At 72.0% G+C, this 224,386-nt stretch carries 226 protein-coding genes, 3 pseudogenes and 1 riboswitch (1 of these 230 cut by a window edge); of the genes and pseudogenes, 137 read left to right on the top strand and 92 right to left on the bottom strand.

Annotation, left to right across the window (positions count from 1 at the left end; all coding sequences use genetic code 11):
• Positions 1–32, top strand: the 3' portion of a protein-coding gene (locus IE185_RS01135) for a DUF7873 family protein (protein WP_138897971.1). 700 nt of this gene lie to the left of the window's left edge; the window shows 32 of its 732 coding nt (coding positions 701–732); the start codon falls outside the window, past its left edge; its stop codon occupies positions 30–32.
• Positions 33–361: 329 nt separating this feature from the next.
• Here the strand turns inward: IE185_RS01135 and IE185_RS01130 are convergent, their stop codons facing one another.
• Entirely contained in the window at positions 362–1,006 is a 645-nt protein-coding gene (locus tag IE185_RS01130; protein WP_138897970.1) for a cysteine peptidase family C39 domain-containing protein, read from the bottom strand.
• A 228-nt stretch (positions 1,007–1,234) separates the two neighbouring features.
• On the opposite strand from IE185_RS01130, the gene IE185_RS01125 reads away from it, so the two are divergent.
• The 3 genes from IE185_RS01125 to IE185_RS01115 are packed head-to-tail and all read left to right on the top strand — an operon-like array spanning position 1,235 to position 2,626.
• Positions 1,235–1,774 (top strand): cupin domain-containing protein, encoded by a 540-nt coding sequence (locus tag IE185_RS01125; protein ID WP_189714422.1) that lies wholly within the window; start codon positions 1,235–1,237, stop codon positions 1,772–1,774.
• Between the two features lie 10 nt (positions 1,775–1,784).
• Positions 1,785–1,985 (top strand): hypothetical protein, encoded by a 201-nt coding sequence (locus IE185_RS01120; protein ID WP_138897969.1) that lies wholly within the window; start codon positions 1,785–1,787, stop codon positions 1,983–1,985.
• Positions 1,986–1,987: 2 nt separating this feature from the next.
• Positions 1,988–2,626, top strand: a complete 639-nt coding sequence (locus tag IE185_RS01115) for a nucleoside/nucleotide kinase family protein (protein ID WP_138897968.1) — start codon at positions 1,988–1,990, stop codon at positions 2,624–2,626.
• A 56-nt stretch (positions 2,627–2,682) separates the two neighbouring features.
• Here IE185_RS01115 and IE185_RS01110 read toward each other — a convergent pair whose 3' ends face one another.
• Positions 2,683–3,558 carry a carbohydrate kinase family protein gene (locus tag IE185_RS01110; RefSeq protein WP_189714647.1) on the bottom strand — a complete coding sequence of 292 codons (876 nt, stop codon included), beginning with the start codon at positions 3,556–3,558 and terminating at the stop codon, positions 2,683–2,685.
• Positions 3,559–3,641: 83 nt separating this feature from the next.
• Entirely contained in the window at positions 3,642–4,562 is a 921-nt protein-coding gene (locus IE185_RS01105) for a pseudouridine-5'-phosphate glycosidase (RefSeq protein ID WP_138896163.1), read from the bottom strand.
• An 89-nt stretch (positions 4,563–4,651) separates the two neighbouring features.
• Between IE185_RS01105 and IE185_RS01100 the strand changes: the two genes are divergently transcribed.
• From IE185_RS01100 to IE185_RS01090, 3 genes are all read left to right on the top strand, one after another.
• Positions 4,652–5,077, top strand: a complete 426-nt coding sequence (locus tag IE185_RS01100; protein ID WP_138896162.1) for a VOC family protein — start codon at positions 4,652–4,654, stop codon at positions 5,075–5,077.
• Positions 5,078–5,217: 140 nt separating this feature from the next.
• A complete protein-coding gene (locus IE185_RS01095; protein WP_138896161.1) occupies positions 5,218–5,580 on the top strand; it encodes a cupin domain-containing protein in 363 nt (120 codons plus the stop codon).
• A gap of 152 nt (positions 5,581–5,732) precedes the next feature.
• Entirely contained in the window at positions 5,733–7,334 is a 1,602-nt protein-coding gene (locus IE185_RS01090) for an IS1634 family transposase (protein WP_229843301.1), read from the top strand.
• Positions 7,335–7,358: 24 nt separating this feature from the next.
• Here IE185_RS01090 and IE185_RS01085 read toward each other — a convergent pair whose 3' ends face one another.
• From IE185_RS01085 to IE185_RS01070, 4 genes are all read right to left on the bottom strand, one after another.
• On the bottom strand, positions 7,359–8,810 hold the full coding sequence (locus IE185_RS01085) for an MFS transporter (RefSeq protein WP_189714418.1): 1,452 nt from the start codon (positions 8,808–8,810) through the stop codon (positions 7,359–7,361).
• Positions 8,807–8,974, bottom strand: coding sequence for a hypothetical protein (locus tag IE185_RS01080; protein WP_167519002.1), 168 nt, complete (start codon positions 8,972–8,974; stop codon positions 8,807–8,809). Before IE185_RS01080 ends, IE185_RS01085 begins: the two co-directional genes overlap by 4 nt.
• Before the next feature lie 74 nt (positions 8,975–9,048).
• Positions 9,049–9,603 carry a methylated-DNA--[protein]-cysteine S-methyltransferase gene (locus IE185_RS01075; protein ID WP_138896159.1) on the bottom strand — a complete coding sequence of 185 codons (555 nt, stop codon included), beginning with the start codon at positions 9,601–9,603 and terminating at the stop codon, positions 9,049–9,051.
• A 52-nt stretch (positions 9,604–9,655) separates the two neighbouring features.
• On the bottom strand, positions 9,656–10,531 hold the full coding sequence (locus IE185_RS01070) for a glycerophosphodiester phosphodiesterase (protein ID WP_189714416.1): 876 nt from the start codon (positions 10,529–10,531) through the stop codon (positions 9,656–9,658).
• Between the two features lie 253 nt (positions 10,532–10,784).
• Here IE185_RS01070 and IE185_RS01065 point away from each other — a divergent pair, with 253 nt between their 5' ends.
• The 5 genes from IE185_RS01065 to IE185_RS01045 all read left to right on the top strand — a co-directional run bounded on the left by IE185_RS01065 (position 10,785) and on the right by IE185_RS01045 (position 17,911).
• On the top strand, positions 10,785–11,594 hold the full coding sequence (locus IE185_RS01065; RefSeq protein ID WP_138896157.1) for an MHYT domain-containing protein: 810 nt from the start codon (positions 10,785–10,787) through the stop codon (positions 11,592–11,594).
• A gap of 50 nt (positions 11,595–11,644) precedes the next feature.
• Positions 11,645–13,774: an excinuclease ABC subunit UvrB gene (uvrB, locus tag IE185_RS01060; RefSeq protein WP_138896156.1), complete on the top strand. Its 2,130-nt coding sequence runs from the start codon at positions 11,645–11,647 to the stop codon at positions 13,772–13,774.
• Positions 13,775–13,961: 187 nt separating this feature from the next.
• A complete protein-coding gene (locus IE185_RS01055) occupies positions 13,962–14,528 on the top strand; it encodes a TerD family protein (RefSeq protein WP_069930790.1) in 567 nt (188 codons plus the stop codon).
• A gap of 142 nt (positions 14,529–14,670) precedes the next feature.
• Entirely contained in the window at positions 14,671–16,662 is a 1,992-nt protein-coding gene (locus IE185_RS01050; RefSeq protein WP_189714415.1) for a TerD family protein, read from the top strand.
• Positions 16,663–16,888: 226 nt separating this feature from the next.
• Positions 16,889–17,911, top strand: a complete 1,023-nt coding sequence (locus IE185_RS01045; protein ID WP_138895793.1) for a TerC family protein — start codon at positions 16,889–16,891, stop codon at positions 17,909–17,911.
• 91 nt (positions 17,912–18,002) lie between these two features.
• Here IE185_RS01045 and IE185_RS01040 read toward each other — a convergent pair whose 3' ends face one another.
• Positions 18,003–19,289 (bottom strand): MFS transporter, encoded by a 1,287-nt coding sequence (locus IE185_RS01040; RefSeq protein WP_138895794.1) that lies wholly within the window; start codon positions 19,287–19,289, stop codon positions 18,003–18,005.
• A 144-nt stretch (positions 19,290–19,433) separates the two neighbouring features.
• Positions 19,434–19,619, bottom strand: a pseudogene (locus tag IE185_RS01035) (MBL fold metallo-hydrolase); the annotation flags it as partial.
• Positions 19,620–19,637: 18 nt separating this feature from the next.
• On the opposite strand from IE185_RS01035, the gene IE185_RS01030 reads away from it, so the two are divergent.
• Positions 19,638–21,152: a recombinase family protein gene (locus IE185_RS01030; RefSeq protein ID WP_170198308.1), complete on the top strand. Its 1,515-nt coding sequence runs from the start codon at positions 19,638–19,640 to the stop codon at positions 21,150–21,152.
• An 83-nt stretch (positions 21,153–21,235) separates the two neighbouring features.
• On the opposite strand, the gene IE185_RS01025 is transcribed toward IE185_RS01030, so the two are convergent.
• Positions 21,236–21,826 (bottom strand): helix-turn-helix domain-containing protein, encoded by a 591-nt coding sequence (locus IE185_RS01025; RefSeq protein WP_138895797.1) that lies wholly within the window; start codon positions 21,824–21,826, stop codon positions 21,236–21,238.
• Positions 21,827–21,972: 146 nt separating this feature from the next.
• On the opposite strand from IE185_RS01025, the gene IE185_RS01020 reads away from it, so the two are divergent.
• The 6 genes from IE185_RS01020 to IE185_RS00995 all read left to right on the top strand — a co-directional run bounded on the left by IE185_RS01020 (position 21,973) and on the right by IE185_RS00995 (position 26,023).
• Positions 21,973–22,182 carry a DNA-binding protein gene (locus tag IE185_RS01020; RefSeq protein WP_138895798.1) on the top strand — a complete coding sequence of 70 codons (210 nt, stop codon included), beginning with the start codon at positions 21,973–21,975 and terminating at the stop codon, positions 22,180–22,182.
• Entirely contained in the window at positions 22,179–22,370 is a 192-nt protein-coding gene (locus IE185_RS01015) for a hypothetical protein (RefSeq protein ID WP_138895799.1), read from the top strand. Before IE185_RS01020 ends, IE185_RS01015 begins: the two co-directional genes overlap by 4 nt.
• Before the next feature lie 79 nt (positions 22,371–22,449).
• Entirely contained in the window at positions 22,450–22,644 is a 195-nt protein-coding gene (locus tag IE185_RS01010; RefSeq protein ID WP_138895800.1) for a hypothetical protein, read from the top strand.
• Positions 22,644–24,590 (top strand): helix-turn-helix domain-containing protein, encoded by a 1,947-nt coding sequence (locus IE185_RS01005; protein WP_138895801.1) that lies wholly within the window; start codon positions 22,644–22,646, stop codon positions 24,588–24,590. Before IE185_RS01010 ends, IE185_RS01005 begins: the two co-directional genes overlap by 1 nt.
• Positions 24,591–24,755: 165 nt before the next feature.
• On the top strand, positions 24,756–25,535 hold the full coding sequence (locus tag IE185_RS01000; protein ID WP_138895802.1) for a hypothetical protein: 780 nt from the start codon (positions 24,756–24,758) through the stop codon (positions 25,533–25,535).
• Positions 25,532–26,023, top strand: coding sequence for a hypothetical protein (locus IE185_RS00995; RefSeq protein WP_138895803.1), 492 nt, complete (start codon positions 25,532–25,534; stop codon positions 26,021–26,023). Before IE185_RS01000 ends, IE185_RS00995 begins: the two co-directional genes overlap by 4 nt.
• Before the next feature lie 84 nt (positions 26,024–26,107).
• On the opposite strand, the gene IE185_RS00990 is transcribed toward IE185_RS00995, so the two are convergent.
• Positions 26,108–26,662: a UTRA domain-containing protein gene (locus tag IE185_RS00990; RefSeq protein ID WP_138895804.1), complete on the bottom strand. Its 555-nt coding sequence runs from the start codon at positions 26,660–26,662 to the stop codon at positions 26,108–26,110.
• A gap of 44 nt (positions 26,663–26,706) precedes the next feature.
• Entirely contained in the window at positions 26,707–27,510 is an 804-nt protein-coding gene (locus IE185_RS00985; protein ID WP_229843300.1) for a GntR family transcriptional regulator, read from the bottom strand.
• Positions 27,511–28,081: 571 nt separating this feature from the next.
• On the opposite strand from IE185_RS00985, the gene IE185_RS00980 reads away from it, so the two are divergent.
• The 24 genes from IE185_RS00980 to IE185_RS00865 all read left to right on the top strand — a co-directional run bounded on the left by IE185_RS00980 (position 28,082) and on the right by IE185_RS00865 (position 43,921).
• Positions 28,082–28,564: a hypothetical protein gene (locus IE185_RS00980; protein WP_138895806.1), complete on the top strand. Its 483-nt coding sequence runs from the start codon at positions 28,082–28,084 to the stop codon at positions 28,562–28,564.
• Entirely contained in the window at positions 28,564–28,749 is a 186-nt protein-coding gene (locus IE185_RS00975; RefSeq protein ID WP_138895807.1) for a hypothetical protein, read from the top strand. The genes IE185_RS00980 and IE185_RS00975 overlap by 1 nt, the downstream gene beginning before the upstream one ends.
• A 128-nt stretch (positions 28,750–28,877) precedes the next feature.
• The gene (locus IE185_RS00970) at positions 28,878–29,114 is read left to right on the top strand and encodes a hypothetical protein (protein WP_189714413.1); all 237 of its coding nucleotides are present in this window, start codon (positions 28,878–28,880) and stop codon (positions 29,112–29,114) included.
• Entirely contained in the window at positions 29,111–29,377 is a 267-nt protein-coding gene (locus tag IE185_RS00965; RefSeq protein WP_170198399.1) for a hypothetical protein, read from the top strand. Before IE185_RS00970 ends, IE185_RS00965 begins: the two co-directional genes overlap by 4 nt.
• A 56-nt stretch (positions 29,378–29,433) precedes the next feature.
• On the top strand, positions 29,434–30,093 hold the full coding sequence (locus IE185_RS00960) for a hypothetical protein (protein WP_138898438.1): 660 nt from the start codon (positions 29,434–29,436) through the stop codon (positions 30,091–30,093).
• An 80-nt stretch (positions 30,094–30,173) separates the two neighbouring features.
• Positions 30,174–30,494, top strand: coding sequence for a hypothetical protein (locus IE185_RS00955; RefSeq protein ID WP_138898439.1), 321 nt, complete (start codon positions 30,174–30,176; stop codon positions 30,492–30,494).
• On the top strand, positions 30,491–30,769 hold the full coding sequence (locus IE185_RS00950; protein WP_138898440.1) for a hypothetical protein: 279 nt from the start codon (positions 30,491–30,493) through the stop codon (positions 30,767–30,769). Before IE185_RS00955 ends, IE185_RS00950 begins: the two co-directional genes overlap by 4 nt.
• Positions 30,770–30,794: 25 nt before the next feature.
• Positions 30,795–31,316, top strand: a complete 522-nt coding sequence (locus tag IE185_RS00945; RefSeq protein WP_229843299.1) for an efflux RND transporter periplasmic adaptor subunit — start codon at positions 30,795–30,797, stop codon at positions 31,314–31,316.
• Positions 31,317–31,376: 60 nt separating this feature from the next.
• Complete coding sequence (locus tag IE185_RS00940) at positions 31,377–32,534, top strand: DUF2637 domain-containing protein (RefSeq protein ID WP_138898442.1); 1,158 nt, start codon at positions 31,377–31,379, stop codon at positions 32,532–32,534.
• A 234-nt stretch (positions 32,535–32,768) separates the two neighbouring features.
• Positions 32,769–33,260 carry a hypothetical protein gene (locus IE185_RS00935; protein WP_138898441.1) on the top strand — a complete coding sequence of 164 codons (492 nt, stop codon included), beginning with the start codon at positions 32,769–32,771 and terminating at the stop codon, positions 33,258–33,260.
• Complete coding sequence (locus tag IE185_RS00930; RefSeq protein ID WP_229843297.1) at positions 33,260–33,472, top strand: hypothetical protein; 213 nt, start codon at positions 33,260–33,262, stop codon at positions 33,470–33,472. Before IE185_RS00935 ends, IE185_RS00930 begins: the two co-directional genes overlap by 1 nt.
• Before the next feature lie 122 nt (positions 33,473–33,594).
• Positions 33,595–35,676 (top strand): hypothetical protein, encoded by a 2,082-nt coding sequence (locus tag IE185_RS00925; RefSeq protein ID WP_189714407.1) that lies wholly within the window; start codon positions 33,595–33,597, stop codon positions 35,674–35,676.
• A gap of 14 nt (positions 35,677–35,690) precedes the next feature.
• Positions 35,691–36,107, top strand: coding sequence for a hypothetical protein (locus IE185_RS00920; protein WP_138898973.1), 417 nt, complete (start codon positions 35,691–35,693; stop codon positions 36,105–36,107).
• Between the two features lie 100 nt (positions 36,108–36,207).
• Entirely contained in the window at positions 36,208–38,292 is a 2,085-nt protein-coding gene (locus tag IE185_RS00915) for a hypothetical protein (protein WP_138898972.1), read from the top strand.
• An 86-nt stretch (positions 38,293–38,378) separates the two neighbouring features.
• A complete protein-coding gene (locus IE185_RS00910; protein WP_189714405.1) occupies positions 38,379–38,750 on the top strand; it encodes a hypothetical protein in 372 nt (123 codons plus the stop codon).
• Positions 38,751–38,835: 85 nt separating this feature from the next.
• On the top strand, positions 38,836–39,414 hold the full coding sequence (locus IE185_RS33595; RefSeq protein WP_189714403.1) for a hypothetical protein: 579 nt from the start codon (positions 38,836–38,838) through the stop codon (positions 39,412–39,414).
• Between the two features lie 25 nt (positions 39,415–39,439).
• Positions 39,440–39,850, top strand: a complete 411-nt coding sequence (locus IE185_RS00900) for a RapZ C-terminal domain-containing protein (protein WP_138899395.1) — start codon at positions 39,440–39,442, stop codon at positions 39,848–39,850.
• 24 nt (positions 39,851–39,874) lie between these two features.
• Positions 39,875–40,129 carry a hypothetical protein gene (locus IE185_RS00895; RefSeq protein ID WP_138899394.1) on the top strand — a complete coding sequence of 85 codons (255 nt, stop codon included), beginning with the start codon at positions 39,875–39,877 and terminating at the stop codon, positions 40,127–40,129.
• Positions 40,130–40,299: 170 nt separating this feature from the next.
• Complete coding sequence (locus IE185_RS00890) at positions 40,300–40,494, top strand: helix-turn-helix domain-containing protein (RefSeq protein ID WP_229843295.1); 195 nt, start codon at positions 40,300–40,302, stop codon at positions 40,492–40,494.
• Between the two features lie 121 nt (positions 40,495–40,615).
• The gene (locus IE185_RS00885; protein ID WP_189714401.1) at positions 40,616–40,993 is read left to right on the top strand and encodes a hypothetical protein; all 378 of its coding nucleotides are present in this window, start codon (positions 40,616–40,618) and stop codon (positions 40,991–40,993) included.
• Complete coding sequence (locus IE185_RS00880) at positions 40,990–41,409, top strand: hypothetical protein (protein WP_189714399.1); 420 nt, start codon at positions 40,990–40,992, stop codon at positions 41,407–41,409. The genes IE185_RS00885 and IE185_RS00880 overlap by 4 nt, the downstream gene beginning before the upstream one ends.
• A 66-nt stretch (positions 41,410–41,475) precedes the next feature.
• Complete coding sequence (locus tag IE185_RS00875; protein WP_189714397.1) at positions 41,476–41,922, top strand: hypothetical protein; 447 nt, start codon at positions 41,476–41,478, stop codon at positions 41,920–41,922.
• 149 nt (positions 41,923–42,071) lie between these two features.
• Positions 42,072–42,473, top strand: a complete 402-nt coding sequence (locus IE185_RS00870; protein ID WP_189714395.1) for a hypothetical protein — start codon at positions 42,072–42,074, stop codon at positions 42,471–42,473.
• A gap of 353 nt (positions 42,474–42,826) precedes the next feature.
• Positions 42,827–43,921 carry a tyrosine-type recombinase/integrase gene (locus tag IE185_RS00865; protein ID WP_189714393.1) on the top strand — a complete coding sequence of 365 codons (1,095 nt, stop codon included), beginning with the start codon at positions 42,827–42,829 and terminating at the stop codon, positions 43,919–43,921.
• A gap of 60 nt (positions 43,922–43,981) precedes the next feature.
• On the opposite strand, the gene IE185_RS00860 is transcribed toward IE185_RS00865, so the two are convergent.
• The 3 genes from IE185_RS00860 to IE185_RS00850 form a co-directional block, all read right to left on the bottom strand.
• A complete protein-coding gene (locus IE185_RS00860) occupies positions 43,982–44,143 on the bottom strand; it encodes a hypothetical protein (protein WP_170198376.1) in 162 nt (53 codons plus the stop codon).
• Positions 44,144–44,261: 118 nt separating this feature from the next.
• The gene (locus IE185_RS00855) at positions 44,262–44,915 is read right to left on the bottom strand and encodes an MBL fold metallo-hydrolase (protein WP_138897853.1); all 654 of its coding nucleotides are present in this window, start codon (positions 44,913–44,915) and stop codon (positions 44,262–44,264) included.
• A gap of 9 nt (positions 44,916–44,924) precedes the next feature.
• The gene (locus IE185_RS00850; RefSeq protein ID WP_138897852.1) at positions 44,925–45,611 is read right to left on the bottom strand and encodes a maleylpyruvate isomerase family mycothiol-dependent enzyme; all 687 of its coding nucleotides are present in this window, start codon (positions 45,609–45,611) and stop codon (positions 44,925–44,927) included.
• Positions 45,612–45,799: 188 nt separating this feature from the next.
• Between IE185_RS00850 and uvrA the strand changes: the two genes are divergently transcribed.
• Positions 45,800–48,820, top strand: coding sequence for an excinuclease ABC subunit UvrA (gene uvrA / locus IE185_RS00845; RefSeq protein ID WP_138897851.1), 3,021 nt, complete (start codon positions 45,800–45,802; stop codon positions 48,818–48,820).
• A 66-nt stretch (positions 48,821–48,886) separates the two neighbouring features.
• On the opposite strand, the gene IE185_RS00840 is transcribed toward uvrA, so the two are convergent.
• Complete coding sequence (locus IE185_RS00840; protein WP_189714392.1) at positions 48,887–49,798, bottom strand: carbohydrate kinase family protein; 912 nt, start codon at positions 49,796–49,798, stop codon at positions 48,887–48,889.
• A gap of 110 nt (positions 49,799–49,908) precedes the next feature.
• On the opposite strand from IE185_RS00840, the gene IE185_RS00835 reads away from it, so the two are divergent.
• The 15 genes from IE185_RS00835 (at position 49,909) to IE185_RS00765 (ending at position 67,956) form a co-directional block, all read left to right on the top strand.
• Positions 49,909–50,358 (top strand): Rieske (2Fe-2S) protein, encoded by a 450-nt coding sequence (locus IE185_RS00835; RefSeq protein ID WP_138895221.1) that lies wholly within the window; start codon positions 49,909–49,911, stop codon positions 50,356–50,358.
• A 133-nt stretch (positions 50,359–50,491) separates the two neighbouring features.
• Positions 50,492–52,534 (top strand): excinuclease ABC subunit UvrC, encoded by a 2,043-nt coding sequence (uvrC, locus tag IE185_RS00830; RefSeq protein ID WP_138895218.1) that lies wholly within the window; start codon positions 50,492–50,494, stop codon positions 52,532–52,534.
• The gene (rapZ, locus tag IE185_RS00825) at positions 52,531–53,502 is read left to right on the top strand and encodes an RNase adapter RapZ (protein WP_138895217.1); all 972 of its coding nucleotides are present in this window, start codon (positions 52,531–52,533) and stop codon (positions 53,500–53,502) included. The genes uvrC and rapZ overlap by 4 nt, the downstream gene beginning before the upstream one ends.
• Positions 53,499–54,533 carry a gluconeogenesis factor YvcK family protein gene (locus IE185_RS00820; RefSeq protein ID WP_138895216.1) on the top strand — a complete coding sequence of 345 codons (1,035 nt, stop codon included), beginning with the start codon at positions 53,499–53,501 and terminating at the stop codon, positions 54,531–54,533. Before rapZ ends, IE185_RS00820 begins: the two co-directional genes overlap by 4 nt.
• Complete coding sequence (gene whiA, locus IE185_RS00815; protein ID WP_028813910.1) at positions 54,524–55,513, top strand: DNA-binding protein WhiA; 990 nt, start codon at positions 54,524–54,526, stop codon at positions 55,511–55,513. The genes IE185_RS00820 and whiA overlap by 10 nt, the downstream gene beginning before the upstream one ends.
• Before the next feature lie 141 nt (positions 55,514–55,654).
• On the top strand, positions 55,655–58,615 hold the full coding sequence (locus IE185_RS00810; RefSeq protein WP_138895215.1) for a M14 family metallopeptidase: 2,961 nt from the start codon (positions 55,655–55,657) through the stop codon (positions 58,613–58,615).
• 221 nt (positions 58,616–58,836) lie between these two features.
• Positions 58,837–59,841: a type I glyceraldehyde-3-phosphate dehydrogenase gene (gene gap, locus IE185_RS00805; protein ID WP_138895214.1), complete on the top strand. Its 1,005-nt coding sequence runs from the start codon at positions 58,837–58,839 to the stop codon at positions 59,839–59,841.
• 103 nt (positions 59,842–59,944) lie between these two features.
• Positions 59,945–61,156, top strand: a complete 1,212-nt coding sequence (locus tag IE185_RS00800; protein ID WP_138895213.1) for a phosphoglycerate kinase — start codon at positions 59,945–59,947, stop codon at positions 61,154–61,156.
• Positions 61,157–61,162: 6 nt separating this feature from the next.
• On the top strand, positions 61,163–61,939 hold the full coding sequence (gene tpiA / locus IE185_RS00795) for a triose-phosphate isomerase (protein ID WP_138895212.1): 777 nt from the start codon (positions 61,163–61,165) through the stop codon (positions 61,937–61,939).
• Positions 61,940–62,061: 122 nt separating this feature from the next.
• A complete protein-coding gene (secG, locus tag IE185_RS00790; protein WP_028813905.1) occupies positions 62,062–62,292 on the top strand; it encodes a preprotein translocase subunit SecG in 231 nt (76 codons plus the stop codon).
• A gap of 198 nt (positions 62,293–62,490) precedes the next feature.
• A complete protein-coding gene (locus IE185_RS00785; RefSeq protein WP_010352468.1) occupies positions 62,491–62,826 on the top strand; it encodes an RNA polymerase-binding protein RbpA in 336 nt (111 codons plus the stop codon).
• Positions 62,827–62,937: 111 nt separating this feature from the next.
• Positions 62,938–64,170, top strand: coding sequence for an MFS transporter (locus IE185_RS00780; protein WP_138895211.1), 1,233 nt, complete (start codon positions 62,938–62,940; stop codon positions 64,168–64,170).
• Between the two features lie 58 nt (positions 64,171–64,228).
• On the top strand, positions 64,229–65,884 hold the full coding sequence (gene pgi, locus IE185_RS00775) for a glucose-6-phosphate isomerase (protein ID WP_138895220.1): 1,656 nt from the start codon (positions 64,229–64,231) through the stop codon (positions 65,882–65,884).
• 24 nt (positions 65,885–65,908) lie between these two features.
• Positions 65,909–66,418 carry a PH domain-containing protein gene (locus IE185_RS00770; protein ID WP_138895210.1) on the top strand — a complete coding sequence of 170 codons (510 nt, stop codon included), beginning with the start codon at positions 65,909–65,911 and terminating at the stop codon, positions 66,416–66,418.
• Complete coding sequence (locus tag IE185_RS00765) at positions 66,415–67,956, top strand: PH domain-containing protein (protein WP_229843294.1); 1,542 nt, start codon at positions 66,415–66,417, stop codon at positions 67,954–67,956. The genes IE185_RS00770 and IE185_RS00765 overlap by 4 nt, the downstream gene beginning before the upstream one ends.
• Positions 67,957–68,317: 361 nt before the next feature.
• Here the strand turns inward: IE185_RS00765 and IE185_RS00760 are convergent, their stop codons facing one another.
• The 3 genes from IE185_RS00760 to IE185_RS00750 are packed head-to-tail and all read right to left on the bottom strand — an operon-like array spanning position 68,318 to position 71,954.
• A complete protein-coding gene (locus tag IE185_RS00760) occupies positions 68,318–70,633 on the bottom strand; it encodes an ABC transporter permease (protein WP_189714391.1) in 2,316 nt (771 codons plus the stop codon).
• A gap of 5 nt (positions 70,634–70,638) precedes the next feature.
• Positions 70,639–71,451: an ABC transporter ATP-binding protein gene (locus IE185_RS00755; protein WP_138897187.1), complete on the bottom strand. Its 813-nt coding sequence runs from the start codon at positions 71,449–71,451 to the stop codon at positions 70,639–70,641.
• Positions 71,448–71,954, bottom strand: coding sequence for a PadR family transcriptional regulator (locus IE185_RS00750; RefSeq protein WP_138897186.1), 507 nt, complete (start codon positions 71,952–71,954; stop codon positions 71,448–71,450). Before IE185_RS00750 ends, IE185_RS00755 begins: the two co-directional genes overlap by 4 nt.
• Positions 71,955–72,147: 193 nt before the next feature.
• On the opposite strand from IE185_RS00750, the gene IE185_RS00745 reads away from it, so the two are divergent.
• The 5 genes from IE185_RS00745 to IE185_RS00725 all read left to right on the top strand — a co-directional run bounded on the left by IE185_RS00745 (position 72,148) and on the right by IE185_RS00725 (position 78,935).
• On the top strand, positions 72,148–73,425 hold the full coding sequence (locus IE185_RS00745; protein WP_138897185.1) for an ABC transporter substrate-binding protein: 1,278 nt from the start codon (positions 72,148–72,150) through the stop codon (positions 73,423–73,425).
• A 216-nt stretch (positions 73,426–73,641) separates the two neighbouring features.
• Positions 73,642–75,309 carry a glycoside hydrolase family 13 protein gene (locus IE185_RS00740; RefSeq protein WP_138897184.1) on the top strand — a complete coding sequence of 556 codons (1,668 nt, stop codon included), beginning with the start codon at positions 73,642–73,644 and terminating at the stop codon, positions 75,307–75,309.
• Between the two features lie 36 nt (positions 75,310–75,345).
• The gene (locus tag IE185_RS00735) at positions 75,346–76,674 is read left to right on the top strand and encodes an ABC transporter substrate-binding protein (RefSeq protein WP_373303682.1); all 1,329 of its coding nucleotides are present in this window, start codon (positions 75,346–75,348) and stop codon (positions 76,672–76,674) included.
• A 12-nt stretch (positions 76,675–76,686) separates the two neighbouring features.
• Positions 76,687–78,066 (top strand): ABC transporter permease subunit, encoded by a 1,380-nt coding sequence (locus IE185_RS00730; protein WP_189714390.1) that lies wholly within the window; start codon positions 76,687–76,689, stop codon positions 78,064–78,066.
• Complete coding sequence (locus tag IE185_RS00725; protein ID WP_138894769.1) at positions 78,063–78,935, top strand: carbohydrate ABC transporter permease; 873 nt, start codon at positions 78,063–78,065, stop codon at positions 78,933–78,935. Before IE185_RS00730 ends, IE185_RS00725 begins: the two co-directional genes overlap by 4 nt.
• A gap of 70 nt (positions 78,936–79,005) precedes the next feature.
• Here IE185_RS00725 and pgl read toward each other — a convergent pair whose 3' ends face one another.
• The 5 genes from pgl to tkt are packed head-to-tail and all read right to left on the bottom strand — an operon-like array spanning position 79,006 to position 85,552.
• On the bottom strand, positions 79,006–79,788 hold the full coding sequence (gene pgl / locus IE185_RS00720) for a 6-phosphogluconolactonase (RefSeq protein WP_138894768.1): 783 nt from the start codon (positions 79,786–79,788) through the stop codon (positions 79,006–79,008).
• Positions 79,785–80,804, bottom strand: a complete 1,020-nt coding sequence (gene opcA / locus IE185_RS00715) for a glucose-6-phosphate dehydrogenase assembly protein OpcA (RefSeq protein ID WP_138894767.1) — start codon at positions 80,802–80,804, stop codon at positions 79,785–79,787. The genes pgl and opcA overlap by 4 nt, the downstream gene beginning before the upstream one ends.
• Complete coding sequence (gene zwf, locus IE185_RS00710) at positions 80,801–82,324, bottom strand: glucose-6-phosphate dehydrogenase (protein WP_138894766.1); 1,524 nt, start codon at positions 82,322–82,324, stop codon at positions 80,801–80,803. The genes opcA and zwf overlap by 4 nt, the downstream gene beginning before the upstream one ends.
• 3 nt (positions 82,325–82,327) lie before the next feature.
• Positions 82,328–83,446 (bottom strand): transaldolase, encoded by a 1,119-nt coding sequence (gene tal / locus IE185_RS00705; RefSeq protein ID WP_138894765.1) that lies wholly within the window; start codon positions 83,444–83,446, stop codon positions 82,328–82,330.
• Positions 83,447–83,482: 36 nt separating this feature from the next.
• Entirely contained in the window at positions 83,483–85,552 is a 2,070-nt protein-coding gene (gene tkt, locus IE185_RS00700; RefSeq protein ID WP_138894764.1) for a transketolase, read from the bottom strand.
• Positions 85,553–85,887: 335 nt separating this feature from the next.
• On the opposite strand from tkt, the gene IE185_RS00695 reads away from it, so the two are divergent.
• From IE185_RS00695 to IE185_RS00685, 3 genes are all read left to right on the top strand, one after another.
• Positions 85,888–86,835, top strand: coding sequence for a heme o synthase (locus IE185_RS00695; protein WP_167518964.1), 948 nt, complete (start codon positions 85,888–85,890; stop codon positions 86,833–86,835).
• 48 nt (positions 86,836–86,883) lie between these two features.
• A complete protein-coding gene (locus IE185_RS00690) occupies positions 86,884–87,243 on the top strand; it encodes a hypothetical protein (RefSeq protein ID WP_138894763.1) in 360 nt (119 codons plus the stop codon).
• A gap of 64 nt (positions 87,244–87,307) precedes the next feature.
• Complete coding sequence (locus tag IE185_RS00685) at positions 87,308–88,444, top strand: amidohydrolase family protein (protein WP_138894762.1); 1,137 nt, start codon at positions 87,308–87,310, stop codon at positions 88,442–88,444.
• Here IE185_RS00685 and IE185_RS00680 read toward each other — a convergent pair.
• From IE185_RS00680 to IE185_RS00670, 3 genes are all read right to left on the bottom strand, one after another.
• Positions 88,421–89,395 carry a COX15/CtaA family protein gene (locus tag IE185_RS00680; protein ID WP_138894761.1) on the bottom strand — a complete coding sequence of 325 codons (975 nt, stop codon included), beginning with the start codon at positions 89,393–89,395 and terminating at the stop codon, positions 88,421–88,423. The two genes, IE185_RS00685 and IE185_RS00680, sit on opposite strands and share 24 nt — an antisense overlap.
• An 83-nt stretch (positions 89,396–89,478) precedes the next feature.
• Complete coding sequence (locus IE185_RS00675; RefSeq protein ID WP_138894760.1) at positions 89,479–90,246, bottom strand: ABC transporter permease; 768 nt, start codon at positions 90,244–90,246, stop codon at positions 89,479–89,481.
• The gene (locus IE185_RS00670; RefSeq protein WP_138894759.1) at positions 90,243–91,178 is read right to left on the bottom strand and encodes an ABC transporter ATP-binding protein; all 936 of its coding nucleotides are present in this window, start codon (positions 91,176–91,178) and stop codon (positions 90,243–90,245) included. Before IE185_RS00670 ends, IE185_RS00675 begins: the two co-directional genes overlap by 4 nt.
• Before the next feature lie 271 nt (positions 91,179–91,449).
• Between IE185_RS00670 and IE185_RS00665 the strand changes: the two genes are divergently transcribed.
• From IE185_RS00665 to IE185_RS00630, 8 genes are read left to right on the top strand one after another with little or no spacing between them, the layout of a single operon-like run.
• Positions 91,450–92,172, top strand: coding sequence for a helix-turn-helix transcriptional regulator (locus IE185_RS00665; protein ID WP_373303672.1), 723 nt, complete (start codon positions 91,450–91,452; stop codon positions 92,170–92,172).
• Positions 92,169–93,590 carry a Fe-S cluster assembly protein SufB gene (gene sufB, locus IE185_RS00660; protein WP_138894757.1) on the top strand — a complete coding sequence of 474 codons (1,422 nt, stop codon included), beginning with the start codon at positions 92,169–92,171 and terminating at the stop codon, positions 93,588–93,590. Before IE185_RS00665 ends, sufB begins: the two co-directional genes overlap by 4 nt.
• Positions 93,591–93,648: 58 nt before the next feature.
• Positions 93,649–94,827, top strand: a complete 1,179-nt coding sequence (gene sufD, locus IE185_RS00655; RefSeq protein WP_138894756.1) for a Fe-S cluster assembly protein SufD — start codon at positions 93,649–93,651, stop codon at positions 94,825–94,827.
• Positions 94,827–95,144, top strand: a complete 318-nt coding sequence (locus IE185_RS00650; protein WP_028813879.1) for a bifunctional 3-phenylpropionate/cinnamic acid dioxygenase ferredoxin subunit — start codon at positions 94,827–94,829, stop codon at positions 95,142–95,144. Before sufD ends, IE185_RS00650 begins: the two co-directional genes overlap by 1 nt.
• 7 nt (positions 95,145–95,151) lie before the next feature.
• Positions 95,152–95,943, top strand: a complete 792-nt coding sequence (gene sufC / locus IE185_RS00645; protein ID WP_138894755.1) for a Fe-S cluster assembly ATPase SufC — start codon at positions 95,152–95,154, stop codon at positions 95,941–95,943.
• Complete coding sequence (locus IE185_RS00640; protein ID WP_138894754.1) at positions 95,940–97,196, top strand: cysteine desulfurase; 1,257 nt, start codon at positions 95,940–95,942, stop codon at positions 97,194–97,196. The genes sufC and IE185_RS00640 overlap by 4 nt, the downstream gene beginning before the upstream one ends.
• 12 nt (positions 97,197–97,208) lie before the next feature.
• Positions 97,209–97,673, top strand: a complete 465-nt coding sequence (gene sufU, locus IE185_RS00635) for a Fe-S cluster assembly sulfur transfer protein SufU (protein ID WP_138894753.1) — start codon at positions 97,209–97,211, stop codon at positions 97,671–97,673.
• Entirely contained in the window at positions 97,670–98,023 is a 354-nt protein-coding gene (locus IE185_RS00630) for a metal-sulfur cluster assembly factor (RefSeq protein WP_138894752.1), read from the top strand. Before sufU ends, IE185_RS00630 begins: the two co-directional genes overlap by 4 nt.
• A gap of 117 nt (positions 98,024–98,140) precedes the next feature.
• Here the strand turns inward: IE185_RS00630 and IE185_RS00625 are convergent, their stop codons facing one another.
• Complete coding sequence (locus IE185_RS00625; RefSeq protein WP_229843293.1) at positions 98,141–99,259, bottom strand: DUF7847 domain-containing protein; 1,119 nt, start codon at positions 99,257–99,259, stop codon at positions 98,141–98,143.
• 160 nt (positions 99,260–99,419) lie between these two features.
• Between IE185_RS00625 and IE185_RS00620 the strand changes: the two genes are divergently transcribed.
• The 3 genes from IE185_RS00620 to dapD all read left to right on the top strand — a co-directional run bounded on the left by IE185_RS00620 (position 99,420) and on the right by dapD (position 101,453).
• On the top strand, positions 99,420–99,746 hold the full coding sequence (locus IE185_RS00620; RefSeq protein ID WP_138898378.1) for a DMT family transporter: 327 nt from the start codon (positions 99,420–99,422) through the stop codon (positions 99,744–99,746).
• Positions 99,746–100,300: a TetR/AcrR family transcriptional regulator gene (locus IE185_RS00615; RefSeq protein ID WP_138898377.1), complete on the top strand. Its 555-nt coding sequence runs from the start codon at positions 99,746–99,748 to the stop codon at positions 100,298–100,300. Before IE185_RS00620 ends, IE185_RS00615 begins: the two co-directional genes overlap by 1 nt.
• Positions 100,301–100,463: 163 nt before the next feature.
• The gene (gene dapD, locus IE185_RS00610) at positions 100,464–101,453 is read left to right on the top strand and encodes a 2,3,4,5-tetrahydropyridine-2,6-dicarboxylate N-succinyltransferase (protein ID WP_138898376.1); all 990 of its coding nucleotides are present in this window, start codon (positions 100,464–100,466) and stop codon (positions 101,451–101,453) included.
• Positions 101,454–101,543: 90 nt separating this feature from the next.
• Here the strand turns inward: dapD and IE185_RS00605 are convergent, their stop codons facing one another.
• A complete protein-coding gene (locus IE185_RS00605; protein WP_138898375.1) occupies positions 101,544–102,239 on the bottom strand; it encodes a FadR/GntR family transcriptional regulator in 696 nt (231 codons plus the stop codon).
• A gap of 254 nt (positions 102,240–102,493) precedes the next feature.
• Between IE185_RS00605 and IE185_RS00600 the strand changes: the two genes are divergently transcribed.
• Positions 102,494–102,682, top strand: coding sequence for a hypothetical protein (locus tag IE185_RS00600; protein ID WP_138898379.1), 189 nt, complete (start codon positions 102,494–102,496; stop codon positions 102,680–102,682).
• Between the two features lie 7 nt (positions 102,683–102,689).
• Here the strand turns inward: IE185_RS00600 and dapA are convergent, their stop codons facing one another.
• The gene (dapA, locus tag IE185_RS00595; protein ID WP_170198397.1) at positions 102,690–103,577 is read right to left on the bottom strand and encodes a 4-hydroxy-tetrahydrodipicolinate synthase; all 888 of its coding nucleotides are present in this window, start codon (positions 103,575–103,577) and stop codon (positions 102,690–102,692) included.
• A 75-nt stretch (positions 103,578–103,652) separates the two neighbouring features.
• On the opposite strand from dapA, the gene IE185_RS33590 reads away from it, so the two are divergent.
• A complete protein-coding gene (locus tag IE185_RS33590; RefSeq protein WP_268245798.1) occupies positions 103,653–103,775 on the top strand; it encodes a hypothetical protein in 123 nt (40 codons plus the stop codon).
• Between the two features lie 42 nt (positions 103,776–103,817).
• Here IE185_RS33590 and IE185_RS00590 read toward each other — a convergent pair whose 3' ends face one another.
• A complete protein-coding gene (locus tag IE185_RS00590) occupies positions 103,818–104,267 on the bottom strand; it encodes a GNAT family N-acetyltransferase (protein ID WP_138908982.1) in 450 nt (149 codons plus the stop codon).
• 102 nt (positions 104,268–104,369) lie between these two features.
• On the opposite strand from IE185_RS00590, the gene IE185_RS00585 reads away from it, so the two are divergent.
• Positions 104,370–105,086 carry an antibiotic biosynthesis monooxygenase gene (locus IE185_RS00585; protein ID WP_138898445.1) on the top strand — a complete coding sequence of 239 codons (717 nt, stop codon included), beginning with the start codon at positions 104,370–104,372 and terminating at the stop codon, positions 105,084–105,086.
• A gap of 12 nt (positions 105,087–105,098) precedes the next feature.
• Here the strand turns inward: IE185_RS00585 and IE185_RS00580 are convergent, their stop codons facing one another.
• On the bottom strand, positions 105,099–106,946 hold the full coding sequence (locus IE185_RS00580) for a DUF8508 domain-containing protein (protein WP_189714387.1): 1,848 nt from the start codon (positions 106,944–106,946) through the stop codon (positions 105,099–105,101).
• A 192-nt stretch (positions 106,947–107,138) separates the two neighbouring features.
• Here IE185_RS00580 and IE185_RS00575 point away from each other — a divergent pair, with 192 nt between their 5' ends.
• Entirely contained in the window at positions 107,139–108,623 is a 1,485-nt protein-coding gene (locus IE185_RS00575) for a hypothetical protein (RefSeq protein ID WP_189714386.1), read from the top strand.
• Between the two features lie 279 nt (positions 108,624–108,902).
• On the opposite strand, the gene IE185_RS00570 is transcribed toward IE185_RS00575, so the two are convergent.
• Positions 108,903–109,706 (bottom strand): SDR family NAD(P)-dependent oxidoreductase, encoded by an 804-nt coding sequence (locus IE185_RS00570; protein WP_138898316.1) that lies wholly within the window; start codon positions 109,704–109,706, stop codon positions 108,903–108,905.
• A 105-nt stretch (positions 109,707–109,811) separates the two neighbouring features.
• Between IE185_RS00570 and IE185_RS00565 the strand changes: the two genes are divergently transcribed.
• On the top strand, positions 109,812–111,248 hold the full coding sequence (locus IE185_RS00565; protein WP_138898317.1) for an alkaline phosphatase PhoX: 1,437 nt from the start codon (positions 109,812–109,814) through the stop codon (positions 111,246–111,248).
• Here IE185_RS00565 and IE185_RS00560 read toward each other — a convergent pair.
• Positions 111,214–112,101, bottom strand: coding sequence for a protein kinase domain-containing protein (locus IE185_RS00560; protein ID WP_138898318.1), 888 nt, complete (start codon positions 112,099–112,101; stop codon positions 111,214–111,216). The genes IE185_RS00565 and IE185_RS00560 overlap by 35 nt on opposite strands.
• Positions 112,102–112,875: 774 nt before the next feature.
• On the opposite strand from IE185_RS00560, the gene IE185_RS00555 reads away from it, so the two are divergent.
• Positions 112,876–113,103, top strand: coding sequence for a hypothetical protein (locus tag IE185_RS00555; protein WP_138898319.1), 228 nt, complete (start codon positions 112,876–112,878; stop codon positions 113,101–113,103).
• Between the two features lie 19 nt (positions 113,104–113,122).
• Here the strand turns inward: IE185_RS00555 and IE185_RS00550 are convergent, their stop codons facing one another.
• From IE185_RS00550 to IE185_RS00540, 3 genes are all read right to left on the bottom strand, one after another.
• Positions 113,123–114,328: a TerD family protein gene (locus tag IE185_RS00550; protein ID WP_189714385.1), complete on the bottom strand. Its 1,206-nt coding sequence runs from the start codon at positions 114,326–114,328 to the stop codon at positions 113,123–113,125.
• Between the two features lie 43 nt (positions 114,329–114,371).
• Positions 114,372–114,590: a hypothetical protein gene (locus tag IE185_RS00545; RefSeq protein WP_138897859.1), complete on the bottom strand. Its 219-nt coding sequence runs from the start codon at positions 114,588–114,590 to the stop codon at positions 114,372–114,374.
• 64 nt (positions 114,591–114,654) lie between these two features.
• Entirely contained in the window at positions 114,655–115,464 is an 810-nt protein-coding gene (locus IE185_RS00540; protein WP_138897858.1) for an NAD-dependent epimerase/dehydratase family protein, read from the bottom strand.
• A 223-nt stretch (positions 115,465–115,687) separates the two neighbouring features.
• On the opposite strand from IE185_RS00540, the gene IE185_RS00535 reads away from it, so the two are divergent.
• From IE185_RS00535 to IE185_RS00515, 5 genes are all read left to right on the top strand, one after another.
• Positions 115,688–116,641 carry a 5-dehydro-4-deoxyglucarate dehydratase gene (locus IE185_RS00535; RefSeq protein ID WP_138897857.1) on the top strand — a complete coding sequence of 318 codons (954 nt, stop codon included), beginning with the start codon at positions 115,688–115,690 and terminating at the stop codon, positions 116,639–116,641.
• Positions 116,638–117,813, top strand: coding sequence for a hypothetical protein (locus tag IE185_RS00530; protein ID WP_189714384.1), 1,176 nt, complete (start codon positions 116,638–116,640; stop codon positions 117,811–117,813). Before IE185_RS00535 ends, IE185_RS00530 begins: the two co-directional genes overlap by 4 nt.
• A gap of 122 nt (positions 117,814–117,935) precedes the next feature.
• Positions 117,936–119,999, top strand: a complete 2,064-nt coding sequence (locus tag IE185_RS00525; protein WP_189714382.1) for a penicillin acylase family protein — start codon at positions 117,936–117,938, stop codon at positions 119,997–119,999.
• Positions 119,996–120,634, top strand: a complete 639-nt coding sequence (locus IE185_RS00520; RefSeq protein ID WP_189714381.1) for a GNAT family N-acetyltransferase — start codon at positions 119,996–119,998, stop codon at positions 120,632–120,634. The genes IE185_RS00525 and IE185_RS00520 overlap by 4 nt, the downstream gene beginning before the upstream one ends.
• A gap of 120 nt (positions 120,635–120,754) precedes the next feature.
• Entirely contained in the window at positions 120,755–121,366 is a 612-nt protein-coding gene (locus IE185_RS00515) for a TIGR03086 family metal-binding protein (protein ID WP_138899358.1), read from the top strand.
• Between the two features lie 99 nt (positions 121,367–121,465).
• Here the strand turns inward: IE185_RS00515 and IE185_RS00510 are convergent, their stop codons facing one another.
• The 3 genes from IE185_RS00510 to IE185_RS00500 all read right to left on the bottom strand — a co-directional run bounded on the left by IE185_RS00510 (position 121,466) and on the right by IE185_RS00500 (position 123,843).
• Entirely contained in the window at positions 121,466–122,782 is a 1,317-nt protein-coding gene (locus IE185_RS00510) for a mannosyltransferase family protein (protein WP_373303671.1), read from the bottom strand.
• 103 nt (positions 122,783–122,885) lie between these two features.
• Positions 122,886–123,317 carry a hypothetical protein gene (locus IE185_RS33585; protein WP_189714379.1) on the bottom strand — a complete coding sequence of 144 codons (432 nt, stop codon included), beginning with the start codon at positions 123,315–123,317 and terminating at the stop codon, positions 122,886–122,888.
• Positions 123,310–123,843 carry a SigE family RNA polymerase sigma factor gene (locus tag IE185_RS00500; RefSeq protein ID WP_167519021.1) on the bottom strand — a complete coding sequence of 178 codons (534 nt, stop codon included), beginning with the start codon at positions 123,841–123,843 and terminating at the stop codon, positions 123,310–123,312. Before IE185_RS00500 ends, IE185_RS33585 begins: the two co-directional genes overlap by 8 nt.
• Positions 123,844–123,972: 129 nt before the next feature.
• On the opposite strand from IE185_RS00500, the gene IE185_RS00495 reads away from it, so the two are divergent.
• Positions 123,973–125,346 (top strand): S28 family serine protease, encoded by a 1,374-nt coding sequence (locus IE185_RS00495; RefSeq protein WP_189714377.1) that lies wholly within the window; start codon positions 123,973–123,975, stop codon positions 125,344–125,346.
• Positions 125,347–125,370: 24 nt separating this feature from the next.
• Here IE185_RS00495 and IE185_RS00490 read toward each other — a convergent pair whose 3' ends face one another.
• The 6 genes from IE185_RS00490 to IE185_RS00465 all read right to left on the bottom strand — a co-directional run bounded on the left by IE185_RS00490 (position 125,371) and on the right by IE185_RS00465 (position 131,326).
• Positions 125,371–126,822 (bottom strand): penicillin-binding transpeptidase domain-containing protein, encoded by a 1,452-nt coding sequence (locus tag IE185_RS00490; RefSeq protein WP_138898354.1) that lies wholly within the window; start codon positions 126,820–126,822, stop codon positions 125,371–125,373.
• A gap of 100 nt (positions 126,823–126,922) precedes the next feature.
• A complete protein-coding gene (locus IE185_RS00485) occupies positions 126,923–127,582 on the bottom strand; it encodes a response regulator transcription factor (protein ID WP_138898353.1) in 660 nt (219 codons plus the stop codon).
• Complete coding sequence (locus IE185_RS00480; protein ID WP_229843291.1) at positions 127,579–128,820, bottom strand: sensor histidine kinase; 1,242 nt, start codon at positions 128,818–128,820, stop codon at positions 127,579–127,581. Before IE185_RS00480 ends, IE185_RS00485 begins: the two co-directional genes overlap by 4 nt.
• On the bottom strand, positions 128,817–129,995 hold the full coding sequence (locus IE185_RS00475; protein ID WP_229843290.1) for a hypothetical protein: 1,179 nt from the start codon (positions 129,993–129,995) through the stop codon (positions 128,817–128,819). Before IE185_RS00475 ends, IE185_RS00480 begins: the two co-directional genes overlap by 4 nt.
• Positions 129,996–130,074: 79 nt before the next feature.
• Positions 130,075–130,554 carry a GNAT family N-acetyltransferase gene (locus tag IE185_RS00470; RefSeq protein ID WP_138896020.1) on the bottom strand — a complete coding sequence of 160 codons (480 nt, stop codon included), beginning with the start codon at positions 130,552–130,554 and terminating at the stop codon, positions 130,075–130,077.
• 1 nt (position 130,555) lies between these two features.
• Positions 130,556–131,326, bottom strand: a complete 771-nt coding sequence (locus IE185_RS00465) for an IclR family transcriptional regulator (protein WP_138896021.1) — start codon at positions 131,324–131,326, stop codon at positions 130,556–130,558.
• A 117-nt stretch (positions 131,327–131,443) separates the two neighbouring features.
• Between IE185_RS00465 and IE185_RS00460 the strand changes: the two genes are divergently transcribed.
• Entirely contained in the window at positions 131,444–132,973 is a 1,530-nt protein-coding gene (locus IE185_RS00460; protein ID WP_189714375.1) for an aldehyde dehydrogenase (NADP(+)), read from the top strand.
• Positions 132,974–133,314: 341 nt separating this feature from the next.
• On the opposite strand, the gene IE185_RS00455 is transcribed toward IE185_RS00460, so the two are convergent.
• The 4 genes from IE185_RS00455 to IE185_RS00440 form a co-directional block, all read right to left on the bottom strand.
• Positions 133,315–134,142: a protein kinase family protein gene (locus IE185_RS00455; protein WP_138896023.1), complete on the bottom strand. Its 828-nt coding sequence runs from the start codon at positions 134,140–134,142 to the stop codon at positions 133,315–133,317.
• A 79-nt stretch (positions 134,143–134,221) separates the two neighbouring features.
• Positions 134,222–134,665, bottom strand: a complete 444-nt coding sequence (locus tag IE185_RS00450) for a UCP032817 domain-containing protein (protein ID WP_138896024.1) — start codon at positions 134,663–134,665, stop codon at positions 134,222–134,224.
• A complete protein-coding gene (locus IE185_RS00445; protein ID WP_170198317.1) occupies positions 134,662–134,838 on the bottom strand; it encodes a hypothetical protein in 177 nt (58 codons plus the stop codon). The genes IE185_RS00450 and IE185_RS00445 overlap by 4 nt, the downstream gene beginning before the upstream one ends.
• Positions 134,835–135,086, bottom strand: coding sequence for a hypothetical protein (locus tag IE185_RS00440; protein WP_138896025.1), 252 nt, complete (start codon positions 135,084–135,086; stop codon positions 134,835–134,837). The genes IE185_RS00445 and IE185_RS00440 overlap by 4 nt, the downstream gene beginning before the upstream one ends.
• Positions 135,087–135,217: 131 nt before the next feature.
• Between IE185_RS00440 and IE185_RS00435 the strand changes: the two genes are divergently transcribed.
• From IE185_RS00435 to IE185_RS00425, 3 genes and pseudogenes are all read left to right on the top strand, one after another.
• Positions 135,218–136,558, top strand: a complete 1,341-nt coding sequence (locus IE185_RS00435; protein WP_138896026.1) for a tetratricopeptide repeat protein — start codon at positions 135,218–135,220, stop codon at positions 136,556–136,558.
• A 406-nt stretch (positions 136,559–136,964) separates the two neighbouring features.
• Positions 136,965–137,470: pseudogene (locus IE185_RS00430) on the top strand (DsbA family oxidoreductase); the annotation flags it as partial.
• Between the two features lie 69 nt (positions 137,471–137,539).
• The gene (locus tag IE185_RS00425) at positions 137,540–138,595 is read left to right on the top strand and encodes an aminotransferase class V-fold PLP-dependent enzyme (protein WP_189714373.1); all 1,056 of its coding nucleotides are present in this window, start codon (positions 137,540–137,542) and stop codon (positions 138,593–138,595) included.
• Between the two features lie 68 nt (positions 138,596–138,663).
• On the opposite strand, the gene thpD is transcribed toward IE185_RS00425, so the two are convergent.
• The 5 genes from thpD to IE185_RS00400 form a co-directional block, all read right to left on the bottom strand.
• Positions 138,664–139,578, bottom strand: coding sequence for an ectoine hydroxylase (thpD, locus tag IE185_RS00420; RefSeq protein ID WP_138896028.1), 915 nt, complete (start codon positions 139,576–139,578; stop codon positions 138,664–138,666).
• 3 nt (positions 139,579–139,581) lie between these two features.
• On the bottom strand, positions 139,582–139,980 hold the full coding sequence (locus IE185_RS00415) for an ectoine synthase (protein ID WP_069929355.1): 399 nt from the start codon (positions 139,978–139,980) through the stop codon (positions 139,582–139,584).
• A gap of 106 nt (positions 139,981–140,086) precedes the next feature.
• Complete coding sequence (ectB, locus tag IE185_RS00410) at positions 140,087–141,355, bottom strand: diaminobutyrate--2-oxoglutarate transaminase (protein WP_138908304.1); 1,269 nt, start codon at positions 141,353–141,355, stop codon at positions 140,087–140,089.
• Positions 141,356–141,406: 51 nt separating this feature from the next.
• Positions 141,407–141,937 carry a diaminobutyrate acetyltransferase gene (gene ectA / locus IE185_RS00405; protein WP_138898554.1) on the bottom strand — a complete coding sequence of 177 codons (531 nt, stop codon included), beginning with the start codon at positions 141,935–141,937 and terminating at the stop codon, positions 141,407–141,409.
• Between the two features lie 301 nt (positions 141,938–142,238).
• Positions 142,239–143,345: a pyridoxal-phosphate-dependent aminotransferase family protein gene (locus IE185_RS00400; RefSeq protein WP_138898553.1), complete on the bottom strand. Its 1,107-nt coding sequence runs from the start codon at positions 143,343–143,345 to the stop codon at positions 142,239–142,241.
• A 76-nt stretch (positions 143,346–143,421) separates the two neighbouring features.
• Here IE185_RS00400 and IE185_RS00395 point away from each other — a divergent pair, with 76 nt between their 5' ends.
• Both IE185_RS00395 and IE185_RS00390 read left to right on the top strand, forming a co-directional pair.
• Positions 143,422–144,516, top strand: a complete 1,095-nt coding sequence (locus IE185_RS00395) for an amidohydrolase family protein (RefSeq protein WP_138898552.1) — start codon at positions 143,422–143,424, stop codon at positions 144,514–144,516.
• A 197-nt stretch (positions 144,517–144,713) separates the two neighbouring features.
• Positions 144,714–145,703 (top strand): SCO1860 family LAETG-anchored protein, encoded by a 990-nt coding sequence (locus tag IE185_RS00390; protein WP_373303670.1) that lies wholly within the window; start codon positions 144,714–144,716, stop codon positions 145,701–145,703.
• A gap of 68 nt (positions 145,704–145,771) precedes the next feature.
• Here IE185_RS00390 and cobC read toward each other — a convergent pair whose 3' ends face one another.
• The 6 genes and pseudogenes from cobC to cobM all read right to left on the bottom strand — a co-directional run.
• The gene (gene cobC, locus IE185_RS00385; protein WP_138899376.1) at positions 145,772–146,845 is read right to left on the bottom strand and encodes an Rv2231c family histidinol phosphate aminotransferase CobC; all 1,074 of its coding nucleotides are present in this window, start codon (positions 146,843–146,845) and stop codon (positions 145,772–145,774) included.
• Positions 146,829–147,731: a sirohydrochlorin chelatase gene (locus IE185_RS00380; RefSeq protein WP_138899377.1), complete on the bottom strand. Its 903-nt coding sequence runs from the start codon at positions 147,729–147,731 to the stop codon at positions 146,829–146,831. Before IE185_RS00380 ends, cobC begins: the two co-directional genes overlap by 17 nt.
• Positions 147,728–148,375, bottom strand: coding sequence for a precorrin-8X methylmutase (locus IE185_RS00375; protein ID WP_189714371.1), 648 nt, complete (start codon positions 148,373–148,375; stop codon positions 147,728–147,730). Before IE185_RS00375 ends, IE185_RS00380 begins: the two co-directional genes overlap by 4 nt.
• Positions 148,375–150,285 (bottom strand): precorrin-3B C(17)-methyltransferase, encoded by a 1,911-nt coding sequence (gene cobJ / locus IE185_RS00370; RefSeq protein WP_138897080.1) that lies wholly within the window; start codon positions 150,283–150,285, stop codon positions 148,375–148,377. The genes IE185_RS00375 and cobJ overlap by 1 nt, the downstream gene beginning before the upstream one ends.
• On the bottom strand, positions 150,282–151,556 hold the full coding sequence (gene cbiE, locus IE185_RS00365) for a precorrin-6y C5,15-methyltransferase (decarboxylating) subunit CbiE (protein ID WP_138897081.1): 1,275 nt from the start codon (positions 151,554–151,556) through the stop codon (positions 150,282–150,284). Before cbiE ends, cobJ begins: the two co-directional genes overlap by 4 nt.
• A 101-nt stretch (positions 151,557–151,657) precedes the next feature.
• Positions 151,658–152,470: pseudogene (cobM, locus tag IE185_RS00360) on the bottom strand (precorrin-4 C(11)-methyltransferase); the annotation flags it as partial.
• Positions 152,471–152,556: 86 nt separating this feature from the next.
• Between cobM and IE185_RS00355 the strand changes: the two are divergent.
• The gene (locus IE185_RS00355) at positions 152,557–153,279 is read left to right on the top strand and encodes a ZIP family metal transporter (protein ID WP_138897082.1); all 723 of its coding nucleotides are present in this window, start codon (positions 152,557–152,559) and stop codon (positions 153,277–153,279) included.
• Between the two features lie 2 nt (positions 153,280–153,281).
• On the opposite strand, the gene cobI is transcribed toward IE185_RS00355, so the two are convergent.
• The 9 genes from cobI to IE185_RS00310 form a co-directional block, all read right to left on the bottom strand.
• Entirely contained in the window at positions 153,282–154,061 is a 780-nt protein-coding gene (gene cobI / locus IE185_RS00350) for a precorrin-2 C(20)-methyltransferase (RefSeq protein ID WP_138897083.1), read from the bottom strand.
• Positions 154,058–155,404: a cobyrinic acid a,c-diamide synthase CobB gene (locus IE185_RS00345; RefSeq protein WP_138897084.1), complete on the bottom strand. Its 1,347-nt coding sequence runs from the start codon at positions 155,402–155,404 to the stop codon at positions 154,058–154,060. The genes cobI and IE185_RS00345 overlap by 4 nt, the downstream gene beginning before the upstream one ends.
• Positions 155,398–155,997, bottom strand: a complete 600-nt coding sequence (cobO, locus tag IE185_RS00340) for a cob(I)yrinic acid a,c-diamide adenosyltransferase (protein WP_138897085.1) — start codon at positions 155,995–155,997, stop codon at positions 155,398–155,400. The genes IE185_RS00345 and cobO overlap by 7 nt, the downstream gene beginning before the upstream one ends.
• Positions 155,997–158,012 (bottom strand): putative cobaltochelatase, encoded by a 2,016-nt coding sequence (locus IE185_RS00335; RefSeq protein ID WP_189714369.1) that lies wholly within the window; start codon positions 158,010–158,012, stop codon positions 155,997–155,999. The genes cobO and IE185_RS00335 overlap by 1 nt, the downstream gene beginning before the upstream one ends.
• Before the next feature lie 55 nt (positions 158,013–158,067).
• Positions 158,068–161,757: a cobaltochelatase subunit CobN gene (cobN, locus tag IE185_RS00330; protein ID WP_138897487.1), complete on the bottom strand. Its 3,690-nt coding sequence runs from the start codon at positions 161,755–161,757 to the stop codon at positions 158,068–158,070.
• The gene (locus tag IE185_RS00325) at positions 161,754–163,262 is read right to left on the bottom strand and encodes a cobyric acid synthase (protein ID WP_138897489.1); all 1,509 of its coding nucleotides are present in this window, start codon (positions 163,260–163,262) and stop codon (positions 161,754–161,756) included. The genes cobN and IE185_RS00325 overlap by 4 nt, the downstream gene beginning before the upstream one ends.
• An 8-nt stretch (positions 163,263–163,270) precedes the next feature.
• Positions 163,271–164,251: a cobalamin biosynthesis protein gene (locus IE185_RS00320; protein ID WP_189714367.1), complete on the bottom strand. Its 981-nt coding sequence runs from the start codon at positions 164,249–164,251 to the stop codon at positions 163,271–163,273.
• A gap of 129 nt (positions 164,252–164,380) precedes the next feature.
• Positions 164,381–164,457, bottom strand: a riboswitch (cobalamin riboswitch).
• Between the two features lie 176 nt (positions 164,458–164,633).
• Positions 164,634–164,858 (bottom strand): hypothetical protein, encoded by a 225-nt coding sequence (locus IE185_RS00315; RefSeq protein ID WP_138898563.1) that lies wholly within the window; start codon positions 164,856–164,858, stop codon positions 164,634–164,636.
• An 18-nt stretch (positions 164,859–164,876) separates the two neighbouring features.
• Entirely contained in the window at positions 164,877–166,127 is a 1,251-nt protein-coding gene (locus IE185_RS00310; protein ID WP_138898562.1) for an inorganic phosphate transporter, read from the bottom strand.
• A gap of 244 nt (positions 166,128–166,371) precedes the next feature.
• Between IE185_RS00310 and IE185_RS00305 the strand changes: the two genes are divergently transcribed.
• The 3 genes from IE185_RS00305 (at position 166,372) to IE185_RS00295 (ending at position 169,792) form a co-directional block, all read left to right on the top strand.
• Positions 166,372–167,040: a class II aldolase/adducin family protein gene (locus tag IE185_RS00305; protein WP_138898561.1), complete on the top strand. Its 669-nt coding sequence runs from the start codon at positions 166,372–166,374 to the stop codon at positions 167,038–167,040.
• Between the two features lie 69 nt (positions 167,041–167,109).
• Positions 167,110–168,237 (top strand): alpha/beta hydrolase, encoded by a 1,128-nt coding sequence (locus IE185_RS00300; RefSeq protein WP_189714366.1) that lies wholly within the window; start codon positions 167,110–167,112, stop codon positions 168,235–168,237.
• Between the two features lie 130 nt (positions 168,238–168,367).
• A complete protein-coding gene (locus IE185_RS00295) occupies positions 168,368–169,792 on the top strand; it encodes a hypothetical protein (RefSeq protein WP_189714365.1) in 1,425 nt (474 codons plus the stop codon).
• Positions 169,793–169,885: 93 nt separating this feature from the next.
• Here IE185_RS00295 and IE185_RS00290 read toward each other — a convergent pair whose 3' ends face one another.
• The gene (locus IE185_RS00290) at positions 169,886–170,287 is read right to left on the bottom strand and encodes a VOC family protein (protein ID WP_189714364.1); all 402 of its coding nucleotides are present in this window, start codon (positions 170,285–170,287) and stop codon (positions 169,886–169,888) included.
• 242 nt (positions 170,288–170,529) lie between these two features.
• On the opposite strand from IE185_RS00290, the gene IE185_RS00285 reads away from it, so the two are divergent.
• The 4 genes from IE185_RS00285 (at position 170,530) to IE185_RS00270 (ending at position 174,522) form a co-directional block, all read left to right on the top strand.
• Positions 170,530–171,333: a hypothetical protein gene (locus IE185_RS00285; protein WP_229843288.1), complete on the top strand. Its 804-nt coding sequence runs from the start codon at positions 170,530–170,532 to the stop codon at positions 171,331–171,333.
• Positions 171,334–171,429: 96 nt separating this feature from the next.
• A complete protein-coding gene (locus tag IE185_RS00280) occupies positions 171,430–173,028 on the top strand; it encodes an ABC-F family ATP-binding cassette domain-containing protein (RefSeq protein WP_138897695.1) in 1,599 nt (532 codons plus the stop codon).
• A 352-nt stretch (positions 173,029–173,380) separates the two neighbouring features.
• A complete protein-coding gene (locus IE185_RS00275) occupies positions 173,381–173,602 on the top strand; it encodes a helix-turn-helix domain-containing protein (protein ID WP_010987827.1) in 222 nt (73 codons plus the stop codon).
• A gap of 128 nt (positions 173,603–173,730) precedes the next feature.
• Complete coding sequence (locus IE185_RS00270) at positions 173,731–174,522, top strand: enoyl-CoA hydratase/isomerase family protein (RefSeq protein WP_138897694.1); 792 nt, start codon at positions 173,731–173,733, stop codon at positions 174,520–174,522.
• A gap of 84 nt (positions 174,523–174,606) precedes the next feature.
• On the opposite strand, the gene IE185_RS00265 is transcribed toward IE185_RS00270, so the two are convergent.
• The gene (locus IE185_RS00265; protein ID WP_229843287.1) at positions 174,607–175,365 is read right to left on the bottom strand and encodes a hypothetical protein; all 759 of its coding nucleotides are present in this window, start codon (positions 175,363–175,365) and stop codon (positions 174,607–174,609) included.
• A gap of 94 nt (positions 175,366–175,459) precedes the next feature.
• On the opposite strand from IE185_RS00265, the gene IE185_RS00260 reads away from it, so the two are divergent.
• From IE185_RS00260 to amaP, 5 genes are read left to right on the top strand one after another with little or no spacing between them, the layout of a single operon-like run.
• Positions 175,460–175,948 (top strand): Asp23/Gls24 family envelope stress response protein, encoded by a 489-nt coding sequence (locus IE185_RS00260; protein WP_138897693.1) that lies wholly within the window; start codon positions 175,460–175,462, stop codon positions 175,946–175,948.
• Positions 175,949–175,961: 13 nt separating this feature from the next.
• Entirely contained in the window at positions 175,962–176,153 is a 192-nt protein-coding gene (locus IE185_RS00255; protein WP_069929383.1) for a hypothetical protein, read from the top strand.
• A gap of 8 nt (positions 176,154–176,161) precedes the next feature.
• Positions 176,162–176,509 carry an Asp23/Gls24 family envelope stress response protein gene (locus IE185_RS00250; RefSeq protein ID WP_138897692.1) on the top strand — a complete coding sequence of 116 codons (348 nt, stop codon included), beginning with the start codon at positions 176,162–176,164 and terminating at the stop codon, positions 176,507–176,509.
• On the top strand, positions 176,506–177,180 hold the full coding sequence (locus tag IE185_RS00245; protein WP_138897691.1) for a DUF6286 domain-containing protein: 675 nt from the start codon (positions 176,506–176,508) through the stop codon (positions 177,178–177,180). Before IE185_RS00250 ends, IE185_RS00245 begins: the two co-directional genes overlap by 4 nt.
• 7 nt (positions 177,181–177,187) lie before the next feature.
• Entirely contained in the window at positions 177,188–177,766 is a 579-nt protein-coding gene (gene amaP, locus IE185_RS00240) for an alkaline shock response membrane anchor protein AmaP (RefSeq protein ID WP_189714362.1), read from the top strand.
• Positions 177,767–177,974: 208 nt separating this feature from the next.
• Here the strand turns inward: amaP and IE185_RS00235 are convergent, their stop codons facing one another.
• The 6 genes from IE185_RS00235 to IE185_RS00210 all read right to left on the bottom strand — a co-directional run bounded on the left by IE185_RS00235 (position 177,975) and on the right by IE185_RS00210 (position 183,478).
• Positions 177,975–178,730 carry an SDR family oxidoreductase gene (locus IE185_RS00235; RefSeq protein WP_138898694.1) on the bottom strand — a complete coding sequence of 252 codons (756 nt, stop codon included), beginning with the start codon at positions 178,728–178,730 and terminating at the stop codon, positions 177,975–177,977.
• Positions 178,720–180,531, bottom strand: coding sequence for a glycoside hydrolase family 15 protein (locus IE185_RS00230; protein WP_138898693.1), 1,812 nt, complete (start codon positions 180,529–180,531; stop codon positions 178,720–178,722). The genes IE185_RS00235 and IE185_RS00230 overlap by 11 nt, the downstream gene beginning before the upstream one ends.
• A 65-nt stretch (positions 180,532–180,596) precedes the next feature.
• Positions 180,597–181,388, bottom strand: a complete 792-nt coding sequence (locus tag IE185_RS00225) for an SURF1 family cytochrome oxidase biogenesis protein (protein ID WP_138898692.1) — start codon at positions 181,386–181,388, stop codon at positions 180,597–180,599.
• 84 nt (positions 181,389–181,472) lie between these two features.
• On the bottom strand, positions 181,473–181,706 hold the full coding sequence (locus IE185_RS00220) for a metallothionein (protein ID WP_138904207.1): 234 nt from the start codon (positions 181,704–181,706) through the stop codon (positions 181,473–181,475).
• Positions 181,707–181,802: 96 nt separating this feature from the next.
• Positions 181,803–182,783 (bottom strand): DEDDh family exonuclease, encoded by a 981-nt coding sequence (locus IE185_RS00215; RefSeq protein WP_138907904.1) that lies wholly within the window; start codon positions 182,781–182,783, stop codon positions 181,803–181,805.
• Positions 182,780–183,478, bottom strand: a complete 699-nt coding sequence (locus IE185_RS00210) for a TetR/AcrR family transcriptional regulator (RefSeq protein WP_138907903.1) — start codon at positions 183,476–183,478, stop codon at positions 182,780–182,782. Before IE185_RS00210 ends, IE185_RS00215 begins: the two co-directional genes overlap by 4 nt.
• A gap of 97 nt (positions 183,479–183,575) precedes the next feature.
• Here IE185_RS00210 and IE185_RS00205 point away from each other — a divergent pair, with 97 nt between their 5' ends.
• From IE185_RS00205 to IE185_RS00170, 8 genes are all read left to right on the top strand, one after another.
• Positions 183,576–184,373: an acetoacetate decarboxylase family protein gene (locus IE185_RS00205; protein ID WP_138898135.1), complete on the top strand. Its 798-nt coding sequence runs from the start codon at positions 183,576–183,578 to the stop codon at positions 184,371–184,373.
• Entirely contained in the window at positions 184,373–185,257 is an 885-nt protein-coding gene (locus IE185_RS00200) for an SDR family NAD(P)-dependent oxidoreductase (protein WP_138898134.1), read from the top strand. The genes IE185_RS00205 and IE185_RS00200 overlap by 1 nt, the downstream gene beginning before the upstream one ends.
• 24 nt (positions 185,258–185,281) lie before the next feature.
• A complete protein-coding gene (locus IE185_RS00195) occupies positions 185,282–186,568 on the top strand; it encodes an amidohydrolase family protein (RefSeq protein ID WP_138898133.1) in 1,287 nt (428 codons plus the stop codon).
• A complete protein-coding gene (locus IE185_RS00190) occupies positions 186,565–187,800 on the top strand; it encodes an amidohydrolase family protein (protein WP_138898132.1) in 1,236 nt (411 codons plus the stop codon). The genes IE185_RS00195 and IE185_RS00190 overlap by 4 nt, the downstream gene beginning before the upstream one ends.
• A 24-nt stretch (positions 187,801–187,824) precedes the next feature.
• A complete protein-coding gene (locus IE185_RS00185; protein ID WP_189714360.1) occupies positions 187,825–188,535 on the top strand; it encodes a VIT1/CCC1 transporter family protein in 711 nt (236 codons plus the stop codon).
• Between the two features lie 112 nt (positions 188,536–188,647).
• Positions 188,648–189,535 (top strand): sterol desaturase family protein, encoded by an 888-nt coding sequence (locus IE185_RS00180; RefSeq protein ID WP_138895060.1) that lies wholly within the window; start codon positions 188,648–188,650, stop codon positions 189,533–189,535.
• Positions 189,532–190,233 (top strand): lysoplasmalogenase, encoded by a 702-nt coding sequence (locus tag IE185_RS00175; RefSeq protein WP_138895061.1) that lies wholly within the window; start codon positions 189,532–189,534, stop codon positions 190,231–190,233. The genes IE185_RS00180 and IE185_RS00175 overlap by 4 nt, the downstream gene beginning before the upstream one ends.
• Positions 190,234–190,250: 17 nt before the next feature.
• The gene (locus tag IE185_RS00170; protein WP_138895062.1) at positions 190,251–191,294 is read left to right on the top strand and encodes a zinc-dependent alcohol dehydrogenase family protein; all 1,044 of its coding nucleotides are present in this window, start codon (positions 190,251–190,253) and stop codon (positions 191,292–191,294) included.
• Between the two features lie 66 nt (positions 191,295–191,360).
• Here the strand turns inward: IE185_RS00170 and IE185_RS00165 are convergent, their stop codons facing one another.
• Positions 191,361–192,917, bottom strand: a complete 1,557-nt coding sequence (locus IE185_RS00165) for a S8 family peptidase (RefSeq protein WP_189714358.1) — start codon at positions 192,915–192,917, stop codon at positions 191,361–191,363.
• Between the two features lie 38 nt (positions 192,918–192,955).
• On the bottom strand, positions 192,956–194,494 hold the full coding sequence (locus IE185_RS00160; RefSeq protein WP_138895063.1) for a S8 family peptidase: 1,539 nt from the start codon (positions 194,492–194,494) through the stop codon (positions 192,956–192,958).
• Positions 194,495–194,734: 240 nt separating this feature from the next.
• On the opposite strand from IE185_RS00160, the gene IE185_RS00155 reads away from it, so the two are divergent.
• The 3 genes from IE185_RS00155 to moaA all read left to right on the top strand — a co-directional run bounded on the left by IE185_RS00155 (position 194,735) and on the right by moaA (position 197,912).
• Entirely contained in the window at positions 194,735–195,100 is a 366-nt protein-coding gene (locus tag IE185_RS00155) for a DUF485 domain-containing protein (protein ID WP_229843286.1), read from the top strand.
• On the top strand, positions 195,097–196,740 hold the full coding sequence (locus IE185_RS00150; RefSeq protein WP_138895064.1) for a monocarboxylic acid transporter: 1,644 nt from the start codon (positions 195,097–195,099) through the stop codon (positions 196,738–196,740). Before IE185_RS00155 ends, IE185_RS00150 begins: the two co-directional genes overlap by 4 nt.
• Before the next feature lie 182 nt (positions 196,741–196,922).
• Positions 196,923–197,912, top strand: a complete 990-nt coding sequence (gene moaA, locus IE185_RS00145; RefSeq protein WP_138895065.1) for a GTP 3',8-cyclase MoaA — start codon at positions 196,923–196,925, stop codon at positions 197,910–197,912.
• Here moaA and IE185_RS00140 read toward each other — a convergent pair.
• Both IE185_RS00140 and IE185_RS00135 read right to left on the bottom strand, forming a co-directional pair.
• On the bottom strand, positions 197,895–198,155 hold the full coding sequence (locus IE185_RS00140) for a hypothetical protein (RefSeq protein WP_138895066.1): 261 nt from the start codon (positions 198,153–198,155) through the stop codon (positions 197,895–197,897). The genes moaA and IE185_RS00140 overlap by 18 nt on opposite strands.
• Positions 198,156–198,338: 183 nt before the next feature.
• Positions 198,339–198,713 carry a DUF3099 domain-containing protein gene (locus tag IE185_RS00135; protein WP_138895067.1) on the bottom strand — a complete coding sequence of 125 codons (375 nt, stop codon included), beginning with the start codon at positions 198,711–198,713 and terminating at the stop codon, positions 198,339–198,341.
• Positions 198,714–198,923: 210 nt separating this feature from the next.
• On the opposite strand from IE185_RS00135, the gene IE185_RS00130 reads away from it, so the two are divergent.
• Positions 198,924–199,199: a GlsB/YeaQ/YmgE family stress response membrane protein gene (locus tag IE185_RS00130; RefSeq protein ID WP_138895068.1), complete on the top strand. Its 276-nt coding sequence runs from the start codon at positions 198,924–198,926 to the stop codon at positions 199,197–199,199.
• Between the two features lie 96 nt (positions 199,200–199,295).
• On the opposite strand, the gene tyrS is transcribed toward IE185_RS00130, so the two are convergent.
• The 3 genes from tyrS to IE185_RS00115 all read right to left on the bottom strand — a co-directional run bounded on the left by tyrS (position 199,296) and on the right by IE185_RS00115 (position 203,546).
• Positions 199,296–200,564 carry a tyrosine--tRNA ligase gene (tyrS, locus tag IE185_RS00125; protein WP_138895069.1) on the bottom strand — a complete coding sequence of 423 codons (1,269 nt, stop codon included), beginning with the start codon at positions 200,562–200,564 and terminating at the stop codon, positions 199,296–199,298.
• A gap of 70 nt (positions 200,565–200,634) precedes the next feature.
• Positions 200,635–202,026: a metallopeptidase TldD-related protein gene (locus IE185_RS00120; protein WP_138895070.1), complete on the bottom strand. Its 1,392-nt coding sequence runs from the start codon at positions 202,024–202,026 to the stop codon at positions 200,635–200,637.
• On the bottom strand, positions 202,023–203,546 hold the full coding sequence (locus tag IE185_RS00115) for a TldD/PmbA family protein (protein ID WP_138895071.1): 1,524 nt from the start codon (positions 203,544–203,546) through the stop codon (positions 202,023–202,025). Before IE185_RS00115 ends, IE185_RS00120 begins: the two co-directional genes overlap by 4 nt.
• 184 nt (positions 203,547–203,730) lie before the next feature.
• On the opposite strand from IE185_RS00115, the gene fabG reads away from it, so the two are divergent.
• The 3 genes from fabG to IE185_RS00100 all read left to right on the top strand — a co-directional run bounded on the left by fabG (position 203,731) and on the right by IE185_RS00100 (position 205,784).
• A complete protein-coding gene (fabG, locus tag IE185_RS00110; RefSeq protein ID WP_138895072.1) occupies positions 203,731–204,450 on the top strand; it encodes a 3-oxoacyl-[acyl-carrier-protein] reductase in 720 nt (239 codons plus the stop codon).
• A gap of 4 nt (positions 204,451–204,454) precedes the next feature.
• Positions 204,455–205,222, top strand: a complete 768-nt coding sequence (fabI, locus tag IE185_RS00105) for an enoyl-ACP reductase FabI (RefSeq protein ID WP_138895073.1) — start codon at positions 204,455–204,457, stop codon at positions 205,220–205,222.
• 187 nt (positions 205,223–205,409) lie between these two features.
• Positions 205,410–205,784 carry a hypothetical protein gene (locus tag IE185_RS00100; RefSeq protein ID WP_138895074.1) on the top strand — a complete coding sequence of 125 codons (375 nt, stop codon included), beginning with the start codon at positions 205,410–205,412 and terminating at the stop codon, positions 205,782–205,784.
• A 24-nt stretch (positions 205,785–205,808) separates the two neighbouring features.
• Here the strand turns inward: IE185_RS00100 and IE185_RS00095 are convergent, their stop codons facing one another.
• Positions 205,809–206,483, bottom strand: a complete 675-nt coding sequence (locus IE185_RS00095) for a FadR/GntR family transcriptional regulator (RefSeq protein WP_138895075.1) — start codon at positions 206,481–206,483, stop codon at positions 205,809–205,811.
• A 63-nt stretch (positions 206,484–206,546) separates the two neighbouring features.
• Here IE185_RS00095 and IE185_RS00090 point away from each other — a divergent pair, with 63 nt between their 5' ends.
• The 4 genes from IE185_RS00090 to IE185_RS00080 all read left to right on the top strand — a co-directional run bounded on the left by IE185_RS00090 (position 206,547) and on the right by IE185_RS00080 (position 208,944).
• Entirely contained in the window at positions 206,547–207,821 is a 1,275-nt protein-coding gene (locus IE185_RS00090) for a CynX/NimT family MFS transporter (RefSeq protein WP_189714357.1), read from the top strand.
• A 42-nt stretch (positions 207,822–207,863) separates the two neighbouring features.
• Positions 207,864–207,980: an SGM_5486 family transporter-associated protein gene (locus IE185_RS33580; protein ID WP_268245800.1), complete on the top strand. Its 117-nt coding sequence runs from the start codon at positions 207,864–207,866 to the stop codon at positions 207,978–207,980.
• A 164-nt stretch (positions 207,981–208,144) separates the two neighbouring features.
• On the top strand, positions 208,145–208,342 hold the full coding sequence (locus IE185_RS00085; protein ID WP_138899312.1) for a hypothetical protein: 198 nt from the start codon (positions 208,145–208,147) through the stop codon (positions 208,340–208,342).
• A gap of 83 nt (positions 208,343–208,425) precedes the next feature.
• On the top strand, positions 208,426–208,944 hold the full coding sequence (locus tag IE185_RS00080; protein WP_138899313.1) for a SixA phosphatase family protein: 519 nt from the start codon (positions 208,426–208,428) through the stop codon (positions 208,942–208,944).
• A 77-nt stretch (positions 208,945–209,021) separates the two neighbouring features.
• Here IE185_RS00080 and serB read toward each other — a convergent pair whose 3' ends face one another.
• A complete protein-coding gene (serB, locus tag IE185_RS00075) occupies positions 209,022–210,248 on the bottom strand; it encodes a phosphoserine phosphatase SerB (protein WP_138899314.1) in 1,227 nt (408 codons plus the stop codon).
• 727 nt (positions 210,249–210,975) lie between these two features.
• Here serB and IE185_RS00070 point away from each other — a divergent pair.
• Positions 210,976–213,519, top strand: a complete 2,544-nt coding sequence (locus IE185_RS00070; protein ID WP_138898601.1) for an ABC transporter ATP-binding protein/permease — start codon at positions 210,976–210,978, stop codon at positions 213,517–213,519.
• A 77-nt stretch (positions 213,520–213,596) separates the two neighbouring features.
• Here IE185_RS00070 and IE185_RS00065 read toward each other — a convergent pair whose 3' ends face one another.
• Positions 213,597–214,325, bottom strand: a complete 729-nt coding sequence (locus IE185_RS00065; RefSeq protein ID WP_138898602.1) for a transglycosylase SLT domain-containing protein — start codon at positions 214,323–214,325, stop codon at positions 213,597–213,599.
• Positions 214,326–214,786: 461 nt separating this feature from the next.
• Here IE185_RS00065 and IE185_RS00060 point away from each other — a divergent pair, with 461 nt between their 5' ends.
• The 3 genes from IE185_RS00060 to IE185_RS00050 all read left to right on the top strand — a co-directional run bounded on the left by IE185_RS00060 (position 214,787) and on the right by IE185_RS00050 (position 217,012).
• On the top strand, positions 214,787–215,971 hold the full coding sequence (locus tag IE185_RS00060) for a GAF domain-containing sensor histidine kinase (protein WP_138899259.1): 1,185 nt from the start codon (positions 214,787–214,789) through the stop codon (positions 215,969–215,971).
• The gene (locus IE185_RS00055; RefSeq protein ID WP_229843285.1) at positions 215,964–216,626 is read left to right on the top strand and encodes a response regulator; all 663 of its coding nucleotides are present in this window, start codon (positions 215,964–215,966) and stop codon (positions 216,624–216,626) included. The genes IE185_RS00060 and IE185_RS00055 overlap by 8 nt, the downstream gene beginning before the upstream one ends.
• Before the next feature lie 137 nt (positions 216,627–216,763).
• Complete coding sequence (locus tag IE185_RS00050) at positions 216,764–217,012, top strand: chaplin (protein ID WP_138899258.1); 249 nt, start codon at positions 216,764–216,766, stop codon at positions 217,010–217,012.
• Between the two features lie 79 nt (positions 217,013–217,091).
• Here IE185_RS00050 and IE185_RS00045 read toward each other — a convergent pair whose 3' ends face one another.
• Positions 217,092–217,880, bottom strand: a complete 789-nt coding sequence (locus IE185_RS00045) for an Rv1486c family protein (protein WP_189714355.1) — start codon at positions 217,878–217,880, stop codon at positions 217,092–217,094.
• Between the two features lie 124 nt (positions 217,881–218,004).
• Here IE185_RS00045 and IE185_RS00040 point away from each other — a divergent pair, with 124 nt between their 5' ends.
• The 4 genes from IE185_RS00040 to IE185_RS00025 all read left to right on the top strand — a co-directional run bounded on the left by IE185_RS00040 (position 218,005) and on the right by IE185_RS00025 (position 221,193).
• The gene (locus IE185_RS00040) at positions 218,005–218,802 is read left to right on the top strand and encodes an ABC transporter ATP-binding protein (RefSeq protein ID WP_138899017.1); all 798 of its coding nucleotides are present in this window, start codon (positions 218,005–218,007) and stop codon (positions 218,800–218,802) included.
• Positions 218,803–218,860: 58 nt separating this feature from the next.
• Positions 218,861–219,289 carry an NfeD family protein gene (locus IE185_RS00035; protein WP_138899016.1) on the top strand — a complete coding sequence of 143 codons (429 nt, stop codon included), beginning with the start codon at positions 218,861–218,863 and terminating at the stop codon, positions 219,287–219,289.
• 124 nt (positions 219,290–219,413) lie between these two features.
• Positions 219,414–220,343, top strand: a complete 930-nt coding sequence (locus IE185_RS00030; RefSeq protein ID WP_028814235.1) for an SPFH domain-containing protein — start codon at positions 219,414–219,416, stop codon at positions 220,341–220,343.
• 76 nt (positions 220,344–220,419) lie between these two features.
• Complete coding sequence (locus tag IE185_RS00025; RefSeq protein WP_189714639.1) at positions 220,420–221,193, top strand: sulfite exporter TauE/SafE family protein; 774 nt, start codon at positions 220,420–220,422, stop codon at positions 221,191–221,193.
• A gap of 85 nt (positions 221,194–221,278) precedes the next feature.
• On the opposite strand, the gene IE185_RS00020 is transcribed toward IE185_RS00025, so the two are convergent.
• The 3 genes from IE185_RS00020 to IE185_RS00010 all read right to left on the bottom strand — a co-directional run bounded on the left by IE185_RS00020 (position 221,279) and on the right by IE185_RS00010 (position 223,318).
• A complete protein-coding gene (locus IE185_RS00020) occupies positions 221,279–221,782 on the bottom strand; it encodes an HNH endonuclease (protein WP_138899675.1) in 504 nt (167 codons plus the stop codon).
• Between the two features lie 144 nt (positions 221,783–221,926).
• The gene (locus IE185_RS00015; RefSeq protein WP_138899133.1) at positions 221,927–222,463 is read right to left on the bottom strand and encodes a YbhB/YbcL family Raf kinase inhibitor-like protein; all 537 of its coding nucleotides are present in this window, start codon (positions 222,461–222,463) and stop codon (positions 221,927–221,929) included.
• Between the two features lie 72 nt (positions 222,464–222,535).
• Positions 222,536–223,318 carry a sporulation protein gene (locus tag IE185_RS00010; protein ID WP_138899132.1) on the bottom strand — a complete coding sequence of 261 codons (783 nt, stop codon included), beginning with the start codon at positions 223,316–223,318 and terminating at the stop codon, positions 222,536–222,538.
• 137 nt (positions 223,319–223,455) lie between these two features.
• Between IE185_RS00010 and IE185_RS00005 the strand changes: the two genes are divergently transcribed.
• Positions 223,456–224,097, top strand: coding sequence for a DNA-3-methyladenine glycosylase (locus IE185_RS00005; RefSeq protein WP_138899131.1), 642 nt, complete (start codon positions 223,456–223,458; stop codon positions 224,095–224,097).
• Positions 224,098–224,386: the final 289 nt, after the last annotated feature.

The raw sequence follows: 224,386 nt of genomic DNA, 5'->3' as shown, positions 1-224,386 counted from the left end.
GCGACGCTGTCTTCGGCTACCTGTTCGGGTAGCCTCACTGACTCCCCGGCCGCCATCGTGCGGCCGGGGTGCGCGAGGAGCGCAAGCTGAAACTGAAGTTCGTCGTGACTGCCGCGGTGCGCAACCGGATCCGGATGCGGCCGCGATCAATCTCAGACTCTTGCTCCAGACTCAGCATTCGCCGCCGATCGCCGGTTCAACCGGGCCCAGGCCCATGCGCGTCGAGATGCCGGTTCAATTCCGGCCCGTGGAGCTCGGTCCGCGGTGGTCTAAAGGCATGACACGGCGACATCACGACTGACCTGGTCCCCTTACTGGACGGCGTGCCACATGGCGGCATCCCACAGGGCCCGGGGGCCGGCTACGCCCCCGGGCCCGCTTCCGTACTCCGGAACGAGACCCCGCGCCCCGCGAAGAACCGCTCGAACGTGGCCAGCGGCAGGTCCGCCGCACGGGTGGCCGCGGTCGTGCCGGACGGGTTGTGCAGGTGCACCCCGTCTGGCGTACGCGCCGTGATGAGGACCAGGTGCCCGCCCTTGCCCGGAGCCTCGCGGTCCGGATTGCGGATCTCGTAGTGCACCGACGCCATGACACTCCGGCCCCGGTCCAGCAGCCCGAGGATCTCGGGCGCGGTCAGGTGGCGGTGGACCGTGGCGCGCAGTGCGTGGGCCTCTTCGGCGTACGCCGCCATCGGTGCGTAGATCAGGCCGCGGATCGTACCTTCCGAATCCCGCGTGTACGCCCCGTACTTCAGCGCCCCGTCGCGGAGAGCGAAGAGGGACGGGGCGCCGGGACCGAGGACCATGCGCAGGCAGGTCATGCCGCAGAGGTGCCCGCACCACCGGGCGTAGTCCTCCACCGTCGCCGCACCGGAGGACCGCCACGCCGGGTCCGCCGCCGGGTCGAGGCCGCCGTACACGATCCGCTCGATCAGACCGGGGGAGGCGAACTGGGTGTGCACGGGGAAACGGCAGGTGGGGCAGGACGGGTCGACGGTGCTGGTCACTGGGGGCGTCCGTCCACATGCGGCCGGCACGGCCGAGGGCCGCGTTCGCGCCACCAGCGTACGGCAGGGAGCGCGGGAGACGCGGGCGCGGTCGCCGGCGCGACGGTCGCGCGCACCCTCTGGGGGGTGGATCGACTCTCGGATACGGTGAGCCCCGATCCGGCGGTGCGGGCGAGGGGATTCTCCGGTCGAATCCGGCCTCCTTGCCCAGGAGTTGGAGGGGGACGAATGAGGCTCAGGGGATTGCTGCGACGCGTGCGCGGCGGCGAGGGGCGGTGGGGGCACAAGGGAATGGTCCTCGGCGGATGCGTCGCGGCGCTCGGCGTCGTACCGTCCGCCGCGCTCGCCACACCCGGCAGCGGTGTGACCGGAACGGTGCTGGCCACCGGCACCTCCTCCGGGACCATGAAGGTGGTGGCCGAGGGGGTCACCGATGTGGTCGTCCGCACCATCACCATCGCCCCGGGCGGATCGACCGGCTGGCACCACCATCCCGGTCAGCTCATCGCCGTCGTGCAGAAGGGCACGCTGTCGCGGACGCTCGGCGACTGCTCCGTCGAGACGACGAGCGCCGGCCAGTCCTTCGTCGAGCCGTCCGGAGCCAAGCACCGCCACATAGGCCGCAACCTCGGGACCGAGCCGGTCGTGCTGTACGTGACCTACATGCTGCCCGCCGGCAGTCCGCTCTCCGTCGACGCCGAAGCACCGGCCTGCGCGTCGGGGGAGCAGAACGGCTCGTCCGGCGGGCGCCGCCGCGCGAGCGGCTAGGGTCGGTCGTATGACTTCCGATCTCTGGGCCGCGCTCCCCGCCGCCGTACGCGACAAGGTGGACGAACTCATGGCCGAGGGGCGATCGGTCCAGGCCGTCTTCGCCGTCCGTTCCTCGGGCGTCGAGCCGAGGCCGGGCCTGCGCGCCTGCCAGGACCTGGTCGCGGAGCGGGGGGCGGCGCTCGGCGCCCGGCCGGACCCCTCTGCCTGACCGTGCGGTTCGAAGCGATCACCTGGGACCGCCTCGCCACCACCCTCGCCGACCACCTCACCGGCGCTGACGAGCGGCCGTCGCCCTGGCTCAGAGCCGCCCTCGACGGCGCACCTGCCGCCGGTACCGGCGAGCTGGCCGAGCGGCTGTCCCACGCCCTGCGCCTGCGGGGGCGAACGGTCCTCGTCGTCGCCGCCGAGGACTTCCTGCGGCCGGCGTCGCTGCGCTACGAGTTCGGCAGGCAGGACCCGCACTCCTACTACGAGGGCTGGTTCGACACCGGTGCCCTGTGGCGGGAGGTCTTCACGCCACTGGAGCCGGGGGGCAGCGGACGCGTGCTGCCCGACCTGTGGGATCCGGCCACCGACCGGGCGACGCGCAGCCCGTACGTCCCCCTGCCGCCCGGCGGTGTGCTGCTGCTGCACGGCCCGATGCTCCTGCGGCACTGGTTCCCCTTCGACCTCACCGTGCACGTGCGTCTGTCAGCGGCGGCGTTGGAGCGCAGAACCGCACCGGAAGCGCGGTGGACCCTCCCCGCCTTCGCGCGCTACGAGCAGGAGGCCGGCCCGGGGGAGGCCGCCGATGTCGTCGTACGGGCCGACGACCCACGCCACCCCGCGTGGACGGGACTGCGACGCTAAGGCCCCTTGTTCCCGCAGGTGGGGGGCGCGTGCTCTCCGCCACGCCCCGCGTCCGCTCACGGAAGCGGTGGCCGCCCGCCGACCAGGGTCACCGCACGCGCCCCCGCCCGGCACCCGGCTGCCAGCGCCCCCGCGTCGTCCGCACCGCCGAGGCGCGCCGCGAGGAAGCCGCCCGCGAACGCGTCGCCCGCACCCGTCGTGTCCACCGCCTCCGCCGGTACGGCCGGAACGCGGTGGCGCACCTCCCCGCCGGCCGCGAGCAGCGCTCCTCCCGAGCCCAGGGTGACGGCGACCAGGGGAAAGTGACGGCTCAACTTGGCCGCGGCGTCCCCGGTGTCCGGCAGCCCCGTGAGCAGGCGGGCCTCGTCCTCATTGGGCAGCAGCACGTCCGCCCCGGCCACCGCCTCCAGGAAGCGGTCCACCCCCAGCTCGGCGATGAACCCCGCCGACGCCGGGTCCACGCTCACCGTCACCCCCCGTTCCCGGGCGGCCCGCACTGCCAGCCCGGCGGTCTCCCGGCTCGTGCCGGCGAAGAACAAGTAACCGGACAGATGCAGATTACCGACGCCGTCCAGCAGAGCGCAGGACCAGTCGCCGGGGGAGAGCCGCAGGGCGGCGCCGCTGTCGGTCAGGAACGTACGCTCGGCGGCAGCGTCGACCAGGGAGATCACGGTCGCTGTCGCCGCCTCCCCGTCGAGCACGATCTGCGGACGCACACCCGCCCTCCGCAGGTGCTGCTCGTGCCAGGCACCCGCCTCCACACCCACACGCGCCAGGAGCCGTACGTCCGCCAGTCCCGTGTACGCCGCCCAGCAGGCCGCGTTGGCTCCCGCCCCGCCCGGCAGCGTCCGGATCCGCGCCGCGGTGTCGGTCGCCCGCGCCAGCGGCTTGCGATGGCGGGCCACGACATCGGTGACCACATCGCCGACCACCAGCAGCGCGCCGCCCGCGCCACCGACCCCGCCGTCGCGCGCACTCCCACGCGTGCCCCCTCCCGCTCCTCCCTCGTCCTCGCTCACGCCCGCACCCACGCGCCGGCGATCCGCGCGGCCAGCCGTACGTTCCCCCGGACCGCCGCCAGGTTCGCTTCCAACGAGGCGCCTTCCGTCTCCCGCGCGAGGTAGTCCAGCAAGAACGGCGTCACCCCCTGGCCCGTGATGCCTCGCTTCCCGCACGCGTCCAGCGCCTCGGCCAGTATCCGGTCGTGCAGTGCCGGGTCCAGCTGCTCCGCCTCCGGGACGGGATTCGCGACGATCAGCGCCGCTGGGGGCCCGGCCAGCGCGTCCTGGGCCCGCATGACCGCCGCCACCTCGTCGGGCGTCCGCACGGTCCAGTCGACCGGCTCCCCGGAACTGCTCAGGTAGAACCCCGGAAAGTTCCCCGTGCCGTACCCGAGGACTCCCACGCCGAGCGTCTCCAGCCGCTGCAACGTCGCCGGCACGTCGAGGATCGACTTGACCCCCGCGCACACCACCGTGATCCGCGTCCGCGCCAGCAGCCCCAGATCCGCCGACTCGTCCTGCGTCTCGGTCCACTCCCGGTGCACGCCGCCGAGCCCCCCGGTGGCGAAGACGCGCAGACCCGCCCGCGCGGCCAGGAACGCCGTGGCCGACACGGTCGTCGCCCCGCTCGCACCCGCCGCCAGCGCCGGCGCGAGATCGCGGTGACCCAGCTTCCGCACGGAGTCGTCGTCCGCCACCCTGTCCAACTGCGCCTTGTCCAGACCGATATGGGCCCGGCCGTCAAGGACGGCGATGGTGGCGGGAACGGCCCCCTCGGCACGTACCACCTCCTCCAGCTCCTCGGCGACCCGCAGATTGCGTGGGCGCGGCAGACCGTGCGCGATGATCGTCGACTCGAGAGCTACGACGGGGCGGCGCTGCTCCAGCGCCTCCCGGACCTCCCCGGACATCTGCGGTGCGGCGGTGTCAGACATGCCCCCATTCCTGGCGCGCCGGGCGGCGCCTCAAACGTCACGCGGCGCGCCCCTTGTGCCCGGCGACGATCACCCAGGAGCCTGTCCGCATGACAGGAACACATCTCGATCACGTCGTACTGTGGGTCAACGACCCCCTCGCTTCAGTGGAGTTCTACGAGAAGACCGTCGGTCTGACCGGAGTACGCACCGCCGAGTACGCGGACGGCAAGGCGGCCTTCCCCTCCGTGCGGGTCTCCGCCGATTCCCTCCTCGACCTCGCCCCGCTCACCATGGCGGGCTCCATGGACGCCATCCCGGGAGCCGGGGGCACGGCCGGCCACCCGGTCAACCACGTCTGCATCGCCATGGACAAGCAGGCCTTCGAAGCCCTGCACGTCCGGCTGGAGGCGAACGGCGTCGCGGTGTCGCCGTACTCCCACAACAGTTTCGGAGCCCACGGCGCGTCCCCGCGCTCCTTCTACTTCCGCGACCCCGACGGCAACATCATCGAGGCCCGCCACTACGACGAGTGACACGGACGCGACGTGTGGGCCGGGCCCGGGCCCGGGTCCGTGCCTCGCCCCGGACCCGGGCCCGCGTGCGCGAGCAGGGGTCACCACTGACAACGCCCCTCGGTGAGCCACCGCGGACGCCCCCGCTAGGGTGACGCGCCATGACGACAATCGATCAGACGCCCCCTTCTTTCGCCGTGCACATCCCGGACGCCGACCTGGAGCCGGAGCCGCTCGACCCGGACCAGATCGTGTCCGGCGAACCGGTGGTGACCGGCAAGGTGCTGTGGGAGTCCCCCGACGGCAAGCAGCTGCGCGGGATCTGGCAGATCACTCCTGGCGTGGTGACCGACACCGAGGCCAACGAACTCTTCGTGGTGGTCAGCGGGCGCGCCACGGTCGCGGTCGAGGGCGGCGACACCCTGGAGATCGGTCCGGGTGACGCGTGCGTGCTGCGCGAGGGGGACCGTACGACCTGGACGGTGCACGAGACGCTGCGCAAGGCGTACCACATCAGCCTCTAGCCCCGTACTTCGCGGGTCGTTGATTCGTATGGTGTGACCGGTCCGGGAGTGTCCCGGGCCGGTCGCATGGCGTTGGTCCGGATGTGTCGATGACTTCCCGGTCCCCGCGGCCACGATCTGAGCGTCAGCGCCTTGAAGTGGTGGTGACGTCCGTGGTGGAAAAGCGTCTGGGCGCTCTGCCTGTCGCTGCCGAGTTTCTGCGCCGGCTGGACGTGGCCGGGATCGTCGACGAGGTGTGTCCAGGCGGCGCGAGCGCGCATCTGACGCACGGGCAGGTCATCGAGGCGCTGGTGGCCAACCGGCTGACCTCGCCCGCACCGCTGGTGCGCGTCGGGGACTGGGCCCGCACCTGGGCGGTGGAGGAGGTCTTCGGCATCACACCAGACCTCCTCAACGACGATCGCCTGGCCCGTGCGCTGGACGCGATCGCCCCGAAGCTGGAAGTCGTCGCCGGCACCGTCGGCGCGCGGGCGATCACCGAGTTCGGGATCGACGTCTCGCGGCTGCACTGGGACATGACCAGCATGTCCGTCCACGGCGCCTTCCCCGCCCAGGACCAGGACGAGCAGTACCCGCTGATCGCCTGCAACGGGCATCCCAAGGACCGGCGGCTGGACCTGAAGCAGATCCAGACCGGGCTCGCGGTGACGGCCGACGGCGGGATCCCCGTGCACTCCCGGGTCTTCGACGGCGCCGCCGCCGAGGTCCGTCAGGTCGTCGGCGCGATGAACGACCTCAAAGCGATGGCCGGCACCCGCGAGTTCCTGATGGTCGCCGACTCCAAGCTGGTGTCCTACTCCAACATCACCGCCCTGCTTGAGGCCGGGGTGGAGTTCGTCGCGCCCGTCCCAGCCGCGCAGATCAAGGACGAGGTCTACGCGGTCCTGGATCCTCAGCGGGGCGAGCCCGTCGACTGGGTGCCTGAGCGGGACGAGAGGAAACCCGAGGCGGAACGGGAGACCTACCGGGTCCTGGAGGACACCCACACGCTGACCGGCCGCCGCAAAAGCGATCCGCCGCTGACCGTGCGCCGGATCCTGGTCCACTCCACCGCCGTCGCGGCCGGCCAGCAGGCTGCCCGGGCCAAACGACTGGCCAAAGCCGCCGAAGACCTCGACAGGCTCACCGCCGCGGCGGGCGGACGGCACTACAAGACCAGAGAGAAGATCGTTGCCCGGATCGGCGTCATCGCGACCAAGCGCCGCGTCACCTCCTGCCTGCGCTGGCACATCACCGCCGACGAGCACGGCACCCCCAGCCTTACCTGGCACTTCGACCAGGACGTACTGGGAGCCGAAACAGCCGTCGACGGCTGGTGGGCGCTGATCACCAGCGTCCCGGCCGAGAAAGCCGGCCCGGCCCACGTCCTGATCCATTACAAGGGCCAGGGCACCGTCGAACAGCGTTACCACGACTTCAAGGGCCCCCTCGCGGTGGCACCGGTCTTCGTTCAGCACAACCGGCGCGTCGCCGCGCTGATCCAGGTCATCTGCCTGGCCCTGCTCGTCTTCTGCCTGATTGAGCGGCAGGTTAGACGCGCGCTCGGCCCCGACGAGACCATGCCCGGCCTCTACCCGGACAACCGCCGCGTCCGCCCCACCGGCCGGATGATCCTCTACCAGCTCGGCGAACTCACCCTGCGGATCGGCAACGTCACCGACCCGCCAACCGTCCAGATCAACCGTGGCGTCCAACTCCACCTCCTCGACCTACTCGACACCGACATCACGCAAACCCGCTGGCCACAGACCTGAAACGGTCACCCGCGAAGTACGGGTCTAGCGGCCGGTGCCCTCCGGGTCGCCGGGGCCGGCCGGGTCAGGACGGCCGGCGGGGCCGGAGAGATCGGCGGCACCGACGGGTCCCGCGGCACCGACGGGTCCGGCGGAGGCGACCGCTTCGGCGGAGGTGACGGCTTCGGCAGGGGCGACGGCGCCGGCCGCCGCACTGTCGCCCCGCCCGCCCCGGGTGGCCAGCAGGGCCAGCGCGGCCATTGGCAGCAGAAGGCAGGCACCGATCGCGTTGAGCCAGCCGTAACCCGCCTGCGCGACGATGAGGCCGGCGGCCGCGCCGCCGATGCCCGCCGCCGTGTTCATGGTGAGGTCCGACAGCCCCTGGACGGCGGCGCGGGCCGGCTGCGGTACCGAATCGGTGAGCAGGGCGGAGCCCGACACGAGGCCCGCCGACCAGCCGAGGCCGAGTACGAAGAGCCCGGCGGCGGTCTGCGCGTGGCTGGGGCCCGCCGTACCGGCCAGCAGGGCGGCGAGGCAGAGCAGTCCGGCCGCCAGACCGATGACCGCGAGACGGCCGACCCGGTCGGACAGCCAGCCCATGACCGGTGAGAACGCGTACATCCCGGCGATGTGGCCGCTGATGACGAGACCGACGAGTTCGAGATCGGCGCCGTGGTGACCCAGGTCGACGGGGGTCATCACCATGATCGAGACCATCACGGTGTGACTTACGGCCACCGTCACCAGGGCGAGTCTGGCCCGCGACGAAGCGGCCACCGCCGCGAATCCGGCGCGCAGCGAGCGGCTCGCCGCCGACTGCGACTCCGCCGGGGCGAGGGCCCGGGCGGTGAGGAGCGGATCGGGTCGCAGCAGTACGGCGACGAGCAGACCCGTGACGAGGAAGATCCCGGCGGCCCACAGGAACGGGCCCGCCGTCTGGGGTATGGACGTGCCGGTGAAGGCCCGGCCCGCCGGGGCCGCGATGTTCGGGCCGAGGACCGCGCCGATCGTCGTGGCCCAGACGACCGTCGAGATGGCCCGCGCGCGCCGGTCGGGCTCGGCCAGGTCGGCCGCGGCGAAACGCGCCTGCAGGTTGGCCGAGGACGCGGCGCCGAATCCCGCCATGCCGAGCAGCAGCAGGGGGAAGTTCCCGACGACGGCCGCGACGACCACGAGCCCCGCGCCGAGAGCGCCGATCAGGTACGCGAGGACGAGGCCGGGCCGCCGGCCGCGCGAGGTCATCAAGGAGGCCAGCGGGATCGACAGCAGCGCGGTGCCGGCGACGGACGCGGTCGGCGCGAGCCCCGAGACCGCCTCGGTGCCGCTGACTTCGACCGCCAGCACGGGAGCGAGGGCGATGCCGATGGGCACGCCGAGCCCACCGAGGATCTGGCTCACGACGAGCACCACGGAGGTACGCCGCCGCAGGGCGCGCAACGCCTCGGGCGTGGGGGCCGCCACGGCCGTCTGTCCGGCCGCCTTGTCGGTCGTGGTCACCGCGTGTACGCCTTTCCCCCGTCGGCGGCGAGCGCCGCGGCGATCCGGCGGCCCGTCCGGTGCCGCCCTTCCTCGGGACCCCGGGGCAGCAGGTCCCCCCGGATCGGCGGACGGCTGACCCGGAAGCCGGGTCCGGGCTCGCGCACGGCGGGGGTGGTAGTCACCGCCGCAGTGTGCCAGCCCTTACGCAGCTGCGAAACCGGGAGCGCCCGGCCACATGCGCCGGACGGGTCCCGTCTCAGAACAGCGGCTGGGGCAGCACCCCTTCGAGCGCCAGCAGCGCCCGCTTCGTCTCCAGGCCCCCGCCGAACCCCCCGAGCCCGCCGTCACTCTCCACCACGCGGTGGCAGGGCACCACCACGGGCAGCGGATTCGACCCCATGGCCGCGCCGACCGCCTGCGCCGCTCCGGGCTGTCCGACCCGCCCGGCCAGATCGCCGTACCCGACGACCGTGCCGTACGGGACACCGGTCGCCAGCTCACGCAGGACCTGCCGGTTGAACCCGGAGCTGAGCGACCAGTCCAGCGGCAGAGCGAAGTCACGGAGCTCGCCGGCGAAGTAGGCCGCGAACTGCCGTACGGGCTCGGCCAGCCTCGGGGAGCCGGGCGCCTCGCTCACCTCGGCGCCCAGCCGTGTCCGCAGCTGGTCGAGGACCTTCTCCCGGACCGCGGGCCCGGCGTGGAAGACCACGCACACCAGGCCCGCGTCGGTGGCCGCGAGGAGCAGCGGCCCTATGCCGCTGTCGCCGCTGCCGATGACCGCCCACTCCACGAACCGCCCGTCGCTGTCCATGCGCACCACCGTACGGCGGGGCACTGACAACGGCCGCCGCGGCCGCCGGGGGCTAGTCGCCGACCGCGTCCCGGACGATGTCGGGATGGTTGGTGATGATCCCGTCCACGCCGAAGTCGTCCACCCGCGCGGCGTCCGCCGCGGTGTTCACCGTCCACGTGTTGACCTTGAGCTGCCTGCCGTGCGCGCCCTTCAGCCGGTGGACCGCCGCCGTGTACGCGCCCGTGAGCGAGGTGTGCGGCGGATTGATCTGGTCCGTGAACCGCGCGTACTTCGGCAGGTCGGCCACCGCGGGCGCGCCGAGGAAACCGGTCGTGATGTCGGGCCGCTGCTCGTGCACCGCCTTCACGCTGTCCGCGCCGAAGCTCTGGATCACGAGCCGGTGCTTGACGTGGTGCAGGCTCAGCCAGCCCGCCCTGCGCAGCACGCGCAGCGTGTCCTTCTCGATGCCCGGGTAGAGCTCGGGCTTCTTGATCTCCAGGAGCAGCTTCTGGTGGTTGCGCTCGACCCGGTTCACGTACTGCCTCAGGGTCGGCACGCGCGCGCCCGCGAACTTCGGGCCGAACCAGCTGCCCGCGTCCAGCGTGGCGATCTCCGCGGCGGTGAAGTCCTTGATCTTCCAGGGCGACCGGCCCGGGAAGCGCTGCTCGACATCGGTCGTCCTGGCGAGGCTGTCGTCGTGGACCACGACCAGTTCGCCGTCCTTGGTGCGCTGTACGTCGTTCTCCACCCAGTCGAAGCCCATCCGGTCGGCCAGGTCGATCGCCGCCAGCGTGTTCTCGGGCGCGTACGCGGACGCGCCCCGGTGCGCGATGACGGCCGGACCGTCGGGGCCGGGGTCGGGACCGACCGCCCGGGTGACCGGGGCGGGCAGCAGCAGTGCGGCGGCGCCCAGGAGCGCGGCGGCCGAGGCGGTGCGTGCGTACACAAGGACTCCTCGCGTGGAGCGATCACAGACAGTCCGAGAGTGGCAGCAGATAGTCAACATCGCACAGGCGGAGGATGGCCACGAAGTGAACGAAAACGTCACACAGGCTCCACGTGTCATCTCCCGGCCGCTGAATTTGCCGGGAAAACGTGTACTGATCACTCGCCGCCGCCTACTCTCGCCAAAAACAGGCCTCCGTACCACGAGTGGGGCCTTCTCCACCTGGTGACGGCAGCTGAAGGGCGCAAAAGGCATGCAGGGCACTGGCACTGTCGACGGATTCAGCTACGGCCTCGTCACCCCGGTCGCGGCGTACCTCATGGCCTGCCTCGGCGGCGCGCTGGGACTGCGCTGCACCGCGAGAGCCCTCACGAACGAGCGGCGCGGCCGGCGGGCCGGCTGGCTCGCGCTCGCCGCGGCCGCCATCGGCTCCGGGATCTGGACCATGCACTTCGTCGCGATGACGGGTTTCGCGGTGAAGGAGACCGCGATCGGTTACGACGCGGCCCTGACGTACGCCGGTCTCGGCGTCGCCGTCGTCATGGTCGGCGTCGGCGTCTTCATCGTCGGGCACCGGGGCGTCACCCCCATGGCCCTGGTCACCGGCGGCACCATAACCGGCCTCGGGATCGCCACCACGCACTACCTCGGCATGGCCGGAATGCGATTGCGCGGCCAGCTCCAGTACGACACCTTCACGGTCGTGCTCTCCGTGGTGATCGCGGTGGTGGCGGCGACGGTGGCGCTCTGGGCGGCCGTGTCGGTCCGCGGATTCCTGCCGAGTCTCGGCGCGAGCCTGGTCATGGGGCTCGCGGTCAGCGGCATGCACTACACGGGTATGGCGGCGCTCAGCGTCCATCTCCACGGGCCCGCGAGCACCGGAGGGGGCGAGTCGTCGACCCCCGTCCTCGCGCCGATGCTGATCGGTCCGGTGATCTTCCTGATCGTGGCGGGCGTGGTGATGCTGTTCGATCCGCGGCTCGTCGGCGGCCGCCCGCGCCGGCGGAGGCAGCCCCCGGCCGGCATCCCGCGCCCGGCCGCGGAAGCCTCGTGGCGCCGGTGACCCGGGGCGATCACCACGTGAGTGTCAGTGCCGGGTCGTACGGTTGATGCATGCGGCCCGTTTCAAGCATCGAACGCACGGTGGCGCCCTTCGAGGTCGTCAGTTCCTACCAGCCCAGCGGTGACCAGCCGGCGGCCATCGCCGACCTGGAGCGGCGTATTCGCGCAGGTGAGAAGGATGTCGTCCTGCTCGGCGCGACCGGCACCGGCAAGTCGGCGACCACCGCCTGGATGATCGAGAAGCTCCAGCGCCCCACCCTCGTCATGGCGCCGAACAAGACGCTCGCCGCCCAGCTGGCGAACGAGTTCCGCGAGCTGCTGCCCAACAACGCCGTCGAGTACTTCGTCTCGTACTACGACTACTACCAGCCCGAGGCGTACGTCCCGCAGTCGGACACCTACATCGAGAAGGACTCCTCGATCAACGAGGAGGTCGAGCGGCTGCGCCACTCCGCGACGAACTCGCTGCTCACCCGCCGCGACGTCGTCGTGGTCGCCTCCGTCTCCTGCATCTACGGCCTCGGTACGCCGCAGGAGTACGTGGACCGCATGGTGCCGCTGAAGGTCGGCGAGGAGATCGACCGCGACCAGCTCCTGCGCCGCTTCGTCGACATCCAGTACACACGCAACGACATGGCCTTCGCCCGCGGCACCTTCCGGGTCCGCGGCGACACCATCGAGATCTTCCCGGTCTACGAGGAGCTGGCCGTCCGGATCGAGATGTTCGGCGACGAGATCGAGGCGCTCTCCACGCTGCACCCGCTCACCGGCGAGATCATCAGCGAGGACCAGCAGCTGTACGTCTTCCCCGCCAGCCACTACGTCGCCGGTCCGGAGCGCATGGAGAAGGCGGTCCGCGGCATCGAGAAGGAGCTGGAGGAGCGGCTCGCCGAGATGGAGAAGCAGGGCAAGATGCTGGAGGCCCAGCGTCTGCGCATGCGCACCACGTACGACCTGGAGATGATGCGCCAGATCGGCAGCTGCTCCGGCATCGAGAACTACTCGATGCACATGGACGACCGCGCCCCCGGCACCGCGCCGCACACCCTCCTCGACTACTTCCCCGAGGACTTCCTGCTGGTCATCGACGAGTCGCACGTCACCGTCCCGCAGATCGGCGCGATGTACGAGGGCGACGCGTCCCGCAAGCGCACCCTCGTCGACCATGGCTTCCGGCTGCCGTCCGCGCTGGACAACCGCCCGCTGAAGTGGGAGGAGTTCCAGGAGCGCATCGGTCAGGCGGTCTATCTCTCCGCCACCCCCGGCGCGTACGAACTCTCCCGTTCCGACGGCTTCGTGGAGCAGATCATCCGCCCCACCGGTCTCATCGACCCCGAGGTCGTGGTCAAGCCCACCGAGGGCCAGATCGACGACCTGGTGCACGAGATCAGGAAGCGCACCGAGCGGGACGAGCGCGTCCTGGTCACCACCCTCACCAAGAAGATGTCCGAGGACCTCACCGAGTACTTCCTCGAACTGGGCATCCAGGTCCGCTACCTGCACAGTGACGTCGACACGCTGCGCCGCGTGGAGCTGCTGCGGGAGCTGCGCTCCGGCGAGTACGACGTCCTGGTCGGCATCAACCTGCTGCGCGAGGGTCTCGACCTGCCCGAGGTCTCGCTGGTGGCCATCCTCGACGCCGACAAGCAGGGCTTCCTGCGCTCGGGCACGTCCCTGATCCAGACCATCGGCCGCGCGGCGCGCAACGTCTCGGGCCAGGTCCACATGTACGCCGACAAGGTCACCCCGGCGATGGAGAAGGCCATCGACGAGACCAACAGGCGCCGGGAGAAGCAGATCGCGTACAACACGAAGCACGGGGTCGATCCGCAGCCGCTGCGCAAGAAGATCAACGACATCGTCGCCTCGATCGCGCGCGAGCAGGTCGACACCGAGGAGCTCCTCGGCTCGGGCTTCCGGCAGCCGAAGGAGGGCAAGGGGGCCAAGGCCCCGGTGCCGGTCCTCGGTAACAAGGCGGCCAAGGGCACCAGGGCGGGCAAGAAGGGCGATGTCCTCACCGACCGCCCCGCCGCGGAACTGGCAGCGCTCATCGAGGAGATGACGGAGCAGATGCGCGGCGCCGCCGCCGAGCTCCAGTTCGAGGTGGCCGCTCGACTGCGTGACGAGGTGGGCGAGCTGAAGAAGGAACTGCGACAGATGAGGGAGGCGGGGCAGGTCTGACGAGCCTGACACCTGGTGTGTTGCAAGACCGACACAAAGTACGCCGCGACGGTGGCGGCCCGGGTGTCACTGCGTAGGGTTCTCGACAGCCGCACGCACACGGGCGGGCCGCGGGGTAAGCATGGAGAGGGGACAGCGCGTGGTGGACGTATCCAAGGGCAGCGCGCCCGGGGGACCTGGCGTCAATCTGACCAAGGGTCAGGCCATCAGCCTGGAGAAGAAGGGCGGCGGCACGCTGACCGCTGTCCGGATGGGGCTCGGCTGGCAGGCGGCGCCCCGGCGCGGGCTGTTCGGCTCGCGCACCCGGGAGGTCGACCTCGACGCCTCGGCCGTCCTGTTCGCGGACAAGCAGCCGGTCGACGTCGTCTTCTTCCGCCACCTCGTCAGCGACGACGGCTCCGTGAAGCACACCGGTGACAACCTGGTCGGCGGCGCGGGTCAGGGCGGGGACGACGAGGCGATCCTCGTCGACCTCCAGCGCGTGCCGGTGCACATCGACCAGATCGTCTTCACGGTGAACTCCTTCACCGGCCAGACGTTCCAGGAAGTGCAGAACGCGTTCTGCCGCATCGTCGACGAGACCAACGGCCAGGAGATGGCCCGCTACACGCTCGACGGCGGCGGCCAGTACACCGCCCAGATCATGGCCAAGGTGCACCGCGCCGGAGCCGGCTGGCAGATGACGGCCATCGGCACCCCTGCCAACGGCCGTACCTTCCAGGACCTGATGCCGTCGATCCTGCCGCACCTGTAGCGGGCGACCACCGAAGCACGCGCAGCTCCCGGAGGCATCGGCCGCCGGGAGCTGCACCACATGCGCTCCACATCTCACTGGACGCAAGCCACCACCGGCCACCGCTGTGGCCGTCGACGACGCGACACGGGGGAGACAGGCGATGACGGCCGAACTGGTCCGGGGGCAGAACCACCCCTTGCCCCAGGCCCGTTTGGAGATCCGGGTGTCGGCCGGCACGCCGGTCGTGGCCGGTGCCACGCTCTGCGACGAGCAGGGCACCGTACGCGGCACGGAGTGGGTCGCCCACCCCGGCTCGCCGAACCTCCCAGGGCTCGAAGTGTCCAAACAGGCCGCGGCCGACCACCGGCTCGCCGTGGACCTCGAAGCCCTGCCCGAGACCGTGCACCGGCTGAACGTCCTGCTCGCTCTCCCCACGGGCGGGGGAGGCCCGGTCCGCTTCGGCGCCGTCGCCGCCCCGTTCGTCTCCGTCACGGGCCTCGACGGCGGCGAGGTCGCCACCTACACCGTGACCGGCCTGGACAGCGAGTCCGCCGTCGTCGCCCTCGAGCTCTACCGCAGGCAGGGCGTCTGGAAGGTGCGCGCCGTCGGCCAGGGGTACGCGGGCGGCCTCGCCGACATGCTCCGCGACCAGGGCCTCCCGCAGGCACGTGAGCTCGCGGTGACCATCCAGGAGGCCGTCAGCAGCGGCATGGCACGCGCCGTCGCCCCGCCCCCGCCCCGCACCCAGGACGGCGACCGGGCACGGCGTACGACGTCCCGCGCGGCGAACGCCGGACGCGACGCGCAGAGCGACGCGGCGCCGTCACCCACGACCGCCTCCGCCGCGGCCCCCGGCCCCGTCCCGCCCGCGCCCACCGCGCCGCCCGGCCCGGACGGCGGCGTTCCGCAGCCTCCCCAGGCCCCCCGGGGCGGCCCCGTCGACTACGCGCACCCGCGCCGCCGGAACACCGCGCCGCCCCCGCCGCCCGCCGCGCCACCCGCCCAGCCGGGCGGGCACCCGCAGCCCGTCGCCGGTGACGCGACCGGCTGGTCCATGGAGGAGCGGCTGTACAACCAGGTGTGGGGCATGTTCGAAGACCTGGCCCGCACGGTCGCGGCGTACCGCAGCGCGGTCGACTTCGCCGAGTCCCGGATGGAGCAGGAGCTCGACAAGGCCCTCTCCGACCCCCGCAGCCGGATCGGCACCGCGGGCGACAACGCCCGCGCGGCGGCCCAGGCCAAGCGCGACGAGCTCGTCGGCCGGGCCCGCGAGGTGCTGGACCGCGACCTGACCCAGCTCGCCGCCGAGACCGGCGTCGTCGAGCCCGCCCTGCCGCCCGCCTTCGCCTCCTGGGACAACCCGGTCTGGCACGGCTACCGGGTCCCCATGGAGATCCCGATGGCCCTGCGCGTCGGTGATCTCCACCTTTCCGAACAGCCGGACCTGCGCATTCCCATGCTGGTACGGCTGCCGCTGGAGCGCGGACTGTGGATCGACAGCGGCCGTTCCGGGTCCGGGGCCGCGCTGATGATGGAGTCCGACCAGCTGCGGGCGGCGGCCATGGAGACCGCCGCCGCGCACGCCGCGCGGCTGCTGGCGGTCTATCCCGCGGGCGAGTTCACCGTCCATGTCATCGACCCGGCGGGCACGGGCGCGCCCGCTCTCGCGCCGCTGACCGAGTCCGGCGTGCTCGCCGCACCGCCGGCGGCCGGCGCCCAGGGAGTGACGGCGGTGCTGGCCAAGCTCACCCAGCGGGTGGAGCTGGTGCAGATGGCGGTCCGTGGCGGGGCGACCGACTCGCTCCCGCCGGACCTGGACACGGCGGAGCAGCTGCTGATCGTCAACGACTTCCCACACGGTTTCGACGACCGCGCCGTGACCCAGCTCCGCTACCTGGCCGACGAGGGCCCGTCGGTCGGCGTGCACCTGATGATGGTCGCCGACCGTGCGGACGCCGGCGCGTACGGGCCTGTGCTCGACCCGCTGTGGCGGGCGTTGCTGCGTGTCACTCCGGTGCCCGACGACCACCTGATCGACCCGTGGGTCGGTCACACGTGGACGTACGAGCCGCTGCTGCCCCCGGCGGGCAGCCGGGTGGTGCGGCAGGTGCTCGCGCAGGTGGCGGCGGCGAGGCGGTCACTGCCCCGCTGACCGGCACTTTTGGGAGTGCTTTACCCATCCCTTTACCTTCTCTTGGGTGTTCCTGTACCCTTCGAGGAGCGGAGGGGAGTACTCCCGGCTGCGACGTACCCGTCAATACGGACCGCCATCGGTCCCGGGGCGTCGGCCCGAGTCGCACGGACACGCGCTCGGGTGGAAGAGACCTCCGGCAGCGACGACGCTGAGTGAGATGCCGTAGCTATCTGCCGGAGGCGCAGTGGACGTTTCAATGACCCTTTGGGTGCTGACCATTCTCGGTCTGGTCGCCCTGATCGCAGTCGACTTCCTCATCGGGCGCAAGCCGCACGATGTGTCGATCAAGGAAGCCGGCATCTGGACGGTCGTCTGGATCGTGCTGGCCGTGCTCTTCGGCGTGGGCCTGCTGGTCTTCGGCACCGCGCAGGCGTCCGGTGAGTTCTTCGCCGGCTTCATCACCGAGAAGTCGCTCAGTGTCGACAACCTGTTCGTCTTCGTCCTGATCATGGCGAAGTTCTCGGTGCCGTCCCACCTCCAGCAGCGTGTGCTGCTGATCGGTGTGCTGATAGCCCTGGTGCTCCGGGCGATCTTCATCGCGGCCGGCGCCGCGGTCATCGCCAACTTCTCGTGGATCTTCTACATCTTCGGCGCGTTCCTGATCTACACCGCCTGGAAGCTCATCCAGGAGGCGCGGGCCGACGAGGAGGAAGAGGCATTCGAGGAAAACCGTCTCCTCAAGTCGATCGAGAACCGCTTCGGCGTCGCGGACCGGTACCACGGCACGAAGCTGTTCATCCGGAACAACGGCAAGCGCGTCCTGACGCCGCTGATGGTCGTCATGCTCGCCATCGGCACCACCGATGTGCTGTTCGCGTTGGACTCGATCCCGGCGATCTTCGGCCTCACCCAGGACCCGTACATCGTCTTCACCGCCAACGCCTTCGCCCTCATGGGTCTGCGGCAGCTGTACTTCCTCATCGGCGGGCTGCTCAAGAAGCTGGTCCACCTGAGTTACGGCCTGTCGGTCATCCTGGGCTTCATCGGCGTCAAGCTGGTGCTGCACGCCCTGCACGAGTCCGGGGTGCACGTTCCCGAGATCTCCATCCCCTTCTCGCTGACGGTCATCTGCGGCGTGCTGATCATCACCACGATCACCAGCCTCATCGCCAACAAGAAGACCGAGCAGCGCGCCCAGGCCGCGCAGGCCGCCGCGCAGGACGAGCCGGCCGCGTCCGACGACGCCAAGGAGAGCGTCGAGTCCTGACCGGCCACGACGCACGGACATCGGCACCGGCCGGTGCGAGCGGAGCTCTCAGCCCGCCCGCACCGGCCGGTGTTCCGCGTTCCACGGGGGGTCAGGCGGCGGCCGGTTCGGCCGGTTCCACCACCCGGGCGGGTGCCGGCCTGGTCTCCGGCAGCAGCGCGAAGCAGCCCAGGCTCAGGAGCGCGATGGCGGTCAGGTACACCGCGACCCCCCACGGCGGCCCGTCGCCGTGCGCCACGGCCGTCGCGACCACCGGGGTCAGCGCGCCGCCGAGGACCCCCGCCAGGTTGTAGCCGACGGCTGCCCCCGTGCACCGCACCCTCGGCTCGTACAACTCCGGGAGATACGCGGCGATCACCGCGAACATGGTGATGAACGACAGCAGCGCTCCCAGGAAGCCGAGGAACATCAGCAGGGGCTCCGCGGTCCGCAGCAGGGCGACCATCGGGAACATCGAAAGCGCCGCCCCCGCGCAGCCCGCCAGGCACAGCGGCCTGCGCCCGTAGCGGTCGCCCAGCATCGCCGCGAACGGAGTGACCACTCCGGTCACCGCCACGGCCGCCATGATGCAGGCGAGCATCACCGTACGGCTGACGCCCAGTTGTTCCGTCGCGTACGCCAGCGACCAGGTCGTCACGGCGTAGAAGACGGCGTACCCCACAGCGAGCGCGCCGGCGGTCAGGAGGACCAGCCGCCAGTGGTCGCGCGCGACCTCGACGAGGGGGACGCCAGCCCGCTCGCCGGTCTCGCTGAGCTGCTTGAACTGCGGCGTCTCCGCCAGTGATGTACGCAGCAGGAGCCCGCCGGCGGCCAGCAGCCCGGCCACCCAGAACGGCACGCGCCAGCCCCAGGAGGCGAACTGCGCGTCGGTCAGCGAGGCCGAGAGGGCGAGCATGATGCCGTTGGCGAGGAGGAAGCCCACCGGCGGGCCGATCTGCGGGAAGCTCGACCACAGGCCGCGCCGGTGCGCGGGGGCGTGCTCGGCGGTCAGCAGGACCGCGCCGCCCCACTCGCCGCCGAGCCCGAGTCCCTGGAGGAAGCGCAGTACGAGGAGGAGCGCGGGCGCCGCCACTCCGATCGATCCGTACGTCGGTACGCAGCCGACGGCGACGGTCGCGATTCCCGTGAGCAACAGGGACGCGAACAGGACAGGACGGCGTCCGTAACGGTCTCCGATGTGCCCGAAGACGACAGATCCGAGCGGCCGTGAAATGAAACCAACAGCGAAGGTGCCGAACGCCGCGAGCGTTCCCGCGAGCGGCGAGAAGGTCGGGAAGAAGAGCGGTCCGAGAACGAGCGCGGCGGCCGTTCCGTAGACGAAGAAGTCGTAGAACTCGATGGCCGTTCCGGCGAGCGACGCGGCGGCGAGGCGGGCCATGGAGGGAGGTGAGGGAGGTCGTTCCTGGGGCATGCGGCCACAACTACCCGACCGCGCCCGCGGTTGTGGAGCGCACGGAAGTAGTCGTACCGGCTCGCGCGCCACGTCACTCCTCAGAGCGAGGAAGCACGCGGTACGGCGCTCCTACCAGCCGCGCTCGCGCCACTCCGGCAGGTGCGGGCGCTCGTTCCCGAGCGTGGTGTCGTCGCCGTGTCCGGGGTAGACCCAGGTCTCGTCGGGGAGCGCGCCGAAGAGCTTCTCCTCGACGTCACGGATGAGGCTCGCGAACGCCTCGGGATCCTTCCACGTGTTGCCCACGCCGCCCGGGAAGCCCTAGGGTCCTCTCCTGTGAACACTCTGACCCTCCCGCGCCGTACCGTCGCCTTCCTGTACGCCCGGATCTCCGAGGACCCACGCGACCGTCGACGGGGCGTCAATCGGCAGATGAACGACCTGCGGACGTTCTCCAAGGACAACGACTGGGAGATCGGCGGTGAGTACGTCGAGAACGACGTCTCCGCCCATTCGGGTGAGGAACGCCCCGAGTACGACCGGCTGATGGCCGACGCCATCGAGGCCGCCCGGGAGCCGGGGGTCCGCGTCATCGTGGTCGGATACCACCCGTCACGAGTCTGGCGGCGCCGTGTCGAGCGCGCACAGGCCATCGAGGACCTGCGTCACGCGAAGTGCTGGGTGGCGTTCGAGTCGGGCGGCCTGTTCAACATGGCGAAGGCGTCGGACCGGTCGCAGCTCGCGAACCTCGGCGAGTCCGACACCGCCGAGTCTGAGGTGAAGAGCGAGCGGGTGGCCCGCGCGGCCCTGGAGCGCGCCCAGGAGGGCCGGGCGAACGGGCCCGTGGCGTACGGGTGGAGGCGTCAGTACGAATACGACGCCCGCGGCCAGGTCGACGGGTTCCACGACGTAGAGGACCCCGAACAGGCCGCCGTCGTCCGCGACGTCGTCACCCGCCTGCTGTCCGGAGCCAGCCTCATCAGCATCACAGCCGACCTGAACGAGCGCGCGGTGCCGGCGCCCGGTGCGGGGATGCGGCTCAAGCGGCGGGCGGTAGGGCAGAACGCGGACGGGTCGCTATGGAACAAGACCAGCGTCAAGAAGCTCGCGCTGCGCCCGGCGAACGTGGGGCTCCGCGTCCACCAGGGCGTGGAGTACAAGGCGGCGTGGCCGGCGCTCATCACGGACGAGCAGTACGCGCAGCTGCGGAACCTGTTCGCGGAGCGGGCCGTCGTGCGGGAGCTGCCGGGGGCGCGGAAGCACCTGCTGACTTGGGGCGAGGTCGCGACGTGCGGGCCGTGCGGGTCGGTGCTCCGGGTCGCGTTGAAGGGGAACGCGACGCGGGGCCGGAAGCAGCCGACGTACGTCTGCGACGCGAGCGGTTGTGTCGGCCGGAACGAGGAAGCCCTCGACAAGTACGTCGGCACGGTGGTGGTGAAGCTGCTGTCAAAGCCTGCGGCAGCCGACGTGTTCCGCGGTGACGACTCGGCGGCCCTGGCAGCTCTGGAGCGGGCGGAGGGTCTGAAGGCACGCCAGGAGGCAGCCGCAGACGACTACGCGGACGGGATCATCACCCGGGAGCAGCTGCGGCGCATCACGGCCAAGCTGGCGAAGCAGATCACGGACGCGCAGAACGAGGCGCGCAGGTTGCGGCCAGCCTTCGACCTCGACGCGTTCAAGGGCCTCGTGGGGCCAGGATCCGGGGAAGCGTGGAACGCGCTCCTGGTGCCGCAGAAGCGGCGCGTCCTGGACGGCCTGGGGCTGCGGTTGAAGGTGTACCCGGTGGCGCGACGCGGCCCGGGATTCGATAAGACCACCATCGGCCTCCAGTGGGCGGGCGTGGGCGCCTGAGCCGGGCGCGGTACGGACGTGGCCCCCGGGGTGTCCCGGGGGCCACGTTGCCGTTCCGGGTGCGCGGAGGGCGTTCGGGCTGCTCAGTCGTCGTGGTTGCCGTGCTGGTCGAACTCGACCGGCTCACCGGTGCTGGCCTCGACCAGTGTCCCGTCCGGGCCGCGCTTGTAGTAGCCGCGGCCTCCGGAGTCCTCGAAGTGCGCTTCACGGCTGGCCAGTGACCGGCTGTAGCTCCGGATGCCGAGGGGCCGGGCGTAGCGCTGGAAGTCGGCGTTCGCAGTCCCGTCGTCGCCCTCGGGGACGGTGAGTGGGCGCCGGCCCTCGGCCCACGCCCACACGAACGTCGCGTCGACCGTGCCCGCGCCGGTCAGGCTGATGCTGCCTGATCCCTGGTGGGGGAGCAGCAGGGCGTTCGGGTTCACGCCGAGTGCCGCGGCGAGGGCGGTCAGGTCATCGACGTCGATACGGCGGACGTTCTTCGGCGGCTCGGCGCCGGCCTCCAGGGTCCGACCGTTCTCGATCTTGTTGAGGGCGTCGGCGCTGAGGCTGTGCCCGCGCCGTTTGAGGTCAGCTGAGAGCGCGCGGAGGCTGAGCCCCCGCGCCTCGCGCAGCCTGCGGAGATTGTCCGCGACGGCCCGGGAGGTCGGGCCGAGGTCCATGGGTCCTGTCGCCATAACCGCGACACTAGCTGTCGAGATTTCCGAGACGCGTGCGTGTGTTGTTGCGACGCATCAAGATCGCCGGTAGTGTCGCCGTCGTTACGACACTTACCGGTCCTACCGAGTGAGTTGTCTTGATTACGTCGACAGGAGTCTCGGAAATGTCGCAGCTCCCCACGCCTGAGGCGCTCCGGTCCGGCGAGTGGATGACGCCCCGCCAGGTGTCGGCGGTGACCCACTACGCCCTCCAGACGCTCGCGAACAACCGCAACCTCGGGATCGGCCTGCCGTACGTCAAGCTCCCGACCGGCCGCATCTGGTACCGGCGCGCGGACGTCGAGGCCTTGATCAGCGGGGCGGCCGCCGCGTGAACGTCGACCCGGACGGCTGGTGCACACCGGCCGCAGGACAGGACGACGAAGCGTTCATCGCCGAGTTCGTCGCGTCCCGGCCCCCGCTCACCGGAGCAGAGATCGCCGAGCTGCGCGCCATCTTCCGGCCCGCCCTGGCCAGGATCGCGCAGCGCGCGGTTCCCGAGGCGGACACCGATGCCGCCTAACCGCACTCAGACATGCGAAAGGCCCGGCTCCCTACCAAAGTCACCGGGCCTCTCTCAGCACCCCACAGGAGCGCCTTCGATGCGCCACACCCTAGCGGGCCCCGAAGCCCGCGCCAACTACCCGGGCTGGTTCTGGGCCGCCGGGACGCACACCGCCCGGCACTGTGCCGCGAGCACGCCGGGCGGCCTCACCGCGGAGGCCATGATGCCGTCCCTGCCCGCCCCCCGTCCCGCAGCCGCGTACGCCGGCCTCCTGGTCGCCGGGGGTGCCTGATGAGCGTCGAGGCCCTGACCTACGCGGCCCGCGTCAAGGTCGGTGACATCACCGCGAAGTTCGTCCTGGGGCGCCTCGCGGACCGCGCCGACGAACGGTTCTCCTGCTTCCCGTCCGTGCCGCTGATCGCCGCGGAAGCGGAGAAGTCGGAGCGGACGATTCAGCGGGCGCTGGCCTACCTGGAGACGCTGCGGCTGATCTCCACGAAGGAGGCGTTCCGTGAAGACGGCTCCCAGACGTCCAACCGGTTCTTCCTGCACGGGCCGTGGGACGAATACGCCGGGACCGGGGAGCCGTTCCCGGAGATCGTCACCCCGAAGCAGAAGCGGGCCCTGCTCTGGGCACAGCAGCCGCAGGAGGGCGAGTTCCGGGAGGGCTCCGCCGCCGCGGTCGCGCTGTCCGGGTCAGCGGAGCTGCTGGCCGCGTCCGCGGAGGCGGCGGCGGAGGCGCTCCGGGAGGCCGCCGCGGTTCAGGAGCGGCGCCGCTCCAAGGGGCGTACGGCGTCAGCGGCGGCCCGCGCGAAGGCTGCCCCGCAGCCTCCCAAGGGGAAAACCGCAGGTCACTATGGGGTGTCATCCATGACACCCCCTCCGGTGTCACCCATGACACCCTCCCCGGTGTCGCCGGTGACACCCCTTGAACCCACAGATCCAATCCTCAGTTGTGAAGGGAAAGACGCGGGGGTGACGGCCGTAGGCCAAAGTGCGGGGGGTTTTACACGTGCGGGCGCGTGCGAAGGCGCGGCGCCTGAAATCCAGCCCGGCCCGGGCGGCTCCGCCGCGTCTGACCACGATCTCCCCACCCAGCAGCACCCGGAGGTCGGCGGAGCGGGACCGGCAGCGGATGGGGAGTCCTCCGCGCCGTCGCCGGCCGAGCCCGCCGCGGGGGCCGAGGGAAAGACGCTGGCAACGGCGGGAGGTGGGGACGGGGTGCAGGCTGACGGCCGTCAGCAGACCGCCCCGGCCGCTGGTCAGAATTCCGACCAGCCCGGCCCGCAGGCCCCGGCGGCCGCTCCCAGGAAGCGGGCCCCGCGGAGGGCGCAGCCGATCAGTGAACTGCGCCCGGTGGAGGGCGAGGCGGAGGTGTACGCCCTGCTCGACTCCCTCGGGGTGCTGACCTCCCCGGCGGCCCGGATCCAGACGCTCCGAAAGGCCGTGAGGGAGTTCCTCGGGCACCGCGGCGCGGAGGTACGGGAGCACGCGTTCTTCACGTACCCGCGGGGCGTGGAGCACGCCGCACTCCGGATCAATGGCGGGTGGTACCGCGGCGAGGGCCCGGCCCGCTCGCACCATGACTACCGGGGGTGCTCCCGCTGCACCGCCTCCGGGTGCCCGGCCTCCCGGGAGGACTGTTCCCGCATCCTCAAGCCGGTCGGGTTCCTCCGGGAGTTGCTGATCGAGCAGGCGTGTGACCTCCCGCAGTGCGAGCGCGGCGTGCACCTCGACACCCGTCAGAAGTGCGCACTGTGCGGCTACCTGGCCCGGGAGCGGGCGCTGACCGCCGAGGCGGAGGCCGCCCTCCTCGCCGCCGAGGAGCGGAAGCAGGAGGCCCTCACCGCGCAGCGGGAAGCGGCCCACGGCCCGGCCCTGGAGGAGAACGCCCGCCGGGACGAGGCCGCCGCGAAGGCAGCCGCCCACGCCGCCGCGAAGGCTGCCGACGAGGCCGAGACCGCACGGCTCCGGGAGGAACTGGCCGCGGAGTTCGCCGAACTGGACGCGGCCGCTGCGGCCGGCCGAGCCGCCGTGCCCGCCCCTCTCCACCCTGCACATGACGACATGCCCGCCGATGAGGACGAGCCCGATTGGACCGGTGGCGCGGAGGAGGCGGCCCCCGAGGACGCCGACGCCGCGTGGGCGGCGGCCGACGGGCCCAGCGCCGAATACCGGGCCTGGCGCACCGGGGCCCGCGCGCAGCGCACCGCCGAGCGCATCGCGGCCGCCCGATAGCACTCCGCCCGGCATCTCACCGCGGGTGCCGGGCGCCCTCCGGCTCTCACTGCCAGCAGGCGGCCGCACACGGGCTGTACGCCGCCCTTCCGGTGCCACCCGGCCCGGGAACATCCACCCGCCCCTACGCGGCCCGAACGCGGCCGCACAACGAAGGAGCATCACGTGAACGAGACCCGAACCGTCGACCTGCACCGCTGGCAGGCCCGCGCGCACGCATTCCTCGGCGACCTCCTCGCCGCTGGCCGCCGTGCCGACCTCCCGCCCCTGGTCTGGACGCTGGCCACCAGCGGGGCCCTGACCGGCGACGCGGACGGTCTGAGCTACAGCGGCGCCGAGCAGCAGGAGGCCGTGCGCCGGTGGGCGGCGCACCTCGACGCCGAGGTGGACGCCCGGACCGACGCGGACGGCGTCCTGCACCTGTACGCAGGGTGGAAGGCCGGCCCTGACTCCCTGGTGCGCGGGTGCCTCCGCGCGACCGTCCGGCCTGCCCTGGACGCTGAGGAGGACGGCGGCGACAACTGCGTGGACGACTGCGACGGGGCTGCGATGTGCACCGGCACGGCGCCGCCGGCCTCCGCCCCTGCGCCGGTCGTGCGGCCCGAGGCCGCGCGGTACGCCGAGGAACTCCGGGCGAACCCCGGCACCGCCTCCAGCGACGGACACACCGGGTGGGAGTGCACGGCGGGCGCCTCGATGCATGTGGAGGCGACGACGCCCGGGCCCGGCCGCCTCGGGACGCTGCACGGCGTGATCTACGTATGCCCGGAGCACCGGGCCGCGGCGGAGGAGCGCGTCACGGGCGGCGGCGAGTACAGGGCGGAGGTGTCCCCGGCCCCGGCGTCCCACCGGTGGGACCCGTGGCCGTGCGGGCACGTCACCGCGTACCGGGCGGCCGCCCTGGCGGCCCTCGCTGGTCAGCAGGAGACGGGGGCGCAGCGATGACGACGAGCGACCTGCGGGCCCGGTACCTGGACATGGAGAGCGCGGCCGTGCTGCGGGAGGTCCAGGCGCTCGCCGCCGACCACGCCGCGGACGGGGGCCGGGCCGCCGAGCTGGCGGCGGCCGCCGCGATCCTCCAGTACCGGTACGCCTTCCCGCTCCACCAGGGGCCGCGGGGGCCGCGCCCGGACTCTGGGCTGCCGGACGTCGACCTGATGCGTCGGGTCGTGTTCCAGTCCAACGGGTTCATGGCCGTGGCGGCCGGTCAGGTGCGGGCCGCGCTTGGGGGCCGGCCTTTGGGCTCGCTCAACCTGTGCTCGTTCCCGGACCCGTTGCCCGCCGACGATGCCGTGGAGGCGCTGCTCTACAACCCGTTGGCGGGGGTTGCGGCGCTGGTGGGGCGGATCGCCCGGGGTGAGGACACGGCGGACGCGCTGCGGGACGTCGAGGACCGGGCGGTGCGGAACCTGCCGCCGTATCAGGAGTGGTGAGTACCGAAGGCGCACGACAGCGCCCCCCGTCCCTGGCCTGGGACGGGGGGCGCTGTGCTGTCCGGGGTCGGCGCCCCGGGAGGGTCAGGCGAGCGGGACGCCGTACCGGAGCGTCCAGCCCCGGCCGAGGGTGTGCCGGGAGACCTCGACCACGCGGCCGTCCTCCGTGGTGCCGGTGTGCGTGATGGTGAGCAGCAGCTCCCCCTCCTCGACCCCGAGGGCCTCCGCCTGCTTGGCGGTGGCCGGGACCTGCGTCACGTCCTCCACGACCTCCGTCTGAGCCAGGCCCGCGTCCGCCATGCGGGAGATGATCCCGCCCGCGCCCGTGTCGAGCTGCGCGACGGCCGGCGCGGCCTCGGCCACGAAGGCCGGGATGTACGTGTCACAGAGCTGCACCAGGCGCTCCCCGTCATACATGCGACGGCTGCGGATCACGGTGTCCGCACCGTCACCGAGGACGGCGGCGACGTCGGCCGGAGCCGCGCCCCGCGTCACCTCGACGTCCGCGCGAGGGGTGCCGCCGGCCCGCTTGGTCTCGGCCTCGAAGGCACCGTGGGCGCCACCCTCCGCGCGCTGGCGGTACCGGCTCCGGGCGTCGCGGGTGATGGTCCCGTTTTCGCCGATGGTGTTGCTGGGCATGCTGCGTGCTCCTTGCTGGTGATGGGTGATGTCTGGGACGGACGCTATTCGGCGTCCAGCTCCCACGTGTACGAGAAACGCCAGATCGTCACGGGCATGACGTGCACCGCGACCTCCACGACACGACCGTCCTCGGTCGACGCCTGGTGCACCAGCTCGTACACCTGGCGGTCGTCCGGGATGCTCAGAGCCTCGGCCTCCTCCGGCGTCGGGAACCGGGCCTCGATCGACTCCCGAATGCGCCGCTGTGTGAACCCGAGGTCGGCCAGACGGGACTTACTACCGCCGGGGCCGGTGTCCTGCTTCTCCAGCCGCGTGTCCGCCGCGATTTCGAGCGGGAACCAGCTGGTGGCGAGCTGGACGACGAACCCCTCGTCAGAGGGGGACGCGTCCCGGCCGGCCCGCATCGCGCGGGACCGGTAGACCGCCTTCGCGGAGTGGTGCAGGCCGAACGCGGCGGCGACGTCCTTCGGCGGCCGGGCCCGGCCGATGTCGGTTGCCACCGGCTTGTAGACCAGGCCGAGCCTGTTCAGCTCGGCCTCGAACGCACCACGGGCGCCGCCCTCGGCGCGGGCGGCGGGCTGGTACCGGCCGACCCCGTCACGGGTCAGCTTCCCGATGAACGGGGAGACGAAGCTGCCCCGGCCCTGCTGGGTGAAGGCCAGGCCGTCCCGTTCCAGCGCGCGGAAAACGTCCCTCGCGGTCTGGAAAGCGATCCCGTGGGCCGCCTGGAGATCCGCCACCGAAGGCAGCTTGTCGCCCGGTCCGAAGCCAGGGGCGCTGCGCTCGATCTTCCCGCGCAGTTCGGCCGCGATCGTCTCGACTTTGCCCGGTTCTTTCTTGGCCACGGCCGTCCGCCTCTCGTTCGTCGCTGTGGTGGTCCCTGTCCGGGACAGCATCGCATAGCTAGTTGAGCATCGAAAGTTGGGGCCGTCAATCGGTGTTTTGCGGCGCGAAATCCCAGTTCACCCCGGGCCGCTCGACACACTCAACTAGTTGGGTTGACAGGGGGCGCGAGAGGTGGGTTAATCAACCCGTGACCACCACTCAACTAGTTGAGTGAAGGCCGGAAGATCCCTATAAGTGCTGGGATTTCAGGGTTTGTGGTCGCCACGCACCGCCGCCTCTCGGGGCCGGGCGGTGAAGGGTCCCGGGACAGAGCGGGGCGAGCGGCCCGGCCTTGTCGACCCGGGAGGTACACCCCACCTACAGCCGTCGGCGTCCCGGCGGAACGGGGTGGAGCCCCGCAGGGATGCGGGTCCTGACGCGTCCAATCCGCGCAGGTCACGGCCGGTTCGATTCCGGTACGGGGCACGCAGCACCCGCAACACCGGCCCCGATGGCGCTACCAACGCCCCGGGGCCTCCGCGCAACCGCACGCAGCACGTACAGCGCAACCCGCACAGCACGGAGGCTCACATGACCGTTCGCCGCACCGCCGCCCGCCTGTTCCGCACCGTGTCCGATGCCGTCCGTTCGGTCGTCGCCCCGGCCGCCCTGGTCCGCTCCACCGCCCCGGCCGTCGTGGCTGAACCGGCGGACGTCTTCACCGCCGACGAGATGCCGGCCGCCGAGGTGATCGAGGCGGCGGCCGCCGGGTACGCCGAGGCCGCCGACGCCGGGCGCGCCGCGGACCGCGCGAAGCGCAAGACCCGCAAGACCCTGGACCGCCTCCCGGCCGGGCTGTACGGCGGCCGGTGGCTGGTCGAGCGGGTTGCCTCCTCCCGCCAGACGCCGGACCTGGAGTCGATCCGGGCGACGTACCAGCGGCTCGGCCTCGGCGACGTCCCCATGCGGACCTGCGCCGCGTCCCTCCGCGTGACCGACCTCGCCCCGGCGGTCCTGCCCGCTCCGGTGGCCCCGCTCGCCGCCGAGCACGGCGCCGTGCTGGTCGCCGCCTGATGGCCGCCGACCGCGCCGCCAACGGCGGCCAGGAGCAGCGCCCGGTGCTGGTGATCCGGGTCAGCCGGGACGGCGGCGCCACGTACGGGCCGCCGGTCCAGGTGGACCCCGACCGGGACGTGGTCCCGGAGATCGAATCCCGGTGGCCGCCGTGCCGGTGCCCCCGGCACTGCCCGGCCCCCTGACCCTCCAAGCCCCACCGTGCAAAAGGACGGCCCGTCCGGAGGCGCTACCAACGCCTTGACCCGGACAGGCCGTCCTACGCACGCGCACAGCCCCCTCGACGACATCACCCGACCGAGAGGACCAGCACGTGAGCGACCGTACCAACATCCTCGTCTTTCCCCTTACCGCCCCCGCCCCCGCCCCCGCCCCGGCGCCGGCCGCGGCCCGCCCCAACGACGTCTGCCCGCTGTGCGAGTACTGGGCGTGCCGCTGCAACCGGCCGTCCTTCGGGCCCACGCCGGCCCGGCCCCGCCCCGCCGCCGTCGCCTACCCCGCCGACCCGTCCGCGGACGAGGCGCTGCGCCGGATCCGGGCCAGCCGTTGACGGCCGCCACGGTGTACGGCACCGGCACCTCCTACGGCTTCTTGGCCGCGATCCTCCCCGGCCCGGCGCTGCTGCCGGTGGGGGAGGGCGGCCTGACCGCCGAGTGGTTCCGCGACCTCGGCGCCCCGGGCGCCCCGCCCGTCGTCTCGGTCTGGTCCTCCGGGCTGGACGCCGAGCTGGACGGCCCCGGCCTGGACGCGCTCTTGGACCGCCTCGACGCGTTCGGCGCGGGCCTCCGCCGCCTCCGCGCACACCTGAACTGACCCGCCCTCGGGGCCCGGCGCACCCGCCGGGCCCCTACCCGACCAGGGAGCACCCGATGACCGACCTCACCGCCCACGTGCAGGAACTCGCCGCCTACCACCACCCGCACTTCCAGGCCGTCGCCCCGGCCGAGTACGGCGAGCTGCGCTTCACCTTCAAGCCGTTCAGCGGCGCCGAGGAGGAGCCGCAGATGCCGCGCACCGTGTGGGACGACAACACCCTCAGCACCGAGGCCCGCGAGCTCCTGGACGTCGAGTTCCGGACGGCCCGCCGGGCCTGGATGGACGCCGCCTACGTCCACCAGCTCAAGGCCGCCGCGAAGGACGCCGCCCCCGCCTGGACCGCCTACGCCGAGGCCCGCGACGCCATGAACCGGCTGTGGAACGACCTGGAGACCACGCCGTCCACGATGTGGAAGGCGGCCGTGTCCCGGCTGGTCGCCGCGCAGGAGGCCACGGCGAAGGCCGCGAAGGTCTGGGACGAGTACGCCCCGGACATCGCCCAGGTCCACCGCCGCTTCCTCCACTCCCGCCTGTACCCCTCCGGCGCGTACGCGGAGGCCGGAATCCCCGCCGCCCAGTGGGTCATCGGCGACGTCGAGGACTACCAGTCGTACCGCGGTACCCCGCTGGTCCGAGAGGTCACCGAGACCGTCACCGACCAGCGCAAGCACCTGCGCGAGGTCGCCGCCCTGACCGGCGACCCGCAGGACTGACCCGCCCACCTCGTCCCGCACCGCATCCTCCGGCGGGCCGCCAGCACGGCGGCCCGCCGGACCCGATCGAGGGAGACACCGTGCAGACCCGTACCCGCCTCGCCCACCGCGCCCGCCGTACGGCCGCCGTCGCCGCCTCCATCGCCTACGCGGTGGTGACCTGGCCCGGCTGGCTGGTCGCGGTCACCGTCGCCGCCGTCTGGGACCTGGTGGCCGGCCACCCCTTCGCGGCCGCCGGGGAACTGTTCCTCGCCGCCGCCCTGGCCGTCGGCTACGCCCGGGCCGACAGGGCCGACCAGTACCGCACCGGCTCGGACCGGCGCGGCTCCTGCCCGTTCTGCCTCCGGTCCCGGCGCCGCCGGGCCTACTGCGAGGCCGCGGCCGCGAAGGCCGGCCGTTGACCTCCCCGGTCCGCAACGGCCACCCGTGGTTCCGGAAGGTCACCCGCCGGGACGGCCGCCTCTGCAACACCGTCGACTGCTGGGAGCAGGCCGCCGTGCTCGCCCCGAAGGACGTGACGCTGCGCCTGGTCGAGGCCGTCCACCTGGACGCCTCCGGCCTCGTCGCCGTCTGCCCCGACTGTGCCCGGGTCCGCGCCAACGCCGGGACCCACGCCCGCACCACCGCCAACGCGGCCGCCCTGGCCGCCGCGCAGCTCTCCCTGTTCAGCACCTGACCCGAGAGGACACCCGATGTTCCGCATGATCCGCAGCAGCACGCACGCCGCCCTGCTCGCCGACCGCGCCGACCTCGACCAGGCCCGCACCGACCGCGACCAGGCCCACGACTCACGGGAACGGGCGCTGACCGACCTCGCCAAGACCCGCACCGACGCGCAGGAGGCGCTACGCGTCCTCGAGGTCGGCATGCACGCCGTGCTCCGGCAGGTGACCGCCGAGCGCGACGCGGCCCGGGCCGAGGTGGAGACGGCCCGCGCCGAGGTGGACGAGGCCCGCAAGCAGGTCCTCCTGGACGCGGAGGACCGGGTGGCGCTACGGATGCTGCTCCGCACCGCCCGCAAGCACGACGCGGGCCGCGTCTATGTCCTGTTCCACCGGGGCCGGTTCCACAGCGTCCACACCACCGTCGAGGGCGCGGAGGCCGCCGCCGAGGCGGAGGGGGCGCCCCGCGACGGATGGACCGCCCACGCTCCGGGTGCCGCGCTCCCGCCGGCCGCCGAGGTCGTGTGGCGCGTCCAGCCGCTGGCACTCAGCAGCACCTGACCGCCGCCCCCCCACACGCCCCACAGCACCACGGAGGTACCCGTGAAGAAGCTCGCGACGCTGTCGGCCGCGCAGCTCAAATCGATCGACCGCACGCTGTCCGGCGGAACCTGGACGATCACGTTCGGCGCGGTCCTGTTCAGCGTCCTCACGGTGACGCCGCTCGTTCAGCGCGTCACCTCGGACACCTGGGACTGGACGGCGCCCATCCTCCCGATCGTCGTGGACGCGGCCGTCGTGATCGTGATCCGCCTGGACGCCGCGGTGTCCACGCTCGGTGAACACGGCGGCCGGTGGCCGGGCATCCTGCGCTGGCTCACCGGCTGCATGACCCTGGCCCTGAACATCGGGGACAGCGCCTTGAAGGGGGACCACGTCGGCGTAGCTGTTCACGCGGTCGCCCCGCTGCTCCTGATCACCACGGCGGAGGCCGCCCTCGCGTACCGCCGGGCGATCACCCGGGCCTGCGATCGGATCGACCGTGAACAGCACGAGGAGAGGGAGCGGGCGCGTGTTCATGAACAGCGCCAGCGCGAGGCCCGTGAACGCGACCAGCGCGAGCGTGAACAGCGCGAGCGCGAGGAGCGTGAACAGGCGCAGGACCGGGAGGAGCGCCGCGAGCGCGAGGCCCGGGAACACGCCGCGCGGCTGGACAAGGAGCAGCGCGACCACGACGCGCAGATGGTCCGTGAGCAGCGCGAAGGCGAGGAGCGCCGCCGCCGCGAGGAGGTTGAACGGGCCGACCGCGAGGCGGAGCGTGAACGCCAGGAGCGGCTGGAGCGCGAGGCCCGTGAACACCAGGAGCGCCAGCTTCGTGAACAGCAGGAACGCGTACGGCAGCAGGCCGAACAGCAGGCCCGCGAGCAGCAGGAGCGGGAGGCCCGTGAACGGGCGGAGCAGCTGGCCCGTGAACGCCGTGAACGCCGGACCGTGAACACCGACGGCGCCGCCGTGAACACCCGCAAGACGGACGCCGTGAGCACCCCGGCAAAGGCGCCCGTGAACACCCGCAAGCAGGCGCCGGTGAACACCCCCGTGAACGATGACCGACTCGGCGAGGACGACGCCCGGGCGCTCGTAGTGAACACCCCGGGCGCCAGCGTCCGGGACCTCGCGGACAAGACCGGGTGGTCCATCGGCTGGGTGTCCAAGGTGCGCCGGGAGGCCGCCGGGGAGCACCAGGAGGAGGACGAGGCCGAGGAGGCCACCGCCGCCTGACCCGCCGCCAGCACGCAGACGACCCGCCCCCGAACGAAGCGGGGGCGGGTCTGCCGCTGACCGTACCGCGCCGGCCGACCAGCCGGACACCACACCGCACGACGAGGGCGGCCCACCCCGGGCCGCCCTCGGCACGTCTGGCGCTGCTGCTGCCGCCCCGGCCCTCCCGGCCGGTGCGGCTGTGGGACCTCCAGACCCGCACCCCTCCAGCCCAGCACCGTGAAGGAGCACCCCGTGAGCGACATCGCGACCCGCGTCACGCAGGGCGTCCAGGCCCTGGCCGCGGACCACCTGCGCCGCGAGATGTGGCAGGCCCAGCACCGGGCCGGCCTCCTCACCGACGCCCAGACATACGAGGCCCTGGCCGACGCCATCGAGTCGGACCTGAAAGGCCGGGCCGTGGACGGCGACATGCCGTGGTCGGCCACCATGCGGGCCCGCAAGCGGGTCAAGCCCCTGCGGAAGGCGGCGAAGGCGATGCGGGAGGCCGCCGCCTCGATCGGCGGGACCGTCACCGCGTACGAGACCACCGACCCGGCGACGGTCGCGCAGGCCCGCCAGGACAAGGCGCTGCGGAAGGCCGAGCGGAAGGGCGCCGCGGCCGCCGCGCTGAACACCGCCACCGCGCGGGCCGTGGAGCGCCTCGCCCCCGCCCAGTCCGACGAGGAGTCGGCCGGCGCCCCGAAGGTCCTCGGCGACTACTTCAAGAACCAGCGGGGGGCGTGATGCCGATCAAGGGGCTCACGCCCAAGGCGTCGTCCATGTGGACGGAGAAATTCGAACGCGCCCATCAGGAAGGGCCGGAGGCGTTCGGCCGGGTCTGGCTCGACTTCATCAAGATCCGGGCGCTCCAGCAGGCGAAGAGGACCGGCGACCCGTCCGTATGGAACGCCCTCTCCGCCACCCTCGACCGCTTCTACGACGAGCACTGCACGTAACCGTCATCGTCATCATCATCACGGCCGAGAGGGTCACTTGACGGGCCCCATCCACGCGTACTACGTACGCGTGCGAGCGGGCCCGTCTCCCCTCACTGGCAGTGACCAGAGAGGAGGGCACGGTGGCTGACACCGAAGGCCCCGGAAACGTCCTGCCGTTCAGCCGCTCCGGGGTCATGGCGCCCCCGGCGGCGGCATCCACCCCGGCGCCCCCGGCCCCCGCGCCGGCCGCCCCGGCGGCGCCGACCGACCCCGTCCCTGTTCGAGTCTCGCCCTTCGACGCACCCGCCGCCCCGATGCCGCCGCCGCCCCCGGACCTGGTGCCGGCCACCTTCCGCTCCGAGAGCGCCGACCCCGGCGAGGACGGCGGCGACGGCGCAGGGCCCCCGAGGCCGGGGGCACTCAGCATGGCCGCCATCCTCGCCATCGCCATGGCGGCCTTCGCCGGGGTGCAGACCTGGCTCCAGGAGTCTGGCCCCCGCCGCGCGGAGGCGAAGGCGCACCAGCGGGAACTGGAGCTGATGGCGGCGAAGGCCAACGCCGAGGCCGCGAAGAACGAGGGGGCCATCGACACCATCCGCGCGAAGGCCGCCGTACCGACCGCCCACGAGTACGGCAAGAAGGCCACGGGGCGCGGTTCCGGCGGGACGGGAGGCAGTTCGGGCCCCTCCGGGTCGAAGGGTTCGGCAAAGCCCGGCACGGGGACGCACAACGCCTCCGGCGGCGTCAGCGGGCCGAAGGGCGTCGGAACCAAGACCGGGCCGGGGAAGGGGCCTTCGGGCACCGCCCCCGCCGCCACCGGCAAGACCGGCCCCGGTCCGGCCGGGAAGAGCGCAGGAGGGTCCTCCCCCAAGGGCGCCGGTACCGGCGGCGCCGGCACGTCAGGCGCCGGAGGCAAGGCCGCCTCGGGCAAGGCGGGTTCGGGCGGCTCCCCGGCGGGCGGCTCGGGGAAGGCCGGCACCGGAGGCAAGACCGGGGCAGGCTCCGGCGGATCCGGCAAGGGGTCCGGCGGGACCGGGCCGGGCGCGGGAGGGACGTCCGGCAAGGGCGGCGGCAGCACCTCCGGGGGAGGCTCGGGCAAGGGATCCTCGGGCGGCGGCTCCGGCACCGGCACGGGCACCACCCCGGCCGGGAAGGGCAGCACGGGCAAGACGACGTTGCCGGGCCGGATCCGCAAGACGATCCGGGATAAGTGGACGAAGCCGACGTCAGCGCAGACGCCCAAGCCCCCGAAGCCGACGCGGCCGCCCGGCCCCAACAACTCCAGCACGCCGCCTGGCGGGACGAGCAGCACGACGACGCCACCGCAGGGCGGCACGGCCGGGACCAACCCGAACGGGCAGGGCGGGCAGTCCACGGGACGGACACGGACGTTCTGGACGCGGACCACGGTCTGGACCTGGACGACGGTCCGGAGCACGGTCGGCGGCCTCCACGGCCGGTGGAAGAAGCGGCGGCAGGCTCACCGGGGGGCGCAGAACCCGCCGCCCCCCGGCCCGGGGCCCACGCCGCCTCCTCCGCCCGGCCCGCCGCCGGGCGGCTGGGCGTGGGGCGCGCGGTCCTCGCCGTGGGACACGCCGCTGAACGACGAACCCGAGGTCGTCTACACGGTCGAGCAGGACGGCCCGGCGAGGTCGAACCGGCCGCAGCCGCCCCGGCCCCGCCCGCCCGCCGGGGCCGTCGGCCCTGCCCGCCCGGGACTGCCCCGCGCACCGCAGCGGCCCGCCGGCCGCCGCCCCTCCACCACCAAGCCGAAAGGGCCGTTCGCCATGGGCTCCGCACCTGCCACCGTCCCCGCCGCCGGGCCCGGAGGCGTGCCCTCGCAGCACGCCACGGAAATCAACCTGGACCGCGCCCTGGGCGCCCTGTCCAACCTCGTGGACGAGGGGATGGGCGCACACGACGACGCCGACGGCCTCACCCGCCAGGCCCGCCGCCTCCTGTCCCTGCTGGAGGGCATGACCAACGACCTCGCGCAGAACCACAACGTGAAGGGCCCCAAGACCACCAGGGCGATGCAGACCCTGATGGAGACCGTCCGCCAGCTCATCGAGACCTCCGAGCAGACGGCGAAAGACGCGCTGACCGCCGCCGAGGCCGCGGAGGCCGAGGAGGTCCTGATGGCCCGCCACTACCGGCCCGTGCAGAAGGCGACCACGGACGCCGGTCTGCTCACCCCGTCCGCCCGCATCCACAACAGCTGAGAGGCCGATCACCCATGACTGCACTCGTCCCCGCCGGACGCCTCCCCGCCAACAGCGAGGGCGCCGCGAACAGCTTCACGGGGGTGGCCGCCAAGCTGCGCCAGCTCCAGGCCGCCGCCGACGCCCTCCAGGAGCACGCGAAGCTGCTCCAGAACCGCATGAGCCGCAACGCCCGCGCGGCCTCGGCCCTGATGGACCTGTGCGGGGCGGCCGGGGTGGCCGCCAGCCACACGGGCCGCATCGCGGACGTCAGCAGCGCGTTCGGCCGGGTGGCCGGCGGAGGCGCCCGCATCGCCTCCGTCACCGACTCCATGGGCACCGCCGCCGGGAACGTCGTCACGCAGCACCGGACGGAGTACGGCGGCATCAACGCCGCCTCGACCTCCTCGCCCGTCATCCAGGCCAAGCCCGGGTTCTACCGCGCGACCTGACCGACCCTCACCCCTGACCGCGGGGCCGTACCCGACCGACCGGGTACGGCCCCGCTCCCTTCCCCCACCGTCCCGCACAGCACCCCCGAGGAGAGACCTGATGATGAGCCGCCTCCCCCTCCAGGCGAAGATCGAGCGGACCGCCTACGGGGTAGGTGCCGCGTGCCTCGCCGCCCTCCCACAGCTGGACGACGGCGGGGTGAACGCCAGCGTGGCCGTCCTCGGCGGCGGCTGCGCCTGGTGGCTGTACCGCCGGGCCACGCGCTCCGACTTCCGCACGGCCCTGGTCGCCGCACAGCGGGGCCTGCCCGTGCTGACCGGCGCCGCCGCCTACGCGGCCGCCGTGACGGCCGATGGCGCCCGGTGGTGGGAGTACGCCGCCCCCGTCGCGTGGGGCGCGCTCATGGCCGTGTGGCTGCCCGTCACCCGCGCCTCCTGGACGCCGAGCAGCACCGCGCTGGCGCCAGCCGCCCCCTCCGGGTTCGCGGAGCAGACGGCCGCGAAGTGGGCGGCGTCGCAGGCCGCGCAGCAGACCCGCCTGACCGACGTCGAGCGGCTGCACCCCACCGGGAAGGACTTCACCGCCGTGGTCGTCGCCCCGGCCGGCCTCCCCGTCCCGCGCCTCGACCTGGACGCCGTCGCCGCCGTCTTCGACGTCCCCACCAGCGCCGTCCACGGCCTGGAGGACATGCTCGGGAGCGGCCCCGGCCGCAAGCGGCTGACGATCACCCCGAGCGACCGCAGCGGCGGGCAGACCTTCGAGGACCACTGGCGCGAGCGGGTCGGCGGCCACGACGGAGCGATCCCCGGGAGCCGGGTCACGAAGGTCGTGGAGCACCCAGGCCGCGTGATGATCCTCGCCGAGGTCCCGTCTGGGCAGGTCGCCACGATCAACCACGCGCAGCTGTGCAGCGCGTTCGGCGTCAAGGCCGCCGAGCTGCGGCTGATCGCCGAGACAGACGGCGGCTCGAAAGCCCTCGTGACGCTCTACGAGACCTCGCCGCTCACCAGCACCCGGGCGGCCACCCGCGAACTCCTCACGCCGGACGCTGACGGGTACTGGGTGATCGGGACCGCCCACGACGGCACCGACGTCTACGCCCGCCTGTGGGACCCCAAGCTGGGCGCGCTCCACGGGTACGTCGTCGGCGTCACCGGCTCCGGCAAGACGGTGGCGTTCGTCCTCGGGCTGGCGGCCGTCGCCAACGCGGGCGGAGTGTCCTGGCTGGCCTCCCTCGACCCGGACGCGCAGCTGGCCGCCGCCGGAAAGTACATCGACCGCCAGGGCTCGGGCCGGACCTACGCCGCACGGGCCACCCGCGCCGCCGTCGCGCTGATGACGATCCGCGGCGAGATCAACGCCGAGGTCGGACACGACTTCTCGGCGGCCAGCCCGTACCCGCTGCTCGTCCTCGACCTGGACGAGTTCAACGGGCTGTGCGACGACAGCGACGAGGGCCAGGAGATCGCCGCCAACTCCGTGGCCATCGCCGAGCGCGGCCGCAAGTACGGCATGGCCGTGAAGTTCGGCGGGCAGACCCTGGACCTGTCCCGGATCGGCGGGGACCGCTCCCTGCGCGAGCAGACGCGTTCCGGTACCGGGGTGGTCCTGCGGACCGTCTCGGGGATCTCCGGCCGGCAGGCCACGGAGGGCATGCTCCCCGAGGGCGTGGAGCTGGCCGACATCCCGATCGCCATCGGCGGCGGCCTCTCGATCGAGGACCGCATGGAGGGCATCACCGAGGTTCCGCACGGCGCCTCCACCGCCGGCATGGGCCACGTCCTCACCGGCAGCGCCCCGCGCATGATGCGGATCCTGTACGCGCACCTGCCGAAGGACGGCACCGGCCACAACCTGGACGACCTGTTCCCCGAGGGCGGCGGCGTCTTCACCCTCACCGCCCGCGAGGTCGAGGCGCTGGACGCGCTGGACCTGTACGGCGATTGGACGGCCCCGGTGACCGAGGCCGAGACGGCCGCCGCGCAGCAGGCAGCGGCGAAGCCGAAGCGGGTCACGGCGAAGGACCGGATCCTGGCCGTCCTCACGGGCGAGATGACCGCGAAGGAGATCCGCGAGGCCCTGCCCGACATCGCCGCGGGGACCGTCCGCAACGCCCTGTCGGCGGCGGTCGAGGAGGGGCTGATCTCCAACCCCGAACACGGGGTGTACGCCCCGCTGAACTGACCAACCGCAGCACCCCACCGAGGGCGGGCCCGGCACCACGGGCCCGCCCTCGCCCGGGCTCGACCCACACGACCAGGAGCAACCCCGTGACCGACCTCCCCGGCCTCGACCCCGCCCACCTCTACCGGCACGCCCCGGACCTCCTCCAGGAGTCCGCCGAGCTGCTCACCGTCTCCAGTCAGCTCCTCGCGCAGACCTTCGCCGGGGACCCGGTGGACGAGGAGTACCAGCGGGACTACCTCCTGCGCCGCTCCGTCCAGGCGGACCGGATCGCCCTCATCAAGCCCGGCGCCCACGCTCTGGGCCACGCCGACGAGGCCGCCCAGATGCTCGCCGCGTTCGACCGCGCACACCCGTACCTCGCCCCGGCCGGGATCACCGTCCCCGACGCCGACGCCCCGGCCGACGAGTTCCGCGCCCACACCCGCGCCTGCTACGACGCCGCCCCCTGGACCTGACCGACCCGACCCCGGACATGCGACGGGGCCCGGCAAGCACCGCCGTCCCCCGCCCAACTGGAGCCCCGTGAGGAGCACGATCAGCATGCACCAGCGCCCCGCCCACCACACCGCGCCCGCCCCGACCTACGCCGACCCGGCCGCCTCCGCCCCGCTCGTCTACCAGCCGCAGCCGTACGGCGCCGAGCACCAGGCGCTCGTCCTCCCCGCGCCGGCCGCCGACCCGCGCCGCGCCCTCGTCCGGCTGGAGTCCGGCGAGTGGGTAACCGCGCTGGTCCCGGCCGCGCCGCCGGTCCTGGTTCCCGCCGCCCCCGTCGCGGCCGCCGCCCGCAGGCCCCTGTCCGGCCTGGAGCGCGGCGCGATCATCGTCGTCACCTCCATCTGCGCTCTGTCCCTCTCGATCGGAGGCGCCCTCTCCATGGCTGGACCCGCGTCCCTCGCCGCCGCCGCAGACCTCGCCGTGGGCGCCGCCGTCCTCCTCGGGACCGCCGTCGCCGGGTTCCTCGGCCTGCGGTTCGCCGGCGCCCTGTCCCGCCCGACGTCGGGCACCGCGTCCTCGAGCGCGCCCGCCGCACCGACGTACACGACCAACGTCACGAACAACGTCAGCTCCACCGGCTGGTTCAGCCGCGCCACGCAGACCACGACCTTCCACCAGGGCTGACCCGCCCGCCGACGAGGAGCAGCAGATGACCAGCACCGACCAGACCCCCGTCCTCACCGTCGTGTCCTTTGGCTACGACCACCAAAACGGCGAGCACGCCCCGCCTGCGCACCTGACCCTCGACCTCCGCCAGCACTTCCGGGACCCCCACGTGCAGCCCGCCATGCGGGAGATGACCGGTCGGGACCCCGAGGTCATCGACACGGTGCTGAGCACCCCCGGGATCCCGGCTTTGATCGCCGCCACCGTCCAGGCCGCGAGGGCGTTCCTCAGCGGGCCGTCCGCCGGGTCGCTGCGCATCGCGGCGGGATGCGTCGGAGGCCGGCACCGCTCGGTCGTCGTGGCCGCCACCATCGCGGCCGCGCTCGCCGACCTCGACCCGACCTTGACCCACCTGCACATCGACCTGCCCGTGCTCGCCCGCCGGACCAGTTGACCCGCACACGGAAGGATCACGGCCATGGCCGTCCGCTTCACCACGATGTCCCACCACTGCACCGGCACCGTCACCTCGGCGATCGAGGCGTACAGCCCCCGCGACGGCCTCGCCCACGGGAGCCTCGACGCGACCGCGTACGTCTGCCCCGCCCACGTCCAGACCGCCCGCGCCATGTGGGAGGGGCAGGGCCTGACCCCGTACACCGCGAAGGCCGGCCGGGGGAGCACCCGGTGTGGCTCCCTCACCGACTTCCGCGAGCCCCCCGCCAAGGCATGACCCGACCCCGTACGACGACCACCAGGCCCCCGGCCGCCCCTCATCACGAGGGCGCAGCCGGGGGCCTTTTTGCGTTCCAGGGGCGAAAGCACGCGCGCAAATGCCTGATGCGGGGCGCCGTGTCACACTGTGCCGCCTCGCATCACGAAACGCCACGAAAGGAGTTCCCCATGGACGACCCCGACGAATGGCTGACCACCCGGCAGTTCGCCACTCTGCTCCAGGTGCACATCGACACCGTCCGCCGGTGGGTCCGCACCGACCCGGATATGCGGGTGAAGCGCCTCGGCCCCGCAGGGCGGAGCATCCGTGTGCATCGCTCCGAAGTGGACCGCGGACACCGGAACCCGGTCACGGTCGGCTGACTACCGCTCCACCACACCCTGCTGGTTTTGGGCCGAGGGTGCTGCACCACCAGGCCGGCCGCGTGCCGTGTCGCCCCGCTGGTTTTGGGCCGGGGGCCTCCTTCACTCTTCTAGGACGCCCATGCCTGCCCTCCAGCAGCTCCCCGTCGCCGGGGCCGTCATCGACACCTGGCGCGCTCTCCTCACCGGCCCGTGGTGCCGGGAGATACCCGTACGGCTCCGGCGCTCCCGGTTCCTCGTCGTGCTGTACGTCGCCTCCGGCCTCGCCGACGCGAACGGCCGGATACCGGAACCCTCGGCCACCGAGAAGCAGCTGACGTCCCGTCTGGCCCACTCATGCGGCGCCCGGCCCCAGACCGTCGCCCGCATCCTCGCCGCCGCTGTCACGGCCGGCGCCATCGCCGAGCCCTCCCTAGGCCGCTACGCCCTCACCACCACGGCCGTCCCCAACTGGACGGCCGCCCTCGCCTACCTCGACCAGGAGCAGACGCGACCATGAAGCCCACGCCCAAGCCCCGCCCCGTCCCGGCCGTCCACCTGTGCTGGCTGTGCGGCCTGGACCGGCCCGGCGCGCGCGATGACCTCCACTTCCGGCCCTGCTGGCTGTGCCCATCCTGCTGGGCTCGGCAGCCCAGCGCCCGCAACCGGGAGATCCGGAGCGCAGAGGCAGCCGCGGCCGTCCTGGACGTGCCGTTCACCTGGCGCTCCACCTTCCGGTGGCAGTGGGTCCAGCAGACAGCGGAACAGGCCAGGATCACCGCGTGGGAGGACCACCGCACCACCGTCCCGGGCATCCCGGCCCCGGCGCCCTTCGCCGCCTTCGGCTGGATCAGCGCGGCCGCCATCGAGGAGGCCGCCGCGCACCTCGCCCGCCTTGCAGAGGAGTTCGACCGCAAGCGCGTCACCCCCCGCTGACCCTCGCCGTACGGGCAGCGGGCCCCCTCGGTCGCTGCCCGGCCCCTCCCGGGAAGGACACCGCCCGTGCTCGCCGAACCTCCCCCTGCCGATGCCGACGAGGAGACCCGCCTCCGCTACGTCGCCGCCGCCTGGCTGGAGCGTGCCCGCGCAGTCGCCCTCCTCGTCGCGGCCGGAACCACCACCTACAGCCGCGCCGCCCGGATCATGGGCACCACCCCCGCCACGGTCCACCACTGGGCCACGGTCGGCGCCGCCCTCTGGGAGCGGACCGGGGATGCCCCCGAGCACCTGGTGGACGCCCTCGCCTCGCTCCCGCCCCTGGAGCCCGTCCGCCGGCGACGTCCTGGCAGCCCTGACAGAAGCCTGACGAACCCTGACCGCCGGGGCCACGTCCTCCCGCCCAGGTCAGGGTGTGGGGCTCCGTCGCTGGTCACGGCCCTGGGCGACCCGATACCACCCGCCCAGGACGTAGCCCCAGGGAGCAGCAGACCGCCCCCGGCAGCGCCATGACCAGCGGAAACCCTTGCAAAGTCATGCAGAACAGCAACACATCGGCATCCCCAACCCCGGGTGCAGCGCTACGTTCCGCCGCTGCTGAGACCCGGTCGCGGCCGATACACCCCACCAGGAACGCGCCCCCACTCCGGGAAAGGCCCCCGATGCCCTCTCGCGTCCTCACCACCCGTGTCCCCCCGGCCGTCTACGACCAGCTGCAGGCCCTCGCCGACCGGCGCGGCCGGAGTCTGGCGGCCACGGCCGGCGACCTCCTCGCCGCCGTCGTCGCCGACGGGCCCGACGCGGTGAAGGCCGCCCAGGACGGCAACCTCGTCACCGCCGTGCGCGCCCTGCTGGAGGAAGTCGACGCCCCGGCCGCCGTGATGCACCGGGAACTCTCGCTCACCCTGGCCCGGGCCATCGAGCGGCGGGAGCCCGGGTATCTCGCCGCAGTTGCTTCGCTCCGCCGGGCCGTGGATGCCGCCGAGAGCGCGCAGAAGGTCGCCGACCTCCCCCCGGGCAGTGACCCGCTCCTCGCCCTGCTGGCAGGCACCGGGATGTTCTGACCCGCCGTCCGGCAAGGACCGGCCGTCTGTCAACGCACCGCGCCCCACCCTCGCCGCCCCCGCTCCAGCAGGCGCCAACCTCATGGCGGTGCAGGTCCACCGTGGCAGTGGTGAGGTGCGGGTCCTGCATGCGTGACACCGGCACGTTGAAGGGCCCGCCCGGTCGATCTTTGCGGAGCAGCGCCCGGGCGGGCCCTTCATGCCGAGGGGGGACGGCCCCTGGTGTTGAGCAGGGTAGGCGCCGGGACCGCTGGGGTCAGTCACCCGGTCGTGTACGGATGCCTTGAGATGTCTTGTCGAATCCCGTCGGATCGCGTCCTGCCGTGTTGCAACTCACGATAAGCTCACATGTCATGAGTACGGATCAGGGCCTCAGGCAAGGTGCCGCGTTGGCACTCTTCGACCCGCCCGCCCCTCTCGCCACGTCCCCCGGCCGCGTCCTGCTCCCCGAGGAGTACGACCCCGAGCTGACCGCCCGCCTCGACGCCCTCGACGTCGTCTCAGACAGCTACGCCGAGACGCTCCGCCCGAAGAACACCCGCCGCGGATACGCCTCCGACTGGAAGACGTGGGAGACCTTCGCCGCCGTGCGCGGCGTGCCGCTGACCTCCGCCGTCCGGCTCGGGGTGCTGCGCGCTTACGTCGACTGGATGTGGCGGGAGGGCGCGGAGGACGGCGGGCCGCTCGCCTCGACCACCATCGACCGGAAGTTGGCCGGCCTCGCGGTGACCCTGCGCAAGGTGCACAAGGTGGTCATCAACCCCGACCACACGAAGGCCGCCCGGGAGCTGCTGAAGGACCTGGAGCGCCAGGCCGCCGAGGACAAGCAGCCGGCGCGCGGTCGGGGGAAGGCCCCGGCCGTCACCGTGCCCATGCTGCGCGCCATGGTCGAGGCGTGCCCGGACGACCTGACCGGCCTCCGCGACCGCGCCGCGCTGCTCCTGGCCTTCGGCATCGCCGGACGGCGTCACGAGGTCGCCGGGCTCACCGTGCGCAGCATGGAACTCCACGGCGGCCTCGGGATGTACGTGAACGTCCGGGTGTCCAAGACCGACCCGCGCCGCGTCCGCATCCGGTACGCCGACGACGAGCGGCTGTGCCCCGTGCGCACGTGGCTGGAGTGGAAGGAGGCTGCCCGCCTGGAGGACCCGGACACCCCGGCCGTCCGCCGGATGCACCGCACTGGCAGCGTCACCCGCGCCGGCCTCTCCTCACAGTCGGTCGGCAACATCATCACGGACGCCGGGGAGCGCGCGGACCTGCCCGTCCGCCTCACCGGGCACTCCATGCGGGCCGGGCTCATCACCGAGGCCCGCCGCCACGGGAAGGACCGGAAGGTGATCGGCTCCACCAGCGGCCACGTGGACGGCAGCCCCGTCCTGGACGGGTACATCCGCGACGTGGACGGCTGGGAGCCCGAGAACAACGCACTCGCGGGGCTGCTGTGATGGCTGCCCGGTCCCGCGCATGACTGCGCCCCCGTTCCCAAGTGGGGAGCGGGGGCGCAGTCATGCCGGGGTCCAGGGCGGATCCGGGGTCTCGTTGGTCGCCCCGCAGTTCCAGCAGTCCCATTCGTCCGGCACCTCGAACAGCTCCACCCAGAATCCCTTGGGCTTGCCCCACACAGTGCAGTCGGCGCCGCAGCACCAGCACACGAAGGCGAAGTGCACGTGATCCTCCCCGAGTCGCTCCGGGGGCCAGAGTGCCCGGTCCCGGGGCCGGTGGGGGCGGGTATTGGACAGGACTACCCGGCCGGAGTCGACCAGGCGGCCGAGGTCATTGCTATGGTCACCAGCCGCGGGCGCGCCACTCCGCCAGGTGGGGGCGCTCGGCGCCAAGCGTGGTGTCGTTGCCGTGGCCCGGGTAGACCCAGGTCTCATCCGGGAGGACGCCGAACAGCTTGGCCTCCAGGCCGTCCATGAGCGAGTTGAACTCCTCCGGCTGTGTTGTCCGGCCAGGACCGCCCGGGAAGAGGCAGTCCCCGGTGAAGACGTGCGGGTGCCCGTGCGGGTCGTCGTAGACGAGGGCGACGGACCCCGGGGTGTGCCCCACCAGGTGACGGGCGGTGAGCTCGACCCGTCCGACGCGGACGGTGTCGCCGTCGTCCAGCAGTACGTCGGTCGGCACGGGGATGCCCTCGGCGTCGTACCGGCCCGCGTACGTGCGGGCCCCCGTCGCCGCCACGACCTCGGCGAGGGCCTGCCAGTGGTCGCCGTGGCGGTGGGTGGTGACGACGGACGCGATGCCGTCGTCACCGATCAGGCTCAGGAGCGTGTGCGGATCGGCGGCCGCGTCGATCAGCAACTGCTCTCCGGTGGCGCGGCAACGCAGGAGGTACGCGTTGTTGTTCATGGACCCGACCGCGACCTTGGAGATCATCAGGTCCGCGAGCTCGTGCACGTTCGCAGGACCGCCGACCTTCACCGCTCCGCTGTACGTCATGGGGTCAGCCTATAGCGGCGGCAGTGCGGGCAGCGGGGCGCCGGCGGTGTCGAGAGCGGCGCCGTCGCGCCGGCCCGCGAGCCAGCCCAGCAGGTCCGGAGCGCCGCCGGTGACGCGCACGGGATCGCCTGCGGCGCTTCCGGTACGCCACCTGCCTCCGCCGGTGTCCGTCAGCGCGATCGCGGGCACAGCGGGGTGCCCCGCGAAGCGGTCCGCCAAGAACGCGATCTCGCGTCCCGTGAACTCCTCGGGCAGGTCCTCCAGCTCGTACCCGATGCCCAGGTCGACGTGGTGCAGCTCGACCTCGACGAGGCGGCGGAAGGGGATGCGCGACGCGGAGTCGGTGACGCCGTTGCGCAGCGCGACCGTACGGGACCAGTCGGCGGGAGCGGCGGCCGTCCCGTCGAACCGGGCCGCGCTGTCGCGCACGTCCTCCTGCTGTACGGCGAGCGGCCGCGCGGCGTCGCGCTCGATGTCGGCCTCGCGCGCCTCGGCGCTCTCGTACATCGGCCGGCCTTCCAGGACGTTGACCAGAGCGTCCGCGTTGCGGGCCAGGTGGACCAGGACGTGGCCGCGGGTCCAGCCCGGCAGCCGTGACGGTTGCGTCACGTCGGCGTTGTGCAGTCTGCCGGTCGCGGCGAGGAGCCGGTCGGTCGCTTCGCGTACAGAGGCCAGGTCGCGCACGTGATCGTTCATGGCGCCGACGATAGTCCCGCTCACACGATCGGGTGAAGCCGTTCAGGCGAGGCCGTAATTCGAATGCACGTGCTATACGCTCGTCAGAGGCATCAGGAATCCTTACAACATCGCTGTGGTTACCCCCATAGTCTGAAGACCGGGGGGCTCAGTCCTCTCTGCCTCTCTCAAGAAAGGTGCGGACCGGCGTGGCCGACCGTCTCATCGTTCGTGGCGCTCGCGAGCACAACCTCAAGAACGTCTCGCTCGACCTCCCGCGTGACTCCCTCATCGTGTTCACCGGGCTCTCGGGGTCGGGCAAGTCGTCCCTCGCGTTCGACACGATCTTCGCCGAGGGGCAGCGCCGGTACGTCGAGTCGCTCTCCTCCTACGCCCGTCAGTTCCTGGGCCAGATGGACAAGCCCGACGTGGACTTCATCGAGGGCCTGTCGCCCGCGGTGTCCATCGACCAGAAGTCGACCTCGCGCAACCCGCGCTCGACGGTCGGCACCATCACGGAGGTCTACGACTACCTGCGCCTGCTGTTCGCCCGCATCGGCAAGCCGCACTGTCCCGAATGCGGCCGGCCGATCTCGCGCCAGTCGCCGCAGGCCATCGTCGACAAGGTGCTGGAACTGCCCGAGGGCAGCCGCTTCCAGGTCCTGTCGCCCCTGGTGCGCGAGCGCAAGGGTGAGTTCGTCGACCTGTTCGCCGACCTCCAGACCAAGGGCTACAGCCGCGCGCGGGTGGACGGCGAGACGATCCAGCTCAGCGAGCCGCCCAAGCTGAAGAAGCAGGAGAAGCACACCATCGAGGTGGTCATCGACCGCCTGACGGTGAAGGAGAGCGCCAAGCGCCGGCTCACCGACTCGGTGGAGACCGCCCTCGGCCTGGCCGGCGGCATAGTCATCCTCGACTTCGTCGACCTCCCCGCGGACGACCCCGACCGCGAGCGGATGTACTCCGAGCACCTCTACTGCACGTACGACGACCTGTCGTTCGAGGAGCTGGAGCCCCGGTCATTCTCCTTCAACTCGCCCTTCGGCGCCTGCCCGGACTGCACCGGCATCGGCACGCGCATGGAGGTCGACCCGGAGCTGATCGTCCCGGACGAGGACAAGTCCCTCGACGAGGGCGCGATCAACCCGTGGTCCCACGGGCACACCAAGGACTACTTCGCGCGCCTCGTCGGCGCACTCTCCGACGCCCTCGGCTTCCGTACGGACATCCCGTGGGCGGGGCTCCCGCAGCGCGCCAAGAAGGCCCTGCTGCACGGCCACAAGACGCAGATCGAGGTCCGCTACCGCAACAGGTACGGCCGCGAGCGGGCGTACACCACCTCGTTCGAGGGCGCCGTGCCGTTCGTCAAGCGGCGGCACTCCGAGGCCGAGAGCGACTCCAGCCGGGAGCGCTTCGAGGGCTACATGCGCGAAGTGCACTGCCCCACCTGCAACGGCACCCGCCTCAAGCCGCTCGTCCTGGCGGTCACGGTCATGGAGAAGTCCATCGCCGAGGTCGCCGCGATGTCGATCAGCGACTGCGCGGACTTCCTGGGCCGCCTGACGCTCAACGCCCGTGACAAGAAGATCGCCGAGCGCGTCCTCAAGGAGGTCAACGAGCGGCTGAGGTTCCTGGTCGACGTGGGCCTGGACTACCTGTCGCTCAACCGCGCGGCCGGCACCCTGTCCGGCGGCGAGGCGCAGCGCATCCGGCTCGCCACCCAGATCGGCTCCGGCCTCGTCGGCGTGCTGTACGTCCTGGACGAGCCGTCCATCGGTCTGCACCAGCGCGACAACCACCGCCTCATCGAGACGCTGGTCCGGCTGCGGGACATGGGCAACACCCTCATCGTCGTCGAGCACGACGAGGACACCATCAAGGTGGCCGACTGGATCGTCGACATCGGCCCGGGCGCGGGTGAGCACGGCGGCAAGGTCGTCCACAGCGGCTCGCTGAAGGAGCTGCTGGGCAACAAGGCTTCGGTCACGGGCCAGTACCTGGCCGGCAAGCGGGCCATCGAGATGCCCGAGATCCGTCGCCCCACGGACCCGTCGCGCCGGCTCACGGTGCACGGCGCCCGCGAGAACAACCTGCGCGACATCGACGTGTCGTTCCCGCTCGGCGTACTGACGGCCGTCACCGGTGTCTCCGGTTCCGGAAAGTCGACGCTGGTCAACGACATCCTCTACACGCACCTGGCGCGCGAACTCAACGGCGCTCGCACGGTGCCGGGGCGCCACACGCGCGTGGAGGGCGACGACCTGGTCGACAAGGTCGTCCACGTCGACCAGTCGCCGATCGGCCGGACCCCCCGGTCCAACCCGGCTACGTACACCGGCGTCTTCGACAACGTGCGCAAGCTGTTCGCGGAGACGATGGAGGCGAAGGTGCGCGGCTACCTGCCGGGCCGCTTCTCCTTCAACGTCAAGGGCGGCCGCTGCGAGAACTGCTCGGGCGACGGCACCATCAAGATCGAGATGAACTTCCTGCCCGACGTGTACGTCCCCTGCGAGGTCTGCCACGGGGCGCGCTACAACCGGGAGACCCTGGAGGTCCACTACAAGGGCAAGTCCATCGCCGAGGTGCTGGACATGCCGATCGAGGAGGCCCTGGACTTCTTCGAGGCCGTCCCGACGATCGCCCGTCACCTGAGGACCCTCACCGAGGTGGGCCTCGGGTACGTCCGCCTCGGTCAGTCCGCGCCGACCCTCTCGGGCGGTGAGGCGCAGCGCGTGAAGCTCGCCTCCGAGCTCCAGAAGCGGTCCACGGGCCGCACGGTGTACGTCCTGGACGAGCCGACCACGGGTCTGCACTTCGAGGACATCTCGAAGCTCATCAAGGTGCTGTCGGGCCTGGTCGACAAGGGCAACTCGGTGATCGTCATCGAGCACAACATGGACGTCATCAAGACCGCCGACTGGGTCGTCGACATGGGTCCCGAGGGCGGCAGCGGCGGCGGCATGGTCGTCGCCGAGGGCACGCCCGAGCAGGTGGCCGCCGTCACCACCAGCCACACGGGTAAGTTCCTCAGGGACATCCTGGGCGACCGGGTGAGCGACGCGACGCCGGCGAGGAAGAAGGCACCGGCGCAGAAGGCGCCCGCCAAGAAGGCGGTGGCGGCGGCGAAGTCGGTTCCGGCGAAGAAGACCGCGACGGCCCGCACGGCCACCGCCAAGAAGGCGCCCGGTACGACCGCCGCGGCGAAGGCGGCGCGCTCCCGCAAGGCGTGACGTCCGCGCACGGCCGCTGAACCGGCCCCTCACCCGTTCCCCGGGTGAGGGGCCGCTCGGGCCCGGTTACGGCCCCAGTTCCGCCGCGTACGGCGGGTCCGCGCCCGGGCGCGAGCACGTGATCGCGGCGGCGCGGGCCGCGAAGGCCAGCGTGTCGTCCCAGGCATCGGCGCAGAGCAAGGCCGAAGCCCGCGCCGACAGGGCCCCGTGGGCGCGCAGCCGGTGCAGCAGCGCCGCGTTCACGGTGTCGCCCGCACCGATCGTGTCGGCCACCTCCACCGCTGCCGCCGGGACGCTCACGCCGGCCCCGCCGCCCCGCGTCCGTACCGTCATGCCCGCCGCGCCCCGCGTCAGCACCACCGCCGCCGGCCCGGCCGCGAGCCACTCCTCCACGGAACCGCCCAGCCACCGCGCGTCCTCCTGCGACACCTTCAGCAGCGAGACGTGAGGCAGCCAGCTGCGGAAACGGGCGCGGTAGGCGTCCGCGTCCGGAATCAGGGCGGGCCTGATGTTCGGGTCGAGCAGCGTGAACAGCCCACGCTCCGCCTCACGCCGCAACAGCGCCTCGTACGCGCTCGCCCCCGGCTCCAGGACCAGCGAACAGGTGCCGAGCGCCACGGCCCGCGCCTGTGGGGGAAGAGCGGCCGGGAGGGCGAAGAGGCGGTCCGCGCCGCCCTGCGCGTAGAAGCCGTACCCGGCGGACCCGTCCGCGCCCAGCGTCGCCACCGCGAGGGTCGTCGGCTCGGGGCCGCGCTGGACCAGCGAGGTGTCCACCCCGGCCGCCCGCAGCCCGTCGACCAGTACGTCGCCGAAACCGTCCGTCGAGACCCGGGAACAGAACGCGACGGCCGAACCCAGGCGTCCCAGAGCCACAGCGGTGTTGTACGGGCCGCCGCCCGGCCGCGGCGACAAGGGCGCCAGGGCGCCCGTCCCCTGCGGCACCAGGTCGATCAGGGACTCTCCGGCGACGACGATCACGCGCCCGAACGTAACCCATCGCCGCCCGCCGGGGACAGCCCCCGCGAGGGCCGCGGATGTCCGCCGGTATCGTCGGGTACGTCACCCACCCCCTGACCAGTGGAGAGCGCATGTCCGGCCAGTCTCCCCCCCGCCGCACCGTGCTGAAGGGCGTCGTCCTCGCCGGCGCGGCCGGACTGGGCGCGGCCGCCTGCTCCACCGAGTCCAAGCTCGGCCACGCCAAGCCGCTGCCGTCCGCGCCCGTGAACCTCGGTGCGGCGGACGAGGTGCCGGTGGGCGGTGCCAAGCTCTACCGCGAGCAGCGGATACTCGTGAGCTGCCCGGCCGAGGGGAAGTACAAGGCGTTCAGCGCCCAGTGCACCCACGCGGGGTGCGTCCTCGACAAGATCGAGAAGCTCGAGGGCAACTGCCCCTGCCACGGCAGCCGTTTCGACGTGACGACCGGCGAGGCGCTCCAGGGCCCGGCGACCGTGGCGCTGCCCGCGATCCCGGTCAGGGTCGAGGGCGGAAACCTGGTCACCGGCGCCCCGGGCGCGGCGACGGGCAACCCGGACGCCTGAGGTCGCCCCCGGACGGACCCGCGTCTCCCGGCCGACAGCGTTCCGTGTGCCGGCCGCCCGACAGCCGTTCCGTACGCCGGGCGCCGTCCCGGCCGCACCCGTGTTGTCACTGCCCGCAAGTAGGGTGTGTGGCATGGCAGACCCCTCCAGCTACCGCCCCAAGCCGGGACAGATCCCCGACTCGCCGGGGGTCTACAAGTTCCGCGACGAGCACCGCCGGGTGATCTACGTCGGGAAGGCGAAGAGCCTGCGCCCGCGGCTCTCCTCGTACTTCCAGGACCTGGCCAATCTGCACCCGCGCACCCGCACCATGGTCACCACGGCCGCGTCCGTCGAGTGGACGGTCGTCTCCACCGAGGTGGAGGCGCTCCAGCTGGAGTACTCCTGGATCAAGGAGTTCGATCCCCGCTTCAACGTCAAGTACCGCGACGACAAGAGCTATCCGTCGCTGGCCGTGACGCTCAACGAGGAGTTCCCCCGCGTCCAGGTCATGCGCGGCCCCAAGAAGAAGGGCGTGCGCTACTTCGGTCCGTACGGACACGCCTGGGCGATCCGCGAGACCGTCGACCTGATGCTCCGCGTCTTCCCGGTGCGCACCTGCTCGGCCGGAGTCTTCAAGAACGCCGCCAGGACCGGCCGCCCCTGCCTCCTCGGCTACATCGGCAAGTGCTCCGCCCCCTGTGTGGGCCGCGTCACCCCCGACGAGCACCGCGAACTGGCCGAGCAGTTCTGCGACTTCATGGCCGGCCGCACGGGCCAGTACCTCAAGCGCATCGAGCGTGAGATGCACGAGGCCGCCGAGGACATGGAGTACGAGAAGGCCGCCCGCCTGCGCGACGACATAGGGGCTCTGCGCCGCGCCCTGGAGAAGAACGCGGTGGTGTTCAACGACGCCACCGACGCCGACCTGATCGCCCTCGCCGAGGACGAGCTGGAAGCCGCCGTGCAGATCTTCCACGTACGCGGCGGGCGGGTCCGGGGCCAGCGCGGCTGGGTCACCGACAAGGTCGAGGCGGTCGACACGGCGGGCCTCGTCGAGCACGCGCTCCAGCAGCTGTACGGCGAGGAGCAGGGCGACGCGGTGCCCAAGGAGGTCCTCGTCCCCGCCATGCCCGAGGACGCCCCGGCGGTGTCGCAGTGGCTCGCGGCGCGGCGCGGCTCGAACGTGTCGCTGCGCATCCCGCAGCGCGGCGACAAGAAGGACCTCATGGCGACGGTCCAGCGCAACGCCCAGCAGGCCCTCGTCCTGCACAAGACCAAGCGCGCGTCCGACCTGACCACCCGCTCCCGCGCCCTGGAGGAGATCGCGGAGGCACTCGGCCTGGACTCCGCCCCGTTGCGCATCGAGTGCTTCGACATCTCCCACCTCCAGGGCGACGACGTGGTGGCCTCGATGGTCGTCTTCGAGGACGGTCTGCCGCGCAAGAGCGAGTACCGCCGCTTCCAGATCAAGACCTTCGAGGGCCAGGACGACGTCCGGTCCATGCACGAGGTGCTCACCCGTCGCTTCCGTCGCTATCTCCAGGAGAAGGAGAAGACGGGGGAGTGGATCCAGGAGAACGGGGCGGGGGAGGTCCCCGCCGAGCCGGACCCGGCCATGGAGGACGACGGCAGGCCGAAGCGTTTCGCGTACCCGCCGCAGCTCGTCGTCGTCGACGGCGGGCAGCCGCAGGTGGCCGCCGCCCAGCGCGCCCTCGACGAGCTGGGCATCGACGACGTGGCCGTCTGCGGCCTCGCCAAGCGCCTCGAAGAGGTCTGGGTTCCCGGCGAGGACGACCCGGTCGTGCTGCCCCGCAGCAGCGAGGGCCTCTACCTCCTGCAGCGGGTGCGTGACACGGCTCACGACTTCGCCATCCGCTACCAGCGCACCAAGCGGGCCAAGCGCTTCAGGGCGGGCCCGCTCGACGACGTCCCCGGCCTCGGCGAGACCCGCAAGCTCGCCCTGATCAAGCATTTCGGTTCGGTGAAGAAGCTCCGGTCCGCCACAATCGACCAGATCTGCGAGGTTCCGGGGATAGGCCGCAAGACGGCCGAGACCGTCGCCGCGTTCCTCGCGCAGGCGGCACCCGCCGCACCCGCCGTGAACACGGCGACAGGAGAGATCATTGAAGACGACGAGGACACCGCGGCGGTCGCACCCGCGGTCTCCCCGCCGGAACGGGGGCAACAGGTATGACCGAGCACGACGGAGACGGAGCACACGTGAGTACGGGCACGACCGGGGACACCGGCGAGACCGGGCACAACGGGAACAACGGGAACAACGGTGAGGCGGCCGAGCAGGCCATCCCCGAGCTGGTGATCATCTCGGGCATGTCGGGAGCCGGCCGCAGCACCGCCGCGAAGTGCCTCGAAGACCTCGGCTGGTTCGTCGTCGACAACCTGCCGCCCGCGCTGATCCCCACCATGGTGGAGCTCGGCGCCCGCTCGCAGGGCAACGTCGCCCGTATCGCCGTCGTCGTGGACGTCCGGGGCCGGCGCTTCTTCGACAACCTCCGCGAGTCCCTGGCGGACCTGGACGCCAAGGAGGTCACCCGGCGGATCGTCTTCCTGGAGTCCTCGGACGACGCCCTGGTACGCCGTTTCGAATCCGTACGCCGCCCGCACCCGCTCCAGGGCGACGGCCGGATCACCGACGGCATCGCGGCCGAGCGCGACCTGCTGCGCGAGCTGCGCGGCGACGCCGACCTGGTCATCGACACCTCCAGCCTCAACGTCCACGAACTGCGGGCCAAGATGGACGCCCAGTTCGCGGGCGACGACGAGCCGCAGCTGCGCGCCACGGTCATGTCCTTCGGCTACAAGTACGGCCTGCCGGTCGACGCGGACCTCGTCGTGGACTGCCGCTTCCTGCCGAACCCGCACTGGGTACCGGAGCTGCGCCCCTTCACCGGCCTCAACGAAGAGGTCTCCGGCTACGTCTTCAACCAGCCGGGCGCCAAGGAGTTCCTCGACCAGTACACCGAGCTGCTCCAGCTCATCGCGGCCGGCTACCGGCGCGAGGGCAAGCGCTACGTGACCATCGCCGTCGGCTGTACGGGCGGCAAGCACCGCAGCGTGGCCATGTCGGAGAAGCTGGCCGCGCGCCTGTCCTCGGAAGGCGTGGAGACCGTCCTCGTACACCGGGACATGGGGCGCGAGTGACCGGACGCAACTTCCGCCTGCGGCGGCTGCGCGGCGGCGATGCCGCGCGGCCGCAGCGCAAGCGCGGCGCCCAGCCCAAGGTCGTCGCCCTCGGCGGCGGCATGGGCCTGTCCGCGTCCCTGACGGCGCTGCGCCGCATCACCGGCGACCTGACCGCGGTGGTCACGGTCGCCGACGACGGCGGCTCCAGCGGGCGGCTGCGGGACGAGCTCGGCGTACTGCCCCCGGGCGACCTGCGCAAGGCGCTGGCGGCGCTGTGCGGGGACGACGACTGGGGCCAGACCTGGGCGCGCGTCATCCAGCACCGCTTCCACAGCCGGGGAGACCTGCACGAGCACGCGGTGGGGAACCTGCTGATCGTCGCGCTGTGGGAGCAGCTCGGCGACCACGTCCAGGCCCTCGACCTGGTCGGCAGGCTCCTCGGGGCGCACGGCCGGGTGCTGCCCATGTCCGCCGTGCCCCTGGAGCTCCAGGCGCTCGTACGGGGGCACGATCCCCTGCGCCCGGACGACGTGGACACCGTGCGCGGCCAGGCGACCGTGGCGCTCACCCCCGGTGAGGTGCAGTCCGTGCACCTGGTGCCGCAGGGGCCGCCTGCCGTCCCGGAAGCCGTCGCCGCCGTGCTCGACGCGGACTGGGTGGTGCTCGGCCCGGGGTCCTGGTTCTCCTCGGTCATTCCGCACCTCCTGGTGCCCGAACTGCTCGACGCGCTCGTCGAGACGAAGGCCCGCCGGGTGCTGTCCTTGAACCTCGCGCCGCAACCCGGAGAAACCGATGGCTTCTCTCCGCAGCGTCATTTGGAGGTTTTGGGACGACACGCCCCTAAACTCGCCCTGGACGTGGTGTTGGCCGACGAGGCTGCCGTGCCCGACCGCGAGTCCCTCGCCGATGCCGCCAAGCGGCTCGGCGCCGCGGTCGAGCTGGCGCCGGTCGCCGCGCCCGACGGCTCTCCGAAGCACGATCCGGAGCTGTTGGCCGCCGCGTACGACCGTATTTTTCGGATGCATGGAAGGATCGGCCCATGGCGATGACGGCAGCGGTGAAGGACGAAATCTCCCGGCTCCCCGTCACCCGGACCTGCTGCAGGAAGGCGGAGGTCTCGGCGATTCTTCGGTTCGCGGGCGGGCTGCACCTGGTGAGCGGCCGGATCGTGATTGAGGCGGAGCTGGATGTGAGCTTCGCGGCCCGCAGACTCAAGAAGGACATTCTGGAGATCTTCGGGCACCACTCGGAGCTGGTGGTGATGGCGCCGAGCGGACTGCGGCGCGGCTCCCGTTACCTCGTACGGGTGGTGGCGGGCGGTGATCAGCTCGCACGCCAGACCGGGCTGGTCGACGGCCGCGGCCGTCCGATCCGCGGTCTGCCCCCGCAGGTCGTCTCCGGCGCCACCTGCGACGCCGAGGCCGCCTGGCGCGGCGCGTTCCTCGCGCACGGCTCGCTCACCGAGCCGGGCCGTTCCTCCTCGCTCGAGGTCACCTGTCCGGGGCCCGAGGCCGCCCTCGCCCTCGTCGGCGCCGCCCGCAGGCTCTCCATCGGCGCGAAGGCGCGCGAGGTGCGCGGCGTGGACCGGGTCGTCGTACGGGACGGTGACGCGATCGGCGCGCTGCTGACCCGCCTCGGCGCGCACGAGTCGGTGCTGGCCTGGGAGGAGCGGCGGATGCGCCGCGAGGTCCGCGCCACCGCCAACCGCCTCGCCAACTTCGACGACGCCAACCTGCGCCGCTCGGCGCGGGCCGCGGTCGCCGCGGGCGCCCGGGTCGGGCGCGCGCTGGAGATCCTCGGCGAGGAGGTGCCCGAGCACCTCGCCGCCGCCGGGCGGCTGCGCATGGACCACAAGCAGGCCTCCCTGGAGGAGCTCGGCGCGCTGGCCGACCCGCCGCTGACCAAGGACGCGGTGGCGGGCCGTATCCGCCGCCTGCTGGCGATGGCCGACAAGCGGGCCCAGGACCTGGGCATCCCCGGTACGGAGTCCACGATCACCGAGGAGATGGCCGACGGCCTCGTCGGCTGAGCGCGACGAACCGCCGCCGGTGTGCCCCAGGGGGCGCCCGGCGGCGGCGCTGTCCGCCCGGACGCCCTATTGACATGACCATGGACTGTCATGAGCCTGTCGTCTGTTCACTGACGTGACAGGCAACGGCAAGGGGGGCTCATGAGACGCAGAGCGAGATCGATCCTCGCAGCGGGCGCATTGCTCATCGGCGGCGTGACGGTGGCACCCGCCGCACAGGCCGAGGGGACGGAAGGCGCCGGGAGCGACGCGGGCGCGGACGCCGTCAAGGTGTTCGACGCCGACGTCACGAAGGAGCAGATCCCGCTGCTCCTCGCGGCCGGCCAGGACGCCCACGAGATGGGTGAACGCGCACCGGAGAAGGGCACCGCGCGCGTCGAACTCTTCCTCACCGACGCCCAGGCCGAGGAGCTGGCCGGCAAGGGCGTCAGGAACCTCACGGAGCGCAAGGTCTCGGCGAAGACGGAATCCCGCCTCGCCGCGGCCGGGGACGGCGTCTACCGCCCGTACAGCGGCAAGGGCAATCTCCAGGAGGAGATCGTCAAGACCGGCCAGGCGCACCCGGACCTCACCAAGGTCGTCTCCATCGGCAAGACCCTCCAGGGCAAGGACATCCTCGCCCTCAAGCTCACCAAGGGCGCGAAGAAGACCAAGGACGGCGCCAAGCCCTCCGTGCTGTACATGTCCAACCAGCACGCCCGCGAGTGGATCACCCCCGAGATGACCCGGCGGCTGATGCACCACTACCTGGACCAGTACGGCAAGGACCGCCGCATCACCAGGATCGTGGACTCCACCGAGCTGTGGTTCGTGCTCTCCGCCAACCCGGACGGATACGACTGGACCCACGACGCGGCCGGCGACCGCCTCTGGCGCAAGAACATGCGCGACATCGACAAGGACGGCGAGTACACCGCCGCCGACGGCGTCGACCTCAACCGCAACTTCGCCTACAAGTGGGGCTACGACAACGAGGGTTCGTCACCGAATCCCGCCAGCGCCACCTACCGCGGCGCGTCCCCCATGTCCGAGCCCGAGACCCGGGTGCTCGACCGCTTCCAGAAGCGCATCGGCTTCGAGTACGGCATCAACTACCACTCCGCCGCCGAACTGATCCTCTACGGAGTCGGCTGGCAGGTCGCCACGCCCACCCCGGACGACGTGCTCTACAAGGCGCTCGCGGGAACGCCCGAGAAGCCCGCCGTTCCCGGGTACCACCCGCAGGTCTCCTCCGAGCTCTACACCACCAACGGCGAGGCCGACGGACACGCGGCCAACGTCAACGGCACGATGATGTTCACCCCCGAGATGACCACGTGCCAGACGGCGTCGAACATCGACCCCGACGACCGGTGGAAGCCCGAGGACTGCCAGTCCGGATTCAACTTCCCCGACGACGAGAAGCTGATCCAGGCGGAGTTCGCCAAGAACGTCCCGTTCGCGCTGTCGGTCGCCGAGACCGCCGCGCACCCCGACCGGCCGTCCTCGTCCGTCGGCATGGCCGCCCCCGACTTCACGGCCGACACCTTCTCGACCTCCTACGCGCGCGGCGGTGACCAGGAGGTCGCCGTGACGGCCCGCAGGTCCGTACGCGACAAGGAGCTCAACTACCGGATCAACGGCGGCCGTACGCACGACGAGGACCTGGAGCGCTGGAAGGGCGGCGAGACGTACGGCGGCGAGGACAACCTCTGGTTCGACGAGTACCGCGCCGAGGTCGAGGACGCCGAACCGGGCGACACCGTGGAGGTGTGGTTCACCGGACGCACCAAGGCTGGCAAGCGCACCGCCAGTGAGCACTTCACGTACACCGTCGCGGAGCGTTCCCGGGCGGACACCCTGGTGATCGCCGAAGAGGGCGCCCCCGCGCAGCACGCCCAGAAGTACGTCGACGCGCTCCGGGCGAACGGCCGGACCGCCGTCGTCTGGGACGTCGCCGCCCAGGGCGCGCCGCACGCGCTCGGCGTCCTCTCCCACTTCCGCACCGCGGTCCACTACACCGGCGCCAAGGCGCCCACCGGCCCCACCCAGCTGGCCGTACGGGCGTTCCTCAACGAGGGCGGCAAGCTGATCGAGGCCGGTGAACTGGCGGGCGGCAACGCGGTCGTCGGCCCGGCCGTCACGAACGACTTCAGCCAGTACTACCTCGGCGCCTACGGCCGTGCGAACGCGGCCGGGGCCACCGGATTCACCGGCGCGGGAACGCTCACGGGAACGGACGCCCCGCTCACCGGAGCGCCCGGCAATCCGCTGGACGCGGCCGGTGCCTACACCGTCACCTCGGACACACTGCCGGCCGATCGGTTCCCGCAGTTCCGGAGCGCGCACGCGGGCCGGTTCACGGGCGTCGTCAATCCGTACGCCCCGTACGCGGGCCAGTGGATGGCCGCCGCCGCGCACGAGGACGGCGACTGGAAGCGTCTCTCCCGTACGGTCGACCTCACCGGCGTGAGCGCCGCGGACAAGCCGCAGCTGCGGCTCGCCCTCAACTGGAACACCGAGACCGCGTACGACCACGCGGTCCTGGAGGCGCACACCGAGGGCGCCGACGACTGGACCACGCTCCCCGAGGCCGGCGGCGCCACCACGACCGCCGTCCCGGCCGAGTGCGACCAGGGCTACTTCATCAACGGCCACCCCTTCCTGCGCCACTACCTCACCCTGGAGGCGGGCGGCTGCAAGGCGACCGGAACCAGCGGCGCCTGGAACAGCCTCACCGGATCGTCCGGCGGCTGGAAGCAGGTCGCGTTCGACCTGAGCCCCTACGCGGGCAAGAAGGTCGAGCTGGCGCTCAGCTCCATCACCGACCCGGGCAGCGGCGGCCGCGGCGTCTTCGTCGACGACGCGCGGCTGACCGTCGCGGGCGCCGACAAGGAGAGCGAGGGCTTCGAGACGTCGCTCGGCGCCTGGACGGTCCCCGGATCCCCGGCCGGAACCCCCGCCGTCGGCGGCGACTGGGCCCGCTCGGGCGAGCTGTTCAAGTCCTACGCGGCGGTCACTACCCGTGACACCGTCCTCTTCGGCTTCGGCCTGGAGCACGTGCCGGGTGCCGCCGAGCGGGCCGCGCTGCTCGGCAGGGCGCTAGGTTCCCTGCGGCGCTGACCCCGGCGCCGGCCTTCCGCTGACTGTGCGTAGCCGCTTTCGCAAGACCGCAGGTCCCGGCGGCCCGTATCCCTACTGGGGAGTACGGGCCGCCGGGCCACGTCGGGGCCCGTTCGATGTCACTCACAGCGCCCCGTAGAGGTAGGGTCGGAAGCGGTCGGGGACATCCCATACATCTCGCCGGCGTCGAAACCCGGCGTACCAACGAGGAGATCGGTTTCGTGACGATCCGCGTAGGCATCAACGGCTTCGGCCGCATCGGCCGCAACTACTTCCGGGCGCTGCTGGAGCAGGGTGCGGACATCGAGATCGTGGCTGTCAACGACCTGGGTGACACTGCGACCACGGCGCACCTTCTGAAGTACGACACCATCCTCGGCCGCCTGAAGGCCGAGGTCTCGCACACGGCGGACACCATCACCGTCGACGACCACACCATCAAGGTGCTGTCCGAGCGCAACCCGGCGGACATCCCGTGGGGCGACCTCGGCGTCGACATCGTGATCGAGTCCACCGGCATCTTCACCAAGAAGGCGGATGCCGAGAAGCACCTCGCGGGTGGTGCGAAGAAGGTCCTCATCTCGGCTCCGGCCAAGAACGAGGACATCACCATCGTGATGGGCGTCAACCAGGACAAGTACGACGCGGCCAACCACCACGTCATCTCCAACGCCTCCTGCACCACGAACTGCGTGGCGCCGATGGCCAAGGTGCTCGACGAGAACTTCGGCATCGTCAAGGGCCTGATGACGACGGTGCACGCGTACACCAACGATCAGCGCATCCTGGACTTCCCGCACTCCGACCTGCGTCGCGCCCGCGCCGCCGCCGAGAACATCATCCCGACCACCACGGGTGCCGCCAAGGCCACCGCGCTGGTCCTGCCCCAGCTCAAGGGCAAGCTCGACGGCATCGCGATGCGCGTCCCGGTCCCGACCGGTTCCGTCACCGACCTGGTCATCACGCTGGAGCGCGAGGTCACCAAGGACGAGATCAACGCCGCCTTCCAGAAGGCCGCGGAGGGCGAGCTCAAGGGCATCGTCGAGTACACCGTCGACCCGATCGTGTCCTCCGACATCGTCAACGAGCCGGCTTCCTGCACCTTCGACTCGTCGCTGACCATGGCCGAGGGCAACCAGGTCAAGGTCATCGGCTGGTACGACAATGAGTGGGGCTACTCCAACCGACTCGTCGACCTCACGGTCTTCGTCGGCGGCCAGCTCTGATCCGTACGGCAGGCACCTCGATGTGAGTACAGGGCCCGGCAGCGCAACGCGGCGCTGCCCGGGCCCTGTCATGTGTCTTGTCTCCCAAGGAGTCCAGTAACAGATGAAGACGATCGACGAACTTCTCGCCGAAGGGGTCGCGGGCAAGCGGGTATTCGTCCGCGCCGACCTCAACGTGCCGCTCGAAGGCACCACCATCACCGACGACGGCCGCATCCGCGCCGTCCAGCCGACGATCGAGAAGCTCGCCGAGGCGGGCGCCCGGGTCGTCGTCGCCTCGCACCTGGGCCGCCCCAAGGGCGCCCCGGACCCGGCCTTCTCGCTCGCCCCGGCCGCAGCGCGCCTCGGTGAACTCCTCAAGACCGACGTCGCCTTCGCGACCGACACGGTCGGCGAGTCCGCCAAGGCCGTCGTCGCGGGCCTCGCCGACGGTCAGGTCGCCGTCGTGGAGAACCTGCGATTCAACGCCGGCGAGACCTCGAAGGACGACGCCGAGCGCGGCGCCTTCGCGGACCGGCTGGCCGAGCTCGCCGACGTGTACGTCGGCGACGGCTTCGGCGCCGTGCACCGCAAGCACGCGTCGGTCTTCGACCTCCCGGCGCGCCTGCCGCACGTCGCGGGCGGCCTCATCGCCACCGAGGTCGGCGTCCTGAAGAAGCTCACCGAGGACGTGCGGCGGCCGTACGCCGTGGTCCTCGGCGGCGCCAAGGTCTCCGACAAGCTCGGCGTGATCGACCACCTGCTGGAGAAGGCCGACCGCATCCTGGTCGGCGGCGGCATGGCGTACACCTTCCTCAAGGCCCAGGGCCACGAGGTCGGCATCTCGCTGCTCCAGGAGGACCAGATCCCGACGGTCCTGGAGTACCTGGAGCGCGCCGAGGCCAAGGGCGTGGAGTTCGTCCTCCCCGTCGACGTACTGGTCTCGCCGGAGTTCCCGGACCTCAAGACGAAGGCCCCGGCGAACCCCACGACGGTCGCCGCGGACGCCATCCCGGCCGACCAGGAGGGTCTGGACATCGGTCCCGAGACCCGCAAGCTGTACGCATCGAAGCTCGCCGACGCGGCCACCGTCTTCTGGAACGGCCCGATGGGCGTCTTCGAGCACCCCGACTACGCCGAGGGCACCAAGGCGGTTGCCCAGGCCCTCGTCGACAGCCCCGCTTTCACGGTGGTCGGTGGTGGCGACTCCGCCGCCGCCGTCCGCATCCTGGGCTTCGACGAGAACGCATTCGGCCACATCTCGACCGGTGGCGGCGCCAGCCTCGAATACCTCGAGGGCAAGACGCTTCCCGGCCTCGCCGCACTGGAGGACTGACCCAGCATGACCACGCGCACCCCGCTCATGGCGGGCAACTGGAAGATGAACCTCAACCACCTCGAGGCCATCGCCCACGTCCAGAAGCTCGCCTTCGCCCTCGCCGACAAGGACTACGACGCCGTAGAGGTCGCGGTCCTGCCCCCGTTCACGGACCTGCGGTCCGTGCAGACGCTGGTGGACGGCGACAAGCTCAAGATCAAGTACGGCGCCCAGGACCTCTCGGCGCACGAGTCCGGTGCTTACACCGGTGAGATCTCGGGCGCGATGCTCGCCAAGCTCAAGTGCACGTACGTCGCCGTCGGGCACTCCGAGCGCCGGCAGTACCACAACGAGAGCGACGAGCTCTGCAACGCCAAGGTGAAGGCCGCGTACCAGAACGGCCTGACCCCGATCCTGTGCGTCGGCGAGGGCCTGGACGTCCGCAAGGCCGGCAACCAGGTCGCCCACACGCTCGCGCAGCTCGACGGCGGCCTGAAGGACGTCCCGGCCGAGCAGGCCGAGTCCGTCGTGATCGCGTACGAGCCGGTGTGGGCCATCGGCACCGGCGAGGTCGCCACGCCCGAGGACGCGCAGGAGGTCTGCGGAGCGATCCGCGGCCGTCTCGCCGAGCTGTACTCGCAGGAGCTGGCCGACAAGGTCCGCATCCAGTACGGCGGCTCGGTCAAGTCCGGCAACGTCGCCGCGATCATGGCGCAGCCGGATGTCGACGGGGCCCTGGTGGGCGGCGCGGCGCTGGACTCCGAGGAGTTCGTCAAGATCGTCCGGTTCCGCGACCAGTGAGTAGGCCGTAGGGCCGATCCGTCGTACCCTGGCGGGGGCCGAGGCGGCTGTGCAGCAGCCGTCCGGCCCTCGTCGTCCGTCTCCGAAGTCCGAAGTCCGAGGAAGTTGGTCCAGCCGTGGTTATGGGGTTCTCGATCGCCCTGATCGTATTCAGCCTGCTGCTGATGCTGCTGGTTCTGATGCACAAGGGAAAGGGCGGCGGTCTCTCCGACATGTTCGGTGGCGGCATGCAGTCGTCGGTCGGTGGGTCCTCGGTCGCCGAGCGCAACCTCGACCGCATCACCGTCGTGGTCGGTCTGATGTGGTTCGCCTGCATTATCGTGCTCGGACTGCTGATGAAGCTGGACAGCTGAGCCGTCGTCCGGTATGGAGGCGGGAGCGCGGCCTATCATGGGATCCGCGGCTCGCGTCAGCGGGGGTGTAACTCCGGTCATTGGACGCGCGTTGGGCCCTACGTAGACTGGGGCGCTCGCAGCTGAGCTGTTCGACGACTCCGCGGCGGTAGCCGCTGATTGATGCCGTGCAGCACCATCACGCAGGGAGTTACGACCGTGGCAAGTGGCAACGCGATCCGGGGAAGCCGGGTCGGAGCGGGGCCGATGGGCGAGGCTGAGCGCGGCGAGTCCGCGCCCCGTCTCCGCATCTCCTTCTGGTGCTCGAACGGGCACGAGACGCAGCCGAGCTTCGCCAGTGACGCTCAGGTCCCGGACACCTGGGACTGCCCGCGCTGCGGGTTCCCGGCCGGCCAGGACCGGGACAACCCGCCGGCACCGCCCCGCACCGAGCCGTACAAGACGCATCTGGCGTACGTGCGCGAGCGGCGCAGTGACGCCGACGGCGAGGCGATCCTCGCCGAGGCGCTCGCGAAACTGCGGGGCGAGATCTAGGCAGCGTGATCCGGCCGGACACCTTCGGGTGTCCGGCCGGGCCGCTTTCCCCGGCCCGTTGTCAGTGGCGGCCCCTACGGTTCTCCAAGCAGGTGAACCGTAGGGGGAGTTGTGACGACGAGCGATACCGCGGCGGCGGAGCCGGCCGCGACGGAGAGCCGGGCACCGGCCTGGCGCGGGGGATTCGGACGGCTGTGGACGGCGGCCGTCGTCTCGAAGTTCGGCGACGCACTGCGCGCCGCCGCGCTGCCGCTGCTGGCCGCCTCGCTGACGTCGGACCCCGTCCTGGTGGCGCTGGTGACGGCGTGCGGCTATCTGCCGTGGCTGCTGTTCGGGCTGCTCGGCGGCGCGGTCGCCGACCGGGTGGACCAGCGGCGGGCGATGTGGACCGTGGATCTGGCACGGGCCGCCCTGATGGCCGCCTTCGCGGCCGCCGTCGCCCTCGGCCACGCCTCGATCGCGTTGCTGATCGCGCTCGCCTTCGCTCTCACCACCCTCCAGACCCTGTTCGACAACGCGGCCACGGCGCTGCTGCCCGCCGTGGTGCCCAGGGCAGCGCTGGGCAGCGCCAACGCCAGGCTGCTGACCGGGCAGCAGATCGCCGGCGGCTTCCTGGCCGCGCCGCTGGTGCCGGTGCTCCTGGTCGCCGGGACGGCCGCGCCGTACGCCGTCGACGCCGCGACGTACGTCCTGGGGGCGGTGCTGATCGCCTCCGTGCGGACGGGCGCGCCGGAGCGCGCGCCGAGACCGGCGGGCGCCACGCTGCGCGGGGACATCGCCGAGGGTCTGCGGGCGTTGTGGCGCGACCGGGTGCTGCGCGGGCTCTGCGTCGCCACGACCCTGTGCAACATCGGCATGGCCGCGCTGATCGCCACGCTGGTCCTGCACGTCACCGGCTGGCTCGACGGCGGACACGGCGGTTACGCGGCGGCCGTCACGGCGTACGGCGTGGGCAGTGTGGCGGGCGGCGTCCTCGCGGGACGCCTCAGCGCGCGCACCGGACGGGTGCGCGCCGTCCTCGCCGCGGGCACCGTGCAGGCCGGCTGCCTGGCCGCGATGGGACTGGTGCGCTCGTTGTGGGTGACGGTCGCGGCGATGGCGCTGTTCGGATTCATGGGGCTGGTGTGGAACAGCCAGCAGGTGACGCTGATGCAGGAGCGCAGCCCCGAGGCGATGCTGGGGAGGATCGGATCGGCCTTCCGCACGCTCGCGATCGCCGGCGCCCCGCTCGGCGCGCTGCTGGGCGGCGCGGCGGCGTCCGCCTGGGGACTGAACACCCCCGCTCTGCTGGCGGCGGGGCTCTTCGCGGCGGCCATAGCATCGCTCGCCGCTCTGATCGCTTAGGTTGGAGGAGCAGCGGGGCATGCACGCAGGTACGAGAAGAAGTGGGCTGATGTCCGAGATGAACGCAGAAAGCCGTACCAGGCTCAACCAGATGCCCGAGTGGGCCGCTCTCGCGAAGCACCGTGAGCAGCTGGGACAGACGCATCTGCGAGAACTGTTCGCCGCCGATCCGGAGCGGGGCACCGGATACACCCTCAAGGTCGGTGACCTCTATCTCGACTACTCCAAGCACCTGGTGACGGACGAGACGCTGGGGCTGCTGCGCGAACTGGCCGGGGCGGCCGGGGTCGCGGAGCTGCGGGACGCCATGTTCCGCGGCGAGAAGATCAACACCACCGAGGACCGCGCGGTGCTGCACACCGCACTGCGCGCCCCGCGCGACGCGGTGATCGAGGTCGACGGCGAGAACGTCGTCCCCGCCGTGCACGCGGTGCTCGACAAGATGTCCGCCTTCGCCGAGCGGGTCAGGTCGGGGGAGTGGACCGGCCACACCGGCAAGCGCATCAAGAACGTCGTCAACGTCGGCATCGGCGGCTCCGACCTGGGGCCCGCCATGGCGTACGAGGCGCTGCGCTCCTTCACCGACCGGGACCTGACGGTCCGTTTCGTTTCGAACGTCGACGGGGCCGACCTGCACGAGGCCGTGCGCGACCTCGACGCGGCGGAGACGCTGTTCGTCATCGCGTCCAAGACCTTCACGACGATCGAGACCATCACCAACGCCACGTCGGCCCGCGACTGGCTGCTGACGAACCTGCGGGCGGACGCCGGCGCCGTCGCCAAGCATTTCGTGGCGCTGTCCACCAACGCCGAGAAGGTCGCCGACTTCGGCATCGACACGGCCAACATGTTCGAGTTCTGGGACTGGGTCGGCGGACGCTACTCGATGGACTCGGCCATCGGCCTGTCGCTGATGATCGCCATCGGCCCCGACCGCTTCCGCGAGCTGCTCGACGGCTTCCACCTCGTCGACGAGCACTTCCGCACCGCGCCCGCCGAGGAGAACGCGCCGCTGCTGCTCGGGCTGCTGGGCGTCTGGTACGGGGCGTTCTTCGACGCACAGGCCCACGCGGTCCTCCCCTACAGCCACTACCTGTCGAAGTTCACGGCGTACCTCCAGCAGCTCGACATGGAGTCCAACGGCAAGTCGGTGGACCGCGAGGGCAACCCGGTCGACTGGCAGACGGGGCCCGTGGTGTGGGGCACGCCCGGCACCAACGGGCAGCACGCGTACTACCAGTTGCTGCACCAGGGCACGAAGATGATCCCGGCTGACTTCATCGGCTTCGCCAGGCCGGTCGCCGACCTGCCGCCCGGCCTGGAGGCCCAGCACGACCTGCTCATGGCGAACTTCCTCGCCCAGACGCAGGCGCTGGCGTTCGGCAGGACGCCCGAGGAGGTGCGGGCGGAAGGGGTCGCCGAGGAACTGGTGCCGCACAAGACGTTCCGCGGCAACCACCCCACCACGACGATCCTCGCGGACGACCTGACGCCGTCCGTACTGGGGCAGTTGATCGCGCTGTACGAGCACAAGGTGTTCGTCCAGGGCGCCGTCTGGAACATCGACTCGTTCGACCAGTGGGGCGTCGAGCTCGGCAAGGTCCTGGCCAAGAAGATCGAGCCGGTGCTGACCGGCGACGGCACGGGCGCCGAGCGGCTGGACAGCTCGACAGCGACGCTCGCCGCCACGTACCGGACGCTGCGCGGTCGCTGACCGACCGAGGGGGGAGTCCGGCCGATGACCGGGACCGGGTCCGGGGGGACCGCGCGGCTCAGGCCGCCGAACAACACGCTCGACCGGCGGGTCGTCGGCTGGTGGCGGACCCAGTGCCTGCTGCTCACGGCGGGGCCGGTGGCCGTACTGGGCGTGCTGGGCGCGTTCCTCGCGCCCGCACGCCCGTGGCTGCTGCCGGCCGCCGGGGCCCTCGCGGTGCTCGGCGCGGCCGCGTCGGTGTTCCTGCCGCTGTGGTGGTTCCGGGTGCACCGATGGGAGGTCACGGACGACGCGGTGTACGTGCGTACCGGCTTCTTCTGGCAGGAGTGGCGGATCGCGCCGATGTCGCGGATCCAGACCGTGGACACCGTGCGCGGACCGCTGGAGCAGACGTTCGGGCTGTCCACGGTCATCGTCACCACCGCGTCGTCCAAGGGCGCGGTGAAGATCGAGGGGCTCGACCACGCGCTCGCCGCGGAGCTGGCCGAGCGGCTGACCGTGATCACGGGGTCCACGCCGGGGGACGCGACGTGAGCGTCCCGGGGGGCGAGGAGCGGGCGGCCGGCGGCGACGGCTGGCGGCGGCTCGCTCCCCGCACCGTCCTCGTCGCGGCACTGGTCATGGCCGGTATCGCGACGGGTGCGGGGGCGCCCGTGTTCGTCGGCCTCGCCGCCGGCCGACCCCTGTGGCAGGCGGGCGCCTGGGTGCTGGGCGGAGCCGCGCTGCTGATCGCCGGCGGCTCCGCGCTCGACCTCGTGCGGTGGCGCAGGACGAAGTACCGCGTCGGCGCCGAACGGGTCGAACTGCGCACGGGACTGCTGCTGGTCAAGCGCCGCTCGCTGGCGCGTGAGCGCATCCGCAGCGTCGACCTGACGGCGAACGTGCTGCTGCGGGTCCTCGGGCTGGTGAAGGTCCGCATCGGCACGGGCGAGAACACCGGCGGCGCCGAGTCCACCCTCGCACTCGACCCCGTCACGCGCGAGGAGGGCGAACGGCTGCGCAGGGAGCTGCTGGACCGGAGGGCGGCGGGCGGTGCGGGGGCCGGCTCCCACCGGGAGGGGGAACTGGCGGTCCTCGACCCGGCCTGGATCCGCTACGCCCCGGTGTCGTTCGTCGCCCCGGCGCTGGGCGGCGCCGCCGTGGGCGGACTGATGCAGGTCAGCGAATGGTTCGGCGCGCGGGGGAAGCTGATCGACTGGGTGCTGGACCGGTTCCGGGACACGCCGGTCCTGTGGATCGTCGTGGTGCTCGTCGTGGGGGCGTGTACGGCGGGTGTCGTGGGGGCGCTCGGCCTGTGGGTCGAGATGTGGTGGAACTACCGGCTGGAGCGGGAGCCGGGCGGCACGCTGCGGGTCCGTCGCGGCCTGTTCACCACCCGGTCGACGTCCGTCGAGGAGCGCAGACTGCGGGGGGTGGAGCTGGTGGAGCCGCTCGGCGTACGGACGTTGGGCGCGGCGCGGGTGGACGCGGTCGCCACGGGGCTGACGGTGGGTGAGGACAGCGGTCACGCGAACCACAGGACACTGCTGCCCGCAGCGCCCCGGGCCACGGCGGAGGCGGTGGCGGCGCACGTCCTGCGCGAGGCCGTTTCGCCGACGCGGGCGGCCCGGCTCACGCCGCACCCGCCGGCCGCGCGCACGCGCCGGCTGCGCTGGGCGGTGGGCGCGGCGCTCGCTCCGGTGCTCGTGCTGGGCGTCCTCGGAGCGCTGCTGACCGATGTGCTGCTGTACGCCGCCGGGGCGTGCGGGGTGGTGCTGCTGCCGACGGCGGTGCTTCTGGGGCGGGACGCGTATAGGAGCCTGGGGCACGGCGTGAGCGGCGAGTACCTGGTGGCGCGGTCGGGGACGGTGCGGCGTACGACGGTCGCGTTGCGGCGGGGCGGCGTGATCGGCTGGACGGTCAAGCAGTCCGTCTTCCAGCGACGGGCCGGGCTGGTCACGCTGACCGCGACCACTGCGGCGGGGGCGGGGGCGTACTCGGTGTACGACGCCGCCGAGGGGGAGGGGCTGGCCTTCGCCGACGAGGCGGTGCCGGGGCTGCTGGCCCCGTTCCTGGACCGACCCGCCGACTGACCCACCCTGCCGGCCGCCTGCGTGGGGCCGCCGGCTGATATGCCCTGCGCGGCCCTGCTGGCGGTCGCCGCCCCCTGCGCGCCCTGCCGGGGGCTTCCCCACCCCGCCCCTCCCCGAACCGGGGCGCTGCCCCGGGCGCCGGTGCTCAAGCGACGGACGGGTTGGGGGCGGTGGGGGTGTTGTGGGGCTTCGCCCCGGGCCCCGGTGCCCAAGCGACGGGCGGGCTGAGGCGGCGGTACGGAGCAGGTGTTGCCGCCTCGGCCGTACGGCCCTGAGTGCCGGTCGGGCTGTGAATGGTGGGGGTGGTGGCGGGATCGTCCCGAGGGCCTGGGCGCAGGTGGGGGTGGAGGGGCAGCGGGGGTCAGGCTGCTGTGGTCAGGGGGGTTGACGGGCGGTGGCGGGTTGCCCGGGTGGCGGGGAGGGCGGCGGCCGTGGTCGCTCCGAGGACCGCCGCCGTCACCACCCCCAGCAGCACGAGGCCGGGAGGCGCATGGGCGATGCCCGCGCCCACGCCGCTCGATCGGCCCTGCGCGTCGATCAGCCGGCCGGCCAGCAGCACTCCGAACGCCGTGCCGGCCACCGAGGCGGCCAATGCCGTCAGAGCGGCCGAGGTCACAATCATCGACGTGACCTGGCGCGGGGTCAGGCCCATCGCCTTGAGAGCCAGCAGGTCCCGCTCGCGCTCGCGCACGCTCGCCCCGATCACGGTGAGCAGTTCGGTGAGGCCGATCAGGGCCAGTACCGCGACCAGTCCCATGACCACGGCCCGCGCCGGAGCCAGTCCCTCGGCGGAACCCGCCGCCCTGGCGACGTCCAGTCGGCCGTCCAGCGCGCCCGCGAGTCGCGTGCTCACCGCCTCCGTGTCTGCGCCCGGCCGCAGCCGGAGCTGGTAGAAGGCCGGTTCGAGCGAGGGGTCGCGTTCGCGGAGCGTGTCGAGGTCGGTGGTGACGACCCGGCCGGCGTTCTCCGGTTCGATCACCCGGCCGACGATGTGCAGGATCTGCGGTCGCCCGCCCACCGTCATCCGCACCCAGTCGCCGACCCGGATGTCGAGGAGATCGAGCAGCCCCTGGCCCGCGACCGCCTCGTCGGGCCCGTGCGGCGCCCGGCCCTCGGCAGGGGAGAAGGGGTACGGGGCCGTTCGGGAGCCCAGGCCGCGCAGAGCGATCGTGCCGGTCTGGCCCGGGACCAGCGCCGCGACCTCCACGCCCGGGTGGACCGCGGCGACCCTCGGGTCCGCGTCCAGTACGGCTCGTACCTCGTGATCCTCCATGCCTTCCGCCGCGCGGGCCGTGAGTCCGGCCGCCGGACCGTTCTGCCCTGCCCGGCCCTGGAGGCTGTCCAGCGTCGACCACGCGCTCAGCGCGACCGTGATCAGCAGGATCGGCAGGGCCAGCCGGGCGACCGAGGACAGCGAGCGGCTCCGGCGGCCGAACGCGGCGTGCCAGCCCAGTACCGCCGCGGGCGGGACGCCGAGCCCGAGCGCCCGCCGGGCCAACGCCGGCATCCGGCCGCCCGCCGGATCGGCGGACCGCAGCGCCGGCACGGCCGGGACGCGCCCCGCCCGCCACGCGGCGAGGCCGGTCGCCGCGCCGATGAAGAGCAGGGCGGCGGCCGGCAGGGACAGGAGTACGGCGGTGTGGGCGGGCAGGTCCTGCCACACCCCGACCGCCTCGCCGATCCGGCCCGGCGTCCGGGCGCCCAGCGTCTCCACCAGCGCCGTTCCCAGCACGACACCGGTCAGGGCGAAGGCGAGGTGCTGCACGAGGAAGATGCGTACCACCTGCCCGGGCGTGAAGCCGATCGCCTTGAGGACGGCGATGTCCCGCAGATGACCGCGGACCCGGGTACTGATCGCGCCGGTCACCGCCAGCGCGGCCGCCAGCAGGGCGCCGAGGCCGAAGACGCCCAGGAGCAGGCCGAGGAGCCTGCTGTCGCTCTGCGCCTCGGCGCGCGCCTGGTGCCAGTGCGAGACCTCGGTGACCTCCCCGGCGCCCAGCGCGGTGACCGCCCGCTGCACGGCGAAGTCCGTGTCGTCGGGGTGGTCGAGCCGCACGCCGACCACCTGTCCGGTGCGGTCGGCCGGTGCGCCGGTGAGCGCCGGTTCGCCGGGCAGCACCCAGCCGGTGCCCGGCCGGTCGCCCGGACGGTACGGCGACTCGGCGCTGTCCGCGACGCCGAGGACGGTGAGGCGGCGTACGCCCGACCCGTCGGCGCCGGGCACCGTGAGTGTGTCCCCTGGGCCGGCCCACAGCGCGCGGGCGAGACTGCTCTCCAGCACGATGCCGCCTGCCGCGCCCGGGTCGAGCCAGCGTCCCGAAGTGATCAGCGGACGGCCGGTCTGCGGCCGTCCGGCCGCGGCGCCGCGCAGTTCCACGGCGGCCTCGGCGCCCTGGGACCGCAAGGTCGTACGGGCGGTGCGGTACGGGCCGGACAACGCGTCGACCCCGTCGAGCCGGGCCAGGCCCGCAGCGTCGGCGGTGGGGCTGGTGTGGATCCACACATGGGCGCCGCGCGACTCGTTGAACACGCGCTGCCAGGGGTTCGCGGCGTAACTCAGCAGCGCGCCGGCCAGGAGCAGCGAGACGATGATCCCGGCGGTCGCGAGCACGATGAACAGCGCCTCGCCGCGATGTGTGCGCAGATCGGCGTGTGCCCAGCGCAGAGTGGCCCGCACCGCTGTCAGTCCTTCAGTTCGAGGACACCGGCGACGCCCCGGCCGCCGCCCGTCTTCGCGCCGAGCACGGCGTCGTCCGCCACGCGCCCGTCGAAGAAGCTGATGACCCGGTCCGCCGCACTGGCCAGCCGGTGGTCGTGGGTGACCAGCAGGATGGCCTGGCCGCGCTGGTGGAAGCGGGAGAGCAGCCGCATCACCTCGCGGGTGCCCTTGCTGTCCAGGCTGCCGGTCGGCTCGTCGGCGAGGAGCAGGCCGGGGTGGTTGACCAGGGCGCGCGCCAGGGCGACCCGCTGCTGTTCACCGCCGGACAGCTCGCCCGGCATGCTGCGCTCCTTGCCTTCGAGGCCGAGCTCGGTGAGGAGCCTGCGGCGCTCGGCGCGGGCCTGTCGCGCGTTGCTCCCGGCGAGGAGAGCCGGGAGCTCGATGTTGTCGGCGACCGTCAGGTTCGACACCAGGTTGAAGAACTGGAAGACGACGCCGATACGGCGGCGGCGCAGCACCGCCCAGCCCGCCTCGCTGTGGCCGTCGACCCGCGCGCCGTCCAGCCAGATGCTGCCGCTGTCGGGCCGCTGGAGGCCGCCGAGCAGATGCAGCAGCGTGGACTTCCCCGCGCCGGACGGACCGGTGATCGCGACGAACTCGCCGGGGCGGACGGTCAGGTCCACGCCGCGTACGGCGTGGGCCGGGGCGCCTTCGCCCCGGTAGGTCTTCACGAGCCCTTCGGCGCGCAGGACGGGGGGCGCGGCAGCGGCTTCGGAGGCAGCAGAGGAAGGGACGCCAGAAGAAGGGACGACGGAAGAACGTGCTTCGTCGCTCATTCCAGCTCCTCCTGACAGCGTTCCAGCCAGTCGAGGTCGGCCTGCAGATGCAGCATCGCGCCCTCGATCAGCAGCTGGGAGATCCGGTTGTCCCGGTCCTCGGCGGCGGCGAGTTTCGACAGATCCCGCAGGGTGTTGAGGTACTGACGCCGCTGTTTGTTGATGAGAGTGACCTGGTCGGCCATGCCCGAGGCCGGTGCGAGGGCGAGCTTCATGAAGAACTCGTCCCGTACGCGCGGCTCGTCGGTCGGGTCCTCGAACCAGACGTGCAGTGCTTCCCGCCCGGCGTCGGTCAGCCGGTAGATCTTCTTGTTCGGCCGGTTCGACTGGGCGATCTCCTCGCCCTCGATCAGGCCGGACTTCTCCAGCCGTCCGAGCGTGACGTAGATCTGGCCGACGTTCGGCTGAGGGTACGCGGCACCCAGCAGTTGCTCAAGCCCCTGCTTGAGCTCGTATCCGTGGGCGGGTCCCTGGGCGAGGAGGGCGAGAAGGGGCAGGCGCACGCGTGCTCTCCTCCTCCCCGTTCCGTACGTGATCCGTACCTGCTCGTCGCGGCCGGACCGACCGCCGTCGGAGTGTGGCCCGTATCGCCCTGGTGTCGTCGTTCGGGCTCTAGTATCGCCCATGCCTAACGGGTATACATGGCCCCTGACGCCACTCGAGGACGAATGACGCCGGTGCCCAAGGAGCGAACCTATGCGGTGGATACGAGCCGCCACCAGGGGGCTCCTGGCCGTCGCCGTCGTCCTGGCCGGTTACGCGGGCGGTGGCGCGCGCGCCGAAGGGCCGTCGGGCGACGGGGACGGACGCGGGCCGATGACCCTGGCCACGGCCGGTGACCTCACCGGCTACCTCGGACCGCTGCTCGACGGCTGGAACCGGACACATCCGGACGAGAAGGTCACCCTCGTCGAGCTGCCGGACTCGGCCGACGAGACCCGGGCGCAGATGATCACCGAACTGCGGGCCGGCAGGGGCCGGTTCGACGTACTCAACATCGACGTCGCCTGGACCTCCGAGTTCGCCGCCGCCGGGTGGATCGCCCCCGTCGAGCGCGACCGCTTCCCCCTCGGCTCCTTCCTGCCTCCGGTGGTCGACACCGCGACCTTCGACGGGCGGCTGTACGCCGTCCCCTATGTCACGAATGCCGGATTGCTCTACTACCGCAAGGACATCCTGCGGCGCGAGGGCGAACAGCCGCCGCGCACCTGGGCGGACCTGGAGCGGCAGGCGCGGACGATCGCGCCGAAGTACGGAATCGACGGGTACGCCGGACAGTTCCTGCCGTACGAGGGGCTGGCCGTCAACGTCACGGAGGCGGTGCACTCGGCGGGCGGATCATTCCTCCGCGACGACGGCGAACGCGTCACCGTGGACTCCGCCGCCGCCCGCGCCGGGCTGGGCTTCCTGGCCCGAGGGGTGCGGGACGGCTGGATCCCGCAGGAGGCGCTGCGCTTCAAGGAGGAGGAGTCGCGGCAGGCGTTCCAGGACGGCCGGCTGCTCTTCCTGCGCAACTGGCCGTACGTGTACTCCGGAGCCGGCGGCAAGGACTCCGAGGTCGCCGGAAAGTTCGGCGTCACCCCGCTGCCGGGGCCCGACGGCGCCGGAGCGAGCGTGCTGGGAGGCTCGAACCTCGCGGTCAGCGCCGACTCCCGCCACCGCGAGTCGGCCGCCGACCTGATGGCGTACCTGACCAGCGAGCCCGTGCAGCGCAAGGTGCTCACCGAGGGCTCACTGCCGCCGGTGCGGTCCGCCCTGTACACCGATCCGCAGCTGGTGCGCGCGTACCCGTACCTGCCGACGCTGCGCCGGAGCCTGCTCGCGGCGGAGCCCCGGCCCAAGAGCCCGCGCTACGACCAGGTGACTCTGGCCGTGCAGGCCGTGGCGTACGACGCGCTGGCGATGCGCCAGAGCCCGGAGCGGGCCGTGGACCGGCTGGCGCGGGAGCTGCGGGCCGTCGCCCGCAGAGGCTGAGACCTTCCGGGTGCTCGCCCGGCATCGTCTTGGTTACATGTTAGGTATCTGAGCTCTATCGAGTATCGGGACATTCCCACGTAACTCCAGGCAGCTTTCTGCCGCATCGTTGACACCCTCTCGTCACACCTACTTAACATGCATGCATAACGGGGGGCGGCCGCGCTGGACGTCTGGGCGCTCCCGCTCGCACAAGTAGGAACAGGTCAACGGGTGATGCTCACTGCCCCGGCCGACAACGGCCTCCCCCTTCGCGTCGCGCACCACTGGTGGCGGGACGCGGTGATCTACCAGGTGTACGTCCGCAGCTTCCTGGACAGCACCGGCGACGGCATCGGCGACCTGGCCGGCGTACGGGCGGGGCTTCCGTACCTCAAGAAGCTCGGCGTCGACGGCATCTGGCTGAGCCCGTTCTACCCCTCGCCGCAGCACGACCACGGCTACGACGTCGCCGACTACTGCGACGTCGACCCGGTCTTCGGTGATCTCGCCGAGTTCGACCTGCTGGTCACCGCCGCCCGGCGGCTCGGCGTCAAGGTGCTGCTGGACATCGTCCCCAACCACTGCTCCAGCGAGCACGTCTGGTTCCGCGAGGCACTGGCCGCCGGCCCCGGCAGCGTGGCCCGCGCCCGCTTCCACTTCGCCGACGGCAGGGGCCCGGACGGCGAGGAGCCGCCCAACAACTGGCGGGCGATGTTCGGCGGCCCCGCCTGGTCGCGCGTCGTCGAAGCCGACGGCACTCCGGGCCAGTGGTACCTCCACATGTTCACCCCCGAGCAGCCCGACCTGAACTGGCGCAACCCGGAGGTCGGCGCCCACTTCGAGCACGTCCTGCGCTTCTGGCTGGACCGGGGCGTCGACGGCTTCCGCATCGACGTCGCGGCGGGACTCTTCAAGCACCCCGAACTCCCCGACTCCCCGGACCCCGAGGCCGACGAGCGGACCCGCGACTCCGTCAACCCGCTCGCCTGGAACCAGCCCGAGGTGCACGACGTGTGGCGCCGCTGGCGCGCCGTCTGCGAGGAGTACGCCGCGAGGGACGGCCGGGAACGGCTGCTGGTGGGCGAGGTCTCCGTGCCCACCCCCCGCGAGCACGCCCTGTACGTACGCCCCGACGAGCTGCACCAGGCGTTCTTCTTCGACCTGCTCGGCGCCCCCTGGGACGCCGACGCGTTCCAGAAGATCATCTCCGGAGCGATGCAGGACATCGCGGGCACCGGCTCCACGGTCACGTGGGTCCTCAACAACCACGACCAGGTACGCACCGTCACCCGCTACGGCGAGTCCGGTACCGGGGGCAGCGGCCTCGGCTCGGCGCGCGCGAGGGCCGCCGCGCTGCTGATGATGGCGCTGCCGGGTTCGGCGTACATCTACCAGGGCGAGGAGCTCGGCCTGCCCGAGGTCGTGGACCTGCCGGACGACGTCCTGACCGACCCGATATTCCGCCGTACGGGCAGCCGCAAGCGCATCCGTGACGGCTGCCGGGTCCCGCTCCCGTGGTCCGGACACGCCTCCCCGTTCGGCTTCACCTCCGGCACGGAGGGAGCCAGGCCGTGGCTGCCGCAGCCCGAATGGTTCGCCGAGCACGCCACCGACCGGGCGCTCGCCGACACCCGCTCCTTCTGGCACCTCTACCGCGACGGCCTGCAACTGCGGCGCGGCCTGCCGCAGTTCGCCGAGGGCGGCCTGCGCTGGCTGGAGAGCCCGCCCGAGGTGCTCGCCTTCGTCCGGGGCGACGGGCTGGTGTGCGCCGTCAACTTCGGCACCGGCCCGGTCCCGGCCCCGGTCGCCGGCACCCCGCTGCTGGCCAGCGGCCCCATCGTCAACGGCGTACTGCCCGGATCCACCGCCGCCTGGTGGATCAGTGACAGCGCCGCCCTGTGACCCCTCCCTCTCCACCCTTCGGAAGGAACAGCCATGATGAGACTGCAACGACGGACCGTGGCCGCCTGCTCCTCGGCGCTCGCCCTCGCGCTCGGCGCGACCGCGTGCGGCGGCGGTGACATCGCCCCCGCCGGAAGCGGCGGCGGGAAGCTCGACGGCAGCAAGGTGGTCGTCGCCGGTGTGTGGTCCGGCACCGAACAGAAGAACTTCCGCAAGGTGCTCGACGCCTTCTCCGAGAAGACCGGCGCCAAGGTCGAGTTCATCTCCACCGGCGACAACGTCTCCACCGTCGTCGGCAGCAAGATCGAGGGTGGCAACGCCCCCGACGTGGTGATGGTGCCGCAGGTGGGCGTGCTGCAGCAGTTCGCGCGCAAGGGCTGGCTCCAGCCGCTGGGCAAGAAGACCGAGCAGACCGTCACCGACAACTTCGCGCCGGTCTGGAAGAACTACGGCACCGTCGACGGCGACTTCTACGGCCTCTACTTCAAGGCCGCCCACAAGTCGACGGTCTGGTACAGCCCGGACGCCCTCGACCAGGCGGGCGTCAAGCCGCCGAAGTCGTACGCCGAGATGCTGAAGAGCTCCGCCACGGTCGCCGACTCCGGACTGCCCGCCTTCGCCGTCGCCGGTGAGGACGGCTGGACGCTCACCGACTGGTTCGAGAACATCTACCTCTCCCAGGCGGGCCCCGAGAAGTACGACCGGCTCGCCGCCCACAAGCTGCCGTGGACCGACCCGAGTGTCGTCAAGGCCCTCACCACGCTCGGCAAGCTGTTCTCCGACAAGGACCTGGTCGCGGGCGGCAGGTCCGGCGCGCTCAGCACCGACTTCCCCAGCTCCGTCGGGCAGGTCTTCGGCGCCGAACCCGAGGCCGCGATGGTCTTCGAGGGCGACTTCGTCGGCTCCATAGCCAAGGAGGAGCACGGCAGGAAGGTCGGCGAGGACGCCGCCTTCTTCCCGTTCCCCGCCGTGGACGGCGGCAAGGCGCCGGTGGTCAGCGGCGGCGACGCCGCGGTGGTCCTGAAGGACGGCCGCAACCGCAAGGCCGCCATGGCGCTGATGGACTACCTCGCCACCCCCGGGGCGGCGGAGGTCTGGGCCGCCGAGGGCGGCTTCCTCTCGCCCAACAAGAAGGCCGACCCCGCCGCCTACGGCGACGACACCGCGCGCACCATCGCCAAGTCGCTCGTCGACGCGGGCGACACGGTCCGCTTCGACATGTCGGACCAGGCCCCGGCGGCCTTCGGCGGCACCAAGGGCATGGGGGAGTGGAAGATCCTCCAGGACTTCCTGCGCGACCCGGCCGACCCGAAGGGCACCGCCGCCGCGCTCGAAGCCGCGGCGGCCAAGGCCTTCAAGAACTGAGGGCCAACAGCCATGACCGCCCTCACGAGCCCCTCCCGTACCCCCGCCCGGTCCTCCCCGGCCGGCCCGCCGCCGTCCGGCACCCGGTCCCGGCGCGGTGCCACCCGCCGCCGCTGGTTCGTGGCCGTGGTGTTCGCCCTTCCCGCCCTGCTGCTGCTCGGCGTACTGGTCGTCTACCCGATGCTCTTCTCCGTCGGGCGCAGCTTCTTCGACGCCACCGGCACCCGCTTCGTCGGCGGCGACAACTACACCGAGATGTTCCGCGACCCGGCCACGCTCAAAGCAATCCGCAACAGCACCATCTGGGTGGTCGTCGCCCCCACCCTGCTGACCGGCCTCGGGCTGATCCTCGCCGTACTCACCGAGAAGGTCCGCTGGGCGACCGCCTTCAAGCTGCTGCTCTTCCTGCCGATGGCGGTCTCCTTCCTCGCCGCCGGCATCATCTTCCGGCTCGCGTACGAGGAGGACCCCGACCGGGGCGTGCTCAACGCGGTGGCGGTCGGCGTCCACGGCACCTTCCAGGACACCTCCTCCTATCCCACCGCCCGCGCCCGCGACGGACAGGGACTCACCAAGACCGGGGACGGCTCCTTCCGTACGACCGACGCGGCGCGCCCCGGGCACACCGTGAACCTCCCACTCGTCGGCGTACGGCCGGACGAACTGCCCGCGGGGGCCGTGCCCGCCCGGGGCGCGGCGGGCGCCGAACCCGGACCGGACGAGCTGCGCGGCGTCGTCTACCTGGACTTCACCCCCGGCGGGGGCGGCGAACAGGGCACGGTCGACGTGAAGGAGAGCGGACTGCCGGAGATGGCCGTCGAGGCGGTGCGCGACGGCAAGGTGGCCGCGCGGGCCACCACCGGGGCCGACGGCTCCTTCCGCTTCGCGGGCCTTGCCGCCGGTTCCTACGAACTGCGGCTGCCCGCGGAGAACTTCGCCCCGCCGTACGAGGGCGTCTCCTGGCTCGGGCCCGCCCTCGTCACACCGGCCGTCATCGGCGCGTACCTGTGGATCTGGACCGGCTTCGCGATGGTGCTCATCGGCGCCGGGCTCTCCGCCCTGCCCCGGGAGACCCTGGAGGCGGCCCGGATGGACGGGGCGAACGAGTGGCAGATCTTCCGCAGGATCACGGTGCCGCTGCTCGCCCCGGTGCTGACCGTGGTCTTCGTGACGCTGGTGATCAACGTGATGAAGGTCTTCGACCTCGTCTACATCATCGCGCCCGGCCCGGTGCAGGAGGAAGCCACCGTACTGGCCACCCAGATGTGGCTGGTGTCCTTCGGCGGCGGCCAGGACCAGGGGCTCGGCAGCGCGCTCGGGGTGCTTCTGCTGGTGCTGGTGGTCCCCGCCATGCTCTTCAACGTCCGCCGCTTCCGCAGGAGTCAGTCATGACCACCTCCACCGACCCGCGCCGGGCCTGGCCCGCGCGGCTGACCCGCGGACTGAGCAGCGGAGTGGTCCAGGCCGTGCTGGTCGTCGTGGGACTGATCTGGATCACACCGCTGGCGGGGCTCTTCCTGTCCTCGCTCCGCTCCGAGCGGGACAACGCGGGCAGCGGCTGGTGGACCGCGCTGGCCGAACCGGGACAGCTGTCGTTCGACAACTACAGCACGCTGCTCGCCGACACGGGCATCACCCAGGCGTTCTGGAACACCGTGCTCATCTCGGTGCCCGCCACCACGCTGGTCGTCGTACTCTCGGCACTCGCCGCGTACGCCTTCGCCTGGCTGGAGTTCCCGGGCCGGGACGCGCTGTTCCTGGTGGTCGTGGCGCTGCTCGTGGTGCCCGTGCAGGTCGGACTGCTGCCCGTGGCCAAGCTGTTCGGGCAGCTCGGGCTCTTCGGCACCATCCCCGGCGTCGTGCTGTTCCACGTCGCGTACGGGCTGCCGTTCGCCATCTTCCTGCTGCGGAACTACTTCGCCGAGATCCCGCGCGAGATGCTGGAGGCGGCGCGCATGGACGGCGGAAGCGAGTGGCGCATCTTCGTTCAACTGGTCCTGCCCGTGGGCCGCCCCGCCCTCGCCAGCCTGGCCATCTTCCAGTTCCTGTGGGTCTGGAACGACATGCTGGTCGCCCTCCTCTTCGCGGACAGCGCCTCGCAGCCGCTCACGGTGGCGCTCCAGTCCCAGATACGGCAGTTCGGCAGCAACATCGACGTGCTGGCACCCGGCGCGTTCCTCTCGCTCGTCGTGCCGGTGGCGGTCTTCTTCGCCTTCCAGCGGCACTTCGTGCAGGGCGTCATGGCCGGCTCGGTCAAGTAACCGCACGCCCATGACGAAGGCCCGGACCGCCGTGAGGCGGTCCGGGCCTTCGTCACGCGGTGGCTCCCCGTCAGGGAATGGCCGGACGGTAGAGCTCGCGCGGCAGCTCGGAGGCCGCCGCGTCGTCCAGCAGCCACAGCGTGCGGCGACGGCCGTACGCGCCCGCCGCCGGGGCCTGGATCTCCCCGGCGCCGGACAGCGCGAGGGCCGCCGCCTTCGCCTTGTCCTCGCCCGCCGCCAGCAGCCACACCTCGCGCGCCGCGCGGATCGCGGGCAGCGTGAGGGTGATGCGGGTGGGCGGCGGCTTGGGCGCGCCGTGCACGCCCACCACCGTGCGCTCCGTCTCGCGGACCGCGGGCAGCTCCGGGAACAGCGACGCGACGTGGGTGTCGGGACCGACGCCCAGCATCAGTACGTCGAACGTCGGCACCGGGCCGTGGTCCTCGGACCCGGCGACCGAGGCCAGCTCCGCGGCGTACCCGGCCGCCGCCGCGTCCGCGTCGTCGCCGAACCTCCCGTCCGAGGCGGGCATCGCGTGCACCCGGGCCGGGTCCAGCGGCACCGCGTCCAGCAGTGCCTCGCGCGCCTGGGTGACGTTGCGCTCGGGGTCACCCTCGGGGAGGAAGCGCTCGTCGCCCCACCACAGGTCGAGCCGCGACCAGTCGACCGCGTCCCGCGCCGGCGACGAGGCCAGCGCGGCCAGCAGACCGTTGCCGTTGCGCCCGCCGGTCAGCACGACCGACGCCGCCCCGCGCGTGGCCTGGGCGTCCACGACCTTCGTGATCAGCCGGGCCGCGGCGGCCTGCGCCATCAGCTCCTTGTCGTGGTGGACGACGAGCTGCGGTGTGCTCACTTCGACGCCGCCTTCTTGGCCGCGGAGCCCGAAGCGGTCTTCTTCGCCGAAGCGGCCGCCGGCTTGTCCGCCGCCGGCTCCTTGGAGTTGTGCTCACCGAGCCGCTCGACGCCGTACTTCAGCGCCGACGCGTACGTGTCGTCCGGGTCCAGCCTGCGCAGCTCCTCGGCGATCAGCTCGGCGGTCTCCCGCCGCTTGAGCGCCACCGCGCGGTCCGGCTGCCCCTCGATGGACAGCGACGCCAGCGAACCGTCCGAACGGCCGAGTTTGATCGGCCCGCAGTTCGTCTCCATCGTCACGCCGGTCAGACCGGGACCGGACGACACGGAACGCCTCACCGGTACGCCGAGCCGGTCGGCGAGCCACATGCCGAGCAGCTCGACGCTGGGGTTGTACCCCTCGCCCTCCACCTCGACCGAGGTGACCTCGCACTCCACCTGGTCCAGCGCGGCCGCGAGCATCGAGCGCCACGGCGTGATGCGCGTCCACGACAGGTCGGTGTCGCCCGGCGTGTACGCCTCGGCGCGCGCCGTCAGTTCCTCGACCGGCTGCTCGGCCGCGTACGTGTCCGTGACCCGGCGCTGGGCGAGCGCGCCGAGCGGGTCGTTCGCCGGGTCGAGCGGCGCGTTGGCCGCCCACCACACCACGACGGGCGCGTCAGGCAGCAGCAGCGGCAGCACCACCGACTGGGCGTGGTCGATGACCTCGCCGTACAGCCGCAGGACGACCGTCTCGCCGGTGCCCGCCGCAGTGCCCACCCGCACCTCGGCGTCGAGGCGCGCCTGGGCGCGGTCGCGCGGCGAGCGCGAGACCCGCTTGATGACGACGAGGGTGCGCGACGGGTGCTCGCGGGAGGCCTCGTTGGCCGCCTTGAGCGCGTCGTACGCGTTCTCCTCGTCGGTGACGATGACCAGCGTCAGCACCATGCCCACGGCCGGTGTGCCGATGGCGCGGCGGCCCTGGACCAGAGCCTTGTTGATCTTGCTGGACGTGGTGTCCGTCAGGTCGATTTTCATGGCCGACGCCAGCTCCGTCCGTCTCGTGCGAGCATTTCGTCCGCCTCGACCGGGCCCCAGGTACCGGCCTGGTACTGCGCGGGCTTGCCGTGCTTGTCCCAGTACTCCTCGATCGGGTCGAGGATCCGCCAGGACTGCTCGACCTCCTCGAGACGCGGGAAGAGGTTGGCGTCGCCGAGCAGCACGTCCAGGATCAGGCGTTCGTACGCCTCCGGACTGGACTCGGTGAAGGACTCGCCGTACGCGAAGTCCATCGAGACGTCCCGCACCTCCATCGCGGTCCCCGGCACCTTCGAGCCGAACCGGACCGTGACGCCCTCGTCCGGCTGGACGCGGATGACCAGGGCGTTCTGCCCGAGTTCCTCGGTGGCCGTGTGGTCGAAGGGGGAGTGCGGGGCGCGCTGGAAGACGACCGCGATCTCGGTGACGCGGCGGCCGAGGCGCTTGCCCGTACGGAGGTAGAAGGGGACGCCCGCCCAGCGGCGGTTGTCGATCTCCAGCTTGATCGCCGCGTAGGTGTCGGTCTTCGACTTGGGGTCGATGCCGTCTTCCTGGAGGTAGCCGACGGCCTTCTCGCCGCCCTGCCAGCCCGCCGCGTACTGCCCGCGCACCGTCTCGCGGCCCAGGTCCTTCGGCAGCTTGACCGCGCCGAGCACCTTGGTCTTCTCGGCGACCAGCGCGTCCGCGTCGAAGGAGGCGGGCTCCTCCATGGCGGTCAGCGCGAGGAGCTGGAGCAGGTGGTTCTGGATGACGTCGCGGGCGGCGCCGATGCCGTCGTAGTAGCCGGCGCGGCCGCCGATGCCGATGTCCTCGGCCATGGTGATCTGCACGTGGTCGACGTACGACCGGTTCCAGAGCGGCTCGAACATCTGGTTGGCGAACCGCAGCGCCATGATGTTCTGGACCGTCTCCTTGCCCAGGTAGTGGTCGATCCGGAAGACCTCGTTGGCCGGGAAGACCTCGTGGACGATCCGGTTGAGCTCCTGCGCCGAGGCGAGGTCGTGCCCGAAGGGCTTCTCGATGACGGCCCGGCGCCAGGAGCCCTCCTTCTGGTCGGCGAGCCCGTGCTTCTTGAGCTGCTGGACCACCGCGGGGAAGAACTTCGGCGGCACGGACAGGTAGAAGGCGAAGTTGCCGCCGGTGCCCTGCGCCTTGTCGAGCTCCGCGATCGTCGACTTCAGCGTCTCGAAGGCGTTGTCGTCGTCGAAGTCGCCCTGGACGAACCGCATGCCCTGGATGAGCTGCTGCCAGACCTCCTCACGGAAGGGCGTACGGGCGTGCTCCTTGACGGCGTCGTGGACGACCTGGGCGAAGTCCTCGTTCTCCCAGTCGCGGCGGGCGAAGCCGATCAGCGAGAAGCCCGGCGGCAGCAGGCCGCGATTGGCCAGGTCGTAGACGGCAGGCATCAACTTTTTACGTGACAAATCGCCCGTGACGCCAAAGATGACCAGGCCCGACGGCCCCGCGATACGCGGGAGCCGTCGGTCCTGAGCGTCACGCAGCGGATTGCTGCTGGACAATGTTTAGCCCTCCGAAGGGGCGAGGCGCTTGAGCTCCGCCTCGGTCGACTTGAGCAGGTCGTTCCAGGACGCCTCGAACTTGTCGACGCCCTCGTCCTCGAGCAGCTGCACCACGTCGTCGTAGCCGATGCCGAGCTTCTCGACGGCGTCGAGCTCGGCGCGCGCCTGCTCGTACGTGCCGGCGATCGTGTTGCCCGAGATCTGCCCGTGGTCGCCGGTCGCCTCCAGGGTCGCCTCGGGCATGGTGTTCACCGTGCCGGGGGCGACGAGGTCCTCGACGTACAGGGTGTCCTTGTACGACGGGTCCTTGACGCCGGTCGACGCCCACAGCGGACGCTGCTTGTTGGCGTTGGCCTTGTCCAGAGCGGCCCAGCGGTCGCTGCTGAAGACCTCTTCGTAGGCCTGGTAGGCCAGCCGGGCGTTGGCCAGCGCGGCCTTGCCCTTGAGGGCCTTGGCCTCGTCCGTGCCGATGCCGTCGAGACGCTTGTCGATCTCGCTGTCCACACGGGACACGAAGAACGACGCCACCGAGTGGATCTTCGAGAGGTCCAGGCCCGCGGCCTTCGCCTTCTCCAGACCGGCCAGGTAGGCGTCCATGACCTCGCGGTAGCGCTCCAGCGAGAAGATCAGCGTCACGTTGACGCTGATGCCCAGACCGATGGTCTCGGTGATCGCCGGGATTCCCGCCCTGGTGGCCGGGATCTTGATGAGGGTGTTCGGACGGTCCACCAGCCAGGCGAGCTGCCTGGCCTCGGCCGTCGTCGCCCGGGTGTTGTGCGCCAGGCGGGGGTCGACCTCGATCGACACCCGGCCGTCCTGGCCGCCGGTCGCGTCGAACACCGGCCGCAGGATGTCGGCGGCGTCCCTCACGTCAGCCGTCGTGATCATGCGGATGGCTTCCTCGACGGTGACCTCACGGGCGGCCAGGTCGCCGAGCTGCTGGTCGTAACCGTGGCCCTCGGAGATCGCCTTCTGGAAGATCGAAGGGTTGGTCGTGACGCCCACGACGTGCTGCTGGTCGATCAGCTCGGCGAGGTTGCCGGACGTGATCCGCTGGCGCGAAAGGTCGTCAAGCCAGATCGCGACGCCTTCGTCGGAGAGGCGCTTGAGTGCGTCTGTCATGAGAGTTGCATCTCCTACTTGTCGTATATACCGGCGTCAGCGCGCTGCGGCAGCCAGGGATTCCCGGGCCGCTGCCGTGACCGCGTCCGCGGTGAAACCGAACTCCCGGAAGAGCACCTTGGCGTCCGCAGAAGCTCCGAAGTGCTCCAGCGAGACGATGCGGCCGGCCTCACCGACGTACCGGTACCAGGTCAGGGCAATGCCCGCCTCGACCGCGACACGGGCCTTGACGGACGGCGGCAGCACGCTGTCGCGGTACCCCTGGTCCTGCTCCTCGAACCACTCGATCGAGGGCATCGACACCACACGGGTCGGAATACCGGCCGCCTGGAGCTGCTCGCGCGCCTCGACGGCGAGCTGGACCTCGGAGCCGGTGCCGATCAGCACGACCTGCGGCTGACCGCCCTCGGCCTCGGCGAGTACGTAACCGCCACGCGCGGCGTCCTCGTTCGCCTCGTACGTCGGCACACCCTGGCGGGTCAGCGCCAGACCGTGCGGAGCGTCGTTGCGGCGGAGGATCTCGCGCCAGGCGATCGCCGTCTCGTTGGCGTCGGCCGGGCGGACCATGTTCAGACCGGGGATGGCGCGCAGCGCGGCCATGTGCTCGACCGGCTGGTGCGTCGGGCCGTCCTCGCCCAGACCGATGGAGTCGTGCGTCCAGACGTACGTCACGGGCAGCTTCATCAGCGCGGCGAGGCGGACGGCGGGGCGCATGTAGTCGGAGAACACCAGGAAGGTGCCGCCGTAGATGCGGGTGTTGCCGTGCAGCGCGATGCCGTTCATCGTCGAGCCCATGGCGTGCTCGCGGATGCCGAAGTGGACCGTACGTCCGTACGGGTTCGCCTCGGGCAGCGGGTTGCCGACGGGCAGGAACGACGAGGTCTTGTCGATCGTCGTGTTGTTCGAGCCGGCGAGGTCGGCGGAGCCGCCCCACAGCTCGGGGATGACCGCGCCGAGCGCCTGGAGGACCTTGCCGGAGGCGGCACGGGTCGCGACGGCCTTGCCGGGCTCGAAGACGGGGAGCGACTTCTCCCAGCCCTCGGGCAGCTCGCCCTTGGCGACGCGGTCGAACGTGGCGGCGCGCTCCGCGTTGGCGTCGCGCCACTCCTGGAACTTCTTGTCCCAGGCGGCGTGCTCCTCGCGGCCGCGGTCGGCCGCCTTGCGGACGTGCGCGAAGACGTCGTCGTCGACCTGGAAGTGCTGCTCGGGGTCGAAACCCAGCACGCGCTTGGTGGCCGCGATCTCCTCCTCGCCCAGCGCCGAGCCGTGCGAGGCCTCGGTGCCCTGGGCGTTCGGGGCGGGCCAGGCGATGATCGTGCGCGCCGCGATGATCGACGGGCGCTCGGTCTCGTCCTGCGCCGCCTTCAGGGCCGCGTACAGGGCCTTGACGTCGAAGTCGCCGTTGGCGTTCTGCTCGACGCGCTGCACGTGCCAGCCGTACGCCTCGTACCGCTTCAGCACGTCCTCGGAGAAGGCGGTCTCGGTGTCGCCCTCGATCGAGATGTGGTTGTCGTCGTACAGGGCGACGATGCTGCCGAGCTTCTGGTGGCCCGCGAGCGAGGACGCCTCGGCCGAGATGCCCTCCTCCAGGTCGCCGTCGGAGACGATCGCCCAGATGGTGTGGTCGAACGGGGAGGCGCCCTCGGCGGCCTCCGGGTCGAACAGACCGCGCTCGTAGCGGGCGGCCATCGCCATGCCGACGGCATTGGCGATGCCCTGGCCCAGCGGGCCCGTGGTGGTCTCCACGCCGGTCGTGTGCCCGTGCTCGGGGTGACCCGGCGTCAGGCTGCCCCAGGTGCGGAACGCCTTCAGGTCGTCCAGCTCCAGGCCGTAGCCGGCCATGTAGAGCTGGATGTAGAGCGTCAGGCTGGAGTGACCGGGTGAGAGGACGAAACGGTCGCGGCCGGTCCAGTTCGCGTCACTGGGGTCGTGGCGCATCAGCTTCTGGAACAGCACATACGCGGCCGGGGCGAGGCTCATGGCCGTACCAGGGTGGCCGTTGCCGACCTTCTGTACGGAATCCATGGCCAGGACGCGGACGGTATCGACAGCCCGCTGGTCCAATTCGGTCCACTCGAGATCTGTGGTGGTCGGCTTGGTGCTCACCCTGAGTCAGGGCTCCTCTCCACATGTCGAATCCCGGCGACTGGTAGCGCACCGGGCGTAGTCGAGCCTACCCCCGCGAGAACACGCGTCTCTTCGAGTCCGAGGCTTGGACGGCCTCGGACAAAAGCGGACACGGACCAGCCTGCGGGCGGGGGGAGACTTCGCCTCCCGGAGTTCACCTTGTATGTACGGGACCCGCCCCCGGCGGTACTCAACACGAGCCGACCCCGGCGGAGATCGGTGTCCGGGCAACGTCTAGAGTGGCGTGGTACGCGCAAGTCTTTACCGGGCCTTCACGTCCGGAGCTTGCTGGAATTTCTCTGTCAGGGGTGTGCGTGACGGCCGTCGAGTCCCGACCCGCAGGGGTCGCCTTGACTCCCAGCCCGGGGGGCCATCGGCCGTTCGGAGCCCGGGTCAAAGCGTTCGTGGCACTGACCAAGCCTCGGATCATCGAACTGCTGCTGATCACCACTGTGCCGGTGATGTTCCTGGCCGAGCAGGGTGTGCCCGACCTGTGGCTGGTACTGGTGACCTGCCTCGGCGGCTACCTGTCGGCCGGCGGCGCCAACGCGCTGAACATGTACATCGACCGTGACATCGACGCGCTGATGGACCGCACGTCACAGCGTCCGCTGGTCACCGGCATGGTGAGCCCGGCGGAATGCCTCGTCTTCGGTATCAGCCTGGCCGTGATCTCCACGCTCTGGTTCGGACTGCTCGTCAACTGGCTGTCCGCCGCCCTGTCGCTCGGCGCGCTCCTGTTCTACGTCGTCGTCTACACGATGATCCTCAAGCGGCGCACGGCGCAGAACATCGTCTGGGGCGGCATCGCGGGCTGCCTGCCGGTCCTCATCGGCTGGTCCGCCGTCACGAACTCGATGTCCTGGGCCGCCGTCGTGCTGTTCATGGTCATCTTCTTCTGGACGCCGCCGCACTACTGGCCGCTGTCGATGAAGGTGAAGGACGACTACGCGCGGGTGGGCGTTCCGATGCTCCCCGTCGTCGCCTCCAACAAGGTCGTGGCCCGCCAGATCGTCGCGTACAGCTGGGTGATGGTCGGCGTCTCGCTGCTGCTGACCCCGATGGGCTACACCGGATGGTTCTACACCTGCGTCGCCCTGGTGGCCGGCGGCTGGTGGCTCAAGGAGGCGCACGGGCTCCAGGCCCGCGCGAAGTCCGGGGTCACCGGCGGCAAGCTCAAGGAGATGCGGCTGTTCCACTGGTCCATCACCTACGTCTCGCTGCTGTTCGTAGCGGTGGCGGTGGACCCCTTCCTGCGGTAGGCCCTCCGGCTGTGGACCGCCGGGCTACCCGTCGGTAGCATCGGCGTCATGGCAGACACGAAGCAGGCAGAGCGCAAGGTGGCGAAGCTCGCCAAGGAGATCACCGCCTTCGCCAAGCAGCACGGCGGCGCCGAGGGGCAGCTCGCCTACATCGGCCAGGTGGGCACCCGGATCGTGCTCGTCGGCGAGGACGGCGGCTGGGGCGACCTCGTCGCCCCGACCCACGACGTCGCGCGGAGCGCCGCCGAGAAGGCCGGGATCACCCTGCACGAGTCCTTCGACGGCGACTTCGCCGCCAGGGTGCGCACGGGCCCGTACGAGTGGAGCCGGATGGCCGGGATCCAGGTCGGCGGCCCGTCCAACGGCCCGGCCGACGCACCGGCCCAGAGTGCTCAGCCGTCCGCCTAGCAACACCTGACGCGGGGGTCACCCGTTAGAACCTGTGGAAGCACGTCCACCACAGGAGCCCCGGATGATCGAAACGCCTGCCCTGGTGGACCAGTACTGCCACGGAGTGCTCCGTACGGAGCTGGGCCTCGGCACCTTCGAGACCTACCTCGGCAGGACCCCCGCGCCCCCCGCGTCCGGCACCACGTTCTTCGACACCCAGACCGGCTTCGCGGTCCGCCGCTGGTGCCCGCCGCTGCTGGGCCTCGAACCGCACTGCCCGCCGGCGCGCTACCTCGCCCGCCGCAGGGAGCTGGGCGTGCTGGAGACCGGCAGGAGGCTGCTGCGGGGCAGCGGCATCTCCACCTACCTGGTCGACACCGGCCTGCCGGGCGACCTCACCGGGCCCGTTGAGATCGCCGCCGCGGGCGATGCCCAGGCCCGCGAGATCGTGCGCCTGGAACTCCTCGCCGAGCAGGTCGCCGACACCTCCGGCACCGTCGACGGCTTCCTCGCCAACCTCGCCGAGGCCGTGCACAGCGCGGCGGGCTCCGCCGTGGCGTTCACCTCGGTGGCCGGCGTACGGCACGGACTCGCCCTCGCGCCGCACCCGCCGGGGCCCGGCGAGGTGCGCGGCGCGGTGGGGCGCTGGCTGGCCGGGCGCCGGGCCGGCGCCGCGCTCACCGATCCCGTCGTGCTGCGACACCTGCTGTGGGCCGCCGTCGCCTCCGGGCTGCCGCTGCAGCTCCAGGCGGGGACGGCCGGCCCCGGGCTGCGCATCGACCGTACCGACCCGGTGCTGCTCACCGACTTCGCCGCGGCGACCGCGGGCCTCGGCACGGACCTGGTGCTGCTGCACGGCTATCCGTACCACCGGCACGCCGCACACCTGGCGAGCGTCTTCCCGCACGTGTACGCCGACCTGGGCCCCGCGCTCGCGCACACGGGGGCGCGGGCGGCGGCCGTGCTCGCGGAGATCCTGGAACTCGCGCCCTTCGGGAAGCTGCTCTTCTCCAGCGGCGCGCGCGGCCTGCCCGAGCTGCACGTCGTGGGGGCGCGGCTGTTCCGGGAGGCGCTCGGCCGGGTGCTCGGCGGCTGGGTCGGCGACGGCGCGTGGTCGCGGGCGGACGCCGAGCGGGTCGCCGCCATGGTCGCGGCGGGCAACGCCCGCCGCGTCTACGGACTGCCCGAGGACCCCTCAGACGGCGGCGGCCACCGCTGAGCCGGGCTGCACGGGCAGCGTCGGCGCCGCTGCCGGCGGACGCTCGCGCAGGCTCAGCGCCAGGCGCAGCACCGCGACCCACATCAGCGACGAGCCGAGCATGTGGGCGCCCACCAGGATCTCGGGGACCCCGGTGAAGAACTGCACGTATCCGATGCCGCCCTGCGCGAGCAGGACGATCAGCAGGTCGCGGGCGCGCGCCCGGGTGTCGTCCGGGGCGTCCACCACGCGCAGCACCAGCCACATGGCGACGGCCAGTGCGCAGACCACCCAGGCGGCCGCGGCGTGCAGGTGGGCCGCGTCGGCCCAGTCCCACGGCATGCGCGGTACGTCGCTGCTGTCACCGGCGTGCTTGCCCGAGCCGGTCACGGTCGTGCCCAGGGCGATCACCAGTGCCGAGGTGACGAGCAGCGCCCAGGACAGCTTGCGGACGGGGCGCGGGACGCGCGGGCGGGGCGCGGTGTCGCCCTCGCGGGTGCGCTGCCAGGTGATCACGGCGACCGTGAGCAGGGCGTTGGCGAGGAGGAAGTGACCGGCGACGGTCCAGGGGTTCAGGCCCGCCCAGACCGTGATGCCGCCGAGGACGGCGTTGCCCATCACGATCCAGAACTGCGCCCAGGCGAGGCGGGTGAGACCCCGCCGCCACGGCTTCGTGGACCGCGCGGCGACGATCGCCCAGCCGACCGCCGCCGACAGGACGTACGTCAGCATGCGGTTGCCGAACTCGATCGCGCCGTGGAGGCCCTGCTCGGGCGTCGCGAAGAGGCTTTCGTCGGTGCACTTGGGCCAGGTGTCGCAGCCGAGGCCGGATCCGGTCAGGCGTACCGCTCCGCCGGTGACGATGATGAAGACGGTCATCACGACGGCGGAGAGCGCGGCGCGCCGGAGCGTACGGGGGGTGGGCGTCCAGCGCCGCGCGATGAGGGCGAGGGGGGTCAACACGGGAACCATCGTAGGACGGGGCTTGTGCGGCAATTCACGAGGGGTGCCCAAACGGGGCGTAACTCACTCCCCGCGCCGGTCCCCGACCCGTCTCACTCCCACCGGAAGAAACGGGCGGCCGCGCCCAGGCCCAGCACCGCCCACGCGGCCAGGACGCCGAGGTCGCCCCAGGGGATCACCGCGCCGTGCTGGAGCACGTCCCGCAGGCCGTCCGACAGGGCCGAGATCGGCAGCAGCCCGAGGACCGAGCGCACCGCGTCCGGGAACTTGTCGAGCGGCACGATCACGCCGCCGCCGACGAGCAGCAGCAGGAAGACGAGGTTCGCGGCGGCCAGCGTCGCCTCCGCCCTGAGCGTGCCGGCCATCAGCAGGCCGAGGCCGGAGAAGGCCGCCGTACCGAGCACCAGGAGGAGGAACACGGCGAACGGGCTGCCGTGCGGGGACCAGCCGAGGCCGAACGCGATCACCGTCAGCAAGGCGACCTGCAGCACCTCGGTGACGAGCACGGACAGGGTCTTGGCCGTCATCAGGGCCCAGCGGGGCAGCGGAGAGGTGCCGAGCAGCTTCAGCACGCCGTACCGGCGCTCGAAGCCCGTCGCGATGGCCTGCCCGGTGAAGGCCGTCGACATCACGGCGAGCGCCAGGACGCCGGGGGCCAGGAAGTCCACGGCCGGACCGGCTCCGGTGTCGATGATGTCGACGGAGGAGAACAGCACCAGCAGCAGCGCCGGGATGATCACCGTGAGCAGCAGCTGCTCGCCGTTGCGCAGCAGCATCTTCGTCTCGAAGGCGGTCTGCGCCGCGATCATCCGGGGCAGCGGGGCCGCCCCGGGACGCGGGCTGTACGTACCGATGCTCATGAACGGAGGTCCTTACCGGTCAGCTCGAGAAAGACGTCCTCCAGGGAGTGCCGCTCGACGGAGATGCCGTCCGGCATCACGCCGTGCTGCGCGCACCAGGAGGTGACGGTGGCCAGCAGCTGCGGGTCGACCTTGCCGGTGATGCGGTACGTCCCCGGCGTCAGCTCGGCCGCCAGGGTGTCCACCGGAAGCGCCTTGAGCAGGGACGCGAGGTCCAGACCGGGGCGCCCGGTGAAGCGCAGGGTGTTCTCGGCGCCGCCGCGGCACAGCTCCTCGGGGCTGCCCTGCGCGATCACCCTGCCGTTGTCGATGATGGCGACGTCGTCCGCGAGCTGCTCGGCCTCGTCCATGAAGTGGGTCGTCAGGACGACGCCGACACCGTCCGCGCGGAGTTCGCGTACGAGCTCCCAGGTGGACCGGCGGGCCTGCGGGTCGAGGCCGGCGGTCGGCTCGTCCAGGAACACCAGCTCGGGGCGGCCCACCACGGCCATCGCCAGCGCGAGCCGCTGCTGCTGTCCGCCGGAGAGCCGCCGGTACGTCGTCCGGCCGCAGCTGCCGAGACCGAGGCGCTCGATCAGCGCGTCGACGTCCAGCGGGTGGGCGTGCAGCTTCGCCACGTGGCGCAGCATCTCGTCGGCCCTGGCTCCCGAGTAGACGCCGCCCGACTGGAGCATCACGCCGATCCGGGGGCGCAGCTCGGCCGCGTCGGCGACCGGGTCCAGGCCGAGGACGCGTACGGTCCCGGCGTCCGGCCTGCGGTAGCCCTCGCACGTCTCGATCGTGGTGGTCTTGCCGGCCCCGTTCGGGCCGAGCACGGCGGTGACCACGCCCGGGCGGACCTCCAGGTCGAGCCCGTCGACGGCGGTCTTGGATCCGTACCGCTTGACCAGTCCTGCGATCTGGACGGCGACCTGGACGGTCTCGCTTCTCATGTCGGGAAGTCTAGAGAGGGCCCCGCGGGTGGTGTCCGGGGGCTCCGGTCAAGGCGGGAAAGCCCCTGGTCAACCCGGTCGTAGTGACCGGAAGGTCCGTTCTGTCCGTGGCCGGTCCCGGGCCGGGCGGGGGGTGTCCGCAGGCGCTCGTTTGATCATTTCCGCAGGTCAGATTAGGTAAACCTAAGTGATGCAGCCCACCGGAGCTTGATCGGAACGCGGGTTGTCACCCCCTCGGGAATTACGCAACAATGGCGTTGTGAAATACGGTGTGAGTTCGACTGAGCCTCCCCAGGAGGAGCTCGCGACCGGTGAGCGCTCGACGCGCAACCGGATCGCGCGGTCCGTCCTGGACCACGGCCCGTCCACCGCCGCCGATCTCGCGAAGCGCCTCGGGCTCACCCAGGCCGCCGTCCGCCGCCACCTCGATTCGCTCGTCGCCGAGAACGTCGTCGAGCCACGCGAGCAGCGCGTGTACGGCACCAGGACCCGGGGCAGGCCCGCCAAGGTCTTCGCGCTCACCGACTGCGGCCGGGACGCCTTCGACCAGTCCTACGACCAGCTCGCCGCCGACGCCCTGCACTGGATCGCTCAGGCGGCCGGTGGCGGCGAGAAGGGCGAGGCGGCCGTCACCGCGTTCGCCCGCGCACGGTTCGCCGCCCAGGCCGGGGCGTACCGCGCGGCGGTCGAGGCCGCCGCCCCCGAGGACCGGACCGAGGCGCTCGCCAGGGCCTTGTCGGCCGACGGGTACGCTGCCACGGCGCGAAACGCACCGGTCGGAGAGCAGCTCTGCCAGCACCACTGCCCGGTCGCCCACGTCGCCGAGCAGTACCCGCAGCTGTGCGAGGCGGAGACCGAGTTCTTCTCCGAACTGCTCGGAACCCATGTGCAGCGGCTGGCGACCATCGCCCACGGCGACGGCGTATGCACGACGTTTGTCCCCAAGAACACCCATTCAGCATCTGCAAGTACGGCCGGGAGGAACCCCGCATGACTCTCCCCACGGAGACTGCCCACCCCGAACTCGAGGGCCTGGGTACGTACGAATTCGGCTGGGCCGACTCCGACGCGGCCGGTGCCGCGGCCAAGCGCGGTCTCTCCGAGGACGTCGTACGCGACATCTCGGCGAAGAAGAACGAGCCCGAGTGGATGCTGAAGCTGCGGCTCAAGGGCCTCAAGCTGTTCGGCAAGAAGCCCATGCCGACCTGGGGCTCCGACCTGTCGGGCATCGACTTCGACAACATCAAGTACTTCGTGCGCTCCACCGAGAAGCAGGCGGAGTCCTGGGAGGACCTGCCCGAGGACATCAAGAACACGTACGACAAGCTCGGCATCCCCGAGGCGGAGAAGCAGCGCCTCGTGGCCGGTGTCGCGGCCCAGTACGAGTCCGAGGTCGTCTACCACCAGATCCGTGAGGACCTGGAGGAGCAGGGCGTCATCTTCCTCGACACCGACACCGCGCTGAAGCAGCACCCGGAGCTCTTCCAGGAGTACTTCGGCACGGTCATCCCGGTCGGCGACAACAAGTTCGCCTCGCTGAACTCGGCCGTGTGGTCCGGCGGCTCGTTCATCTACGTACCCAAGGGTGTGCGCGTCGACATCCCGCTCCAGGCCTACTTCCGCATCAACACGGAGAACATGGGCCAGTTCGAGCGGACGCTGATCATCGTCGACGAGGACGCGTACGTCCACTACGTCGAGGGCTGCACCGCCCCGATCTACTCCTCCGACTCGCTGCACAGCGCCGTCGTGGAGATCATCGTCAAGAAGGGCGGCCGCTGCCGCTACACGACCATCCAGAACTGGTCGAACAACGTCTACAACCTGGTCACCAAGCGCGCCGTGGCGTACGAGGGCGCGACCATGGAGTGGGTCGACGGCAACATCGGCTCCAAGGTGACGATGAAGTACCCGGCCGTCTACCTGATGGGCGAGCACGCCAAGGGCGAGACCCTGTCGATCGCCTTCGCGGGCGAGGGCCAGCACCAGGACGCCGGCTCCAAGATGGTCCACATGGCGCCGAACACCTCCTCCAACATCGTCTCCAAGTCGGTGGCGCGAGGCGGCGGCCGCACCTCCTACCGCGGTCTCGTCGAGATCGGCGAGGGCGCACCGGGCTCGAAGTCCAACGTCCTGTGCGACGCGCTGCTCGTCGACACGATCTCCCGCTCCGACACGTACCCGTACGTGGACGTGCGCGAGGACGACGTGTCCATGGGCCACGAGGCGACCGTCTCCAAGGTCTCCGATGACCAGCTCTTCTACCTGATGAGCCGCGGCATGACCGAGTTCGAGGCCATGGCGATGATCGTCCGCGGCTTCGTCGAGCCGATCGCCAAGGAGCTGCCGATGGAGTACGCGCTGGAGCTCAACCGGCTGATCGAGCTGCAGATGGAGGGTTCGGTCGGCTAAGGCCCCGTACCCCCGCAGCGACTGACTTTCGACCCAGAGAGAGAGCACTACGACAGCCATGGCTGAGGCTCAGAACATCCCGGTGGGTTCCACCACCGCCGGCACGATCGCGGTGGCCGCCGACTCCACCGTCGCCACGCGCATGAGCGCCCCGCCGTCCTTCGACGTGGCGGACTTCCCCGTGCCGCACGGCCGCGAGGAGGAGTGGCGGTTCACGCCGCTGGAGCGCCTGCGCGGGCTGCACGACGGCACCGCCGAGGCCGGCGGCGTCCTCACCGTCGAGGTGACCGCCCCCGAGGGCGTCACCGTCGAGACGGTGGACCGCACGGACGCGCGGCTCGGAAAGGCCGGCACGCCGGTGGACCGGGTCGCCGCCCAGGCGTACAGCTCCTTCGAGAAGGCCTCGGTCGTCTCGGTGCCCAAGGAAGCCGTCCTCACGGAGCCCATCCGCATCGCCGTCCACGGCGAGGGCGGCACGGCCTACGGCCACCAGGTCGTCGAGCTGGGCGCCTTCGCCGAGGCTGTCGTCGTCATCGACCACACCGGTGACGCCGTGCTCGCCGCCAACGTCGACTTCGTCGTCGGCGACGGCGCGAAGCTGACCGTCGTCTCCGTGCAGGACTGGGACGACACGGCCGTGCACGTCTCGCAGCACAACGCGCGCATCGGTCGCGACGCCTCGTTCAAGTCGGTCGTGGTGACGTTCGGGGGCGATCTCGTACGTCTCAACCCGCAGGTGCAGTACGCCGGCACCGGCGGCGAGGCCGAGCTCTTCGGCCTGTACTTCACCGACGCGGGCCAGCACCAGGAGCACCGCCTCCTGGTCGACCACAACACCCCGCACTGCAAGTCGAACGTCGCCTACAAGGGCGCGCTCCAGGGCGACGGCGCGCACGCCGTGTGGATCGGCGACGTGCTGATCCAGGCCGCCGCCGAGGGCACGGACACGTACGAGCTGAACCGCAACCTCGTCCTCACGGACGGCGCGCGGGTCGACTCCGTGCCGAACCTGGAGATCGAGACCGGCGAGATCGTCGGCGCCGGCCACGCCTCGGCCACCGGCCGCTTCGACGACGAGCAGCTCTTCTACCTCATGTCGCGCGGTATTCCGGCCGGTGAGGCCCGCCGCCTCGTCGTCCGCGGCTTCTTCGCGGAGCTCGTCCAGCAGATCGGTCTGCCCGACGTCGAGGAACGCCTCCTCGCCAAGATCGACGCGGAGCTGGAGGCGTCCGTCTGATGGCCTTCGTCAAAGCCTGTGCGCTGAGTGAGCTGGAGGACGACACCCCCAAACGGGTGGAGCTCGACGGCACACCGGTGTCCGTCGTCCGTACCGAGGGCGAGGTGTACGCGATCAACGACATCTGCTCGCACGCGAACGTCTCCCTCTCGGAGGGCGAGGTGGAGGACTGCATGATCGAGTGCTGGCTGCACGGATCGAGCTTCGACCTCCGCACCGGCAAGCCCTCCGGCCTTCCCGCGACGCGCCCCGTCCCCGTATACCCCGTCAAGATCGAAGGGGACGATGTGCTCGTCTCCGTCACACAGGAGTCCTGAGACACCCATGGCAACGCTTGAAATCCGCGACCTGCACGTTTCCGTCGAGGCCGACAACTCCACCAAGGAGATCCTCAAGGGCGTCGACCTGACCGTGAAGCAGGGCGAGACCCACGCCATCATGGGCCCCAACGGCTCCGGCAAGTCCACCCTCGCGTACTCGATCGCCGGTCACCCGAAGTACACGATCACCAGTGGCACCGTCACCCTCGACGGCGAGGACGTCCTGGAGATGTCCGTCGACGAGCGTGCCCGCGCCGGCATGTTCCTCGCCATGCAGTACCCGGTCGAGGTCCCCGGCGTATCGGTCTCCAACTTCCTGCGTACGTCGGCTACGGCGATCCGCGGCGAGGCCCCCAAGCTGCGCACCTGGGTGAAGGAGGTCAAGTCCGCGATGGAGCAGCTCCAGATGGACCCGGCCTTCGCCGAGCGCAACGTCAACGAGGGCTTCTCCGGCGGTGAGAAGAAGCGCCACGAGATCCTCCAGCTGGAGCTCCTGAAGCCGAAGATCGCGATCCTCGACGAGACCGACTCCGGCCTCGACGTCGACGCCCTGCGCCAGGTCTCCGAGGGCGTCAACCGCGTCCACGCGACCGGTGAGGTCGGCACGCTGCTGATCACGCACTACACGCGCATCCTGCGCTACATCAAGCCGGACTTCGTGCACGTCTTCGCCAAGGGCAGGATCGTCGCGTCCGGCGGCCCGGAGCTCGCCGACAAGCTCGAGGCCGAGGGCTACGAGGAGTACACGAAGGGTGGCCCCGTGAGCGGAGCGAACTCAGAGGAGGACGTCGCGTGACACAGCTGCCGGGCCTTCTCGACACCGAGGCGATCCGCAAGGACTTCCCGATCCTGGATCGCACGATCCACGACGGCAAGAAGATCGTTTACCTGGACAACGCGGCGACTTCGCAGAAGCCGCGCCAGGTCCTCGACGCGCTGAACGCGTACTACGAGCGGAGCAACGCCAACGTCCACCGCGGCGTTCACGTGCTCGCCGAGGAGGCCACGGCGCTGTACGAGGGCGCCCGCGACAAGGTCGCCGCCTTCATCAACGCGCCGAGCCGCGACGAGGTCATCTTCACGAAGAACGCCTCCGAGTCGCTCAACCTCGTGGCGAACATGCTGGGCTGGGCCGACGAGCCCTACCGCGTGGACGCCGAGACCGAGATCGTCATCACGGAGATGGAGCACCACTCCAACATCGTCCCGTGGCAGCTGCTCTCGCAGCGCACCGGCGCGAAGCTGAAGTGGTTCGGCATCACCGACGACGGCCGTCTCGACCTGTCCGACATCGACGAGATCATCACCGAGAAGACGAAGATCGTCTCCTTCACGCTGGTCTCGAACATCATGGGCACGATCAACCCGGTCGACACGATCATCCGCCGGGCGCAGGAGGTCGGTGCGCTCGTGTGCATCGACGCCTCGCAGGCGGCGCCGCACATGCCCCTCGACGTACAGGCGCTCCAGGCCGACTTCGTGGCCTTCACCGGACACAAGATGGTCGGCCCGACCGGCATCGGTGTGCTGTGGGGACGCCAGGAGCTGCTGGAGGACCTCCCGCCGTTCCTGGGCGGCGGCGAGATGATCGAGACCGTGTCGATGAGCTCGTCGACGTACGCTCCCGCTCCGCACAAGTTCGAGGCCGGTACGCCCCCGATCGCCCAGGCCGTCGGCCTCGGCGCGGCCGTGGACTACCTCACCGCGATCGGCATGGACAAGATCGCCGCCCACGAGCACGCGATCACCGAGTACGCGATCAAGCGCCTCTCGGAGGTCGAGGGCCTGCGGATCATCGGCCCGACGACGGCCGAGGACCGCGGCGCGACGATCTCCTTCACGCTCGGTGACATCCACCCGCACGACGTGGGCCAGGTCCTCGACGAGCTGGGCATCGCCGTCCGGGTCGGACACCACTGCGCGCGGCCCGTCTGCCTGCGGTACGGAATTCCTGCGACCACGCGAGCGTCGTTCTATCTGTACTCCACACCGGCCGAGGTCGACGCACTGGTCGAGGGCCTGGAGCACGTCCGGAACTTCTTCGGTTAAGGGCTGGGGATCGTGAAGCTTGATTCGATGTACCAGGAAGTCATCCTGGATCACTACAAGCACCCGCACGGGCGGGGCTTGCGGGACGGCGACGCCGAGGTGCACCACGTCAACCCGACGTGCGGCGACGAGATCACGCTCCGCGTGAAGTACGACGGCGCGACCGTCGCCGACGTCTCGTACGAGGGCCAGGGCTGTTCCATCAGCCAGGCCAGCGCCTCCGTGCTGAACGATCTGCTGGTCGGCAAGGAGCTGGCCGATGCGCAGAAGATCCAGGCGACCTTCCTGGAGCTGATGCAGTCCAAGGGACAGATCGAGCCGGACGACGCGATGGAGGAGGTACTGGAGGACGCGGTCGCGTTCGCCGGTGTCTCGAAGTACCCGGCTCGGGTGAAGTGTGCCCTGCTCAGCTGGATGGCATGGAAGGACGCGACGGCCCAGGCACTGGGCGACGGCGCCGAGAGGAAGACCGCATGAGCGACAACGCAGCGACACCGACCGAGAGCGTCACGACCAAGCCCGCCTCCGAGGAGGAGGTCCGCGAGGCCCTGTACGACGTGGTCGACCCCGAGCTGGGCATCGACGTCGTCAACCTGGGCCTGATCTACGGCATCCACGTCGACGACGCGAACATCGCCACGCTCGACATGACGCTGACGTCCGCGGCCTGCCCGCTGACCGACGTCATCGAGGACCAGGCGAAGTCGGCGACCGAGGGCATCGTCAACGAGCTGAAGATCAACTGGGTCTGGATGCCGCCGTGGGGCCCGGACAAGATCACGGACGACGGCCGCGAGCAGCTGCGCGCGCTCGGCTTCAACGTCTGAGACCGGCAGCGGGTCTCCCGGAGATCCGAGAAGCAGGTACGGCGAGGGGCCCCCGGCAATGTGCCGGGGGCCCCTCGCCGTCTCGCGTGCCCGGGGGTCTGCTCGCCGCGCCGGGTGTCAGTGCGGGGCGGCCGCCGCCTCGGCCAGGGCGGGGCCCAGGTTCTCCTTGCGGATGCGCTGGTCGACGTACAGCAGGCCGGTCACCACCTGAGGGTAGGTGGTAGCGATGATCTGGCTGATGATGCTGCCGAGCATGACGAACACCAGGTAGCCGGCCATCGAGGCGAGCACCTCGGCGACGCTCGGGTCCGACCCCGTCCCGGCCATGCCCGGCATGCTCGTCATCATGCCGATGATGGTGAGCGGGAACTGCACGATGTACCCCGCGACCATGGCGATGAGCCACGCCAGCAGGCTGATGCCGAAGATCCGCCACCACGAGCCCTTCACCAGCCGGGCCGAGCGGCGCAGCGCGGCGACGGGCCGCTGGGACTCGAAGACCACGGCCGCCGGAGCCAGGCTGAACAGCACCCACATCCAGACCGCCACGGGTATGCACGCCAGCATCAGGACGAAACCGCCCACGGCCCAGGCCACGGACGCTTCGTCCGTCACGAACGACACGATCATCAGGACGTAGCTGCCCATGAAGATGCCCATGATCAGGATCGCGACGAGCCAGGGCAGCAGCATCGCGCCGATCACGGCGGGCACCCGGGCCCAGGCGCGCCGCCACACCGCGCCGAGGGTCGTACGGCGGCCGAGCACCGCGTCCTGGAGGACGGCGGGGCAGGCGGCCATGATGGCCGCGTTGGCGACCACCATGGCCAGGAGGGCGACGAGGCCCACCACGACGAACGCGACGATCAGGGGAACCGCGTCGCCGGCGCCGAACGAGTCGTCGTACGCGTCGCTCTCGATGGCCCTGTCCAGGGTGTCGCTGGTCGCGGAGTAGGCGACCGCCAGGGCCGCGAGCGTCACCAGGAGCGCGCCGCCGTACATGAGCACGGCTATGCCCAGCAGTTGCTTCCAGTACCGGCCCACCGTCGTCATCGAACCGCCGAGGAGGTCCCCGAGTGAGAGCGGCGCCAGCGGGATGACGCCGGGCTTGGGCGGGGGAGGGGGCGGCATCCAGCCGCCGCCCCAGCCGGGCGGCGGCGGGGGTTGCGGTGGTTGCGGGGGTCCTGGGTGCGGTCCGCCGCCGTGGGGGCCGTTCCAGCCCGAATCGTGCGCCACTTTCACTCCGTTGCGTTCAGGCCCTGACCGGGCGGTACACCGTATCGGGTGGCTGTCGCCCGACAGAACGCGGTTTGCGGGCACGCGCGCGTGAGGGGGAGGCGCACCGGCGGCGCGGCGTTGTGTACGGCCGTACACAAGCATGTGTACTCTCGTACACATGCCCACGCCCTACGTACTGCTGGCCGCGGCCATCGCGGCGGAGGTGGCCGGGACCACGGCCATGAAGTACAGCGACGGATTCACCAAGCTGTGGCCCTCGCTCGGCACGGCCGCCGGCTATCTGCTCGCCTTCACCCTGCTCGCCCAGACCCTCAAGTCCATGTCGGTCGGCACCGCCTACGCGATCTGGGCGGGCGCCGGCACCGCCGCCGTCGCCGCGATCGGCATCTTCTTCCTCGGGGAGTCGGCGAACGCCGCCAAACTGGCCGGGATCGGACTGGTCATCGTCGGCGTGGTCCTGCTCAACCTCGGTGGCGCGCACTGATGGCCCGCCGGTACGACCCCGAGCGCCGGCAGCGCATCATCGACGCCGCGATACGCGTCGTGGGGCGCAAGGGCATCGCCGGACTGAGCCACCGGTCGGCCGCGGCCGAGGCGGACGTACCGCTCGGCTCGACGACGTACCACTTCAGGACGCTCGACGAGCTGATGGTCGCCGCGCTGCGGCAGACCAACGAGGGGTTCGCGAAGGCGGTGGCCGCACGCGGCGCCTTCGAGGACCCGCGGGCCGACCTGGCGGACGAACTGGCCAAGGTCCTGGGGGAGTGGCTGTCGGGGGACCGTACGGGGGTGGAGCTGGAGTACGAGCTCTACCTGGCCGCGCTGCGCAGGCCGGCCCTGCGCCCGGTCGCCGCCGAGTGGTGCACGGGCATGGCCGACCAGCTGGCGCGGCGCACCGATCCGGTCACGGCGCGGGCGCTGGTCGCGCTGATGGACGGGATCTGCCTCCAGGTCCTGCTGACCGGCGCGGCGTACGACGCGGCGTACGCGCGCGAGATGCTCGCCCGCGTCATCGGCCGGCGGCCGCCCACCGGGTGACCCCGGGCCACGACCGGACGGCGGCCGGCGCGCCGCTGCCGCCGGACGGGCGCACACGATCCGGCGGCTGACGGCCCCCGGTCCGGGGCGGTGTGCCGGGCGCGGGCGCCCGGCATCCGGGACCGGTTCGCCTCGACACGCCGGAGCCGGTTAGCGTTCGGGCATGACCGATACGACTGCTACTCGCACCACCGGCGCCGTCGCCGCCGGCCTCGCCACCCTCGCCGCTGACGGCACCGTCCTGGACACCTGGTTCCCCGCCCCCGAGCTCGTCGCCGAGCCCGGTCCCGCCGGCACCGAGCGCCTCACCGCAGAGCGCGCCGCCGAGCTGCTCGGCGCCTCCGCGCCGAAGGCCCTCGGCCCCGACGCCCGGCGCGGCGTCGAGGTCGTCGCCGTCCGTACGGTCATCGCCTCGCTCGACGACAAGCCGCTGGACGCCCACGACGCGTACCTGCGCCTGCACCTGCTCTCGCACCGGCTGGTCCAGCCGCACGGCCAGAACCTGGACGGCGTCTTCGGCCTCCTCGCCAACGTCGCCTGGACGTCGCTCGGCCCGGTCGCCGTCGACCAGCTGGAGACCGTACGGCTGAACGCCCGCGCCGAGGGGCTGCACCTCCAGGTGACCTCGGTCGACAAGTTCCCGCGCATGACGGACTACGTCGCGCCCAAGGGCGTCCGCATCGCCGACGCCGACCGCGTCCGCCTCGGCGCGCACCTCGCCGAGGGCACGACGGTGATGCACGAGGGCTTCGTCAACTTCAACGCCGGCACGCTCGGCACCTCCATGGTCGAGGGCCGCATCTCGGCCGGCGTCGTCGTCGGCGACGGCTCCGACATCGGCGGCGGCGCGTCCACCATGGGCACCCTCTCCGGCGGCGGCAACGTCCGCATCGTCATCGGCGAGCGCTGCCTGGTCGGCGCCGAGGCGGGCGTCGGCATCGCGCTGGGCGACGAGTGCGTCGTCGAGGCCGGCCTGTACGTCACGGCGGGCACCCGGGTCACGATGCCCGACGGCCAGATCGTCAAGGCCCGCGAGCTCTCCGGCGCCAGCAACATCCTCTTCCGCCGGAACTCGGTGACCGGCACCGTCGAGGCCCGCCCGAACAACGCGGTCTGGGGCGGCCTCAACGAAATCCTGCACAGCCACAACTGACCGTCCGCACCGGCGCAATGCGGCGGCCTGACCACGTCGGGCCGCCGCTGCCCGTGCCGCACAGCCCCGTGGACGGTGCGCGGGCGACCGTCAGCTCTCCGAGTGCTTCAGCCGGGTCAGGACCGCCGTCAGTTCCGTCGTCAGGGTGTGGTCCGCCGTGTCCGGGTCGCAGGCGGTGATGGCGTCGACCAGGGTGGTGTGGCTGTCGTCGCCGGTGCCGGGGTCTGCCGTGCGCCGGGGCAGGAGGTCCGGCAGGTCGATCAGGGCCTGGCGCAGGGCCGGGGCGAACTCCGCGAAGAGGTCGGTGAGTACGGGGTTGTGCGCGGCGCTCACCACGGCGGTGTGCAGGGCGATGTCCGCGTCGACGAAAGCCGCGTCGTCGCCCCCGGCCGCCGCCCGGCGCGCGTCCAGCGCGGTGCGCAGCGCGGCCAGGTCCTCGTCGGTTCTGCGGAGCGCCGCGAGGCGGGCGGCCTGGACCTCCAGAAGCATCCTGACCTCGTACACGTCGGCCACCGCCGCCCGGCGCAGGCGCGTGGGCCAGTCGACCTCCGGCCGGGTGGCGATGACGAAGACGCCGGCGCCCTGCCGGGGCTGCACCAGGCCCGCCCCCGCCAGGGCGCGCAGCGCCTCGCGGACCGTCGAGCGGCCCACGCCCAGGGTCTTGGCGAGCGTCGTCTCACCGGGCAGCTTCGAGCCGACCGGCCAGTGGCCGCACGAGATCTGCTCGCGCAGGTTCTCGGCGGCCTGCTCGACCAGCGGGCTCGGGCGAAGAGTGCCGAGCGGCATCTGGCGCTCACCTCTCAGGTTGTCTGAGGAGCCGGTGTGGTCACTGTAGGCACCATGGTGCCCCGCCCGGTGCCGGACGCGGCCGTGCGCGCCGTACCGGACGCCGGGAATCGCACTCTGACGGATGACGTCGCGTGACCTCTGGGCCGTTCGGGTGGATAAGCAGGGTGGATAAGCAGGTCGGCACATCGCACGATGATTCAGGGCGAGGGAGCGGCATGACGGCGCAGCAGGTACGGGCACTGGCACGACGGATGACCGGATGCGGTGCGGTTCTGATGGCGGTGGGGCTGTCCGCGGGCGTGGCCCACGCCGACGAGACGCACACCAACGCGCACAACGCGCCCCGCGTCATGCTGATCTCCACGGGGCAGATCGACGATCCGCTGGAGGACGTCCTGGAGCACACCGCGATCCTCGGCCGGATCGGCGTCTCCGGCTGACCACGGATCAGATCAGGACCTGGTAGGCAGCCAGCAGCCCGTCGACCGTCATGCGGTCGGCGGGCCGCAGCGGTTCCCGGACCGGGCCGGACGGCAGCCCGAGCGCGCCGAGCAGCCCCTTCGCGGTGACCGTGCCCGGCAGGCCCGACGCCATCATCAGCGTGATCAGGGGCACCGCGCGCCCGTGGGCGAGCGCCGCTCCCGCCGTGTCACCGGCGTCGTACGCGTCCAGGACGGCCCGCACCGCGCGGGGCGCGCAGTTGGCGACCGTACTGACACAGCCCGCGCCACCCAACGCGTAGAGCGGCAGGTTCAGTTCCTCGCTGCCCGAGTAGTAGGCGAGATCCGTCCTCGACATGACGGTGGCGCTGCCCAGCAGATCGTACGCGCAGTCCTTGACGGCGGTGATCCGGGGATGGCCGGCGAGGCGCAGCATCGTCTCCACCTCGATGCGGGTGCCGGTGCGGCCCGGGATGTCGTACAGCATCAGCGGGACGCCGACCGCGTCCGCGACCCGCCGGAAGTGTGCCTCCACGGCGTCCTGCGGCGGCCGGCTGTAGTACGGCGTGACCACCAACAGGCCGTCCGTGCCCGCCCGTTCCGCCTCCCGCGCCAGTTCGACCGTGTGCCGGGTGTCGGCGCTGCCGACGCCCGACAGGAGAGCCGCCCGGTCGCCCACAGCCTCACGGACGGCCCGTACGAGCGCGCTCTTCTCGGCGTCGGTGGTGGTCGGGGACTCACCGGTGGTGCCGTTCAGCACGAGCCCCTCGCAGCCCCCCTCGGACACCAGGCGGTCGGCGAGCGACTGGGCCCCGTTGAGGTCCAGTTCTCCGGCGGAGGTGAAGGGTGTGATCATGGCGCACAGGGCGCGGCCGAAAGGGCTTGACGCGGTCATACGGGAAGTCTGGGCGGCCCCACGGTGAAGGTCCACTTAGATTTTCTTCGGTTGAGCGGCAAGCATTACTGAACAGTGGACCAGGTCGCACGAACGCGGCCGGACGGGCTCGACGGTGCGGACCAGGTGAAGGAGCAGGTCGCGGGCGCGGCGGACGAACCCACCCTGATCGCCTGGCGCGTGGCTCCCACCGGCTGACCCCGACCGGCCCCGACCGGCCCAAACCGGCTCCGACCGGGCTCAGAGCGCGAGCTTGAACCCGTCGTGGCTGCGCGCGAATCCGAGCGACGCGTAGAAGCGGTGCGCCCCGGTGCGCCGCTTGTCGCTCGTCAGCTGGACCAGCGCGCAGCCACGTGCACGGGCCCGCTCGACGGCCCGCCCGACCAGCTCCCGCCCGATCCCCGCACCGCGCCGGTCCGCCCTGACCCGTACCGCCTCGATGAGGGCACGCTCGGCGCCGTGCTTGCCGAGGCCCGGGATGTACGTCGCCTGCAGGCAGCCCAGCACGGTGGCCCCGCTCTCGTCGGTCAGCACCAGCATCTCGTTGCGGCTGTCTCCGGTGATCGCCTCGAAGGCCCGCTCGTACGCCGCGTCGACGACGACCGACGCCGGGTCGACGACCTTCTCCTCGTCGGCGAGGAGGGCGAGTATCGCGGGGAGGTCGTGGCGGGTCGCGGTACGGAAGATCATGACCGGGGATTCTGGCACGGTTGACCTCAACCGCGCTTGGGGTTCCAGGATGGTGGACACGGGAGCGCGCCGCACCGGCGCGCCCAGTGAGGAGACGCCGCCATGTCCGTACGCAGCACGCAGGTCGACTCCCTTCCCACGATGGGCCGTCCGGACGCCGGAGTGGTCCTGGTCAGCACCTGGCGGGTCGGCACGCCCGAGCGCCAGAAGGCCGCGGTCGAGGCCGTCGCCGGGGCGTGGCGGAGCCGGCCGTGGCCGGACGTCGGGCCGCTCTCGTACAGCGTGTACACCGGCGAGGACGGCGACACCCTGCTGCACTACTCGCAGTGGCGGAGCATGGAGGACTACCGGGAGTTCTCCGGTACGTCCAGGGACGGCCGCAACGCCGAGATCGACGCCGCCGTGCCCGGGATCGAGCGGGTCGGGCTGCACGCGTACGAGCTCTACCGCAGCACGGTGCTCGCCCCCGGCGGGCCGGAGCGCGAGCCGGGCTGCGTCGTGATCGTCGACGTCGAGTTCGACGGCCCCGACCCGGCCCGGCAGCGGGACTGGGTGGACACCGTCTTCGAGGCGCTCGCGACGGACCCCGGACTGCACCCCGGCGGTATCGCCGGGCACTTCCACGTCAGCACGGACGGGACGCGGGTGCTCAACTACGCCCAGTGGGAGAGCGCCGAGGCGCACATCGAGGCGCTGGGCGGCACCGGAGGCGTGGGCGCGCCCACGCCGCAGTGGCGCGAGGTGCACGGCTACCCGGGCGTGACCGGCGGCGGGGTGGCGCGCTACACGCCCGCGCTCAGCCTGAGCGCGGGCGTGTGACGGGGCCCGGGACTACGGGCGGAAGCGGATGACCTGCGGGTCGTGGTCGCTGTTCTGCTCGGCGAACTCCGCGTTGATGTGGACGCTGTCGTAGCTGAACTTCCCGATCGACGGGCTGGTCAGGATCTGGTCCAGGACCTGGCTGTTGCCCTGGAAGACGTACGAGTAACGCTCCGACCGGGGCAGGGCCTTGATCGCCGGGTAGAGCGCGCCGTCCGCCGTCAGCGCCTTCGTCGTCGCCGAGAACTCGAAGTCGTTGATGTCGCCGAGGACGAGCACGTCCGCGTCGCGCTGCGCCTTCAGGATGTCCTTGACGAAGGCGTTGACCGACTGCGCCTGCTCCAGCCGCTTGACCTCCGACTTGCGCACCGGCGGCTGGTGGTGCGACGGCAGACCCTCGTCGCCGCCCTTGGAGCCGAAGTGGTTCGCGATGACGAAGACCGTACGGCCGCGGAAGGCGAACTCGCCCGCCAGCGGCTTGCGGCTGTTCTCCCAGGCGGCGTTCGCCGGGTCGATCCGGCCGGGCGAGTGGGTCAGGGCCGCGCGGCCCTTCTCCCGTACGACACCCGTCGCGGTGGTGGCGTCGCCGGCGCCGCGTTCGGTGAAGGAGACCCGCTCGGGGTTGTAGAGGAAGACCTGGCGGATGTTGCCGCCGGGCTCGCCGCCGTCCTGGTTGTTGACCGGGTCGATCGTGCGCCAGACGTACGACGGGCCGCCGGCCGCGGCGATCGCGGTCGTGAACTTCTTCAGCGTCTCCTCGGCGGAGACCGTGCCGTCGTTCTTCGCGCCGTTGTCGTCCTGGATCTCCTCCAGGGCGAGGATGTCGGGCGAGGCGAGGTTCTCCACGACGGCCGAAGCCAGCGCGTCGAACTTGTCCTGCGGGTCGCTCGGGTCCAGGTTCTCGACGTTGTACGTCGCCACCGCCAGCTCGCCGCGGCGCTGCGGCCGGGTCGACTCGCGCTCCAGGCCCCGGTCGGTGACCGTGCCGAGCGTGCGGGCCGTCAGGGTGTAGCCGCCGAACTGGTTGAAGTCCAGGGGGCCTTCGGTCGTACCCGAGAGCACGTCGCCGACGTTCGCCTTCGGGAACGGCTGCTGGGAGATCGGCGCGAGCTGCTGGATCTGGAGCCGGCCGGTGTTCTGCGCGGTGTACGAGCCGTAGACCGCGCCGCCGCGCCGGTTGTCGTTCTCGCGCGGCTTGACCGTGACCCACAGCTCCGCGTACGGGTCGGTCGCGCCGACCACGCGCGACGAGCCGATGCGGATGTTGCTGCCCTCCAGCGACTCGTAGTAGTCGAGGGCGTACGCGCGCGGCTTCAGCGGGAGCGCGTTGATGCTGCCGCCCGCCGCCGGGTCGCCCTCGGAGGCGTACGCGGAAGGGACGGACTTCGCCGAGACGGTGACCGGCGCGGGCAGCGGGTTGCCCGAGGAGACCACGGTCACGGCCGGCTTGGCGATCTGGGTGAGCGACTGGTTGCCGGAGGCGGCGCCGCCGGGGATGTACTCGCCGACCGTGCCGGACACCTTGACCGCGTCGCCGACGGCGACGGTCGGCGCGGAGCCGGTGAAGACGAAGATTCCCTCGCTGGTGGCGGCGTCGGCGTCGGCTTCGGGGTCCTGGAACCAGAAGCCCTTCGAGCCGTACGTCCGGACACCGGTGACGATGCCGGACACGTCGGTGACCTGCTGCCCCACGAGCGGGGATATGCGGGTGGTGCCCTGGATGTCGTGGATCCGGGTCTCCGCGGCCGAGGCGGCCGCGGGAGAGGCGGAGGCCGAGCTCACCAGCAGCCCGCCGGCCAGTGCGGCGGCTGCGACGGCCGCGACGGCGGCGGATCCGGGGAGGGAGGAACGGGAAGTCATCTCGTGGCTCCGAGTGCGATGGATGAGGGGTGGAGCAGGGTTCTACGCGCGTCAATCTCTTGTGTACGACAGGGGGTTGTCAAGGGTCGCCGGGTGTACGGATCCTGACGGGTACATGAACCCGGCGGCATGGGGGCAAATACGTCTACGCTGGGGGCCGCCCGACCCGTATGCGCCAAGGAGAATCCCCAGATGTCCGGTGACCGCCCGACCCTGCCGCCGGTGCGGCTCCACTCCGACGCCGAGCTGGCGCGGGCGGCGCTCACCTCGCCGCTGCTCGCGCGCGCCGCGCGGCTGGCCCGGTGGGCGGGGCCGGCGACGCGGGTCGGCGCCGGCGGTGAACTCGCCGACGAGCAACTGCCCGAGGCCGCCGCGCACCTCGGACTCCCCGCCGACGAGGACGGTGCGGCGGAGGCGAGCGAGGCGTGGCGGCTGGCCGTCGACACGGGGCTCGTCGAGGTGACGGACCCCGCCGAGGACGCAGAGGAAGCCGAGGACGTCGAGGACCTGGAGGGCGGGGCGGAGGCCGCCGGCACCGTCACGGCCGGTGAGAACCTGGCGCTGCTCACCTCCGGCAGCCCCCAGGACGTCCTCGCCATCTGGCTCGACGCCTTCGACGCCGTGTTCGCCGACGCCACCGCGCCCGTACTGGACGACCTCGCCGACGCCATCGGCGAGGACGGGCAGATCGACCTGGAGGCGCTGGACTGGGACCCGGAGGCGGAGGCGGAGTTCCTCGAGGGCGTCCTCGGCAACCTGTACCTGCTGACCGTCTCCGACGGGGCCGCCGAGGGTCCGGTGCCGCTGCCCGCGCTCGCCGCGTCCATGATCGTCCCGGACGACATGGGTGAGCCGACCGACGACGTACTGGAGCAGGTGTCGGACGCGATGATGCAGCTCGACGACCAGTTCAGGGTGCTGGAGCCGATCGGGCTCGTCGCCTACCAGCCGGTCGACGAGGCGCTGATGGCCGAGGAGGGCGCGGAGCCCGAGGCGCCCGTCGACGACGAGGACGTGACCCGGTACGGCATGGTGGGGCTGACCCCGCTCGGGCTGTACGGGGTCAGGGCCCGGATGCTCGAAGCGGGCGTCGACGCGCCCGCGGTCGGCGATCTCGCGGACAAGGGCGCGGAGGCGCTGCTCGACGGCATCGCGTACTTCCCCGAGGCGTCGGCGGGAGCGGAGACGCAGCTGTGGCTCGCCCGGCGCGAACCGGCCGCCGCCGCACGGGAGTTGCTCGCCGCAGCGCGCGGTACGGACAGGGGCGCGCCGCTGCGCAGGCTGCGCAGCCAGCAGGCGCTGTCGCTGGTCGGGCCGGAGGCGGAGGACGCGGTGCGCGAGGTGCTCGACAACGCGGAACTGGGCGGCCTCGCCCGCGTCTGGCTCGCCGAGCACGGCGCCTCCGACGTGCCTGCGCCGCCCGAGTCGATGATCTTCTGGCTCGCGATCGACACGATCGCCGCGCAGCTCGACGCGGACGGGGAACCGGACGAGCTCCAGGGCCTGGTGGCGGGGCTGACCGGCCGGCACAGCGGCTTCTTCGACGCGGCGTGGCGCGTGGACCACCCGGCCACGGCGGACGTCCTGGAGGCGATGGGCCGGCTGCACCCGGACAAGAAGGCGGCGAAGGAAGCACGCAAGGCGGCGTTCAAGGCACGGTCGCGCGGGGGGAACTGAGGACTGGGGGCGGCCGGGGCGGGGGCGAGCGCGGACGTGGGGCGGGAGCCCTTACGGGCGACGGGCGGGCGAGCGGGCGGCCTTGGAACGGACAAGGAGAGCGGCGGCCCGGGACGGACAAGGCGAGCGGGCGGCCGGGGACGGGCGGAGGGGAGAGCGGGTGGCCCGGCAGGGTTGCTTCCCCCTGTTCACCCCGTCCCTCCCCGCCTCCTCCCGGCCTGTGGCTCCACCCGTACGTCCAGCCGGCCGGCCCGCCGCGCACTCACCGCGGCGAACCCCTCAAGTCCGGAGGTAGGACGCGCCGTTGAGATCCAGTACCGCTCCGGACGACCACTCGGCCCCCGGCGACGCCAGCCACACCACCGCCCCCGCGATCTCCTCCGCCGTCGCGACCCGGCCGAACGGGCTCTGGGCGCGGATCGCCTCGCCCTCCGCGCCGCTCAGCCGGTGCGCGACGCGCTCGGTGTCGAAGAAGCCCGGCGCCACCGACGCCACCCCGATGCCGTACGGCGCCAGAGAAACCGCCAGCGACTGGCCGAGCGCGTGCACCGCCGCCTTCGTCGCTCCGTACGCCGGGTGATCGGGCTCCCCGCGGAACGCGCCGCGTGAGCCGATGTTGACGATCCGTCCGCCCGTCCCCTGGTCGATCATGCGGCGGGCCGCGAGATGGCTGAGGTTGGCCGTGGCGAGCAGGTTGACGGACACATGGCGCTGCCACACGGCCGCCCACGCGTCGTACGGTGTCTCTGCGAGCGGGTGGCGCTCGTTGACCGCCGCGTTGTTCACCAGCACGTCGATGCCGCCGAGCCCCTCCGCCGCCAGGTCCGCGACGGCCGCCGCGCCCGCCGGGTCGGACAGGTCGCCGCCGGCGAGCACATGGCCCGCACCGGGGAGCTCCTCCAGGGTCCGTACCGCGTCCTCGCGCCGCGAGCCGTAGTGGACCGCGACACGGTCGCCGCCCGCCGCGAAGGCGCGGGCGACGGCGCGGCCGAGACCGCGCGACGCGCCGCTGACGAGGACGCGGCGGCCGGAGGCCTGCAGGCCGGGCAGCGGCTGCGGCGGCGCGTGCGGGGGCAGGTGCATGACGGGTGGCCTCTCGGACGACGGGCGGTGTTCAGCCCCCGTTTATACGCGCGCGCGAGCCTGACCCCGAAAACACGTGCCCCTCACGGGCCTCAGGAGGTACGAATGACGATCACCCGCAGGGACTTCGCCAGACGCTCCGCGTTCACGGGCGCCTCGGTCGCCCTCGTCGGCACCGTCGGCGCGCTCGCCACCGCACCGGGGGCCCTCGCCGCCGACGAGCCGGCGGAGACCGACGCCACCGGTGAGCAGGCCGGCAAGGGCGGGCCCGGCTACGGGCCGCTCGTCCCCGACCCCGAGGGCATCCTGGCCCTCCCGGCGGGTTTCTCGTACCGGATCATCACGCACTCCGGTGTCACCAGGCTGGAATCCGGCGAGTACACGCCGTCCAACCACGACGGCACCGCCGCTTTCGACGGCCCGCGCGGCACGACGCTCCTCGTCAACAACCACGAGCTCAAGGGCGCGCGCTCGAAGTGGAAGCACCCCGTGCCGCTCGCCGAGGGCCTGGTGTACGACCCGGCCGCGTCCGGCGGCTGCACGGTCGTCGAGGTGCACCGGGGCGGCGAGGTCGCCGAGTGGGTGGGGATCGCGGGAACCTCCACCAACTGCGCGGGTGGCAGCACCAGTTGGGGGACCTGGCTGACCTGCGAGGAGAACTCCGACCGGGCCGGCCAGAACGGCATGACCAAGGACCACGGCTACGTCTTCGAAGTCGACCCGTACGACCGCCGCGCCAACCGGAACCCCCGGCCCATCAAGGCGTTCGGCCGCTTCGACCACGAGGCCGTCGTCATCGACCCCAAGCGCGGCCACGCGTACCTCACCGAGGACGCCTCACAGCCCAACGGGCTGCTCTTCCGCTGGGTCCCGCCGCACGGCTTCAAGCACGGTCGGGGGCAGCTGCGCGGGCTCGCCGACGACGCGGGCGTCCTCCAGGCCACCAAGTGCTTCGACTCCGGCGGCCGGTTCGTCGACGACCTGTCGCGCGCCACCCGCATCGGCACGGTCTACGGCGTCGACTGGATCGACGTACCCGACCGGGACGGCCGCACGGTCCCGGTGCGCGAGCAGTTCGACGACGGGGACATCACGCGCGCCCGCAAGCTGGAGGGCATGTGGTGGGCCGACGGCGGCGCGTACATCGTCTCCTCGTACGCCCGTGACGAGAGCCCGGGCGAGCCGCACGACGGCCAGGTGTGGTTCTACGACCCCAGGCGCCGCACGCTCACGCTGAAGGTCCTGCTGGGCACGGGCGGACAGTTCGACGGCCCGGACAACATCACCGTCTCGCCGTACGGCGGGCTGGTCCTCGCGGAGGACGGCGAGGGCGGCCAGCACCTCTTCGGCGCCACCGAGAGCGGCCGCACGTACCCCATCGCCCGCAACGACCTGAATGTGGGAAGCGAGGCCGAGCCCGAGTTCAGCGAGTTCGCCGGGGTCGTCTTCTCTCCCGACGGCAGGACGCTCTACGCCAGCATCCAGACCCCGGGCATCATGGTCGCCATCACCGGTCCGTGGCGGCGTCGCCGTTCTCACTGACGGCGAGGAGTTCGGCCAGCTCGCCCTCGTGCTCGCGGATCAGGTCGGCCACCAGCTCCTGCTCCCACCACGGCACGGCGGCGGCACGCTCCGCGCACCAGGCGAGGGCCTCGGGCATGCTCGGCCGGCCGGCCGGGGTCTTGGCCAGGCAGGCGGCGAGGAAACCGGGCCATTCGCCGCCCGGTACGCCGACGAGATCGGGGGCGTCGCGCAAGGTCCGCTCGGTCACCTGCGCGGCGCTGCCCGACCCGAACGGGTTGCGCCCGGTACTGGACAGCGCGAGGAGCGCCCCCAGGGCGAAGACGTCGGCGGGTGTGTCGGCCCGGTTGCCCGGGGTCAGCTCCTCGGGGGCGACGAAGCCCAGGAAGCCGTGGCCGGCCGGGTCGAGACCGGCCGAGCGGCCGACGGTGCCGAAGTCGACGATCTTCGGGCCGCGGTGGGTGATCAGGACGTGGGCCGGCTTGAGGTCCAGCAGGGCCGGCCCGGCGCCGTGGATCGCCGACAGGGCCACCGCGATCGCCGAGCCGAACGTGCCGAGGTCCGCCGGGCCCAGCGGTCCCGCCGTGGTGATGGCCTCCACCAGCGGCGGGCCCGCGCAGTACTCGGCCGCGAGCCAGGGCTGCCGGTCCTCCGTGCCGGTGTCGACCACCGTCGCGGTGAAGGGCCCGCGCACGCGCAGGGCGGCGGCGGCCTCGCGACGGAAGCGCTCGCGGAACCGGGGGGCCGCGGTCAGCCGGTCGTGGACGGTCTTCAGCGCGACCAGCCCCCCGGCGGGGTCCCGTGCCAGGTGCACACGGCCCGTACCGCCCTCACCGATCAGTGAGACGGTCCGGTACTCCGCGCGCTCGGCCATGCCGTGGTCCCTCCGGTCGTACGTGATCGTGATCGTGACCCAGTGTCCCGGACGCCCTCTGCGACGCGTCCGGCGGCCGGGCGGTTGCGTCCCGGGGAAAACAACTGGCCTTCAGGCTTCCCGTACCGCACGAATTGACGCCACCGCCACCGTGGAACTCCGGTCGCCTGGGCGTGGTTTTCCGGTGGGCGGGCACCGGATGATTCCCCGGCGCCGAGCGGAGTCCGCGCATGGAGTCGCCGGCTCCGGAGAGCGACGAGATCAGGGCCTCTGATCAGCGGTTATGCGGCTTGTCCACGGCCGGGACGGCGGTCGGCGCCCGTGTTTCGCGCGGGGCTTCCCTTGGGAATTCGCCTGCATTTCCCACTCCCGTCGGGCTTTTCCCGGGCGTCCTTTCTGCCCGGTGTCGCCAATTTCGTTTCGCCGCAGAGTCCTTGGGGACGGGCACGTGTGTTCGTCGTGTGTTCGGCGCCTGCTCGGCGCCCGGTTGTCGCCGCCGACGAGCGGGCCGCGCCCGGCGACGGGGCCCGGCGACGGGACCGGAGACCGGCCTTTCGGTGGCGGAGACTTCCGTCTTCCCTGTGAATTTCGCCGGTGCCGGCCCGGTCACGCTGCGTGCGCAACCGCTGCGCCGCACACGGCCTCTGGCCTTGTGGGCCGGGCGATCCACGGGGTGCCGCCGCCCGGGCCGGACACGGCCGCCGACCGGCTCCGGGCGAAGTGATCATGGACGGGCATGGCGTGGCGGCCTCGCGGGGCGCATACTCTCAACTAATGACAAAGTCAGCCGGAGCCCGGCGCTACCTGCCGTCCAGTCCCTTCAACGTCCCCGCCGCGGACGCCCCCCCGATTGAGGTCTTCGAGGTGGGCGACCGGGTTTCGCACGACCAGTTCGGACTCGGGAGGGTCGTCGCCGTCGAAGGCGAGGCGGCCGTTCTCATCGACTTCGCCGGGCGACAGGGCCGCATCCTGAGCCCCTTCACCAAACTGACCAAGCTCTAGCCCTGCCCGCGTACGAGCGCTAGAGGGCCTGGGCTGCCGGCTTGACCATGCCGCGAACGGTGCGACTCTTCACGAAGTCGCCCATCGCGGTCATTTCCCATTCGCCAGAGAACTGCTTGATCAGCTTTGCCATCATCACTCCCGTCTGCGGCTCGGCGCCCGTCAGGTCGAAGCGGACCAGTTCCTCACCGGTCGCCGCGTCCAGCAGTCGGCAGTAGGCCTTGGCCACCTCGGTGAACTTCTGCCCCGTGAAGGAGTTCACCGTGAACACCAGGCCCGTGGCCTCCGGCGGGATGCGGCCGAGATCGACGGTGATGACCTCGTCGTCGCCCGCGCCCTCGCCGGTGAGGTTGTCGCCGGAGTGCTTGATCGCGCCGCTCAGGATCGACAGCTTGCCGAAGTAGCAGCTGTCGATGTGCTTGCGTGACCCGTCGTACGCGATGACGGACGCGTCCAGGTCGATGTCCTTGCCCCGGAACGCCGGCTCCCAGCCGAGGCCCATCTTGACCTGGGAGAGCAGCGGACGACCGCCCTTGACCAGCGAGACCGTCTGGTTCTTCTGGAGGCTGACCCGGCCCTTGTCGAGGTTCACCTTGCCGCTCGCGGCGGGGGGCGCCGGCGGGGCGGCGGGAGTCACGGGCGCGGCGGGGGCGGCCGCGACCCGCGGGTCGGCCGCCACGGGCGCCGGAGGGGCCACGGGGGCCTGGGCGGGCGTCGGGGCGGCGGGCTCCTCCACCGAGACGCCGAAGTCCGTGGCGATGCCGGCCAGCCCGTTGGCGTAACCCTGGCCCACCGCGCGCACCTTCCACGCGCCGTTGCGGAGATAGATCTCCACGATCACCAGTGCCGTCTCGGAGCCGAGCTGCGGCGGGGTGAACGTCGCGATGGCGGCGCCGTCGTCGCCCCGCACCGTGGCGGTGGGCTCGACGCCCTGGAAGGTCTGCCCGGCGGCGTCCGGGCTCGCCGTCACCACGATCTTCTCGATGCCCGGCGGGACCGCGGCGGTGTCGACCACGATGGCGTCCGGTGCGGTGCCGCCGCCGGAGCGGTAGGTGACGCCGGGGCCTGTGGGCTGGTTGTAGAAGATGAAGTCGTCGTCCGAGCGGACCTTGCCGTCGGCGGTGAGCAGCAGGCCCGATACGTCGAGCCGCACGGGGGCGGCGACATCCACGGCCACGCGGGCGGTGGGGAGCGGGATGTTCGAGCCGGGGGTCATTGCGGTCATGCCAAAGCTAACGACCGAGGCGGCTTTGCCGTTCCCTTGCCCGTCACCCGTTGCGCGGGTGATTCTTCGCCACCCGCTCGTTGCCGTGTTTGTACGCCCCGGTCCAGCGCGCCATGACCAGCTGGCCGTCGCCCGCCTCGGCCTCGGCGAGGAACCTCTGCGCGCGAGCGCCCCGCAGGGTGCCCGCGGGGCGTCTGTGGTGGGTGATCGCGACGGTGCCGTCGGCGAACCGCTCGTACCTGAATCCGTGGGGGCGTGGCATGACCGTATGGTGCCCGCCCCCGTCGCCGTATTCTCCGCCGGCCGGCCGTGCGGGCCCGGCGCCGTCAGTAGGGCCACTGGGGCGGGTCGGTGCAGAACGGTCCGCCCAGGTGCGCGTGGTCGGGGTGGGACGGGTCCAGTTCGCCCTGGTCCGCGACGAGCTTCTCCGCGTACTGCTCGGAGTCGTCCTGCGGCTCGTAACCGATGGCCCGCGCGGAGTCCAGGTCCCACCACAGGCGGGTGTTCGCGGAGGACCCGTGGACGACGGTGTGGCCCACGTCCTCGGCGGTGAGCGCGGCGTGGAAGAGGCGGGCGCCGTCCCCCGGGCTCAGCCAGATCGACAGCATCCGGACCGAGGTGGGCTCCATGAAGCAGGAGCCGATCCGCACCGACACGGTCTCGATGCCGTGCAGGTCCCAGTAGAGCTGCGCCAGGTCCTCGCCGAAGGCCTTCGACAGGCCGTAGAAGGTGTCGGGGCGGTGCGGAGCGCCGACGGGGATCAGCGGTGCGCCCTGGGCGGGCACCGGGGTGAAGCCGATCGCGTGGTTGGACGAGGCGAAGACCATCCGCCGCACGCCCTGCGCGCGGGCGGCCTCGTAGAGGTTGTACGTCCCCTCGATGTTGGCGCGCAGGATCTTCTCGAAGGGGGCCTCCAGTGAGATGCCCGCGAGATGGATGACCGCGTCGACGCCGCGCACCGCCTCGCGCAGCGCCTCCTTGTCCGCCAGATCGGCGGTGACCGCGTCCGGTTCGCCGTCTATGGGCGTGGCGTCGAAGAGGCGCAGGGTGTAGCCGTACGCCGGCAGGAGGCCGCGCATCAGGGTGCCGACGCCTCCGGCGGCGCCGGTCAGCAGGACGGTGCGGGGTGCGGGCATCGGCGGGTCTCCTCGGGCAGCGTAGTACGTATCCGTGGACCGGATTCACATGTGTGGACACGCTAGGGAGCGGCGGCGAGCCCCGTCAAGTGTCGCGCGGAGGCGCGCAATCCGTCTCCCGCTTGGCGTTTCTTGTCTTGACCGCCCCCAGGTGGCTGCTTTAGCGTGACGGCGTTCAGGGATATAGACGCGGATCATAATTGTGCACGCACAGGGAGCGCCCGTGACCTCAGCCCCGCTCGCCGGCCGACTCGACGGCCTGCTCTTCTTCCCCGTCACCGCGTACGGGCCGGACGGCGCCCTCGACGTCGACGCCTTCCGCGCCCACGTACGCGCGGGCATCGAGGACGGCGCCGCCGCCGTCTTCGCCTGCTGCGGCACCGGCGAGTTCCACGCCCTGACACCCGAGGAGTTCCGTACCTGCGTGGCCGCCGCCGTCGAGGAGGCGGCCGGGCGGGTCCCCGTCGTCGCCGGCGCCGGCTACGGCACGGCGCTGGCCGTCCAGTACGCGCGGGCCGCCGAGGATGCGGGCGCGGACGGGCTGCTCGCCATGCCCCCGTACCTGGTCGCCGCCGACCAGCGGGGACTGCTGCGCCACTACACCGAACTGGCCGCCGCCACCTCACTCGACGTGATCGTCTACCAGCGTGACAACGCCGTCTTCACCCCCGCCGCCGTCGTCGAACTCGCCCGGGTGCCCGGCGTCATCGGGCTCAAGGACGGTCACGGCGACCTCGGGCTGATGCAGCGGATCATCAGCGCCGTACGGAGCGAACTGCCCCCCGGGCACCCCTTCCTCTACTTCAACGGCCTGCCCACCGCCGAACTCACCGGCCTCGCCTACCGGGGCATCGGCGTCACCCTCTACTCCTCCGCCGTCTTCTGCTTCGCCCCCGACATCGCCCTCGCCTTCCACCGGGCCCTGAACACCGGCGACGACGACACCGTCAACCGCCTGCTCGACGGCTTCTACGCCCCGCTCGTCGCCCTGCGCGGCCTCGGCCGCGGCTACGCCGTCTCGCTCGTCAAGGCGGGCGTGCGCCTGAGGGGCCTGGACGTCGGCGAAGTGCGGCCGCCGCTCAGCGAACCCGACCCCGCGCACGTCGAGGCGCTGGCCGAGCTCATCGAGCGCGGCCGGGCCCTGATCGGCGCCCCCGGCGGCGGTGGGCGCGCGTGAGGGCCGGCGCCTTCCTCTACCCGTGGGACGTCGTCGGCGACCCCGACGCGGCGGCCCGCGTCGCGGACCTCGGCGTCCAGCAGGTCACCCTCGCGTCCGCCTACCACTCGACCCGGGCGCTCACCCCGCGCCACCCCCGCCACCGGATCGTCACCGCCGAACACGCCGCCGTGCTCTACCCCGTGGACGAAGCCCGCTGGACGGGGCGGAGCCTTCGGCCGTACGCCGCCGGGGACTGGGCGTCCACCGCCGACCCGTACGGCGAGGCGGCCGCGGCGCTCGCGGCGGCCGGGCTCGACGTCCACTCCTGGGTCGTCCTCGCCCACAACTCCCGCCTCGGCGCCGAGCGTCCGGACACCTCCGTCGTCAACGCGTACGGCGACCGCTACCCCTGGGCGCCCTGCATCGCCCAGCCAGCCGTCCGTGCCTACCTCACCGGCCTCGCGGCGGAGGCGGCCGTACGTCCCGGAACGCGCGGCACCGAGCTGGAGTCGTGCGGCTGGTACGGCCTCGCCCATCTGCACGCCCACGACAAGACCGCCGGTGTGGAGCTCGGCGACGCGGCGCAGTACCTGATGTCGCTCTGCTTCTGCCCCGACTGCGGGACGGGGTACGGCGAACACGGCCTGGACGCCACCGCGTTGCGGGAGGCCGTACGCAGCGCACTCGGCCCGGTCTGGGCCACCGGGTCCGCCGACGCCGGATGGCCGTCCGTCGAGAAGCTGCTGGGCGCCGAAGTCGCCGCCGCGACCCTCGCGTGGCGCATCCGGGCCGCCCGTGCGCTCCAGGAAGCGGCCGTCGCGGCCGTACGGGCCGCCGCACCCCCCGGCTTCCAGGTGCTGCTGCACGCCGACCCCTCGGCGTACCACTGCGGGGCGAACGCCGGGGTCGGGCCCCGGCACATCCTCGGCGTCGCGGACGGGGTGGTGGTGCCCTGCGCCGGGGGGCCGCAGCTGCTCGCATCCTTCGCGGAACACCGCCGCCCGGGAGGCGCGACCGTCGTGGCCGCCAACTTCGGCATCGTCGCGGGCCTGGGCGCGAGCCCCGCCACGCTCGCCCGGGACGCCGCCCGCGCGGCCGCCCTCGGAGCGACCGAACTGCGGCTGTACCACGCGGGTCTGGCATCCGACGACGACCTGGGGCTCGTACGCTCCGCCCTGCGGAGGGTGTGAGGGGGTGGCGGCCCGTGGCCCGCGCGGCGCCCCGGAGGGCGACCCCGGGTTGGTTCCCAGGCGGGGCGTGCTTTAAGTTAGGCCAGCCTTACCTAAAGCCAGTGGAATCGGATGGGAACAACGTGAGCACCGAGGTCTTCCGGGACGCCTGGGGAATCCCCCATCTCCGCGCCGCCACCGCGCACGACCTCGCGTTCGCGCAGGGCCGCAACGCCGCCACCGACCGCGCCTGGCAGATCGAGGTCGAGCGGCACCGGTCCCAGGGCACCACCGCCGCCTTCCTCGGCCCCGACGCCGTCGGCTGGGACGTCTTCGCCCGCAGGTCCCGCCTGGACGACACCGCCCGGCGCTGCTTCCGCGCCCTCGACGCGGACACCGCCGCCTGGATCACACGCTACGTCGACGGGGTCAACGCGGGGCTGGCCGAGGGGGCCCGCCGCGCCCCGGAGTTCGCCGCCACCGGACTCGCCCCCGGAACGTGGCAGCCGTGGACGCCGCTCGGGATCTGGCTGGCCACACACATCCTCTTCGCCGGCTTCCCCACGAAGCTGTGGCGCGAGGAGGTCGCCCGCAGGCTCGGCGACGAGGCGATCAGCCTGTTCGCCACCGACGGCCCCGGCACCGCCGGCAGCAACGGCTGGCTCGTCACCGGCGAGCGCACTGCCACCGGCGCCGCGCTGATCGCCGGAGACCCGCACCGGTTCATCGAGGACCCGGGCGTCTACCAGCAGGTACGCCTCGCCTGCCCCGAGTTCGACGTCGTCGGCCTCGCCGTCCCCGGCGTCCCCGGCATCGCCCACTTCGGCCACACCTCCACCGTCGCGTGGGCCATCACCAACGCCATGGCGGACTACCAGGACCTCTACCGGGAGCGCCTGCGGCGCACACCCGACGGCGCAGGCGTCGAGGCCCTCGGCCCCGACGGATGGCGGCCCGCCGCCGTCCACACCGAGACCGTCGAGGTGGCGGGCGGCGACCCGGTCGATACGGAGGTCGTCGAGACGGAGCGCGGCCCTGTCGTCATCGGCGGCCCCGGCGAGGCCCTGACGGTCAGCCTGCGCTGCCCGACGCGCGTGTACGGGGACCTCGGCTTCGCCGCGCTGCCCGCGCTGCTCAGGGCCCGCACCGTCGCCGACGTGGACCGGGCGTTCGCGCGGTGGGTCGAGCCGGTCAACGTCGTCCAGGCCGCCGACACCGAGGGCGGCCTGCTGCACCGGGTCGCGGGCCGCGTCCCGCTGCGCCACCGGGACAACGGGCTGCGCGTCGTACCCGCCTGGGAGGCGGCGTACACCTGGCGCGGTGAGGACCTGCCGCTGCCCCGCGCGGACGTCGACGGCGTCGCCGTGATGGCCAACCAGCGCGGACTGGCCGCGCCGCTCGGCGTCGAGTTCGCTCCGCCGTACCGGGCGGACCGCATCGGGCAGTTGCTCGGCGGGTCGAAGGCGTGGACCGCCGGGGAGATGGCGGGCGTGCACACCGACACGCATCTCGCGTCCGCCCGGCCGCTGCTGGAGCTGCTCGCCGGCCTCGAAGGGCTCAGCGCGCGGGCGGCGCGGCTGCGGGACCGCCTCCTGCGCTGGGACCGCCGGATGGAGGCCGACAGCACCGACGCCACCGTCTACGCCGCCGTACGGACGGAGGTGGTCCGGCGGATCGCCGCCCACCCGGAGCTGGCCGCGCTGACCGAGCCGGTGGCGGACCCGGCGTATCCCGGCGTCTTCCTGCCGTGGCTCGCCCTCACCGGGCGGGTCGGCTTCGCGCTGGAGACCCTGCTGACGACCCATCTGCTGCCGGGCATCGACCGGCCCGCCGTCGTCGCGGCCGCCGTCGAGGCGGTCGCCGCGACGGACGTGGCCCCGGTGGCCTGGGGCGACGTACACCGCCTCGCGCCGTGGCAGGCGCTGCCCTCCGCACCGCCCGGCGGATGGCCGGGGGTGGCGGGAGACCACGACTGCGTGCTGTCCACGTCCAGCGTGCCCGGCGTCACCGACCTGTGCGCGCGCGGACCGGCCGCCCGCTACGTGTGGGACCTCGCGCGCCGCGAGGACAGCCTGTGGGTGGTGCCGCTCGGCGCGTCCGGCGTACCGGGCGACGCGCACCACCGCGACCAACTGCCGGTGTGGCTGCGGGGCGGGCTGGTGCCCGTGACCACCGACTGGAACCGTCTCACCAAGGAGTCCCGATGACCACGCCCCCGATCGACGCGGCCGAGACCGTGTACGGACAGCAGAGCGCGTACGAGCGGCACATCGAAGGCTTCGGCACGGTCCGCCTCCTCCCCGTCGACCCGGGGCGCGACGCCCGGCTGCTGCACGGCTGGGTCACCGAGGAGCGGGCCAGGTTCTGGGGGATGGGCGGGACGACCGTCGAACAGGTCGAGGAGATCTACGCGCACCTGGACTCCCTGACCACCCACCACGGCTACCTGGTGCTGCGGGACGACGCACCCGTCGCGCTGTTCCAGACGTACGCCCCCGAGGCCGACCGGGTCAGCGAGTGCTACGACGCCCGGCCGGGGGACTTCGGGGTGCACATCCTCGTCGGTCCCACGGGCGGGGCCGCTCCCGAGCACGGCTTCACCGGGCACCTGCTGGCCACGCTGATCGACTTCGTGTTCGCGGACCCGGAGCACCGGCGCATCGTGGCGGAGCCGGACGCCGCCAACGCCAAGGCGGTGGCGCTGCTGGAGCGGGCCGGGTTCGAGCTCGGCCCGGAGATCGTGATGCCGGAGATCGACCTCCCGGAGGTCTTCCTGCCGGAGAAGCGTGCGCGGCTCGCCTTCCTGACCCGGACGGCGTTCGAGGCGTACCGCCCCGCTTGACCGGCACCGGGGGAGGGGCGACGCGGGCGGGACGGGTCCGACGGCGGGTCTGCCGATGAGTTCCCGGTCCCCGGGCGGTCCTTACTGCGCAGGCATCGTCCGCTCACCGGAGGCAGCGCCATGACCGCCCAAGACCCCACGCTCCCCACGCCGGCCGTGATCGACTTCGCACCGGCCGCCCGCCAGGTCGCCCAGCTGCTCGAAGAGGTGGGGGAGGAGCAGCTCTTGGCCCCCACCCCCTGCGAGAAGTACGCCGTGCACCACCTCCTCGCGCACCTCGTCGAACTGACCGCCGCCTTCCGCGACGCGGCGGGCAAGCGAATGGGGCCGACGACCGGCACACCCCCGGGCGGGGCCATGCCCGTACTCGGCGACGACTGGCGGGCACGCCTGCCGCGGCAGCTCGACGAACTCGTCGCCGCCTGGCGCCGTCCAGACGCCTGGCAGGGCACCACCCAGGCGGGCGGGGTAACCCTCCCCGGTGACGTGGCCGGGCGGGTGGCGCTCAACGAGCTCGTCGTGCACGGGTGGGACCTGGCCCGCGCCCTCGGCCGGCCGTACGCGCCCGACACCGCCGCCCTCCAGTCGTCGTACGAGCTGCTGGAGCCCACGGAGGACGATCCGGGCGGCGACGGGATCTTCGGAACGCCCGTCGACGTGCCGCGGGACGCGCCGCTCCTCGACCGAGTCGTCGGGCGCGCGGGCCGCAGCCCGGCGTGGCCCGCCGGGTGACGGACCGGGGCCGCACGCGTGACGGCGTACCTCGGCCGTCGCCGTGACGCGTGTGTCGGAGTCGCCGTGACGAAGCCTCGGACGACGCCGTGACGGCGGTCAGCCCGCCCAGCGTCCCGTCAGGAAGGTGAGGGCGAGCACGGTCGACAGGGGCGCCACCACGCACAGGTACGCGCTGCGCACCCAGGGGCGGCGCAGGCTCCACGCGGCGAGCATCACCCACATCGGCCACCACAGCAGCGTGGCGCGGGGGACCGAGGTGTACCAGTACGACGTGCCGAGCGCCCACAGGCTGAGCGCGGTGTAGACGGCCTCCGGCCACTTGCGCCGTCTCAGCAGCACTCCCAGCAGGACGAGCCCCACGACCATGGTGACGAGTTCGGCCTGGAACATCACGGCGTACCCGGTGGACTGGGTGTGCGTGAAGGCGGCCTTCCAGGTGTTCTGCCATGCCTCCCACGGGGTGTGGAAGTCGCGGTACCAGCCGCGTTCCTGGGCGTGGCTCCAGGCCATCCAGTCGCCGGTGTGGGCGTGCAGGTACCAGGTGTAGACGGCCGCGGGCAGAGCGGGCAGAGCGGGCAGAGCGGGCAGCGCGATCCAGGTGATCGAGCGCCACTGCTCGCGCAGGTCCGCCGCGGCGATGAAATGGGCCGCGATCGCCGCGGCGAGGAACAGGCCGCTGACCCGGACGCCCGTGGCCAGGCAGGCCAGGATGCCGGCGAGCGCCCAGTTGCCGCGCCGGGCCGCGAGCCAGGCGGGCAGGGCGAGGGCGAGGAAGAGCGACTCGGTGTAGCCGGCGGCCAGGCACACCGCGCAGGGGGAGAGAAGGAAGAACAGCACGGCGCGCTGCCCGAGAGGGCTGTCCGCGTCGCGCACGTGGAGGCGCGCGATCCGGGCGAGGGCGAGGACGGCGACGGCCCCGGAGACGAAGGAGATCAGCAGGCCGGCGACGGACCAGTCGGGGATCACGACGTGCACGGCCCGCAGGACGAGCGGGAAGCCGGGGAAGAAGGCCTCCCTGTTGTCCCAGCCTTGGGTGCCCGGTCCGGCGCCGCCGGGGAAGTAACCTTCCTGCGCTATGTGCAGGTAGTGCCACCAGTCCCACTGCCCCCACGACGACAACGCGGTGCCCGCCTCGCGGGCCCGGCGGTCCTCGGCGAAGAGCCACCGCGCGCAGTACGCGGTGGTCCAGACGCCGACGCGGGTGAGGACGTACAGCAGCAGGACGTTCCGGTCGTCGTGCCCCAGCCGGAACCCGGAGCGGCGGGCCCCGAACAGCCCGAACACGGGCCCCCGGCGCCCGGGCCGCCGGCGTTCGGACGGCATGCGTCCGTTCGGCGTGCCGGTGGCCGACGGTCCGCGTACGGGAGGGTGGGCGGGCTGCTCGGGGGGCCGCAGAGGGGTCGAGGTGGCCATGGTCGTACTCCTGGGGCGGGCATCGGGGCATGCGGAATCACCCTGCGGCGATGCGGCGGGCAGGTGGAGGGCGGTCGGTGGGGCGCGTGCGGCTCGGAGTGGGTCAGTCCGGGGGCGGCTGCGTGTCGGTGGCGCCGCCGGTCGGCGGTGCGGTCGGCGTCCCGGAGACCGTTCCGGCCGGTGCGCGCGGGGGCACGGAGGTCGCCGGGGGAGTGGTGCGGGTGAGGGATGACGAGGAGGACGAAACGGGCGGGGAGGACGGCAGCACGGACGGCAGTTCGGAGGAGGGACCGGAGGGGCTGGACGCGGGGACGCCGGTGCCCGGGTCGCCGCCCGGCAGCAGCGCGGCCACCGCCGCGGCGCCCGTACCGGCGAAGGCCAGGCACGCGGTGGCGGCCACCAGCGCCAGCCGTCGCCGCTGACGCCGGGTGCCGCGTTCGGAGATCAGCGAGGCGGGGACGGGCCGCGCCTGCGCCTGTCCGGCGACGGCCGCTTGCTTGAACGCGTTCCTCAGCGGGTCATGGGGCTCAGGCACCGTAGGCCTCCTCGGCGCGGGGATCCTGCAGAAGGTGGGAGAGCGCGGCCCGGCCTCGGGCCAGGTGCGTTTTGACGGTGCCGGTGGACAGGCCGGTCTCGGCGGCGATCTGCGCGACCGTCAGGTCGCAGACGTAGTGCAGTGTCACCGTCCGCCGTTGTCTGGGCGGGAGTTCGCGCAGCGCAGAGACCAGCGCCACCTGCTCGGGGCCGGGCCCCGGCTCGGACGGCGGGCTGCCGCGCCGCTGCCAGGCGTCCGCCGAGCGGCGGCGCACCCGCCATCTGCTCACCGCCAGCCGCCAGGCCACGGTGCGGATCCACGCCTCGGGTTCGGCGCCGCCGTCGAGCCGGCGGCGCCGGGTCCAGCCCCGGACGAAGGCCTCCTGCACGACGTCCTGGGCCTCGTGCAGATCGCCGAGCATCACGTACAGCTGCCCGATGAGGCGGGACGCCGTATGCGCGTAGAACTCTTCAAACTCCTCGACGGTCAACAACCACTCCTGGATCTCTTCGGTCTCACCGGGCATACGCCCGGGAGCCCGCATCCGGTTGACACGGAAGTCAAAGATCCGGAGTGAGGCCGATCACAGTGCGAAAGCGCATACCATGCGGCGCGTCGCATCCATCGCATCATCTCCGGCCGAGGGGACTTCAGCGTGCGCACCAAGGTCCTGCCTTCCCTGCTGTGTGCCGGTCTCATAGCGGCAACCGGTCTGTCGGCCGCCTCGCCCGCCCTCGCCGCCCCCCACGCGACGACATTCGGCGCACCCCCGGCGCCGCCGGCATCCACGGCTTCCGCGACACCGGTCGCGGCCGACGGCGTGCGCGAAAAGCTGGAGCGCATCCCCGGACTGACGGTCGTTTCGGTCGCCGACAAGGGCGGCTTCCCCTTCTACACGCTCACGCTGGCCCAGCCCGTCGACCACCGCGCCCCCGGCAGAGGCACCATTCAGCAGCGGTTCACGCTGTGGCACAAGGCCGAGACGGCGCCGGTCGTGCACTACACCGGCGGATACGGGCTCTCCTCGGGCACCCGCGAGATCACCACGCTGCTCGGTGCGAACCAGGTCAGCGTGGAACACCGCTACTTCAACACCTCGCGCCCCACCGCGGTCGACTGGGACGACCTGAACGTCTGGCAGCAGGCGAGCGACGAGCACGCGATCGTCCAGGCGCTCAAGAGCGTCTACACGGCGAAGTGGATCGGTACCGGCGCGAGCAAGGGCGGGATGACGCAGGTCTACCACGAGCGCTTCTACCCCGGCGACCTGGACGCCGTCGTCGCGTACGTCGCTCCGAACGACGCGAACAACCGCGACGACAGTGTCTACGAGAACTTCTTCAAGACGGTCGGCACGCCGGAGTGCCGGGCCGCCCTGGACGCCGTGCAGCGCGAAATGCTCGTGCGGCGCGACGCGATGCTGTCGCGCTTCGAAGCCACGTCCAAGGAGCAGGGCCTCACCTTCGCCTACCTCGGCTCGGCGGACCGGGCCTTCGAGTTCTCGGTGCTCGACCAGGTGTGGAACTTCTGGCAGAGCGGCACGTACACCGACTGCCCCACCGTCCCGGACGCCGAGAAGGCGACCGACGACGAGCTGTACAGATGGTCGGTCAACCACGGACTGAGCATCTACGCCGACCAGGGCAACGGGGCCGAGGGCAGCGGCCCGTACTACCGGCAGGCGGCAGCCCAGCTCGGCTGGGCGGACCTGAAGTTCAAGCACCTGCGCGATGTCCGCAAGTACCCGGACATCTACCAGCCCAACTCGGTCCTGCCCGCCGACATGCGCACCACGTACGACGGCCGCGTCATCAAGGACGTCGACCGCTGGGTGGCGACCCGCGGCGAGCGGATGATGTTCGTGTACGGGCAGAACGACCCGTGGAGCGCCGAACAGTTCAAGCCCAGCAAGAACGACTCGCACCTCTACGTGGCGCCGGACACCAACCACGGCGCGCTCATCTCCAAGCTGACGCCCGCCGAGCGGGCCGAGGCGCAGGCCACGGTCAGGCGCTGGGCCGGTCAGTAGACACACCCGGCCCAGCGCCCCGCGTCATCGGCTGAGCGCCGCCCTCATCGTCTTCTCGGCGATGGGGGCCGCCAGGCCGTTGCCGCTGACCTCCGAGCGGGCCGCCCCCGAGTCCTCCACGACGACCGCGACCGCCACCTCCTTGCCGGTCGACTCGTCCTTCGCGTACGACGTGAACCAGGCGAACGGCGTCTTGCTGTTGTCCACGCCGTGCTGCGCGGTGCCCGTCTTGCCGCCGACCTCGGCGCCGCCGATCCGCGCGTTCGTTCCCGTGCCGTCCTGGACGACCGTGACCATCGCACTGCGCAGCTGCTCGGCGGTGGCGGGCGAGACGACCCGCTCGCCGCCCGCGTCGCCGAGATCGTCCAGTGTGTCGCCGTCCGCGTCCGTCACCTTGGAGACCATGTGCGGCGGCACGAGTTCGCCGCCGTTGGCGAGGGCCGCCGAGACCATGGCCATCTGCAGCGGGGTCGCCGTGACGTCGAACTGGCCGATGCCCGTGAGCGCCGTCTGCGCCTTGTCCATCCCGGACGGGTACACGCTCCGCGCGGCCCGCACCGGCACATCGAGCTTCTCGGTGTTGAAGCCGAACTTCTCCGCCATCGCCTTCACCTTGTCCTGGCCGAGGTCGACGGCCAGCTTCGCGAAGACGTTGTTGCACGAGTACTTCAGCGCGGTGCGCAGCGTCGCGTCCTCGCAGGGCGCGGAGGCGTTCTCGTTCCGGAGGACGGTCCGCGTGCCGGGCAGCGTGTACGGGTTCGGGCTGTCCGTCCGCTCGTCGACCGACCCGTGGCGACCGTCCTCCAGAGCGGCCGCGGCGACCACCAGCTTGAACGTGGAGCCGGGCGGCAGCGGCTGCCGCAGCGCCCGGTTGACCATCGGCTTGTCCTCGTCGCCGGTCAGCCGCTGCCAGGCGTCGCCGTCCGTCGTACCGCTGATCTCCGACGGATCGTACGAGGGCGTGGACACCATGCCCAGGATCTCCCCGGTCGCCGGGTCGATCGCGACGGCCGCGCCCTTCTTGTCGCCGAGCCCCTTGAACGCCGCCTTCTGCACGGCGGGGTCGATGGTCGTCACGACGTCGCCGGGGTCGCTCTGCCTGCCCATGACGAGGTCGGCCGGGTTCTTCAGCCGGGAGTCGGTCCCGTCGAGGACGTCGCTGTAGATGCCTTCGAGCTGGGTGGCCCCGTACGCCTGCGAGCTGTAGCCGGTGACGGCCGAGTAGAGCTCACCGTCCTTGTAGGTCCGCTTGTACTGGAGATCGCTGCCCTCCGTCCTCTTGGATCCGGTGACCGGGGAACCGGCCACGATGATGTTCCCGAGCGGCTGCGCGTACTGCGCGATGACGTTCCGCCGGTTGTGCTTGTCGTCCGCGAGGGCCTGGCCTTGATATGCCTGCACCCAGGTGATCCGCACCAGCAGGGCGAGCACCATCAGCAGGCAGAAGACCGAAGCGCGCCTGATTGTCTTGTTCATCCCGTACGGGAGACGAACGGGACGGCCGGCCGCGTTCCCTCATGCCGCGCTTCTCACACCATCCTCATCCGGCACGGCACCCGCGCCGGGCCCCGCCGGCTCAGCGCGGTGCGATGAAGCCCGACTCGTACGCCGCGATCACCGCCTGTGTCCGGTCGCGCGCCCCTGTCTTCGCCAGGACGGCCGCCACATGGCTCTTCGCCGTCGCCGGGCCCACCCGCAGCCGGTCCGCTATCTCCGCGTTCGTCAGCCCCGTCGCCATCAGCCGCAGCACCTCCGCCTCCCGGTCGGTCAGCCGCGCCGCCCAGGGCGGCGGGGGCGTGGGCTGCCGCCCGGCGTACTCGGCGGCCAGAGCGCGCACGGCCGAGGGGAACAGCAACGAGTCGCTGCGTGCGACCAGCCGTACCGCCTGGACCAGGTCCTCGGCGGCGGCGCGCTTGAGCAGGAACCCGGCGGCTCCGGCCCGCAGGGCGTCGTACACGTAGGAGTCGTTCTCGAAGGTCGTGACGACGACCACGCGCGGGGGCCTCTCCAGGCCGCCGAGGATCTGCTCGGTGGCGCGGATGCCGTCGATCTGCGGCATGCGGACGTCCATCAGGACCACGTCCGGCCGCAGCTCCCGCACCACGGACACGGCCTCGGCGCCGGTCGCCGCCTCGCCGACGACCTCCAGGCCGGGCTCGGCGTCGAGGATCACCCGCAGCGCGGTGCGGACCATGCGCTCGTCGTCGGCGAGCACGATCCTGACCGGCGCGCTCATCGCGTGCCTCCCGCGCCGCCGGCCGGCAGGCGGGCCGTGAGCCGCCACACGTCGCCGTGCGCGCCCGCTTCGGCGTGGCCGCCGAGCAGAGTGGCCCGCTCCGCTATGCCGGGCAGGCCCCGGCCGCCCCCGGGCCGTACCACCGGCTCCCGGTCGGGCAGCGGATTCTCCATCACGATCTCCAACTCCTCGCCCCGCAGGACGATCCGTAGCGACACCGGTGCGGCGCCGCCGTGGCGAAGGGCGTTGCTCAGCCCCTCCTGGACGATGCGGTACGCCTCACGGGACACCGGGTCCGGCGCCCGGGCGGCCGGATCGCCGTCCCGCGTGCAGGCGACCTTCACACCGCTGTGCGCCAGCAGGTCGTCCAGTGCGTCCAGGGTGGGTCCCGCCAGGTCGCCGCCGGTGTCCTCGCCCTGCCGCAACAGGCCGAGCACCGCGTCCAGTTCGCCCACCGTGCGGCGCGTCGTCTCCTCGATCGCGGTCAGCGCCTCCCGTACGAACTCCACATCGCTGTCCAGCACCCTGCGCGCCGCGCCCGCCTGGAGCGTGACCGCGCTCAGCGCGTGCCCCACCGAGTCGTGCAGCTCGCGGGCCAGCCGGTTGCGCACGGCGAGGTCCGCGGCCCGCCGCTCCGCCGCCGCCAGCCGGTCCGCCGGTGTCGGCCCGAGCAGCACCGGCGCCGAGCGCGCCAGCACAGCCCCGGCCAGCGCCGCACACGCCGCCAGCGCCACCAGCATCGCGAACCCGGCGACCGGGGCGAGCGCCGGCCCCCAGGCGCGGGTGAGGACTTCGGGCAGGGCGAGCGGGCTGTCGCGCAGCCACGTCATCAGCGGCAGGGCGATCAGCGCGCCCGCGAACGGCGGCACCGCGAGCGTCATGCCGCTGATGACGCCGCCGAGCCCGAGGTGCAGCGTGAACCAGCCGGCGGTCCGCACCCGCGCCGCCCGCGACCGGGCGGGCCCGTCGGCCAGTCGCCCGGCGGGCACCGCGCACAACGCCCGTACCGCGCCCACCGACAGGGGCCTGACCAGGGGGAAAAGCGCGGTGAGGGCGGCGGTCGGAAGGGCGACGCCGAACGCGGCGAACTGGAGCGAGGTGGAGGTGAAGACGTTGTCGTGGCCGAGGAACGGGCCGACGACGACGCTGCCGAGCAGAAAGTACGGCATCGACAGCGCGCCGCCGAGGATCAGATGGATCCAGCGCAGCCGCGCCCGCGCGTCGAACAACCGCTTCACGCCGTGCGTCCCCGTATTCGTCGCCGCGCCGGGCCGCCTGCCCGGCTCTCCTCCCGTACCGCCCCCGCCCCCGTACCGTCCGGGGCGCCGTCCTGCCCGCGCCTCCCCAGGAAGCGGGCGCCGACGGCCAGGACGAGGAGACCGGCGATCATCTGCACAGCGTAGGTCAGCGTCACCGCCGCGGGGGCATGATCGGCTCCCTCGGCCGCGGGCATCGCCGAGGCGACCAGCAGCCAGCCGCCCCAGCAGCCGAGCGCACCCGAACCCACCCACGCGAGTGCCAGCGGCGTCCGCGTCGCGAGGCGCCGGCCGCGCCGCAGGGCGAGCGCCAGGACCCCGGCCGCGGTCATCGCCGCGAACAGCGCGTACGTCCCTTCGAGGAGACGGAAGTCCGCCGTGCGCCCGACGATCCGGCTCCTGCTGAGCCCCGTGGTCGCGCCGGCGGCCCACATCGCGTGCGGAACGGCGGCCAGCGCCGCGAGCACGGACGCGGCCACGCCGGCCGTCCTCAGCCCGGGGCCGACGGCCGAGCGGGGCAGCCTCCCCACCGTGCCCCGCCACAGATGACCCCAGCGGTCGCGGGAGTAGAGGGCGAAGAGAGTGCCCAGCGCGAGCCCCTGGACGATGAAGCCCGTGTAGACGACGCCGAAGACCCATGCGTCGAGGAACGGTTCGCTGCCCGCCGGTGTGGTCGGCGCATCGGTGATCACCTTCACCAGGACCTGCAGCGGGAACCCCGTCATGATCGGCGTCAGCAGCCCCGTGGCCACCCACATGGGCAGCGCGAGCAGCCACGCCGGGACACGCCGGCCCCAGCCCTGGGTGAGCAGCAGGGCCAGGACGACGACGGTCGCGTCCATCAGCAACGTGGCGCTGTTGGCGGCGGCCGTCAGGGCGGGGCGGTCGAGGAGCACGCTGCCGTCCGGGATCCCGACGCGACTGCCCGCGATCCAGGCGGCCTTGAGGGCGATGTACGGCACGCAGGAGACGACGGCGGCCGCGCGCAGCACGACGCGCAGCCGCCCGGCGGGGGCCGAGGCAGCGGCCGGGACAGGGGGCGAGGCGGACGCGGGGAGAGCGGAAGGTGCGGGAGCCGAGGCAGTCGCAGGTACAGGCGCGGGGTCGGAGGCGGGCCGATGGCCCCCGAGCCGGGAAGCACGCGTGGTGTCCGTCATGACGTCCACGCTCCCGGACCGGACGTTCCCGCACCTCCCACGTGCGGGTGAACCGTCTCCCCCGCGCGGGGGAGAGCGCTCAGCCCGTGAGGGTGAGGACCAGCTCGTCGATCTCCGCCCCGCGCGCGTTCGCGAACCCGCGCTCGTGTCCCGTGACGGCGAAACCGCACTTCTCCAGCACCCGGACCGACCCGGCGTTGTCCGCGGCCGCGCGCGCGAACAGGGGCCGCTCCGGCACGAGGTCGAGCACGACGCGCAGCGCGGCGGTGGCCACGCCCCGGCCCCAGTGGGCGCGGTCGATCCAGTACGTCACCTGGAGGTCGCCCGGCTCTCCGTACACGCAGACGCTGCCCGCCACCTCGCCGTCGGCGAGCACGGTCCGTACGACGTACTCGGCGATGTTGCGCTTCCAGTGCGCGTCGAACCTCGTCCGGTCCACGGGGTCCGCCGGGCCGAACGCCGCCATGCGCTTCGCCTCGGGGTCCTGGAAGTGGGCGAAGAACAGACCGAGGTCGTCCGGCAGGACCTCGCGCAGCGTCACGTCAGGGGCGAGTGCCATGTCAGAGCCTCCGGGTGGCGAGCGTCAGCCGGTCCCGCGCGTCGAACAGGGCGTCCTTGACCATCTGTTCGTGCGCCGGGGTGAGCCGGGCGACCGGCACCGAGCAGCTGATGGCGTCGCGCGCCGGGGTCCGGTAGGGGATCGCGACACCGAAGCAGCGCAGACCCAGTGTGTTCTCCTCGCGGTCCACGGCGTAGCCCTGTTCGCGGACGAGGTGCAGCTCGTCGATCAGCTTCTCGCGGTCGGTGATCGTGTGCTCGGTCAGCGCCGGCAGTGTCTCCGGCAGGAGCTTGCGCACCTGCTCGTCGGTGTGCGTCGCGAGCAGCGCCTTGCCGAGGGACGTCGAGTGCGCGGGCAGCCGGCGGCCGACGCGCGTGAAGGGGCGCAGGTAGTGCTGGGACTGGCGGGTCGCGAGGTACACGACGTTCGTACCGTCGAGACGGGCCAGGTGAATCGTCTCGGTCGTGTCGTCGGAGAGCCGGTCGAGGGTGGGGCGGGCGGAGGCCACCACCTCGTCGCCGTCGATGTACGACGTGCCGACGAGCAGAGCGCGTACGCCGATGCCGTACCGCGTGCCCGTCGCGTCCGTCTCCACCCAGCCGAGCTCGACGAGCGTGCGCAGCAGCATGTAGAGGCTGGACTTGGGGTAACCGACGGCCTCCTGGACGGCGGCGAGGGAGTGCATGCCGGGGCGGCCGGCGAAGAATTCGAGCAACTCCACGGTCCGCACCGCCGATTTGACCTGCGCACCGCCCGTATCGGCAGTTGACATTGAGCCTCGCCCCTTCTTGACCACTCTTGACCGCTCAGAACGTCCGTTAATAGAGTCCCAGCATATTCAGTATCAGGAACTCTGTTCAGAATATCGAACAGCTGGAAGGACGCCACGGTGGCAGCTACACCAGTCTGGAGTGTCGACCCCCGAACGGGGAAGCCGCGTGAGCAGGTCGCGGTCGAGGCGACCCCGGCGGAGGTGGACCGCGCGGTACGGGCCGCGCACGCCGCTCGCTCCGCCCTCGCGGACCGCACGGTACGGGCCGCCCTCCTCCGTACCGCCGCCCAGCTCCTCGACGAGGCCGCGGGGCACGTCGTCGAGGCGGCCGACGCCGAGACCGCGCTCGGCCCGACGCGGCTGACCGGCGAGCTCGCCCGTACGACGGCCCAGCTCAGGGCTTTCGCGGACGTTGTCGACGAGGGCGCCTTCCTGGACATCAGGATCGACCACGAAGACGGCACGAAGACCCCGCCATGGCCCGACATGCGCCGCTACAAGATCCCGCTGGGCGTCGTCGCGGTCTATGCCGCCAGCAACTTCCCGCTCGCCTTCTCGGTGCCCGGCGGTGACACCGCGAGCGCGCTCGCGGCGGGCTGCCCGGTCGTCGTCAAGGCGCACCCCGACCACCCGGCCACCTCGGAGCTGTGCGTTTCCGTACTGCGCAGGGCGGCGGCCCAAGTGGGCCTGCCCGAGGACGTGGTGATCCTCCTCCACGGCTTCGACGCCGGCATCGAGCTGGTGCGCCACCCGCTGGTCGCGGCCGCCGGCTTCACCGGTTCGGTACGCGGCGGCCGGGCGCTCTTCGACGCGGCGGCGGCGCGGCCCGCGCCCATCCCCTTCCACGGTGAACTGGGCTCCCTCAACCCGGTCGTGATCACCCCGGCGGCCGCCGAGGAGCGGGCCGAGCAGATCGGGGCCGGGCTCGCGGGCTCCATGACCCTGGGCGCGGGGCAGTTCTGCACGAAGCCCGGGTTCGTACTGGCACCCCAGGGGCCCTCCGGCGACCGCCTGCTGAAGTCCCTGACCGCCGCCCTCAGCGACACCGATCCCGGCGTCATGCTGGACCACCGCATGCGGGACGCGTTCGTGGAGGGGGTACGCGAACGGGCCGGCCTCCCGGACACCGAGGCCCCGGTGACCCCGGGCGCCGGTGGGGACCACACGGTCAGCGCGGGCTTCCTGACCGTACCGGCGCGGCTGCTGGCCGCACAGGGGGCGCACGACCTGCTCCTGGAGGAGTGCTTCGGCCCCGTCACGGTGGTCGCGCGCTACGGGGACCCGGCGGAGATCGGCGCGGTGCTCTCCCGGCTCCCGGGCAACCTCACCGCCACGCTCCAGCTCTCCACCGAGGAGCTGGCGGGGGACGGGGACACCGGGGCGCGGCTGCTCGCCGAACTCACGCCGCTCGCGGGGCGGGTGCTGGTGAACGGGTGGCCGACGGGTGTGGCGGTCGCGCCCGCCCAGCACCACGGCGGTCCGTACCCCGCGACGACGTCGACGTCCACGTCGGTGGGGGCGACGGCGGTCGAGCGGTGGCTGCGCCCGGTCACCTACCAGTCGACGCCACAGGCGCTGCTGCCGGTCGAACTGCGGGACGACAACCCGGCGGGGCTGCCGCGCCGGGTGAACGACCGGCAGGAGTAGGGCGCCGGCAGGAGTAGGGCGCCGGCAGGAGTAGGGCGGGGCGCACGAGGGCGCCCCGCCCCTCCGCTCCCCGAGAGTTCCATGAGAGCCCCCTGACAGGGCCGGGAATGAGTCGCTCCGGCAAGCTGTTGAGACAGGAGCGGAGGCACCCTCCGTCCTCCCCACACGGCCCCTGGCCTGGAGTGAAGAAGCACATGCGCGTCGAGATCTGGAGCGACATCGCCTGCCCGTGAATGAACGGAACCACAGCTTGGCGCGGGGGTGTTGACCAGCGGCAACGAACATGAGGAAGCCCCGCCGATGCGCCATGGGGCAGCGCACAGACGGGGCCGGACCCAGCCCTACAGGGCCGCACTCAACCTCTCGCACACCTCGGCGCTGGTAGGCCGGTCAGCGGGCGAATGGCTGAGCATGCGGGGGATGAGACCGCCCAGCACTCCGGGCACGTCCACGGGTCGGTGAGAGCCCGCCACGATGGCTCGCCGCTGAACCTCCCGGGACGCGTCGTCCGGGTAAGCCACATGCCGCCAACCCGTCGCGCTGATGAACAGTGCCGCCCCCAGCGCGTACACGTCCGCTTCCTGTGTCGGCGTCGCCGCTCCCGACTCCAACACGCTGGCCGAGATTTCCGGCGCTTCGTAGTGGACGAGACAGCCCCGGTACGGGAAGTCATAGGCGCGGGGAATTCGTCCTCCGCTGGACAGCGCAAGGTCGATCAGGAACGCGCCGCCCAGCTCACCCAGGAGGAAATGCGCGGGCTGCACATCCCCGTGCACCCACCCCATTCCGTGCAGTCCCGACAGGGCCACAGCGCAGGAAAGGGCCTCTCCGAGGTTCGGCTCAGCCTCCCCGCCCCGACAGGGTGCCCACCGGTCATAGAGGCTGTCGCCACGCCGCCACGGCTGAGCACCCCATGTGCCGTGCTCCCACTCCCCGCTGAAGATCCGCTCATGGGTGAGCTGTCGCAGAACGGCGGCTTCACGGGCAGGGGCAAGCGCGGTCCATGCGTGCGTCCGGCTCGGGTAGCCGACTTTCACCGCGTAGGGACCGGCCTCGGTTTTGACCTTCCACACTGACGACCCGCGCCGGTTGATGACCAGTTCGGCGGGGCCCGGATTGAGGAGTTGCAGCGCACCGTCCGGCGGGCTGTACGGGCCATCGAAATTCATGCTTCACCTTCCAACAGCGGGACCGGTCCCCGTAGTGGAGAACCGGCCCCACCCATCACCTGTCCGACTCAGCCGGCCGTCAGACGGCCCGGTAGTCCCGCCCGCAGTCAGAGTCGCACTGCGCCGCGTTCTCGCCGTTCACGGTCCACAGCGCATCCAGCACCACGAACCCGTTGGCCTTGATCGCGTGCGCCGTCGCCTGCACCTCGGCGAGCACTCGGCCACCGCCACCGGGGGGCGGGTTGTGCTCCAGGAACCGGCCCGCGTGCGTCTCGCAGAACTCGCGGTAGTCGGCGGTGTGCAGGATGAACGCGTGCAGCGCGCCGTCCACGTCGTCACTCGGGACCATCTTCACCGTGGCCGTGCCGACCGTGGCGAGGAACGCGAGGGCCTGATCGGTCGCGCGCTCCGCCTTCTGCTGGTTGTAACCGAAGTGGGTCACGGTGAACTCGGCGATGCTGTCGAACAGGTCCGAGCTGACCAGCGCGCGGCCTGTCCGAAGGTCGTTCGCGGTTGCCGTCATGGCTGTGCCTCCTTGTGGTGGATGAGCTGTTCCGCAGCGCGTAGAACGAGGACGGGAGCCGCACGCCATATGGCCGCCTCCCACTCCCGGGCCTCCCGCTCCGCGAAGATCCGCACCAATCCGGCGTCGATCTCCGTGCGCTGTTCCGGGGTGAACCTGAGGAGCCCTCTCACATCCGCTCCCTTATCCGCTGGCTCGTGTTGGCGGTGACTACAGCGGCGCTCAGGGCGTCTGACTGGTAGGCGGCTTTCAGGCTGTCCGGGTCGGCCTCCCACTCCTGGCCACCGTTCAGCGGGCGGAGTTGGTAGCGCGGTCCCACGTGGCCCATGACGCGGCCCACGCGGCCAGTGGAGACGTCCAGCGCCGTTTCCCCCGCCTCCCGGTCCCGGGGGTGCTCACGTGCGCTCTCAGGGCTGCTCATGGCTGCACCTCTCGTGCTCGTTCGGCTGCTCACAGAAGGCAACCGCGTGACCGCAGGGGAGGGGTACCGTTGCGACAGCGCCAGGACTTAAGAGCTTTAAGCGTCTTGAACGCGTGGGGAGTTGATGACCGGTGGCCAGTCCCAACGAATCACTTGCCCGACTGCACCGGGAAACCGGCTGGACGCTGCGCCAGTTCGCCCAAGAGGTCAACAAGCTGGGCACCGAGCGGGGGACGCCTCTCAAATACCGCGAACCCTCAGTGCATCAGTGGCTCAACGGGCACATGCCGAAAGAGGCCGTCCGCCCGCTGATCCTGGAAGCGTTGGCCCGGAAGCTCGGCAGCCCCATCACGCACAGCGAAGCGGGATTCCCGTGCCCTCCCGCCGAAGAGTCCAGCGCGCTCCCCAGTACGGTGGAAGGGCTGCTAGACCTGGGGAGGCAAGATATGGACCCGTCGCGCCGGAGCGTGCTCGGAGTAGGTCTGTTCTCTGTCGCCCTCACCGTGCCCAATTGGCCGGACGTGGTCGGCCGAACGGAAGCCGTCCAAAGGGGCGAGGCTCAGCGCATCGGAATGTCCGATGTTCAATCGGTCATCGCCATGACCGAACGCCTCTCAGACATTGACGACCAATTCGGCGGACGGACAGCACGGCCGATGGCTGCCGCCTACTTGGTCAACACGGTGGCCCCCTATCTGCGCGCTGACGCTCCGGACGATGTCCGTAAGGCGATGATGGCCGCCGCGTCGGATCTCTCATACCTCACGGGTTACATGGCCGTGGACGAGGGCGTACACGGAATGGCACAGTGCTACTACCTGAAAGCGCTTGAACTCGCCGGGGCATCCGAGGATCACCTCACGTTCTGTACCACTCTCCGGGGTATGAGCGTTCAGGCCGTGGACCTCGGGCAAGGGGCCGAAGCATTGCGCCTCGCTGACGCTGCCGCCGCCACTTCCCCGCAGGCCGGGCCCCGAATGCGCGCTTTCCTCGCCGGACAGCAGGCGCACGCAGCCGCGCAGCAGGGAAACAAGCGCATGGCCCTACAGTGCATCCGGGAGGCTGAGACGGCCATGGAAAAGGCCGAGTCGCAGTCGAAGACTTTCGGGTCTTACAACCCTTCCTCGCTGGCGTACCACGTCGGGCAAGTGCGGTACCAACTTGGGGATATGGCGGGTTCCGTCGAATCACTCAAGGAATCGAAGCGACTGCGACCCAGCACGTTTCGACGGACAAGCATTCGCTATCTGTCCATGCTGGCCGAACGGCAACTAGAGGTCGGCCACTTGGAGTCGGCGTGCGAGACGTGGCGGAATGTGCTGGAGATATACCCACTCGTGCAGTCTGGGCAGTGCGACCGCAGCATCACCGCAATGCACAGCCGCATCCGCCCCTACTTGAAGAACCCCACAGCGCGGGACCTGCACGAACGCGCACGGCTGGTGACGCCCCCGAACTTGATCCCCGCCTAGGAATCAAAGGGGCCTGAAACCTTTGGCGCGTCTGGCCTGCACCCGCCCGTCGGCTCAGGTTTCAGCCCGCTCACGCCTTCGGTTCACAGGGCGTGCCCACGCAAGGGTCTGACGATCCGCCATATATGAGCGCGGTTCGGGTTGACCGGCTTGTCTAGCTGGCCAACCTGGGAACTTTCCTAGGTTGCAACTGATACGACCGATCGATGGAGGATGAGTCATCATGGCACGCACGTTGGGCGATACCGAGTAAGCACAGGGTTTTCGGTTCGAGTGGTCCGACCGACGGCGGGACAACGGGGCACTTTGCGGTGGTTCTTCCGGGATGACCCGGAGGACGACCCGAACGGAACCCAGCGGCTTTGGATCACCGAGTATTCCGACTCGGGACGGGGAACCCCAGAACGAGGAGGTGCTGGCGATGGAGCAGCAGGTCGCCTCCCACGCGCACGCCGAAGGGCTCGCCTATCTGGCCGAGGGCCGTGACCACGGCAACACCTTCGACATCCACCGGCTGCTGCACCTCGCCCGGGCCCGCGGCCGGCACAACGGGCTGCTCGATCTCGCCTACCGCGCCAACTTCGCCGAGGAGCGGTCGGTCTTCGACGCCCGGGTCCTGCTCGACCTGGCCGTCGAGGCCGGGCTCGACCCCGACGAGGCGCGTGCCGTCCTCGAGGACGAGAGCGCGTACGCCGACGAGGTGCGCGGCGACGAGCGCGAGGCCGCCGAGCTGGGGCGAGCGGAGTGCCGTTCTTCGTGCTGGACCGGCGTTACGGGATCTCCGGCGGCCAGCCCGCCGAGGTCTTCACCCAGGCGCTGGAGCAGGCCTGGGAGAGCCGCGCCGGCACGCCCCTGGCCACCATCGGCGCGGGCGGCGAGACGTGCGACGCCACAGGGGCGTGCGACGTATAAGCGTCACTTGGAGTCAGGCGGCAAAGATACGCAATGGACGGGGAGTTGGCGGCGTAGCAGAGTAGGGCCATGAAGCCTTTGACTCTCACCGAGGTCGTGGCCGCCGAGTTCGCGCCGGAGACGACCTACCTGAACACCTCGTCCTGCGGCCTGTCGCCCCGTCGCACGGTCGCGGCCGTGAAGGCCGCGGCCGAGCAGAACGCCACCGGACGCGACACGTTCGACTTCGGCCCGGTGGCCGCCGCACGGGCCTCCTTCGCCCGTATCGTCGGTGTCCCCGAAGAGCGCGTCGCCGTGGGTACCGCGGTGTCCGTCCACGTCGGCCTGATCGCGGCCTCCCTGCCCGCCGGGGCCGAAGTCCTGTGCCCCGAGGGAGACTTCTCCTCGGTGATCAACCCCTTCGCGGTCCGCGGCGACCTCAAGATGCGGTACGTGCCGCTGGAGGAGCTGGCCGAGTCCGTGCGTCCCGAGACCTCGCTGGTGGCCTGCTCGGCGGTGCAGTCCGCCGACGGACGTACCGCCGATCTGCCGGCGGTACGGGCGGCAGCCGCCGCGCACGGCGCCCGTACGCTCGTCGACGCGACCCAGGCGGCGGGCTGGTTCCCGTTCGACGCCGGGCTCTTCGACTACACGGTCACCGGAAGCTACAAGTACCTGCTGGCGCCCCGCGGCACGTCGTTCCTCACCGTCACCGAAGAGGCGCAGGAGTCCCTCACCCCGATCCACGCCGGGTGGCTGGCGGGCGAGGACGTCTGGGGCAGCACCTACGGCCCGGTCGGCCAACTGGCGCGCAGTGCGCGCCGGTTCGACGAGCCGCCGCCCTTCGTCGCGTACGCCGGGGCCGAGCACTCCCTCGCGCTCCTGGAGGAGATCGGCATCGAGAACGTGCGCGAGCACGACCTCGCGCTCGCCGCGCGCTACCGCGAAGGGCTCGTGTCGCTCGGCCACACGCCGATCCCCGGCGACTCCGTGGTGGTCTCCGTCCCGGGCCTCGCGCACCGGGTCGACGCGCTCGCCGCGGCGGACATCGCCGTGTCCGTCCGGGCGGGCAACCTGCGCGCGTCGTTCCACCTCTACAACACCATCGCCGACGTGGACCGGACGCTGGACGTGCTCGCGGGCTGAGCACGCCGCCGGGCGGGCCCGGTTCGCACCAAGCCCGCCCGGCGATCACGTGCGTCCGTACGCGGCCCTCACCTCACCGGCGTGAAGTCCCTCGCGCCGATGAACTCGGGACGGCGTACGGGGGCGGCGAACGGCTCGACCGCCGTGTTCTCCACGCTGTTGAAGACGATGAAGACGTTGCTGCGCGCGTACGGCGTGATGTTGTCGCCCGAGCCGTGCATCGCGTTGCAGTCGAACCAGGTCGCCGAGCCGGCCTTGCCCGTGAAGAGACGGATGCCGTGGCGGTCCGCCATGCGCGTCAGCACCTCGTCCGACGGGATGCCGGCGTCCTGCATCTGCAGCGACCGCTTGTAGTTGTCCTTGGGCGTCTCTCCCGCGCAGCCCAGGAACTCCTTGTGCGACCCCGGCATGATCATCAGGCCGCCGTTGGTGTCGTAGTTCTCGGTCAGCGCGATCGAGACGGACACGGTCCGCATGTTCGGCAGCCCGTCCTCGGCGTGCCACGTCTCGAAGTCGGAGTGCCAGTAGAAGCCCGACGCCCCGAAGCCCGGCTTGACGTTGATCCGCGACTGGTGGACGTACACGTCCGAGCCGAGGATCTGACGGGCCCTGCCGACGACCCGCGGGTCCCGCACGAGCCGCGCGAAGAGCTCACTGATGCGGTGCACCTCGAAGACCGACCGTACGTCCTGCGACTTCGGCTCGATGATCGAGCGCTCGTCCGCGCGCACCCCCGGGTCGCTGACCAGCCGGTCCAGCTCCGCCCGGTAGAGCGACACCTCTTCCGGGGTGATGAGCTGGTCGACGGTGAGGAACCCGTCCCGCTCGAAGCCCATGAGTTCGGCGGGCTCGATCGGACCCGGCGCGCCGGGCGCGGACCAGACGACCGGGTCCTGGCGGGGGGTGGTCACCTCGGCGGCGCCGCGCGTCGGGTACAGGTCGGCGCGGGGGGTCCGGGTCTGTGCGGTCAGTACGTCGGTCATGGTTCAGACCTCCTCGGTCAGCAGCGGGTAGACACCGTTCTCGTCGTGGTCCTCCCGTCCGGTGACGGGAGGGTTGAAGACGCATACGCAGCGGAAGTCGGTCTTGGGGCGCATGGTGTGGCGCTCGTGGCCGTCCAGCAGGTACATCGTGCCCGGCGTGATCCAGTGGGTCTCGCCGGTCTCGTCATTGGTGAGCTCGGCCTCCCCCTCCGTGCAGAGCACGGCCTCGATGTGGTTCGCGTACCACATCGACGTCTCCGTACCCGCGTACAGCACGGTCTCGTGGAGCGAGAAGCCGACCTTCTCCTTGGCGAGCACGATGCGCTTGCTCTCCCAGGTTCCGGAAGCGGCCTTCACGTGGCGGTCGGTTCCCTCTATGTCCTTGAACGATCGGACGATCACGGTGAGTCGAGCCCTTCTGTGGTGCGTGGTACTGCCTCGAACACGCGGGGTGTTCAGGGCGTCTGGCGTACGGACGCCGGGAGTCGCGGCGTCGGGAGGTGGGACCTCAGGCGGTCTCGCGGACCGAGCGGGCCAGGATGCTCAGCCCCTCGTCCAGCTCATCGGGGGAGATGGTGAGCGCCGGCAGCAGTTTCACGACCTCGCTCTCCGGGCCCGAGGTCTCCAGCAGCATGCCGAGCTCGAAGGCGCGGCGGCAGACGGCGGTGGCGCGCGTCTTGTCGGCGAACTCCATGCCCCAGACCAGGCCGCGGCCCCGGAAGCTCACGCCGGCCTCGGCGTTCTCGTCGGCTATGGACAGCAGGGCGCGCTCGACCTGCTCGCCGCGGGCCAGCGTCTGCTTCTCCATCTGGCCGTCGGCCCAGTACGTGTTGAGCGTGGCCGTGGCGGTGACGAAGGCCGGGTTGTTGCCCCGGAAGGTGCCGTTGTGCTCGCCCGGCTCCCAGACGTCCAGTTCCGGCTTGAACAGGCACAGCGACATGGGCATGCCGTAGCCGCTGATGGACTTCGACAGGGTGACGATGTCCGGCGTGATGCCGGCCTCCTCGAAGGAGAAGAAGCCGCCCGTACGGCCGCAGCCCATCTGGATGTCGTCGACGATCAGGAGCATGTCCTGGCGGTGGCACAGGTCCTGGAGCGCGCGCAGCCACTCGGCGCGGGCGACGTTGATGCCGCCCTCGCCCTGGACCGTCTCGACGATCACGGCGGCGGGCTTGTTGAGGCCCGAACCCTGGTCGTCGAGCAGCCGCTCGAACCACAGGAAGTCCTCGACCTGGCCGTCGAAGTAGTTGTCGAACGGCATCGGCGTACCGTGCACGAGCGGGATGCCGGCGCCGGCCCGCTTGAACGCGTTGCCGGTGACGGCGAGCGAGCCGAGCGACATGCCGTGGAAGGCGTTGGTGAAGGACACCACCGACTCGCGGCCCTTGACCTTGCGGGCCAGCTTCAGCGCGGCCTCCACGGCGTTGGTGCCGGTCGGGCCCGGGAACATCACCTTGTACGGCAGGTCGCGCGGCCGCAGGATCACGTTCTCGAAGGTCTCCAGGAACGCGCGCTTGGCGGTCGTCGCCATGTCCAGGCCGTGCGTGATGCCGTCGCGCTCGATGTAGTCGATGAGCGCCCGTTTCAGCACCGGGTTGTTGTGGCCGTAGTTGAGTGACCCGGCGCCGGCGAAGAAGTCGAGGTAGGTGTGGCCGTCCTCGTCGTGCAGGTGGCTGCCCTGCGCGCGGTCGAACACGGCGGGCCAGCCGCGGCAGTAGCTGCGTACCTCGGATTCCAGGGTCTCGAAGACGCTCAGGGCGGGAGGGGTGATGGTCACGGCGGTCTCCTGGGAGAGAGGGGGGAAGCGTGGGGAAGGGGGGAGGGCTGCTCAGGAAGCGATGGGGCCGATGCGGTACAGCACCTCGGGCAGGTGGGTTCCCTCGGGGAACAGCCCGCCGTCGAAGAGCACTTCGCGCTCAAGACCCGCTCCGCGCCGCTCGGCGTACGCGGTGAACAGCCGGTTGGAAGCGGTGTTGTCCGGGGTCACGGTCGTCTCGATCGTGGTCACGCCCCGGGCGGCGGCCTTCTCGGTCAGCGCCTCCAGGAGCGTGCCGGCCAGCCCGCGGCCGCGGTGGTCGTGGTCGACGGCGACCTGCCACACGACGAGGGTCTCGGGGCGCTCGGGGCGTATGTAGCCGGTGATGAAGGCGATCGGCTCACCCCCGGGGCTGTCTCTGGCCACCACGGACGTCGCCGCGAAGTCGCGGCACCACAGCAGATAGCTGTACGAGGAGTTGAGGTCCAGGGCCTGGGAGTCGCGGGCGATGCGCCAGATCGCGGCTCCGTCCTCCACTCGCGGAGCTTCGATCTGCAGGAATTCGCTTCGGGCACTTGCAAGGTCTGCTGGTGCGGCGGTCATGCGGAGGGAATTTACCGAGCAAATTCAAAAAGTGCATCGTCGGAAGGGGTTGGCCGAGCGCCAGATCTGTGTTATCGCGCGAGACCGTTCTTCACGCGAGCAGACAGCAAATGTGGGCGATTTGACCGTAAATAACCGGGCAAATCGCCTCCGTTGTGGGGTCTGTCACACCGTCGAAACCGAGCCGATTTCTTGTTGAAACCTTGGCGTTTACGGTCGGGGAAACGGGGCAGAAGAAAACGGGAAGCTGTGCTGATAAAGCAGCTTCCCGTTATCCGTTAATTCACTGAATTCAAAGAAGTCATGCGCTCGGCCACGTTTCCGTCACAGCCTTTCGGGCAGCTTCGAAGTCGACCCGCGCACCCGCCTCGCTCAGTGCCGCGCCGAGTGCGGCGAGCGACGACTCGACCACGCCCCGCTGGGCGTCGACGCCGTAGTGATTGACCCGGATCATCTCCTTGGACAGCGCCCCGCCACCCGCGATCAGCGGCAGCGACGGGTCGGCGGCGAGCGCCTTCGCGACCACCACCGACGCGTCCACCCCCTCGGGGGTGCGCAGCGTGGTGGCGACCGGAGCGGCCTCCCGGGCCGCGTGGACGTACGGCTCAAGACCGCCGCCCAGTGCGATCGCGCCCGCCCGCGCGGCCGTCGCGGCGGCCCGGTGCCTGGCCTCCACCGCGCCCAGCCCCTCCGCCTCGATCCGGTCCAGGCAGGCTTCCAGCGCCAGCATCTCCAGCTGCGCCGGCGCGTGCAGCAGTGCCTTGCGGCCGCCGTCGATCCACCGCTCCTTCCAGTCCAGGAGGGAGAGGTACGAGCGGCGCGGGGCGGCGGGGTTCGCGGCGAACCGCTCCCAGGCCCGCTCGCTCACCGACACCGCCGAGACCCCGGCCGGCCCGCCCATGGCCTTCTGCGCCCCGATCACGCACAGGTCGACGCCCCAGGCGTCGGGCAGCAGCGGCTCGGCGCCCACCGAGGCGACCGCGTCGAGCATGAAGAGGGCGCCGTGGGACCGTACGACCTCACCGATCTCCGCCACCGGGTTGGTGTTGCCGGTCGCGGCCTCCGCGTGCACCAGGGACACGAAGTCGATCTCCGGGTGCTCGTCGAGCGCCCGCGCGATCTGCTCGGCGGTGACCGCCGTGTCGAACGGCACGGTCAGGTCGAAGACGGCCGCCCCGCAGTCGCGCAGCCAGTTGCCGAAGGTCTGCCCGTACGGACCGGTCACCACGTTCAGCGCGGCCGAGCCGGGACGGGCGCCGGAGCGGATGCAGCCTTCGAGGGGCAGCAGCGCCTCGCCCTGCGTGATGACCACGTCCTGCTCGGTGGAGAGCAGCGAGGCGACCCGGCGTTCGATGGCCGCGAAGTGCGCGGCGGTCAGCGGGGCCAGGTCAAGAAGCGGGTGTGTCACGGTGGAGCTCTCTTCGATCTTCGGATGTTCGATCTCTCCCGGCCGAGCGTAACCGGACCCTCGTAGAGTGCTGTGCATGAGTGAGCGCATGGTGCTGCGGGTGAAAGGGCGGGTGCTCGCCGGGCCCGACGACGTACGGGACGAGCTGTGGGCCGTGGACGGCCGGATCACGTACGAACGGCCCCTCGGCGTACGCGACGTGCCCGTCGTCCACGGCTGGGCGCTGCCCGGCCTCGTCGACGCGCACTGCCACGTCGGCCTCGACCGGCACGGTCCGGTCGACGAGGCGACCAGCGAGAAGCAGGCGCTCACCGACCGGGACGCGGGCACGCTGCTGATCCGTGACGCCGGGTCGCCGTCCGACACCCGCTGGATCGACGACCGGGCCGACCTGCCGAAGATCATCAGGGCGGGCCGGCACATCGCCCGTACCCGCCGCTACATCCGCAACTACGCCCACGAGATCGAGCCGGGCGACCTGGTCGCGTACGTCGCCCGGGAGGCGCGGCGCGGCGACGGCTGGGTCAAGCTCGTCGGCGACTGGCTCGACCGCGAGACCGGGGACCTGGGCGCGTGCTGGCCGCGCGGCGAAGTCGAGGCGGCCATCGCCGAGGCGCACCGGCTCGGCGTGCGCGTCACCGCGCACTGCTTCGCCGAGGAGTCGCTGCGCGACCTCGTCGAAGCGGGCATCGACTGCGTCGAGCACGCCACCGGCCTCACCGAGGACACCATCCCGCTCTTCGCCGAGCGGGGCGTCGCGATCGTCCCGACCCTCGTCAACATCGGTACGTTCCCACACCTCGCGGACGGCGGCGAGGCGAAGTTCCCGCGCTGGTCGGCGCACATGCGCGCGCTGCACGCGCGCCGGTACGACACGGTCCGCGCGGCGTACGACGCGGGCATCCCGGTCTTCGTCGGCACGGACGCGGGCGGTTCGCTCGCCCACGGCTTGGTGGCGGACGAGGTCGCGGAGCTGGTCAAGGCGGGCATCCCGCCGATCGAGGCCCTGTCCGCGACGGCGTGGGGCGCGCGGCGCTGGCTCGGACGCCCGGGCCTGGAGGAGGGCGCCCCCGCCGACCTGGTGGTGTACGACGAGGACCCGCGCGCGGACGTACGGGTGCTCGCGGCGCCGAGCCGGATCATCCTGAACGGACGGATCGTCGCGGGCTGACGGGAACGGGCGTGCGCGGCACGTCGGCCGCATTCGAATGCGAGGCCGGAAACCCCACGAAGGAGTGAACTCACCCCGCGTGGCTGACCGTTCACTCCAAGTGCGTAAGTATTCCTGTGTCTCAGCCGCCCCGGCGCTCACGTGTCCCCGTGGAGTGCGCCGGGCGGCGCCGCGTCACTCGTGGGGGTACCACCGCTTTGAACAGCACCTTCTTCAGCATGCCCGCACACCGGTCCACGCGCCGGTCCGCACACCGGCCCGTACGCCGGTCCACGCGCCGTTCGGTGGCCGCCGCCGCGGTCGCCCTGGCCGCCGGCCCCGCCGCACTGCTGCTCGCCGCCCCGGCGCACGCCACCGGTGACGGCGGGGGCACGGCGGGCGCCGCGGTGCTTCGCACCGACCTCGGCGTCTCCCTGCTCAACAAGACCGTCAACGTACCGCTGACCGCCTCGCTCAACGAGGTGAAGGCCCCCGGCAATGCCGAGAAGACCGCGCTCACAGTCCGGCTGGACGGCGTGGAGCAGGACAACCCGGTCAGCGTGCTGCGCGCCGACGTGGCCACCGCGAAGGCGACGGCCGACGCCCACAAGGCCGAGGGGCACGTCAACGTCGCGCACGCCAGGGTCCATGTGCCGGGGCTGCCGCTGCTCTCGCTCGTCGAGGTCGAGAAGGTCACCTCGAAGGCGCTGTGCGAGGCGGGCAAACGGCCGGTGGCGCAGTCGAACGTGCTCGGCGCGGTGACCGTCCTGGGCAGGAAGGTCACCCTGTCGGCCGGAGGACCGACACGGGTCGAGGTGCCGGCGGTCGGCGAGGTGACGCTCGACCTGTCGAAGACGCACACCACCTCCCGCACGGCGGCTGCCACCGCGCTCGAACTCAAGGTGTCGGTGAACCCGCTGAAGCTGAACGTCGCCGAGGTGGACGGCACGGTCACCCTCGCCGCCGCCACGTGCGAGTCCCCGAAGGCGCCGGCGGCGCAGGAGCCGCCGAAGGAGGAACCGAAGGGTGAGCCCACCGCGCCCGCCGCCCCGGACGTGCAGCCCCAGACGGCCGCCGGGCGCAACCTCGCGGAGACGGGCGGCAGTTCGGCCACCCCGTACCTGGCGGGCGGCGCGGCGCTGCTGCTGGCGGCCGGCGGCGGCGCCCTGGCCGTGACGAAGCGCCGCCGCTCACGCGACGGGGCCTGACGGGGGGCGGGGCGGGCCGTGGGGAGGGAGTCCCCCTGCCCGCCCCTGCCCGGAGCGGGGAGAGCCCCTCAGCGCCCCACCAGCGTCAGCGCCTGGTCCAGCGCCTGGAGAAAGCGGCCGGTCGTGACGCGGTCGCGTACGGCCAGGCGCAGCCACCGCGAGTCGAGCCCCGGGAAGGTGTCGCCCCGCCGCACCGCGAAGCCGAGGCCGCGCAGGCGGATCCGTACCTCGTCGGCCCGTTCCATCCGTACGAGGACGAACGGCCCCTCGGCTCCCGCGACCACCCGCACCTCCTCGAACTCCGCCAGCCCGGCCAGCAGATGCGCCCGGTCCGCCGCCACCCGCTGCGCGGCGCGCGTCGCCTCCGCCAGCGCCGCCGGACCGACGCACGCCTCGGCGGCGGTCAGCGCCGGCGACGAGACCGGCCACAGCGGCTGCGCACGCTCCAGCGCGCCGATGATCTGCGGATCGGCCAGGACGTACCCGACGCGCAGGCCCGCGAGGCCCCACGTCTTCGTCAGGCTCCGCAGCACCACGAGGCCCGGCACGTCCGTGCGCCCCGCCAGCGCCTGCGGTTCGCCCGGCACCGCGTCCATGAACGCCTCGTCGACCACCAGCGTCCGCCCGGGACGGGCCAGAGCGGCGACGACGTCCGCCGGGTGCAGGACGGACGTGGGGTTCGTCGGGTTGCCGATCACCACCAGGTCCGCGTCCTCGGGGACGTCGCCCCGGCCGAGCCGGAACCCGTCCTCCTCGCGGAGCAGCACCCGCCCGACGTCGTGCCCCGCGTCCCGCAGCGCCGCCTCCGGCTCCGTGAACTGCGGGTGCACGACGACGGGCCGCCGCACCGCGAGCGCCCGCGCCAGCAGCACGAACGCCTCCGCCGCGCCCGCCGTCAGCAGCACCCGCTCCACCGGCAGCCCGTGCCGCTCGGCGACCGCCGCGCGCGCGGCGCGCCCGTCCGGGTAGGCCGCGAGCGTGTCGAGGGACGCGGCGATCCGGGCCTTGAGCCAGGCCGGGGGAGTGCCGGCCCGCACATTGACCGCGAGGTCGGTGAGACCGCCCTCGCGGACCTCGGCGTCCCCGTGGTGCCGCAGATCGTGGGCAGGGGAGTCCGTGCCGGCCTCAGTGGGCGTGTGCATGGCTGCCGTGGTGGTGATGGTGGTGCCCGTCGTCGTCCGGGTGGAAGTGCGGCTGCTGCGGCGCCCCCACCTTGTCCTCGAAGCCGGGCAGGGCGATCCGGTAGACGCAGGAGTCGCAGTTCATCCGCAGGTCGCCCTTCACGGCCTCCTGGTAGCGCTCCATCACGAGGTCCATCAACTCCTCGGTGGGGCCGATCACATCGGCCGAGGTCACCACCGTGTCGGGGTGCGCCCCGGCCCAGTCCCGCGTCTGCTCCCGCACCCGGTCCGGCAGGATCCCGGTGAAGAGGAAGTACGGCAGGACGACGACGTGCTTCGCCCCGAGCCTGGTGCAGCGGTCGAGTCCGCTCGGCACGTCGGGCGCGGCGAGCGACACGAATGCGGTCTCCACACCCGCGTACCCCCGTCCCTCCCAGAACAGTCGTGCCGCCTTGAACACCTCGGCGTTGGCGTCCGGATCGGTCGAGCCACGCCCCACCAGCAGCACGGTCACCTCGGAGCGGTCCAGGCCGCCGAGCACCTCGTCGACCCGCCGCTCCAGCACGGCCAGCAGACCCGGGTGCGGGCCGAGCGGACGGCCGTAGGTGTACGAGATGCCCGGGTGGCGCTCCTTCTCGCGGGTCAGCGCGGCCGGTATGTCGCCCTTGGCGTGCCCGGCGGAGACCAGCATCAGGGGCACGGCCGCGAAGCGCGAGACGCCCCGCTCGACCAGCGAGGTCACCGCGTCGCCGAGCGGCGGCGGGGACAGCTCGATGAAGCCGCCCGCGACAGGCAGTTCGGGGTGGCGCCGGCCGAGTTCCTCGACGAAGTCGCGGAAGGCTCCGGCTCCTGCTTCGTCGCGGGTGCCGTGACCGGCGATCAGCAGTGCGGGGGGCGTGGTGGTCACGCGTTCTCCTTGGTGAGGGGGGTGGCGGTGGGGCGTGCGAGAGGGGTGTAGAGCAGGGCGTTCAGGGCCGCCGCCGCGACCGCCGAACCGCCCTTCTCCGACACGTTGCTGACCGCCGGCAACCCGCTCTCGCGCAGGGCCGCCTTGGACTCGGCCGCACCGACGAAACCGACGGGCAGCCCGATGACGAGCGCGGGATCGGCGTCCAGGAGCAGCAGCTCCTCCAGCGCGGTGGGCGCGCACCCGATCACCCACAGGGCGCCGGGCCCCACCTGCTCGTACGCCAGCCTGATCGCGTGCGCGCTGCGGGTCAGGTCCGGGCCGGCCTTCGCCTCCTTCAGGCGGCACACGGTCTCGCGCCGGGTGATGCCCGCCGCGACCATCTCCACGTCCACGACGACCGGCGCGCCGGCGTGCAGCGCGGCGTGCGCGGTTTCGAGCGTCCGCTCGTCGCAGACCAGGTCGGTGGCGTACTCCAGGTCCGCCGCCGAGTGGATGACCCGCTCCACGACGGCCCGCGTCAGCGGCGCGAAGTGCGACGTGTCGAGGCGGGCGCGCAGGCGCCGGAACGACTCCTGCTCGATGGGGTGGACGACCCTGCCGCCCGTCCCCGTCCCGGCCGTCTGCGTCGGCTGCGTCGTCATCACGAACCCTCCGTCTGCCAGCGGTAGCCGCGCGGTGTCACCATGCGGCCGGCGATCTCGCGCGCGGCGGTGTTGCCGACCACCACGACGGTCATCATGTCCACGGTCGCCGGGTCGAGCGCGGCGATCGTCGTGAGGCGGCTTGTTCCGTCCGGTCGCGAGGCGTTGCGCACGACCCCGACGGGCGTCGTCGGCTCGCGGTGCTCCGCGAGGATCGACAGCGCCTTGGGGAGCTGCCAGTCGCGGCCCCGGCTGCGCGGGTTGTAGAACGTGACGACGATGTCCGCCTCGGCCGCCGCCCGTACCCGCCGCTCGATGACCTCCCACGGCGTGTGCAGGTCGGACAGGCTGATCGAGACGTGGTCGTGCCCGAGCGGAGCCCCCAGGATCGCGGCGGCGGCCAGCGCCGCCGTCACCCCCGGCACGCCGACGACGTCGATGTCGTCGCTCGCCTCGGCCAGCGCGGGCGACGCCATGGCGTACACCCCCGCGTCGCCCGACCCGATGAGCGCCACCGCGTGCCCGGCGCGTGCCTCGGCGACGGCGGTACGGGCCCGCTCCTCCTCGGCGCCGAGCCCCGACTCCAGCACCCGGGTGCCCGGGCGCAGCAGGTCGCGGATCTGGTCGACGTACTGGTCGAGCCCGACGAGCACCGAGGCGCGCCGGATCTCGTCGCGGGCGCGCGGCGTCAGCAGATCGCGTGCGCCCGGGCCGAGCCCGACGACCGCGAGGCGGCCGCGCGGCTCCTTGCGCACGACGGCGCAGGTGGCCATCGCGACCCGGCCCTCGGGGGCCGACTTCCGCTTCGGGACGAGGAGTTCACCGCCGCCCACGAGCGCCGCCGCCTCCGCGACGGAGGGGGTGCCGACGGCGGCGAGCGGGGCCCCCGAGGGGTTCGGCACGTCGATACGGGCCAGTTCCTCGGCGGCGTACGTCCGCAACGGCACGCCCAGCCGGGCCGCCGCCTCGACGATCCCGGCCTCTTCGGCCTTGGCGTCGACGGTCGCGAGCGCGGCGACGGAACGCACCGAGAGCCCCGCCTCCGCCAGCGTCTCCTCGATCAGCCCGGACACCTCGTCGGCCGGCGCGCCCTTGCTGGCGCCGACGCCGACGACGAGCGACGGCGGCCGCAGCACGACCTCGCGCTCCCCGAGATCGAGCACCCGGTCGCTGACGCGCACCACGGCGGGCGCGTCCGGCGACCGCTTCTCCGCAGCTTCGGCCACGGCCGCCTCGGCGACGACACCGGCCGCGACGGTCGCCGCCATGGCGCCGGGCAGCCCGCCCACCGGCACGGAGGCGATCGCCGCCGCCTCGGCCAGGCTGACGGCGGGCTCCGCGCCGGGCGCCCCTCCACCGGCCGCCGAGGCACCGGGCGCCACGCGTGTCGTCGTCCCCGCCGACGTACCCGCCGGGGCCACGTTCCCCGGCAGCGGCGGCAGCGGCCACACCGCGTCCGCCTCCAGCGTGACGGGGGCGCCGTCCAGGATCGCGCGGGTCACCGCCGCCGTCGCGCCCTCCACGGGCCAGCCCAGGGTGTCCAGGCCGGGTATGCCGGTGGCGTCCGTGGCCGTCGTGACGACCGGGGCACAGCCCAGGACGCCCGACACCGCGAGCGCCAGCGCGTTCGCGCCGCCGCCGTGGCCGCCGACGAGCGACACCGCGTGGCGCTGCGCCTCGTCGACGCACACGACGCCCGGGTCGGACGCCTTGTCCGAGAGGAGGGGGGCGACGAGCCGTACGACCGCGCCCGTGGCGAGGAAGCACACCAGCTGGTCGCATTCCGCGAAGGCGCGCCCGACCGCCTCCCGCACCGGACCGTCGTACACCCGCGTACGACCGGGCCAGGCCGCGGCCAGCCGGTCGCGGGCCACGGCGCCTGCCGCCGTGGCGGAGATGAGGCCGATCACTGAACTGCTCCTTCACTTGCCGGTTCCGCGGGACGGTGGCCCCACAGCAGAAAGACAGGGTTGGCGGCCGCGAGCCGGGTCACGTCCCCGGGCAGCGGCGCGAGGCGCGACGACTGCAGCAGTACGCCCTCGGGCTCGAACCCGGCGGACGCCAGGGCCGCCCGTACCGCCGGCACCCGGTCCAGCGCCGCCAGCGCGACCACGACGGTGCGCCGCGCCCGGCGCGCGCACGCCGCCACGATCGCGGGCAGCTCACGCCCGCCGCCTCCGACGAACACCGCGTCGGGCTCGGGCAGTTGGGACAGCACCGTCGGCGCCGCGCCGTGCACGGTCTGTACGTCGACCCCGTGCGCGGCGGCGTTGGCGCGGATCCGCTCCACGCCGTCGCCGGTCTTCTCGACCGCGATCGCCGCCGCCCCCAGCCGCGCGCACTCCACGGCCATGGACCCCGAACCGGCACCGATGTCCCACACCAGGTCGCCCAGCCGCGGGCCGAGCCGGGCGAGCGCCAGCGCCCGTACCTCGAACTTCGTGATCATCGAGTCGCGGTGCTCGAACGCCGCCTCGGGCAGCGCCCACTGGGCCGGACCGACGCCCCGCCCGGCGACCGTCCGCTGCGTCGGCGCGAGCGCCCGTGACTCGTCCAGGCACACGACGACGCTGACCGCCGCCGGCCAGTCGCGGGCCGCCGCCTCGCCGGGGGACAGACGCTCGACGCTCTCGCCGCCGTCCGCGTCGCCGAGAGCGGACGCGACGACGAGGGTGCGCGCGATGCCGGTACGGGCGAGCGCCGCGCCCAGTTCGGCCGGTCCGGCGCCGGGCCCGGTCAGCACGGCCGTCTTCGGGTGCGCCCGGCAGACGTTGACGGCCGTCCGCAGCTCGCGCCCGTGCGCGCTCACGACCACCGCGTCGTCCCACGGCAGCCCGAGCCGCGCGCAGGCCACGGCGACGGAGGGCGCCCCCGGCCGTACGTCCAGGGCGTGGGCGCCGAACCGCTCCGCCAGTGCCCGTACGATCCCGAAGAACCCCGGATCACCGGAGGCCAGCACCACGACCCCGGCCTCCGTACCCTCCGCCGCCTTGGCCAGGTACTCCGCGACCGCATCCAGCGCGGGCGCCAGCGGCCCCAGCACCACCCGGGCCGCACCGTCGGGCAGCCCGGCGGCGTCCAGGTGCCGACGCCCGCCGACGACGAGCCCGGCGGCGTCGAGCGCCGCACGGGCGTCGGGGCCGAGCGGGACGCCCGTCCCCGTACCGAAAACAGTGATCATGAGCCGGTCTTCCCGGCCCCCGGCCCCGCGGCGGTCACCGCGCCGGACCCCGCACCCGCGCCGGATCCCGCACCCGCCGCGGACTCCGCGCTCACCTCGGCGGACTTCCGTTCCGCGCGCAGCGCCGCCCGCGCGGTGCGGTCCGCGCGGCGGAACCCGTGGAAGTGGCCCGGGTGGTAGAGGTGCGAGCGCGTGCCGGAGGCGGACAGGGCCGGACCGACCAGGAAGAGCGTGTGCTTCCAGAGCTTGTGCTCCTTCACCGTCTCCTCCAGCGTGGCGATGGTGCAGCGCAGCACCAACTCCTCGGGCCAGGTGACCTGGTAGGCGATGACGACCGGGGTGTCCGTCGGGTAGCCGCCCTCCAGCAGCTCCGCCGTCAGCTGCCCGGACCGGGCCGCCGACAGGAAGACGGCCATCGTCGTGCCGTGCCGCGCGAACTCCCGCACCTCCTCGCCGGGCGGCATCGGCGTCTTGCCGCCACCGAGCCGGGTCAGGATCACGGACTGCGCCACCTCGGGGATGGTGAGCTCGCGCTGCGCGATCGCGGCGACCGCCGAGAACGACGAGACTCCCGGCACGATCTCGACGTCAAGACCCAGCTCGTCGCACCGGTCGACCTGCTCCTGCGTGCCGCCCCACAGCGCCGGGTCGCCGGAGTGCACGCGGGCCACCTTCAGTCCGTCCCGCAGCGCCCGCTCGTACACCGCCACCACGTCCTCCAGGGACATCGCTGCGGAGTCCAGGATCTCGGCGCCCTCCCGCGCGTGCTCCAGGATCTCGGCCTGCACGAGGCTCGCCGCCCAGATCACCACGTCGGCGTCGGCGATGGCGCGCGCGGCACGGAACGTCAGCAGGTCGGCGGCGCCGGGGCCGGCGCCCACGAAGGTCACCTTGCCGGTGGGGGCATCGGCCATGAGTGGAGGTCCTCTCGGGATTCAGGGGTGAAGCGGGTGTGAACTCGGATGTGCGGAGCGGGGGGTCAATCGACTAGCAAGAGCACATGGCGGTGTTCGTCGCGCTCGGCGCGTTCCTCATGACGCTCTTCGGTGGCTGGGTGGCGCAGCGCGTCACCGACCGCCGCCACCTCGTGCTGGGCCTGGCCGGCGGGCTGATGCTCGGCGTCGTCGGCCTGGAACTCCTGCCGGAGGCGCTGGAGGCCGCGGGCGGCGAGGTGTTCGGCGTACCGCAGGCCCTTCTGCTGTTCGTCGGCGGCTTCCTGGTGGCCCACCTGGTGGAGCGCCTCCTCGCCGTACGCCGGGCGGCGCACGGCGCGAGCGAGGGGAGAGTCCCCCAGGTCGGACTCACGGCGGCGGGCGCGATGGTCGGGCACAGCCTGATGGACGGCATCGCGATCGGGGCAGCCTTCCAGGTGGACGAGGGCATGGGAACGACCGTGGCGCTCGCCGTCGTCACCCACGACTTCGCCGACGGGTTCAACACGTACACGCTCACCAGCCTGTACGGGAACGCCCGCCGCAAAGCCCTGGCGATGCTGTTCGCGGACGCGGTGGCCCCGGTGGCGGGCGCGGCGTCCACTCTGCTCTTCACCCTTCCGGAGGAACTTCTCGGCAGCTATCTGGGCTTCTTCGGCGGCGCGCTGCTCTACCTCGCGGCCGCCGAGATCCTGCCCGAGGCACACCACACACACCCCGCCCGCTCCACGCTGCTGTGCACCGTTGCGGGGGTGGCGTTCATCTGGCTCGTGGTGGGCATCGCGCACTGATCTCACAACTTGCCCCCGCGGCCGCCCTCGCGCCGCGCGGGCGCGATCAGCGTGGAGAGGTACGGCAGGGACCCGCCCTCCGCCAGCTCGGCGGCGGGCCGGATCGATTCTCCGGGCAGCCCGAGCGCCGAGCCCCACACCGCGTCCTCGGTACGTCCCGTCTCGCGCAGCGCGGTCGCCACCTCACCCGCGAGCCGCCCGAACTTGTACGCCACGACGGTCCCGGGGCCCTCCAGGGCCTCCTTGAGCACAGCGGCCCCGGCCGTCACGGGAACCAGCGTCAACGGCTCGGTCCCCTCCGTCAGTACGGCCCCGCTGCGGGCGGCCAGATCCTGCATGGCGGTGATGCCCGGCACGGTCACGACCTCCGTCCCCGGCACCAGAGCCGCGATCGTCTGCGCGAGATACGTGAACGTCGAGTAGACGTTGGGGTCGCCGATCGTCGCGAACGCCACCGACCCGTGCGCCCGCAGGAGTTCGGCGACCCGCGTACCGGCCGCGTCCCAGGCGGCCTCGCGCCGCGCCCGGTCCTCGCGCTCGTTGAGCGCGAAGACGACCCGGACGACCTTCGCCGCCTCGACGTAGTGCAGCACGGTCGCCTCGGCCCGCCCGCGCTCGCCGCTGTCCATCACCGGTACGACCACAACGGCCGCGTCCCGCAAGGCATTGACGCCCTTCACGGTCACCAGCTCGGGATCACCGGGCCCGACACCGACACCGGTCAGCCTCGTGACCGGGCCGTCCGCGCCCTCCGCGCCGTTCACGCCGTTCAACCCGCTCATCCCGCACACCTCTCGACGAATCTCATGGCCATCCCTGGCTCGGCAGCCCAGTGGGTATGCAGATAACTCGCATGCACACCCAGTTGTACGAACCCCTCGACCCGCCGCTCCGGCAGGTGCATCCCCCACGCGGGAGCCGCGCCCGCCCCGGGCTCGATCACCGTCCGGTGGAACTCGTGCCCGCGCAGCCGGGTCCCGACGGCCGCCAGCGAGCTGTCCGACACGGCGACCGCCTCGCGGTACCCCAGTGTCAGCCGCTGCGACATCCGCGCCTCGGCGTCGAGCACCCCGCACATCGGCTGCCCGTCGAGGGACCGGGAGAGGTACAGCAGCCCGGCACACTCGGCGGCCACGGGGGCGCCCGAGCGGGCCAGTTCGGCGACGGCCGCGCGCAACGGCTCGTTGCCGGACAGCTCCGGGGCGTACACCTCGGGGAACCCGCCGCCGATGACGAGCCCACGCGTCCCCTCGGGCAGACGCGCGTCGCGGAGCGGGTCGAACGGCACGACCTCGGCGCCGGCGGCGGCGAGCAGTTCGCCGTGCTCGGCGTACGAGAACGTGAACGCGGCCCCGGACGCGACGGCGACCACCGGCCGCCCGCTCACCGCGCCCCCGACCCGGGCCGCCGGGTCCCAGGCGTCCGCACCCAGCTCCGGCGCGCCGCGCGCCAGGGCCAGCAGCGCCTGAAGGTCGCAGCCCGCCCGCACCTGCTCCGCCAGCGCCGCGACCGCGTCGACCGCCTCCGACTGCCGCTCGGCGACCGGGACGAGCCCCAGGTGCCGGGAAGGCGTCCGCACCTGACGCTCGCGCCGCAGGGCGCCCAGCACCGGCACGCCCGACGCGTCGAGCGCCTCCCGCAGCAACTCCTCGTGCCGCGCGGACCCCACCTTGTTCAGGATCACGCCGCCGATCCGCACCTCGGGGTCCCAGGACGCGAAACCGTGCACCAGCGCCGCCACCGACCGCGACTGCGACGACGCGTCGACCACCAGCACGACCGGCGCCCGCAGGAGCTTCGCGACCTGAGCGGTGGACGCCAGCTCACCGTGCCCGGAAGCACCGTCGTACATCCCCATCACACCCTCGACGACGGCGAGATCGCACCCGGCCGCGCCGTGCGCGAAGAGCGGCGCGATCAGCTCCGTACCGCAGAGGTACGCGTCGAGGTTGCGGCCGGGGCGGCCGGTGGCCAGCGCGTGGTACCCGGGATCGATGTAGTCCGGCCCCACCTTGTGCGGCGACACGGCGAGTCCGGCCGCCGCGAAGGCAGCCATCAGCCCCGTCGCGACGGTGGTCTTCCCACTGCCCGACGACGGGGCGGCGACGACGAGACGTGCTACCACTCGATGCCCCGCTGCCCCTTCTGACCCGCGTCCATCGGGTGCTTGACCTTGGACATGTCCGTCACCAGATCGGCGGCCTCGACGAGCTTGTCCGGAGCGTTGCGCCCGGTGATCACGACATGCTGGGTCCCGGGCCGGTCCCGCAGCACCTCGACCACCTCGTCGGTGTCCACCCAGCCCCAGTGCATGGGGTACGCGAACTCGTCGAGCACGTACAGCTTGTACGTCTCGGCGGCCAGGTCCCGCTTGACCTGCTCCCACCCCTCGCGCGCCGCCGCCTCGTTGTCGAGCTGCGCGTCGCGCTGGACCCAGGACCAGCCCTCGCCCATCTTGTGCCAGGCGACGGACCCGCCCTCGCCGCTCGCGCCCAGCACCTTCAGCGCGTTCTCCTCGCCGACCTTCCACTTCGCCGACTTGACGAACTGGAACACCCCGATCGGCCACCCCTGGTTCCAGGCGCGCAGCGCGAGCCCGAAGGCGGCGGTCGACTTGCCCTTGCCGATGCCCGTGTGCACGACGACCAGCGGCCGGTTGCGCCGCTGGCGCGTGGTGAGTCCGTCGTCCGGTACGACGCTCGGCTGTCCCTGCGGCATCAGGCCGCCCTCCTGTTGGTTTCCTGTACGTCCTTGACGAGCCCCGCGATGCTGTCGGCCCGCAGTTCGTCGAGCGTGACGGCCGTGCCGCCCAGCTCCCGCGCCAGTTCACCGGCGAGCCCCAGCCGCACCGGTCCGGACTCGCAGTCCACGACCACCGAGGCGACGCCCTCCACCTCGTGCAGCCGGGCCGCGCGCGCCGCCAGCGCCACCGGCTCCGGCCCGCCCGTCGCCCGCCCATCGGTCACGACCACGAGCAACGGCCGCCGCGAGGGGTCCCGCAGCCGCTCCACCCGCAGCACGTCGTGCGCCTTCAGCAGCCCGGCGGACAGCGGCGTACGGCCGCCCGTGGGCAGCGTCTCCAGCCGGACGGCGGCCGCGTCGACGGACGACGTCGGCGGCAGCACCAGCTCGGCGTCCTTGCCCCGGAACGTCACCATCCCGACCTTGTCCCGCCGCTGGTACGCGTCGAGCAGCAGCGACAGCACGGCCCCCTTCACCGCGCTCATCCGCTGCCGGGCGGCCATCGAACCGGACGCGTCCACGACGAACAGCACGAGGTTCCCCTCGCGCCCCTCCCGCGTCGCCTGCCGCAGATCGTCCCGCCGCACCACGAGCCCGCGCCCGCTGCGCCCCCGCGCCCGCTGGTGCGGCGCGGCGGCCTGCACGGTCGCCGCGAGGTGCAGCTTGGTGAGCGCGCCCCGCGGCCGGCGGGCCCCGGTCGTACGGCCGTGCTCGGTACGGGCGCGGGAACGGCGGCCGGCCGCCCCCTCGCCCAGACCCGGCACGCTCAGCGTCTTCGTGCGGAACGGCTCCCCGGCCCGCGCGGCGGCCTGCTCCCCGCCGGACCCCGCGGGCGCCTGCTGCCGTTCTCCGGCCTCGGGCTCGGCCTCACCGGGCTGGTCCCCCTCCGGCGTCTCGGGCGAACCGTCGCCGTCGCCCTGCGGCGGCCGGCCGCCCCCGCCGGGCCCGTCAGGATCAGGATCAGGATCGTCGTCGTCGGACCCGCTGTTCTGCTCCAGCGTGTCGTCCAGCCTGTCCTCGTCCAGCCCCGGCGCGTCGAAGGGGTTGCGCCGCCGCCGGTGCGGCAGCGCGAGCAGCGCGGCCTGCCGTACGTCCTCGGCCAGCACGTCGGTGCGACCCGCCCAGGCCGCCAGCGCGGTCGCCGTACGGGCCATCACGATGTCGGCCCGCATCCCGTCGACCTCGAAGGCCGCGCAGGTGGCCGCGATCTGCCGCAGCGCCCCGTCCCCGAGGCGCACCTCGGGCAGCAGCGCCCGCGCGGCCACGATCCGGGCCCGCAGCGCCGCCTCCTCACCGGCCCACTTCGCGGCGAACCCGGCGGGGTCGTCGTCGTACGCGAGCCTGCGCCGCACGACCTCCACCCGCTGATCGGTGTCCCGGGAGGCGGACACCTCCACCGTCAGCCCGAACCGGTCGAGCAACTGCGGTCGCAGCTCGCCCTCTTCGGGGTTCATGGTCCCGACGAGCAGGAACCGCGCGGCGTGCCGCACGGACACGCCCTCCCGCTCCACGTACGACGCGCCCATCGCGGCGGCGTCCAGCAGCAGGTCGACCAGGTGGTCGTGCAGCAGGTTGACCTCGTCGACGTACAGGATCCCGCGATGGGCGTCGGCCAGCAGACCCGGCTCGAACGCCTTGACGCCCTCGGCCAGCGCCCGCTCGATGTCGAGCGCGCCGACGAGCCGGTCCTCGGAGGCGCCGACGGGCAGTTCGACCGTCCGCGCCGGCCGCGACACTCCGCCCCCGGCCTCGTGCGGCCCGTCCGGGCACGCCGGGTCGGGGGAGCCGGGGTCGCAGGAGAACCTGCACCCGGCGACCACCGCGACCTCGGGCATCAGCGCCGCGAGGGCGCGCACGGCGGTCGACTTGGCGGTGCCCTTCTCGCCCCGCACGAGCACACCGCCGACGGCGGGCGAGACGGCGTTCAGCAGCAGTCCGAGCCGCAGGTCGTCCTGGCCGACGATGGCGGTAAAGGGGTACGGCGTACTCACGAGGAAGCCTCCACTTCAAGCTGGTTCAGGGCACCCGGAACGCACTGCGGCCCGCTCACGCGCCGTCCCCTTCCAGGTCGCCTTCGAGCTCCAGGTACGTGGCCCGCAGCCGCTCCAGCGTGTCCGCGTCCGGCTCGGCCCACAGACCCCGCTCGGCCGCCTCCAGCAGCCGCTCCGTGATGCCGCGCAGAGCCCACGGGTTGGACTTCTTCATGAAGTCCCGGTTCTCCGGGTCGAAGACGTACTCGCTCGACAACTTCTCGTACATCCAGTCGTCGACCACACCCGCCGTCGCGTCGTACCCGAACAGGTAGTCCACCGTGGCCGCCATCTCGAAGGCGCCCTTGTAGCCGTGCCTGCGCATGGCCGCCATCCAGCGCGGGTTGACCACGCGCGCACGGAAGACGCGGTGCGTCTCCTCGCCGAGCGTCCGGGTCTTGACCTGGTCGGGCGTCGCGCTGTCGCCCACGTACGCCTCGGGGGACTCGCCCGTCAGGTGCCGCACCATGGCGACCATGCCGCCGTGGTACTGGAAGTAGTCGTCCGCGTCGACCAGGTCGTGCTCGCGGGTGTCGACGTTCTTCGCGGCCACCGCGATCCGGCGGAACGCCGTCTCCATGTCGCCGCGCGCGGCCCTGCCCTCCAGGCCGCGCCCGTACGCGTAGCCGCCCCACACCGCGTACACCTCGGCCAGGTCCGCGTCCGAGCGCCAGTTGCGCGCGTCGATCAGCGGCAGCAGACCGGCGCCGTAGGCACCCGGCTTCGAGCCGAAGATGCGGGCCGTCGCGCGCCGCCGGTCGCCGTGCTCGGCGGTGTCCTCGTCGGCGTGCGCCCGCACGAAGTTGCGGTCGGCGGGCTCGTCCAGCTCGGCCACGGCCCGTACCGCGTCGTCGATCAGCCCCACCACGTGCGGGAACGCGTCCCGGAAGAACCCGGAGATGCGCACGGTCACGTCGATGCGCGGCCGTCCCAGCTCGTCCAGCGGCACGATCTCGAAGCCCGTGACCCGGCGCGACGCGTCGTCCCACACCGGACGGCAGCCCAGCAGCGCCAGGATCTCCGCGATGTCGTCGCCCTGGGTGCGCATCGCGGACGTGCCCCAGACGGTCAGGCCGACCGACTTCGGGTAGTCGCCGGTGTCCGTCAGGTACCGGGCCACCAGCGAGTCGGCGAGCGCCTGCCCGACCTCCCACGACAGCCGCGACGGGATCGCCTTGGGGTCGACGGAGTAGAAGTTGCGCCCGGTCGGCAGGACGTTGACCAGGCCGCGCGTCGGCGACCCCGAAGGCCCGGCTGGTACGTAACCGCCGTCCAGCGCGTGCAGGATGTTGCCGATCTCGTCCGTCGTACGGGCCAGCCTCGGCACGACCTCGTCGCACGCGAACCGCAGCACGGCCACCGCGTCCGGCAGCTCGACGCCCAGGACCTCGGTCACCAGACCGGCCGCCTCGGCCGTGTCCCAGCGCCGCTCCTCCATGCCCTCCGCGAGCCGCCGGCCCAGCTGCTCCAGCAGGTCGATCGCGTCCGCGCCGGTACGGGCCGGACCGTCGACCAGCGCCGTCAGCCCGTCCGCCACCTTCACCGGTGCGCCCGGCTCGCCCAGCAGCTCCTTCTCGACCAGCCCGAAGTGCTCGGCCAGGCAGGCGCGAAGCCCCGGCAGGGCGTTGGCCTTACCGCCCCACACCTGCGAGGCGCGCAGCACGGCCAGAACCAGGTTCACCCGCGCCTCGGCCTCCGGACCGCCGCCCAGGATGTGCAGCCCGTCGCGGATCTGCACGTCCTTGATCTCGCACAGGTAGCCGTCGATGTGCATGACGAACTCGTCGAAGTCGTCGTCGTCCGGCTGCTCGTCGAGATGCAGGTCGTGGTGGAGCTGCGCCGCGGTCACCAGCGTCCAGATCTGCGCCCGTACGGCGGGCGCCTTCGCCGGGTCGAGGTCGCTCACCAGCGCGTACTCGTCCAGCAGTTGCTCCAGCTTCGCCAGGTCGCCGTACGTGTCCGCACGCGCCATCGGCGGCACCAGGTGGTCCACGACCGTGGCGTGCCCGCGCCGCTTGGCCTGCGTGCCCTCACCGGGGTCGTTGACGATGAACGGGTAGATCAGCGGCAGCTCGCCCAGTACGGCGTCCGGCCCGCAGCCCGCCGACAGGCCGAGACCCTTGCCCGGCAGCCACTCCATCGTGCCGTGCTTGCCCATGTGCACGATCGCGTCCGCGCCGAAGCTGTTCTCCAGCCAGCGGTACGCCGCCATGTAGTGGTGCGACGGCGGCATGTCCGGGTCGTGGTAGATCGCGATCGGGTTCTCCCCGAAGCCGCGCGGTGGCTGGATCATGACGACGACGTTGCCGAACTGGAGCGACGCCAGCACGATCTCGTCCCCGTCGACGTACAGCTGACCGGGCGCCTCGCCCCAGTGCTCCAGCATGCCGTCGCGCAGTTCCGGCTCCAGCTTGTCGAACCAAGCCTGGTAGTCCGCGAGCGGTACGCGCGCGGGCGCCGCCGCCAGCTGCTCCTCGGTCAGCCACTCCACGTCGTGGCCACCGGCGTTGATGAGCCGGTGGATGAGCTCGTCGCCGTTGTCGGGATGGCTCTCCACGCCGTAGCCCGCGTCGCGCAGGGCGTCGAGCACCCGGATCGCGGAGGCGGGGGTGTCGAGGCCCACCGCGTTGCCGACGCGCGAGTGCTTCGTCGGGTACGCCGTGAAGACGAGCGCGAGGCGCTTGTCCTTGTTCGGCTTGTGCGCCAGCCGGGCGTGCCGTACGGCGATACCGGCCACCCGCGAGGCGCGCTCGGGATCGGCGACGTACACCGGGACGTCGCCCTCGCCCTGCTCCTTGAAGGAGAACGGGACGGTGATCAGCCGCCCGTCGAACTCGGGGATGGCGACCTGCATCGCCGCGTCCATCGGCGACAGCGCCGCGTCGGACGCCTCCCAGGTGGCGCGCGACGACGTGAGGCACAGCCCCTGCAGCACGGGTACGTCGAGGTCAGCGAGCGCCCCGATGTCCCACGCCTCGTCGTCCCCGCCCGCCGAGGCGTCGCTCGCGCGCGTGCCGCCCGCCGCGAGGACCGTGGCGATCAGCGCGTCGGCCTTGCCCAGCTCCCGGTACAGCTCGGGGTCGGCGCTGCGCAGCGAACCGCAGTACACGGGAAGGGCGTTGGCGCCCTGCGCTTCGATCCGCTCGCACAGTACGTCGACGAAGGACGTGTTCCCGGACAGCTCGTGGGCGCGGTAGAAGAGCACGCCGACCGTCGGGCGGTCCGCGTCGTACGCGCGCGTGCCGTGGACGCCCCACTCGGGCATCTTCTGCGGCTCCGCGAATCCCACACCCGTGAGCAGCACGGTGTCGGACAGGAACCTGGCCAGCTCGACGAGGTTCCCCGGCCCGCCCTCGACGAGGTAGCGCAGTGCCTCCGCGACGACACCGGCCGGTACGGACGACTCGGCCATCAGCTCCGCGTCGGGCACGGTCTCGCCGCCCAGCAGGACGGTCGGTATCCCGGACGCCTTCAGGACGGCGAGCCCGTCCTCCCAGGCGCGCTTGCCGCCGAGCAGCCGCACGACGGCGACGGACGCGCCCTCGATCAGCGCCGGCAGCCCGGTCGCCGCGTCGATACGGGTCGGGTTGCCGATCCGGTACGGGGCGCCGGAGGCGCGGGCCGCCAGCAGGTCGGTGTCGGCGGTGGACAGCAACAGCACGGTGTGCTCGGTGCTCTCGGTGTTCTCAGGGGGCTCAGTGCTCATGCGGGCGCTCCAGGTGCGATGAAGGGAAGTCCTGAGGGCGCGCCCGACTCGATGAGCCGCAGCAGCGCGTCCGTGTCCGCGTGTTCTTCGATCAGGTCGCCGAGGCGGTCGAGCTGCTCCTCGCGCAGCGCCTCGAACGAGGTGTCCGGCGCCGGTACGAAGCGGCGGCCCGCGGCGGCGGCCACCTCGCGCAGGAAGGCGCGCCGGAACGCGTCGCTCTCCAGCGAACCGTGCCAGTGGGTGCCCCAGACGGAACCGGCCCGGCAGCCGTCCAGAAAGGGATCGCCGCCCAGCACTTCGGCGACCCCGTGGTGGATCTCGTACCCCGCCACGGGCTCGCCCAGAGCGGTCCCGACGGGCCGCGCCAGCGTCTTCTCCACGGCGAACCGCACGCGCACCGGCAGCAGCCCGAGCCCGTCCACGGTCCCGGCCTTCGACTCGACGTCGTCCTCGACGCGTTCGCCCAGCAGCTGGAAGCCGCCGCAGATGCCGAGCACGGGACGGCCTTCCGCCGCCCGCCGCGCCAGCGCGGCGGCGAGCCCCCGCTCGCGCAGCCACTCCAGGGCCTTCACGGTCCCGCGCGTGCCCGGCACGATGACGAGATCGGCGTCCACGAGCTCCTCGGCCCGGTCCACGAACCGCACGACCACGCCCGGTTCGGCGGCCAGCGCGTCCACGTCCGTGAAGTTGGACATCAGCGGCACCGCGCACACGGCGACCCGCAGCACGTCCTGCCCGACCGGCGGCGCGACGACCGACTCCCGTACGGCGCCCCGCAGCGACACCCGCAGCCCGTCCTCCTCGTCGATGCCCAGACCGTGTGCGAAGGGCAGCACCCCGTACGTGCGACGGCCCGTCAGCCCCTCCAGCATGTCGAGCCCGGGTTCGAGCAGCGAGACGTCGCCGCGGAACTTGTTGACCAGGTAGCCGGCCACCAACTCCTGGTCCTCCCGGCTCAGCAGCGCGGTCGTACCGAAGAAGGACGCGAAGACCCCGCCCCGGTCGATGTCGCCGACGACGACCACCGGGAAGCGGGCGGCCCGCGCGATGCCCATGTTCACGATGTCGGTACGCCGCAGATTGATCTCGGCCGGACTGCCCGCCCCCTCACAGATCACGGCGTCATACGTGCCCCGCAACTCCCGCAGACAGTCCGTCACGGTCCCGAGCAGAGCCTCCTGACGCCCACCGTGGTAGCCGCGCGCACTCATCTCGCCCACCGGCCTGCCCATCAGCACCACCTGGCTGCTGCGGTCACTGCCCGGCTTGAGCAGCACGGGATTCATCAGCGCCGTCGGCTCCACCCGCGCCGCCTGCGCCTGCATGGCCTGCGCCCGTCCGATCTCCGCGCCCTCGCGCGTCACGAACGAGTTCAGCGACATGTTCTGCGCCTTGAACGGCGCGACCTTCACTCCCCGGCGCACCAGCCACCGGCAGATCCCGGCCGTCACCACACTCTTGCCCGCGTCGGACGTGGTCCCCGCGACGAGCAGACCGCCTCCCAGTGCACCGCTCATGCGTGTCCCTTTCGTGTACGTACGACTCGGCGAGCGCCGCGCCGCAGCGCACCGAGCGCCGGCCGTCCCCCGACGGCCGCCGCCAGCGCGAGCGCCCCGACGCGGCGCGAGAGCCGCACCGCCCGCTCGATGTCCGGTACGCCGACGGGCCGGCCCGCGGCGTTGAGCACGGGCCGGTGCTCGACCCGGCCCGCGTAGGAGAGCGTCCCGCCGAGCCGCACGCCGAGGGCGCCCGCGAAGGCGGCCTCCACAGGGCCCGCGTTGGGGCTCGGGTGCTTGGACGCGTCCGCGCGCCAGGCCCGCACCGCGCCGCGCGGGTCGCCGCCCGCGAAGACCGCGAGCGCGGCGGTCAGCCGCGCGCCGGGCCAGCCGGCCACGTCGTCGAGGCGGGCCGAGGCCCAGCCGTAGCGCAGGTGTCTGGCCGATCTGTGCCCCACCATGGCGTCGAGCGTGTTGATCGCGCGGAAGGCCACAAGCCCCGGCACCCCGCCCACCGCGCCCCACACCAGCGCGCCGACGACCGCGTCCGAGGTGTTCTCGGCGACGGACTCGACGACGGCGCGGGCGATCTGCTGCTCGTCCAGGGACTGCGGGTCGCGTCCGCACAGGTGGGGGAGGCGTTCGCGGGCGACGTCGACGTCACCGGCCTCCAGGGCGCCGCCCACGGCCCGGGCCTCGCGCCCCAGCGACGTACCGCCGACGACGGCCCAGGTGGCGGCGGCGGTCAGGGCGACGGCGGCGGCGGGGGAGCGGCGTACGGCGCGGGAGACGAGCGCGGCGGCCGCGGCGGCGCCTCCGGCGCACACCAGGGTGTGCACCGCGCCCCACCCGCGGTGGTCACGCCACAGCAGGGACTCGACGGCGCCCGCCGCCCGCCCGAAGGCGGCGACCGGATGCCCGCGGCGAGGATCGCCGAGAACGAGGTCGCCGATCAGGCCGGCGGTGGCGCCGTACGCGAAGATGCGATCGGCACGCATGGCTCAGCAGGCCGATGCGCCTCGAAGTACGCGGGTACGCAAACGCTCAGGTATGACGGAACGGCAGCCAGGCATGGCGGTATGTCCTCACTCAGGGTCCGCGCCCTGGTTCGACGTGACCGGCGGTGAGAGTTCCTGGCTTCCGGGGACCTCGTGTTCCCCGGTCACAGTGGCGGGACCGCGCCGGTTTCGCACCGGGCTTCCTCTCCTGCCGCCGTATTCGGCTCGGGGAAGTCCACCACGCTGCGCGAACGCCGTCAACTTGCCGTTGACCTGCGACGGGAGAGTGTGCTGAGGCACACAGAGACCGCCCCGCCGCCGGCTGTGAAGGGCCGGCGGCGGGGCGGTCTCTGTGGTGGTTCGCCCGGGTTCGGGCGGCGCGTCAGACGACGATCAGGTAGATCCCGTACGACACGGCCGCCGCGCACAGCGCGAAGCAGGCGTACGCGCCGGTGCGGGCGAGGACGGCGGAGCCGCCGCCCTGTGCCGAGGCGCTCTCCTGCTTGGAGAGGCCCACGATGCCGAGGGTGAACAGGCCCACCAGTGCGACGGTGACCACGAGGCTCACGCCGAATACGGAGCCGAGAGCTGCCCAGTCGATCTTCATACTGCTGTGTCCCTGTCCTTACACCGCGGCCGGGCTGGCCGGCTCGGCGGAGCTGCCGGCCGGGGCCGGGATGGTGGTCTTGAAGTCCTCGGCGGCGAGGGCACCGGCCGTGGGCGGCACGCTGATGGCCGCCATCGCGGTGGTGACCACACCGGCGGGCTCGCCGATCTCGTCGTCGGTGACGTTGGTGTGGTCGACCGGCTTGCGGCGCGACAGCGCCCAGATGAAGGCCGATCCGCCGACCAGCAGCACGCCGACCGCGACGATGCCCCAGGTGCCCTGGCCGGTGAGGAACTCGGCGGCGGCGGCGACCAGACCCGCGGCCGGGAGCGTCAGGCCCCAGGCGACGAACATCCGGGTGGCGGTGGACCAGCGGACCACGCCGCCCTTGCGGCCGAGGCCCGCGCCCATGACGGCGCCGGAGCAGGACTGGGTGGTGGAGAGCGAGAAGCCCAGGTGCGAGGAGGCCAGGATGACCGTCGCGGCGCTGGTCTGGGCCGCGAAGCCCTGCGGGGGACGCAGGTCGGTGAGGCCCTTGCCCATGGTGCGGATGATGCGCCAGCCGCCCAGGTACGTACCGAGCGCGATGGCGACACCGGCGGACACGATGACCCACATCGGGGGGTTCGAGCCGGGGGCGATGACGTTGCCGGTGACCAGGGCGAGGGTGATGACACCCATCGTCTTCTGCGCGTCGTTGGTGCCGTGGGCGAGCGAGACGAGGCCGGCGGAGGCGATCTGACCGGCCCGGTAGCCCTTGGCGGTGGCCTTCTCGTCGGCCTTGCCGGCGAGCTTGTACGTCAGCCGGGTGGCCAGCAGCGCGGCGAGACCGGCCACGAGGGGCGCGGCGATCGCGGGCAGCAGGACCTTGGTGACGACGACGTCGCCGTTGACGCCGGAGGCGCCGACGGACATCAGGGTGGCGCCGATGAGGCCGCCGAAGAGTGCGTGGGAGGAACTGGACGGCAGGCCGATCAGCCACGTCAGCAGGTTCCAGAGGATGGCGCCGACCAGCGCCGCGAAGATCACTTCAACGGTGATGCCGCTCTCATTGACGAGTCCCCCGGAGATCGTCTTGGCGACCTCCACGGACAGGAACGCGCCGACCAGGTTGAGCACGGCGGACATGGTCACCGCCGTCTTGGGCTTCAGAGCGCCGGTCGAGATGGTGGTCGCCATCGCGTTCGCGGTGTCGTGGAAACCGTTCGTGAAATCGAACACTAGAGCTGTCACGATCACAATCGCGAGCAGCAAGGTGATGTGTTCCATTTACCCAGGCAATCGTTTGACGTCAGTGGCTTGTGGAACGTAGGCAACCTGAGTGAACGGAAGGTGAACTGGGTCGGGCGGTGTGGTGACCCGAAGCGGCTCGCCGGCATTCCGCTTGTGGCGCCCGGGGCCCCGGACCGGCCATTCCAGGGGGCTGTGCGTCCGCATGGACCGCTTCGGCCGGGTCCGGGGTCCGCAGAAGAGATCCTGGTCACCTCGCGCGTCCGCTTGGCAGGATCTGCGCATGACCGACATGGATGAGCGGCTCCCCGCGACGATCGAACAGCCCTGGCACGACCTGGTGGCCACGGCCCGCAGGACCGTACGCGAGGGGCTGGTGGTCGGCACCTCGGGCAACGTCTCGGTACGCGTCGGCGGGCTCGTGCTCGTCACCCCGAGCGGAGTCCCGTACGACCGGCTGGAAGCGCGGGACGCCGTCGCCGTGGACCTCGAAGGCCGGCAGGTGCTCGGCACGCTCACCCCCACCAGCGAGCTCCCGATGCACCTCGCGATCTACCGCGCCACACCGGCCTCGGCCGTCGTCCACACCCACGCCGTGCACGCCACCGCCGTCTCCACCCTCGTGCCCGAGCTGCCCCTGGTGCACTACATGGCCGCGGCCCTCGGCGGCCCCGTCCGCACCGCCCCGTACGCCACCTACGGCTCGCGCGAGTTGGCCGACCACGTGCTCGCGGCCCTGCGCGACCGCTCGGGCTGCCTGCTCCGGAACCACGGCACCGTGACCTACGGGGACACGCTCGACCAGGCCTACGACCGCACCGCGCAACTGGAATGGATGTGCAGGCTCTGGCTCACCGCGAGCGCGGTGCCGGGCCGCGAGCCGTCGCTGCTCTCCGAGGAGCAGCTGGGCGAAGTGGCGGAGAAACTGCGCGGCTACGGCCGGCGCGCCTGACACCCCGACACGAAAGCCGTCCGGCCCCGCCCACTGGCCTCGCGCCCCCCTGACCCGGACACTGGAGCGGTGCGCCCGGCTACAGCGACGGCAGCGGCCGTCACCACACTCCTCGGCGCCGGCGCGGCGGCAGTCGCGATCGGCCGCTACGCCGGCGACGCCGCCCTCAGGGCGTCGGCCGGCCGGCCGCTGCCCGCCGACCCCCGGCTCACCGTGCACGGCACCGGTCCGGGCCGGATCACCCTGACCCGCTGCCTGGCGTCCCTGCGCCCCGGTACGTACGGCATCGAGGGCCCCGGCGTGCACGCGGTCGTCGGCCCCGTCGTCGCGGACGCGCGGCACAGCGCCGACACCGTCGTACGCCGCCTGGTACGCGTCACCCACGGCGCGCTGGGCGCCGGCACCCGCGTCCGGCTCACCCCCCAGCTGTACGTCGGCGACCCGCGCTCCGCACTGGGCATCGACCACACCGACGTGGACGTCCCCGGCGAACTCGGCGCCCTGCCCGCCTGGTTCCTGCCGGGCGCCCGCGGCACCTGGATCATCGCCGTCCACGGCCTGGGCACCACACGGGCCCACACCATGAACCTGATGCCCTTCCTGCGGACCCAGCACCTCCCCGTCCTCGGCCTCTCCTACCGGGGAGACGACGGCGCCCCCAGGCCGCAGGGCGGACTGGGGCACCTCGGCGACTCGGAGTGGCGCGACGTGGACGCCGCCATCCGGCACGCCGTGCGCGGCGGCGCCGAGCGCGTCATCCTGTACGGCTGGTCCACCGGCGGGGCCATGGCCGTGCACGCCGCCGTGCGCTCCCCCCTGCGCGACCGGATCAGCGGCCTCGTGCTCGACTCCCCGGTGCTGGACTGGGAGGCCACGGTGCGGGCCCTGGCCGTCGCCCGGCGCACCCCCCGCGCGCTGCTCCCGCTCGCCGTGCGGGCCGTGCAGGGCCGCACCGGGGTGCACGGCGACCGCCTCGGCGAAGCGGCCGGCCCCGGCGGACTGCGGGTGCCCACGCTCGTCTTCCACGGCCCGGACGACACCGTGGCCCCGTGGCAGCCCTCGCGGGAACTGGCCGGGCGGCTCCCCGGCCTGGTCGTCCTCCAGCCCACCCCGCACGCCCCGCACGCGGCCATGTGGAACGCCTCTCCGGCCGTGTACGAAGAGGCTCTGCGCCGGTTCCTGACTCCTTTGATGTAGCCCGGAGCCCCGCCGCCGCCCGGGATGTCCGACCCGTCCGGCGGGGAAAGGATCCGGCCAGACGGCGTCCACGAACGGCAAGTTCGATTCCGTTTGGGCTTTCGGGGCGTGAGCGGAGAGACTGCTCTCCGTGACGTCCCGTACCCCGCGCGACTCCAGGCTCCGACTTGTCCGCCCGCGACCCCTCGCCGCTGCCCTCCCCCTGACCTCTCAGGGCGGACCCCAGGGCGTGACGCACCGGCGTACCCGCCCGGCCCCGAGGCCCCCCGAGGGCACCCCGCCCCCCGCGGAACTGGCCCGTCAGGCCAGGGCCGTGCTCGCCGACGCCGTACGGGTCGCGCGCTGGGCCTCCCCGTCGCCGCGCGGCGCGGCGTCCCGGGTCGAGCCCGGCCGGGACGGCGCGTTGTCCGCCGCGGCCGTCCAACAGGCGTCGGCGGAACTCGGCCTGACACCGCCCCAGGTCCGCGCGGCCTGGGACAGAGCCAGACTCGCCGGCCTGATCGAACTCCACGGCGACCGCACCCGGCCCGGCTGGCGGCTGAGCGCCTGGGACCGTGACGACGCGGCCGTCCTGCGCGGCTGGGTCGCGCTCTTCGACGCGTGGTCGATCGTCCACCCCGCGCCCGACGGCATCGCCGCGACCGCCGTCGCCGAGGTCGTGGAAGCCGTCCCCCAGGTGCTCTCCCTCCTCCAGCTCTCGGCCGGTCCCGTACAGGTGCCGGCGCTGCTCGACCTGCTCGAACAGCGCGTCGCCGAACTGCGCGAGGAACGCTGCGAGGTCCCGTACGGCCCACAGCCCGACCCGGCGGCCGCCCAGCCCCCCGTGCCCGCCGCCCCTCTCCCGCTCCTCCTCGACTGGGCCCTGGCGGGACAGGCCGCCGTCGGCGCGCTGACCCTCCGCCCGGGACTCGCCACGCTCACCGCCCTCGGCAACTGGGCGGTGTGGGTCAAGCTCGAACAGATCTGCGTCGCCGCGCAGAGCCCGGCGGGGAACATCGAGCGGTCCGCCGAGGACATGCTGCGCGGCTGCGCCCGCCTGACGCCCGGTCCCGCCCGCGCCGAGTACCGCGCCTGGCTCGCCGCCCGCACCGTCTCCAGCGCCGTCACCGAGCTGCTCGAAGCCGCCCGCGGCGAGGACGCGCTGCTGCGCGGACTGGCCTTCGACGCGCTGCGGGTGGTCGGCGCCCCGGCCGAGTCCGGCGTACGGGCGGCGGCCGACGACAGCTCGCTGCGCCCCTACGCCCTGCTGTGGCTGGCGGAGTACGAGGGCGCCGACCCCGAGGACGCCCACGAGGTCCTCACCCGCGAGGAGTCCACGTGGCTGTGGGTGGACACCGCCGCCGCCGTCGCGGACCACGGCGAGACGCAGCTGCTCGTACGCCACCTGGACGCCGCCGTGCAGTCCACCGTGCCGGCGCTCCTGGAGGAAGTGCAGGCGATCGGCCACCCGCGCACCGTCCAGGTCCTGGTGGCACTGGCGGCGGCCCACCCGGACCCGGCCCTGGCGAAGGCGGTCCGCAGGGCCGCCTTCCAGGTCCACACGGGCGGCGTGTAGCCCCGGCGGCGGCTCGGGGCAGGCGCAACCCGGCAGCCCCGGGCCCGCAGGCCCCACGGCCCTCCCCGGTGCCCGGCGCCGTGCCCCGCCGGGTCAGCCCCCGATCGCCGGGGCGTACGTGCCGAAGCTCCAGATGTTGCCCTCGTGGTCCCGGGCCATGTAGTCCCGGGAGCCGTAGTCCTGGTCGGTCGGCGGCATCAGGATCTCCACGCCGTGCTCCACCGCGCGCGCGTGGTGCGCGTCCACGTCGTCGACCACCACGTACACACCCACGGGCCCGCCGTTCGCCATCGCCTGGGCGAAGACGCCCTCCCGGCCGTGCGAGCCCACCATCACCGCCCCGTTGCCGTGCGCCAGCTCGGCGTGCTCGACGTAACCGCCCTCGCTCTCGTAGACCGCCACTTCGCGGAAGCCGAAGGCGTCCTTGAGCAGCCGGATGGCGGCCTTGGCGTCCTTGTACAGAACCGTCGGGTAGATGCTCGGTGCAGCGGCCATGCCGATCACCTCGTCCTCTCGTCTCGTCCCGCGCGGCCGGCGCGTGGGTCGCACACGTCGCATGTGACGTGCCTCTCAGTGTTCCACCGGCCACTGACAACGCGACTCCCGACGGGCGCGCGCGGCCGAACGGGGGACGCGGCCGCCCCGCCCCGCCGTGTCGACCGGGCCCGGCCCCCCGCCCCGGGGACCCGCCGCTACGTTCTGTCCTTGATCGATGGGCGGCGCCGCAAGGGGGGATCGTGACTGCCAGCACGTCAACGGCCGCGGCGGCCGGTGGCACCCGCGGCCGCGCGGAGCCCCGCACCCCGACCGGCGCACCACCCCCGCGCGCCCCCGGCGCCCCGCGCCGCCGCATCGGCATCGCCCTCGTCGCCGCCGCCCTCGCCCTGCCCCTGGCCACCGCGGCCCACCAGGCCAGAAGCGCCCCGTACGGCGACCGGCTCACCACCCACGCACCGGCCGCCCGCCCCGACCCCGCCCTGCGGATCAGGGGCGGGGCGGTCGAGGCGTACGACGGGGCCGGCGGGCGTCGGCACTGGACGCACACCCGCGCCGGGAGCCGCCCCCTCGCCGTGCGGCCCGCGCCCGGCCACGCCTTCGCGCTGTGGAGCGACGGCCTGGTCACCGACACCGCCCGCACCACCGGCCGCACCGTCCACTGGCACCGCGCCGTCCCCGGCCTCTCGCGCTGGCTCGCGGCCGGCGGACCGGCCCGCGCCGCCGGGGTGCTGCAGGCCCTCGACCCCGCCGCCCGGATGCTCGCCGTCGTCACCCCGCAGCGCATCGCGGCGTACCGCACGCGCGACGGCGACCTGCGCTGGGTGCTGCCCGCCGAACCCGGCTGCGCCTTCGACGCCCGCCGCACGGCCCGCACCGGCGGCGCCCTGCTGGTCGCCCAGCCCTGCGGCGCCGGGGCCTCCTGGACCGCCGAGATCGTCGCCGTCGACGATCTCGGCCGGATCGTGCCCCACCGCACACCCCTGCGCAACGCCCCGCCGGGCGACAACGCCCGCGCCAGAAAAGTAGTTGCGGGCGACCGTTAGACTGGGTCTATGGCAACTCTCCTTGTGCATTAGACGGCGTCGAAGAAGCTCTCCGCCCGTTCCCTTCCGCCGTCCATACCGCCCTGGAGTTTTCCCTTGATCACCGCCTCCGGCATCGAGCTGCGCGCCGGCGCCCGCCTCCTCATCGAGTCCGCTTCCTTCCGCATCGCCAAGGGCGACCGCATCGGCCTCGTCGGCCGCAACGGAGCGGGCAAGACGACCCTCACCAAGTGCCTCGCCGGCGAGGGCACCCCGGCCGGCGGCACCATCACCCGCTCCGGCGAAGTCGGCTACCTCCCGCAGGACCCGCGCACCGGCGACCTCGACGTCCTCGCCCGCGACCGCATCCTGTCCGCCCGCGACCTCGACTCGGTCCTGCGCAAGATGCGCGAGAACGAGGAGCGCATGTCGAACGGACAGGGCGCCACCCGCGAGAAGGCGATGAAGAAGTACGAGCGCCTGGAGACGGAGTTCCTCACCAAGGGCGGTTACGCCGCGGAGGCCGAGGCCGCCACCATCGCCGCCGCGCTCGGCCTGCCCGACCGCGTGCTCGGCCAGCCCCTGCACACCCTCTCCGGAGGTCAGCGCCGCCGCGTCGAGCTGGCCCGCATCCTCTTCTCGGACGCCGACACCCTGCTCCTCGACGAGCCGACCAACCACCTCGACGCGGACTCGATCGTCTGGCTCCGGGACTACCTGAAGACCTACCGCGGCGGCTTCATCGTGATCTCCCACGATGTCGACCTCGTCGAGACGGTCGTCAACAAGGTCTTCTACCTGGACGCCAACCGCTCCGCGATCGACGTCTACAACATGGGCTGGAAGCTCTACCAGCAGCAGCGCGAGGCCGACGAGAAGCGCCGCAAGCGCGAGCGCCAGAACGCCGAGAAGAAGGCGTCGGCCCTCAACTCGCAGGCCGACAAGATGCGCGCCAAGGCCACCAAGACGGTCGCCGCGCAGAACATGGCCAAGCGCGCCGAGCGGCTGCTGTCCGGCCTCGAAGCGGTACGCGTGTCCGACAAGGTCGCCAAACTGCGCTTCCCGGACCCCGCGCCCTGCGGCAAGACCCCGCTGATGGCGGAGGGCCTGTCCAAGTCGTACGGCTCGCTGGAGATCTTCACCGACGTCAACCTGGCCATCGACAAGGGCTCGCGCGTCGTCATCCTCGGCCTCAACGGCGCGGGCAAGACGACCCTGCTGCGCCTCCTCGGCGGCGCCGAGAAGCCCGACACCGGCGAGGTCATCCCGGGCCACGGCCTCAAGCTCGGCTACTACGCCCAGGAGCACGAGACCCTCGACCCGGAGCGCTCGGTCCTGGAGAACATGCGCTCGGCGGCGCCCGACCTCGACCTGGTCGCGGTCCGCAAGACGCTCGGCTCGTTCCTCTTCACCGGTGACGACGTCGACAAGCCGGCCGGCGTCCTGTCCGGCGGTGAGAAGACCCGTCTGGCGCTGGCGACCCTGGTCGTCTCGTCCGCCAACGTGCTGCTCCTCGACGAGCCCACGAACAACCTCGACCCGGCCAGCCGCGAGGAGATCCTCGGCGCCCTGCGCACGTACAAGGGCGCGGTCATCCTCGTCACGCACGACGAGGGAGCGGTCGACGCGCTGGAGCCCGAGCGGATCATCCTGCTGCCCGACGGCGTGGAGGACCTGTGGGGCCCGGACTACAAGGACCTCGTCGCGCTGGCCTGACCGGGTCCCGGACCCGGGCTGATCCACTCGCGCTGGATCATTCGGCTCACGGGTGATCCTTCATCTGAGTGAGTCGCTCTCGTACTCCGGCGTGTCATGCACCGGGTCGCGGCCCGCCCCCGTGGGGCGGGCCCTTCGCTTTCCGCTGATCGTTTACCCGTGCTGACCTGGCCATTCCCCGCCCGTCTCGTGCGCACGCGCGACGTGAGATCCCCCAGGCCGCGCACAGGGAGCGCGGCGGGCGGTTCCCCCGCGGCAAACGTTGTTGTACGGACCTTGCCGAATGGGTGGCCAGGAAGCCGGGAAGGGGTGATCATGAGAGTCCAGAGCGCACTTCCTTGAGGAGGCACGGGTGGCCGAGACTCTGAAGAAGGGCAGCCGGGTAACCGGCGCCGCGCGCGACAAGCTCGCGGCAGACCTGAAGAAGAAGTACGACTCCGGTGCGAGCATCCGGGCGTTGGCCGAAGAGACCGGCCGCTCCTATGGATTCGTACACCGGATGCTCAGCGAGTCCGGCGTCACGCTGCGGGGACGCGGCGGGGCGACACGAGGCAAGAAGGCCACTACGGCCTGACCGCCTCGGGCGGGCCCGGCCCATCGGTTTTTGGGCGGTGGCCACCCGGTCGATCGCAGGATCGCCCGGGTGGTTACTGTGCAGTCACTTAATGACCGCACGACTGCCACCCGGACCGGAGGCGCCACATGGCTTCGCTCGACTCTGTGCTCGACAAGGACGGCGTACGACTCACCGTCGAGGACGCCGTTGCCACGGTGACCCTGACCAATGCGGCAAAGCGCAACGCCCAGTCTCCCGCTCTGTGGCGGGCGTTGACGGAAGCCGGACGGTCTCTGCCTGGCGACGTGCGGGTCGTGGTGCTGCGCGGCGAGGGCAAGTCCTTCTCCGCCGGCCTGGACCGGCAGGCGTTCAGCCCCGAGGGCTTCGACGGTGAGCCCTCCTTCCTTGACCTCGCACGCGGCTCCGACGAAGACCTCGACGCGGTCATCGCCGAGTACCAGGAGGCATTCACCTGGTGGCGGCGCAGCGACCTCGTCACCATCGCCGCCGTACAGGGCCATGCCATCGGCGCCGGATTCCAGCTCGCCCTCGCCTGCGACCTGCGGGTCGTCGCCGAGGACGTGCAGTTCGCCATGCGCGAGACCAGCCTGGGTCTCGTCCCCGACCTCACCGGTACGCACCCGCTGACCAGCCTCGTCGGTTACGCGCGTGCGCTGGAGATCTGCGCCACCGGGCGCTTCGTCCACGCGGCGGAGGCCGAGCGTGTCGGCCTCGCCAACCTTGTCGTGCCCGCCGAAGAACTGGACGGGGCGGTACGGGACCTGGCGGGCGCCCTGCTGGCGGCGCCGCGCGACGCGGTGATCGAGACCAAGGCGCTGCTCCAGGGCGCGTCCGCGCGCACCTACGAGGACCAGCGGGTCGCGGAGCGCGCCGCGCAGGCCCGCCGGCTCCGCGACCTCGCGGGCCTGGGCGACTGACCCACGGCGACCGTCGCCCGGCCGGTGCGTCGCACGCCCGCGCCGGCCGTCGCCCGGCCGGTGCGCACGCCCGCGCCGGCCGGATCACTCCACCTCGGTCACCAGGACGGCCACCGTGGTCGGGCCGCCCTGGGACGCCGCGACCGCCCTGCGCACGGCCACGGCTACCGCCAGCGCCCGGTGCCCCGCCGCCGTCGCCAGCTCGATCCGCACATGGCCGTCGTCGAGGTGGACCGGCGCGCCGAGCACGCCGGTCAGCCGGGCCACGCCGGGGACGGCCGCGGCGGCCGTCGCGGCGGCGGCGGCCCGGTCGGCCCCGCCGTCCTCCTCCGGCCGCTGCGGCCCGGCGTCCCATGCCTCGTCCTGTCCGCCGCCGGAGCCGACGTCCTCGGGCACGTCGCCGGTTCCCCCGTCCGGGCGAGCGGCGGCGACGGGCTCCTCGCCCGCCTCCACCAGATCCGTCACCCGCAGATCCACTGCCGTGACCACGAGCCCCAGCCGGGCCGAGGCGGCCTCCCGCAACGCGATGCGCAGCCGCTCCGCCCGGTGCGGCAGCGGCTCGCCGCCCGCCGTGGCCGTCAGGTCCGCGACGACGCGCAGCGGCCCGGGCGGCAGAGCGCCAGGAGGGGGCGGAACAGCCGGTTCGGCGGCCGTGTCCGGGTCGGCTAGCCCGATGCGCAGCGCCCCCACGCTCACGCCGGTGATGCCCGCCACCGCCTCCCGCAGAACCGGGCTCGCGGCCTTCTCCGCGAGCCACGCGCCGTCGGACGCCTCGCCCAGGGGCAGCAGTCTGCCCAGGCCCAGTCGTCGCCGTACTGCCCGGGTCAATCCGTCAGGTGCCATTCCACCAGCCTGCCGCATCCCCGGCGCGAGAACGGGCAACCGGACCTAATGTGGGCAAGGGAGTCCAGTACCGCCCGGAAAGGGACGAACGGATATGACTGAGACCACGCAGCGAAACCGGCCGGACAACCCCGACAAAGGGTCGCCCGGTGAGGAGGCGAAGAAGACCTCCATGACGAAGCGGGGTGGCGGCGATCCTTCCTCCCGCGGCCGGACGACGATCGCCGACGGGGTGGTCGAGAAGATCGCCGGTCTCGCGGCGCGCGACGTGGTCGGCGTGCACGCCATGGGCGGTGGACTCTCCCGCACGTTCGGAGCCGTCCGGGACCGGGTGCCGGGTGGCGCGAAGTCGGTCAGCCGGGGCGTCAAGGCCGAGGTCGGCGAGGTGCAGACGGCGCTCGACCTGGAGATCGTCGTCGAGTACGGCGTAGCGATCGCCGACGTCGCCCGCGCGGTCCGGGGCAACGTCGTGTCTGCCGTGGAACGCATGACGGGCCTCGAAGTCGTCGAGGTCAACATCGCGGTCAGCGACGTGAAGCTGCCCGACGAGGAAGAGGACGAGCCGGAACCACGTCTCCAGTAGAGGGAGCAGCACGATGAGCATGGCGGTGGTCGGCCTTGTGGCCGGTATGGCGCTCGGGTTCGCCGGATACTTCGGCGGGTTCGGAGCATTTCTGCTGGTGGCGGCCTTGGGCGCGATCGGCTTCGTGGTGGGCAAGTTCGCCGACGGCGACCTCGAACCGGGTGACTTCTTCCGCGCCGGTGAGCGCGGCGGCCGGCCGAGGTGACCACGCCGATGGCCGCCGGTCAGGTCGAGGCCGCCGAGCGCGGCGCGACCCGGATCGCCGACCGGGTCGTCGCGAAGATCGCCGCGCAGAAGGCGCGCGAGGCGCTCGGGAAGGTGCCGGAGGGCGGTAAGGCGCCGCACGCGACGGTGACCGTGCATCACGACAGGGCGCGCGTCCGGGTCGTGCTGGAGCTCGGCTACCCCTCCGACATCGGCGCCCAGTGCGGTGCGGTACGCCGGGAGGTCGCCCGGGGCGTCGGTTCGCTGGCCGGAATGGAAGTGTCCGAGGTGGCGGTCCACGTCGAGCGGCTGCACTCGGCCCAGGCGCCGGGTGCGAAGCGGGGGAGGATCCGGTGAGCGAACCCGACAACGACGACAGCGGCCGCACCCAGCGGCTTCCCCTCATCGAACGCGAGCTGGACGCCGCCGGTCCCGCCTCCGCGCACGACGCGGTGCCGACCCTCCGGAAGGAGGACGGCGGCGGCAGGGCCGGCCGCTTCTGGTCCGCCCGCAGGGTGCCGGCCGCGCTGGTCGCCCTCGTGGTGCTCGGCTGCGTCGGCCTGCTGCTGTACGACGTCGCGGCGGTACGGGCGGGGCACCCCGCCATGCGGTGGCGGCGCGAGCTGGCGGACGGCCTCGCGACACGGCCCCTGGACGACGTGTGGACGCTCGTCGGCGCGGGCGTCGCGGCGGCGCTCGGGCTGTGGCTGCTGCTCTTCGCCCTCACCCCCGGGCTGCGCGCGATCCTGCCGATGCGGCGTACGTCGGCCGACGTACGGGCCGGGCTCGACCGGCGGGCCGCCGCGATGATGCTGCGCGACCGGGCCATGGAGGTGTCCGGCGTGCAGTCCGTGCGGGTGGCGGTGGGGCGCTCAAAGGTGCGGGTGCGGGCCGAGTCCCACTTCCGCGCACTCGACGACGTCCGGGCGGATCTGGACACGGTGCTCGCCGCCGCCGTCCGGCAGCTCGGCCTTGCCGCGCCGCCGCGTCTGTCCGTGCGGGTGGGCCGCCCGGCCAGGAAGGGGTGAGGCGACGATGCCCAAGAAGGTGAACCGTGTCCTGCTGGGCCTGGTGGGTCTGGTGCTGCTCGCCGTCGGCGGCGGGGTGCTCGCCACCGGGCTGGGGATGTCCGTACCGTCGTGGTGGCCGTTCGGCGGGCGGGACGACGTGCTGCTCAGCGAGGCGGACCGTACGCGGTGGCGGGACTCGGGGTGGTGGTGGCCGGTGGTCATCGCCGTCCTCGCCGTGCTGGTCCTGCTCGTGTTGTGGTGGCTGTTCGCCCAGCTGCGCCGGCACCGGCTCGCCGAAGTGCTGGTCGACAGCCGTGACGGCGAGGGGGCGGTGCTCAGAGGGCGGGCCCTGGAGAACGTGCTGGCGGAAGAGGCGCAGACGCTGGACGGCGTGGAGCGGGCGCACGTGTCGCTGACCGGCCGGCGGGGCACCCCCCGGGCGCGTGTGGCGATGCTTCTCGCACCCCACGCCGAGCCGGCCGAGACGCTGGACGGGTTCACCCGAGGACCGCTGGCCCACGCGCGGGACTCGGCGGCGCTGGACTCCCTTCCGGCGGAGGTCCGCCTGCGGGAGGTCAAGCACGGGGCACGGCGGGTCAGTTAGGCCGTCGGCCCGCCGCGTCCGTGGGCTCCCCGCCTCCGGAGCGGCCGGTGTCCTCGGTCGCGCGACGGGCCGGACTCGCCCTCGGACGATGCCGGTTCCGTCGCGAGGTCCGGACGGGAGGCCGGCGGCCGACGGGCGGCACGAGCGGGCGCGTGCGCCGCGCACCGACCGTACGACGGCCTCCCGGCCCGGCCGGGCGTACGGGGGATCAGAAGCCGTGGCGCGCGCCGCCGTCCACCGGCAGCATGACACCGGTCAGGTACGACGCCGCCGGGGACAGCAGGAACGCCGCGGCCTTGCCGAACTCCTCCGGCCTGCCGTAGCGCCGCAGCGGGATGTTCGACTCGTTGGCCTGGCGCGCCGCCTCGGCGTCGCCGGACAGTGCGTCCAGCTGACGCACCCGGTCCGTGTCGATCCGGGCCGGCAGCAGGCCCACCACCCGGATCCCGCGCGGGCCGAGGTCGTCGGAGAGCGACTTCGCGAAGCCGGCCAGACCCGGCCGCAGGCCGTTGGAGATGGTGAGGCCGTGGATCGGTTCGTGGACCGAGCCGGAGAGGACGAAGCCGATCACGCCGCCCTCGGAGAGCTCCGCCGCCGCCGCGCGGGCCAGGCGTACCGCTCCGAGGAAGACGGCGTCGAAGGCCGCCTGCCACTGCTCGTCCGTGTTCTCGGCCGCCACGCCCGGCGCGGGGCCGCCGACGCTGACGAGGATGCCGTCGAATCGCCCGAAGTGCGCCCGGGCGGCGGCGATCAGGCGCTCGGCCGACGCCGGATCGGCGTTGTCGGCGGCGACGCCGATCGCGTTCGGCCCGAGCTCGGCGGCCGCGTCCGCCACCGCCTTCTCGTCCCGGCCGCTCAGCACGACCTTCGCGCCGTCCGCCGTCAACTGGCGCGCCGAGGCGAAGCCGAGCCCGCGGCTGGCCCCGGTCACGACGTACACCCGGTCCTTCAGTTCAAGATCCATGCGCCCATCCTGCCGCCTCCTCCCCTCCTCCGTCGAGGGCGAGAGCCGACACCACGAGTCCGATATGACTGAATGCCTGGGGGAAGTTCCCCAGCTGCCGCCCGGAGGCCGGGTCGTACTCCTCGGCGAGCAGCCCGACGTCGCTGCGCAGGGTGAGCAGCCGCTCGAAGAGCTCCCGGGCCTCCTTCACCCGCCCCGTCATCCGCAGCGCGTCGACCAGCCAGAACGAGCAGGCGAGGAAGGTGCCCTCGTCGCCGGGCAGACCGTCGACGGTGAGGCCGTCCGTGCTGTAGCGGCGGATGAAGCCGCCGTGGCTCAGCTCGGCCCGTACCGCCTCCACCGTCCCCACGACCCGTGGATCGTCCGGCGGCAGGAAGCCCACCCGGGGGATGAGGAGCGTGGCGGCGTCGAGCTCCTGGGAGCCGTAGTACTGCGTGAAGGTGTTGCGCTCCGGGTCGTACCCCTTCTCGCAGACCTCCCGGTGCACCTCGTCGCGCATCACCCGCCACCGGTCCGCGTCGCCGTGCAGGGTCGGGTCTTCCTCCAGGGCGCGTACGGCGCGGTCGGCGGCGACCCACGCCATCACCTTCGAGTGGACGAAGTGCCTGCGGGGCCCCCTGACCTCCCACAGGCCCTCGTCCGGCTCGCGCCAGTTGGACTCCAGGAAGCCGAGGAGGCTCAGCTGGAGGTTCCACGCGTGCGGTTTGGGACGCAGGCCCCACGCCCTGGCCATGTAGAGGGAGTCGATCACCTCTCCGTACACGTCGAGCTGGAGCTGCTTGACGGCCGCGTTGCCGGTACGGACGGGAGCGGACCCCTCGTACCCCTTCAGCCACGGCAGTTCCGTTTCGGGCAGTCGGCGCTCGCCGGAGATGCCGTACATGATCTGGAGGTCGGCCGGGTCGCCCGCGACCGCCCGCAGCAGCCAGTCGCGCCAGGCAGCGGCCTCGTCGATGTAGCCGGCCGCGACGAGCGCGCCGAGGGTGAGGGTGGAGTCGCGGAGCCAGCAGTAGCGGTAGTCCCAGTTGCGTACGCCGCCGATCTCCTCCGGCAGCGAGGTGGTGGGGGCCGCGACGATTCCTCCGGTCGGCGCGTGGGTGAGCGCCTTCAGGGTGATGAGCGAGCGCAGCACGGCCTCGCGGTACGGGCCGTCGTACCGGCACTGGGAGGCCCACTCCCGCCAGTCCTGGAGGCTGTGCTCCAGTCCCTCGAACGGGTCGGTGCGGGGCGGCTCCGGCTCGTGCGACGGGTGCCAGGTCAGGACGAATGCCACCTTTTCCCCCTCGGCGACGGTGAACGACGAGTAGGTGGTGTACTGCTGGCCCCAGCTCTTCACCCGGTCCGCCGGTTCGGCGCGCAGCCACACGGCGTCCGGGCCCGCGACGGCGACCCGGTGCCCGCTCGTGCGGCGCATCCACGGCACGACGTTGCCGTAGTCGAAGCGCAGCCGCAGCGTGGAGCGCATCGTCACCTCGCCCGACAGGCCCTCCACGATCCGTACGACATCGGGCGCCTCGTCGCGCTGCGGCATGAAGTCGGTGACCTTGACCGAGCCCGAGCGGGTCTCCCAGATCGTGTCCAGGACGAGGGTGTCGTCGCGGTACGCGCGCCGCGCACAGGCGCCCGCGCCGGCCGGGGCCACGCGCCAGTGGCCGTTGTCCTCGTCGCCGAGCAGTGCGGCGAAGCACGCCGCGGAGTCGAAGCGGGGCAGGCAGAGCCAGTCGATGGAACCGTCCTTGCCGACCAGTGCGGCAGTCTGCAGGTCCCCGATGAGCGCGTAGTCCTCGATGCGTTGGGTCACGAGAACTCGTGTTCCCGCGCGCGTGCGGCATTAAGCGGCCGGTGCGGCGGCGCGGTGACCTGGGCTCAGGCGTCGGCGGTGGCCGGCTCGGCCGGCGCCTCGTCGGAGGCTCCCGCGGCGCGGTCGCGCAGTTCGCGGCGTACGAGGACGACCCAGCCGACCGGCACCGCGGCGGCGAACAGCCACCACTGCACGGCGTACGCCATGTGGGGGCCGATCGAATCGGCGTCGGGATCGGGCACGAGCTGCGGCTTCGGGCCGGCCGGGACGGGTTCCGTCTGCTCGATGTAGCCGCCGAGGACGGGGCGCCCGAGGGCCTTCGCCTGCTGCTCGCTGTTGATCAGCATGACCTGCCGGGGCGGCAGACCGCTGAGGTCCTTGATGCCGCTGCCCGCCGTCGTCTCGTCGGCCTTGAGCCGTCCGGTGACGGTGACTTCGCCCCCGGGGGCGGCCGGGACCTTCGGGTACGCCTGCTGGTCGGCGCCGAACGGGACCCAGCCCCGGTTGACGAGGACGGTGCGGCCGTCGTCCATGACCAGCGGGGTGAGGACGTGGAAGCCGACCTGGTCGTCGGCGTCGGTCCTGCGGCGTACGACGACCTCGTGCGCGGTGTCGTAAGTGCCGGTGGCGGTCACCCGGCGCCAGTAGTCGTCGCGTGGGACGGTGTGTCCGGGGGAGGTGATGTCGCCGACGGCCAGGGGCTTCGCACGGAGGTTTCCGGAGATCAGCGCGTTCTGCGCGACCCGGTGCTCGTGCCGGTGCAGCTGCCAGAAGCCCAGCTCGACCATCGTGGGGATGAGGACGAGCATCAGGAGGGTGAGGATCACCCACTGCCGGGACAACAGGAAGCGGTACACGTCCTTGACGTTACCTGGCGCGCGGTGGTCCCCGGCGGGTGGGTCTCCCGCCGGGGCGGGCCGGTGTACGCGGCCGCGTGGCGTTCAGACCCGGTCGACGATGCCCACCTTCCCTTCCGCGCGTGAGCAGTGGGCGCCGCAGTACCAGTGGCCGTCCACCTCGACGCCCTGGCCCAGGATCTGCACCCGGCAGTGCTCGCAGATGGGCGCCATCCGGTGGATGGCGCAGGAGAAGCAGTCGAAGACGTGCACCGCGCCCTGCGCGTGCACCTCGAAGGACATGCCGTAGTCGTTTCCGCAAACCTCGCAACGTGCCATGCGCCACAGGGTGGGACGGCGGGCGGCGGCAGGGCGAGTGGGCGGCGGGCGAGTCGCGCGCCAATCACCCGTCTGCCGGGACGGACCGTCCCCGTCTCAGCCGGCGGGGGTGACGTCCCGCAGCAGTTGCGTGAAGGCGGCCTCGTCGACCACGGGGGTGCCGAAGGACTTGGCCTTGACGGTCTTGGAGGTGGCCGAGTCGGGGTCGTTGGTGACGAGCAGACTGGTGAGCCGCGACACACTCGTCGCGATGTGCAGGCCCGCCTCGATCGCGCGGTCCTCCAGCAGCTCGCGGTCCACGGACGTGTCGCCGGAGAACGCCACCCGCATGCCCTGCTTGAGCAGTTTGCCCGGTTCGTACCGCCCGGGGTTCGGGTACGGGCACGCCGGGCGCTTGCGCGACGGACGCCAGCTGCCCATGCCCCCGCCCTGGTACGACGCCTGACGGCCCACCCGGGGCGGCGCCGGCGAGTCCGACCACTCGGTGAGCGGAAGGCATTCGAGCAACGGCAGCCGCACGCCGTCCCGCGCCGCCGCGTGCAGACTCGGACGGAACGCCTCCGCCAGCACGCGCGCGTCGTCGAGGGCGTGGTGCGCGCGTTGCTGTACGACGCCGAAATGCGCGGCCAGCGACTCCAGCTTGTGGTTGGGCAGCGGCAGGCGCAGCTCCTTGGAGAGCGCGATGGTGCACAGCCGCTGCTGAACGGGCGCGGCGCGGGCGGCCCGTGCGTACTCCCGGGCGATCATCGACCAGTCGAACATCGCGTTGTGCGCGACGAGCACCCGGCCGTCGAGCCGCTCGGAGAACTCGGCGGCGATGTCCGGGAAGAGCGGGGCGCCCGTCAGCACATCGCTCGTCAGGCCGTGGATCCAGACGGGACCGGGGTCGCGCTGCGGGTTGACGAGCGTGTACCAGTGGTCCTCGACGTCCCCCCGGTAGTCCAGCCGGTAGACGGCGGCGGAGATTATCCGGTCGTCGCGCGCGAGCCCGGTGGTCTCCACGTCGACGACCGCGTACCCCTTCGGGTAGGCGGTCGGCCACGGCGCTGCTGTCGATTGGTCTTCGAGCATGGTCACTGAGGATACGGGCCCCCACTGACAGCCCCGCCCGCCCGGGTGAGCAGACCGTCCACCAGAGCCCGCACGGAGTTGACGAAGAGACGTTCGGGATCGGCGGGCCGGGCCAGGGCCCGCGCCAGCGCCGGATCGTGCTCCGCGCTCCGGGCGTCCCACAGTTCCTCCTCGCCCGGCCGCTGCGCGGGGGCGCGTTCGCGGTTGCGCTCGACGAGAACGTACCCGACGACCTGGTACTGGACCGCCCGTACGGCCTCGGCGGCCTTCGCCCCGCGCAGGCCGGCCGCGTGCACCTCGTGGACGAGGGCCTGCTGGGCGGGCAGGAACATCCGCTCGGTGAGCCCGCGTTCGTGGACCATCGCGATCAGGTGGGGGCGCTCGCGCAGCTCGCGCCGCAGGCCGCGCGCGACGGACACGATGCGGGCGGCCGGGGTGCGGCCGGCCGGGCGGACGGCGCCCATCTCCCGAACGGTCCGCTCGACGAGGGCGTCGAGGAGCGACTCGCGGTTGCCGACGTGCCAGTAGATGGAGGTGACCGCGGTGCCGAGCGCGGCGGCGAGCCCGCGCATGGTCAGCGCCGCCGGACCGTGCCGCTTGACGAGGGACGCGGCCGCGTCGAGGACCTCCTCGCGGGTCAGCGCGGTGCGCGGGCCGCGTGGTCCCGTACCGCCTCCCGGGGCGCGTGTGCTGCCTGGCATGGAGCCTCCGAATCCCGTACGCGCACGGCTCTTTCACCTTCATCGGCACCGGTGTAACAGTGTTACAGGCTCTCCTCCCGACGAAGGGCGGTACGACATGGCACGCGTACGGTACGGCGCGCGGACCGAAGCCGAGATCGCGGCGGCGCGCGGGTCCGTCTCCCGACTCCCCGACATCTGGTCCACCGGCGTGGTGGCCGTCTGGGAGAGCGACCCGGACGCGGTGGCGGCCGTACTGCCGCCGCCCCTCAAACCCGCCGAGCGGCCGCTCGTACGGGCGAACATCAGCCGGGTCGAGCTGCCCGGCTACCCGCTGGGCGCCGGCTCGGTGGCGGTCGCCGCCGTCCACGACGGCGTCGCCGGCTGGTACCCGCTCGTCATGCCGATGACCCACGAACGGGCCCTGACCGCGGGCCGCGAGGTCTTCGGCGAGCCGAAGAAGCTCGGCGAGGCGAGCGTCGACCGCGACGGCCTGGTCGTCCGCGCGGCGCTGGCCCGGCACGGCATCGCCTTCGTCGAGGTGCGGGGCGCGGTGGACGGGCCGCTGCCGCTGCCCAAACCGTCGCAGAAGACGGACTTCTACTACAAGTTCCTGCCGGCGGTGGACGGCCGGGGCTTCGACGCCGACCCGGTCCTCGTGCACTGCGTCCGCACCGAGAAGGTGCGCCGGCTGGAGCGGATCACCGGGGACGTGGTGCTGCGCGAGTCGATGTACGACCCCGTGGCGGATCTGCCCGTGCGCCGCGTTGTGGAGATCACCCTCGGCGAGAAGACCACCGACCAGAAGGGGCGCGTCGTGGAGCGGGTGAGTGCGCGGGCCCTGTTGCCGTACATCCACCAGCGCTACGACGACCCGCTGCAGATCCTCGACGGCCCGCCGGAGGGGAGCGTCTGATGCGGCTGCGGGAGGGACACGTCGCCGTCGTCACGGGCGCGGCGAGCGGCATCGGGCTCGCGATGGCCCGCCGGTTCGCGGCCGGCGGTCTCAAGGTCGTACTGGCCGATGTGGAGGAAGGAGCCCTGGAGAAGGCCGCCTGCGGACTCCGGACCGAGGGGGCGCGGGTGCTCGCGCACGTCGTGGACGTCAGCGAGCGGGAGTTCGTCACCGCCCTCGCGGACGCGGCGTACGACACCTTCGGGGCGGTGCACGTGCTGTGCAACAACGCGGGGGTCGGCTCCGGCGCGGAGGGCCGCATGTGGGAGCACGAGGTGAACGACTGGAAGTGGGCGTTCGCGGTGAATGTCTGGGGCGTCTTCCACGGCATCCAGGCGTTCGTTCCCCGGATGATCGCTGACGGCGGACCCGGGCACGTCGTCAACACGTCGTCGGGCGACGGCGGGATCGCTCCGCTGCCGACCGCGTCCGTGTACGCCGTCACCAAGGCGGCCGTTGTGACGATGACCGAGTCGCTGTACGCCCATCTGCGGGCGGAGGGCGTTCCCGTGAGCGCGTCGGTGCTCTTCCCCGGACCGCACATGCTGCGCACCGGGCTGTGGGAGTCGCACCGCAACCGGCCCTCGCGCTACGCCAAGGAACGGCCCCGCAGGACGCCCTACCGCAGCCTCGGGCAGTGGGAGACGGCGATGAGGGATGCGGGGCACGCCATCGAGTTCACGCCGGTCGAGGACGTGGCCGAGACCGTGGTGGACGGGATAGAGGCGGACCGGTTCTGGATGCTGCCGGCGAGCGAGCACAGCGACCGGCAGATCCGGGCGCGGGCGCGGTCGATGCTCGACCGCTCCGAGCCGTCGTACCTGGAGCACTTCATTCTCGACTGAGGCCCCACCGAGGGAGGACACGCGATGACGGAACCAAGCGACCCGTACCTGATCATCTCCTCCGACTGCCACGCCGGTCTGCCGACCGAGCGGTACCGGCCCTACCTGGACAGCGCCTTCCACCGCGACTTCGACGACTTCCTCGGGCAGCGCGACGCCCGCCGCGAGGAGATGACACGCCTCGGCGTACGCAACGAGGCGTTCGCCGCCAAGTGGTTCGAGGACAACGAGGAGGGGCTGCGCGGCGGCTGGGACACGGCGCAGCGCCTCAAGGAGCTCGACGGCGACGGGGTGGCCGCCGAGGTGGTCTTCCCCGACGCAGACGCCGTCGACAGCGGGACCGCCGCGCCCTTCGGCGTCGGCCTCGGCCTCTCCGGCGACCAGGACCCGCGCCTGGGCATGGCGGGCGCGCGGGCCCACAACCGGTGGCTCGCGGAGTTCGTGGCGGAGCACCCCGAACGGCACTGCGGCGTGGCGCTCCTGCCCGTCACCGGCGAGGTGGACGAGGTCGTCGCCGAGATCCACCGGGCCAGGCAGTCCGGGCTCGGCGCGCTGATGATCCCCTCGATGTGGGTCGACAAGGCCCCGTACCACGACCGCCGTTACGACCCGGTGTGGGCGGCGGCGGCCGAGACCCGGATGCCGGTGGTGACCCACTCGGGGGCCGCGCCCCGCCACGAGTACGGCGACCACCTGGGCATCTACGTCTCCGAGGTCACGTGGTGGCCGGCCAGGCCGCTGTGGTTCCTGCTGTGGTCGGGTGCCTTCGAGCGCCACCCCGGGCTGAGGTTCGGCGTCGCGGAGTCCGGCTGCTGGTGGCTGCCGAACCAGCTGTGGTTCATGGACCGCCTCTACCTGGGCGCGCACGGCGGCAAGAAGCTGTCCCCCTTCGCGGAACTCAAGCGGCCGCCGAGCGAGTACCTGGACCGGCAGGTCTTCGTCTGCGCCACCAACACCAAGCGCCGCGAACTCGCCCAGCGCTACGAGATCGGCGTCGACAACATCCTGTGGGGCAGCGACTTCCCGCACCCCGAGGGCACCTGGCCGGACACGCGCGCCTGGCTGAAGCGCACCTTCCACGACATCCCCGTCACCGAGACCCGCCGCATCCTCGGCCTGGCCGCCGCCGAGGTCTTCGGCTTCGACACGGCGAAGCTCGCCCCGCTGGCGCGGCGCGTCGGCCCGACGCCGGCGGAGCTGGGCCAGCCGGACGACCAGCTGGCGGTCGAGGCGTCGTGGGCGAGGTCGCGCGAGGTGGGCCGGCACTGGCTGACCGGCCACGACTTCCCGGCGCTGGGGGTCTCGCCGTGACCGGGGACCGCTACACCGTCATCTCCGCCGACTGTCACGCGGGCGCCGATCTCGTCGACTACAAGCCGTACTTGGACAAGCGCCACCACGACGACTTCGACGCCTGGGCGGCGACGTACGTCAATCCCTACGAGGACCTCCTCGCCGACACCGCCGACCGCAACTGGAACTCCGCCCGCCGCCTCGCCGAGCTGGAGGCGGACGGCATCGTCGCGGAGGTCGTCTTCCCGAACACCATCCCGCCGTTCTTCCCCAGCGCCTCCCTCATGGCCCCCGCGCCGTCGAAGGCGGAGTACGAGCAGCGCTGGGCGGGCCTGCGGGCCCACAACCGCTGGCTCGCGGACTTCTGCGACGCGGCGCCGGGGCGGCGGGCGGGCGTCGCACAGATCCTCCTCAACGACGTGGACGAGGCGGTACGGGAGATCCGCCGCACCCAGGCGGCCGGCCTCACCGGGGGCATTCTGCTGCCCGGCGCCCCACCGGGTTCGGGCGTGCCCGAGCTCTACTCGCGGACGTACGACCCGATCTGGGCCGTCTGCGCGGAGCTGGACGTGCCCGTGAACCACCACGGCGGGTCGGCGTCGCCGCCACTGGGCGACGAACCGGCCGCGCGCGCCGTCTTCATGGTGGAGACCACATGGTTCTCGCACCGGGCCCTGTGGCACCTGATGTTCGGCGGGGCGTTCCGCCGGCACCCCGGCCTGAGACTGGTCCTCACCGAACAGGGCTCGGGCTGGATTCCCGGCGTGATCGACATGCTGGACTACTACCACGCCCGTCTGGTGGCGGCGGCGACCCGCGCGTCGACCGCCGAGTCGAAGTTCGGCGCGGGCCTGGCGGGCTCCATGGGCAGCAGCCCGAGCGAGGTCTGGCGCGACAACTGCTACGTCGGCGCCAGCTTCATGCGCCCGCACGAGGTGCCGCTGCGCGACCGCATCGGCCTCGACAAGATCATGTGGGGCAGCGACTACCCCCACGACGAAGGTACGGCGCCGTACTCCCGCGAGGGCCTGCGGATCGCGTACGCCGGCCTGCCGCGCGAGGAGGTCGCCGCCATGGCGGGCGGGAACGCGGCCCGCGTGTACGGCTTCGACCTCGCCTTCCTGGACCCGCTCGCGGCGAAGGCCGGCCCGCTGGTGGCGGAGATCGCCGAGCCGCTCCCGCCCGCGCGGATCCCGCCCGACGCGACGAGCCCGGCCTTCGCGCCGGGCGGGTCGGTACGCGTCTGGTGACGGCACGGGTGAGAACCTCCCCGGGTGAGCGATCAGACGCATGACGAAGCCCACGGGGGAGCCCTCGGCTCGCGCCTGAACTGGCTGCGCGCCGGGGTGCTCGGGGCCAACGACGGCATCGTCTCGACCGCCGGCATCGTCGTCGGTGTCGCCGGGGCGACCGACGACCGCTCCGCGCTCCTGACAGCGGGCCTCGCCGGGCTGCTGGCGGGGTCGATGTCGATGGCGGCGGGGGAGTACGTGTCGGTCTCGACGCAACGCGACGCGGAGGAGGCCGCGCTGGCCCAGGAGAAGCGGGAGCTGCGCGAGGAACCGGAGGCGGAACTGGCCGAACTGACCGCACTCCTGGCCGCGCGCGGCCTGTCCGGCGACGTGGCCCGCGAAGCCGCCCAACAGCTGACCGCACGCGACGCGCTGCGCGCCCACGCGCGCGTGGAGCTCGGCATCGACCCCGAGGACCTCACCAACCCCTGGCACGCGGCGGCCGCCAGCTTCGTCGCCTTCACCGTGGGCGCACTGCTGCCGCTCCTGGCGATGACCCTGCCGCCCCCGTCCTGGCGGCTCGCGGTCACGGTCGTCTCGGTCCTGTTCGCCCTGGCCCTGACCGGCTGGAGCAGCGCCCGCCTCGGCGCGGCGCCGCCCCGGCCGGCGGTGGGGCGGAACATGGCGGGCGGGGCACTGGCGATGGCGGTGACGTACGGGGCGGGGTCGCTGCTGGGGGCGGCGGGGGTCTAGCGGGTCCACGGGGGTGCGGAGACGCGTCGTACACCGCGCTGACAGGCAGTCTCACATACTTGTCGGTAACAACCCCTAGTCGAGTGCCCACCTGCGCCTCTATCGTGCGGGCATGCCGAACCTGCCCGATGTCGTGCTGTGGTCGATACCCGCCTTCGTCCTGCTCACCGTGCTCGAAATCGTGAGCTACCGCCTCCATCCCGACGAAGACGCCGCGGGGTACGAGGCCAAGGACGCCGTGACCAGCGTCAGCATGGGGCTCGGCAGCATCGCGTTCGACTTCCTCTGGAAGATCCCGATCGTCGCGATCTACATGGCGGTGTACGAGCTGACGCCCGCCCGCGTCCCCCTCCTGTGGTGGACGATCCCGCTGATGCTGCTCGCGCAGGACTTCTTCTACTACTGGTCCCACCGCGGCCACCACGTCATCCGCATCCTGTGGGCCTGCCACGTCGTCCACCACTCCAGCCGCAGGTTCAACCTCACCACCGCCCTGCGCCAGCCCTGGACGAGCCTCACCGTCTGGCCGTTCTACCTGCCGCTGATCGCCTGCGGCGTGCACCCGGCGGCGCTCGCGTTCTGCTCCTCCGCGAACCTCGTCTACCAGTTCTGGGTGCACACCGAGCGGGTCGGCAAGCTGCCGCGCCCCTTCGAGTACGTCCTGAACACGCCCTCCCACCACCGCGTCCACCACGCCTCCCAGGGCGGCTACCTCGACCGGAACTTCGGCGGCATCCTGATCGTCTGGGACCGGCTCTTCCGCTCCTTCGCGGCCGAGACCGAGCGGCCCGTCTACGGCCTCACCAAGAACATCGAGACCTACAACCCCCTGCGCGTCGCCACCCACGAGTACGCCGCCATCGCCCGCGACGTACGCGCCGCCACCACCTGGCGCGAGCGCGCCGGCCGGATCTTCCGCGGGCCCGGCTGGCAGCCGCGCCCGGTGCGGCCCCCGGTGACCGGGCAGCCGCAGGAAGCCGCCGCCGGACAGACCGCGTGAGCGCGGCCGCCGCCGCCGGGGCCGCCGCTACCGGCGACCGGCGCGCCGCGTGGGCCCGCCGGCTCCTCGCCGCCTTCGCCGTCGCGGCGCTCGCCGACCTCGGCTCGCTCGTCGCCGGGGCCGACGCGGGCCACCTGGCCGCCAAGCCGCTGCTGATGCCGCTGCTCGCGGCGTACGCGGCCCTGAGCGGCGCCCCGAGGCCGCTGATCGCGGCGCTGCTCTTCGGCTGGGGCGGCGACGTGTTCCTGCTCGCCGACGCCGAGTGGGCGTTCCTCGTCGGCATGGGCTCCTTCGCCGCCGGACACGTCTGCTACCTTGTGCTGTTCCGAGGCAGCCGTACGTCCTGGCTCCTCGGCGCCGGATACGCCGTCGCGCTCCTGACCACGGTCGCCCTCCTGTGGCCCGACCTCCCCGCGGACCTGCGCGTCCCGGTCGCCGGCTACAGCCTGCTGCTCACGGCCATGGCGCTGCGCGCGAGCGGCCTGGGCGCGCACGCCGGACTCGGCGGCGCGCTGTTCCTGCTCTCCGACACCCTCATCGCCACCGGCGTGGCCGGGTGGCCCCAGCTCCCCGCCCCCGACTTCTGGATCATGCTGACCTACCTCGCGGCGCAGTACCTGCTGGTCAAGGGCGTGCTGGGGCGGCCGGACGCCCCAGTCGGCTCCGCGGCGTACGGTGAAGGGCGTACCACCGTCTGAGCATCGAGGATCCACCCATGCGCGCCACCGTCATCCACGCCCCGCACGACATCCGCGTGGAGGAGGTGCCGGATCCCCGGGTCCAGGAGCCCACCGACGTGGTCGTCCGCGTACTGCGCGCCTGCATCTGCGGCAGCGACCTGTGGGCCTACCGGGGCGAATCCGCCCGGCAGCCCGGCCAGCGCATCGGGCACGAGTTCCTCGGCGTCGTGGAGGAGGCCGGGTCCCAGGTGGCCGGGTTCGCGCCCGGTGATCTCGTCGTCGCGCCCTTCGTGTGGTCCGACGGCACGTGCGAGTACTGCGCCGAGGGGCTCCACACCTCCTGCCCCCGGGGCGGCTTCTGGGGCACCGTCGGCTCCGACGGCGGACAGGGCGAAGCCGTGCGGGTGCCCTTCGCCGACGGCACGCTGGTCAAGCTCCCGCCCGCCGCCGTCTCCGACGACCGGCTCCTGACCGGCCTCCTCGCCCTCTCCGACGTGCTGGGCACCGGACACCACGCCGCCGTCGGCGCCGGCGTGCGGCGCGGCTCGACGGTCGCGGTCGTCGGTGACGGCGCGGTCGGGCTGTGCGGGGTGCTGGCCGCCCGGCGGCTCGGAGCCGAGCGGATCATCGCGCTGGGCCGCCACCGGGCGCGTACCGACATCGCCAAGACCTTCGGCGCCACCGACATCGTCGCCGCGCGCGGCGAGGCGGCCGTCGAGGCCGTACGCGAACTCACCGGCGGGCAGGGCGCGCACGCCGTCATCGAGGCCGTCGGCACCGAGCAGTCGATGCGCACCGCCGTCGGGATCGCCCGCGACGGCGGCGCCATCGGTTACGTCGGCGTCCCGCACGGCAGCGGCACCGGACTCGACCTGAGCGTGCTGTTCGACCGCAACATCGCGCTGCGCGGGGGAGTGGCGCCGGTGCGCGCGTACATACCGGAGCTGCTGCCGGACGTCCTGGACGGGACGGTCGACCCGTCGCCGGTCTTCGACGTCACCGTCGGCCTCGACGGCGTGCCCGAGGGCTACCGGGCGATGGACGAGCGCACCGCGCTCAAGGTGCTCGTCAAGCCGTGACACCCGGGCCCACGGGAACGGGCCGCCCGGAAGGAATCCGGGCGGCCCGCTCACCTGCGGTGCTGTCTACTTCTTCTTGGTCACGGCGTCCAGCGCGTCGGCGATGCCGACACCGTAGAAGCCGTTGTAGTTCTTCCCGCCCTCGCACACCGCGTCGACCTTGCCGTCGCCGTTGATGTCGTACGGGTCGGTGCACGGCACCGCGTCCGCCTGGCTCGCCAGGAGGGACTTGATCCGCTGCGCCGAGGCCTTCGGGTGCGTGCTCTTGATGAGCGCCGCCACCCCGGCGACGTGCGGGGACGCCATCGACGTACCCGCCATGTAGCCCCACTTGCCGCCCGGGACCGGGCCCAGGATCAGACCGCTCGTCGCGGGAGGCGCGGGCTTCTGGTACGCCGTGCTGTCGCCGCCCGGAGCCGCGATGTCGATGACACCGTGCCCGTAGTTGGAGAACGACGACTTCAGGCCCTTGGCCCCCGTCGAGGCGACCGTCACGACGCCCGGCAGCTGCGTCGGGGCGTCGAGGCACTCGCCCGGGTCGACGTCGCGCGGCACCGGAGTGGTGTCGTTCGGACTCGTCGTGTCGTGGATCGAGTCCGCCGCGAGATCGTAGTTCGAGTTCCCGGCCGCAGCGACGTTCACCGCGCCCTTCCTCTCGGCGTACCGCGAGGCCCGGACGATGGCGTCGACGAGCGCCTTCTGGTCCGGGTCGTCCTTGCAGTTGAACATCCACGGGTCGGTGTAGTAGCTGTTGTTCGTCACATCGACGCCGTGCTCGGCCGCCCACACGAAGCCGCAGACCACCGACTCGGTGTAGAAGAAGCCGGCCGTCGTGGACACCTTGATGCCCGAGACCTTGACGCCCGGCGCGACACCGGTGACGCCGACACCGTTCTTCGCGGCCGCTATCTCGCCCGCCACGTGCGTGCCGTGCGGGCTCTCCTCGGCCGACGGGCGCCAGGCACCGTCCGCCGTGTCGGGCTTGCCGGTCACGCAGTTGACGGACGCCTCGCGGTCGAAGTTCGGCGCGAGGTCCGGGTGGGTGTCGTCGACCCCCGTGTCCAGCACGGCGACGGTGACCTTCCGGCTGCCGAGCGTCTTCTCGTGGGCCTTGTCCGCCTTGATGGCGGGCAGGTCCCACTGCAGCGGCTGCAACGGGTCCTCGCCGGCGACGGCGGCCGCCGACGCCGCCTCCGCCTGGGCGCCGGTGAGCGCCTTCGGCGTACCGACGTCCTTCGTCGACTGGGCGGGCAGCGGCGCCGTACGGGTCGCACCCGCCGACTGGACGCCCTTGACGCCCCGCATCGTCTTCGCGAACGCGTCGTTCGACGAGTGGACGACGATCACGCCGATCTGGTCGTACGCCTGGACGATCGTGCCGCCGGCCCGGCCGACGGCCTTCTTCACCTTGGCCCAATTGCCCTTGCCCGGGCGTACGTTGACGACGTAACTCAGCGGAGTGCCCGCCGCCTCGGTCACCGCCGAGGCGGCGTCCTTCGCGCCGAGCACGTCGGCCGAGGTGGCCGACGCGGTGCCGGGCAGGAAGGCGAATGCGGCGGCGGTGGCCAGGCCCGCGGACAGGGCCACGGTGCGGCGGGACCTCGGGGTGCGGTGCGGCGTCATGAAATCTCCGGTTCGCGGATCGGCGGAGCCTCGGACGGTCACTTCTTGACGGCGTCGAGCGCGTCGACGACGCCGGAGCCGTAGTAGCCGTTGTAGTTGTCGCTGCCCTCGCAGGTGGTGGCCTCGACCCAGTTGCCCGCGGCGTCGTAGACGTGGCTCGGGCAGCCCGGGTTGTCGGCCTGCTTCTTCAGCAGGCGCTGAAGCTGCGCGGGAGTCGCCTTCGGGTGCGCGCTCTTGAGCAGCGCCGCCACGCCCGCGACGTGCGGGGTGGCCATCGAAGTGCCCTGCTTGTAGCCGTAGCCGCCGTCGAGGACGGTCGACAGGACCCGGCCGTTGGCGTCCGGCGTGGCCGGGATCTGCCACTTGTCGCCGCCGGGGGCCGCGACGTCGGCGACGCCGTACCCGTAGCTGGAGTAGTACGACTTGACGTTCTTGTCACCCGTGGCGGTGACCGTCATGACGCCCGGCAGCTGGGTCGGGACGTCGAAGCACTCGGACGGGTCGATGACCCGGTCGCCGGGGGTGCTGTCGTTCGGGCTGGAGTCGTCGAGGATCTCGTCGGCCGACAGGTCGAAGTTCGAGTTGCCGGCCGCGGCGACGTTCAGGGCGCCCTTGCGCTCCGCGTACTTCGTGGCCCGCGTCAGGGCGTCGAGGAGCGCCTTCTGGTCCGGGTCGTCCTCGCAGTTGAACATCCACGGGTCGACGTAGTAGCTGTTGTTCGTCACGTCGATGTCGTGCTCCGCGGCCCACACGAAGCCGCAGACGACCGCCTCGGTGAAGAAGAGGCTGGTGCCCGGCTCGCTCACCTTGATGCCCGCGAGCTTCACGCCCGGCGCGACACCGGCGACGCCGAGTCCGTTGCGCGGAGCGGCGATCGTACCGGCGACGTGCGTGCCGTGGTCACTGCCGTCCGTGTACGGGCGCCAGGCGCCCTCCGAGGAGTCCGCGACGCCGCCGACGCAGTTGGCCGACTGGGACTTGGAGAAGTTCGGCGCCAGGTCCGGGTGGGTGTCGTCGACACCGGTGTCGATCACGCCGACGGTGACCTTCGAGCTGCCGTCGTTGACCTTCGCGGCCTGGTCCGCGCCGATGGCCCGGATGTCCCACTGGTTGGCCTCCAGCGGCTCCTGACCGGGCGCCGCGGCCGCCTTCGCCTTCGCGGCCCCGGCCGCGGACAGCTTCTGCGTGGTGCCTTCCTCCGTGATGCCGACCGGAGTGAGCGGGGAGGTGCGGGTCGCGCCCGCCGAGGCGACACCCTTGGCCTTGCGTATCTGCTTGCCGAAGTCCGGGTTCTGCGAGTGGACGACGATGACCCCGATCTGGTCGTACGCCTTCACCACCGTGCCGCCGGCCTTGGCGATCGCCCGCTTCACCGAAGCGCTCGTACCGTGGCCACCCTTGGTGTTGACCACGTACGACAGCTTGGGACCGGTGGTGTCGACCGCCACCGGGGCGTCGGAGCCGTCCAGCGGCGCGGCCGAGGCGGCCGCTCCGGGCAGGAAGCCGAGCGTAGCCGTGAGAGCCAGTCCGACGGGCAGGGCGAGTGCGCGCTGCCGTCTGGATCCCAGATGAGCCATGGGTTCTCCACATCATCCGTGAGAGCCGCCCCTGCGCGGGTGCACATGAGCGGGTACATGACGAGTGAAGCTAGCGCCGATCATGCGTTCGTATCAACGTGTTCGGAAAAGAAATGGCGGATGCCGAACCGAGACGCGATGCGATCCGTGCCGTTGTCAGGGGGACGAGCACCATCACCCCCCACCTGTGAGGTCACTTTGTCCACCCCACCCACCGCACCCGCCTCGCGAGGAGATTCCGTGGCAACCGACGCACCACCGCCCGAGGGCGGCACGGGCCTGATCCGGACAGGGCACACGACGCAGGAGTTCGTCGAGGTGCAGGAGAGCGCCGAGTTCGGCGAACTGCGCCGCGCCCACCGGTCCTTCGCCTTCCCCCTGACCATCGCGTTCATCGCCTGGTACCTGCTGTACGTCCTGCTGTCCAACTACGCGGGCGGCTTCATGGGCACCAAGGTCTTCGGCAACATCAACGTGGCGCTCGTCCTGGGCATCGCCCAGTTCGCCACCACCTTCCTCATTGCCTGGTTCTACTCGCGTCATGCCGCCACGCAGCTCGACCCGAAGTCCGAGGCCATCAAGTCCCGTATGGAGGCCGACGCATGAGCCCCGCGCTGACCACGACGGCGACGGTCCAGCTCGCCGCCGCCGGTGACGCGAGCGAGCACCGCCCGCTGATCATCACCCTGTTCGGCCTCTTCGTCGTCGCCACCCTCTTCATCACGGTATGGGCGGGCCGCCAGACCAAGAGCGCCTCCGACTTCTACGCCGGCGGCCGCCAGTTCACCGGCTTCCAGAACGGCCTCGCCATCTCCGGCGACTACATGTCCGCCGCGTCGTTCCTCGGCATCGCCGGCGCCATCGCCCTGTTCGGATACGACGGCTTCCTCTACTCCATCGGCTTCCTGGTCGCCTGGCTCGTCGCGCTGCTCCTCGTCGCCGAACCGCTGCGCAACTCCGGCCGCTACACGATGGGCGACGTCCTCGCGTACCGCATGCGCCAGCGCCCCGTGCGCACCGCGGCGGGCACCTCCACCATCGTGGTCTCGATCTTCTACCTGCTCGCGCAGATGGCGGGAGCCGGCGTACTGGTCTCGCTGCTCCTCGGCATCACCAGCGACGCCGGCAAGATCCTGATCGTCGCCCTCGTCGGCATCCTGATGATCGTCTACGTCACGATCGGGGGCATGAAGGGCACCACCTGGGTCCAGATGGTCAAGGCCGTCCTGCTCATCGCGGGCACCCTGCTGATCACCTTCCTGATCCTGCTGAAGTTCGACTTCAACCTGTCCGACCTGCTCGGCACGGCGGCCTCCAACAGCGGCAAGGGCTCGGCGTTCCTGGAGCCGGGCCTCAAGTACGGCGCCACCGGCACCTCGAAGCTCGACTTCATCTCACTCGGCATCGCCCTGGTCCTCGGCACCGCCGGCCTGCCGCACATCCTGATCCGCTTCTACACCGTCCCCACGGCCAAGGCCGCCCGTAAGTCGGTGAACTGGGCGATCGGCATCATCGGTGCCTTCTACCTGATGACCATCGTGCTCGGCTTCGGCGCGGCTGCCCTCCTCAAGCCCGGCGACATCATCGCCTCCAACAAGGCGGGCAACACGGCCGCGCCGCTCGCCGCGCTGGAGATCGGCGGCGGCGCCGACTCCCCGGGCGGCGCGATCCTGCTCGCCGTGATCTCGGCCGTGGCCTTCGCGACCATCCTCGCGGTCGTCGCGGGCCTCACCCTGGCGTCCTCGTCGTCGTTCGCGCACGACATCTACGCCAACGTCATCCGGCGCGGCAAGGCCACGGAGAAGGAGGAGGTACGCGCCGCCCGCTGGGCCACGGTGGCCATCGGCGTCGTCTCCATCGCCCTGGGCGCGATGGCCCGCGACCTGAACGTCGCCGGACTGGTCGCCCTCGCCTTCGCGGTGGCCGCCTCCGCCAACCTGCCGACGATCCTCTACAGCCTCTTCTGGAAGAAGTTCACGACGCAGGGCGCCCTGTGGTCGATCTACGGTGGCCTGACCGCGTCGGTGGGCCTCGTGCTGTTCTCACCGGTCGTCTCCGGCAAGCCCAGCTCGATGTTCCCCGGCGTCGACTTCGCCCTGTTCCCGCTGGAGAACCCGGGGCTCATCTCGATCCCGCTCGGCTTCCTGCTCGGCTGGCTCGGCTCCGTACTGTCCAAGGACGAGCCGGACAAGGGGAAGTACGCGGAGCTGGAGGTCAAGTCACTCACCGGCATCGGCGCGCACTGAGCGTACCCGCCGTCGCTCTTCGCGCCTTCCCACAGCTGTGCCCCCGCGGCCGCGTCGTAGAGTCGTACGACGCGGCCGCACCGCTCCTCGTGGTATCGGAGCCCCTCGTGATGTCAGTGGCGTCGCGTAGGCTCGACAGCGTTCGACACAGACGAATTTCCGGATCGGGGAGGGGGCCGAGGATGCTTATCGACACTTATGGCCGAGTAGCCACTGACCTGCGTGTTTCGCTCACCGACCGCTGCAATCTGCGCTGTACGTACTGCATGCCCGAAGAGGGCCTGCAGTGGCTCGCGAAGCCCGATCTGCTCACGGACGACGAGATCGTCCGGCTGATCGGCATCGCCGTCACCGACCTCGGAGTGACCGAGGTGCGCTTCACCGGCGGCGAGCCGCTGCTGCGCCCCGGGCTCGTCGGCATAGTCGAGCGCTGCGCCGCCCTCGCGCCCCGCCCCAAGATGTCCCTCACCACCAACGGCATCGGCCTCAAGCGCACCGCGACCGCCCTCAAGGCGGCCGGCCTGGACCGGGTCAACGTCTCGCTCGACACGCTGCGCCCCGACGTCTTCAAGACCCTCACCCGCCGCGACCGCCACCACGACGTCATCGACGGCATGGCCGCCGCCCGCGACGCGGGCCTGACCCCGGTCAAGGTCAACGCCGTCCTGATGCCCGGGCTCAACGACGACGAGGCCCCCGACCTGCTGGCCTGGGCCGTCGAGAACGACTACGAGATGCGCTTCATCGAGCAGATGCCGCTCGACGCCCAGCACGGCTGGAAGCGCGACGGCATGATCACCGCCGGTGACATCCTGGAGTCCCTGCGCACGCGCTTCACGCTCACCGCCGAGGGTGAGGACGAGCGCGGCTCGGCGCCCGCCGAGCGCTGGGTCGTCGACGGCGGCCCGCACCGCGTGGGGGTCATCGCCTCGGTCACCCGCCCGTTCTGCCGCGCCTGCGACCGCACCCGGCTGACCGCCGACGGTCAGGTGCGTACGTGCCTGTTCGCCCGCGAGGAGTCGGACCTGCGCGGGACCCTGCGCTCCGGCGCCCCCGACGAGGAGATCGCCCGGCTGTGGAAGCTGGCGATGTGGGGCAAGAAGGCGGGTTCCGGCCTGGACGACCCGTCCTTCCTGCAGCCCGACCGGCCCATGTCAGCCATCGGAGGCTGACCGCCCCTCCCACTCCGCGAGCGTCACCACTTCCTTGAGGAAGCCGCGTACACCGAGGAACTGGGAGAGGTGCTCACGGTGCTCGTCGCACGCCAGCCACGTCTTGCGGCGCTCGGGAGTGTGCAGCTTCGGGTTGTTCCAGGCGAGAACCCACACAGCGGCCGAGCGGCAGCCCTTGGCGGAGCAGACAGTGGCGCCGGCGTCGGCAGAACCTGGGAAAAGAAGGGAATCAGGGGAGTTCACGCGCTCAACCCTAGGTCAAAAAGGCGACGCCGAGCAGCCACGGGGGGAGCTGCCCGGCGTCGGTCCGTCGCTCCGACGGGGGATGCGGAGCGCTTACGAAGTATGTCACGCGACATGGGGTGCGGTGCACCGGAACTTCATGATTGATCTGAGCTTTTATTGAGCTTTGCAGACCGCACAGGATCAGCTCTGTTCACGCGTCTGTTGCTCACGACCCGGACTCCGCACCTCCGGCGCGGACTCCCCGTCGGAGCGCTCCGGCGGGCTCTCCAGAGCCGGCCGGACGGGCGTCGGAATGTGCGCCGAGGGCAGCGAAGAGGCGTTCTCCCGACCGCCGTTGGCGATGACCACGGCGATGTACGGGAGCAAAAGCCCCAGCGCCAGCGCGACGATCGCGACGTGCCGCTCCACGTTCCACAGGACCGCCGCCAGGATCACCGACAGGGTCCGTACCGACATCGAGATCACATACCGGCGCTGACGCCCCCGCACGTCGTCGGCGAGGGCCGGCCGGGCCCCGGTGATCCGGAAGACCTCGGGGCCGTTCTTCTTCCGCATCACGTCGCACCACCCGTTTCCCTGCCGGACGTCCGCTCACCGGACGCCTTCCACGGTACGCCGCCGCTCAGCCGCCATCGAGAGCGGGGCGTCCCCGACCCGGCCGTCCCAGGGGGGCCGCCGCCCGGGTGGCGGCGTCCGGCATGCGCCGCAGGGGCGGCCGTCCGAGACTGGGCCCACATGCGCACACCGCGCCGATGAGGAGGCGACATGAGCTGGTTGTGGGCGATCATCGTGGGTCTGGTGCTCGGTCTGATCGCAAAGGCGATCATCCCGGGCAAGCAGCAGATTCCGCTGTGGCTGACGGTCGTGTGCGGCATCCTCGGCAGCATGGCCGGCAACGCCGTCGCCGCCGGCATCGGCGTGGACGACACCAAGGGAATCGACTGGATCAGGCACCTGTTCCAGCTGATCGGCGCCGTGGTGATCGTCGGACTCGGCGACATGCTCTACGCGAAGATGAAGGGCTCACGACGTCGGGCCTGAGCGCTCCCCCCGCCCTCGCGCGAAGTCGGCACGGGAAACGGCCGGGGCCTGATCCACGCTCCCGGCCGTTTCCCGGGTGCCTCCTGGCACGTAACCTCAGCCGGCCGCGACCTCGATCGCCGCCAGGTTCTTCTTCCCGCGCCGCAGCACGAGCCAGCGGCCGTGCAGCAGGTCCTCGGACGCCGGTACGGCGTCCTCGTCGGCGACCTTCACGTTGTTCACATACGCCCCGCCCTCCTTGACCGTGCGGCGGGCGGCGGACTTGCTCGGCGCGAGGCCCACCTCCACGAAGAGGTCCACGACGGACCCGAGCTCCGCGACCTCGGCGTGCGGCAGCTCGGACAGCGAAGCGGCCAGCGTCGCCTCGTCGAGACCGGCGAGCTCGCCCTGCCCGAACAGCGCCTTCGACGCCGCGACGACCGCCGCGCACTGCTCCGCGCCGTGCACCAGCGTCGTCAGCTCCTCGGCCAGCGCGCGCTGCGCGGCGCGCGCCTGCGGCCGCTCCTCGGTGAGCTTCTCCAGCTCTTCGAGCTCCGTGCGGCTCCTGAAGCTGAGGATGCGCATGTACCGCGAGATGTCCCGGTCGTCCACGTTCAGCCAGAACTGGTAGAACGCGTACGGCGTGGTCATCTCCGGGTCGAGCCAGACGGCGCCGCTCTCGGACTTGCCGAACTTCGTCCCGTCCGCCTTGACCATCAGCGGCGTCGCCAGCGCGTGCACGTTCGCGTGCGGCTCCAGGCGGTGGATCAGGTCGAGACCCGCCGTGAGGTTGCCCCACTGGTCGCTGCCGCCCTGCTGGAGGGTGCAGCCGTGACGCCGGTAGAGCTCCAGGAAGTCCATGCCCTGGAGCAGCTGGTAGCTGAACTCCGTGTAGCTGATGCCCTGGTCGGACTCCAGCCGCCGGGCGACCGAGTCCTTCGCCAGCATCTTGCTGACCCGGAAGTGCTTGCCGATGTCCCGCAGGAACTCGATCGCGGAAAGCCCCGCGGTCCAGTCCAGGTTGTTCACCATGGTGGCCGCGTTCGGGCCCTCGAAGGACAGGAAGGGTTCGATCTGGGCGCGCAGCCGCGCCACCCAGTTCGCGATCGTCTCCGGGTCGTTCAGCGTGCGCTCGGCCGTCGGCCGCGGGTCACCGATCTGGCCGGTGGCCCCTCCCACCAGGGCGATCGGCCGGTGCCCGGCCTGCTGGAGCCGGCGGACGGTGAGGACCTGCACGAGGTGCCCCACGTGCAGGCTGGCCGCCGTCGGGTCGAAGCCGCAATAGAACGTGACCGGACCGTCCGCGAGCGCCTTGCGCAGTGCGTCCTCGTCAGTGGACTGGGCGAACAGCCCGCGCCACTTCAGCTCGTCGACGATGTCGGTCACGGTCTTGACTCTCCTTGGACGATACGGACGATTCGAACGCTGTGGAATGCTCCAGGTCAGTCTATGGGCGTCACACGCCCTGGCTGACCGAACTCATGTTGAAGTCCGGGACGCGCAGCGCCGGCATCGCGGCCCGCGTGAACCAGTCGCCCCACTCGCGCGGCAGCGTCCTCTCGGTACGCCCGGCCTCCGACGCCCGCGACAGCAGGTCGACCGGCGACTCGTTGAACCGGAAGTTGTTCACCTCGCCGACCACCTCCCCGTTCTCGACGAGATAGACGCCGTCCCGGGTCAGCCCGGTCAGCAGCAGCGTCGCCGGGTCGACCTCGCGGATGTACCAGAGGCAGGTCAGCAGCAGCCCGCGTTCCGTCGAGGCGACCATCTCCTCCAACGAGCGCTCGCCGCCCCCGTCCAGGACCAGGTTGCCGATCGCCGGAGCCACCGGCAGCCCGGTCAGCCCCGCGCTGTGCCGCGTCGTGACCAGGTGCTCCAGCCGGCCGTCGCGCACCCAGTCGGTCGGGGCCAGCGGCAGGCCGTTGTCGAAGACCGACGAGTCGTCGCCCGAGGAGTGCGCGACGACGAACGGCGCCGACTCCAGGCCGGGCTCGTACGGGTCGCTGCGCAGCGTCAGCGGCAGCGGGGACAGCGTCTCGCCGACCCGGGTCCCGCCGCCCGGCCTGCTGAACACCGTGCGGCCCTCGGCGGCGTCCCGGGCCGCCGACGACCACAGCTGGTAGACCAGCAGGTCCGCGACGGCGGTGGGCGGCAGCAGCGTCTCGTACCGCCCCGCCGGAAGGTCGATCCGGCGCTCGGCCCAGCCGAGGCGCGTCGCCAGCTCGGCGTCGACGGCCGCCGGGTCCATGTCGCGGAAGTCCCGGGTGGAGTACCCGGCCCAGGCCGAGCGGCTGCGGTCCGGCGACTTGGCGTTGATCTCCAGGGTGCCGTTGGGCTGGTCGTGCCGCAGGCGCAGACCCGTCGACGTACCGAGATAGGTGGACGTCATCTCGTGGTTCGCGAAGCCGTACAGCTCTCGGCCGCCGGCCCGCGCGCGGGCGAAGGACTCGCCGAGCGCGGGCGCGAAGTCGGTGAAGACGCCGGACGAGGTCTCGGCGGGCGCGTCCTTGAAGCCGGGGGAGTCCGGCACCCCGGACACCAGCGGCTGGGCGTCCTCCGCGGGCCCGGCGCCGCGCGCCGCCGCCTCGGCGGCCCGTACCAGCGGCTCCAGCTCGTCGGCCGTGACGGCGGACCGGGACACCACGCCCGACGCCGTCCCCCGCGCGCCGTCGACGGTGGCGATCACGGTGAGCGTGCGCCCGCGCGTGACGCCGTTCGTGGTGAGCGTGTTGCCCGCCCAGCGCAGATTGGCGGAGGAGTGCTCGTCCGCGATCACCACGCAGCCGTCGGCCGTGGACAGCTCCAGAGCCCGCTCGACGATCTCGTACGGCTTGGCTGTGCGGCTCATCGTCCGGCCTCCTGCGTGGTGTTCAGGATGTTGACGCCGCGGAAAAGCGCCGACGGGCATCCGTGCGAGACGGCCGCGACCTGGCCCGGCTGGGCCTTGCCGCAGTTGAAGGCGCCCCCCAGGACGTACGTCTGCGGGCCGCCGACGGCGGTCATCGACCCCCAGAAATCGGTGGTCGTCGCCTGGTACGCCACATCGCGCAGCTGGCCGGCGAGCCGCCCGTTCTCGATCCGGAAGAAGCGCTGGCCGGTGAACTGGAAGTTGTACCGCTGCATGTCGATCGACCACGACCGGTCACCGACGACGTAGATCCCGCGCTCGACGCCGCCGATCAGGTCCTCGGTGGACAGCCCGCCCGGATCCGGCCGCAGCGACACGTTCGCCATGCGCTGCACCGGCACGTGCGCGGGGGAGTCCGCGAAGGCGCAGCCGTTCGACCGGCCCAGACCCGTCAGCTTGGCGGTGCGCCGGTCCAGCTGGTAGCCGGTGAGCGTGCCGTTCGTGATCAGGTCCCACGACTGCGCCTCGACGCCCTCGTCGTCGTACCCGATGGTGGCGAGCCCGTGCTCGGCGGTCCGGTCGCCCGTCACGTTCATGACCGGCGAACCGTAGGCCAGCTTCCCGAGCTGGTCGAAGGTGGCGAAGGAGGTCCCGGCGTACGCCGCCTCGTAACCCAGCGCGCGGTCCAGCTCCGTCGCGTGCCCGATCGACTCGTGGATGGTCAGCCACAGGTTCGACGGGTCGACGACCAGGTCGTACGTCCCCGCCTCCACACTCGGCGCGCGCATCTTCTCGGCGAGCAGCGAGGGCATCCGCTCCAGCTCGCCGTCCCAGTCCCAGCCGGTCCCCAGCAGGTACTCCCAGCCGCGCCCCACCGGCGGGGCGATCGTGCGCATCGAGTCGAACTCACCGGTCGCCGCGTCCACGGAGACCGCCGTGAGCTGCGGATGCAGCCGTACCCGCTGCTGCGTGGTGACCGTGCCGGCCGTGTCCGCGTAGAACTTGTTCTCCTGCACGGTCAGCAGCGAGGCGTCCACGTGCGCGACGCCGTCGGCCGCCAGCAGCCGGGCGCTCCAGTCGGCGAGCAGCCCCGCCTTCTCCTCGTCCGGCACGTCGAACGGATTGATGTCGTACGCCGAGATCCACGTCCGGTCCGCGTGCACCGGCTCGTCCGCCAGCTCCACCCGCTCGTCGGAACCGGCCGCGCCGATCACCTTCGCCGACAGCTTGGCCATCGCCACGGCCTGCCCCGCGACCCGCGCGGCGGCGTCCATGCCCAGGTCCACGCCCGACGCGAAGCCCCAACTGCCGCCGTGCACCACCCGCACCGCGTATCCCAGGTCCGTGGTGTCGGAGGAGCCCGACGGCTTGGCGTCGCGCAGCCGCCAGGAGGCGCTGCGCACCCGCTCGAAGCGGAAATCGGCGTGGTCGGCGCCCAGCGCGCGGGCCCGCGCGAGCGCCGCGTCGGCGAGCGCGCGCAGCGGCAGCGCTGTGAACGCTTCGTCGATGGAATGAGGCACGGATGACTCCTGTCGTCGAGACCGGTCCCTCAGATCATGTCGTGATCACAGGCCCCTTGCCCACCACATTCTGTAGGGACCCGACAGAGGGCGTCTCTACGCGCTGTCAGGGCCCGATTCTCCGTCCGTGGTCCGGTACCGATAGTTTCGGTCAGTACCAGACCGCTATGGAAAGGGTGATCCGTTGAGCCGCTCGGTTCTCGTCACCGGAGGAAACCGGGGCATCGGCCTCGCCATCGCCCGAGCTTTCGCCGAAGCCGGCGACAAGGTCGCGTTCACGTACCGCTCCGGCGAACCACCGGCCGCCCTGACCGAACTCGGCTGCCTCGCCGTCCGGTGCGACATCACCGACACGGAGCAGGTGGAGCAGGCCTACAAGGAGATCGAGGAGAAGCACGGTCCCGTGGAGGTGCTGGTGGCCAACGCCGGCGTCACCAAGGACCAACTCCTCATGCGGATGTCCGAGGAGGACTTCACGTCCGTACTCGACACCAACCTCACCGGCACCTTCCGGGTCGTCAAGCGGGCCAACCGCGGCATGCTGCGCGCCAAGAAGGGGAGGGTCGTACTGATCTCCTCGGTCGTCGGGCTCCTCGGCTCGGCGGGGCAGGCGAACTACGCCGCGTCCAAGGCCGGTCTGGTCGGCTTCGCGCGCTCGCTCGCCCGTGAGCTGGGCTCGCGCAACATCACCTTCAACGTCGTGGCGCCCGGATTTGTCGACACCGACATGACCGGAGTGCTCACGGACGAGCAGCGCAAGGGCATCGTCGCCCAGGTGCCGCTCGGCCGTTACGCGCAGCCGGAGGAGATCGCCGCCGCCGTGCGCTTCCTCTCCTCCGACGACGCGTCGTACATCACTGGAGCCGTCATCCCGGTTGACGGCGGATTGGGCATGGGTCACTGATCACATGAGTGGAATTCTCGACGGCAAGCGCATCCTCATCACGGGTGTGCTGATGGAGTCCTCCATCGCCTTCCACACCGCCAAGATGGCCCAGGAGCAGGGTGCCGAAGTCATCCTGACCGCCTTCCCCCGCCCCACGCTCACCGAGCGCATCGCGAAGAGGCTGCCCAAGCCGGCCAAGGTCATCGAGCTGGACGTGACCAACACCGAGCACCTGGACCGGCTGGAAGGCCTGGTACGTGAGGAGCTCGGCGGCCTCGACGGCGTCGTCCACTCCATCGGGTTCGCCCCGCAGGACGCGCTCGGCGGCAACTTCCTCAACACGCCCTTCGAGTCCGTCGCCACCGCGATGCACGTCTCGGCGTTCTCGCTGAAGTCGCTCACCATGGCCTGCCGCCCGCTGATGGGATCCGGCAGCTCGGTCGTCGGCCTCACCTTCGACGCCCAGTTCGCCTGGCCGCAGTACGACTGGATGGGCCCGGCCAAGGCCGCGCTGGAGGCCACCTCCCGCTACCTCGCCCGTGACCTGGGCCCGGACAACATCCGGTGCAACCTGATCTCCGCCGGACCGCTCGGCTCCATGGCCGCCAAGTCCATCCCCGGCTTCGCGGACCTGGCGGGCGTCTGGGACAACCGCTCCCCGCTGAAGTGGGACATGGCCGACCCGGAGCCGGCCGGCCGCGGCGTCGTCGCGCTGCTCTCCGACTGGTTCCCGATGACGACAGGCGAGATCGTCCACGTCGACGGCGGTCTGCACGCGATCGGCGCGTAACCCGCACCGCTTCCGGGAAGCCGCGTGACCGTCCGCCCGACGGCCGCGCGGCTTCCGTGCGTCCGGTCCCCGTCCGCGGTGACGCTCCGTGCACGAACCGGCCCCCCGAGTCGAAAAGACCGGCGACTCCCCGCACACTGAGGAAACCGGGACGTACCCGGCGCTCAGTGGGGAGGAGGTGGCGCATGTGCGCCCGTCGAACCGTCGAGCCGCAGCCGGCGCGCTGGCCCTGGCCGCCGTCGCCGCCCTGGCCGCCCCGGCCGTTGCCGAGCGCGCGTCGGACCGCGGGCACAAGACCGCCCAGGCGAGGCGCTCCGCCCCGGACGTCGCCCTCTTCGGCGCCACCTGCCGTACGAGCGTGGAGGGCTCGCGCGTCGTCGCGTACTGCCACAATCCGTACCCCGTGTCGGACCTGGTCCGCCTGCACACCGAGTGCGACCGCTGGTGGGACATCGACGCCGACGGCTCACCCGTCGAGGTGGGACCCGCGCAGACCGTGCGCCTGACGGACCGCTGCTGGAAGGAAGTCCGCGCGGCCTGGGTCAGTCACCACCGGATGTAGCGCCGCGTACGCCGCCGTGCCCGCCTACACCCGCTCCCCGAGGCACTTGAGCGAGTAACCCGCCGCCTCGACGGCCGCGGTGTCCGCGTCCCGGTCCCGGATCGCCTCGATCAGCCGGCTGTGGTCCATGTGGTCCTCGGGGCGCAGTTCCTGCCCCACGTCCTCGCGCAGCCAGTCGCGCAGCAGGTCGCCGAGGTCCGCGTACAGCCCGATCAGTACGTCGTTGTGCGAGGCGGCGACCACGGCCAGGTGCAGCGTCGCGTCCGCCCGCACGAAGAGCTCCGCGTCGCCCGAGGCCCACGCCTCCTCGCGCCGCGCGAGCACCGCGTCCAACTGCCGCACGTCCCGCTCGGTACGCCGCCGCGCCGCGAGCCGGGCCGCCGAGGACTCCAGGGTCGAGCGCAGCTCCGCGATGTGGCGCGGGTCGGCGTCCGCGAACCGGCGGTGCATGACGCCGGCCAGCTCGCTGGTGGCCGCCACGTACGTACCGGAGCCCTGCCGGATGTCCAGCAGCCCGTTGTGCGCCAGCGCGCGCACCGCCTCGCGGACGGTGTTGCGGGCGACGCCCAACTGCTCGACCAGCTCGGGCTCGGTCGGGATCCGCGACCCCACCGGCCACTCGCCCGAGGTGATCTGGTTGCGCAGCTCGGTGATCACCTGGTCGGCGAGCGCCGAACGGCGGGGTGACGTCAGCGCCATAGTGCCTGTGCTCCCTGGTTCAGGATTGGACAACCAATCATCCCATGATTCTATGATGGATCCATGGCCAGTGAGACCCGAACCCTGAACCCCGCCGCCGAAGCCACCGTAGAGCCCCGCAACCAGACCCGGCCCCGGTCGGTCTGGGTCACCCGGCTCGTGGTCCTCGGGCTCGTCCTCGCCGCGCTCAACCTCCGCCCGGCCATCACCAGCCTCGGGCCGCTCCTCGCGGAGGTCCGGGCCGGGCTCGGCATGAGCGGCAGCGTCGCCGGCCTGCTGACCTCGGTGCCGCCGCTGTGCTTCGCGGTCTTCGGCCTCACCGCGCCCCGCCTCGCCCGTCGCTTCGGCCCCGGCGCCATCGTCTGCGCGGGCATGGCGGCCATCGCCGTGGGCCTGCTGATCCGCCCCTACCTGGGAGGTACGGCCGGATTCCTCGCCGCCAGCGCACTGGCCCTCATGGGCATCGCGGTGAGCAACATCCTGATGCCGGTCATCGTCAAGCGCTGGTTCCCCGACCGCGTCGGCCAGCTGACCGGGCTCTACTCGATGGCCCTGGCCCTCGGCACCGCCCTCGCCGCGGCCGCCACCGTGCCCATGACGCGGGCACTGGGCGGCAGTTGGCAGACCGGCCTCGCCGTGTGGGGCACCCTGGCCGCCGTCGCCGTACTGCCCTGGCTCGTCCTCACACGCCACCCGGCCACCCGCGCCCCCCGCACCCCGGCCGCCCCCGAACGGGAGAGCACCCCCGCGCCCACCCTGAGCATCACCCGCAGCCGCACGGCCTGGGCGCTGGCCTGCTTCTTCGGCCTCCAGGCCACCGCGGCGTACATCACCATGGGATGGATGCCGCAGATCTTCCGCGACGCCGGAGTCTCCGCCGGCACGGCCGGCGTGCTGCTCGCCGTGACCATGGCGATGGGCATCCCGCTCGCCTTCGTCATCCCGCGCCTGGCCTCCCGTATGCGCAACCAGGGCCCGATCGTCGTCGCCCTCGGCCTGTCCGGCCTTCTGGGGTACGCCGGCCTCTACCTCGCCCCGGCCTCCGGCGCCTGGGCGTGGGCCCTGCTGCTCGGCGTCTCGAACTGCGCGTTCCCGCTCGCCCTGACCATGATCGGGATGCGCGCGAAGAGCGGCGCCGGCGTCGTACGCCTCTCCGCCTTCGCCCAGAGCACCGGGTACCTGATCTCGATCCCCGGCCCGCTGCTGGTGGGCGTGCTCTACCAGCACAGCGGCAGCTGGGGCCTGCCGATCGGCCTCATGGCGGGCCTGATGCTGCCGCAGATCGTGGTCGGCGTGCTGGCGGGACGCAACCGTACGATCGAGGACGAACTCGCCTGACCCGGCCGGGGGCGGGCGTACAAAGGGTGCGAGACTGGCCGCATGCCTGTACTCGACCCGAACCCCCAGAACGGCCAGAAGAAGCTGCTGCTCGTGCTCGGCGCGATGCTCGGCATCACGGTCCTCATCGCGATCATCGCCACTCTCGCCTCACCGTGAGCCCCGGCCACTGACGCCTTCGCGCCCGTACCGGTGGTGGGGCTGTCCCCACCACCCCTTAGGGGGCCAGGGTCAGGGTCATCTGGGTGGGTCACCGGATGGGTTCCCGCGCGCGCACTCCGTAGGTTCGAGGCAACAGCCGAACAGCGACGACGGAGGCGGTCATGGCGGCCCGCGCACACACCCGGACCCACCCCCCGGCCTCCGGCACCCGGCTCCCGTGGTGGGCCGTCGTTCTCCCCGCCCTCGCCTTCGCCGTCCTGCTGCTCATGATCGCGGGACCGGGCGAGGCGCGCGCGGCGACCGGTGATCCGTCGGTCACGCACCTCGTGGAGCGCATCCAGCAGACCCTGTCCCACTAGTCGCCCGGGCCCCGTTCACCCGTGCCGGGGCAGCCGTTCAACACCCTGCGCCCCGTGGCGAGATTCGTGCGAAGCTGGGATGCATGAGCGTCGATACACCCCGCAGGATCGTCCTACTCCGGCATGCGAAGGCCGACTGGCCGCAGGTGTCCGACCACGATCGGCCGCTCGCCGACCGCGGCCGCATGGACGCCCCGGTCGCCGGCCACAAACTGGCCGACACGGGCATCACCTTCGACCTGGCTCTGTGCTCGACCGCGACCAGGACGCGCGAGACCTGGAAGCTGGCCGTACAGGAACTGCCGAGGCGTCCCAGGACCGTCTACGAGGAGCGGCTGTACGAGGCCACCCTCGGCGACCTCCTCGCGCTCCTGAACGAGACCCCGGACGAGGTGAACGACCTCCTCGTCATCGGGCACAACCCCAGCATGCACGCCGCCGCCGACGCGCTCGCCGGCAGCGGCGAGCGCGACGCCATGGCCCGCATGACCAAGAGCGGCTTCCCGACCGCGTCGTTCGCGGTGGTCGGCTTCACCGGCTCCTGGAAGTCCGTGGAGCACGGCGTGGGCAAGCTGCTGGACTACTGGGCCCCGCACGACTGAGCCCACACCCTTTTCCGGTACGAACGAAGGCCCCGGCGCGCGTCCGCGCGCCGGGGCCTCCTGTCGTACCGGGGCGCTCACTCCGCCAGGCCGTCGGCGGCCTCGACCTCTTCCCGGGTGATGCCGAGCAGATACAGCACGGTGTCCAGGAACGGCACGTTCACGGCGGTGTCGGCCGCCCTGCGCACGACGGGCTTGGCGTTGAAGGCGACACCCAGCCCCGCCGCGTTCAGCATGTCGAGGTCGTTGGCGCCGTCGCCGATCGCCACGGTCTGGGCGAGCGGTACGCCCGCCTCGGCGGCGAAACGGCGCAGCAGCCGCGCCTTGCCCGCACGGTCCACGATCTCGCCGACGACACGGCCGGTGAGCTTGCCGTCCACGATCTCCAGCGTGTTGGCGGACGCGAAGTCCAGCCCGAGGCGCTCCTGGAGGTCGTCGGTGACCTGGGTGAACCCGCCGGAGACGACGCCCACTTGGTAGCCGAGCCGCTTGAGCGTACGGATCAGGGTGCGGGCGCCAGGGGTGAGCCGCACCTCCTGGCGTACCTTGTCCACGACGTCGGCGTCGAGCCCGGCGAGCAGGGCGACGCGCGCGTGCAGCGACTGCTCGAAGTCCAGCTCCCCGCGCATCGCCTGGGCGGTGACCTCGGCGACCTGGTCCTCACAGCCCGCGTGCGCGGCGAAGAGCTCGATGACCTCGTCCTGGATGAGCGTGGAATCCACGTCCATCACGACCAGGCGCTGAGCACGCCGGTGCAGCCCTGCCGACACCACGGCCACGTCGATCCCGAGCTCGGCGGCCTCCAGCGCCAGCGCGGTGCGCAGCGCCTCGGTCTCCGTACCGGAAACCGCGAACTCCACCGCGGTGACCGGATACTTGGCGAGGCGGAAGATACGGTCGATGTTGCCGCCGGTGCCGGTGATCGTGGCCGCTATGGCGGCGGTCGACTCGGCGGTGAGAGGATGCCCGAGCACGGTGACGTGCGAACGTCCGCTGCCGCGCGGCCGGTTGTCGCCCGTACCCGAGATGATCTCGGCCTGGAGGCTCAGGGAGTCGGCCCAGCTGTGCACGGTGGCCCGCAGCTCACCGGAGGTGCTCACGGTCGGCTCGGTGACCAGGGCGCACAGGACGATGCGGCCCCGGGTGACGACCTGCTCGATGTCGACGACGTCGACGGAGTAGGCGGCAAGCGTGTCGAAGAGCCCGGCGGTGATTCCGGGACGGTCCTTCCCGAAGATCTTGACGAGAAGGGTGGGGGCAGTGTCGGGGGACTGACCGGGCCGACTCGGCTGAGATGCGCTCATGATGCCTCTACCGTATCGGGCCCTTCCCCCGCCCTCACCTCCTGTCCCGAGGACCGGACACCGGCCCCGGCCCCGCCCGCCCTCACCGCCCGTGCCGCCTCCGCCCCCTTCTCGGCCCGCCCGGCGCATGGGGACCGGGCGCGGGGCAGAGCCAGGCCCCCGCGCCCCCACCGCCGGCAGCCCGCCGTCACTCGAGGTGGGGTGGGGCCTCCCCAGCCCCACTCCACCGAGTGGCGTGATGTCGACGGCGGTGGCCACCTCCGCGCCCCGAAGACCGACCCCCGAGCCACCGCCCGACGGGCCGGCCGAACCACCAGCACCTCGCGCCGCCGGGGCCACGGTCGTCGGACCGGGCGACCTGCCGGGTCCGCGCCCGGCGCAGGCACCCAGGCCGCGACTCCGGGGGCGTACCGACCGACGCCCAGCTCACCGGGGCTATGGAAACGAGCCGTACCATGCCCCACCACATGCCACCCCTGCCGCTCGTACGCGTCAGGGCCACCCGATCCGTACCCTCCTGACCCGAGTTGCGCCCTTCACGCATGATCCGTCCGTACTCACCCGCACTTACCACGCTCCGGAGGTGTTTCTCCCGGGCCAACGGGCAGCCCCCGGACGGTCGTCACAGGGCTCGACTTTCTAATTCGGGACCGGGCCTGAAATAGTTCCTCCCGATGTTCAGCATCCCTAGACTCCCCTGCGACGGGGGTAACTCGGGGGACAACTAGTGGGGCGCGGAGTGCCGGAACTCGTACTGGAATTGAATGGAAGGACCTGGACGCTCGATCCGTCCAGGTCGTACACCCTCGGACGCGATCCGCAGGGCGACCTCGTGATCGACGACGCCAGGGTCTCGTGGCGGCATGCCACCGTCAGCTGGGGCGGCCGCAGTTGGGTCATCGAGGACCACGGCAGCACCAACGGCACGTACGTGCAGGGCCAGCGGATCCACCAGATGGAGATCGGCCCCGGCTCCGCCGTGCACCTGGGCAACGCCACCGACGGCCCGCGGCTCAGCCTGTCCGGTACGGGAGTCCCCGGCGGGCAGGGTGCCATGGCCCAGCAGCAGGCGGCGCCCCACCAGGCACCTCAGCAGCAGGCCTCGCCCGCCTGGGCCCCCCAGGCCCAGCCGCAGGACGCGCCCCAGCAGCAGCCGCACCAGCCCCAGCAGTCCTGGCAGCAGGCGCCCCACCAGGCGCAGGTGCCGCACCAGCAGGGCGCCCCGGCCGGCGGTGCCGCGGGGGCGCCGCCGGTGTACGGCGACCGCAGCCCGACGACGTTCCACCAGGTCTCCATGGGCCGCGTGATGCGGATCGGCCGTGCCCTGGAGAACGAACTGGTGGTCTCCGACCTCCAGGTCTCGCGCCTGCACGCCGAGTTCACCGCGACGCCCGACGGCCGCTTCCAGATCCGCGACCTCGGCAGCCACAACGGCACCTACGTCAACGGTCAGCCGATCCCCAAGTCCGGCACCGTGTTCCTCGGTCCCACCGACATCGTCGGCGTCGGCCACTCGACGTTCCGCCTGGTCGCGGATCGGCTGGAGGAGTTCGTCGACACCGGCGAGGTCTCCTTCTCCGCGCGCCACCTCACCGTGACGGTCGACGGCGGCAAGCAGATCCTCAAGGACGTCTCCTTCGGCGTACCCGAGAAGTCGCTCATCGCGGTCATCGGCCCGTCCGGCTCCGGCAAGTCCACCCTGCTCAAGGCGCTCACCGGCTACCGGCCCGCCAACCAGGGCGACGTCCTGTACGACAACCGGAACCTCTACAAGCAGTTCGCCGAGCTGCGCCAGCGCATCGGTCTGGTCCCGCAGGACGACATCCTGCACAAGGAACTGACCGTCAAGAAGGCCCTCAAGTACGCCGCCAAGCTCCGCTTCCCGGCCGACACCACCGAGGCCGAGCGCGAGCAGCGCATCAACGAGGTGCTCGGCGAGCTCAAGCTGGACATCCACAAGGAGAAGAAGGTCACCTCCCTCTCCGGTGGCCAGCGCAAGCGCGTCTCGGTGGCCCTGGAGCTGCTGACCAAGCCGTCGCTGATCTTCCTCGACGAGCCGACCTCCGGCCTCGACCCGGGCATGGACCGCGACGTCATGCAGCTGCTGCGCGGCCTCGCCGACGACGGCCGTACGGTCCTCGTCGTCACCCACTCCGTGGCCGAGCTGGCGATCTGCGACAAGCTCCTCGTCATGGCCCCGGGCGGCAGCGTCGCGTACTTCGGCCCGCCCGAGGAGGCGCTGAACTTCTTCGGCTACAGCACCTGGGCCGACGTGTTCTCCGCGTTCGAGAACTACCGCGACTACGACTGGGCGGGCCGCTGGCGCGGCTCCCAGCACTACCAGATGTACGCCGCCGACATCGACGCCGTCGCCGCACAGCCCGTACACATGCCGCCCCCGCAGCAGATGCGCCCGCCCAAGCCGCAGAGCTGGGGCTCGCAGCTGTGGACGCTGATCCGCCGCTATGTGTCGGTGATCGTGTCCGACAAGGGCTTCATCGGCCTCATGCTGATCCTCCCGGCCGTGCTGGGCATCGTCAGCACCGTGATCCCGGCGGACAGCGGCCTGGGCTTCGGCCCGGAGAAGAACCGCCTGATCAACAAGGACGTCGGCACGATCCTGCTGATCCTCGCGGTCGGCGCCTGCTTCTCGGGCGCCGCCAACTCCGTCCGAGAGCTGATCAAGGAACGGGTCATCTACGAACGCGAGCGGGCCACCGGCCTGTCCCGCTCGGCGTACCTGATGTCCAAGGTCATCGTCCTCGGCTTCATCACCGCCCTCCAGGGCGTGATCATCGCGGCTATCGGCTTCGGCGCCCGCTCGAAGCTGCCGGCCGAGGGCGTCCTGTTCGAGGACACCCCGGTCATCGAGATGACGATCGTCATCAGCGCGCTCGGTTTCACCTCGATGATGTTCGGTCTGATCATCTCCGCGCTCGTGAAGACCGCCGAGAAGACGATGCCGCTGCTGGTGATGTTCGCGATCGTCCAGGTCGTCTTCACCGGCGTGCTCTTCCAGCTCCACGACAGCCCCGGCATCGAGCAGGTCGCCTGGCTGATGCCGTCGCGCTGGGCCGTCGCCGCGCTCGGCACCACGGCGCAGCTCAACGTCACCATGCCGTGGGACCCGCAGAACCTCGACGGGCTGTGGGACCACTCAGCGGGGCAGTGGATCGTCGACATGAGCGTGCTGCTCGGCATCGGCGTCCTCTGCGGCCTGCTGGTCGTGCGCCTGCTGCGGCGCCACGAGCCCGAGGTCATGCGCAAGTAACGGCACCCGGGCACCGGACACGCCGAAGGGCGGCACCCCGCGGGGGTGCCGCCCTTTCGTACACTCGGACGTCAGGCTCAGTAGGCGCTGTTGACGTTGTCCATGGAGCCGTAGCGGTCGGCCGCGTAGTTGCAGGCGGCGACGATGTTGGCGACCGGGTCGTACTGGTCGTGCTTCGTGCCTGCGATGTGGTACGCGTCGAAGGTCGGCTTGATGACCTGGAGCAGACCCTTGGACGGGATGCCGTTGATGGCGTTGATGTCCCAGTTGTTGATCGCGCGCGGGTTACCGGAGGACTCGCGGATGATGTTGCGGTGGATGCCCTCGTAGGAGCCGGGGATGTTGTGCTTCTTCATGATGGACATCGCCTCACGAATCCACCCGTCGAGGTTGTTCGCGTAGACCGGCTTGCGCGCGGCGGCGCGGCTCGCGGCCGCGCGCTCGTCGGCGCGCTTCTTCGCCTCGGCCTTGGCCTTGGCGTCGGCCGCGGCCTTCGCCTTGGCGGCTGCCACGGCCTTGGCGTCGGCCTTCGCGCGGGCCTCGGCCACAGCCTTGGCGACCTTGTCGGCGCCGACCTGCTGCTGCGTGATGCTCGAGTGCACTGTCTTGGCCTGCGCGCTGCCGGCGGCTGCCGACCACGCAACCGGGGCTGCGGCGGCCACGGACAACGTGTCGGCCTCGGCCGACGCGTTGTCGGGGGCGAGCGAGAACGTGAGGGCGGCGGCGCCGAGGGCGGCGACACCGGCGATCGAGAACTTGTGGTTCTTGTTCAGGCGGCTATAGCCAGGGGTGCGAGACGCGGACATGCAGACGTACCTCTTCGAATAGCGGAAGCCGCGGAGTCCGCGACGGCAGCCATTGTTAGCGTCCGCAAAATCCCGTGGCAAAGGTGTGACGTACGATCCCCGGTAGTGGACGTGGGCCCTCGTGGAAGGGCCTGGCGCGGTGCGATACCCAGCCCAGACGCCCCTTATGCGCCAACTACGCCCCTTCGTAAGTGACGTGAGTCCTATGCGCGGGCTCACATCGGGCGCGTAACGAACTCACCATGAGTTGCACAAGCGATGCTCAACGTCACGCCTCCGTGGCGGTCCCGGATGCGCGTGCGCGAGCGGCCCCCGCACCGCCCGCCCCCCGGTGTCGGCTTCAATGCCGGGCGGAGCGCCACCGGCCCCCCGCCTGGTCCGTCCGACCTACGCCCAGCGTCCCGGCCCACGGCCTCCCCGGGCCCGATACCGCCCCCACGACCCGCCGGTACGGTGGCCACATGAGCGAACCGAACGCTCTCCACCGCGTTCGAGCAGCGGAGAGCCCGTCCCCCCGGGCCGGCCTGACGGCCGTGAGTTCCGCGCTGCTCGCAATGAGCCGGCACCTGGAAGTGCGCGACGTACTGAAGACGATCGTCGCGTCCGCCCGCGAGCTGCTCGACGCCGAGTACGCCGCACTGGGGGTTCCCGACGACCACGGCGGGTTCGCCCAGTTCGTCGTCGACGGCGTCAGCGACGAACAGTGGAAGGCGATCGGCCCGCTGCCCCGCCAGCACGGCATCCTCGCCGCGATGCTGCACGGCGCCCACACCGAGCGCCTCGCCGACGTGCGCGAGGACCCGCGCTTCGAGGGCTGGCCCTCGGCGCACCCCGACATGTCCGACTTCCTCGGCCTGCCGATCCGCGACGGCGACGAGGTCATCGGCGCGCTGTTCCTCGCCAACAAGCGCTGCCCGAAGCCCGAGGGCACGTGCGGTTTCACCGAGGACGACGAGGAACTGCTCGCCATGCTCGCCCAGCACGCCGCGATCGCCCTGACCAACGCGCGCCTGTACGAGCGCAGCCGCGAGCTGACCATCGCCGAGGAACGCTCCCGCCTGGCCCACGAGCTCCACGACGCCGTGAGCCAGAAGCTCTTCTCGCTGCGCCTGACCGCGCAGGCCGCCGCCGCGCTCGTCGACCGCGACCCGGCCCGCGCCAAGGGCGAACTCCAGCAGGTGGCCTCGCTGGCCGCCGAGGCGGCCGACGAGCTGCGCGCCGCCGTCGTCGAACTGCGCCCGGCGGCCCTCGACGAGGACGGCCTGATCGCCACGCTGCGCACCCAGATCCAGGTCATGGACCGCGCCCACACCGCCCGCGTCACCTTCCACAGCAGCGGTGTACGGGCCCTGCCCGCCGCCCAGGAGGAAGCGCTTCTGAGGGTGGCCCAGGAGGCACTGCACAACGCGCTGCGCCACTCCGGCGCGGACCACGTCGACGTCGTACTGGAGAGGAACGGCCAGGGCGCCCGGCTGCGGGTCAGCGACGACGGCAGCGGCTTCGACCCGAAGACGGTACGGCGAGCGGGCCGCCACCTCGGCCTCGTCTCGATGCGCGACCGCGCCGGCGGCGCCGGCGGCAGACTCACCGTCGAATCGGCGCCCGGCAAGGGCACCACGATCGAGATGGAGGTCCCCGGTGGCTGACGCCGCACGCCCCTCGAAGAACGGCATCCGCGTACTGCTGGTCGACGACCACCAGGTGGTGCGCCGCGGTCTGCGCACCTTCCTGGAGGTCCAGGACGACATCGAGGTCGTCGGCGAGGCCGCGGACGGGGCCGAGGGCGTGGCCCGCGCGGAGGAGCTGCGCCCCGACGTCGTACTGATGGACATCAAGATGCCGGGTACGGACGGCATCGACGCGCTCCGCAAGCTCCGGGAGCTGGCCAACCCCGCCAGGGTGCTGATCGTGACCAGCTTCACCGAGCAGCGCACGGTCGTCCCCGCCCTGCGCGCGGGTGCCTCGGGCTACGTCTACAAGGACGTGGACCCGGACGCCCTGGCCGGCGCCATCCGCTCCGTACACGCGGGCCACGTCCTCCTCCAGCCGGAGGTCGCCGGCGCGCTGCTCGCGCAGGAGGAGGGGAACGGGGGCACGGGCCGGGGGAGCACCCTGACCGAACGGGAGCGGGAAGTCCTGACGCTGATCGCCGACGGCCGCTCGAACCGGGAGATCGCCAGGGCGCTCGTCCTCTCCGAGAAGACGGTCAAGACGCACGTGTCGAACATCCTGATGAAACTGGACCTCTCCGACCGCACCCAGGCGGCGCTGTGGGCCGTGCGCCATGGGATCACGGGTTAATCGGACGGTCTACGTCCGGTCCGAGATTCATACCGTCGGGTGTATGTCCCCCACATGGCGCATCCTCATCGGCGGGCGAGCGTTCTTCATGACGTGCCGCGGCGGCTGGCCGCGGCAACGTCTAGGAGGATCCTGAAGTGAAGAACCTGAAGAAGGCCGCTGCCGTCACCATGGTCGCGGGTGGCCTCGTCGCCGCCGGAGCCGGTGTTGCCTCCGCCACCGACAGCGGTGCGCTGGCCCAGGGCAAGGCCGTCCACTCGCCGGGCGTCGGTTCCGGCAACCTGGTCCAGGCCCCGGTCCACGTCCCGGTGAACGTCTCCGGCAACACGGTCAACGTCATCGGCGCCCTCAACCCGGCCTTCGCGAACCAGGCCGTCAACCGCTGACCGACCACCCCGGTCGAGCGGTGACCACCGGCCCTCAGGCGCACAGCGCCTGGGGGCCGGTCGCACGCCCCCACCCGCCTCAGCGCCCCCGCTCCCGCTCCTCCACCCACGCGTTGTACGCCGCCACCTGCGCACGCCGGGCCACCCGCTCCACCGGCCGCAGTGCCTCCACCCGGGCCGCCATCTCCGACGCGCTGACCGCACCCCCGTGCCCGTTCCCGCGCGCCACCGAGACGAGCAGGCCCACCCGCTGCGCCAGCTCCAGCACGCGTACCGCCCGGGGCGGATACCCGGGGGCCAGCACCTCCGCGCCGCCGCCCTCCACCCGCGCCCGGTACGCGTCGATCGCGGCCTCGGCCACCGGACCCGACCCCGCCACGTCGAGCCGCGACAGCACCGCCGTGGCGTCCCGAAGCGCCTCCGCGAGCTCCCGCTCGGCCTCCCCGAGCGAGGGCACATCGGCGGGCGGAGCCTCCCGCACGGCCAGGCAGTGCCACATCACGTCGACCCGTACGTCCCCCTTCGGCCCCACCTCGTACACCTCCGGCACCAGCCCCACCGCCGCCCCCGAGCAGACCACCGCCTCCTCGGCCTCCAGCGCCCGCGCGTTGAACTCCGGCGGCCCGCTGAGCCCCAGCGGATGCCCCGGCGCGGGCAGCGCCACCCGGAAACCGGTGGCCCCCAGCGCCCGCAGCCGCCCCAGCGCCAGCGTGAGCCCCACGGGCCCCGCCTCCCCGGGCACCCCTTCCACCCGGTGCGCCGCGTCCTCCCCGACGATGGCCAGCGCGACATGATCCGGCGATGCGAGTCCGGCCAGAAGGGCGTTTCCCCATGCGGCCAGTCGTCCTGAGCGAGGTTCGGAAAGCATGCCCCCAGCCTAGGGAACGGACCTACCAACCGGATCACCCGACCGGTGGCGTAGGTTTTCCCCTGGAGCTGTGCCTACAGGCATGCCCGACATTCTCGAGACTGCATGGGGAGACAACGCGCTCATGAGCGATGTACTGGAGCTGGTGGACGTATCCGTGGTCCGCGACGGACGCGCTCTGGTGGAAGACGTCTCCTGGTCGGTCAAGGAGGGCGAGCGCTGGGTGATCCTCGGCCCGAACGGCGCCGGCAAGACCACCCTGCTGAACGTCGCCTCCAGCTACCTCTTCCCGACCACCGGCAGCACCACGATCCTCGGCGAGAGGCTCGGCAGCCCCGGCACCGACGTGTTCGAGCTCCGCCCCCGCGTCGGCATGGCGGGCATCGCGCTGGCCGACAAGCTGCCCCGCCGGCAGACCGTCCTCCAGACGGTGCTCACCGCGGCGTACGGCATGACCGCCACCTGGCACGAGAACTACGACGAGGTCGACGAGCAGCGCGCCCGCGCGTTCCTCGACCGCCTCGGCATGACCGCGTACCTGGACCGCGAGTTCGGCACGCTCTCCGAGGGCGAACGCAAGCGGACCATGATCGCCCGCGCGATGATGACCGACCCCGAACTGCTGCTCCTCGACGAGCCCGCCGCCGGTCTCGACCTCGGCGGCCGCGAAGACCTCGTCCGCCGCCTCGGCCGCCTCGCCCGCGACCCGTACGCCCCCTCGATGATCATGGTGACGCACCATGTCGAGGAGATCGCCCCCGGCTTCACCCACGTCCTGATGATCCGCCAGGGCAAGGTCCTCGCCGCCGGCCCCGTGGAGACCGAACTGACCTCCCGCAACCTCTCCTTGTGCTTCGGCCTGCCGCTGGTCGTCGAGCGCAGGTCCGACCGCTGGTCCGCCCAGGGCCTGCCGCTCGGCTGACTGTCCGGGCCGTTCCCGCACCCTGTCGGCGAAGACCGCCCGCACCTACCATGACCATGTGGACATCGACGCATGGGTGTGGTGGCTGATCGGCGCCGTCGGGCTGGGAATTCCGCTCGTGGTGACCGCGATGCCCGAGTTGGGAATGCTGTCGGCGGGCGCGGTCGCCGGAGCCCTGACCGCGAGCCTGGGCGGCGGAATCGTCGCCCAGGTCCTGGTCTTCGCCGCGGTCTCGGTCGCGCTGATCGCGGTCGTACGTCCGATAGCCGCCCGCCACCGCTCCGAGCGGCCCCAACACCGCACCGGCATCGACGCCCTGAAGGGGCGTCAGGCCGTGGTGCTCGAACGGGTCGACGGCAGCGGCGGCCGGATCAAACTCGCGGGCGAGGTGTGGTCCGCGCGGTCCCTCGACGCGGAGCAGAGCTTCGAGCCCGGCCGGCAGGTCGACGTCGTCGAGATCGACGGAGCGACGGCCGTGGTGATGTAACCGGCCAGGTAAGCCGAACACGCCGCACACCGGCCCGCGTTCTGGGAAGATTGATCATCAGATCGTCCGCGCGCGACCGGGCCGGTCTCCCGAGAAGCACGACACGAAGGGCACGGGAAACGCGATGTCATCCGTCATCATCGTCCTGATCATTCTGGTGGTGCTGGTCTTCATCGCCCTGATCAAAACGATTCAGGTCATCCCGCAGGCCAGCGCCGCCATCGTGGAGCGCTTCGGCCGCTACACACGCACCCTCAACGCAGGCCTGAACATCGTCGTCCCGTTCATCGACTCGATCCGCAACCGGATCGACCTGCGCGAACAGGTCGTGCCCTTCCCGCCCCAGCCGGTGATCACCCAGGACAACCTGGTCGTCAACATCGACACCGTCATCTACTACCAGGTCACCGACGCCCGCGCCGCGACGTACGAAGTCGCCAGCTACATCCAGGCGATCGAGCAGCTCACCGTCACCACGCTCCGCAACATCATCGGCGGCATGGACCTGGAGCGGACCCTGACCTCCCGCGAGGAGATCAACGCGGCGCTGCGCGGCGTCCTCGACGAGGCCACCGGCAAGTGGGGCATCCGCGTCAACCGCGTCGAGCTCAAGGCCATCGAGCCGCCCACCTCCATCCAGGACTCGATGGAGAAGCAGATGCGCGCCGACCGCGACAAGCGCGCCGCGATCCTCACCGCGGAGGGCATCCGGCAGTCCGCCATCCTCACCGCCGAGGGCGAGAAGCAGTCCGCGATCCTGCGCGCCGAAGGTGAGGCCAAGGCGTCCGCCCTGCGCGCCGAGGGCGAGGCACAGGCCATCCGTACGGTCTTCGAGTCCATCCACGCCGGCGACCCGGACCAGAAGCTCCTGTCGTACCAGTACCTCCAGATGCTCCCCAAGATCGCCGAGGGCGACGCCAACAAGCTCTGGATCGTCCCCAGCGAGATCGGCGACGCCCTCAAGGGCCTCAGCGGCGCCTTCGGCAACTTCAGCGGTGGCGCCCCCGGCTTCAACACCGGCCAGGAGCGCCGCCAGGAACCCCCCATCGACTGACCCCCATCGACGGAGGCGGGCCCGTCTTCGTGCATGATCGGTGCTCCAAGCAACGATCATGCACGAAGGGCACACCGTGACCATCTGGGAGATGCTTGCCGTCTTCGCCGCGGGCGTGAGCGCCGGGACCATCAACACCATCGTCGGATCCGGAACCCTGATCACCTTCCCGGTCCTGCTTGCCACCGGCCTCCCGCCGGTCACCGCGACCGTCTCGAACGCCCTCGGCCTGATCCCCGGCGCCATCAGCGGAGCCATCGGCTACCGCAAGGAACTCACCGGCCAGCGCCGCCGCGTCCTGCGCCTCGGCTCGGCAGCCGCCGTCGGAGGCTTCTGCGGAGCCGTACTCCTCCTCGCCCTGCCCCCGACCGCCTTCGAGACCATCGTGCCGGTCCTGGTCGGCCTCGCCCTGGTCCTCGTCGTCCTGCAACCGCGCATCACGGCGGCGGTCAAACGCCGCCGCGAGCGCCTCGGTTCCGACAGCCACCCCGACCCCGACGGCGGCCCCCTCCTCATCACCGGCCTCCTGCTCGCCAGCGTGTACGGCGGCTACTTCACCGCCGCCCAGGGCATCATCTACGTCGCCCTCATGGGCATGCTGCTCACCGACACCCTGCAACGCGTCAACGCCACCAAGAACGTCCTCGCGGCGATCGTCAACACCGTCGCCGCGACCTTCTTCCTCTTCGCCGCGGACTTCGACTGGACCGCGGTCGCCCTCATCGCCGTCGGCTCCACCCTCGGCGGCCAGCTCGGCGCCAAGATCGGCCGACGCCTGCCACCGACCGCGCTGCGCGCCCTGATCGTGGCCGTCGGCACCGTCGCGATCGTCCAGCTCCTCCTGCGCTGAGGCGGCACACCGAGGCCCGCCGCCCGGGGAGCCCCGAAGGACTCCGACTCCCGGGAAAGCGGGCCGGATACGCCGTGTGCGAGCCCTACGCCGGCTGCGCCAGCCATTGCGGCAACGCGGAGCGCTCATCGGCTCCCAGCGCCAGCAGCATCGCGTCGGCGGGCGACGGCACGAACGGACGGTGCAGCAGCGGCATCCCCGCCTCGTCCGGCGTACGGTCCGCCTTGCGGTGGTTGTCCTCCGCACACGACGCCACCGTGTTCAGCCAGCCGTCTCCGCCGCCCTGGGCCTTCGGCACCACGTGGTCGACGGTGGTGGCCCGCCGCCCGCAGTACGCGCACCGGTGCTGGTCCCGTATCAGCACACCACGCCTCGACCACGGCGCGTGTCTTCGGAAGGGCACCCGGACATAACGGCACAGCCTGATCACCTGGGGGACCGGAAGATCCACGGCGGCCGCACGCATGCGCAGGCCGGGGTGTGCCTGCTCGACGACGGCCTTGTCCGTCAGGACGAGCACCACCGCCCGGTTCAACGTCACCGTAGACAGCGGCTCGAAGCTCGCGTTCAGTACCAGCGTGTCCCGCATCCCGCCCACCCTCCCTGCGCCGGCCCACCCCGTGGCGGACGTGGATCAACTCTGACCGGGCATACCGAGATGGACAACGCAATAAAAAGATGCCCGTCCCTGATCTCTTCCAAGACCAGGGACGGGCAAACAGAAAGTGAACGGTCAACTCGCCGGGGGAGCCTCGTATTCGGCGACCAGCTGCGCACGCCCGAGCGTGTGGAACCGCAGATTGAATCCCACAGCGGCGGGCGAGGCGTCGGCGTCGGGACCGAGCTGCTCGGCGTCCACCGCGTACACGGTGAACACATACCGGTGCTTCTCACCCGCGGGCGGCGCCGCCCCGCCGAAGTCCTTCGACCCGTAGTCGTTACGGACCTGGACCGCGCCCTGCGGCAGCCCCTCGAACTTCCCGCTGCCCGCACCGGCGGGCAGCTCCGTCACCGCCGCCGGGATGTCGAAGACGGTCCAGTGCCAGAAACCACTGCCGGTCGGCGCGTCGGGATCGAAGCACGTCACGGCGAAGCTCTTGGTCCCGGCGGGGAAACCCTCCCACCTCAGGTGCGGCGACGTATTGCCCTGGGCGTACACCTGGGCGTCGTTCAGCACCGCCCCTTCGGCGACGTCCTCGCTCACCACGGTGAACGAGGACACCGGCGGATGGAAGTCATGGGGAAGCGGCGGCCTCTTCGCCTCGGACACGTCTGAACCTCCGATGGGGCTGTCTACTGCCTTCTTCGTACAACGTGAACTGCGCGTGTGCGCGCTCCGGCCCTAGAGCCAGTTGCGCTGACCGCCGACCTGGGCGAGCCACTGATTGAGGTAGGCGACCCAGTCGGTCCCCTGGAAGTCGTTTAGCCCGACCTTGAAGGCCCGGTACGAGTCGCTGCTCTCACTGAAGAGACCCGGCTTCTTGTCCATCTCCAGGACGACGTCCATCTCGCGGTCGTCCGCGACGAAGGTCAGCTCGACCTGGTTGAGCCCGCGGTACTGCTGCGGCGGCTGGAACTCGATCTCCTGGTAGAACGGCAGCCGCTGACGCGTCCCCCGGATGTGACCGCGCTCCATGTCCGCGCTGCGGAACCGGAAGCCCAGCTGTACGAACGCGTCCAGAATCGCCTGCTGCGCGGGCAGCGGGTGCACGTTGATCGGGTCCAGGTCGCCGGAGTCGACGGCCCGCGCGATCTCCAGCTCGGTCGTCACCCCGATGTTCATGCCGTGCAGCTGCTGACCGGCGATGCTGGTGACCGGCGTCTCCCAGGGGATGTCCAGCCCGAACGGCACCACGTGCACCGCGCCGGCCTTCACCTCGAAGGCACCGCCGAGCCGCTGCTTCGTGAACTCGATGTCCTGCTTGACCTCCTGGTCACCGCCCTCGACCTCGACACGCGCCTGCAGACCGACCGACAACGCCTCGATCTGCTGATCGACCGAACCGCCCTGGATGCGCACCTCGCCCTGGACCACACCGCCCGGCACGACATTCGCCTCGGTCAGCACCGTCTCCACCGACGCGCCACCGGCACCCAAGCTCGCAAGCAACTTCTTGAAGCCCATGGCTTCCTCCCCAGATCTTTGGTTCTGACCAGTACAAACGCGGAAGGACCACGCCCGGTTCCGCGCCCTCACCCTGGCAAAGGCCGCGCCTCAGGGCCAGGTACCCGAACGGACGAGTTCCACTACGATCGGAGGGCATGATCACCGACCTCGACCGTACGCCGCTGCCCAGGACCTTCTTCGACCGCCCCGTACTGGAGGTCGCCCCCGACCTCCTGGGCCGCACCCTCGTACGACTGACCGACGAGGGCCCCATCGAGCTCCGCATCACCGAGGTCGAGGCGTACGACGGCGCGGGTGACCCCGGGTCGCACGCGTACCGAGGAAAGACGGCACGCAACGCGTCGATGTTCGGGCCACCCGGTCATGCGTACGTCTACTTCATCTACGGCATGTGGTTCAGCCTCAACCTGGTCTGCGGACAGGAGTACACCGCGAGCGGCGTCCTGCTGCGCGGGGGAGAGGTGATGCGAGGCCAGGAGCAGGTGCGCAAACGACGGCTCTCGGCCCGAAAGGACGACGAACTGGCCAAAGGGCCGGCCCGCCTCGCCACAGGACTGGACGTTGACCGAACCCTGGACGGCACCGACCTCTGCGCCGGCCCCGATTCTCCTCTGTCGGTACTGCACGGCACGCCCGCCCCTGCTGACCTGGTGATGAACGGTCCGCGCACCGGCGTGGGCGGCGAAGGCGCCGACCACCCCTGGCGGTTCTGGATCGACGGAGACCCGACGGTCAGCCCCTTCCGGGCCCATACGCCACGCCGCCGACGAACTTGACGTGGCCCCGGCGGCCCCCTAATGTGGCCCGAGCCGCTTGACGCGGGCACTGCTGTCGGTACGGGGCTTCCCTGCCAACCGAAGCAGCCCGAAGCGGCCAACCACTACCTACGACTCCCCTTACGGGTTGGATTTCGGCATGCCCGAATTCCAACTCACCGGCTCGATTATGAGTCGCAAGGAGAATCCGCTAAAGTAGTGACCACGCCGAAAGGGAAACGCGAAAGCGAAGAACTGGAAAGCGCCGAGGAAGTCGGACGCGAAAGAGTCTGATAGAGTCGGGAACACG

This window comes from Streptomyces chryseus (assembly GCF_014650755.1).
Taxonomy (GTDB): domain Bacteria; phylum Actinomycetota; class Actinomycetes; order Streptomycetales; family Streptomycetaceae; genus Streptomyces; species Streptomyces chryseus.
This window is presented reverse-complemented; position numbering and strand designations above follow the sequence as displayed.

What these genes read in the sequence shown, in the direction of transcription:
- IE185_RS00170 (WP_138895062.1), top strand. Translation starts at nt 190,251, where the DNA reads ATGCGCGCCACCGTCATCCACGCCCCGCACGACATCCGCGTGGAGGAG.
- IE185_RS00120 (WP_138895070.1), bottom strand. Translation starts at nt 202,026, where the DNA reads ATGAGCCGCACAGCCAAGCCGTACGAGATCGTCGAGCGGGCTCTGGAG.
- dapD (WP_138898376.1), top strand. Translation starts at nt 100,464, where the DNA reads ATGACCGATACGACTGCTACTCGCACCACCGGCGCCGTCGCCGCCGGC.
- IE185_RS01065 (WP_138896157.1), top strand. Translation starts at nt 10,785, where the DNA reads ATGCAGGGCACTGGCACTGTCGACGGATTCAGCTACGGCCTCGTCACC.
- IE185_RS00570 (WP_138898316.1), bottom strand. Translation starts at nt 109,706, where the DNA reads ATGCACCTGCCCCCGCACGCGCCGCCGCAGCCGCTGCCCGGCCTGCAG.
- IE185_RS00990 (WP_138895804.1), bottom strand. Translation starts at nt 26,662, where the DNA reads ATGCCCAGCAACACCATCGGCGAAAACGGGACCATCACCCGCGACGCC.
- IE185_RS01050 (WP_189714415.1), top strand. Translation starts at nt 14,671, where the DNA reads ATGACGGCCGAACTGGTCCGGGGGCAGAACCACCCCTTGCCCCAGGCC.
- whiA (WP_028813910.1), top strand. Translation starts at nt 54,524, where the DNA reads ATGGCGATGACGGCAGCGGTGAAGGACGAAATCTCCCGGCTCCCCGTC.
- cbiE (WP_138897081.1), bottom strand. Translation starts at nt 151,556, where the DNA reads ATGATCACTGTTTTCGGTACGGGGACGGGCGTCCCGCTCGGCCCCGAC.
- IE185_RS00575 (WP_189714386.1), top strand. Translation starts at nt 107,139, where the DNA reads ATGTCCGGTGACCGCCCGACCCTGCCGCCGGTGCGGCTCCACTCCGAC.
- IE185_RS00135 (WP_138895067.1), bottom strand. Translation starts at nt 198,713, where the DNA reads ATGCGGAAGAAGAACGGCCCCGAGGTCTTCCGGATCACCGGGGCCCGG.
- IE185_RS00265 (WP_229843287.1), bottom strand. Translation starts at nt 175,365, where the DNA reads ATGGCACCTGACGGATTGACCCGGGCAGTACGGCGACGACTGGGCCTG.
- IE185_RS00685 (WP_138894762.1), top strand. Translation starts at nt 87,308, where the DNA reads ATGATCGAAACGCCTGCCCTGGTGGACCAGTACTGCCACGGAGTGCTC.
- IE185_RS00680 (WP_138894761.1), bottom strand. Translation starts at nt 89,395, where the DNA reads ATGGTTCCCGTGTTGACCCCCCTCGCCCTCATCGCGCGGCGCTGGACG.
- secG (WP_028813905.1), top strand. Translation starts at nt 62,062, where the DNA reads ATGGGGTTCTCGATCGCCCTGATCGTATTCAGCCTGCTGCTGATGCTG.
- IE185_RS00855 (WP_138897853.1), bottom strand. Translation starts at nt 44,915, where the DNA reads ATGACGTACAGCGGAGCGGTGAAGGTCGGCGGTCCTGCGAACGTGCAC.
- IE185_RS01120 (WP_138897969.1), top strand. Translation starts at nt 1,785, where the DNA reads ATGACTTCCGATCTCTGGGCCGCGCTCCCCGCCGCCGTACGCGACAAG.
- IE185_RS00065 (WP_138898602.1), bottom strand. Translation starts at nt 214,325, where the DNA reads ATGTCCGCGTCTCGCACCCCTGGCTATAGCCGCCTGAACAAGAACCAC.
- IE185_RS00945 (WP_229843299.1), top strand. Translation starts at nt 30,795, where the DNA reads ATGATCCGCAGCAGCACGCACGCCGCCCTGCTCGCCGACCGCGCCGAC.
- IE185_RS00500 (WP_167519021.1), bottom strand. Translation starts at nt 123,843, where the DNA reads ATGCCCGGTGAGACCGAAGAGATCCAGGAGTGGTTGTTGACCGTCGAG.
- IE185_RS00735 (WP_373303682.1), top strand. Translation starts at nt 75,346, where the DNA reads ATGAGACTGCAACGACGGACCGTGGCCGCCTGCTCCTCGGCGCTCGCC.
- IE185_RS00550 (WP_189714385.1), bottom strand. Translation starts at nt 114,328, where the DNA reads ATGACCGCAATGACCCCCGGCTCGAACATCCCGCTCCCCACCGCCCGC.
- cobN (WP_138897487.1), bottom strand. Translation starts at nt 161,757, where the DNA reads ATGAGCACTGAGCCCCCTGAGAACACCGAGAGCACCGAGCACACCGTG.
- IE185_RS00130 (WP_138895068.1), top strand. Translation starts at nt 198,924, where the DNA reads ATGAGCTGGTTGTGGGCGATCATCGTGGGTCTGGTGCTCGGTCTGATC.
- sufB (WP_138894757.1), top strand. Translation starts at nt 92,169, where the DNA reads ATGACTCTCCCCACGGAGACTGCCCACCCCGAACTCGAGGGCCTGGGT.
- IE185_RS00980 (WP_138895806.1), top strand. Translation starts at nt 28,082, where the DNA reads ATGACCGTTCGCCGCACCGCCGCCCGCCTGTTCCGCACCGTGTCCGAT.
- IE185_RS00885 (WP_189714401.1), top strand. Translation starts at nt 40,616, where the DNA reads ATGCCTGCCCTCCAGCAGCTCCCCGTCGCCGGGGCCGTCATCGACACC.
- IE185_RS01040 (WP_138895794.1), bottom strand. Translation starts at nt 19,289, where the DNA reads ATGGCCCGCCTCGCCGCCGCGTCGCTCGCCGGAACGGCCATCGAGTTC.
- IE185_RS00270 (WP_138897694.1), top strand. Translation starts at nt 173,731, where the DNA reads ATGGCTTCGCTCGACTCTGTGCTCGACAAGGACGGCGTACGACTCACC.
- IE185_RS00305 (WP_138898561.1), top strand. Translation starts at nt 166,372, where the DNA reads ATGACCGACATGGATGAGCGGCTCCCCGCGACGATCGAACAGCCCTGG.
- fabI (WP_138895073.1), top strand. Translation starts at nt 204,455, where the DNA reads ATGAGTGGAATTCTCGACGGCAAGCGCATCCTCATCACGGGTGTGCTG.
- IE185_RS00010 (WP_138899132.1), bottom strand. Translation starts at nt 223,318, where the DNA reads ATGGGCTTCAAGAAGTTGCTTGCGAGCTTGGGTGCCGGTGGCGCGTCG.
- IE185_RS01005 (WP_138895801.1), top strand. Translation starts at nt 22,644, where the DNA reads ATGAGCGTCGAGGCCCTGACCTACGCGGCCCGCGTCAAGGTCGGTGAC.
- IE185_RS00180 (WP_138895060.1), top strand. Translation starts at nt 188,648, where the DNA reads ATGCCGAACCTGCCCGATGTCGTGCTGTGGTCGATACCCGCCTTCGTC.
- IE185_RS01075 (WP_138896159.1), bottom strand. Translation starts at nt 9,603, where the DNA reads ATGGACAGCGACGGGCGGTTCGTGGAGTGGGCGGTCATCGGCAGCGGC.
- IE185_RS00850 (WP_138897852.1), bottom strand. Translation starts at nt 45,611, where the DNA reads ATGAACGATCACGTGCGCGACCTGGCCTCTGTACGCGAAGCGACCGAC.
- IE185_RS33595 (WP_189714403.1), top strand. Translation starts at nt 38,836, where the DNA reads ATGCACCAGCGCCCCGCCCACCACACCGCGCCCGCCCCGACCTACGCC.
- cobO (WP_138897085.1), bottom strand. Translation starts at nt 155,997, where the DNA reads ATGCCGCAGGGACAGCCGAGCGTCGTACCGGACGACGGACTCACCACG.
- uvrB (WP_138896156.1), top strand. Translation starts at nt 11,645, where the DNA reads ATGCGGCCCGTTTCAAGCATCGAACGCACGGTGGCGCCCTTCGAGGTC.
- IE185_RS00085 (WP_138899312.1), top strand. Translation starts at nt 208,145, where the DNA reads ATGGCGGCCCGCGCACACACCCGGACCCACCCCCCGGCCTCCGGCACC.
- IE185_RS00650 (WP_028813879.1), top strand. Translation starts at nt 94,827, where the DNA reads ATGGCCTTCGTCAAAGCCTGTGCGCTGAGTGAGCTGGAGGACGACACC.
- IE185_RS00540 (WP_138897858.1), bottom strand. Translation starts at nt 115,464, where the DNA reads ATGCCCGCACCCCGCACCGTCCTGCTGACCGGCGCCGCCGGAGGCGTC.
- IE185_RS00895 (WP_138899394.1), top strand. Translation starts at nt 39,875, where the DNA reads ATGGCCGTCCGCTTCACCACGATGTCCCACCACTGCACCGGCACCGTC.
- IE185_RS00615 (WP_138898377.1), top strand. Translation starts at nt 99,746, where the DNA reads ATGGCCCGCCGGTACGACCCCGAGCGCCGGCAGCGCATCATCGACGCC.
- IE185_RS00810 (WP_138895215.1), top strand. Translation starts at nt 55,655, where the DNA reads ATGAGACGCAGAGCGAGATCGATCCTCGCAGCGGGCGCATTGCTCATC.
- thpD (WP_138896028.1), bottom strand. Translation starts at nt 139,578, where the DNA reads ATGACCGACGTACTGACCGCACAGACCCGGACCCCCCGCGCCGACCTG.
- tpiA (WP_138895212.1), top strand. Translation starts at nt 61,163, where the DNA reads ATGACCACGCGCACCCCGCTCATGGCGGGCAACTGGAAGATGAACCTC.
- IE185_RS00725 (WP_138894769.1), top strand. Translation starts at nt 78,063, where the DNA reads ATGACCACCTCCACCGACCCGCGCCGGGCCTGGCCCGCGCGGCTGACC.
- IE185_RS00770 (WP_138895210.1), top strand. Translation starts at nt 65,909, where the DNA reads ATGACCGGGACCGGGTCCGGGGGGACCGCGCGGCTCAGGCCGCCGAAC.
- IE185_RS00880 (WP_189714399.1), top strand. Translation starts at nt 40,990, where the DNA reads ATGAAGCCCACGCCCAAGCCCCGCCCCGTCCCGGCCGTCCACCTGTGC.
- IE185_RS00375 (WP_189714371.1), bottom strand. Translation starts at nt 148,375, where the DNA reads ATGACGACGCAGCCGACGCAGACGGCCGGGACGGGGACGGGCGGCAGG.
- IE185_RS00485 (WP_138898353.1), bottom strand. Translation starts at nt 127,582, where the DNA reads ATGAGCGCGCCGGTCAGGATCGTGCTCGCCGACGACGAGCGCATGGTC.
- serB (WP_138899314.1), bottom strand. Translation starts at nt 210,248, where the DNA reads ATGAGCGCATCTCAGCCGAGTCGGCCCGGTCAGTCCCCCGACACTGCC.
- IE185_RS00320 (WP_189714367.1), bottom strand. Translation starts at nt 164,251, where the DNA reads ATGCGTGCCGATCGCATCTTCGCGTACGGCGCCACCGCCGGCCTGATC.
- IE185_RS01105 (WP_138896163.1), bottom strand. Translation starts at nt 4,562, where the DNA reads ATGTCTGACACCGCCGCACCGCAGATGTCCGGGGAGGTCCGGGAGGCG.
- IE185_RS00555 (WP_138898319.1), top strand. Translation starts at nt 112,876, where the DNA reads ATGACAAAGTCAGCCGGAGCCCGGCGCTACCTGCCGTCCAGTCCCTTC.
- pgi (WP_138895220.1), top strand. Translation starts at nt 64,229, where the DNA reads ATGAACGCAGAAAGCCGTACCAGGCTCAACCAGATGCCCGAGTGGGCC.
- IE185_RS00545 (WP_138897859.1), bottom strand. Translation starts at nt 114,590, where the DNA reads ATGCCACGCCCCCACGGATTCAGGTACGAGCGGTTCGCCGACGGCACC.
- IE185_RS01100 (WP_138896162.1), top strand. Translation starts at nt 4,652, where the DNA reads ATGACAGGAACACATCTCGATCACGTCGTACTGTGGGTCAACGACCCC.
- IE185_RS00205 (WP_138898135.1), top strand. Translation starts at nt 183,576, where the DNA reads ATGGCACGCGTACGGTACGGCGCGCGGACCGAAGCCGAGATCGCGGCG.
- IE185_RS00470 (WP_138896020.1), bottom strand. Translation starts at nt 130,554, where the DNA reads ATGGCACTCGCCCCTGACGTGACGCTGCGCGAGGTCCTGCCGGACGAC.
- IE185_RS00670 (WP_138894759.1), bottom strand. Translation starts at nt 91,178, where the DNA reads ATGAGAAGCGAGACCGTCCAGGTCGCCGTCCAGATCGCAGGACTGGTC.
- IE185_RS00475 (WP_229843290.1), bottom strand. Translation starts at nt 129,995, where the DNA reads ATGACGGACACCACGCGTGCTTCCCGGCTCGGGGGCCATCGGCCCGCC.
- IE185_RS00425 (WP_189714373.1), top strand. Translation starts at nt 137,540, where the DNA reads ATGAAGCCTTTGACTCTCACCGAGGTCGTGGCCGCCGAGTTCGCGCCG.
- amaP (WP_189714362.1), top strand. Translation starts at nt 177,188, where the DNA reads ATGCCCAAGAAGGTGAACCGTGTCCTGCTGGGCCTGGTGGGTCTGGTG.
- IE185_RS00045 (WP_189714355.1), bottom strand. Translation starts at nt 217,880, where the DNA reads ATGCTTTCCGAACCTCGCTCAGGACGACTGGCCGCATGGGGAAACGCC.
- cobC (WP_138899376.1), bottom strand. Translation starts at nt 146,845, where the DNA reads ATGCACACGCCCACTGAGGCCGGCACGGACTCCCCTGCCCACGATCTG.
- IE185_RS00235 (WP_138898694.1), bottom strand. Translation starts at nt 178,730, where the DNA reads ATGGATCTTGAACTGAAGGACCGGGTGTACGTCGTGACCGGGGCCAGC.
- IE185_RS00620 (WP_138898378.1), top strand. Translation starts at nt 99,420, where the DNA reads ATGCCCACGCCCTACGTACTGCTGGCCGCGGCCATCGCGGCGGAGGTG.
- IE185_RS00005 (WP_138899131.1), top strand. Translation starts at nt 223,456, where the DNA reads ATGATCACCGACCTCGACCGTACGCCGCTGCCCAGGACCTTCTTCGAC.
- IE185_RS00260 (WP_138897693.1), top strand. Translation starts at nt 175,460, where the DNA reads ATGACTGAGACCACGCAGCGAAACCGGCCGGACAACCCCGACAAAGGG.
- IE185_RS00915 (WP_138898972.1), top strand. Translation starts at nt 36,208, where the DNA reads ATGATGAGCCGCCTCCCCCTCCAGGCGAAGATCGAGCGGACCGCCTAC.
- IE185_RS00095 (WP_138895075.1), bottom strand. Translation starts at nt 206,483, where the DNA reads ATGGCGCTGACGTCACCCCGCCGTTCGGCGCTCGCCGACCAGGTGATC.
- IE185_RS00900 (WP_138899395.1), top strand. Translation starts at nt 39,440, where the DNA reads ATGACCAGCACCGACCAGACCCCCGTCCTCACCGTCGTGTCCTTTGGC.
- IE185_RS00040 (WP_138899017.1), top strand. Translation starts at nt 218,005, where the DNA reads ATGAGCGATGTACTGGAGCTGGTGGACGTATCCGTGGTCCGCGACGGA.
- IE185_RS00395 (WP_138898552.1), top strand. Translation starts at nt 143,422, where the DNA reads ATGAGTGAGCGCATGGTGCTGCGGGTGAAAGGGCGGGTGCTCGCCGGG.
- IE185_RS00020 (WP_138899675.1), bottom strand. Translation starts at nt 221,782, where the DNA reads ATGCGGGACACGCTGGTACTGAACGCGAGCTTCGAGCCGCTGTCTACG.
- IE185_RS00580 (WP_189714387.1), bottom strand. Translation starts at nt 106,946, where the DNA reads ATGACTTCCCGTTCCTCCCTCCCCGGATCCGCCGCCGTCGCGGCCGTC.
- IE185_RS00600 (WP_138898379.1), top strand. Translation starts at nt 102,494, where the DNA reads ATGACCGGATGCGGTGCGGTTCTGATGGCGGTGGGGCTGTCCGCGGGC.
- IE185_RS00310 (WP_138898562.1), bottom strand. Translation starts at nt 166,127, where the DNA reads ATGGAACACATCACCTTGCTGCTCGCGATTGTGATCGTGACAGCTCTA.
- IE185_RS33580 (WP_268245800.1), top strand. Translation starts at nt 207,864, where the DNA reads ATGCCTGTACTCGACCCGAACCCCCAGAACGGCCAGAAGAAGCTGCTG.
- IE185_RS00455 (WP_138896023.1), bottom strand. Translation starts at nt 134,142, where the DNA reads ATGAATTTCGATGGCCCGTACAGCCCGCCGGACGGTGCGCTGCAACTC.
- moaA (WP_138895065.1), top strand. Translation starts at nt 196,923, where the DNA reads ATGCTTATCGACACTTATGGCCGAGTAGCCACTGACCTGCGTGTTTCG.
- IE185_RS00745 (WP_138897185.1), top strand. Translation starts at nt 72,148, where the DNA reads ATGCGGTGGATACGAGCCGCCACCAGGGGGCTCCTGGCCGTCGCCGTC.
- IE185_RS01025 (WP_138895797.1), bottom strand. Translation starts at nt 21,826, where the DNA reads ATGGCGACAGGACCCATGGACCTCGGCCCGACCTCCCGGGCCGTCGCG.
- IE185_RS00585 (WP_138898445.1), top strand. Translation starts at nt 104,370, where the DNA reads ATGTCCGTACGCAGCACGCAGGTCGACTCCCTTCCCACGATGGGCCGT.
- IE185_RS00165 (WP_189714358.1), bottom strand. Translation starts at nt 192,917, where the DNA reads ATGACGCCGCACCGCACCCCGAGGTCCCGCCGCACCGTGGCCCTGTCC.
- rapZ (WP_138895217.1), top strand. Translation starts at nt 52,531, where the DNA reads ATGACCGAGCACGACGGAGACGGAGCACACGTGAGTACGGGCACGACC.
- IE185_RS00080 (WP_138899313.1), top strand. Translation starts at nt 208,426, where the DNA reads ATGAGCGTCGATACACCCCGCAGGATCGTCCTACTCCGGCATGCGAAG.
- IE185_RS00030 (WP_028814235.1), top strand. Translation starts at nt 219,414, where the DNA reads ATGTCATCCGTCATCATCGTCCTGATCATTCTGGTGGTGCTGGTCTTC.
- IE185_RS01095 (WP_138896161.1), top strand. Translation starts at nt 5,218, where the DNA reads ATGACGACAATCGATCAGACGCCCCCTTCTTTCGCCGTGCACATCCCG.
- IE185_RS00255 (WP_069929383.1), top strand. Translation starts at nt 175,962, where the DNA reads ATGAGCATGGCGGTGGTCGGCCTTGTGGCCGGTATGGCGCTCGGGTTC.
- IE185_RS00630 (WP_138894752.1), top strand. Translation starts at nt 97,670, where the DNA reads ATGAGCGACAACGCAGCGACACCGACCGAGAGCGTCACGACCAAGCCC.
- IE185_RS00920 (WP_138898973.1), top strand. Translation starts at nt 35,691, where the DNA reads ATGACTGCACTCGTCCCCGCCGGACGCCTCCCCGCCAACAGCGAGGGC.
- tal (WP_138894765.1), bottom strand. Translation starts at nt 83,446, where the DNA reads ATGACAGACGCACTCAAGCGCCTCTCCGACGAAGGCGTCGCGATCTGG.
- IE185_RS01010 (WP_138895800.1), top strand. Translation starts at nt 22,450, where the DNA reads ATGCGCCACACCCTAGCGGGCCCCGAAGCCCGCGCCAACTACCCGGGC.
- ectA (WP_138898554.1), bottom strand. Translation starts at nt 141,937, where the DNA reads ATGACCGCCGCACCAGCAGACCTTGCAAGTGCCCGAAGCGAATTCCTG.
- IE185_RS00465 (WP_138896021.1), bottom strand. Translation starts at nt 131,326, where the DNA reads ATGTCAACTGCCGATACGGGCGGTGCGCAGGTCAAATCGGCGGTGCGG.
- IE185_RS00200 (WP_138898134.1), top strand. Translation starts at nt 184,373, where the DNA reads ATGCGGCTGCGGGAGGGACACGTCGCCGTCGTCACGGGCGCGGCGAGC.
- sufD (WP_138894756.1), top strand. Translation starts at nt 93,649, where the DNA reads ATGGCTGAGGCTCAGAACATCCCGGTGGGTTCCACCACCGCCGGCACG.
- IE185_RS00995 (WP_138895803.1), top strand. Translation starts at nt 25,532, where the DNA reads ATGACGACGAGCGACCTGCGGGCCCGGTACCTGGACATGGAGAGCGCG.
- sufC (WP_138894755.1), top strand. Translation starts at nt 95,152, where the DNA reads ATGGCAACGCTTGAAATCCGCGACCTGCACGTTTCCGTCGAGGCCGAC.
- cobI (WP_138897083.1), bottom strand. Translation starts at nt 154,061, where the DNA reads ATGAGCGGGTTGAACGGCGTGAACGGCGCGGAGGGCGCGGACGGCCCG.
- IE185_RS00520 (WP_189714381.1), top strand. Translation starts at nt 119,996, where the DNA reads ATGACCACGCCCCCGATCGACGCGGCCGAGACCGTGTACGGACAGCAG.
- opcA (WP_138894767.1), bottom strand. Translation starts at nt 80,804, where the DNA reads ATGAAAATCGACCTGACGGACACCACGTCCAGCAAGATCAACAAGGCT.
- IE185_RS00675 (WP_138894760.1), bottom strand. Translation starts at nt 90,246, where the DNA reads ATGAGCATCGGTACGTACAGCCCGCGTCCCGGGGCGGCCCCGCTGCCC.
- IE185_RS00870 (WP_189714395.1), top strand. Translation starts at nt 42,072, where the DNA reads ATGCCCTCTCGCGTCCTCACCACCCGTGTCCCCCCGGCCGTCTACGAC.
- IE185_RS00290 (WP_189714364.1), bottom strand. Translation starts at nt 170,287, where the DNA reads ATGGCCGCTGCACCGAGCATCTACCCGACGGTTCTGTACAAGGACGCC.
- IE185_RS00590 (WP_138908982.1), bottom strand. Translation starts at nt 104,267, where the DNA reads ATGATCTTCCGTACCGCGACCCGCCACGACCTCCCCGCGATACTCGCC.
- IE185_RS01125 (WP_189714422.1), top strand. Translation starts at nt 1,235, where the DNA reads ATGAGGCTCAGGGGATTGCTGCGACGCGTGCGCGGCGGCGAGGGGCGG.
- IE185_RS00315 (WP_138898563.1), bottom strand. Translation starts at nt 164,858, where the DNA reads ATGAAGATCGACTGGGCAGCTCTCGGCTCCGTATTCGGCGTGAGCCTC.
- IE185_RS00355 (WP_138897082.1), top strand. Translation starts at nt 152,557, where the DNA reads ATGGCGGTGTTCGTCGCGCTCGGCGCGTTCCTCATGACGCTCTTCGGT.
- IE185_RS00730 (WP_189714390.1), top strand. Translation starts at nt 76,687, where the DNA reads ATGACCGCCCTCACGAGCCCCTCCCGTACCCCCGCCCGGTCCTCCCCG.
- IE185_RS00865 (WP_189714393.1), top strand. Translation starts at nt 42,827, where the DNA reads ATGAGTACGGATCAGGGCCTCAGGCAAGGTGCCGCGTTGGCACTCTTC.
- IE185_RS00515 (WP_138899358.1), top strand. Translation starts at nt 120,755, where the DNA reads ATGACCGCCCAAGACCCCACGCTCCCCACGCCGGCCGTGATCGACTTC.
- IE185_RS00690 (WP_138894763.1), top strand. Translation starts at nt 86,884, where the DNA reads ATGGCAGACACGAAGCAGGCAGAGCGCAAGGTGGCGAAGCTCGCCAAG.
- IE185_RS00220 (WP_138904207.1), bottom strand. Translation starts at nt 181,706, where the DNA reads ATGGCACGTTGCGAGGTTTGCGGAAACGACTACGGCATGTCCTTCGAG.
- IE185_RS00565 (WP_138898317.1), top strand. Translation starts at nt 109,812, where the DNA reads ATGACGATCACCCGCAGGGACTTCGCCAGACGCTCCGCGTTCACGGGC.
- IE185_RS00975 (WP_138895807.1), top strand. Translation starts at nt 28,564, where the DNA reads ATGGCCGCCGACCGCGCCGCCAACGGCGGCCAGGAGCAGCGCCCGGTG.
- IE185_RS00250 (WP_138897692.1), top strand. Translation starts at nt 176,162, where the DNA reads ATGGCCGCCGGTCAGGTCGAGGCCGCCGAGCGCGGCGCGACCCGGATC.
- IE185_RS00560 (WP_138898318.1), bottom strand. Translation starts at nt 112,101, where the DNA reads ATGGCCGAGCGCGCGGAGTACCGGACCGTCTCACTGATCGGTGAGGGC.
- IE185_RS00150 (WP_138895064.1), top strand. Translation starts at nt 195,097, where the DNA reads ATGAGCCCCGCGCTGACCACGACGGCGACGGTCCAGCTCGCCGCCGCC.
- IE185_RS00800 (WP_138895213.1), top strand. Translation starts at nt 59,945, where the DNA reads ATGAAGACGATCGACGAACTTCTCGCCGAAGGGGTCGCGGGCAAGCGG.
- IE185_RS00450 (WP_138896024.1), bottom strand. Translation starts at nt 134,665, where the DNA reads ATGACGGCAACCGCGAACGACCTTCGGACAGGCCGCGCGCTGGTCAGC.
- IE185_RS01020 (WP_138895798.1), top strand. Translation starts at nt 21,973, where the DNA reads ATGTCGCAGCTCCCCACGCCTGAGGCGCTCCGGTCCGGCGAGTGGATG.
- IE185_RS00835 (WP_138895221.1), top strand. Translation starts at nt 49,909, where the DNA reads ATGTCCGGCCAGTCTCCCCCCCGCCGCACCGTGCTGAAGGGCGTCGTC.
- IE185_RS00195 (WP_138898133.1), top strand. Translation starts at nt 185,282, where the DNA reads ATGACGGAACCAAGCGACCCGTACCTGATCATCTCCTCCGACTGCCAC.
- IE185_RS00605 (WP_138898375.1), bottom strand. Translation starts at nt 102,239, where the DNA reads ATGCCGCTCGGCACTCTTCGCCCGAGCCCGCTGGTCGAGCAGGCCGCC.
- IE185_RS00890 (WP_229843295.1), top strand. Translation starts at nt 40,300, where the DNA reads ATGGACGACCCCGACGAATGGCTGACCACCCGGCAGTTCGCCACTCTG.
- IE185_RS00060 (WP_138899259.1), top strand. Translation starts at nt 214,787, where the DNA reads ATGAGCGAACCGAACGCTCTCCACCGCGTTCGAGCAGCGGAGAGCCCG.
- IE185_RS00490 (WP_138898354.1), bottom strand. Translation starts at nt 126,822, where the DNA reads ATGAACAAGACAATCAGGCGCGCTTCGGTCTTCTGCCTGCTGATGGTG.
- IE185_RS00160 (WP_138895063.1), bottom strand. Translation starts at nt 194,494, where the DNA reads ATGGCTCATCTGGGATCCAGACGGCAGCGCGCACTCGCCCTGCCCGTC.
- IE185_RS00090 (WP_189714357.1), top strand. Translation starts at nt 206,547, where the DNA reads ATGGCCAGTGAGACCCGAACCCTGAACCCCGCCGCCGAAGCCACCGTA.
- IE185_RS00960 (WP_138898438.1), top strand. Translation starts at nt 29,434, where the DNA reads ATGACCGACCTCACCGCCCACGTGCAGGAACTCGCCGCCTACCACCAC.
- IE185_RS00440 (WP_138896025.1), bottom strand. Translation starts at nt 135,086, where the DNA reads ATGAGCAGCCCTGAGAGCGCACGTGAGCACCCCCGGGACCGGGAGGCG.
- dapA (WP_170198397.1), bottom strand. Translation starts at nt 103,577, where the DNA reads ATGACCGCGTCAAGCCCTTTCGGCCGCGCCCTGTGCGCCATGATCACA.
- IE185_RS00740 (WP_138897184.1), top strand. Translation starts at nt 73,642, where the DNA reads ATGCTCACTGCCCCGGCCGACAACGGCCTCCCCCTTCGCGTCGCGCAC.
- IE185_RS00510 (WP_373303671.1), bottom strand. Translation starts at nt 122,782, where the DNA reads ATGGCCACCTCGACCCCTCTGCGGCCCCCCGAGCAGCCCGCCCACCCT.
- IE185_RS00755 (WP_138897187.1), bottom strand. Translation starts at nt 71,451, where the DNA reads ATGAGCGACGAAGCACGTTCTTCCGTCGTCCCTTCTTCTGGCGTCCCT.
- IE185_RS00930 (WP_229843297.1), top strand. Translation starts at nt 33,260, where the DNA reads ATGCCGATCAAGGGGCTCACGCCCAAGGCGTCGTCCATGTGGACGGAG.
- IE185_RS00210 (WP_138907903.1), bottom strand. Translation starts at nt 183,478, where the DNA reads ATGCCAGGCAGCACACGCGCCCCGGGAGGCGGTACGGGACCACGCGGC.
- uvrC (WP_138895218.1), top strand. Translation starts at nt 50,492, where the DNA reads ATGGCAGACCCCTCCAGCTACCGCCCCAAGCCGGGACAGATCCCCGAC.